General features: G+C 52.2%; 182 protein-coding genes and 5 pseudogenes. 72 read left to right on the forward strand and 115 right to left on the reverse strand.

All coding sequences use genetic code 11. The features are described 5' to 3' along the window. Positions 1–123 precede the first annotated feature (123 nt). Both EIP93_RS21675 and EIP93_RS21680 read left to right on the forward strand, forming a co-directional pair. Entirely contained in the window at positions 124–1,794 is a 1,671-nt protein-coding gene (locus EIP93_RS21675; RefSeq protein WP_107333610.1) for a methyl-accepting chemotaxis protein, read from the forward strand. A gap of 595 nt (positions 1,795–2,389) precedes the next feature. After that, a complete protein-coding gene (locus EIP93_RS21680; protein WP_125233258.1) occupies positions 2,390–4,036 on the forward strand; it encodes a methyl-accepting chemotaxis protein in 1,647 nt (548 codons plus the stop codon). A gap of 90 nt (positions 4,037–4,126) precedes the next feature. Here the strand turns inward: EIP93_RS21680 and EIP93_RS21685 are convergent, their stop codons facing one another. The 6 genes from EIP93_RS21685 to EIP93_RS21710 form a co-directional block, all read right to left on the reverse strand. Further along, positions 4,127–5,317, reverse strand: a complete 1,191-nt coding sequence (locus EIP93_RS21685; protein WP_103862331.1) for an aminotransferase-like domain-containing protein — start codon at positions 5,315–5,317, stop codon at positions 4,127–4,129. A 128-nt stretch (positions 5,318–5,445) separates the two neighbouring features. Beyond that, the gene (gene livF / locus EIP93_RS21690; RefSeq protein WP_039363470.1) at positions 5,446–6,147 is read right to left on the reverse strand and encodes a high-affinity branched-chain amino acid ABC transporter ATP-binding protein LivF; all 702 of its coding nucleotides are present in this window, start codon (positions 6,145–6,147) and stop codon (positions 5,446–5,448) included. Positions 6,148–6,152: 5 nt separating this feature from the next. Next, on the reverse strand, positions 6,153–6,923 hold the full coding sequence (livG, locus tag EIP93_RS21695; RefSeq protein WP_095700963.1) for a high-affinity branched-chain amino acid ABC transporter ATP-binding protein LivG: 771 nt from the start codon (positions 6,921–6,923) through the stop codon (positions 6,153–6,155). Continuing rightward, positions 6,920–8,194, reverse strand: coding sequence for a high-affinity branched-chain amino acid ABC transporter permease LivM (locus EIP93_RS21700; protein WP_103862333.1), 1,275 nt, complete (start codon positions 8,192–8,194; stop codon positions 6,920–6,922). Before EIP93_RS21700 ends, livG begins: the two co-directional genes overlap by 4 nt. Then, a complete protein-coding gene (livH, locus tag EIP93_RS21705) occupies positions 8,191–9,117 on the reverse strand; it encodes a high-affinity branched-chain amino acid ABC transporter permease LivH (protein ID WP_039275912.1) in 927 nt (308 codons plus the stop codon). Before livH ends, EIP93_RS21700 begins: the two co-directional genes overlap by 4 nt. A gap of 156 nt (positions 9,118–9,273) precedes the next feature. Next, entirely contained in the window at positions 9,274–10,386 is a 1,113-nt protein-coding gene (locus EIP93_RS21710; protein WP_125233259.1) for a branched-chain amino acid ABC transporter substrate-binding protein, read from the reverse strand. A 404-nt stretch (positions 10,387–10,790) separates the two neighbouring features. Between EIP93_RS21710 and panM the strand changes: the two genes are divergently transcribed. Further along, positions 10,791–11,237 (forward strand): aspartate 1-decarboxylase autocleavage activator PanM, encoded by a 447-nt coding sequence (gene panM, locus EIP93_RS21715; RefSeq protein WP_103862335.1) that lies wholly within the window; start codon positions 10,791–10,793, stop codon positions 11,235–11,237. An 83-nt stretch (positions 11,238–11,320) separates the two neighbouring features. Here panM and rpoH read toward each other — a convergent pair whose 3' ends face one another. From rpoH to ftsY, 4 genes are all read right to left on the reverse strand, one after another. After that, positions 11,321–12,178, reverse strand: a complete 858-nt coding sequence (rpoH, locus tag EIP93_RS21720; protein ID WP_039275909.1) for an RNA polymerase sigma factor RpoH — start codon at positions 12,176–12,178, stop codon at positions 11,321–11,323. 354 nt (positions 12,179–12,532) lie between these two features. Continuing rightward, on the reverse strand, positions 12,533–13,501 hold the full coding sequence (gene ftsX, locus EIP93_RS21725) for a permease-like cell division protein FtsX (protein WP_125233260.1): 969 nt from the start codon (positions 13,499–13,501) through the stop codon (positions 12,533–12,535). Continuing rightward, entirely contained in the window at positions 13,491–14,162 is a 672-nt protein-coding gene (gene ftsE, locus EIP93_RS21730; RefSeq protein ID WP_010306560.1) for a cell division ATP-binding protein FtsE, read from the reverse strand. Before ftsE ends, ftsX begins: the two co-directional genes overlap by 11 nt. Positions 14,163–14,167: 5 nt before the next feature. After that, positions 14,168–15,655 (reverse strand): signal recognition particle-docking protein FtsY, encoded by a 1,488-nt coding sequence (ftsY, locus tag EIP93_RS21735; RefSeq protein ID WP_125233261.1) that lies wholly within the window; start codon positions 15,653–15,655, stop codon positions 14,168–14,170. A gap of 349 nt (positions 15,656–16,004) precedes the next feature. Here ftsY and rsmD point away from each other — a divergent pair, with 349 nt between their 5' ends. Both rsmD and EIP93_RS21745 read left to right on the forward strand, forming a co-directional pair. Beyond that, positions 16,005–16,580 carry a 16S rRNA (guanine(966)-N(2))-methyltransferase gene (gene rsmD, locus EIP93_RS21740; protein ID WP_010306568.1) on the forward strand — a complete coding sequence of 192 codons (576 nt, stop codon included), beginning with the start codon at positions 16,005–16,007 and terminating at the stop codon, positions 16,578–16,580. 35 nt (positions 16,581–16,615) lie between these two features. Next, positions 16,616–16,891, forward strand: a complete 276-nt coding sequence (locus tag EIP93_RS21745) for a DUF1145 family protein (RefSeq protein ID WP_161973274.1) — start codon at positions 16,616–16,618, stop codon at positions 16,889–16,891. A gap of 3 nt (positions 16,892–16,894) precedes the next feature. Here EIP93_RS21745 and EIP93_RS21750 read toward each other — a convergent pair whose 3' ends face one another. Together EIP93_RS21750 and EIP93_RS21755 are read right to left on the reverse strand one after the other, a co-directional pair. Then, the gene (locus tag EIP93_RS21750; RefSeq protein WP_103943652.1) at positions 16,895–17,254 is read right to left on the reverse strand and encodes a DUF2500 domain-containing protein; all 360 of its coding nucleotides are present in this window, start codon (positions 17,252–17,254) and stop codon (positions 16,895–16,897) included. Then, entirely contained in the window at positions 17,254–17,574 is a 321-nt protein-coding gene (locus tag EIP93_RS21755) for a DUF1820 family protein (protein ID WP_010306578.1), read from the reverse strand. The genes EIP93_RS21750 and EIP93_RS21755 overlap by 1 nt, the downstream gene beginning before the upstream one ends. Before the next feature lie 191 nt (positions 17,575–17,765). On the opposite strand from EIP93_RS21755, the gene EIP93_RS21760 reads away from it, so the two are divergent. Both EIP93_RS21760 and EIP93_RS21765 read left to right on the forward strand, forming a co-directional pair. Then, on the forward strand, positions 17,766–18,395 hold the full coding sequence (locus EIP93_RS21760; protein ID WP_103943650.1) for a lysoplasmalogenase: 630 nt from the start codon (positions 17,766–17,768) through the stop codon (positions 18,393–18,395). A gap of 91 nt (positions 18,396–18,486) precedes the next feature. Next, positions 18,487–20,841 carry a zinc/cadmium/mercury/lead-transporting ATPase gene (locus tag EIP93_RS21765; RefSeq protein WP_125233262.1) on the forward strand — a complete coding sequence of 785 codons (2,355 nt, stop codon included), beginning with the start codon at positions 18,487–18,489 and terminating at the stop codon, positions 20,839–20,841. Between the two features lie 59 nt (positions 20,842–20,900). On the opposite strand, the gene tusA is transcribed toward EIP93_RS21765, so the two are convergent. Continuing rightward, positions 20,901–21,143, reverse strand: coding sequence for a sulfurtransferase TusA (tusA, locus tag EIP93_RS21770; RefSeq protein WP_010309387.1), 243 nt, complete (start codon positions 21,141–21,143; stop codon positions 20,901–20,903). Positions 21,144–21,359: 216 nt separating this feature from the next. Between tusA and EIP93_RS21775 the strand changes: the two genes are divergently transcribed. The 7 genes from EIP93_RS21775 to EIP93_RS21805 all read left to right on the forward strand — a co-directional run bounded on the left by EIP93_RS21775 (position 21,360) and on the right by EIP93_RS21805 (position 29,795). After that, positions 21,360–22,037 (forward strand): 7-cyano-7-deazaguanine/7-aminomethyl-7-deazaguanine transporter, encoded by a 678-nt coding sequence (locus EIP93_RS21775; protein WP_040032744.1) that lies wholly within the window; start codon positions 21,360–21,362, stop codon positions 22,035–22,037. A 312-nt stretch (positions 22,038–22,349) separates the two neighbouring features. Then, positions 22,350–22,916, forward strand: a complete 567-nt coding sequence (locus EIP93_RS21780) for a DcrB family lipoprotein (RefSeq protein ID WP_107333619.1) — start codon at positions 22,350–22,352, stop codon at positions 22,914–22,916. A gap of 494 nt (positions 22,917–23,410) precedes the next feature. Beyond that, a complete protein-coding gene (locus EIP93_RS21785; RefSeq protein WP_125233263.1) occupies positions 23,411–25,438 on the forward strand; it encodes a type VI secretion system Vgr family protein in 2,028 nt (675 codons plus the stop codon). Beyond that, the gene (locus EIP93_RS21790; RefSeq protein WP_125233264.1) at positions 25,435–26,232 is read left to right on the forward strand and encodes a DUF4123 domain-containing protein; all 798 of its coding nucleotides are present in this window, start codon (positions 25,435–25,437) and stop codon (positions 26,230–26,232) included. The genes EIP93_RS21785 and EIP93_RS21790 overlap by 4 nt, the downstream gene beginning before the upstream one ends. Further along, complete coding sequence (locus tag EIP93_RS21795; RefSeq protein WP_125233265.1) at positions 26,232–28,226, forward strand: T6SS phospholipase effector Tle1-like catalytic domain-containing protein; 1,995 nt, start codon at positions 26,232–26,234, stop codon at positions 28,224–28,226. The genes EIP93_RS21790 and EIP93_RS21795 overlap by 1 nt, the downstream gene beginning before the upstream one ends. Then, positions 28,223–28,927 (forward strand): DUF2931 family protein, encoded by a 705-nt coding sequence (locus EIP93_RS21800; RefSeq protein WP_228925270.1) that lies wholly within the window; start codon positions 28,223–28,225, stop codon positions 28,925–28,927. Before EIP93_RS21795 ends, EIP93_RS21800 begins: the two co-directional genes overlap by 4 nt. 157 nt (positions 28,928–29,084) lie before the next feature. After that, on the forward strand, positions 29,085–29,795 hold the full coding sequence (locus EIP93_RS21805; RefSeq protein ID WP_228925267.1) for a DUF2931 family protein: 711 nt from the start codon (positions 29,085–29,087) through the stop codon (positions 29,793–29,795). Positions 29,796–29,958: 163 nt separating this feature from the next. Here the strand turns inward: EIP93_RS21805 and EIP93_RS21810 are convergent, their stop codons facing one another. After that, positions 29,959–31,167, reverse strand: a complete 1,209-nt coding sequence (locus EIP93_RS21810; protein ID WP_125233266.1) for an MFS transporter — start codon at positions 31,165–31,167, stop codon at positions 29,959–29,961. Positions 31,168–31,285: 118 nt separating this feature from the next. Here EIP93_RS21810 and yhjD point away from each other — a divergent pair, with 118 nt between their 5' ends. Next, the gene (gene yhjD, locus EIP93_RS21815) at positions 31,286–32,302 is read left to right on the forward strand and encodes an inner membrane protein YhjD (protein WP_103943631.1); all 1,017 of its coding nucleotides are present in this window, start codon (positions 31,286–31,288) and stop codon (positions 32,300–32,302) included. 167 nt (positions 32,303–32,469) lie between these two features. Then, positions 32,470–33,402 carry a 2-dehydro-3-deoxygluconokinase gene (kdgK, locus tag EIP93_RS21820; protein ID WP_039474767.1) on the forward strand — a complete coding sequence of 311 codons (933 nt, stop codon included), beginning with the start codon at positions 32,470–32,472 and terminating at the stop codon, positions 33,400–33,402. Positions 33,403–33,483: 81 nt separating this feature from the next. Here the strand turns inward: kdgK and EIP93_RS21825 are convergent, their stop codons facing one another. From EIP93_RS21825 to bcsE, 6 genes are all read right to left on the reverse strand, one after another. Continuing rightward, positions 33,484–34,986 carry a M16 family metallopeptidase gene (locus EIP93_RS21825; RefSeq protein WP_107333625.1) on the reverse strand — a complete coding sequence of 501 codons (1,503 nt, stop codon included), beginning with the start codon at positions 34,984–34,986 and terminating at the stop codon, positions 33,484–33,486. Between the two features lie 360 nt (positions 34,987–35,346). Then, a complete protein-coding gene (locus EIP93_RS21830) occupies positions 35,347–36,639 on the reverse strand; it encodes a dicarboxylate/amino acid:cation symporter (protein WP_125233267.1) in 1,293 nt (430 codons plus the stop codon). A 319-nt stretch (positions 36,640–36,958) separates the two neighbouring features. Then, positions 36,959–38,110, reverse strand: coding sequence for a diguanylate cyclase domain-containing protein (locus tag EIP93_RS21835; protein WP_109225597.1), 1,152 nt, complete (start codon positions 38,108–38,110; stop codon positions 36,959–36,961). Between the two features lie 368 nt (positions 38,111–38,478). Further along, positions 38,479–40,137, reverse strand: a complete 1,659-nt coding sequence (gene bcsG / locus EIP93_RS21840; protein ID WP_107333626.1) for a cellulose biosynthesis protein BcsG — start codon at positions 40,135–40,137, stop codon at positions 38,479–38,481. A gap of 1 nt (position 40,138) precedes the next feature. Beyond that, a complete protein-coding gene (gene bcsF, locus EIP93_RS21845; RefSeq protein WP_107333627.1) occupies positions 40,139–40,357 on the reverse strand; it encodes a cellulose biosynthesis protein BcsF in 219 nt (72 codons plus the stop codon). Further along, positions 40,354–41,958: a cellulose biosynthesis protein BcsE gene (gene bcsE, locus EIP93_RS21850; protein ID WP_116362878.1), complete on the reverse strand. Its 1,605-nt coding sequence runs from the start codon at positions 41,956–41,958 to the stop codon at positions 40,354–40,356. Before bcsE ends, bcsF begins: the two co-directional genes overlap by 4 nt. A 332-nt stretch (positions 41,959–42,290) precedes the next feature. Here bcsE and bcsR point away from each other — a divergent pair, with 332 nt between their 5' ends. The 10 genes from bcsR to EIP93_RS21900 all read left to right on the forward strand — a co-directional run bounded on the left by bcsR (position 42,291) and on the right by EIP93_RS21900 (position 62,008). Further along, positions 42,291–42,500 carry a cellulose biosynthesis protein BcsR gene (gene bcsR / locus EIP93_RS21855; RefSeq protein ID WP_107333629.1) on the forward strand — a complete coding sequence of 70 codons (210 nt, stop codon included), beginning with the start codon at positions 42,291–42,293 and terminating at the stop codon, positions 42,498–42,500. Between the two features lie 2 nt (positions 42,501–42,502). Continuing rightward, positions 42,503–43,240: a cellulose biosynthesis protein BcsQ gene (gene bcsQ, locus EIP93_RS21860; protein ID WP_107333630.1), complete on the forward strand. Its 738-nt coding sequence runs from the start codon at positions 42,503–42,505 to the stop codon at positions 43,238–43,240. Then, positions 43,237–45,936 carry a UDP-forming cellulose synthase catalytic subunit gene (gene bcsA, locus EIP93_RS21865; protein ID WP_125233268.1) on the forward strand — a complete coding sequence of 900 codons (2,700 nt, stop codon included), beginning with the start codon at positions 43,237–43,239 and terminating at the stop codon, positions 45,934–45,936. The genes bcsQ and bcsA overlap by 4 nt, the downstream gene beginning before the upstream one ends. A gap of 74 nt (positions 45,937–46,010) precedes the next feature. Continuing rightward, positions 46,011–48,338 (forward strand): cellulose biosynthesis cyclic di-GMP-binding regulatory protein BcsB, encoded by a 2,328-nt coding sequence (gene bcsB, locus EIP93_RS21870; RefSeq protein ID WP_125233269.1) that lies wholly within the window; start codon positions 46,011–46,013, stop codon positions 48,336–48,338. Positions 48,339–48,344: 6 nt separating this feature from the next. Then, positions 48,345–49,460 carry a cellulose synthase complex periplasmic endoglucanase BcsZ gene (gene bcsZ / locus EIP93_RS21875; protein WP_125233270.1) on the forward strand — a complete coding sequence of 372 codons (1,116 nt, stop codon included), beginning with the start codon at positions 48,345–48,347 and terminating at the stop codon, positions 49,458–49,460. Then, positions 49,442–54,022 (forward strand): cellulose synthase complex outer membrane protein BcsC, encoded by a 4,581-nt coding sequence (bcsC, locus tag EIP93_RS21880; protein ID WP_420899359.1) that lies wholly within the window; start codon positions 49,442–49,444, stop codon positions 54,020–54,022. The genes bcsZ and bcsC overlap by 19 nt, the downstream gene beginning before the upstream one ends. 249 nt (positions 54,023–54,271) lie before the next feature. Continuing rightward, positions 54,272–55,954 carry a ShlB/FhaC/HecB family hemolysin secretion/activation protein gene (locus EIP93_RS21885; RefSeq protein ID WP_039542058.1) on the forward strand — a complete coding sequence of 561 codons (1,683 nt, stop codon included), beginning with the start codon at positions 54,272–54,274 and terminating at the stop codon, positions 55,952–55,954. 38 nt (positions 55,955–55,992) lie between these two features. Further along, on the forward strand, positions 55,993–61,146 hold the full coding sequence (locus EIP93_RS21890) for a DUF637 domain-containing protein (protein ID WP_125233271.1): 5,154 nt from the start codon (positions 55,993–55,995) through the stop codon (positions 61,144–61,146). A gap of 68 nt (positions 61,147–61,214) precedes the next feature. Continuing rightward, positions 61,215–61,610 (forward strand): DUF4279 domain-containing protein, encoded by a 396-nt coding sequence (locus EIP93_RS21895; protein ID WP_240044158.1) that lies wholly within the window; start codon positions 61,215–61,217, stop codon positions 61,608–61,610. Between the two features lie 71 nt (positions 61,611–61,681). Continuing rightward, complete coding sequence (locus tag EIP93_RS21900; protein WP_039491997.1) at positions 61,682–62,008, forward strand: hypothetical protein; 327 nt, start codon at positions 61,682–61,684, stop codon at positions 62,006–62,008. Positions 62,009–62,207: 199 nt separating this feature from the next. Here EIP93_RS21900 and ggt read toward each other — a convergent pair. From ggt to EIP93_RS21915, 3 genes and pseudogenes are all read right to left on the reverse strand, one after another. Then, positions 62,208–63,950: pseudogene (gene ggt, locus EIP93_RS21905) on the reverse strand (gamma-glutamyltransferase). Positions 63,951–64,267: 317 nt separating this feature from the next. Further along, positions 64,268–65,617, reverse strand: a complete 1,350-nt coding sequence (locus EIP93_RS21910; RefSeq protein WP_116163919.1) for an MFS transporter — start codon at positions 65,615–65,617, stop codon at positions 64,268–64,270. A gap of 213 nt (positions 65,618–65,830) precedes the next feature. Next, positions 65,831–66,745, reverse strand: a complete 915-nt coding sequence (locus tag EIP93_RS21915) for a GntR family transcriptional regulator (RefSeq protein WP_103943617.1) — start codon at positions 66,743–66,745, stop codon at positions 65,831–65,833. A gap of 140 nt (positions 66,746–66,885) precedes the next feature. Between EIP93_RS21915 and EIP93_RS21920 the strand changes: the two genes are divergently transcribed. Then, the gene (locus EIP93_RS21920; RefSeq protein WP_125233272.1) at positions 66,886–67,908 is read left to right on the forward strand and encodes a zinc-binding alcohol dehydrogenase family protein; all 1,023 of its coding nucleotides are present in this window, start codon (positions 66,886–66,888) and stop codon (positions 67,906–67,908) included. Positions 67,909–67,921: 13 nt separating this feature from the next. After that, entirely contained in the window at positions 67,922–69,367 is a 1,446-nt protein-coding gene (locus EIP93_RS21925) for a tagaturonate reductase (protein WP_125233273.1), read from the forward strand. Positions 69,368–69,423: 56 nt separating this feature from the next. Here the strand turns inward: EIP93_RS21925 and EIP93_RS21930 are convergent, their stop codons facing one another. Both EIP93_RS21930 and EIP93_RS21935 read right to left on the reverse strand, forming a co-directional pair. Then, on the reverse strand, positions 69,424–70,335 hold the full coding sequence (locus EIP93_RS21930) for an EamA family transporter (protein WP_125233274.1): 912 nt from the start codon (positions 70,333–70,335) through the stop codon (positions 69,424–69,426). Positions 70,336–70,497: 162 nt separating this feature from the next. After that, entirely contained in the window at positions 70,498–71,706 is a 1,209-nt protein-coding gene (locus EIP93_RS21935) for an aldose 1-epimerase family protein (protein WP_103862362.1), read from the reverse strand. Positions 71,707–72,098: 392 nt separating this feature from the next. On the opposite strand from EIP93_RS21935, the gene EIP93_RS21940 reads away from it, so the two are divergent. The 10 genes and pseudogenes from EIP93_RS21940 (at position 72,099) to EIP93_RS21985 (ending at position 85,466) form a co-directional block, all read left to right on the forward strand. Next, complete coding sequence (locus tag EIP93_RS21940; protein WP_103862363.1) at positions 72,099–73,349, forward strand: valine--pyruvate transaminase; 1,251 nt, start codon at positions 72,099–72,101, stop codon at positions 73,347–73,349. 537 nt (positions 73,350–73,886) lie between these two features. Beyond that, positions 73,887–74,405, forward strand: coding sequence for an Hcp family type VI secretion system effector (locus EIP93_RS21945; protein ID WP_012822145.1), 519 nt, complete (start codon positions 73,887–73,889; stop codon positions 74,403–74,405). A gap of 90 nt (positions 74,406–74,495) precedes the next feature. Next, positions 74,496–76,355 carry a type VI secretion system Vgr family protein gene (locus EIP93_RS21950; protein WP_125233275.1) on the forward strand — a complete coding sequence of 620 codons (1,860 nt, stop codon included), beginning with the start codon at positions 74,496–74,498 and terminating at the stop codon, positions 76,353–76,355. A gap of 77 nt (positions 76,356–76,432) precedes the next feature. Then, positions 76,433–76,873, forward strand: coding sequence for a DcrB-related protein (locus tag EIP93_RS21955; protein WP_103862365.1), 441 nt, complete (start codon positions 76,433–76,435; stop codon positions 76,871–76,873). A 17-nt stretch (positions 76,874–76,890) separates the two neighbouring features. Next, positions 76,891–81,123 (forward strand): RHS repeat-associated core domain-containing protein, encoded by a 4,233-nt coding sequence (locus EIP93_RS21960; protein ID WP_241229560.1) that lies wholly within the window; start codon positions 76,891–76,893, stop codon positions 81,121–81,123. Continuing rightward, a complete protein-coding gene (locus tag EIP93_RS21965; RefSeq protein WP_125233276.1) occupies positions 81,120–82,124 on the forward strand; it encodes a hypothetical protein in 1,005 nt (334 codons plus the stop codon). The genes EIP93_RS21960 and EIP93_RS21965 overlap by 4 nt, the downstream gene beginning before the upstream one ends. 51 nt (positions 82,125–82,175) lie before the next feature. Then, positions 82,176–82,751: pseudogene (locus EIP93_RS21970) on the forward strand (RHS repeat-associated core domain-containing protein); the annotation flags it as partial. Between the two features lie 40 nt (positions 82,752–82,791). Continuing rightward, positions 82,792–83,055 (forward strand): immunity protein TriTu family protein, encoded by a 264-nt coding sequence (locus EIP93_RS21975; protein WP_119158009.1) that lies wholly within the window; start codon positions 82,792–82,794, stop codon positions 83,053–83,055. Positions 83,056–83,111: 56 nt separating this feature from the next. Then, positions 83,112–84,881, forward strand: a pseudogene (locus EIP93_RS21980) (RHS repeat-associated core domain-containing protein); the annotation flags it as partial. Positions 84,882–85,196: 315 nt separating this feature from the next. Beyond that, positions 85,197–85,466, forward strand: coding sequence for a DUF7710 domain-containing protein (locus EIP93_RS21985; protein WP_233980846.1), 270 nt, complete (start codon positions 85,197–85,199; stop codon positions 85,464–85,466). An 88-nt stretch (positions 85,467–85,554) separates the two neighbouring features. Here EIP93_RS21985 and EIP93_RS22975 read toward each other — a convergent pair whose 3' ends face one another. Continuing rightward, entirely contained in the window at positions 85,555–85,644 is a 90-nt protein-coding gene (locus EIP93_RS22975; RefSeq protein WP_326489508.1) for a SymE family type I addiction module toxin, read from the reverse strand. Between the two features lie 40 nt (positions 85,645–85,684). Here EIP93_RS22975 and EIP93_RS23125 point away from each other — a divergent pair. The 7 genes and pseudogenes from EIP93_RS23125 to EIP93_RS22020 all read left to right on the forward strand — a co-directional run. Then, a pseudogene (locus EIP93_RS23125) lies at positions 85,685–86,515 on the forward strand (RHS repeat-associated core domain-containing protein); the annotation flags it as partial. Continuing rightward, entirely contained in the window at positions 86,512–87,087 is a 576-nt protein-coding gene (locus EIP93_RS22000) for a hypothetical protein (protein WP_125233278.1), read from the forward strand. The pseudogene EIP93_RS23125 and the gene EIP93_RS22000, both read left to right, overlap by 4 nt. Positions 87,088–87,126: 39 nt before the next feature. Continuing rightward, positions 87,127–87,275, forward strand: a pseudogene (locus EIP93_RS23130) (RHS repeat-associated core domain-containing protein); the annotation flags it as partial. After that, positions 87,255–87,659 carry a hypothetical protein gene (locus EIP93_RS22835; protein WP_193554780.1) on the forward strand — a complete coding sequence of 135 codons (405 nt, stop codon included), beginning with the start codon at positions 87,255–87,257 and terminating at the stop codon, positions 87,657–87,659. The pseudogene EIP93_RS23130 and the gene EIP93_RS22835, both read left to right, overlap by 21 nt. Next, positions 87,643–88,074, forward strand: a complete 432-nt coding sequence (locus EIP93_RS22010) for a hypothetical protein (protein ID WP_125233279.1) — start codon at positions 87,643–87,645, stop codon at positions 88,072–88,074. Before EIP93_RS22835 ends, EIP93_RS22010 begins: the two co-directional genes overlap by 17 nt. Positions 88,075–88,189: 115 nt before the next feature. Next, complete coding sequence (locus EIP93_RS22015; protein WP_233964174.1) at positions 88,190–89,098, forward strand: RHS repeat domain-containing protein; 909 nt, start codon at positions 88,190–88,192, stop codon at positions 89,096–89,098. Between the two features lie 225 nt (positions 89,099–89,323). Beyond that, positions 89,324–89,797 (forward strand): hypothetical protein, encoded by a 474-nt coding sequence (locus EIP93_RS22020; RefSeq protein ID WP_125233280.1) that lies wholly within the window; start codon positions 89,324–89,326, stop codon positions 89,795–89,797. Between the two features lie 329 nt (positions 89,798–90,126). Here the strand turns inward: EIP93_RS22020 and dppF are convergent, their stop codons facing one another. The 5 genes from dppF to dppA all read right to left on the reverse strand — a co-directional run bounded on the left by dppF (position 90,127) and on the right by dppA (position 95,881). Then, on the reverse strand, positions 90,127–91,137 hold the full coding sequence (gene dppF, locus EIP93_RS22025) for a dipeptide ABC transporter ATP-binding subunit DppF (RefSeq protein ID WP_040032801.1): 1,011 nt from the start codon (positions 91,135–91,137) through the stop codon (positions 90,127–90,129). Then, complete coding sequence (gene dppD / locus EIP93_RS22030; RefSeq protein WP_095700998.1) at positions 91,134–92,114, reverse strand: dipeptide ABC transporter ATP-binding protein; 981 nt, start codon at positions 92,112–92,114, stop codon at positions 91,134–91,136. Before dppD ends, dppF begins: the two co-directional genes overlap by 4 nt. 13 nt (positions 92,115–92,127) lie before the next feature. After that, entirely contained in the window at positions 92,128–93,030 is a 903-nt protein-coding gene (dppC, locus tag EIP93_RS22035) for a dipeptide ABC transporter permease DppC (RefSeq protein ID WP_107333648.1), read from the reverse strand. A 13-nt stretch (positions 93,031–93,043) separates the two neighbouring features. After that, positions 93,044–94,063 (reverse strand): dipeptide ABC transporter permease DppB, encoded by a 1,020-nt coding sequence (dppB, locus tag EIP93_RS22040; RefSeq protein WP_010296852.1) that lies wholly within the window; start codon positions 94,061–94,063, stop codon positions 93,044–93,046. A 210-nt stretch (positions 94,064–94,273) separates the two neighbouring features. Continuing rightward, on the reverse strand, positions 94,274–95,881 hold the full coding sequence (gene dppA / locus EIP93_RS22045) for a dipeptide ABC transporter periplasmic-binding protein DppA (RefSeq protein ID WP_039542080.1): 1,608 nt from the start codon (positions 95,879–95,881) through the stop codon (positions 94,274–94,276). Positions 95,882–97,345: 1,464 nt separating this feature from the next. On the opposite strand from dppA, the gene EIP93_RS22050 reads away from it, so the two are divergent. Beyond that, the gene (locus EIP93_RS22050; protein WP_103183550.1) at positions 97,346–98,689 is read left to right on the forward strand and encodes a 2-hydroxycarboxylate transporter family protein; all 1,344 of its coding nucleotides are present in this window, start codon (positions 97,346–97,348) and stop codon (positions 98,687–98,689) included. An 859-nt stretch (positions 98,690–99,548) separates the two neighbouring features. Here the strand turns inward: EIP93_RS22050 and EIP93_RS22065 are convergent. From EIP93_RS22065 to ibpA, 7 genes are all read right to left on the reverse strand, one after another. Then, positions 99,549–100,454, reverse strand: a complete 906-nt coding sequence (locus tag EIP93_RS22065; RefSeq protein WP_107333651.1) for a hypothetical protein — start codon at positions 100,452–100,454, stop codon at positions 99,549–99,551. Between the two features lie 115 nt (positions 100,455–100,569). After that, positions 100,570–101,292, reverse strand: coding sequence for a two-component system response regulator DcuR (gene dcuR / locus EIP93_RS22070; protein ID WP_010281107.1), 723 nt, complete (start codon positions 101,290–101,292; stop codon positions 100,570–100,572). Continuing rightward, positions 101,285–102,913 carry a sensor histidine kinase gene (locus tag EIP93_RS22075; RefSeq protein WP_107333652.1) on the reverse strand — a complete coding sequence of 543 codons (1,629 nt, stop codon included), beginning with the start codon at positions 102,911–102,913 and terminating at the stop codon, positions 101,285–101,287. Before EIP93_RS22075 ends, dcuR begins: the two co-directional genes overlap by 8 nt. A gap of 188 nt (positions 102,914–103,101) precedes the next feature. Next, on the reverse strand, positions 103,102–104,514 hold the full coding sequence (locus EIP93_RS22080) for an anion permease (protein WP_039533541.1): 1,413 nt from the start codon (positions 104,512–104,514) through the stop codon (positions 103,102–103,104). Positions 104,515–105,220: 706 nt separating this feature from the next. After that, positions 105,221–106,879: a putative transporter gene (locus EIP93_RS22085; RefSeq protein ID WP_125233281.1), complete on the reverse strand. Its 1,659-nt coding sequence runs from the start codon at positions 106,877–106,879 to the stop codon at positions 105,221–105,223. A gap of 158 nt (positions 106,880–107,037) precedes the next feature. Beyond that, entirely contained in the window at positions 107,038–107,490 is a 453-nt protein-coding gene (ibpB, locus tag EIP93_RS22090; RefSeq protein ID WP_039276014.1) for a small heat shock chaperone IbpB, read from the reverse strand. 166 nt (positions 107,491–107,656) lie between these two features. Next, positions 107,657–108,070: a small heat shock chaperone IbpA gene (gene ibpA, locus EIP93_RS22095; RefSeq protein WP_005976748.1), complete on the reverse strand. Its 414-nt coding sequence runs from the start codon at positions 108,068–108,070 to the stop codon at positions 107,657–107,659. Positions 108,071–108,458: 388 nt separating this feature from the next. Here ibpA and EIP93_RS22100 point away from each other — a divergent pair, with 388 nt between their 5' ends. After that, on the forward strand, positions 108,459–108,845 hold the full coding sequence (locus EIP93_RS22100; RefSeq protein WP_103862377.1) for a YceK/YidQ family lipoprotein: 387 nt from the start codon (positions 108,459–108,461) through the stop codon (positions 108,843–108,845). 35 nt (positions 108,846–108,880) lie between these two features. Here EIP93_RS22100 and EIP93_RS22105 read toward each other — a convergent pair whose 3' ends face one another. Continuing rightward, positions 108,881–110,161 (reverse strand): YidR family protein, encoded by a 1,281-nt coding sequence (locus tag EIP93_RS22105; RefSeq protein WP_206428383.1) that lies wholly within the window; start codon positions 110,159–110,161, stop codon positions 108,881–108,883. A 235-nt stretch (positions 110,162–110,396) separates the two neighbouring features. Here EIP93_RS22105 and bhsA (EIP93_RS22110) point away from each other — a divergent pair, with 235 nt between their 5' ends. Then, positions 110,397–110,654, forward strand: coding sequence for a multiple stress resistance protein BhsA (bhsA, locus tag EIP93_RS22110; protein ID WP_010296876.1), 258 nt, complete (start codon positions 110,397–110,399; stop codon positions 110,652–110,654). A 205-nt stretch (positions 110,655–110,859) separates the two neighbouring features. Here the strand turns inward: bhsA (EIP93_RS22110) and EIP93_RS22115 are convergent, their stop codons facing one another. Genes EIP93_RS22115 through EIP93_RS22125 form a run of 3 tightly spaced genes read right to left on the reverse strand, consistent with a single transcriptional unit; the run spans position 110,860 to position 113,940 of the window. Then, the gene (locus tag EIP93_RS22115) at positions 110,860–112,272 is read right to left on the reverse strand and encodes a glycoside hydrolase family 1 protein (RefSeq protein ID WP_125233282.1); all 1,413 of its coding nucleotides are present in this window, start codon (positions 112,270–112,272) and stop codon (positions 110,860–110,862) included. A 25-nt stretch (positions 112,273–112,297) separates the two neighbouring features. Beyond that, positions 112,298–113,620: a PTS sugar transporter subunit IIC gene (locus EIP93_RS22120; RefSeq protein WP_010296883.1), complete on the reverse strand. Its 1,323-nt coding sequence runs from the start codon at positions 113,618–113,620 to the stop codon at positions 112,298–112,300. Further along, a complete protein-coding gene (locus tag EIP93_RS22125) occupies positions 113,617–113,940 on the reverse strand; it encodes a PTS sugar transporter subunit IIB (protein ID WP_072012396.1) in 324 nt (107 codons plus the stop codon). Before EIP93_RS22125 ends, EIP93_RS22120 begins: the two co-directional genes overlap by 4 nt. 417 nt (positions 113,941–114,357) lie before the next feature. Here EIP93_RS22125 and EIP93_RS22135 point away from each other — a divergent pair, with 417 nt between their 5' ends. From EIP93_RS22135 to bhsA (EIP93_RS22155), 5 genes are all read left to right on the forward strand, one after another. Beyond that, positions 114,358–115,380 carry a sulfonate ABC transporter substrate-binding protein gene (locus EIP93_RS22135; protein WP_125233283.1) on the forward strand — a complete coding sequence of 341 codons (1,023 nt, stop codon included), beginning with the start codon at positions 114,358–114,360 and terminating at the stop codon, positions 115,378–115,380. A 58-nt stretch (positions 115,381–115,438) separates the two neighbouring features. Next, on the forward strand, positions 115,439–116,581 hold the full coding sequence (gene ssuD / locus EIP93_RS22140) for an FMNH2-dependent alkanesulfonate monooxygenase (protein WP_105879865.1): 1,143 nt from the start codon (positions 115,439–115,441) through the stop codon (positions 116,579–116,581). 10 nt (positions 116,582–116,591) lie between these two features. Then, positions 116,592–117,386, forward strand: a complete 795-nt coding sequence (ssuC, locus tag EIP93_RS22145) for an aliphatic sulfonate ABC transporter permease SsuC (RefSeq protein ID WP_125233284.1) — start codon at positions 116,592–116,594, stop codon at positions 117,384–117,386. Beyond that, positions 117,383–118,183, forward strand: coding sequence for an aliphatic sulfonates ABC transporter ATP-binding protein (gene ssuB, locus EIP93_RS22150; protein WP_103862381.1), 801 nt, complete (start codon positions 117,383–117,385; stop codon positions 118,181–118,183). The genes ssuC and ssuB overlap by 4 nt, the downstream gene beginning before the upstream one ends. 172 nt (positions 118,184–118,355) lie before the next feature. Next, complete coding sequence (gene bhsA / locus EIP93_RS22155) at positions 118,356–118,613, forward strand: multiple stress resistance protein BhsA (protein WP_010296892.1); 258 nt, start codon at positions 118,356–118,358, stop codon at positions 118,611–118,613. A 98-nt stretch (positions 118,614–118,711) separates the two neighbouring features. Here the strand turns inward: bhsA (EIP93_RS22155) and EIP93_RS22160 are convergent, their stop codons facing one another. The 12 genes from EIP93_RS22160 to EIP93_RS22215 all read right to left on the reverse strand — a co-directional run bounded on the left by EIP93_RS22160 (position 118,712) and on the right by EIP93_RS22215 (position 132,402). Next, the gene (locus EIP93_RS22160) at positions 118,712–120,001 is read right to left on the reverse strand and encodes an MFS transporter (RefSeq protein WP_125233285.1); all 1,290 of its coding nucleotides are present in this window, start codon (positions 119,999–120,001) and stop codon (positions 118,712–118,714) included. 393 nt (positions 120,002–120,394) lie between these two features. Then, positions 120,395–121,543: a galactonate dehydratase gene (dgoD, locus tag EIP93_RS22165; protein WP_125233286.1), complete on the reverse strand. Its 1,149-nt coding sequence runs from the start codon at positions 121,541–121,543 to the stop codon at positions 120,395–120,397. Then, positions 121,540–122,157, reverse strand: a complete 618-nt coding sequence (locus tag EIP93_RS22170; protein WP_103862383.1) for a 2-dehydro-3-deoxy-6-phosphogalactonate aldolase — start codon at positions 122,155–122,157, stop codon at positions 121,540–121,542. The genes dgoD and EIP93_RS22170 overlap by 4 nt, the downstream gene beginning before the upstream one ends. Continuing rightward, the gene (locus tag EIP93_RS22175) at positions 122,141–123,037 is read right to left on the reverse strand and encodes a 2-dehydro-3-deoxygalactonokinase (RefSeq protein ID WP_116586351.1); all 897 of its coding nucleotides are present in this window, start codon (positions 123,035–123,037) and stop codon (positions 122,141–122,143) included. The genes EIP93_RS22170 and EIP93_RS22175 overlap by 17 nt, the downstream gene beginning before the upstream one ends. Then, positions 123,034–123,732 (reverse strand): D-galactonate utilization transcriptional regulator DgoR, encoded by a 699-nt coding sequence (gene dgoR, locus EIP93_RS22180; RefSeq protein ID WP_103862385.1) that lies wholly within the window; start codon positions 123,730–123,732, stop codon positions 123,034–123,036. The genes EIP93_RS22175 and dgoR overlap by 4 nt, the downstream gene beginning before the upstream one ends. Before the next feature lie 372 nt (positions 123,733–124,104). Next, on the reverse strand, positions 124,105–125,910 hold the full coding sequence (locus EIP93_RS22185) for an ABC transporter ATP-binding protein (RefSeq protein WP_105879867.1): 1,806 nt from the start codon (positions 125,908–125,910) through the stop codon (positions 124,105–124,107). A gap of 39 nt (positions 125,911–125,949) precedes the next feature. After that, entirely contained in the window at positions 125,950–126,858 is a 909-nt protein-coding gene (locus tag EIP93_RS22190; RefSeq protein ID WP_103862388.1) for an ABC transporter permease, read from the reverse strand. Further along, positions 126,855–127,832 (reverse strand): ABC transporter permease, encoded by a 978-nt coding sequence (locus EIP93_RS22195; RefSeq protein ID WP_102117951.1) that lies wholly within the window; start codon positions 127,830–127,832, stop codon positions 126,855–126,857. Before EIP93_RS22195 ends, EIP93_RS22190 begins: the two co-directional genes overlap by 4 nt. Continuing rightward, entirely contained in the window at positions 127,832–128,839 is a 1,008-nt protein-coding gene (locus EIP93_RS22200; RefSeq protein ID WP_103943234.1) for a nucleoside hydrolase, read from the reverse strand. The genes EIP93_RS22195 and EIP93_RS22200 overlap by 1 nt, the downstream gene beginning before the upstream one ends. Before the next feature lies 1 nt (position 128,840). Then, the gene (locus tag EIP93_RS22205) at positions 128,841–129,794 is read right to left on the reverse strand and encodes a nucleoside hydrolase (RefSeq protein ID WP_103943236.1); all 954 of its coding nucleotides are present in this window, start codon (positions 129,792–129,794) and stop codon (positions 128,841–128,843) included. A 101-nt stretch (positions 129,795–129,895) separates the two neighbouring features. Beyond that, positions 129,896–130,780, reverse strand: coding sequence for a dihydrodipicolinate synthase family protein (locus tag EIP93_RS22210; protein ID WP_125233287.1), 885 nt, complete (start codon positions 130,778–130,780; stop codon positions 129,896–129,898). 71 nt (positions 130,781–130,851) lie between these two features. Beyond that, positions 130,852–132,402 carry an ABC transporter substrate-binding protein gene (locus EIP93_RS22215; RefSeq protein WP_103943238.1) on the reverse strand — a complete coding sequence of 517 codons (1,551 nt, stop codon included), beginning with the start codon at positions 132,400–132,402 and terminating at the stop codon, positions 130,852–130,854. A 142-nt stretch (positions 132,403–132,544) separates the two neighbouring features. Between EIP93_RS22215 and EIP93_RS22220 the strand changes: the two genes are divergently transcribed. Next, positions 132,545–133,441 carry a LysR substrate-binding domain-containing protein gene (locus tag EIP93_RS22220; RefSeq protein WP_107333659.1) on the forward strand — a complete coding sequence of 299 codons (897 nt, stop codon included), beginning with the start codon at positions 132,545–132,547 and terminating at the stop codon, positions 133,439–133,441. Positions 133,442–133,586: 145 nt separating this feature from the next. On the opposite strand, the gene yidA is transcribed toward EIP93_RS22220, so the two are convergent. The 5 genes from yidA to EIP93_RS22245 form a co-directional block, all read right to left on the reverse strand. Next, positions 133,587–134,402, reverse strand: coding sequence for a sugar-phosphatase (yidA, locus tag EIP93_RS22225; RefSeq protein WP_103862395.1), 816 nt, complete (start codon positions 134,400–134,402; stop codon positions 133,587–133,589). Positions 134,403–134,555: 153 nt separating this feature from the next. After that, positions 134,556–135,998, reverse strand: a complete 1,443-nt coding sequence (locus EIP93_RS22230; protein WP_105879870.1) for a 6-phospho-beta-glucosidase — start codon at positions 135,996–135,998, stop codon at positions 134,556–134,558. 36 nt (positions 135,999–136,034) lie between these two features. Next, positions 136,035–136,376: a PTS lactose/cellobiose transporter subunit IIA gene (locus EIP93_RS22235; protein ID WP_103943241.1), complete on the reverse strand. Its 342-nt coding sequence runs from the start codon at positions 136,374–136,376 to the stop codon at positions 136,035–136,037. Next, positions 136,366–137,679 (reverse strand): PTS sugar transporter subunit IIC, encoded by a 1,314-nt coding sequence (locus tag EIP93_RS22240; protein WP_103943243.1) that lies wholly within the window; start codon positions 137,677–137,679, stop codon positions 136,366–136,368. Before EIP93_RS22240 ends, EIP93_RS22235 begins: the two co-directional genes overlap by 11 nt. Positions 137,680–137,695: 16 nt before the next feature. Next, positions 137,696–138,001, reverse strand: coding sequence for a PTS sugar transporter subunit IIB (locus EIP93_RS22245; RefSeq protein ID WP_039275979.1), 306 nt, complete (start codon positions 137,999–138,001; stop codon positions 137,696–137,698). 211 nt (positions 138,002–138,212) lie between these two features. On the opposite strand from EIP93_RS22245, the gene EIP93_RS22250 reads away from it, so the two are divergent. Both EIP93_RS22250 and EIP93_RS22255 read left to right on the forward strand, forming a co-directional pair. Continuing rightward, positions 138,213–139,226 (forward strand): LacI family DNA-binding transcriptional regulator, encoded by a 1,014-nt coding sequence (locus EIP93_RS22250; protein WP_125233288.1) that lies wholly within the window; start codon positions 138,213–138,215, stop codon positions 139,224–139,226. Between the two features lie 250 nt (positions 139,227–139,476). Beyond that, a complete protein-coding gene (locus tag EIP93_RS22255; RefSeq protein WP_456301568.1) occupies positions 139,477–141,480 on the forward strand; it encodes a methyl-accepting chemotaxis protein in 2,004 nt (667 codons plus the stop codon). 52 nt (positions 141,481–141,532) lie between these two features. Here the strand turns inward: EIP93_RS22255 and EIP93_RS22260 are convergent, their stop codons facing one another. Further along, a complete protein-coding gene (locus EIP93_RS22260) occupies positions 141,533–141,901 on the reverse strand; it encodes a GFA family protein (RefSeq protein WP_105879873.1) in 369 nt (122 codons plus the stop codon). 163 nt (positions 141,902–142,064) lie between these two features. On the opposite strand from EIP93_RS22260, the gene EIP93_RS22265 reads away from it, so the two are divergent. Continuing rightward, positions 142,065–143,255, forward strand: coding sequence for an MFS transporter (locus EIP93_RS22265; RefSeq protein ID WP_125233289.1), 1,191 nt, complete (start codon positions 142,065–142,067; stop codon positions 143,253–143,255). 138 nt (positions 143,256–143,393) lie between these two features. Here the strand turns inward: EIP93_RS22265 and gyrB are convergent, their stop codons facing one another. Genes gyrB through dnaA form a run of 4 tightly spaced genes read right to left on the reverse strand, consistent with a single transcriptional unit; the run spans position 143,394 to position 149,467 of the window. Continuing rightward, entirely contained in the window at positions 143,394–145,811 is a 2,418-nt protein-coding gene (gene gyrB, locus EIP93_RS22270; protein ID WP_103943252.1) for a DNA topoisomerase (ATP-hydrolyzing) subunit B, read from the reverse strand. 18 nt (positions 145,812–145,829) lie between these two features. Then, positions 145,830–146,915 (reverse strand): DNA replication/repair protein RecF, encoded by a 1,086-nt coding sequence (recF, locus tag EIP93_RS22275; RefSeq protein ID WP_040032816.1) that lies wholly within the window; start codon positions 146,913–146,915, stop codon positions 145,830–145,832. Positions 146,916–146,964: 49 nt separating this feature from the next. Next, positions 146,965–148,065: a DNA polymerase III subunit beta gene (gene dnaN, locus EIP93_RS22280; RefSeq protein ID WP_039485132.1), complete on the reverse strand. Its 1,101-nt coding sequence runs from the start codon at positions 148,063–148,065 to the stop codon at positions 146,965–146,967. Positions 148,066–148,069: 4 nt separating this feature from the next. Continuing rightward, a complete protein-coding gene (gene dnaA, locus EIP93_RS22285) occupies positions 148,070–149,467 on the reverse strand; it encodes a chromosomal replication initiator protein DnaA (RefSeq protein ID WP_010302378.1) in 1,398 nt (465 codons plus the stop codon). A gap of 675 nt (positions 149,468–150,142) precedes the next feature. On the opposite strand from dnaA, the gene rpmH reads away from it, so the two are divergent. From rpmH to mnmE, 5 genes are all read left to right on the forward strand, one after another. Further along, the gene (rpmH, locus tag EIP93_RS22290; protein ID WP_005976668.1) at positions 150,143–150,283 is read left to right on the forward strand and encodes a 50S ribosomal protein L34; all 141 of its coding nucleotides are present in this window, start codon (positions 150,143–150,145) and stop codon (positions 150,281–150,283) included. An 18-nt stretch (positions 150,284–150,301) separates the two neighbouring features. Further along, positions 150,302–150,661, forward strand: a complete 360-nt coding sequence (rnpA, locus tag EIP93_RS22295) for a ribonuclease P protein component (RefSeq protein ID WP_010302382.1) — start codon at positions 150,302–150,304, stop codon at positions 150,659–150,661. After that, entirely contained in the window at positions 150,625–150,882 is a 258-nt protein-coding gene (yidD, locus tag EIP93_RS22300; protein WP_010302384.1) for a membrane protein insertion efficiency factor YidD, read from the forward strand. Before rnpA ends, yidD begins: the two co-directional genes overlap by 37 nt. Before the next feature lie 2 nt (positions 150,883–150,884). Next, the gene (yidC, locus tag EIP93_RS22305; RefSeq protein ID WP_039485128.1) at positions 150,885–152,519 is read left to right on the forward strand and encodes a membrane protein insertase YidC; all 1,635 of its coding nucleotides are present in this window, start codon (positions 150,885–150,887) and stop codon (positions 152,517–152,519) included. Positions 152,520–152,648: 129 nt separating this feature from the next. Next, positions 152,649–154,013, forward strand: coding sequence for a tRNA uridine-5-carboxymethylaminomethyl(34) synthesis GTPase MnmE (gene mnmE / locus EIP93_RS22310; protein WP_103862404.1), 1,365 nt, complete (start codon positions 152,649–152,651; stop codon positions 154,011–154,013). A gap of 156 nt (positions 154,014–154,169) precedes the next feature. Here the strand turns inward: mnmE and EIP93_RS22315 are convergent, their stop codons facing one another. After that, the gene (locus tag EIP93_RS22315; RefSeq protein WP_125233290.1) at positions 154,170–155,489 is read right to left on the reverse strand and encodes a type II toxin-antitoxin system HipA family toxin; all 1,320 of its coding nucleotides are present in this window, start codon (positions 155,487–155,489) and stop codon (positions 154,170–154,172) included. Then, complete coding sequence (locus tag EIP93_RS22320; protein WP_014917131.1) at positions 155,489–155,755, reverse strand: helix-turn-helix domain-containing protein; 267 nt, start codon at positions 155,753–155,755, stop codon at positions 155,489–155,491. The genes EIP93_RS22315 and EIP93_RS22320 overlap by 1 nt, the downstream gene beginning before the upstream one ends. Before the next feature lie 160 nt (positions 155,756–155,915). Between EIP93_RS22320 and EIP93_RS22325 the strand changes: the two genes are divergently transcribed. After that, complete coding sequence (locus EIP93_RS22325) at positions 155,916–156,482, forward strand: DUF6933 domain-containing protein (RefSeq protein WP_103862406.1); 567 nt, start codon at positions 155,916–155,918, stop codon at positions 156,480–156,482. Between the two features lie 150 nt (positions 156,483–156,632). Further along, the gene (locus tag EIP93_RS22330) at positions 156,633–157,538 is read left to right on the forward strand and encodes an HNH endonuclease (protein ID WP_125233291.1); all 906 of its coding nucleotides are present in this window, start codon (positions 156,633–156,635) and stop codon (positions 157,536–157,538) included. Positions 157,539–157,601: 63 nt separating this feature from the next. On the opposite strand, the gene EIP93_RS22335 is transcribed toward EIP93_RS22330, so the two are convergent. Beyond that, positions 157,602–158,453, reverse strand: coding sequence for an SDR family oxidoreductase (locus tag EIP93_RS22335; protein WP_040032822.1), 852 nt, complete (start codon positions 158,451–158,453; stop codon positions 157,602–157,604). A gap of 114 nt (positions 158,454–158,567) precedes the next feature. On the opposite strand from EIP93_RS22335, the gene EIP93_RS22340 reads away from it, so the two are divergent. Continuing rightward, positions 158,568–158,978 carry a winged helix-turn-helix transcriptional regulator gene (locus EIP93_RS22340; RefSeq protein WP_103862408.1) on the forward strand — a complete coding sequence of 137 codons (411 nt, stop codon included), beginning with the start codon at positions 158,568–158,570 and terminating at the stop codon, positions 158,976–158,978. 49 nt (positions 158,979–159,027) lie between these two features. Here the strand turns inward: EIP93_RS22340 and EIP93_RS22345 are convergent, their stop codons facing one another. After that, positions 159,028–159,582, reverse strand: coding sequence for a TetR/AcrR family transcriptional regulator (locus EIP93_RS22345; RefSeq protein WP_103943265.1), 555 nt, complete (start codon positions 159,580–159,582; stop codon positions 159,028–159,030). A gap of 103 nt (positions 159,583–159,685) precedes the next feature. On the opposite strand from EIP93_RS22345, the gene EIP93_RS22350 reads away from it, so the two are divergent. Further along, positions 159,686–161,188 carry an MFS transporter gene (locus tag EIP93_RS22350; RefSeq protein WP_125233292.1) on the forward strand — a complete coding sequence of 501 codons (1,503 nt, stop codon included), beginning with the start codon at positions 159,686–159,688 and terminating at the stop codon, positions 161,186–161,188. 292 nt (positions 161,189–161,480) lie between these two features. Here the strand turns inward: EIP93_RS22350 and EIP93_RS22355 are convergent, their stop codons facing one another. Genes EIP93_RS22355 through EIP93_RS22365 form a run of 3 tightly spaced genes read right to left on the reverse strand, consistent with a single transcriptional unit; the run spans position 161,481 to position 163,186 of the window. Beyond that, the gene (locus tag EIP93_RS22355; RefSeq protein WP_039514235.1) at positions 161,481–162,140 is read right to left on the reverse strand and encodes a DUF799 domain-containing protein; all 660 of its coding nucleotides are present in this window, start codon (positions 162,138–162,140) and stop codon (positions 161,481–161,483) included. Continuing rightward, positions 162,137–162,496 carry a DUF4810 domain-containing protein gene (locus tag EIP93_RS22360; RefSeq protein WP_040032829.1) on the reverse strand — a complete coding sequence of 120 codons (360 nt, stop codon included), beginning with the start codon at positions 162,494–162,496 and terminating at the stop codon, positions 162,137–162,139. Before EIP93_RS22360 ends, EIP93_RS22355 begins: the two co-directional genes overlap by 4 nt. An 18-nt stretch (positions 162,497–162,514) precedes the next feature. Then, the gene (locus EIP93_RS22365) at positions 162,515–163,186 is read right to left on the reverse strand and encodes a CsgG/HfaB family protein (protein WP_039488062.1); all 672 of its coding nucleotides are present in this window, start codon (positions 163,184–163,186) and stop codon (positions 162,515–162,517) included. Positions 163,187–163,617: 431 nt separating this feature from the next. Between EIP93_RS22365 and aegA the strand changes: the two genes are divergently transcribed. From aegA to EIP93_RS22380, 3 genes are all read left to right on the forward strand, one after another. Next, positions 163,618–165,642 carry a formate-dependent uric acid utilization protein AegA gene (gene aegA, locus EIP93_RS22370; protein ID WP_125233293.1) on the forward strand — a complete coding sequence of 675 codons (2,025 nt, stop codon included), beginning with the start codon at positions 163,618–163,620 and terminating at the stop codon, positions 165,640–165,642. Next, positions 165,639–166,160, forward strand: coding sequence for a 4Fe-4S dicluster domain-containing protein (locus EIP93_RS22375; RefSeq protein ID WP_103862412.1), 522 nt, complete (start codon positions 165,639–165,641; stop codon positions 166,158–166,160). Before aegA ends, EIP93_RS22375 begins: the two co-directional genes overlap by 4 nt. 189 nt (positions 166,161–166,349) lie before the next feature. Next, complete coding sequence (locus EIP93_RS22380) at positions 166,350–167,093, forward strand: 4'-phosphopantetheinyl transferase family protein (RefSeq protein ID WP_095701054.1); 744 nt, start codon at positions 166,350–166,352, stop codon at positions 167,091–167,093. Between the two features lie 55 nt (positions 167,094–167,148). On the opposite strand, the gene EIP93_RS22385 is transcribed toward EIP93_RS22380, so the two are convergent. Continuing rightward, complete coding sequence (locus EIP93_RS22385) at positions 167,149–168,486, reverse strand: NCS2 family permease (protein ID WP_039487851.1); 1,338 nt, start codon at positions 168,484–168,486, stop codon at positions 167,149–167,151. Positions 168,487–168,742: 256 nt separating this feature from the next. Here EIP93_RS22385 and yieH point away from each other — a divergent pair, with 256 nt between their 5' ends. Beyond that, positions 168,743–169,408 carry a 6-phosphogluconate phosphatase gene (gene yieH, locus EIP93_RS22390; RefSeq protein WP_125233294.1) on the forward strand — a complete coding sequence of 222 codons (666 nt, stop codon included), beginning with the start codon at positions 168,743–168,745 and terminating at the stop codon, positions 169,406–169,408. 184 nt (positions 169,409–169,592) lie between these two features. On the opposite strand, the gene EIP93_RS22395 is transcribed toward yieH, so the two are convergent. The 6 genes from EIP93_RS22395 to EIP93_RS22420 all read right to left on the reverse strand — a co-directional run bounded on the left by EIP93_RS22395 (position 169,593) and on the right by EIP93_RS22420 (position 174,803). Next, entirely contained in the window at positions 169,593–170,321 is a 729-nt protein-coding gene (locus EIP93_RS22395; RefSeq protein WP_039475211.1) for an amino acid ABC transporter permease, read from the reverse strand. A gap of 1 nt (position 170,322) precedes the next feature. Beyond that, entirely contained in the window at positions 170,323–171,066 is a 744-nt protein-coding gene (locus EIP93_RS22400) for an amino acid ABC transporter permease (protein ID WP_119159058.1), read from the reverse strand. A 95-nt stretch (positions 171,067–171,161) separates the two neighbouring features. Further along, positions 171,162–171,998, reverse strand: coding sequence for an ABC transporter substrate-binding protein (locus tag EIP93_RS22405; protein WP_010681432.1), 837 nt, complete (start codon positions 171,996–171,998; stop codon positions 171,162–171,164). A gap of 216 nt (positions 171,999–172,214) precedes the next feature. Then, positions 172,215–172,874 carry a hypothetical protein gene (locus EIP93_RS22410; RefSeq protein ID WP_103972051.1) on the reverse strand — a complete coding sequence of 220 codons (660 nt, stop codon included), beginning with the start codon at positions 172,872–172,874 and terminating at the stop codon, positions 172,215–172,217. Positions 172,875–173,063: 189 nt separating this feature from the next. Continuing rightward, positions 173,064–173,453, reverse strand: coding sequence for a VOC family protein (locus tag EIP93_RS22415; RefSeq protein ID WP_103972050.1), 390 nt, complete (start codon positions 173,451–173,453; stop codon positions 173,064–173,066). A gap of 165 nt (positions 173,454–173,618) precedes the next feature. Next, positions 173,619–174,803, reverse strand: a complete 1,185-nt coding sequence (locus EIP93_RS22420; RefSeq protein ID WP_125233295.1) for a benzoate/H(+) symporter BenE family transporter — start codon at positions 174,801–174,803, stop codon at positions 173,619–173,621. Positions 174,804–174,894: 91 nt separating this feature from the next. Here EIP93_RS22420 and EIP93_RS22425 point away from each other — a divergent pair, with 91 nt between their 5' ends. Beyond that, complete coding sequence (locus EIP93_RS22425; RefSeq protein WP_125233296.1) at positions 174,895–175,461, forward strand: helix-turn-helix domain-containing protein; 567 nt, start codon at positions 174,895–174,897, stop codon at positions 175,459–175,461. Between the two features lie 44 nt (positions 175,462–175,505). On the opposite strand, the gene phoU is transcribed toward EIP93_RS22425, so the two are convergent. The 26 genes from phoU to glmU all read right to left on the reverse strand — a co-directional run bounded on the left by phoU (position 175,506) and on the right by glmU (position 200,943). Next, positions 175,506–176,234 (reverse strand): phosphate signaling complex protein PhoU, encoded by a 729-nt coding sequence (phoU, locus tag EIP93_RS22430; protein WP_010308605.1) that lies wholly within the window; start codon positions 176,232–176,234, stop codon positions 175,506–175,508. A gap of 13 nt (positions 176,235–176,247) precedes the next feature. Next, positions 176,248–177,021 carry a phosphate ABC transporter ATP-binding protein PstB gene (pstB, locus tag EIP93_RS22435; RefSeq protein ID WP_010681437.1) on the reverse strand — a complete coding sequence of 258 codons (774 nt, stop codon included), beginning with the start codon at positions 177,019–177,021 and terminating at the stop codon, positions 176,248–176,250. Positions 177,022–177,107: 86 nt separating this feature from the next. Continuing rightward, positions 177,108–177,995, reverse strand: coding sequence for a phosphate ABC transporter permease PstA (gene pstA / locus EIP93_RS22440; protein WP_039275952.1), 888 nt, complete (start codon positions 177,993–177,995; stop codon positions 177,108–177,110). Then, positions 177,995–178,954: a phosphate ABC transporter permease PstC gene (pstC, locus tag EIP93_RS22445; protein ID WP_039487834.1), complete on the reverse strand. Its 960-nt coding sequence runs from the start codon at positions 178,952–178,954 to the stop codon at positions 177,995–177,997. Before pstC ends, pstA begins: the two co-directional genes overlap by 1 nt. A 162-nt stretch (positions 178,955–179,116) precedes the next feature. Next, entirely contained in the window at positions 179,117–180,157 is a 1,041-nt protein-coding gene (gene pstS, locus EIP93_RS22450; protein ID WP_103862418.1) for a phosphate ABC transporter substrate-binding protein PstS, read from the reverse strand. A 212-nt stretch (positions 180,158–180,369) separates the two neighbouring features. Then, entirely contained in the window at positions 180,370–181,797 is a 1,428-nt protein-coding gene (locus tag EIP93_RS22455; protein ID WP_125233376.1) for a DUF4026 domain-containing protein, read from the reverse strand. Between the two features lie 27 nt (positions 181,798–181,824). Further along, complete coding sequence (locus tag EIP93_RS22460) at positions 181,825–183,051, reverse strand: beta-ketoacyl-ACP synthase (protein WP_039493924.1); 1,227 nt, start codon at positions 183,049–183,051, stop codon at positions 181,825–181,827. After that, positions 183,051–183,782 (reverse strand): 3-ketoacyl-ACP reductase FabG2, encoded by a 732-nt coding sequence (locus EIP93_RS22465; RefSeq protein WP_039493990.1) that lies wholly within the window; start codon positions 183,780–183,782, stop codon positions 183,051–183,053. Before EIP93_RS22465 ends, EIP93_RS22460 begins: the two co-directional genes overlap by 1 nt. 59 nt (positions 183,783–183,841) lie before the next feature. Beyond that, entirely contained in the window at positions 183,842–184,324 is a 483-nt protein-coding gene (locus EIP93_RS22470) for a hotdog family protein (RefSeq protein ID WP_039493926.1), read from the reverse strand. After that, positions 184,317–185,474 (reverse strand): beta-ketoacyl-[acyl-carrier-protein] synthase family protein, encoded by a 1,158-nt coding sequence (locus tag EIP93_RS22475; RefSeq protein WP_039493928.1) that lies wholly within the window; start codon positions 185,472–185,474, stop codon positions 184,317–184,319. Before EIP93_RS22475 ends, EIP93_RS22470 begins: the two co-directional genes overlap by 8 nt. Position 185,475: 1 nt before the next feature. Further along, positions 185,476–186,051 (reverse strand): DUF3261 domain-containing protein, encoded by a 576-nt coding sequence (locus EIP93_RS22480; protein ID WP_039493934.1) that lies wholly within the window; start codon positions 186,049–186,051, stop codon positions 185,476–185,478. Then, positions 186,048–188,369: an MMPL family transporter gene (locus EIP93_RS22485; protein WP_103972045.1), complete on the reverse strand. Its 2,322-nt coding sequence runs from the start codon at positions 188,367–188,369 to the stop codon at positions 186,048–186,050. Before EIP93_RS22485 ends, EIP93_RS22480 begins: the two co-directional genes overlap by 4 nt. Next, positions 188,341–188,946 (reverse strand): LolA family protein, encoded by a 606-nt coding sequence (locus EIP93_RS22490; protein ID WP_039546171.1) that lies wholly within the window; start codon positions 188,944–188,946, stop codon positions 188,341–188,343. The genes EIP93_RS22485 and EIP93_RS22490 overlap by 29 nt, the downstream gene beginning before the upstream one ends. Continuing rightward, positions 188,943–189,365: an acyl-CoA thioesterase gene (locus EIP93_RS22495; protein ID WP_010681449.1), complete on the reverse strand. Its 423-nt coding sequence runs from the start codon at positions 189,363–189,365 to the stop codon at positions 188,943–188,945. The genes EIP93_RS22490 and EIP93_RS22495 overlap by 4 nt, the downstream gene beginning before the upstream one ends. A 2-nt stretch (positions 189,366–189,367) precedes the next feature. Then, positions 189,368–191,080, reverse strand: a complete 1,713-nt coding sequence (locus tag EIP93_RS22500) for a glycosyltransferase family 2 protein (protein ID WP_103972043.1) — start codon at positions 191,078–191,080, stop codon at positions 189,368–189,370. Beyond that, a complete protein-coding gene (locus EIP93_RS22505) occupies positions 191,071–191,460 on the reverse strand; it encodes an ApeI family dehydratase (protein WP_039493942.1) in 390 nt (129 codons plus the stop codon). Before EIP93_RS22505 ends, EIP93_RS22500 begins: the two co-directional genes overlap by 10 nt. After that, positions 191,447–192,802, reverse strand: a complete 1,356-nt coding sequence (locus EIP93_RS22510) for an AMP-binding protein (RefSeq protein ID WP_103972042.1) — start codon at positions 192,800–192,802, stop codon at positions 191,447–191,449. Before EIP93_RS22510 ends, EIP93_RS22505 begins: the two co-directional genes overlap by 14 nt. Continuing rightward, positions 192,799–193,374: a COG4648 family protein gene (locus EIP93_RS22515; RefSeq protein WP_039493946.1), complete on the reverse strand. Its 576-nt coding sequence runs from the start codon at positions 193,372–193,374 to the stop codon at positions 192,799–192,801. Before EIP93_RS22515 ends, EIP93_RS22510 begins: the two co-directional genes overlap by 4 nt. A gap of 15 nt (positions 193,375–193,389) precedes the next feature. After that, positions 193,390–193,638, reverse strand: a complete 249-nt coding sequence (locus EIP93_RS22520) for an acyl carrier protein (RefSeq protein ID WP_039493948.1) — start codon at positions 193,636–193,638, stop codon at positions 193,390–193,392. A 23-nt stretch (positions 193,639–193,661) separates the two neighbouring features. Next, positions 193,662–193,928, reverse strand: coding sequence for a phosphopantetheine-binding protein (locus EIP93_RS22525; protein ID WP_039493950.1), 267 nt, complete (start codon positions 193,926–193,928; stop codon positions 193,662–193,664). 19 nt (positions 193,929–193,947) lie between these two features. Then, positions 193,948–194,736, reverse strand: coding sequence for a lysophospholipid acyltransferase family protein (locus tag EIP93_RS22530; RefSeq protein WP_039493952.1), 789 nt, complete (start codon positions 194,734–194,736; stop codon positions 193,948–193,950). After that, the gene (locus EIP93_RS22535) at positions 194,729–195,457 is read right to left on the reverse strand and encodes a beta-ketoacyl synthase chain length factor (RefSeq protein ID WP_103943303.1); all 729 of its coding nucleotides are present in this window, start codon (positions 195,455–195,457) and stop codon (positions 194,729–194,731) included. The genes EIP93_RS22530 and EIP93_RS22535 overlap by 8 nt, the downstream gene beginning before the upstream one ends. 269 nt (positions 195,458–195,726) lie before the next feature. Further along, the gene (locus EIP93_RS22540; RefSeq protein WP_039493956.1) at positions 195,727–196,794 is read right to left on the reverse strand and encodes a methyltransferase; all 1,068 of its coding nucleotides are present in this window, start codon (positions 196,792–196,794) and stop codon (positions 195,727–195,729) included. A gap of 89 nt (positions 196,795–196,883) precedes the next feature. Further along, positions 196,884–197,273 carry a hypothetical protein gene (locus EIP93_RS22545; RefSeq protein ID WP_039493992.1) on the reverse strand — a complete coding sequence of 130 codons (390 nt, stop codon included), beginning with the start codon at positions 197,271–197,273 and terminating at the stop codon, positions 196,884–196,886. A gap of 265 nt (positions 197,274–197,538) precedes the next feature. Further along, entirely contained in the window at positions 197,539–199,371 is a 1,833-nt protein-coding gene (gene glmS / locus EIP93_RS22550; RefSeq protein ID WP_103972041.1) for a glutamine--fructose-6-phosphate transaminase (isomerizing), read from the reverse strand. 201 nt (positions 199,372–199,572) lie between these two features. Beyond that, on the reverse strand, positions 199,573–200,943 hold the full coding sequence (gene glmU / locus EIP93_RS22555; protein ID WP_103862421.1) for a bifunctional UDP-N-acetylglucosamine diphosphorylase/glucosamine-1-phosphate N-acetyltransferase GlmU: 1,371 nt from the start codon (positions 200,941–200,943) through the stop codon (positions 199,573–199,575). Between the two features lie 324 nt (positions 200,944–201,267). Here glmU and pelX point away from each other — a divergent pair, with 324 nt between their 5' ends. Next, positions 201,268–203,502, forward strand: coding sequence for a pectate disaccharide-lyase PelX (gene pelX, locus EIP93_RS22560; RefSeq protein WP_125233297.1), 2,235 nt, complete (start codon positions 201,268–201,270; stop codon positions 203,500–203,502). A 407-nt stretch (positions 203,503–203,909) separates the two neighbouring features. On the opposite strand, the gene EIP93_RS22565 is transcribed toward pelX, so the two are convergent. The 11 genes from EIP93_RS22565 to mnmG all read right to left on the reverse strand — a co-directional run bounded on the left by EIP93_RS22565 (position 203,910) and on the right by mnmG (position 214,042). Continuing rightward, entirely contained in the window at positions 203,910–204,329 is a 420-nt protein-coding gene (locus EIP93_RS22565; protein ID WP_005976558.1) for a F0F1 ATP synthase subunit epsilon, read from the reverse strand. A 19-nt stretch (positions 204,330–204,348) separates the two neighbouring features. After that, positions 204,349–205,731 (reverse strand): F0F1 ATP synthase subunit beta, encoded by a 1,383-nt coding sequence (gene atpD, locus EIP93_RS22570; RefSeq protein ID WP_039317443.1) that lies wholly within the window; start codon positions 205,729–205,731, stop codon positions 204,349–204,351. A gap of 47 nt (positions 205,732–205,778) precedes the next feature. Further along, entirely contained in the window at positions 205,779–206,642 is an 864-nt protein-coding gene (atpG, locus tag EIP93_RS22575; RefSeq protein ID WP_005976554.1) for a F0F1 ATP synthase subunit gamma, read from the reverse strand. Between the two features lie 52 nt (positions 206,643–206,694). Further along, positions 206,695–208,236 carry a F0F1 ATP synthase subunit alpha gene (gene atpA, locus EIP93_RS22580; protein ID WP_005976551.1) on the reverse strand — a complete coding sequence of 514 codons (1,542 nt, stop codon included), beginning with the start codon at positions 208,234–208,236 and terminating at the stop codon, positions 206,695–206,697. A gap of 12 nt (positions 208,237–208,248) precedes the next feature. Continuing rightward, entirely contained in the window at positions 208,249–208,782 is a 534-nt protein-coding gene (atpH, locus tag EIP93_RS22585) for a F0F1 ATP synthase subunit delta (RefSeq protein ID WP_010300085.1), read from the reverse strand. Between the two features lie 14 nt (positions 208,783–208,796). Next, complete coding sequence (gene atpF / locus EIP93_RS22590; protein ID WP_010681466.1) at positions 208,797–209,267, reverse strand: F0F1 ATP synthase subunit B; 471 nt, start codon at positions 209,265–209,267, stop codon at positions 208,797–208,799. A gap of 63 nt (positions 209,268–209,330) precedes the next feature. Further along, entirely contained in the window at positions 209,331–209,570 is a 240-nt protein-coding gene (gene atpE, locus EIP93_RS22595; RefSeq protein WP_005976545.1) for a F0F1 ATP synthase subunit C, read from the reverse strand. 49 nt (positions 209,571–209,619) lie between these two features. Further along, positions 209,620–210,420 (reverse strand): F0F1 ATP synthase subunit A, encoded by an 801-nt coding sequence (atpB, locus tag EIP93_RS22600; protein ID WP_103862423.1) that lies wholly within the window; start codon positions 210,418–210,420, stop codon positions 209,620–209,622. A gap of 22 nt (positions 210,421–210,442) precedes the next feature. Then, positions 210,443–210,826 carry a F0F1 ATP synthase subunit I gene (gene atpI, locus EIP93_RS22605; RefSeq protein ID WP_039487785.1) on the reverse strand — a complete coding sequence of 128 codons (384 nt, stop codon included), beginning with the start codon at positions 210,824–210,826 and terminating at the stop codon, positions 210,443–210,445. A gap of 623 nt (positions 210,827–211,449) precedes the next feature. Further along, on the reverse strand, positions 211,450–212,070 hold the full coding sequence (gene rsmG, locus EIP93_RS22610) for a 16S rRNA (guanine(527)-N(7))-methyltransferase RsmG (protein ID WP_103862424.1): 621 nt from the start codon (positions 212,068–212,070) through the stop codon (positions 211,450–211,452). 82 nt (positions 212,071–212,152) lie between these two features. Further along, positions 212,153–214,042: a tRNA uridine-5-carboxymethylaminomethyl(34) synthesis enzyme MnmG gene (gene mnmG / locus EIP93_RS22615; protein ID WP_039275941.1), complete on the reverse strand. Its 1,890-nt coding sequence runs from the start codon at positions 214,040–214,042 to the stop codon at positions 212,153–212,155. Positions 214,043–214,401 lie beyond the last annotated feature (359 nt).

Genomic DNA, 214,401 nt, shown 5'->3' on the forward strand with positions numbered 1-214,401 from the left:
TCGAATCTTTAGGTATCAACGTGATGGCACTTGCAAGATAAATACATTTTCGCAACGCCTATTTCACATTAAAAGCACGCCGGCACCAACCATATTCGTTCTCAACATATAATAAGGGACACAATGAATCTCATAAAAAATAGTAGCCTGGGTAAAATGCTAGGGACTGGCTTTACCTTGGTCATCGCTATCGGATTTCTGGTGGCGGTATTTGGCCGTATCCAGTTAGACAAGCTCGGAGAAAACATCCAGCTGTTGTCGCAGGTTCGCATCACCAACCTCCTGATGATGCAGGAATTTAAAGACAACATAAACACCAACGCGATTGCCATCAGAAACCTGACGATGCTGGAAGACAGCCAGCAAATACAGGGAGAGAAAGCACGTATTGAGGAGATGACCTCCCGTAATAACGCATTACTCTCAAAAATACACGATGCTGCCGTCGAGCAACGTGCTCAGGAACTGGTTGCGGTACTGGAGCGCGTCCGGCCGGCCTATAGCAGTAGCTATAAAGACGCCATCGCATTGGTAACGGCGAACAAGAACAGCGAGGCTCAACATCTGTTATTAACAGACCTGCGTGTCAAGCAGGATGCCGTCTTCCAGGCCCTGAATAACATGGTGAACTGGCAAGAGAAGCTCACGGTTGAAATCGCCGAGCAGTCTTTAAAGAACGCCACTAGCGCAGGTACGCTGATGGTCATTATCGCCCTGCTTTCTGTCGTGCTGGGAGCAATGATCTCATGGTGGATTACCCGAGCCATTAAACGTCAGCTCGGGGGAGAACCAGCCTACACGCTGGAAGTCACGCGTCAGGTTGCACAGGGGAATCTGGCCGTTGCGATTGAACTGCGCGATGGCGATACCACCAGCGTATTGGCCGCGATGGAAGATATGCGTCAAAACCTGAGCGACCTCGTCGGCCAGGTGCACCAGAGCAGCGAATCTATCGCTACGGGCGCGACGCAGATTGCGATGGGCAATACCGATCTGAGCCAACGCACAGAAGAGCAGGCCGCGAATCTTCAGGAAACCGCCGCCTCAATGGAACAAATGAATACCACGGTGAAGCAGAACGCTGCGACCGTACGCACCGCCACAGAACTGGCCCACTCCGCCAGCACCACGGCGCAAAAAGGCGGCGATGCAGTCAATAACGTTGTGCGTACGATGGAAGATATCACCGCCAGCTCACGTAAGATCGGCGATATTATCGGCGTCATCGACAGCATTGCTTTCCAGACCAACATCCTGGCGCTCAATGCTGCCGTTGAAGCGGCCAGAGCCGGTGAACAGGGCCGTGGCTTCGCCGTGGTCGCGGGTGAAGTGCGCTCTCTGGCACAACGTTCTGCTTCCGCCGCGCGTGAAATCAAAGATCTGATTAGCGTAAGCGTGTCTAACGTGGAAATGGGTGAGAAGCTGGTTAACGACGCGGGCATCACCATCAAAGACATTGTCGAAAAATCCCAGCAGGTTGCCAACCTGCTCAATGAGATCGGCCTGACCACGCACGAACAGGAACAGGGCGTTTCTCAGGTCAATGATGCGGTGAATCAGCTCGATCAGGTGACCCAACAGAACGCCGCGCTGGTTGAAGAATCAGCCTCCGCCGCCGACAGCCTGAGTGAGCAAGCCAGAACGCTGCTGGAATTAATGGGTGTGTTCAAAATCAGCGGTGTTCAAACGTCAGCACCACGCCTGACGTCACAGGCGAAGCAGCCGACGGCACCGAGACTGGCTCTGGCTGGCAAATCAGGCAGCACAAGCCGCGATAACTGGGAAACGTTTTAACAAACGTAGCCGAGCGATAGATTCCTCGGCCACTTAGCGCACAAAATAAAGCCGCTGACGCTTCAGCGGCTTTATTATTGCTCAGGGATAACAGGAATAAATAATACGGTTAAAAAATCTGCGCCAATTAATAAATATCACAATTAAAAATGAATATTTACAAAATAAATATCAATAAGAAAAAGATCTTACCCTTATTAGGTAGGCCATCATTGATTAATATTTATTATCTATCCTGATTGCGATAAGAAAAGAATATTAACCTCCTGACCGACGAATAAATCAGGGGGTTTTGTTACGTTTATTCTGCCATCAATTTGTCACATTCTTGTCTACACTTTATTTGTCATTCCTTTAGCCTGTAAATATTCCCAACAGGCATTCCCTACGTGCATGAAAGTGACGACCTATTCCTCCGCCAACGCAGCAGCTGGAGTATCAACGTCGCCAACACACCCGCATGAGAAAGTGCACTATGGGATAAATGGAATGATGAAAGCCATAAAACTCGCGGGGTGAAAATCGCATCTGTACCATCACCCCGAAAATAACGACACCTGCTGTGTCAAATTTCAATAATTAAAAAAGGTACATCATGAAGAATATAAGCTTGGGAAAAATGTTAGGAACGGGTTTTACGCTAATTATCGTCATTGGGTTTTTAGTCGCCATACTGGGTCGAACTCAGTTAGAAAAGCTCGGGGGAAACATTCAGATCCTGTCACAAGTCCGTATTACCAATCTTCTGCTCACGCAGGAATTTAGAGACAACGTTAACGACACCGCTCGCGCCATCAGAAATATTGCACTTCTAAACGATCAACAGCAGATGAAGACGGAAAAGGAGCGCATTGAGAAATCTATCGCACGTAATAACGAGTTGCTGGCACAAATACGTAACAACGCGGTGAGCAGCGAGACTAAAGCGCTGGTTGCCACACTGGAACAGGCTCTCCCCACCTATATCAGCAACATGAGAAAAGCCATTGATCTGGCGATGACCAGCCAGCACGACGCGTTTCGCAACTTTCTGCTGACGGAGGTACGCGCCGCACAGGCAAACGTATTCACCGCACTGGATAAAATGGCTGAGAGACAGAAATACCTCACGATAGAGATCGCCAACCAATCCGAGAAAGAAGCGTTCAATGCCGGTACCTTAATGCTGGTTCTCACGCTGTGTGCCTCCGTGCTGGGAGGAACGGTTGCCTGGTGGATCACCCGGAAAATTAAGCGTCAGCTTGGCGGAGAACCTGCCTATACACTGGAGATCACGCGTCAGGTCGCACAGGGGAATCTTGCCATCGCGATTGAACGGCGTGCCGGAGACACCACCAGCATTCTGGCCGCGATGGAAGAGATGCGCCAAAGCCTGAGCAATATCGTCGGGCAAGTTCATCAAAGCAGCGAGTCTATCGCCACGGGTGCCAGCCAGATTGCCATCGGCAATACCGATCTAAGTCAACGCACGGAAGAACAGGCCGCGAATCTACAAGAAACCGCCGCTTCCATGGAAGAGATGAATACCACGGTTAAACAGAACGCTGACACCGTGCGTAGCGCGGCACAGCTTGCCAACTCGGCCAGCGCGGCGGCCCGCAAAGGGGGTGATGTTGTTAACAACGTCGTACGGACAATGGAAGAGATCACCGCCAGCTCGCGTAAAATCGGCGATATTATCGGTGTGATTGACGGAATCGCTTTCCAGACCAACATTTTGGCACTCAACGCTGCCGTCGAAGCCGCCCGTGCCGGAGAACAGGGACGCGGGTTCGCAGTGGTGGCCGGAGAAGTACGCTCTCTGGCTCAACGTTCCGCCTCCGCGGCACGCGAGATCAAAGATCTGATTGGCATCAGCGTAGGAAAAGTGGAAGCAGGCGAGCGGTTAGTTAACGAAGCAGGCGTAACTATCGAAGAAGTCGTGGAGCAGTCACAGCGTGTCGCCAACCTTATCAATGAGATCGGCTTGACCACCCACGAGCAGGAACAGGGTGTTTCTCAGGTCAACGATGCGGTCAATCAGCTCGATCAGGTCACCCAGCAGAACGCCGCGCTGGTTGAAGAGTCCGCTTCCGCCGCGGATAGCCTGAGTCAACAAGCCAGACATCTGGTTGAGTTGATGAGCGTATTCAAAATCGAAGGCATCCAGCCACTGCGTGCCGCACCACCGGTGGCGACACTGTCCAGACCCAAACTGGCGCTGGCCGGTAATTCAAGTCACACAAACTGGGAAACCTTTTAAACACACGATCGATTAACGCGATGCTAAAAAAGAAAAACCGCTGAAATCTCAGCGGTTTTTTTGCATTCACAGGTTACCCGTTGTCGGCAATTACAGCGCCCGACGCAGGCGTGCCACCGCTTCATGCATTTGCTCATCCGTTGCGGTCGCAAAGGACAGACGCAGCGTTGAGTAATCGATATTGTCTGGGAAGAAGAACTCGCCCGGCACGAACACAACGCCCTGCTCCAGCGTCTTCTTCAGCCATTCCGTCGTGTTGAAATCGTCCTGACGGAACTTCGCCCACAGGAACATCCCGCCCTTCGGCTGGTTGAAGGTGATCACATCACCCAGTTCCTTCTCGACCAGCTGTGCCAGTAGTTCGCCTTTGTGCTTATAGGCGTGGCGAATTTTTTCGATCTGCGTATCCAGACGTCCCAGCCCCAGATAGCATTCCGCGACGGTCTGCGACAGCGCGCTGGCATGCAGGTCAGCGGCCTGTTTGATTATCGCAACTTTGTGCAACAGCCAATCCGGCAGAATCGCCCAGCCGAGACGCAGCCCCGGTGCCAGCACCTTCGAGAATGTAGAGGTATACAGCACGTATTCCGTGCTACCCAGTTGCTCCTGCGCCAGTTGGAACAGCGTCGGGTTGCGCTCTTCGGTGAAGCGTAACTCGCCATAGGGATCGTCTTCGATAATGACAAAACCGTAGCGCTCCGCCAGTTGAATCAATTTCAGGCGACGTTCATAGCTCAGCGTCACACCGCTCGGGTTACCGAAGTTCGGAACGATATAAACGCCTTTGATACGCTGTTTCTTCAACAGCTCTTCCAGCTCATCAACGACCATGCCGTCAGCATCGGACGACACCGACATCACCTGCGCCTGCGCCAGCTCCAGCGTTTGCAGCGCCGCCAGATAAGTCGGGCGTTCAACGACAAACACGTCGCTCGGATCGACCATCGCACGCATGATCAGGTCCAGCGCCTGCTGTGAACCGGCCGTCACGACAATATCGTCACCGCGCGTTTTTACGCCGCGTAGGGCACACAGTTCGGCAATGCGATCGCGCAACACGCCGCTGCCTTCGGTTAAACCATACTGGAATGCCGTTTTCGGCTGTTCGGTAATCGCTAACTGCGTGGCCTGACTTAGCCCTTCGAAATCAAATAATGCATCTGACGGAATCCCGCCAGCCAGCGAGATAATATTTTCCATCTTGCTGTGTTTCAGCAGTTCACGGATGGCAGAACTTTTTAACTGAGCGATGCGGTGCGCTAACAACCCTTCAATGGCCATCTCTTCTTAACCCTTCTACGAAACAGGCCGGTAAACCGGCCCGATAACGATTCCCCCTGTCATCCTTCAAGCTGCATGCGCGTTGGCGTTCCGCAGCTCAAACGATTTAGGGTAGATCTGCTCTAAAATTATCCGCCCAGATAGGCCGAACGTACCGCTTCATTAGCTAACAATGCCGCACCGGTATCTTCCAACACGACATGACCGTTTTCAAGTACATAACCCCGGTCTGCCAGTTTCAGCGCCTGATTGGCGTTTTGCTCTACCAGGAAGATGGTCATGCCCTCTTCGCGCAGTTGCTGGATCGTGTCGAAAATTTGCAGGATGATGATCGGTGCCAGACCCAGCGATGGCTCGTCCAGCAGCAGTAAACGCGGCTGGCTCATCAGCGCACGGCCAATCGCCAGCATCTGCTGTTCACCGCCTGACATCGTGCCAGAACGCTGGGCGCGTCGTTCATACAGACGCGGGAACAGATCGTAGACGCGCGCAATGCGCTCCTGATACTGATCGCGCTCGGCAAAGAACCCACCCATCGCCAGATTCTCTTCTACCGTCATGCGAGAAAAGACGCGACGCCCTTCCGGCACAATCGCGATAGCTTCACGCATAATCTGCGCGGTCTGCCAGTTCGTGATGTCCTTGCCGTCAAACGTGATGGTGCCTTCCGTCGCGCGCGGATCGCCGCACAGCGTACCCAGCAGTGTGGTTTTACCGGCACCGTTCGCGCCGATCAGCGTAACAATCTCGCCCTGATTAATATGCAGGCTTACCTGATGCAGCGCCTGAATTTTTCCGTAGTGGGTCGAAACCTGATGTAATGACAGCATAAACGTTATCCTTCACCCAGATATGCACGGATGACATCCGGGTTGTTACGAATTTCAGCTGGAGTGCCTTGTGCCAGCGGCGTTCCCTGATTGACGACATAAATCCGGTCGGAAATTCCCATCACCAGTTTCATATCATGTTCAATCAACAAGACGGATACCTGATGGCTATCGCGCAGTTCCGCAATCAGCTGATTTAACTCGTCAGTTTCTTTCGGGTTCAGACCGGCCGCAGGCTCATCCAGCATCAGCAGCTCAGGCCGCGTCACCATGCAGCGGGCGATTTCCAGACGGCGTTGCTGGCCGTAAGACAGATTCCCCGCCTGACGGTTCGCTAACTCCAGCAGGCCGATACGCTCCAGCCACACCGCGGCGCGCTCCTGCGCATCTGCTTCCGCACGACGAAAGCCCGGCGTTTTCAACAGCCCGGCAAATACGCCGCTTTTCAGGTGCTGATGCTGTGCCACCAGCAGGTTCTCGATCACCGTCATTTCACGGAACAGGCGAACGTGCTGGAATGTGCGCACCACGCCCATTCGGGCAATCGCCTGTCCGGGTAACCCTTCCAGATGACGATCGCGCAGCATGATAGTGCCACCGCTTGGGCGATAAAAACCGGTCAGGCAGTTAAAGACCGTGGTTTTCCCCGCCCCGTTCGGGCCGATCAGCGAGACGATTTCGCCAGCATGAATGTCCATTTCAACATTATTGACCGCCAGCAGGCCGCCAAAACGCATCATCAGACCTCTGACTGATAATAGTGGCTGCGTGCTCATGCTTGCTCTTCCTTCTTCGCGACTTTCAACTTCATCTCAGGACGCTTCATCGGCAGCAGGCCTTGCGGACGCCAAATCATCATCAGAACCATCAACGCACCCAGCAACAGCATGCTGTATTCATTCAGATCGCGCATCAGTTCGCGGGAGACGACCAGCAAGATTGCAGCAAGAATGACCGCAAACTGCGAGCCCATTCCACCCAGTACAACGATGGCCAGCACAAAAGCAGATTCAGCGAACGTGAACGATTCCGGGCTGACGAAACCCTGACGCGCGGCAAACAGCGTCCCAGCAAAACCGGCGAACGCGGCGCTGATGGTAAAGGCCGTCAGCTTGATGCGCGTTGGGCTCAGCCCCAGAGAACGACAGGCGATTTCATCATCGCGCAGCGCTTCCCAGGCACGTCCCAGCGGCATACGCAGCAGGCGGTTAATCACAAACAGGGTTAACACCACCAACAGCAGCGCGACCAGATACAGGAAGATGACGCGATCGCTGGGGTCATATTGCAGACCGAAGAAGTTGTGGAACGTATCCCAACCGCCATCGCGCGCGCTGCGGCCAAATTCCAGACCAAAGAAGGTCGGTTTAGGGATCTGGCTGATGCCGTTCGGACCACCGGTAATTTCAGTGTTGTTCAGCAACAGGATACGAACAATTTCACCGAACCCGAGCGTCACAATCGCCAGATAGTCACCGCGCAAACGCAGCACTGGGAACCCTAGCAGGAAGCCGGACAGCGCCGCTACCATTCCTGCCAGCGGCAGACTTTCCCAGAAGCCCAAGCCGTAATAGTGATTCAGCAGCGCATAGGTGTACGCGCCAATGGCGTAAAACCCGCCGTAGCCCAATACCAGCAGACCGGACAGGCCAACCACAACGTTCAAGCCCAGACCCAGCATCACGTAAATCAGCGTGAGCGTGGCGATATCCACCGAACCGCGCGATACCAGAAACGGCCAGGCGATAGCCGCGATAATCAACGCCGCAGCTAATATCTTCTGCCGTGGCGTACTGCCATCAAAGCTCGGCAGCACCAGTGACGGAGCGGAAAATTTCTTGATGCTTTGCTGGAAGAACGGGCGGATCAACTGGAAGAAGAACACCACGATGCAGCCCGCACCAATCCAATACCAGCGCACTTCATCGGCACCGCGCACCACCAATTTGGTGCCATCCAGCGCCAGTTGCATGCCCATTAAGAACGAGGCCAGCACCAGCAGCATGAACGCGGAAACCAACGCATTAAACAGGTTGAGCTGCTTCATACTTTCTCAACCTCCGGGCGACCCAGAATACCGGTTGGCATCACCAACAGCACCACAATCAGCAGCGCAAACGACACCGCATCTTTGTATTCCGTGCTCAGGTAAGCAGACGTCAGCGCTTCGGCTACGCCCAGAATCAGCCCACCGATCATTGCACCAGGGATGCTGCCGATTCCACCCAGTACCGCCGCCGTAAAGGCTTTCATCCCGGCCATAAAGCCGATATAGGGGTTGATGACGCCGTAGAATTGCCCCAGCAGCACGCCAGCAACGGCGGCCATGAGCGCACCAATGACGAAGGTCAGGGAGATCACGCGATCGGTGCTAATCCCTAACAGGCTAGCCATTTTCAGGTCTTCCGCACAGGCGCGGCAGGCGCGACCCATACGGGAATAGCGAATAAATAGCGTCAGGGCCAGCATAGCGAGGAACGTAACAATCCAGATGGTCAACTGCATGGTGCTAATCGTCGCGGCAAAGCCATTGCTTTCGCCTAGCACCCACTGGCCGGTCACCAGACTCGGCAGCGCAACATCACGCGAGCCCTGATTCAGGCTGACGTAGTTTTGCAGGAAAATTGACATCCCGATGGCAGAAATCAGCGCAATCAGACGCTTTGACGTTCGAACAGGTCGGTAAGCCACCCGTTCGATACTCCAGCCGTAGGCGCTGGAAATGACCACAGCGGCAATGAAAGCGGCACCAATCAGGAGCCAGCCAGCATCGATACCCATCATCATCAGGGCCGCAATCACAATAAAGGAGACGTAGCTACCGATCATATACACTTCGCCGTGTGCGAAGTTAATCATGCCGATAATGCCGTAAACCATGGTGTAGCCAATGGCGATCAGCGCATAGGTGCTGCCCAACGTCAGGCCGTTGAACATCTGCTGAAAAAAGTAAAGGAACTGCTCGGACATACCTTAAACCTTAAATGCTGCCCCCGCGCCTTGCGGCAACGGGGCTTCGGTATTGAGGGATTATTATTGGTATACACTCAGCGAGCGAAGAATACTCTTCACGCCGGTAGGCAGACAACGGCATCTTCATCCGTTACCCACCTACCGGCATGATGATTATTTCACTGCGCTGGACGTACCGTCTTTGTGCCACTCAAATACGCCAAATTCAAACCCTTTCAGGTCGCCTTTTGCATCCCAGCTTAATGGTCCCATTACTGTATCCACAGGGGTCGCTTTCAGATCCGCGGCTAGTTTTTCCGGCGCATCGCTACCCGTACGCGTCATCGCCGTGGTCAGCGATTGCAGCGCGGCGTAGGTCGTCCAGACAAACGGACCGGTTGGATCCAGCTTCTTGGCTTTCAGCGCATCGACAATCGGTTGGTTAGCAGGAACCTGATCGTAACGCTTCGGCAGCGTCACCAGCATGCCTTCAGAGGCATCGCCTGCGATGTTGGACAGCGACGAGTTACCCACGCCTTCCGGGCCCATGAATTTGGTGGTCATGCCAGCCTGACGCGCCTGACGCAGAATCTGCCCCATTTCTGGGTAGTAGCCGCCGAAATAGACGAAATCGACGTTCTCTTTCTTCAGACGCGCAACCAGCGTGGAGAAATCTTTATCACCCGCCGTCACACCTTCAAACAGTACAACATTCGCACCGGCTTTTTTCAGGCTATCCTGAACAGAACGGGCCAGGCCTTCACCATATTGCTGTTTGTCATGAACCACGGCGATACGCTGCGGTTTGATGGTTTCGACAATGTATTTTGCTGAGGTTGGTCCCTGATCGGAATCCAGCCCCGTCGTGCGCAGCACCATTTTATAACCGCGCGTGGTTAAGTCGGCGTTGGTTGCCGCAGGCGTAATCATGATCACGCCTTCTTCTTCATAGATATCAGACGCAGGCTGCGTGGAGGAGGAACACAGATGGCCAATCACATAACGGATACCGTCATTGATGACTTTGTTCGCGACGGCAACCGCCTGCTTAGGGTCGCACGCGTCATCATATTCAACGCCAACCAGCTTGTTACCGTTTACGCCGCCTTTTGCGTTAATGTCTTCAATGGCCTGACGTGCGCCAATGAACTCCATATCGCCATACTGTGCAACGGGGCCAGACATGGCACCCACAACGGCAACCTTAATATCGGCAGCGCTGACCGCGTGACTCAACGCCGCAGCCATACAACCCATCAGCAATACTTTACCTTTACTGAATTTCATTCTTTTTACCCCATCTGTCATTATGGATATTGCCGAAAACCTGACCGCCTTCTGCCATAACCAGCTATTTTCTTATAAGTAAGAAAGGCTTAGGTTATTATTAGTAATGATTTCTAATAAGGCTTTATTTTTCATATTATTAAACAGGAATATTATGCTGCAAATCAACTCACATTGTCAGAAACAAGCGGAGCAAACAGCACAAAATGCCAGATGCAAAAACCAGCATTCAATTTATATATAGTCAGATATTCTGCTTTGTGCATTAATTGTTGATGGATTACTCGAAAAACAAAGAATGAGAAAAACATTTGCCCTATTAACCATAACACTCAAATTACACAACTGATCCACTACAAAACAACTACATTATTCTTCACTCATATGATGGAGTGCCGATAAAAATGAAACTAACCGTTGAATGTCTCACCCGATTCAGCCCTCAGGATAAAATTGATCTGGCAAAAATCTGGCCACATCAGAATATTGATTTGCTCGAGGAAGAACTCACACCCGATCGGCGATTATTTGCCGCCCGTTTTAACGATCGGCTATTAGGCGGCATGCTGGTCGAGCTTGAAGGAGAATATGCGGAACTGAGCGATCTGATGGTACGGGAAGTCACGCGGCGGCGGGGGGTCGGGAAACTCTTGATTGATGAAGCGCGTCATCAGCTTCCTGAGGTTAAAGAGTGGTGGCTGGCCACGGCCGATCATGCGGCGATCAAAGAGGAAGTGCTGGCGCGGTTTATGGTGTCCTGCGGTTTCTCACCGGTGTCCGGCGGCTGGCGCTATATTCGCAGAAAAGAAACGCCGTTGATTCTTGACCAACTCAACCCAGAGAAACCCTAAACTACGCTCTACGGCCTGACGCCAGAAAAAAACAAAACGACCGGGCATTACCCGGTCGCTACAGAAAGAGACGATGAGAGCGATTAGGCTTCTATCGCCGCTCGCAGTTTTTTCATCGCATTCTTTTCTAACTGACGCACACGCTCTGCGGAAACGCCGTATTGATCGGCCAGCTCCTGCAAGGTGGATTTGTTGTCATCATCCAACCAGCGGGCGCGAATAATGTGCTGGCTGCGTTCGTCCAGCCCTTCCAGCGCGTAGGTGAGCTTATCGGCCGCATGCGTTTCCCAGTTATCTTCTTCAATGCCATCAGCAAAGTCAGACGATTTATCCTGTAGGTAAAGCATCGGCGACATCGCCTTGCCGTCGTGCGAATCTTCTTCCGGCGTCGGATCGAACGTCATGTCCTGCGCCGCCATGCGGGATTCCATCTCGCGCACATCTTTGCTGGTCACGCCAAGTTCACGTGCCACCAGTTCGACTTCATCCTGATTAAACCAGCCGAGGCGCGTTTTCGACTTACGCAGGTTAAAGAACAGTTTACGCTGTGCTTTGGTGGTCGCGACTTTCACGATACGCCAGTTACGCAGCACGTATTCATGAATTTCGGCTTTGATCCAATGCACGGCGAAAGAAACCAGACGCACGCCAACTTCAGGGTTAAAGCGACGTACCGCCTTCATCAGGCCGATGTTCCCTTCCTGAATCAGGTCCGCCTGCGGCAGGCCGTAGCCGGAATAGTTACGGGCAACGTGAATAACAAAACGCAGGTGTGACAGAATCAGGTGCTTAGCCGCATCCAGATCGCCCTGATAATGCAGCCGTTCAGCCAGCGCCCGCTCTTCCTCCGCCGTCAGCATCGGATAGGCATTGGCGGCACGAATATACCCTTCCAGACTGCCCTGGGGAACTAAGGTGAAAGTTTGCATATCTTTGGTCATTCAACCCTCTCAGTTGCTCTACTCGTCATATTGCAGTCGGCTATCTTAGCACTGCTTCACCGCATCGTTTTGCGCGAAGATGGCAAAACGCAGCACCTTAACGCTTATTTTATGAAAAACCCTAAAACCAGATTAATCAAATCCTAAAATCTGTCTATTCAGACTGTGATTTCACTCGCAAGTTCCTATCATTTTATTCACCTCATGCCAGAGATCAAGCAGGAGAAAAACGAGACATTAACGCACGAGAAACCAAGGGAAAATACAGCGGGAAGAACAAATAAGAGATGTCGCTGAGGAGATTTCCCCTGCAATACGGTCTGAATTACAGGGGATAATTATACCAGAAAACGCTTACTGTGGTGTAAAACGGCGTAAATGTTGCACGGTTGCAAGCCAGGCGGCCAACCAGCCAATCATGCCGGCGATTAACAGCAGCAACAGGGATTCATCCCAGCTCAATCCTTTGACGGCAAACGTTGTACCGAACACAGCGGCAACCTGTGCCACCACCGCATCCAGCTTCCAGACCAGCGCCTGCGATAAAATCAGCGACAGCACCGCGCCGCCCACGCCCATCGCCGCCCCACCATTCAGGAACGGACGCAGAATAAAACCGTCCGTCGCACCGATCAGCTTCATCACGTTGATGGTTTCACGGCGGCTGAAAATACTCAGACGCACGCTGTTGCCGATCACCAAAAAGACGGCAACCACCATCAGGACGCCAATCGTCGCGGAAATTTGCCCAACCAAATTAGTCAACGCCACTAGCCGCGCAAACCAGCTATCGTCCATCCGTACTTCATCCACGCCCTGCGTCGCCGCCACACGATCGCGCAACGTCGTCAACATGTTGGAATCCTGAAAACTCATTTTCGGTGTAATAATCGCTACTGCCGGCAGCGGATTCTCTTCCAACATATCCAGCGCGCCGCCAAAACCGGACCAGTTGCGGAACTCGCCCATTGCTTCATTGCGCGACAGATAATTGACTTTATCAACACCGTCTTCAGATTGAAGCTGCGTGATAACCGCCTGCGCCGCGTTGTCATCCAGTGATTTATCCAGATACACCGTCAGCTGCGGCGAGGGATACCACTGCGTGGCCGCCTGACTGACGTTTTTCCAGACCAGATAGCAGATGCTGGGCAACGCCAACGAAATAGCGATGACCATCACGGTCAGAAAGGTAGCCAGCGGCTGGCGCAGCATATCAGCCAGCGTATTGGTCCAGGCATAGCGCCACTGTTCCTGCCAGCCGCCGCGCAGCGCTTTCGCTTTTGCGACAGGCTTTTTCGCATTACGGACGTTATTCGCCATTGTGGTTTCCCCCCACCATGCGGCCATCCGACAGCGTCAGCACACGGTAATTACGGCGGGCGATAAGCCCAGTATCATGCGTCGCCATCAGGACCGTGACGCCAACACGATTGAATTCTTCAAACAGGCGCAAAATGCCTTCTGACAGCGCTTCATCCAGGTTGCCGGTCGGTTCATCCGCCAGCAACACTGCAGGTTTGTTCACCACCGCGCGCGCAATGCCAACACGCTGCTGTTCACCGCCGGACAGCTGGATAGGATAGTTCTTCGCTTTATCCAGCAGGCCAACCTTGTCCAGCGCGGCGGATACCCGACGACGGATATCCTCACTGCTGGCTCCCGCGATGATGAGCGGCATCGCGACGTTGTCATAGACCGTGCGTTCCATCAGCAGATGGTGATCCTGAAAGATCATGCCGATCTGGCGTCGCAGGAATGGGACTTCGCGTTTTTTCAGGCGGCTGATATTGTGACCGCCAAACAAAATCTGACCCGCGCTGGGACGTTCAATGCCACAAATCAGTTTCAGCAGGGTACTTTTCCCTGCGCCGGAATGGCCGGTCAGGAACGCCATTTCCGCTGGGCGCAGATGGAAATCCACCCCTTGTAATGCCTGACGCCCACCGAGGTAAGCTTTACTGACCTGTTCAAAACGAATCATCCGTTTTAATCCTCTCGGGCAAAAAGTGCCTCAATAAAATCGTCGGCCTTGAATGGCCGTAAATCTTCAATACCTTCACCTACCCCAATATAGCGGATAGGAATAGCGAACTGGTCGGCAATAGCGAAAATCACCCCGCCTTTCGCGGTACCGTCCAGCTTAGTTAAGGTAATTCCCGTCAGCCCAACCGCTTCATTAAACAGCTTGGCCTGACTCACCGCGTTCTGTCCGGTGCTCGCATCCAGCGTCAGCATCACTTCATGCGGCGCGTCTTCATCTAGTTTTTTCATCACGCGCACAATCTTTTTCAGCTCTTCCATCAGGTGCGCTTTGTTCTGCAAGCGACCCGCGGTATCGGCGATCAGAACATCAACGCCGCGCGCTTTCGCTGCCTGAATCGCATCGAAAATCACCGATGCCGAATCCGCACCCGTATGCTGCGCCACGACCGCCACGTTATTGCGCTGTCCCCAGACCTGAAGTTGCTCGACCGCCGCCGCACGGAAAGTATCACCCGCCGCCAGCATCACGGATTTGCCCTGTGCCTGGAACTGGCGTGCCATTTTCCCGATGGTGGTGGTTTTACCCACGCCATTAACGCCAACCATCAGAATGACATACGGCGTTTTGCCTTCGATATTCAGCGGGGCGTCCACCTTAGCAAGAATCTCCGCCATTTCTTCTTTCAGCTTCACAAAAAGCGTATCAGCATCTTTCAGTTGGCGGCGGCTAGCGTGCTCCGTCAGGCTACCGATGATCTTACGGGTCGTCTCAACCCCGACATCGGCAATCAGCAGTTGTTCTTCCAGTTCGTCAAACAGATCGTCGTCGATTTTCTTACCGCGAAACAATCCGATAAATCCGGAACCGAGGTTCTGGCGCGTTTTTACCAGACTGCGTTTCAGGCGAGCGAAGAAACCTTCTTTCGTCGGACGTTCCTGCTCTTGCGCCACAGCCGGAACATCATCTGGCTGTGCCTGCTCTGGTTCTTCGTATTCTTGCTCTTCTTGCTGCGCAACATCCGGTTCTGCATCAGCCACCGTCGCACTTTCGGCGATCTCAGTGTGCACGATCGGATCGGCGATATCCCGATCGAAACTGTCATGTTCGATCGCGTCACGATCGTCTGGTTCAGAAATAGTCGGGGCAGATGCAGCTGGTTCAGAAATAATGGATTCAGAAGCGTTAACTTCTGGGGCGGCGGTGGTTGATGCGTCTGCCGCGGCGGTAACCTCACGCTCGGCGACCGGTTGGGTCAATGCTTCCGCTTCAACCTTTAGCTTTTCTTCAACGAGAGGCGCTTCTGCCAGTGGCTTCTCTACCAGTTCCGGCGCATGTTCAACGGTCTGGTGAGCCGACGCAGCAGCACCCGACTCTGCCGCTGACGGCTGTTCTTCGACAACCGGCTGCTCTTGCGGTTGCTCTTGTTGTTTTTCTTCCTGTTTCCCTAATCCCAGCCAGGAAAAAAAACCGCGCTTCTTTTCTTTTGACATGTGCGATCGCGCTCCACGCTGCTCACCGCAGCGAATCAATCAATGAAAATCATATTTAAACAACAAGTTTAACACTTTCCTGCCGACAGCAACACGCGGCCAACGGGGGCAATGGCAGACAATTCTCCGCGCTGCCGACAATCTTCGTAACGAAAGGCAATGTCCGTAACGAAGTGTGTCAAACACCGTACGTGATCGAAAGGCCGCAGACAGCACAAAATTTTGGCTTAAGCGCCTTAACGTCCATCTTAACATTCCCTCTACACGTAACCGCCGCTAGAATAGCGCCAGAAATTTCCTGCCCGCATCCACACCATGATGATGCGGCACAACAATAACCCTGTGAGCTATGGCTAAAAAAAATGCATCGTCAGCCGCCGGACAAATCCGAATCATCGGTGGTCAATGGCGCGGCAGAAAACTTCCGGTTCCTGATAGCCCCGGTTTACGTCCCACTACCGATCGCGTACGGGAAACGCTGTTTAACTGGCTGGCTCCCGTCATTCAACAGGCGCGCTGTCTGGACTGTTTTGCTGGCAGCGGCGCGCTCGGGCTAGAAGCCCTTTCTCGTTATGCTGCGCACGCCACATTATTGGAGATGGAGCGTGCAGTCGCGCAGCAGTTAACGCAAAATCTGGCGCTGCTTCGGGCGGAAAACGCCGAGGTGGTCAATACTGATGCCCTGAGCTGGCTGGCGAAGCCGGGCACGCCGTTTGACGTTGTGTTTCTCGATCCACCGTTTCGCAAAGAACTGCTGAACAACACGCTTGCTCTGCTGGAACAACAGGGCTGGCTGGCACCCGACGCGTGGATTTACGTAGAAACCGAGGCGGAAAATGCGCAGCTGACTATCCCGGAAAATTGGCAACTGCACCGTGAAAAAATTGCGGGCCAGGTCGCCTACCGTTTATACATCCGTCAGTGATCTTCGCAGCGACGTAAGGGTAAGGGTAAGAGATGATTTTGATTAACCTTGGCAGATTATTGATGCTGGGCGTGTGGGGATTTTTGTTGCTTAACCTGATTCAGCCGTTTCCCAAGCCGTTGAATATTTTCATGACCGTGGCGATGGTGTTTATGATCCTGATGCATGGTTTTCAACTGCTGCTGTTAAAATCCAGCCAGCCGAAAGACAGTCCCGCGCTGAGCCGCGCGCTTCAGGCACGCATTTTCCTTTTTGGCGTGTTTGAACTGCTGGTGTGGCAGAAAAAGCAGCCTAAGCCACCGAAGCCGTAATCGCTACTTCTGCTGGGGCACAAAGCGAATAAAGCGCGTGCCCTTTAGCTGCAACGAGCCCTGCATGCCGGTATCAAGCGGGTGATAATCCTCGTGCTCAAGGCGCAGCGTGATAGTCGCACCGCCGGTAATCGGCCTGAACGTGACCTCATAAAGCATATCTTCTACAACCATCACCTGATGTTCGCGCGCCCGTCGACGACTGCGGGGAAATTCGCGTTTGTGTTTCACCTCGGCGGCAACAATACGCAGCGGAGCCGCGTCATTCTGCGCTTCCCGCTGACGTTGGCGTCGATATTGCCGCGCCGCCAGCACCAAAATCGCACCAACGGCCAAGGCCAACAGCCAGGGAAAATCATTCATCAGGGTTTCTTGCCGGGAAGATAAGGGAACGCGGCAACGTTATCGCCTAAATCAGAAATGCGAGCGCTGCCCTTTTCCGTCACGGCATCAATGCGAATGATCGCCTGTAGAGGGATGAAACTGCGGCTAACGCCGGAGAATTCCGTTTTCAGTTTCTCGGTTGACGGGTCAACCAACACCGTAGATTGGCTATCAAACACGAAGTCGGCGATTTCAATAAAACCGAACAGGCTGCTCTGCACCAACTCACGCACGTAAAGCTGGTAATTCTTACCGTTATTTATAAATTGAATACGATAAAGCGCGGATTCATTACTCATTCAACACAATACTCCCTTCAAGACTTCACGGCGCCCATCTACAATAAAAACAGGCGATAACATAACATGAAGCTCACAGAAGTCGCATCCGTCTCACCCCGTGTTGTTTAACTTCCCCACAATCCCCTACACTGAACAAAGAACGGTTTATTTTTATTCTGACACAAACAAAAACACAAAAAGGACACGCTATGCTTTGGTCATTTATTGCTGTGCTTTTTTCTGGTTGGTTGTATGTGGACGCCAGCTACCGTGGGCCAACGTGGCAGCGTTGGTTATTCAAACCCGTCACGATGCTACTGCTGCTGGCGCTAGCCTGGCAGATGCCGCTGCTTGGTGTGCCGGGCTATCTGATTGTGCTGGGGCTGCTGGCCACGCTGGTCGCAGACACTCTGCTGTTGCTGCCGACTCAGCGTCTGCTTTACGCATTTGGCGCCTATTTCCTCTCGCATTTGCTGTACACCATTAGCTTTTTTACCGGACAGATTTCACTCACGTTCTTTTGGCCGCTGGCACTAACGCTCGTTATTCTGGCTGCGATCCTGATCGCCGTTATCTGGGGGCGATTGGACGCACAGCGCTGGCCCGCTTGCGCCTTTATCATCATGACGACGCTGATGGTCTGGATTGCAGGCGAGCGCTATTTTGCGCTGGGGACAAACGCGAATTTCTCCCTGCTGACAGGTACCGTACTGCTGTTTATCGCCCATGCAGTCTGGCTGATTCACCATTACCGTTTTCCGTTCCGCGCCCATCAGGCGATTGTGGCAGCGGGCTATTTTGGCGGCCATTTCCTGATCGTTCGCTCCCTCTATTTCTGACGTTCGCGGCGCTCACGAAAATCTGGCTAAGCATTAAGCGGCGGTGTAAAGTTCCTGATGAGAATGTAAGTCACTAACAACGGAGGAAGAGATGCACTCTCATCAGCATAACCACAGCGCTGAGAAATCAGCCTGCTGCAATAACAGCGTTCACCACGCGCCACGCCGCGCCAAAAGTTGCTGCAACGAACACACGCAGCATTCAAACCACGCTGACCACAGCTGCTGTTCAACCAAACACACGTCTGATGCCGTAGTACAGAGCGCGTGTGGCACAGAGCAACACTCGTCAGACAGCGGCGGTAGCGCGGATTCAGACGACCCCGACGGCGGAGACAGCGACAGGCCCCGATCCCACCAGCGTTTCAGTTGGAAAATCAGCGGGATGGATTGTCCCAGCTGCGCACGTAAAATCGAAAATGCAGTAAAAAATCTCACCGGAATTGAACAGGCCAAAGTGCTGTTCGCCACCGAAAAATTGGTTGTTGATGCCAACACCGATATCCGACTTCAGGTTCAACATGCCGTTCAGCAAGCGGGCTTCGCCTTGCAGGACACCGCACTCCCCCTCGCCCCACCCGACACCTCGACCGCACGTCGTTTTGTACATGAATATGGTTTCTTAATACTTTTCACTCTGCTGGCTGCTGCGAGCTGGGGACTTTCCCTGCTAAGCGAGCGCGGCGGGCAGATCGCGTTTATCGCGACCACGATTATCGGGCTGATCCCGATCCTGAAAAAAACGGTGCAGCTCATTCGCACGGGTACGCCCTTCGCGATTGAAACGCTGATGAGCGTGGCTTCCATTGGAGCGCTCTTGATTGGCGCCACCACCGAAGCCACCGTCATCCTGCTGCTGTTTATGCTAGGCGAACATCTGGAATCTTACGCGGCAAACCGCGCACGACGGGGCGTAACGGCGCTGATGGCGCTGCTTCCCGAAGATGCCACGGTCGTCGGCAACGGGCAGCGACGCCTCGTTCCCGTCGCCAGTCTGGTTCCCGGTGACGTGATTGAAGTCGCCCCCGGTGGGCGGCTCCCCGCCGATGCGGAGCTCTTGAACAGCGACGCTAGCTTTGATGAAAGCGCGCTGACCGGTGAATCGGTTCCCGTTGAACGTACGCCCGGTGAAAAAATTGCCGCAGGCAGTCTGTGCGTCGATCGGGTTGTGCAGTTGCGGGTGGTGTCACAGCCGGGCAACAGCGCTATTGACCGCATTCTGCAACTAATAGAAGAAGCGGAAGAGCGCCGTGCGCCGATAGAGCGCTTCCTCGATAAGTTTAGCCGTTACTACACGCCAGCCATCATGCTGCTGTCGCTGCTGGTGATTCTGGTACCGCCGTTGCTGCTGGCGCAGCCGTGGCAAGAGTGGATTTATCGCGGCCTGACGCTGCTGTTAATTGGCTGTCCGTGTGCGCTGGTGATCTCAACGCCTGCGGCGATTACGTCGGGGCTAGCCGCCGCAACGCGCCGTGGGGCGCTGATTAAAGGTGGTGCGGCGCTGGAATCGCTGGGCAGCATCAAGACTATCGCGTTCGATAAAACGGGCACGCTGACGGAAGGCAAGCCGCAGGTGACGGACGTATTGCCCGCCGCGGGCGTTAGCGCAACGGCGCTGTTAACCCGCACCGCTGCGGTGGAATCCGGTTCGCACCATCCGCTTGCCAAAGCGATCGTCCAGCATGCGCGATCCAGCAGCACGTTCCTGCCAATGGCAGAAAACCGCAAAGCGCTGGCGGGAGTCGGCGTGGAAGGCACGATAGGCGGCAGGCGGATTCAGGTAAGCGCACCGACTCGTGTCGCGCCCGATCTGCTTGATGCCGACTGGTTGCAACGGGTTGATGCGCTGGAAAACGAAGGGAAAACCGTCGTGGTGGTGCAAGAGGACGATAACCTGCTCGGCGTGCTGGCGTTGAGCGATACGCTACGCCACGATGCGCGTGAAGCGCTGGATGCCTTGCAGCAGTTAGGGATTCGTGGCGTCATGCTCACCGGCGATAATCCCCGCGCGGCGGCAGCCATTGCGGCGACATTAGGGATCGATTACCGAGCCAGCCTGCTCCCTGCTGACAAGGTCACGGCAGTCAGCGAATTGAGCAAGCAGCATCCCGTCGCGATGGTTGGTGATGGCATCAACGACGCACCGGCAATGAAAGCGGCAACGATCGGGATTGCGATGGGAAGCGGTACTGATGTGGCGCTGGAGACGGCCGATGCCGCCTTAACGCACAGTCGCCTGACTGGGCTGGCCGCCATGATTAGCCTGTCGCGGGCGACGCAACGTAATATTCGTCAGAACATTACTATCGCGCTGGGGCTGAAAGCGGTATTTCTGGTTACCAGTATTCTGGGTATTACCGGACTGTGGCTCGCCGTGCTGGCAGATTCCGGCGCAACCGCGCTGGTCACAGCCAACGCGCTGCGGCTGTTGAGAAAACAGGACTGATATCGATCCACGGTGCGCGGTGCAACACCGCGCACCTGCGGCTTGAAGTATGACGAGTATTAACCTTTGCGCAGCAGATAACGATAGGGAACCTGCTCGGTCTCTTGCGCCAGAAGCTCATGCTCCATGTACACGCAAAAACCGGGAATATCGCGGGTGGTGGCTGGATCGTCGGCAATAATCAACAGCGTTTGCCCGGTTTCCATCTGGCGTACCGTCTTACGCACCATCATCACAGGCTCAGGGCAGCGCAGCCCCTGTGCATCAAGGGTTTTATCCGGGTTGGTAAAGGGATCGGTCATCAACGTTCTCAGTGCTGGAATCAAAAAACCGCCTTAGTTTACGCTGAGGATTTCCCGACGCAAGCGACGACAACGTTTGCGCATAAAACAACCATCTTTTTCTGGCAAAACACATTGCATTAGCAAAGCAATTGCGTATTATGCCGCCGCGTTGCAGCATAAATCTGCACGTTATCCCTTGGGTTCCCTAACCCCAATAACCAAAAAGGTCACATTATGTATCGTTTTACTCCCCAGCAGCGGCTTACGGCGCTGATCTGGCTATCGTTGTTCCATGTCCTGATCATTACGTCGAGTAATTATCTGGTCCAGCTCCCGGTATTGATTTTCGGTTTTCATACCACCTGGGGCGCGTTTACCTTTCCGTTTATTTTTCTGGCAACTGACCTGACGGTACGGGTTTTCGGTGCGCCGCTGGCGCGTCGTATCATTCTGACCGTGATGGTGCCTGCTCTGGTCATTTCCTATCTGGTGTCGAGCCTGTTTTATCAGGGATCGTGGCAGTCGTTCGAGGCATTAAGTCAGATAAATATCGTCGTGGCACGTATCGCCTGCGCCAGCTTCATGGCTTATGTTCTTGGTCAGATTCTGGATGTTCACGTCTTCAACCGCCTGCGCCAGAAACGCGCGTGGTGGGTCGCGCCAACCGTTTCAACCGTGTTTGGTAATTTCAGCGATACACTGGCCTTTTTCTTCATTGCGTTTTACCGCAGCACCGATGCCTTCATGGCGGCAAACTGGGTTGAAATCGCGATGGTGGATTATGCCTTCAAGCTGCTGATCAGCCTGGCGTTCTTCCTGCCGATGTACGGCGTCATGCTGAACATGGTGCTTAAACGTCTAAGCGAACAGAAAGACTCGGCCGACTACCGTTCCGTCAGCAGCCACCATTAATGGCAATCGGGCGGCTATTTACGCCGCCTTTTCTCATCAAGTCACTCATCGTTTTGTAAAAATAACGCAGGTACTAACAACGGTTTGCAACAACAAAATGCTTGTTTTTGCTATCTGAATAGGGTGCCATACTGTTATTACCTGTTTATACCCGTCATATTTCAAGTTGCATGTGCGTTGGCTGCGTTCACTCACCCGAATCACTTACCTGAGTAAGCTCATCGGGACTCCTTCCCTTGCCGCCTGCCTGAAACTCGAATTATTTAGGGTATAGAAAGATTATCTGTTTCAAAAACGAGAGAAAGGGATCCCATGTCGAATATCATCAAATACCTCGGTGTCGGCTTGCTTGTCGGCCTGCTTGCTGCCTGTGATGGCAAAACGGATGACGCTGCAAAAGCTGGCGCACAAGATAAACCTGCCGCAGAAGCTGCTGCGAGCCAGAACATTGAATTAATGGGTGGCAAGGTGGCGTTTACCCTGCCGGCCGATATGCGCGATCAAAGCGGTAAAGTCGGTACGCAGGCGAACAATATGCACGTTTACGCCAATGATAATGGGCAGAAAGCGGTCATCGTGATTCTGGGCGACAACACTACGGAAGAGTTAACCGTGCTGACACAGCGTCTGGAAGATCAACAGCGCACGCGTGACGCCAACCTCCAGGTCGTCACTAACAAGACCATCGACGTTGACGGCAAGAAGCTGCAACAGCTCGACAGCATTATCACTAGCAGCGGACAGCAGGCTTATTCCTCTGTCGTGCTGGGTAAAGTGGAAAACCAACTACTGACCTTGCAGATCACGCTGCCAGCCAGCAATCAGCAACAGGCACAGAGCGAAGCGGAAGGCATCATCCACACGCTGAAGCTGAAATAATCCAGCCCCTTCACCCGTCTTTTTATAAACAAATCCCCAGCTCATTGGGGATTTTTGCTCCTGTCAGCTTAGCTTTTAACCTGAGAAACACAGCATCACTCTACCTATGCCGACGTGGGAGAAAGATCAGCCTTCTTCCCGCCCGTTATTAATTAAAATTAAATTATTTAAATATTAATCAATTGATTGGCTGGTTTATAGCCCGTTCTTCGTACTATTGGTTTTCACTTCGCTTGCTATCCTTCTCTCGCCATTGTTTATCAACAGGACTCGCGTCAAGGATGCCACAGGGAACGTTTTCATTATTCCGTTTATCGCCCCAATCTCACTATACGTTTGCCCGCTGCGGCATGAATCCGCCCTTGAAGCGCCATTCTCATCCAACCTAGATGTCTTGGGTATTTCATTTTTCATCAGGGTAGTAGTTGCGTACTGGATAAATCGGTGCATGCGGTTGCCGTGGCAGCAGCACAAGAATAATGAGGAGAAGGCAGGTGGCAAATAGCACAGGATTACAGTTCACCGTAAAGGTTGGTGCCCTGGAAGCAGGCACTTTCGCGGTGGTGGATTTCAGGCTGGATGAAGGGCTGAACCGGCCTTTCAGCCTGTCGCTGAGTCTGGCGAGCGCGTTGCCGGATGTCGATTTTGGCGCGGTGCTGGACCAGCCGTGCGAGCTGATGATTTGGTATGAAGGCGAACTGAAACGTCGGGTCAGCGGGATTATCAGCGGCTTCACGCAGGGCGACACCGGATTCCGCCGCACGCGCTATCAGGCGGAAGTCCGGCCAGCCCTGTGGCGGCTGGGATTGCGCACTAACGCCCGCATCTTTCAGGCACAAAAACCGGAAGCGATTATCAGCACGCTGCTGGAAGAAGCCAGTATCACGGACTACGCCTTTGCGCTGCGTAACGAGCACGCGGTGCGCGAATACTGCGTGCAGTATCGGGAAAGCGATTTAGCCTTTATCACCCGGCTGGCCGCCGAGGAGGGAATGTATTTCTTCCACGAATACGAAGAGGGAAAACACCGCGTGGTGTTTGCCGACGATGCGGGTGCACTGACCAAAGGCCCCGCGCTGTTCTTCAATCTGGCGACGCAGGGGCTGAGCGAGGGGGAATATGTCAGGCGTTTCCACTACGCAGAGCGGGTAAGCACCTCGGACGTGGAGCTGAAGGACTACAGCTTCAAGACGCCGGCTTACGGGCTGTCGCACAAGAAGATGAGTGGTGAGCTGGCGCACCAGCGCGAAAGCTATCAGCACTACGACTATCCGGGGCGCTATAAGCAAGACCCGAGCGGCAAGGCGTTCAGCGGTTACCTACTGGATGCGTTGCGCTCAGGGGCGGTGACGAGCGAAGGGGAATCCAACTGCGCGGGGCTGATGCCGGGCAATACCTTCACGCTGACGGAGCACCCGAATGTGACGCTGAACGCGGTGTGGCAGACGGTGAGCGTGACGCACGTCGGGCAACAGCCGCAGGCGCTGGAAGAGGAAAGCGGCGGCGAACCGACGACCATGAGCAACAGTTTTGCCGTGGTGAAAGGCACGACGACGTGGCGTGCTGCTATGCCGTACAAACCGATGGTGGATGGCCCGCAAATCGCGACTGTCGTCGGCCCGACGGGGGAAGAAATCTACTGCGACCAGTATGGTCGGGTAAAACTGCAATTCCCGTGGGATCGCTACGGCGCGAGCAATGACCAGAGCTCCTGCTGGGTGCGCGTCAGTCAGGGCTGGGCAGGCGGCCAGTACGGCATGATCGCGATCCCACGTATCGGCCATGAAGTGATCGTCAGCTTCCTTGAAGGCGATCCGGATCAGCCGATTGTGACCGGGCGAACCTTCCACGCCACCAACCCGACGCCGTACCCGCTGCCTGCTAACAAAACGCGTACCGTACTGCGCACGAAAACACATCAGGGTGAAGGGTTTAACGAGCTGCGCTTTGAAGATCAAGCCGGGCAGGAGGAGATTTATATTCACGGGCAGAAAGATCTCAACGCGCTTGTTGAAAATGACGTCGTCTGGCACATCAAACACGACGCGCATACGGATATTGATAATGAGCGAGTGACCCGCATCAAAGCCAACGATCACCTGACGGTCGAGAACGAGAAACGTGACTATGTAAAAGGGGATCTCTCGCTGACCGTCGATGCGTCGATGCATCAGAAATTGGGGCAGGCTTTGCTGGTCGAAGCGGGTCAGGAAGTGCATGTGAAAGCCGGAGCCAAGATAGTGCTGGAAGCGGGCGCGGAGTTGACACTGAAAGCGGGGGGAAGCTTCGTGAAGATTGACCCCAGCGGTGTGAGCATCGTTGGACCCGCTATCAATATTAACTCAGGGGGCAGCCCGGGTTTTGGCGCTGGCTGGGCGGGGCAGGTTCCCGTTCTGCCAGGCGGTGTTGCCGTGCCTCCGGCACCACCCGCCACCCTGCCTGCTCCTGCCATTCATAAAAGCATGGAATCCATGTCTCCGCTTGTTAAGCCTTGCCCACTCGCCAAGGGAGGAAAAGCATGAATCTGGATACGTGGCGAGCACAGCATAATGGCACTCTCTTTGCGATCGTCGATGGCGCGGCAGATCGTGCGGCGGTGGCGCGTTTCTATAAATTCAGTGAGGGTGAGGCTTCTCCCTTCTTTGCCGGTACTGAGTTTGACGAACAAGCCGCACTCGGCCCTTGTCTACTGTCTAATCCCTCTCCCGCATTTGTGGCAGGCTCCCCCGTGCTGGGTGGGTTCTATCTGGTCAGCGAACAGCCGATTGAGGTGGTTCGTCGTCACTGGCAAAGCCTGATTCAGGTTATCCGTGAAGGGGAAGTTGTCTGGTTTCGTTTCTCTGAACCGCGTATCTTCCTGCCGATGTTCTGTGCCATGAGCCAGGAAGAGCAGACTGCCATTCTGGGCCCCTGTAGTGGACTCTGGATCAACGACAGTGGGTTTACACGTCATCCAGATATCCCGTTTCATCCTGCGTTAAAAATCCCCTGGTTTCATATTTGTTCGCATCATCTGGCAGCGCTGTATGACGACGATCGCCATGCCTACATTCTTCGTCGGCGTCTGTGGCAGGTCATGACGAGCATGATGGAGCGTCATCTGGATCCGGCAGGCTCTATTTTGCTAGTTCTCAGGCAAGCTAATGCGGAGGGAATTCAGGGTGACGTGTTTGATGGCGTGGTGGCGGGAGCCTTGACCTTGCAGGTTGGGCTTCCTCTGGAGAGTATTCGAGCGCCGCTGATGCTGACTGAAGCAGAATTCGCTCAGGTTAACCACTGGATGGTGCAGCATAATGCGTTAATAGGAGTTAACTAATGGCAGCCGATCCTTACTGCATCCCCTGCGAACATTACGATTGCTGGATAGAGATTGATGTTCGTGATGAACACAACCGTTCGTTTAAAGGGCTAAAAGCGACACTCACCGACGATACCGGCAAATCCGAAACGGTAACGCTCAACGACGGGCCGACGTTGGTGCGCGGTTTTGCCGTTGGCCCGATAACGGTCAAACTGGAGACACAGCCTTGGCTCAAGGCAGCGCAATCGCGTGAGGTCTTGAAAGAAGGGCAAAGCATCGTACCGGCCTATGTGGCAGAGAAGAACGGGCATGAAGAAACCCAACGTGAACATGTTAAGGCCACCACGGGTGACCTGTGCCTGACGGCGCCAGAGCAACCGTTGCCAGAAGCGCATCAGGAGGGCAAAGCTGGAAACGTCCGTTTCTTTACCAACCACTCCTACGTCATCGAGGTGAAAGGCTACCAGATCAACGTGTTACGCATTGGTGTGTTCTTCGATGGCACAGGGAATAACACCTATAACGCCGAGTCCGGCCTTAAAAAGGTCGAACAATGGCTGGCTGAAACCTGCTCCGATCCGGCACAGCGAGAGAAAGAACTGCGTGGCTGCCAGATGGGACAACTCCCAGTGAGTGACAGTGCGGCGAATGATATTACTAATGTGGGTAAGTTATTCAACCAATACGATCTTGTTGCTGGCCCATTGATCGCCCATAGCTATATTAGCGGCATTGGTACCCGCGATCCGGTTGCAGGGAAGGACGGCACGGAATACCAAACGGACGATATGCTGACAAAAGCGGTGGATATCGACTTTGGTGGTGAAAATACCTCTATTGTTGGCAAGGTGAATCTGGCCTGTGAGCAGGAGATTGTTGCCGCAGTCATGCGGGATTTGGAGGATATTTTACCTAATATTGAATGTATTCACCGGATCGTGTTCGATGTCTTTGGTTTCAGCCGCGGAGCAGCGGCGGCACGCCATTTTGTTAACGTCATCGATCAGAAGGCCGATCACCCGTTGGTACAGGCAGTAGCAAACTCGGGGTCTATCCGTCTTAAAGCCGGATTTGACTGGGCGAATCGGGACGATGTGCGTATCGCCTTTGTCGGCATTTTTGATACGGTAGCCTCATCCTATCATCCCAGTGTGAACATCCGGTTACGTGACGATTGCGCCGAACGGGTCGTGCATTTAACCGCGCTGGATGAAGTACGAAAGCACTTCCCGTTAACGCGCATCACCCCCACTGCGATTGGCACCAGCATCCCCCCGCACTTTACCGAACTGGCGCTGCCGGGCGCGCACTCCGATCTGGGCGGCGGCTATTACAGTCGCTGGAGCCTGCGTAACCCGAACGGCGACCCGGCGCTGACCGAGTGCCTTGAACTGGAGCGCTTTATGAGCGAAGAAGCGGCGTCTACGCCGGATACAGAAAGCCGCGCCTATCGTCAGGCACGCGCCTACGCCGAGGAGAAAATTGCGCAGGGCTGGGTTGGTCGGCTCCATCCGCGTTTGTTGCGTGCAGCCATTCCCCCCCTGGGGGCGATCAGTTTGATCCCCTACTCGTTTATTCGCCAGCACGGTAAGGATGATTCATGGCCGAAAAAAGCCGTCTATGTTGAGGTGGTGATGAGCCGTGTGGTGGAAGGGGAATATTCGCGCATTCCGTTACATATGATGCTGGAGGCCGGGCGCGCCGTTGGTGTGCCGTTTAAGGCGTGGCGTTCAGAAGATAAGATGCTTCAACTTGAACCGCTCTCGGTCAGGCGACCCTCGGTCAATCTGGCTAAATTGGATGAACGTTGGTCGCTGGCAGCAATCGAGCAGGGCGTGGTGAAGAACCTGAGTCAGCAGATCTCCCCCGAGGTTTATCGGGCGCTGCGTCGCGATTATGTGCACCGTAGTGCCAGCAACCAAGGCATCGCCAGTCCGGCGAATACCAGCAAACAGGAAGCCACCGTGGGCAAGGAAAGGCGGCACATCATCGGCAATCAGGAGGCATGATGTTCAGGTATTTTATTATGGTCATGGGGCTGTGCATCTCGCTGACAGCCTGCTCAACCCCGAATCCCAAAACTCCTGTTAGCTGGAGTTATGGTACTGGTAGTAATGTTGATATCACTCGAAATACACGGACGGAATTTTATCAAAATGGCAAACTCGTTTACGCCGATCGTGAGGCTGGCGGCGGGGCTGGTGGACTGTTGAGCGACCGGATCACAGGAAAACGTCACTACTGGGCAGGAGGCGGGGGGTTACCTACCGAAGGCGTTCCCGTTCCTGACAGCGCGTCGATAGAGATGGTGTCTTTCTACGATCGCAAGCGCTACCGCATTAAGGTTGATTTACCCGCCGATTTAGCGCAGCAAATGCAGCAACGTTATCAGATTGGCGAGCGCATTGACCAGCGTAACCGGCTCTATTTTGGCCTTGCCCCCGGCGGTTATTATGAAGTGCTATTGAAAGCCGATAGGCTACTTGTCAAACCAGATCTTTTGCTTGCCCGCGGCATTGCCGAAGAGGTTACCGATGATTGGTATGATAAAAAGGTCCCCGTAGCCAGACAATACGGTATTGATGATTTCGACAAGGAGTACGGCGAGCTATTCAAACAGCACCCCACCCCATTAGGCATGGACTGGGCACCAATCATGGATGCCTACCGCGCCAAACAGCCCAAAACGGATCAGCAGCCTGTTAAATAATTAGAGAAAGGTTGTGTTATGCCGCTAGCGCAGCAGGGTAAACAATGCCTGTTGCGTTGCTTTTTGGCAATCAGGGCATCGCCAGTCCAGCGAATACCAGCAAACAGGAAGCCACCGTGAGCAAGGAAAGGCGGCACATCATCGGCAATCAGGAGGCATGATGTTCAAACAAATTATTATAGTGCTGGGGCTTTGTTTTTCGTTGACGGCCTGTGCAACGACACCCACAAAATCGGCTTTTTCATGGAGATATGGTACGGGGAGCAATATCGATGAAATCTGGACGACCAACGTTGAATTTTATCGTGGAGGGGCGTTTATTGGTGGTTATCCAGGCGGGGGGGTAGGACCTAGCATTAGTGTAAAACGGATTACGCAAAAGCGTTATTACTGGGCGGGAGGTGGCGGCTTACCGGTAGACGGAATGCCTATTCCCGACAGGGCGATTATAGAGATGGTGTCGTTATATGACCGCAAGCGCTACCGCATTAAGGTTGATTTACCCGCCGATTTAGCGCAGCAAATGCAGCAGCGCTACCAGATTGGCGGGCGCATTGACCAGCGTAACCGGCTCTATTTTGGCCTTGCCCCCGGCGGTTATTATGAGGTGGTCTTGATGGGCCGTGGACTTGGCGTTAGTCCAGACCTCTTGCTTGCCCGCGGCATTGCCGAAGAGGTCACAGACAATTGGTATGATAAAAAATTTCCAATCGGCGTGAGCCAATACACGGTGACGCTTCAGAACTTTGACAAAGAATACGGCGAATTGTTTAAGCAATACCCCATCCCATTAGGCATGGACTGGGCACCGATTATGGATGCCTACCGCGCTAAGCAGCCTAAAACCGATCAACAGCCGATTAAATAACACGATGTCACTAACGCAACAGGTTGGACAAGGGTCTGTTGCGTTGCCTTCTGGCAACCAGGGCATATCCAGTCCAGCGGGAACCCACCAACAGGAAACCACCGTCAGCAAGGAACGGCGGCATATCATCGGCAATTTGGAGGCACAATGTTCAGGTATTTTGTTATGACTGCCCCCAGCCTTCCGCCGTACGCTGAGCCAGTCGCCACGTCAGTGCTAAGCCGCCTAGCCCCAACAGCGCCGCCGCTAAATAAATAGAGGCGATACCGGTATAAGCCATCAGCACACCCGCCACCGGCCCGACGATACCCAGCGATAAATCGAGAAATATCGTATAGGTTGCCAGCGCGCTACCCTGATTCTGCGGCGATACAGCTTTAACGGCGACAACACCTAATGCTGGGAACACCAGAGAGAAACCCGCCCCCGCGAGGAACGCACCGACTTCGGCCATCAGCGGCTGCGTCGCCCCCCAGACCAACAGCAACCCCACGATCTCAACCACAAAGCACGTCATCGCCACGCGCAATCCACCAAATCGCTGAATACTGTTAGGAAACACCAATCGTGCACCGACAAAGGCAACGCTGAAAATGGTCAGCGTCAGCGCCGCACCTTCCCAATTCCGGTCAGCATAAAACAGCGTGATGAAAGTGGCGATCACACCAAAACCCGCAGAGGCGATCGCCAGAATAATGCCGTAAACCCAGACTTTCCCCAGCACTTCGCGGAAGGGAATCTTTTTCCCCGGAGCGACCTGCACCGCCGGGCGCGGTAGCGCGAGGACAATCGCCACAGCAGCGATCAGGATAATGCATACGGAAAGCAGTTTTAGCCCACCGATATGGTTGAGCCAGACGCCGAGCGGTGCGCCAATTGCCATCGCGCCGTAAGTCGCAATGCCGTTCCATGAAATCACGCGCCCGATGTGTCGAGAGCCGACCACACCGACGCCCCAGAGCGTTGCACCTGTACCGGCAAAGCTCTGTCCGGCGCCTAGCACAACGCGCCCGAGACACAACAGCAGCAGCGTGATTGCGGGCGAGGCGTCGCTAAAGGCGGCCATCAGATAAAACACCCCGCTCAGCATGACGCCAGCCAGCCCCCAGACGACGATTTTCTTCGGCCCTTTCTCATCAGCACTGCGACCCGCATGCGGGCGGCTCACTAGCGTGGAGAAGTATTGCAGGCTGATCACCAGCCCAGCCCAAAATGCGCTATAGCCAAGATGATCGTGCACATATCCCGGCAGCACCGCCAACGGCAGGCCGATATTCAGATAGCTGGCGAAGTTGAACGCCACAATCGAAACGATGCGCAGATTAAGGCGCAGACCGCTCAGCGCCGGTTCGGATGGGGAAGGTGTTGGCATGGAAAATTCACTCGCTTAACGTCCGTGTATGACGTACGTTCAGAAAAACATCGAAAAGTAATATTCTTATATTGTTGGTTATAATCAAACTTATAATCCCGAACACAGGAGAAACGCAATGCCTGTACCGGCAGATCCGGATCGTCAGTCAACATCCTCAACGCCAGAGAAAAACGCGTCACCACAGAAACCCCTCTCGTTGCTTGGCAAAAGCAAACGCCTGGTCGCACGTATTCAGGCGATCCCCAGCGTGGCGCACCTGATTCGCGCGGGCGAACGCTTCAACGATCGGATGGGCAACCAGTTTGGCGCGGCCATTACCTATTTTTCCTTTCTGTCGCTGATCCCGATTCTCATGGTGTCTTTTGCTGCCGTGGGTTTCGTGCTGGCCTCCAACCCCGATCTGCTGACAGGGCTGATTAACCGCATCGTCAACAGCATCAGCGATCCTAATCTGGCCAATACGCTGAAAAGTACCGTTAACACCGCCGTGCAGCAGCGTACTACCGTCGGGCTGACCGGGTTGCTGATCGCACTCTATTCCGGCATCAGTTGGATGGGAAACCTGCGTGAGGCGATTCGCGCCCAGTCGCGCGACGTGTGGGAACGGAACCCGAAAGATGAAGAGAAGATTTACTTTCAGTACACGCGGGATTTCCTGTCGCTGACCGGTCTGGTCATTGCGCTTATCATCACGCTTTTCCTGACCTCCGTTGCCGGCACCGCGCAGAACATGATTGTGACCGCGCTGGGGTTAGATGGTATCGAGTGGCTGCGTCCCGCGTTAACGCTGATTGCCCTGTCAATCTCCATCTTCGCCAACTACCTGTTATTTCTGTGGATATTTTTCGTTTTACCGCGCCATAAACCCAAACGCAAAGCGCTCTTTCGCGGCACGCTGATCGCCGCCGTGGGCTTTGAAATCATCAAATTCGCGATGACCGTCGCGCTGCCTAAACTGGCCAGCTCGCCTTCCGGTGCCGCGTTCGGTTCGGTCATTGGCCTGATGGCATTCTTCTATTTCTTCGCTCGTCTGACGCTCTTCTGCGCCGCCTGGATCGCAACGGCGAATTACAAAGGCGACACCTCGTCAGATCAGAATGAGCAGGAGAAGGAACCGTCCTCCGATCGCTAAAAGCAGCGTGAAAGCACTGGTTTTCCGATCTGCGTCATGAAAAAATAAAACATCGTTTCAAGGCTATTGACTCAGTCTCGCGTAATGTTGAGACTGACGTTAATTTCCGCATTTTTTATCCCCAATAACATCAGGTGCAGGGTACCTTTTCAAACAGGCCAAAAGTGATGACAACTACTAACATTGCCGTAATCGGCGAATGCATGATCGAACTGTCGCAGAAGGGCACGGATCTTAACCGTGGATTTGGCGGCGATACGCTGAACACTGCCGTTTACATTGCCCGTCAGGTAAACGCCGATAAGCTGGGCGTGCATTACGTGACCGCACTCGGCACCGATAGCTTCAGTACTGAGATGGTGGCTGCCTGGCAGAAAGAAGGGGTGAAAACCGACCTGATTCAGCGACTGGACAACAAGCTGCCCGGTTTATACTTCATTGAAACCGACGATAGCGGCGAGCGTACGTTCTACTATTGGCGTAATGATGCCGCTGCCCGCTACTGGCTGGACAGCCCGGAAGCAGAAAAAATCGGTCAATCACTGGCACAATTTGACTATCTCTACCTGAGCGGCATCAGCCTGGCGATTCTGAACGCCGAAAGCCGTCAGCGTCTCCTCGCCCTGCTGCGCGCTTGCCGCGCCAACGGCGGTAAAGTGATTTTTGATAACAACTATCGCCCACGTCTGTGGCAGAGCAAGGAAGAAACGCAGCAAGCCTACACCGACATCCTGTCCTGTACCGATATCGCTTTCCTGACACTGGATGACGAAGACATGCTGTGGGGCACGAAGCCGCTGGAAGCGGTGCTGGATCGGACGCACGGTTTGGGCGTTAACGAAGTGGTCATCAAACGCGGTGCCGATTCCTGCATCGTGTCAGAACGCGGACAAGAACTGGTTGATGTTCCCGCGATCAAATTGCCAAAAGAGAAAGTGGTCGATACCACCGCCGCAGGCGACTCTTTCAGCGCAGGTTATCTGGCAGTACGTCTGAACGGCGGCAGCACGCAGGAAGCCGCACAGCGCGGTCACCTGACGGCCAGCACGGTCATTCAATACCGTGGTGCAATTATCCCGCTTGAGGCAATGCCTGCGTAAATCGTACGCAGCGTGATAATAAGTAAAGGCCGCAATCGCGGCCTTTACTATTTGCTGATTAAAGAATTACTTATTAATGACTTACTGCGCGGCGGGAGCCGTTTCCTGCGGTTTTGTTTCTTCAGGTGCTGCCGCAGCGGGGCTGGCGACAGGCTCGGCAGTTGGCGTCATAATCTGGTCGTAGGTTTCCTGCAACGCCTTCATATTCGCCTCCGGTTCACCGGGCTGTTGGATCAGCATTAGCGTCGTATCCTGTGCCAGCTGCTGGTGCAGTTCCTGATTCAGCATATCGAGCGTCAACGCAGACAGATAAGTCTGACGCAGCTTCTGATACTGCTCGGGAGCGATATCCACAACACCATTCTGCTGGGAGCGCAGCCGCTGATCCATCAGGATGTCCGTGCTGGTCCGGGCATAGGTCGCAAACAGCTTGTTCAGCTCGTCCGTCTTGCGCGCAATCAGCGCATCAAACTCTTGCTGTGTCAGCCCTTTTTCACGCAGCGTCGCCAGCTCACGCGCCATAAACGTCACGCCCGGCTCAACAGCCTCGCTATTCGGTACATCCATATGAATCGCGCACTGAGAACGGGTATAAAACACATTGCAGTCGAAGCGAAGGTTGTTGCTCTTCAGTGAGCTCTTCTCCAGCGCCTGCTGTAGGTGCCAGAACATTGCCTCCCGCGTCATATCACCCAGCCAGTAGCGAACCAACGCCTGCGATTCACGAATCGGGTGCCACGGGGCATCCCACATCAGCGACAGCGTATCCTGCTGGACGTTGTTATTCATCAGGCTGATCGCCTGCGGCGGTAGCGGGCTTAATGTCGGCAACGGCGCTGGCGCTTCACGTTTCCCTTCCAGCGGGGAGAAGACTTTCCCGATCTGCTCGATCACGCTGCGGTTATCCACATGACCGACGATGTAGAGCGTCATCGCATCTGGCGTATACCAGGTTTTATAAAACTGCTGGAGCTGCTCGCCATTCAACGGCGGTTTGACGTCCTGAGCAGGATCGTGTGCCAGCAGGGGTGAGCCTTTCAGGCGGTAGCGCCAACTCGGATCCTGTGGGTTAATCGGAAAGGTTGCCACCTGATCGGGCACCTTCAACGCAGCCTGTAGGCTTTTTTCGTCGAACGTTATCTGCCCTGCGCTTTCCGCCAGCCACGTCAGCGCTTCTTTCAGCAGTTCGGGGCGATTATTCGGTAAACTCAGGTTATACGACGTGAAGTCGTACGAGACAACGACCGGAGGTAGAACGCGTGAGCTGTTAGCATCCCGCGTCCACATGGAAGGTCGCTGGGCGGCGGACAGCTTATCGCCGGGCGCTAAGGCCAGACGGGGAAGAAAATGGGCAAAACCTACCTGCTGGGCATTTTCCAGCAGCGACCCAGCATTAACAACCAGACGCAGCTCAACCCGATCGCCGGGGCGCTGTGGTGTGGTTAATAACTGCCAGGTAAAACCATTATCAAGCTTACCCTGCTGCCAGGCAGGATCGGGCTGTAGTGCTTCAGCCTGCACGCCGCTGCTGACCACGGCCAGCAACAAACCACCAACGAAAAGCGCCTTTTTGGTGCCCTGCATGTGAACCCCTACTAATAGCTATCCAACATAATAAATGTGGTTATTGTTGATCATTATGGTGGCCTTGCGTCTGCCACCGCACACTCTCGTGGATATATCACGGAAAAAATTAAGACGCGAAGTGTACCATTCCCTTAGACCGCGCGCTTTTGTCTATGTCACTCCAGAAGACGAAATAATCTGCAAAAAAGGTAAAAATAGTCATATTTAACAATATTTTTACGTTTCATGGCGGGTAAGAAAAGGAAGGGAAACAGTTTGGTTCGACGTATCGGCAGGCAAAAAAATTCCCCACGGGGCGCTAGCGCCGTGGGGAATTAGTATAGAACACTATGCTGGTACTATAACGGCATGCTGGTATTATGACTGCGCAGTTGGTGTAGCTGCGTTATCGTTCTTGTTGGTGCCAGACAGCTCAGCATCCAGTTTCTTCTCATCCAGCTCGCGGCAGTATTTCGCTACCACGATGGTCGCCACACCGTTACCAATCAGGTTGGTCAGCGCACGGGCTTCTGACATAAAGCGGTCAATACCCAGAATCAATGCCAGACCGGCAACGGGCAGGTGGCCCACGGCAGACAGCGTTGCCGCCAGCACGATGAATCCACTTCCCGTCACGCCCGCTGCACCTTTAGAGGACAGCTGCAGTACCACCAGCAGGGTAATCTGATGCCAGATATCCATGTGGCTGTTGGTCGCCTGAGCGATAAATACCGCGGCCATTGTCAGATAGATAGAGGTGCCATCCAGGTTGAATGAGTAGCCGGTAGGAATCACCAGGCCCACGACCGATTTTTTACAACCGACCTTCTCCATCTTCTCCAGCATACGTGGCAGCACGGATTCAGAAGAGGATGTACCCAGTACGATCAGCAGTTCTTCACGGATGTAGCGAATGAATTTGAAGATACTGAAGCCCGTCGCTCTGGCAATACTGCCCAACACCAGAAACACGAACAGCACACAGGTGATGTAGAAGCAAGCGATCAGCTGTCCCAGCTGTATCAGCGTACCGACACCGTATTTACCGATGGTGAAGGCCATTGCACCGAACGCACCCAGCGGAGCCAGTTTCATGATCATGTTAATGACGCCGAAAATGACCTTGGAGAAGCTGTCGATCACGTCAAAAATCACTTTGCCTTTTGACCCTAAGCGGTGCAGCGCAAAGCCGAACATCACAGCAAACAGCAGAACCTGCAAGATATTACCGCTGGCAAACGCACCGACCACGCTCCCCGGAATCACGTCCATCAGGAACGGAATCAGACCCTGTTGCGAAGCCTGTTGGGTATAAACCGCCACCGCAGACGCATCAAGCGTACTTGGATCGATGTTCATGCCCACGCCAGGTTGCACCACGTTGACCACGATCAGGCCGATAATCAGCGCAATCGTACTCACAACTTCAAAATACAGCAGGGCGACCGCACCAGTACGACCGACCGACTTCATACTTTCCATGCCTGCGATACCGGTTACTACCGTACAGAAGATAACCGGCGCAATAATCATTTTAATTAATTTAACAAACCCATCGCCCAGCGGCTTCATTTGCTCACCAAGCTGGGGGTAGAAATGCCCCAACAGTATCCCTATTGTAATGGCGGCAAGAACTTGAAAATAAAGACTTTTAAAAATTGATGTTTTCATACATACGTCCTATGGTGGGGAAAACACAGGAGGGGAATAGGGTACGAAAATGCCGCCTGTGATTGCGCCGAAAAGTAACATTGCAATAACAAGCTGAGAATGTTTTATAAGTTTAGTTTGTGAACGATAGGTTAAAAACAAGAGCTGAATCACGTCAGCAGGAATTATAAAGAAACATCAGTGCAATTTACTTGTAACAGATGCACATTTTTTCGGCAGGGAGATTGCTTTAAAAAGCCCTCAAACCCCCGCCATACGGGGAATGCGCCTTTCAGGAAACCTATATATAAAAAGTAACATTTGCGTTACCTATGAATACTCAGGAAGGCACCGTGAAAGGATGAATACCAGATTTTTTATCACGCCGCGCCAGCTGCATAGCAAAACGTGCCTGTGATAAAAGCAGCGCCGCCTCCTCGGGTCGAGGATCGGTAATAGTGAGGATACCCACGCTGACAGCCCGCGCAGGCTGGGAGCCCGCAGGCAAAAAGGGTGAATTAATCGCCAGCATCACATTCTGTGCCCAATCTTGTGCCTGTCCGGCAGATTGCAGTTGCTTCCCGATGATAGCGAACTCATCACAGTCGAGGCGCGCCAGATAGATAGGCCCAGCCTCGCTTTGTTCTTCAATCACTGCGCTGAGCTGCTTCGCTAGCGTGTCTACCTTGCCCTGTTTGCTGGCGGAGGAATCAAGCCCGAAAACCAGCAGACTGAACGGTGTCGCATCGGCCAGACGCTGCTCAAAGCGTCGCATAAAGTGTGCGTTGTCCGGCACCCCCGCCCCTTCCGTTCCGGCAGAAAGCGACTGCGCCAGCAGCTGTTGATTACGGTTATAGCTGCGCACCAGCGCGCCAAGCTCATCGTCTTGATGCCAAGGCGGCAGCGTAAGCTGACGGTGGAGCATGTCGTCCGGCGGTAGATTCTGTAACTCGACAATAATCCCACGCAGCGGGTGTATCAGCAGGCGGTTGATGCACCAGGTAATGGCGATCGACATAATCAACGCCAGCAGCAGATACGTCGCCAGCATGGTTGAAAAGGTGCTGACGATAAATTGATACATCCGGTAGGAATCCGCCTGCAAAACCAGATGCGCTAACGGAGCCGAATACTGCGTCTGTGGCGGTGAATAAAGCGGAATAGAGATACGGATCGGCAGCTTAAAGACCCGCGCGATCCAGTCTGGCACCGGACGCTCTTTCGGGAAATTCGCATGCAGCGTCTGGAAATCATCTGGCAGCAGCACATCTGCCCGGCTCAGAAAAGCAACCGGTAATAGGCTATCCAGAATATTGCCCGCACGCTGCACTTCGCCTTGTAACACCGCATCCGTCAACGGTTGACGCACGGAATAGGCGATGCTCTCCAGCTGTTTGGCATAATCTTCACGGCGCTGATGAACGAAGTGAAAGAGCTGTATGACGATAAACAGGCTGATCGTCACCAGTGCCACGGCAGACACGGCTGTCATCTGTTTAATCGTTAATGAACGTCTGAGCCGCAAGCGCTTTCTCCGTCAACCTGTTATGCAGACCTGAATACCGGGCCCACCAAACCACAAACAGGTGAGCAATATACAACGCGAAAAATGCGCACGCGTTACACACAGCAACACGATTTACACGCGGCAAGTAGTATAAGGCAGCTTATCGCCGCCTTAACGCTGTTTTCTGCTGATGTTCGGGGGATTTCATCTTAATCCTAGGCTACCTTCGGCAACAGCGGTAACGCGGCCTCAGGATAGGGGATATCCCCTGCATAAGCTAGCGCGGTCATTCGGGGAGCAGACAGGGGAATCGGGCAGGATTCTCGCCTGCCCGATAACGTGATGGGATGAGATTATTGCGGGTAAGGTACCCAGTCTCCGCCATTCAGACGAATGTACGGTTTTCCCTGATATTGCATCACGATAGCGTTCTCATTTTCCGAGATCGCTTCCGTTTGCGGCAGTGCGCTCGTCAGCGTTTGCCAGTCGACAGAGGGCGCGGTGAACACTTTGCCGTCCACCATACGCGCCACCAGCTCTGAAATCGCCAGATAGCTGCTCGGAGACGTAATCTCCAGCGCGTCGCCCTGATGCGGTGCCTGTAGGCCAAACAGTTTCACACCGACTGGAATATGCGTGATGCTCGGGCTCGGAATATCGCGCAGGCCGGACATTTGCATTTTATCCCCAGCCAGCGCCGCACCGTGCTCCGGCACCACAATTACCATGACTTTGCGGCCGGATTTTTGCAACTCGTCAAAAAATGTATCCAGTTGGTCAAACAGAATCTTCGCGCGTGGCGCATAGTCCGCCGACTGGTTGCTGCCGACAAAGCGGTTGCCGTCATGGAGCGGAATCAGGTTAAAGAAGGTCGCGTTACGGGTTGTTGTCGCTTTATCCCGCTCGCCCAACCAGCGATTTAACAGCGCCAGATCGTTATAAATTGGCTCACCGTCAAACGACGTAATCTGGTGACTGATGCCCTCCTGCGACAGCATCGGGATCTGAATATCGCCCTCTTCACGCACCTCACGCAGGTAATTCCCAAAGACGCCGGAATGGTCGAGCATCAGTTGTTCTTCAAAGCCCAGCTTCACCAGATTACTGAACAGGTAACACTGCTGGTTCACCGGCTGGTACAAATCGGTGTGGGATTGTTGACCACAGCTTGCCCGCAGCAGGCGAATGGACGCCGGCCCGCTATACGCAGTGGCAGAGTTAAACTCACGGAACAGGATATCGAACTTCTTCCACAGCGGATGGTTTTCCAACTGCACCACGTCCAGATCCGACCACGACAGCGAACAGATATTGATAATCAGCAGGTCAAAAGGCTGTGCATCCTGCGGCAGCGCGGCAGGGAACGCCGTGGTTCGTGCTTTTTCTCGCGTATAAAACTGGTTCAGATAAGCCGTGAGATTGGCATTCGTTGGCGGCAAGGTGGCCTCGGGTAGCGCAGCGTCTCCGCCAGCCGGGGAAGCCGCCGTCGAAGAGGCTGCCGTCGATACCGCAGGCATCAGCGACACTGCCGGGCCCGCCAGATTGACGATGTTTAACCACGCCAGCGCCGCCACGGTAAACACCGTAATACGAATCCACTGCGCGAAGAACAGATAGGCCACGATAATGACCGCCGCCGCCCCGACCATTTGCCAGTTAATAAAGCGATTGAACAGCTCCAGCAAATAGGCTGCGCTAAAGCCCGCAACCTGCGACCCCTGACTGAGAATACTGTTGATGCCCGGCAGCCAGGTATCGTGGTAAAACAGCCCGATACCGAGCGGAATGGCAATAATATGACGCCAGCGGTGCAGCGTAACGTTGGGAATCGGGAACAGCAAAAACGCCAGAAAGACCAGATTAAGCAGCGGATGAAAATTCAGGTAGCCAAACCATAACAGGGCAAATTTCAGCAAGAAATACACATTCCAGGCACCGAGCCCACGCCAGTAGCGCCAGACATTCTGCTGTTGTTGCGTATGCGGTTGCTGCTTACGTGATTTGTCGTCCATTTTATTTCTTAGTCTCTGCTGAAGTCGGCTGGGTTGAGACCGTCTTTGTTGAAGAAGCACTGCGCATCCAGACACTCGCAGGCTTCAGGTAGCGCGGTGACAACAGCCTGTTTTTCCAGTACTGAAGCCAGTGGGGAATCACACGGTGCGCCAGATAACCAAGCGTAAAGAAAACGACCGCGCTCAATAACACCAGTTGAACGATATCCATCAGGTTCATGACGATTCTCCCGGTACTCGGGTCCGTAAATCGGAACCCAATAGATCGGGCCCCAACAGATCGATAGCAATCGGTTCACGCCGCGGCATCTGGCTGCGCGGTGCAGATTCGGCCTGCTGCAATTGGGCATAATCGTTAATCTGCTGCTCTTGCTCCAGCGTATCGTCCTGCACCAGCGATTTAACTTCTGCCAGAATCTGTAGGTCTTGTGACCAGACAATCCGATTGCTGAACGCTTCATCCACCGGCAGACGAAAAATGGATTTCAGCGCGATATCCAGCTCATTCAGACGGCAATTGGACAGGAACAAAAATAGGCGACCCTGCGCGATCGTGACAACATCACCAAAGCGTCGCAGCGTGCACAGCGTCAACGCCTGCGCCGCCCGCACGCCCGGCACGGGGCGCAATGCGACCAGCACGCCCTTACTGCCTTCCGGCATCAGCGTGCTATCAATCAACATCTGCACAGACTGCCGAAATGTCTCAGGAGGCTGGTAGCCCTTAATCTGTAGCGGCCGCATGGTGGTCAGCAAGACTTCAACATCGACAGGAACATGCTTGGTAAAGCGCTGCCCCTGCACGCTTTCAATCCGCGTCAGGAAACGGGATAGCGGCTCTGAATGCGAGACAATAATATTCGCGCCACATGCCAATAACAGGCGCTCGTCGCTGGCGCGCAGACAAGGCTTCATTTCTCGCACCACAATCTTCAGTAATTCACCGCGCTGCCGCCGCAGGCTATGAACCTGTTTAACGAGCGTATCGACCTGACTGGTTTGATTGAGCGCCAAAACGAGGGTAGCCGAGTTCGTCAGCATGCCGGTTTGTACCAAAATGGCGTTGTCGTCCAGTAGCTGCCAGTTTTCTGACAGCGCAGGAGCACCTTCCATCACGCTCTTTTCCATCAGGAACAGCCCATCATCATCCAGAGACGGCGTAAGGGTTAGCTCCTCTTCCTTCAGCATGTGCCACCCGCCACTGTCGGATTGCAGCATCTGCACCTTATTCGCTCGCACGCCTCTTTCCGTTGCCCACCATGACACCAGATACTGTGCGCGATCCTGTTGCCATTGCAGGCTAGCCAAACCGTAGAGCCCGCGGTGTTGAGAAATCAGCATATTCCTCAAGCGGGTTACACCGCTGCTGTGGCTGATAACGACCAGCGTACACTGGCGTTGATACAGCCATGCCGCCGTATCATCCACCCAACGCTGGAGCCTTTCCGGCGAGATATCCCGCCACAGGCTGGCCGGCGCATAAAGCACCAATAGACGGTTTTTGGGGCGCAATGCACGCATTAAATCATCGGTTAAATTCAGCAACGCGGCTTTATTTTCCGGCAGTGCATAGCAAGATAATTGTTTTGTTTCGGTCGTATTACTTTCTGTCGTAAACAATACCGTCAGAAAAGGATCAGATCTTTCCCCACAGCCTATTAACGCCACTCTCGCGTTGTTATTTTGGCTGTGTATGACTTGTTGGCAAAATAATGCGGCATCAACCTGTCGGTCAATATTCACCCAATAAAAGCCGGCCTGCTGGAGCGTAACCAGCTCATCCCAAAGGTCACGAATACCTAATGAAAAGTTCTGCTTCATAGACTGATTTCTTTTCCGTTAATGACGGCATTTCACCTTAAATATACAGTCAAAATAAACTCTAGCAGCCCCTTGCGGGATCACAACTGTCCGCTATGAATTATTCCTATCCTTTGATAAATCAGCTCATTACTATTTTTGGCTATTCACATTGCAATCATAAATTCATTGCTATAGTTAATTGGCACACCTGACTCCTGATTAAAGGCAGCAGAGGCGTAACCTTTCATCTGCCAGACTGCCTGTTATGGGTGCAAAAAGAAGCACCTCATCTGCCATTCAGATGTTCTTCTTTCTCAATGATAATGGATAGCCTATTTCAGAGGCATGGGATGAATAACGCACCGACTCGTATCGATACTAGCGCGCACGCCGATTTAACCGAAAATGCAAGAGCCGACGACGATCTACGGGTTCTCAGTCAGGCTTTTTCTTTACCTGAAATAAACTATATCGATATCGCCCGTCAGGCGCGTCTCAGCCAAATGATGGCTCGTTGGCCGCTGCTCGATGAATTAAAAGAACCGGCCGGGAGCGACTGACGATGCCCGTTATTGCATTGCAGGGAATTCGCGGAGGCGTAGGCACCACCTCGATCGCCGCTGCACTGGGATGGGCCTTCCAACAGCTGGGCGAATCCGCGCTGGTGATTGATTTTTCGCCGGACAATTTGCTGCGTATTAACTTTAATATGCCGTTTGAACAACGCCGCGGCTGGGCGCGGGCGGAAGCCGACGGCGCACCGTGGCAAACCGGTGCCATGCAGTATCTCCCTGGACTGGATTTTCTGCCGTTTGGTCGCCTGAACACGCAGGAAGTCGCGACGCTTCAACAGCATTACCACCAGCACCCCGCACTCTGGCAAAACAATCTGGCGCAGCTCAACGCGGCGGGTCGTCATCGTTGGATACTGATCGATGTACCGGCGGACAACAGCCCGCTCACGCGACAGGCGTTAGCCACCGCGAATACCGTTTTTCAGGTGGTTGTGGCGGATGCCAACTGCCATTCACGCTTACATCAGCAGGCGTTGCCACGTCAGTGCCATTTTCTGGTTAATCAATTTTCTACTCTCAGCACGCTCCAGCAGGATTTACACCAGCTCTGGCTGCACACGCTGTCACACCTGTTGCCGCTGGTGGTACACCGTGACGAGGCGTTGGCAGAGTCGCTGATGCTGAAACAGCCGCTGGGCGAATGCCGCCCGGACAGCGTGGCAGCAGAAGAGATCATGACGCTGGCAAACTGGTGCCTGATTCACGTTAAGGAAAGTGGCGTATGAGCGGGATTCTGCGCCTCTTTCTCGTTCCGCCCGCCAGACAGGCGATACAGCAGCGCTACCGCGGCTATCGTCAGCAGGGAGCCTCCGCCTTTGCGGCATTTGTCGCCACGCTATTTGCGATACTCGGCTGGATCTTCCTGCGTCTGGAGTCTGAGGGCTGGCAACAAATTCGCGCGCAGCGAACCTACTGGTTCCCACACATTTCGCCTCAACGCCCGCGTCCGGCCGATATTCTTCGCTATCTGACGCAGGGTATTTGGCTGCTGACCATCAAAAACGGCCAGTTGCCGACATCACGCCGCAATTATTTCTCCGCGCTACCGCGCTGGCGGCAACGCTACATGAACGCGCTACAAGGGCTGTTTACCCGCTTTAGCCACGCAAATACTGACGATCGCGAAGACAGTGAGTCCCGTCTTGCCAAGACGAGCCACGTACAAAGGCTGGTGACAGTGATACTGAGTCTGCTGTGCGCCGCGCTCGCGCTGCTGTGCATAACACAGCCGTTTGATTTGCTGTCTCAGTTTATTTTTATGGCGCTGCTGTGGGGTATCGCCATGCTCGTTCGCAACATGCCGGGACGCATGCCGACGCTCATGATGATCGCCCTTTCTTTCACCGTCTCCTGCCGTTATCTGTGGTGGCGCTACACCGAAACGCTCAACTGGGACGATCCGCTGAGCCTGATCTGTGGACTGCTGCTGCTGGCGGCGGAAACCTATGCCTGGGTCGTGTTGGTTCTGGGTTATTTCCAGACAATCTGGCCGTTGAACCGCCACCCGGTTTCGCTGCCGGAAGACAGTAAAACGTGGCCGACCGTCGATCTCATGATCCCGACCTACAATGAACCGCTGAGTGTCGTGAAACCGACGGTGTATGCCGCGCTGGGCATCGACTGGCCTAAAGATAAGCTCAATATTTATATTCTGGATGACGGCGGGCGCGCCGAATTTAAAGCCTTCGCTGAAGAAGTCGGCGTCCATTACATCGCCCGCGTCACGCACGAACATGCCAAAGCTGGGAACATCAACAACGCCCTGAAACAGGCGGAAGGCGAGTTTGTCGCCATTTTTGACTGCGACCACGTGCCTACCCGCTCCTTCCTGCAATTGACCATGGGCTGGTTCTTCAAAGACAAAAAGCTGGCGATGCTGCAAACGCCGCACCATTTCTTCTCGCCCGACCCGTTCGAACGCAATCTGGGACGTTTCCGCCGCACGCCCAATGAAGGCACGCTGTTCTACGGTCTGGTTCAGGACGGCAACGACATGTGGGATGCCACGTTCTTCTGCGGTTCCTGCGCCATCCTGCGGCGTAAACCGCTGGATGAAATTGGCGGCATCGCGGTCGAAACGGTAACGGAGGATGCTCACACGTCGCTGCGCCTGCATCGCCGTGGCTACAGCTCGGCATATATCCGCATTCCACAGGCCGCCGGATTGGCGACCGAGAGCCTGTCGGCCCACATCGGGCAGCGTATTCGCTGGGCGCGCGGCATGGTGCAAATCTTCCGGTTGGATAACCCCCTATTCGGCAAAGGGCTGAAGCTCGGGCAGCGGCTGTGTTATGCCAATGCCATGATGCACTTTCTGTCTGGTATTCCCCGGCTGATCTTCCTGACCGCGCCGCTGGCCTTTCTGCTGCTGCACGCCTACATCATTTTCGCCCCAGCGCTGGCGATTGCGCTCTACGTGTTGCCGCATATGGTGCATGCCAGCCTGACCAACTCACGTATTCAGGGTCGCTACCGTCACTCTTTCTGGAGTGAGATTTATGAAACTGTGCTGGCGTGGTACATCGCCCGCCCCACCACCGTAGCCTTGTTTAACCCGCATAAAGGGAAGTTCAACGTGACGGCGAAAGGTGGGCTGGTTGAAGAACAGCATGTCGACTGGGTGATTACGCGGCCTTATCTAGTGCTGGTGCTGCTGAATATCGCCGGGGTGGTGTATGCCGGCTGGCGACTGATTTACGGGCCGCCGGAAGAGATCATGACGGTGCTCATCAGCCTGCTCTGGGTCATGTACAACATGACCATTTTAGGCGGAGCCGTCGCGGTTGCTGTAGAAGCCAAGCAGGTGCGTCAGGCACATCGGGTAGAGATGTCGATGTCAGCCGCTATTCTCCGTGCCGATGGGCATCTTTTCCCCTGCGTGCTGCGCGACTATTCCGATGGCGGCGTGGGCGTTGAAGCCCGCGAATCAGGCATTCTTCAGGTCGGGGACAACGTCTCGCTGTTGCTAAAACGCGGTCAGCAGGAGTACGCCTTCCCGTTCAGCGTCACCCGCGCGTTCGACAACAAAATTGGCCTGCGCATGACCAACCTGACCATCCGCCAGCATATTGATTTCATTCAATGTACGTTTGCCCGCGCCGACACCTGGGCGCTCTGGCAAGACAGCTTCCCGCAGGATAAACCGGTCGAAAGTCTGGTTGATATGCTGGCTCTCGGCTTTCGCGGCTACCTGCGTCTGGCAGATTACGCGCCGCCCGTCATACGCAACATTATCTTGGTCTTCCTCAACACCGTGGTGTGGGTTGTGTCATTCATCCCGCGCTATGTGGGGAAACGCCCCGTAACAGACCTGCCGGGCGCTGCGCTGCCGGAAAAAACCGTACATCAGGGCCAGACGCCGTCTGCCCATGAAACGCGATTTGCACAAGAGAACCTGTTTACAGCAAAGACAGTGGCTTGATTGCCATTCACAGGCCGTGATCAACGGTCTTTCTCCCGACAACGAGAAAGACCCTTAACATTGATGATGACACGATGACGAAAAAAATAATCTGGTTCACCGCATTGGCTTTAGGCGTCAGCTCATTATCTCAGGCTGTCACCACGCCGCACGCACAAACACCGGCCGAAGGGGGTGCGACCCAGCCGCCCGCCAATGCTGCCACCGCAACACCAGCGACGACGATGCCTGTGATTCCGCTGGTGCAGCCGCCGGCCAACGCCGCCGTGCGTAACGTGGTGATGCCGTTTGCACAGATCGCGCCGGCTCCGGGCTCCTTTGCGCTACGCGGTATCAATCCCGACGGGCAGATTGAGTTTGGCGTTCGCAGCGACGAAGTGGTCACGCAGGCTTCGCTCGACCTCGAATTTACCCCGTCACCGGCGCTGATCCCCACCGAGTCGCATATCAAGGTTTACCTGAACAATGAGCTCATGGGCGTCACCACGATTAGCAAAGAGCAGATGGGGAAATCCAACCGCGTGCGTATTCCTATCGATCCGCGCTACATCACGGATTTTAACCGCATGCAGTTGGTGTTCGTCGGCCATTATCAGAACATCTGCGAAAACCCAGCCAGCACCAGCCTGTGGCTGGATGTCAGCAAAGCCAGCGCGCTCAATCTGCAATTCCAGAAGCTGACGCTGAAAGACGATCTGTCGCCGTTCCCTGCGCCGTTTTTTGACAGCCGCGATACCCGCCCGCTAACGCTGCCCATCGTCTTTGCCGGCCAGCCGGATCTGGTGCAGCAGCGTGCCGCCGCGGTGCTCGCCTCCTGGTTTGGCAGCAAAGCACAATGGCGCGGGCAGTCTTTCCCTGCCCTCTTCAACCAGTTGCCGAATAGTCACGGTATTGTGTTCGCCACCAACGAGAAGCGGCCGGATTTCCTGCGCGATTCCCCCGCCGTGAACGGGCCAACGGTGTCTATCATCAGCCACCCCAACGATCCTCATGTGAAGCTACTGCTGGTGCAGGGGCGTGATGATAATGAACTGCTTACCGCCGTGCGGGGTATCGCACAGGGGAACGCGCTGTTCCGTGGGCAAAGCGTCACTATTGATAAGGTCGAACAGCTCGCCCCACGTCAGCCGTATGATGCACCAAACTGGGTGCGCACCGATCGCCCGATGACCTTCGCCGAACTGCAGCAATATAACGAACAGCTGCAAACCGACGGCATTGTTCCTCGGCCAATTTCACTGACCATGAACCTGCCGCCTGACCTGTTCCTGATCCGCAGTCAGGGCATCGATATGCGTCTGAAATATCGCTACACCGCGCCGCAGATTCAGGACGGATCGCGCCTGAGCATCAACCTGAACAACCAGTTCGTACAGGACTTCTCGCTGGCGCCGGAGCAAGACAAGAACTCCCTGTTGATGCGCCTGCCACTCACGCAGGGGCTATGGGATTCCGACAAGAGCCTGTCCATTCCGGCGCTGAAACTGGGCACCACCAACCAGTTGCGCTTTGATTTCAACTACACCACGCTGCTTTCCAGCGGCACCGCCGACCGCTGTGAAACCTATACGCCGGTCGTCAATCACGCCGTCATCGACAGCAATTCGACAATTAACTTCTCTGGCTATCGCCACTTTATGGCAATGCCGGATCTGCGCGCCTTTGCCAATGCGGGCTACCCGTTCAGCCGACTGGCTGACCTGTCACAAACGCTGGTGCTGGTGAACAAGCAGCCACAACCGGCTCAAGTCAGCGCGCTGCTGAATGCCATCGGCAACATTGGGGCACAAACCGGCTACCCAGCGCTGGCGGTGCAGCTCAGCGATGACTGGACGCAGATAGACAAGCAGGACAGCGATATTTTGATGATCGGCGCTATCCCGCCTGAACTTCACGACAGCAGCAAAATCAACCTGCTGGTCGAGCAAACGCAAAGCTGGATCAAAGAGCCAACACGCCAGAGCGTCGTCCCAGATATGGGCTCACCTGAATCTGACGCGAAGCCAGACAGCAAAACTACCGTCAGCAGTGACGGCGCGATGTCGGCGATTATCGGCTTCCAGTCCCCGTATCACGATCAGCGTAGTGTCGTCGCACTACTGGCCGATAGCCCGCAGGGCTATACGCTGCTCAACAACGCGCTGATCGACAGCGAAAAAAGAGCCTCGTTGTTCGGCTCCGTTTCCGCCATCCGTGAATCGGGCATCAATAATCTGCGCGTCGGCGACGTTTACTACGTCGGTCACCTGCCGTGGTGGGAACGTATCTGGCACGCCTTGGCGCAGCATCCTGTCTGGCTGGCGATCATATCGACCCTTACCGTCGTTATTGTTGCCTGGCTGCTGTGGCGTGGCCTGAAATTCTTCAGCCGCCGCCGCCTGTCGCCGGATGAAAGGGACTAACGCACCATGCCGCGCGTGCTGCGCTACCTGATCCCCACGCTGCTGTGGCTATGGGCTTCCCTGGCCACCGCCGCCGTCTGCGACTGGCCAGCCTGGGAGCAGTACAAGCAGCATTACATCAGCGCGGAAGGACGGGTGATTGATACCTCAACACCCAACAAAATCACCACGTCCGAAGGGCAAAGCTACGCCATGTTCTTTGCACTGGTCGCCAACGATCGCGTGATGTTTGATCGTCTTCTGAAATGGACGGAAGACAACCTGTCCGCAGGCGATTTGAGTGCTCATCTGCCCGCCTGGCTGTGGGGAGAGAACACGGATAAGCAGTGGACGGTGCTGGATCCGAACTCGGCTTCCGATGCCGACCTGTGGATTGCCTATAACCTGCTTGAAGCCGGTCGGCTGTGGAAAGAAGTACGCTATCAGACGCTGGGCACCACGCTGCTCGCGCGCATCGCCAAGGAAGAGGTGGTGACGATTCCGGGGCTGGGCGTGATGCTATTACCCGGAAAAGTGGGTTTCGCAGAGAAAGAGAGCTGGCGCTTGAACCCCAGCTATCTTCCGCCACAGTTGCTGGCTCGATTTGCTCCGCTGGGTGAGAAATGGAAAGCGATGCAGCGCACCACGCAGCGCCTGCTGTTAGAAACCGCGCCGAAAGGGTTCTCGCTTGATTGGGTCATCTGGCAAAAAGGCAAAGGCTGGCAGCCTGATACCACCAAACCCAATGTCGGCAGCTATGACGCCATCCGCGTCTATCTGTGGGCGGGGATGATGGCCGACAGCAGCAGAGGGAAAACCGACTTACTCAAACAGTTTCAGCCGATGATTCAGCAGACGATCCAGCAAGGACTACCGCCTGAAAAAGCGGATACCGCGACGGGCACCGTCACCGGACAGGGATCGGTAGGCTTTTCTGCCTCACTGCTTCCGATGCTATCCCGTCAACCGGATGCGCTGGCCGTCCAGCGCCAGCGGCTCGCCGCCAATCCACCGGGTGACGATGCGTATTTCTCTGCCTCTCTGACACTCTTTGGTCAGGGGTGGGATCAGAAGCGCTATCGCTTCACTTCACAAGGCCAACTCTTACCGTCCCGGGGCAGCCAATGCACAACAACACCTTAAACTGGCTGCGCCTCCTCCCGTTATTGCTGGTTACTGCGCCGCAGGCATACAGCGCGGAAACCGCGTCGCCAGAGCAATTTCTGATGGAACAGGTGCGTCTGGGAGAAGCAAGTAACAAAGACGATCTTGTGCGCCAGTCGCTCTATCGACTGGAGCTTATCAATCCAGATAACCCCGAGGTTATCGCTGCAAAATTACGGCTGGTACTGCGTCAAGGCGATCAGGCGCAGGCACGCCAGCAGTTGGAAAGGCTGAAGACTGTGGCGCCCGACTCCGCGCTCTATCGTCAGGCAGAAACAACGCTGGCGCTGACGCAGGAAACCGCGCGTCAACAGTTACAACAGGCGCGTTTGCTGTCTACCGCCGGGCGTTACTCAGAAGCCAAAGCGCAGTACGACGCGCTCTTTCACGGTGAGCCGCCAACGCTCGATCTCGCTGTTGAGTATTGGCGTCTGGTCTCTCGCTTACCGAATCAGGAAACGATCGCGATTAAGCAACTGGAAGCGCTGGATCAGATTTACCCGGATAACGTTCCGCTGCGCATGGTCTTGTCACGTCTGCTCTTCAGTCAGGACCGCAACGAGCAGGCCTATCCCTTGCTGATGCAGCTTTCTAATGACCCTGTCGGACGCAGTCAGGCCGCATCGCTATGGCTGGAAATCATTGGCCGAATGCCCGTCACGTCGCAGAGCGTGGCGGAACTCAACCGTTTCCTGACCGTATTCAAAGACGGTGAACAGGCAGAAACTGCACGCAAAGAGCTCAACCGCCAGCAAAAAATGTTAGCTGACCCTACCTATCAGGTACGCCTTCGTAGTCTGGCACAGGTTGAAAGCGGCGGTGGCGACAGCACCATGCTCAATGAACTGAATAAAGCGCTGTCTGCCACACCCAACACTCCGGCACTGATCGGCGCAGTGGGTCTGGTTTATCTGCGCGAAGGCGATCGGAAAAAGGCGCTGGAACAGTTTCAGAAGGCATTACAGGTGGATATGAGCCGTCTACACAGCGGTAGATGGGAAGGGCTCATCCAAAATACGCAAGACTGGACCACGATTGCGAAAGGTGACAATGCATTGAAAGCCAACAATCTGGCGCTGAACTGGCTGCGCCTCCTCCCGTTATTGCTGGTTACTGCGCCGCAGGCATACAGCGCGGAAACCGCGTCGCCAGAGCAATTTCTGATGGAACAGGTGCGTCTGGGAGAAGCAAGTAACAAAGACGATCTTGTGCGCCAGTCGCTCTATCGACTGGAGCTTATCGATCCAGATAATCCCGAGGTTATCGCTGCAAAATTACGGCTGGTACTGCGTCAAGGCGATCAGGCGCAGGCACGCCAGCAGTTGGAAAGGCTGAAGACTGTGGCGCCCGACTCCGCGCTCTATCGTCAGGCAGAAACAACGCTGGCGCTGACGCAGGAAACCGCGCGTCAACAGTTACAACAGGCGCGTTTGCTGTCTACCGCCGGGCGTTACTCAGAAGCCAAAGCGCAGTACGACGCGCTCTTTCACGGTGAGCCGCCAACGCTCGATCTCGCTGTTGAGTATTGGCGTCTGGTCTCTCGCTTACCGAATCAGGAAACGATCGCGATTAAGCAACTGGAAGCGCTGGATCAGATTTACCCGGATAACGTTCCGCTGCGCATGGTCTTGTCACGTCTGCTCTTCAGTCAGGACCGCAACGAGCAGGCCTATCCCTTGCTGATGCAGCTTTCTAATGACCCTGTCGGACGCAGTCAGGCCGCATCGCTATGGCTGGAAATCATTGGCCGAATGCCCGTCACGTCGCAGAGCGTGGCGGAACTCAACCGTTTCCTGACCGTATTCAAAGACGGTGAACAGGCAGAAACTGCACGCAAAGAGCTCAACCGCCAGCAGGGAATGATGGCCGATCCCACCTATCAGGCACGCCTTCGCGGTCTGGCACAGGTTGAAAGCGGTGGCGGCAACAGCGCCACGCTCGGTGAGTTAAATCAAGCGCTGGCCGCCACGCCAAACGATCCTGAACTGATCGGCGCAGTGGGTCTGGTTTATCTGCGCGCAGGCGATCGGGCAAAAGCACTGACACAGTTCCAGAAAGCATTGCAGGCGGATACTGATCGCCTCAACAGCGGTAAATGGGAAGGTCTCATCCAAAGCACGCAATATTGGAACACGATTGCGGAAGGCGACAACGCGCTGAAAGCTAACAACCTACCGCTGGCGCGGCAGAAATATCAGCAAGCACGCCAGATGGATAACACCAACGCCTATGCGCTAATTGGTCTGGGTGATGTCGCCGTTGCCAGTAAGAATGATGCCGCCGCACAGCCGCTCTATCAGCAGGCCTTGCACCTTGAACCCGGCAACGACAACGCCTTGCGCGGCTTGGTCGGTATTTATCAGCGGCAGTCGCCGGAAAAAGCACTCGCTTACCTCAACGGCCTGTCACCTAGCCAGCAGAATGCGATGCAGGAGCCGCTTGCCGCACTGCGGCTCGATATCCTGAAGCAGCAGGCGGATCGGCTTTTAGAACAGCAGCAGTGGGCGCAAGCGGAGGAGAAGTATCGTCAGGCGAACCAGCAGGATCCGAACGATGTGTGGCTGGCCTATCGCTATGCACAGACGCTACGCCAACTGGGAAAAACGCAGCAGGCGGACAGCGTAGTTCAACGCGCGACGTCCATACCCCCGACCAGCGCGGAAAAGAATTACGTTTACTCACTTTACCTGTCGTCGACCAATCGCGATGAGCAAGCACTCGCTCACCTGAACACGCTTCCCGCAGCGCAGTGGAACGACGATATGCGTGACTTATCTCAACGTTTAACGATGCAAACCACGCTGGCTAAAGCGGAAGCGATACGCGACGCGGGTGATGAATCCGCCGCTATCGCTTTCCTCCGCCAGCAACCGGCTGACACCCGCATCGATCTCCTGCTGGCAGACTGGGCGCTGGCTCGGGGTGAATACGCTACGGCGCTGGCAGATTATCAGCGCATCCGCACGCGAGAGCCGCAGAACCCCGATGCGCAACTGGGTGAGATCGACGCGTTTATCGCGCAGGGCCAGCAAGATGACGCACGCCAGCGCCTGAACCAGCTTCCAACGCAGGCGGCTGATACGCTCAATGCGCAGCGGCGCGTCGCTAACGCCTGGCAAGCGGTCGGGGATCCGCAAAAATCGACGGCGCTTTTCCGCCAGCTAAAAATCGACGCGCAGAAAGAGCCTGTCGGTCAGACTAAGGCTCTGGTCTATCGCAATGCAGCACGCGTTGAACAACAGCAATCTCAACCTGAACAGGCACAGCAGGACTATAAACAGGCAATGGTCGCTAGCGGCATCACACCCGCTCTGCCGCAAAGCGACGATGACTACACCCGGCTAACACGCAATCAGGCGGGAGACGACTGGCTGCAACGCGGCATCCGTGCCGATGCCGCAGACCTGTACCGCAAGCAGGATATTACCGTCACCCTTGACCACGATTACGGGAGTTCGAGCGGTACCGGCGGCGTTTCCGACCTGAGCGCCCACGACACCATGTTGCAGGTGGATATGCCGCTGTACGACGGCCGCGCCTTCTTCCGTACCGATACCGTGCAGATGAACGCCGGCTCCTTCTCTCCAGACAGCAACGGTGCCTATCGGGAAACCTTCGGCACCTGCGCCACACAGGACTGCTTCGACGGCAAATCGCAGAAAGCCACCGGCACCAGCGTCGCCGCAGGTTGGAAGAACGATCGCTGGTCAGCAGACATCGGCACCACGCCGCTCGGCTTTGATGTCGTCGACGTCGTCGGCGGCGCAAGCTACAGCGGTGACTGGCGGCAAATCGGCTGGACCGCGACGGCATCGCGCCGCCCGATCTCCAGCTCATTACTCGCCTTCGGCGGTACCAAAGACCCTGGCACCGGCATTACCTGGGGCGGCGTGCGCGCCACGGGTGTCAGCCTCGGGCTGAGCTACGATCGGGGCGAAGCGCACGGCGTCTGGAGTGATTTCAGCGTCCACCAGATTACGGGTAAAAACGTGGCCGATAATGACCGAGCCCGCGCGATGGCAGGTTATTACTACAAGTTGATTAACGAGGATAACCGACGCGTCACGGTTGGCCTGAACAGCATGTGGTGGCGTTACCAGAAGGATTTAAGCGGTTACTCGCTCGGTCAGGGCGGCTACTACAGCCCACAGCAATACTTCTCGCTGGGCGTGCCGGTGAACTATCGGCAGCGGACGGAAAACTGGTCGTGGGAACTCGGCGGATCGCTGTCGTGGTCACGTTCCTCCACCAAAGATCAGCGGCGCTATCCACTGGTCGGCCTGCTTGGCAACGCTGCGATCACCGACAGAGACGCCATCGAAGAAGGCAGCAGCAGTTCCGGCTTCGGCTATACGGCGCGCGCCATCGTCGAACGCCGCCTCAGCTCACACTGGACGCTGGGTGTCGGTATCGACATTCAGCAGGCGAAGGACTACACCCCAAGCCACGGCCTCATCTACCTGCGCTACTCCGCCTCCGGCTGGCAAGGCGATCTCGACAGCCCACCGCAGCCGCTAACGCCTTACGCGGACTTTAAGTAACCTTCCCCCTCATTGGGTTTCCGGAACAGCGGAAACCCAATGATAAATATAAAAATTATTATCTCTTACGATATAGTTATCTACCTATTCATACAAAAATGATAATGACTATTATTTTTATTCTCATTTATTGAGTTTCTCAACGTATTCTGTCGAATTTCTATTGGAAATCGATTCTACCTAGCCACGGAATAAGGCATTTGTGTATATAAGCGCAAAATGTAAATCAACGTAAGGATCGCGTTCATTTTGTGTAAAACCCTTTCTTTTATAAGCATTATTCTTTTGAGCGTCAGCAGCTCAGCCTTTGCCGCTACCGCCATCAGCCCAACGGATCGAGATGCGCTGGAACTCCAGCAAAAAGCATTATTGGAGCAGGCCAAGCAGCAGCGTTTATCGTTGGAAAACAACACCAACTTAACGATACCCACGGTCACTGAACCAACAGTAAAAGATGCCGTCTGCTTCCCCATCCAAAACATTGTCTTTCACGATGCAAACACTCTCTCGACGAAAGATCGGACCGCTCTCCAGCAACGCTACCAAAATCGCTGCCTTGATTTAGTCACCATCCATAACGCCGTGAGGGAAACCACCAACACCTACCTCAATCACGGCTTTGTCACCAGTCAGGCCTATTTACAGGAGCAAGACCTCTCCGGCGGCACGCTCATCATCAGCGTCAGCGAGGGAAAAATAGAAGCCATCCGCATGGAAGGGGAAACACCACTGGCAATCAAGATGGCATTCCCCGGGCTGGAAGGACGTATTCTTAATCTGCGCGATATCGAACAAGGGATGGAACAGCTTAATCGCTTGCCTTCACGGCAGGTGGCGATTGATATTCAGCCGGGAAAACAAGCCGGAAGTTCGATTGTTTATCTAAAACGCACCACGCAATCTCGCCCTGTGGCCTTGTCTCTCAGCACGGACAACAGCGGACAAAAAAGCACGGGCCGCGAACAGCTTTCCACTCATCTCACGCTCGATAACCCGCTGCGGCTCGCTGACCGCTGGTGGCTCACCGCCAGCCGTGATAGCGCATTCAACCATCGCTACGGCAGCAAAGCCTTATCGGGCGGGATGTCCTTGCCTTATGGCTACTGGACACTCGGCTATCAATACGCCTGGAACGATTTTTTCCAGCCGATCCCGATTGGCAGCAGCGCATATCGCTATGAAGGCCAAAGCAATACCCACCGCCTAAGCCTCAACAGAACGCTCTATCGGGATGGGAAGCAAAAGCTGGCGCTGGATAGCGCGCTTTCTCGTCGACGCACCGAGAACCGCATGGCAGGCGAACGCCTTGAAGTCAGCAGCCCTACGGTCAGCAGCGCCAGTATTGGACTCAGCTACAGCACCACGCTGGCAGGTGGATATTTTACGCTCAACCCGATGCTGAGCCACGGCTTGAGGAGCTGGGGCGCGACGGATGACACAAAGGAAAACAGTGGCCTGCCACGCAGCGAGTTCCGTAAATTTAGCGTCAGCAGCAGCTATTTCTACCCGCTTGCACCCTCGCTGTACTTGCTGACCTCCTTCTACGGCCAAACCACGCCGGACAACCTGTATACCAGCGAACGTGTCTCGCTCGGCGGCGAGTATTCCGTGCGGGGCTTTAAGGAACAAACGCTGACCGGCAATCGGGGTTTCTACTGGCGTAACGAAGTGAACTGGCAATTCGCCACGCTGCCGCTCTTGGGTGATATCACGCTCACAACAGCAGTGGATAGCGGATGGATCGCCGGGAAAACCGGCAAAGTTGATGGCGGCAATATGACCGGCGCTTCCGTTGGTCTGTCCGCGTCTTCACGTTGGGTAAGCCAATCCGTGTCGCTCGGCGTACCGCTGCATTTCCCAGACGATCTCCATCCCGATAACGCCGTCGTTTACTGGAACGTCTCCCTCCCCGTTACAGCACTTTTTGATTAAGCATTTATTCACAGCAAAAGGAAAACAAGGAAAGTCACATGGAAAAATTCAATAACCGCGCCACACGCGGACTTAGCTACCTGCTGATCTATCTGACCGCAATTCAGCCCTTACACCCTGCATTCGCGGCGCTCACGCCAGACAGCCCGAAAACGCAGGTCAACAACGCGGGTGCCGTCCCGGTCATCAATATCGCGACGCCAAATGCGGCAGGTGTTTCTCACAATACCTATAAAGATTTCAGCGTCGGGACACCTGGTGCCGTGCTAAACAACAGCACCGTTGCAGGCAAATCACAACTGGCCGGGCAGTTAAATGCGAATGCCAACCTCAAGGGCAAAGCGGCCGATTTGATTATCAACGAGGTGACGGGCTCCACCCGCTCAGACCTGCAAGGGAAAATAGAAGTCTTCGGGAATAAAGCCAACGTATTGATTGCTAACCCTAACGGCATCACCTGTGACGGATGTGGGTTCATCAACACGCCTTCAGCCACGCTGACGACGGGTAAACCGGTTTTAGATCAGCAAGGCGCACTTGAAGCGCTGGAAGTGAAAAAAGGCAGCATCACCATTGGTGGCAAAGGCCTGGACGGTTCAGCAACAGATTATGTCGATATCCTCAGCCGGGCAACCGAACTGAACGGCAAAATCAACGCGAAAAACCTGACGCTAACTCAGGGCAGCAATCGGGTCGATTTCAAAGCCGGCACGATCGCTCCTATCGCCGGAGAAGGTGCAAAACCACTACTGGCAGTCGACACCAAAGCGCTTGGCGGCATGTACGCTGAACGCATCCGGCTCGTGGCAACCGAGGATGGCGTTGGTGCGAACGTCGCTAACCTGACCAGCTCTCAGCAAGGCATTACGCTAGACAGCAAAGGTAAAATCCAGCTCGGTAATGTGCACGCGAAAACCGATATTAATCTGACTGCACAACAGGTCGACATCGCCGCAGGCAATACGGTGAAAAGCGATCGTGATATCACGCTTGCCAGTACCGTATTGAATAACCAAGGGAATATTATAGCAGGCGAAGATATGCGCCTGTTCAACGATAACCTGACCAACACGCAGGCCACCATTCAGGCCAACAACAACCTGTGGATCCAAAAAGACGCGACGGGGAATAAAGGCGTTAAGGTCGAAAACCGCTCAGGGACGATTAAAACCAATACCGGGGATTTGGTGATTCGGACGGAGCAGTTGGATAACTTACGCCACCAGTTCAAAATAGAACCTAATGACATCGTTCCAACCTCAACATCCATCAAGCCTTCGGAAGAAGGTGCAGAGATAACACATCAACCTTATTTTAAAGATAATAAAAATAAGAAATGGTTTGGGGATGCTATTGATAATGGTGTCGCACTGACAATTAATGAGGAGAAAACGCAGTATCTCCTGTCTCAGGAAACGCCTGAAGCAACGATCCTTTCTGGTAAAAACATTTATATTAATGCAACTCAACTGAATAACAATGCCAGTTTTATATCAGCATCAAACAACATAGTACTTACCGGGAAGAACTTCAGCTCGTTAAGCCATCGACTGGGGACAATGGATATACAGTCTGATTATATTTATGATATTGAGGAGAATTTACGAACCCCACCACCAGTCCTCAATTTTTTTGATCCAAATAGAAAAGATTCCTCATGGGTTAAAATATTAGATTCTTTTTACAACTGGCGTGAGAGCCTACCATTATCTTCTCGCATTACGGCTGGAAGTGATCTGGTTGTTGATTTCATAGACACATTAAGCTTTGATAAAAGGTCGCCTTACGATATCAAAACCCCAGATACAGTTTTCACTATTACATCTCAGCCAGCTATTACCGCAAAAAATATCGTACTAAATGGAAAGAACATTCTCATCAACGATACGTTACAAGCAACAGAAAACATAACGGCGATAGCAGAAGAAAATATTTCAATCTCCGATGCAAAACTTCAGGCTGAAAAAAATTCATCAGTCATAGCGGGTAATAATATTTCTGCTTTCCAGGGGAGCTTCATCAGTCAAAATGCTATACTCACAAGCCGTACGGGTGACATTACGATACACAGTCAACCAAAAGGTGAAAATTATTTAACAGGGCTGTATTATACACCAGAAAAACGTCAAAAATTCTCTACATTCTCTGTCTCTGATAATCTAGATATTAACTCAGGTGGGAATATATATCTATCTGACATAGAAATATCACAAAGCAAAAATATAGCCATTACAGCGAATAAAGATATTTTATTCATCCATTCTGAAAATTTCTTACAACAATCACCAGATCTTTCTCCATCTTCGGAGCAACGTCAGCCTCTTTACAACGATGCCTTACTAAGAACCAGCGAAGTTAACGCCACAAACGATATTTTAATGAATGCTGGCGGCAGTCTTCTGTTGCAAGGAAAACGCCTTAATGCTGGAAAAAATATCATCCTCAGCGGTGCATTGGATGTAATAATCAATCCGAAGAGTAAAATAAAAGGATATGATCTCGATTTTCTACCAAGTCGTGCCCCAGAGAACTCCAGTCAACTATATAGCGGCGATAACCTACAAATTAGCGCTGGACGAGATATTGAAGCTCAAGGAATAAATGTAAACAGCAAAGGAAGAGCTACATTAGTCGCTGGTCGTGACTTCACTCTTCCCGCATTAACGTACTCATTCATTGATGATTTAAATGATAACAACAAAGATGATCGCCAGTCTGTAGCCTCACTCCATGCTGATAAAGAATTAACGCTCTCAGCTAATGGCACACTTATCGCAACCGGAACCAATTTCTCTTCCGGTGGTGATATGACATTAAGTTCCGGCGGAAAAATGGAATTCAATGCCGCCGTTAATCATGTCTATCGGGAAGGGAACAATGAATACAGCGAATCCGTCACGCAAAAAAATGCTGTCTTAAACAGCGGTGGAATACTCACTCTGTTATCCAACGGCAGCATTCTCTTCCAGGCGACCCAGCTTATCGCCAAAGGTGCATTAGATGCTGCAGCCAAAGGTGGTTTCCTTTATGCACAAGCGGTAGAAGAAAGTAGCCACTACGAAAAAACTACTACTACACGCAAATGGTACGGCAAGAAAACCACCATTCGGCAAACCAGCCACAATGTGACAAATAAAGTGACAGAATTCACGGCTGGCGGTGATATTAATCTACTCAGCCGTGATGACAGCACCTATGAAGCCAGCAAAATAAACGCGGGCAAGAACGCCAAACTGACCAGCACTCAAGGCAGTATCAACTTTAAGGCGGTCAAAGACACTGCATTCGAGCAGACGATCACCACCTCAAAAGGGTTCTTCATTAAGAGTGCTGATAAAGGCTATACCAAAGACACCTGGTTGCTTCCAAGTATTCACTCTGGCGGCCAACTCACTCTTGATGCCGCCAGCGGGATTACTGCTGATGCAAAAACCCAGAATGCGCAGTCCCTGCAAAATGCTCTTTTGGTGTTGAGCAACAACCCCGGCACTGCCTGGCTTAAGGATTTAAACAGCCGCACAGATGTGCAATGGAACACGGTACAAGATGCCTACAGTACCTGGAACCACACCACACAAAGCCTGAACCCCGTTGTTGGAGCCGTGATTGCGATTGCCGTTGCGGCGGTAACCGCAGGAGCGGGGCTGGCTGCCGCCGCAGGTAACATGGCAACTGGTGCTGTGGGAACGGGAGCCAGCGCGACAACAATCGCTGTCGTAAACGGTGCAGCTTATTCAGGCATGACGGCACTGACCTCGCAGGCAGCAGTCGCACTGGTGGATAACAAAGGCAACCTGTCTAAAACGTTCCAGGCCATGAGCAGCAGCGATTCTGTCAAATCACTGGTTACCTCAATGGTGATCGGCGGCGCATTAGCAGGCTTCGATGAAGTCATGCAATTTAGTCAGGCCACTAACGGCACAACAGTAATCGACCCCGCTAAGGCTAAGCTACCCATGCTCAGCAACGGTGACTGGAGCAAAGTCGCGCAACGCGTCGCCGGACAATCAGTGATCAGCTCCAGCCTCGGCACCGCGATTAATGGCGGTAGCTTTAAGGATAATTTCACCACGGCGCTTCTGAGTAACATCGGCAGCCAAATTAACGCTGAAGGGGCGAAGTTTATCGGGGATAAGGGTGAAGTCCTAGGCTTGCCAATGGATGACCCGAGACGAGTAATCAGCCATGCGGTTATTGCGGGTGTTGCAGCAGAAATCGGAGGGGGCAATGCTAAAGGCGCTGCGGCTGGTGCGTTAGCAGCAGAGCTAGCGGCAATCAGTTTAGGTAACACTTTCGTTGACCCAGCCTTAAGAGAAATACAGATAACCTCTACTGGCAGAATTATTGGTGCTTTGGCGGGAGCAGCTATTACCGGCAAAGCCAGTGGTGTTACTAGCGGTGCTAGTGCTGCCGAAAGTGTCCTGCTATATAACTTCCTTATGCATGATGAGCCAAAAACACTCGCCGAAAAATACGCTGCATGTAAAGGCAGTAGCGATTGTGAGCGTAATGCACGCAAGGAGATGAATCAAACATCAGTAAAGAACCAAGAGATATTTGAAGGATGCCGAGCAGCAGGTAATGCCACTTGTGTTAATGACATGCTTTATGGAATTTCCGAAGCATCAGGTTACGATGAGCTCGGCAGGTTGATTGGCTTCGATCTCTCTAATTATTATAAAGAATTGGGGCAAAATGCTTATGAACGCGCCAATATCTGTGGCGGGGATATGAGTTACGGGTGTGGCCTAAAATTGTGGGCCGACCAACTACCTGAAGAGCTGCTAGGTGGGATACTCTCTTGGGGTATTGGGAAAGCTGTAAGCCCCTTAATTGGTAAATATTTTACTGAAACAGGCATACTATCTGCTAAAGAAACCGCTAATCGACTGGTGAATGGCAAATGGGTGGATGCTAATGGGCTTCCACTTCCTGTTCCACCAAGTGTTGGCGCGGCAGGAAGAGTGCCCGTTGTATTACAAACTGGCGGACACACGATGGCTGCGAGAACAGCTAATGGTTTAAATAAAGAATTTAACAAAAACCTGACCAATAGAGAATGGGGAAGAGCTCTAGAGGCATTGAAAAAATATGAAAATTTAGATAATAACTTTCACGGAAGAATATTAGACAATGGCGACTATATTGATCACACTGGTAAAATACTCGGAAACATCGGAGATTTTTTATAATGAACCCTATCCACTCAAGGATAAACACCGTAGATCCTGATTTTCAGACATGCCTAGAATGCCATGCAATGCTATCAATCTACCCTGGTGAAATGCACCCGGATAACATTAGTAGATTACTAAACATCGAGCCAACAGAAAAATTTATAGTTGGTGATGAAATAACAAATAGCCTTGGACGTACACGAAAGGTAAAAATATCATCATGGTTTCTTTCGTCTGAAAACGATGTTAAATCGAAAGATTTAAGAGAGCATATTGACTGGGTCATCGATAAACTCAGCGCCTCTCATTCTGGATTACGAGAACTGCAAAGCACCTCTGGCGTACAAATGACATTGAGGTGTGTGTGGTGGTCTGCACATGGTGAAGGTGGCCCCGTTCTCTGGCCAGAGCAAATGAAAGCATTAGCTGATTTAGATCTAGAGTGCTCACTTAATATTTATTTCCTCCCTGACGAGTAAGTAAATCGTATTACTGACAAAACGCCTGGTTTTACAACCAGGCATTTTTATAATAAAATAACGAATAAAAAATGAAAATTAATAAAAACGAAATCTACGTTAAAATGCTTCTCCTCGCGATCCCTTATATTCGGAACGTACAGTCACATAAGGGAAGAACCGATCGTTCATGCTACTATGAAGCGGAACTTGTCCATAATCTAGCTTACACGATCTTGACGCCAGATTTTGAAGATCACGATATTTACTTTCTAAACAATCAGGCAAGATATTATATTGAAAACTGTAGCGATGATATTTCAATAGCTTATAGCGGTCAAAAAGAACTTATATCATCTCTTTTTGAAATGGTTCCACAGGAAATGAAGTCGAAGCTCCTGTGGGAAGGTCCAAAATAATAATTTAAGAGTAATTCAGACAACATCCATGAAGTTTAATTCATGGATGTTGTGTAATACCCATAGGCATGGGGAGGATAAATATGAATATCAAAAAACGTCAACCTATAACTAAATGATATCATTTAAATTTCAAGCCTATTCACCATTCGGTGAACAGGCCATTTCTCAGAAGTAGCTGTCCAGACGATCGGTAAAATCAATACCCTATCGCTGCCCCGGCTGGGCGGCGGATATCATTTGCGCCGTACAGGTAACCTTCACGCACTTTCCCGGATACCGCCGAGTCATTGCCCGAATCCGCAGGCGTCACGCCCGCCGCACCCGGTAAGCCAACCAGAATCAGCTCTGCTGCGCCCCAAGGCGTCTGTTCCACCATCTTGTAGCCGCGCTGTTTCAGCAGGTTCAGCGTATCCGCAGACAGCCCACGCTGTTCGTAATACACCTCGTCCGGTAGCCACTGATGATGGATGCGCGGTGCGTCCACCGCTTCCTGCGGCGCCATGCCGTGATCGATGATATTCAGCGCCGTTTGCAGCGTGATGGTGATAATGCGCGAACCGCCGGGCGAACCGAGCACCATGAAGACTTTTCCGTCTTTCGTCACCAGCGACGGGCTCATGGACGAAAGTGGGCGCTTACCGGGGGCGATCGAATTACGTTCCCCTTGCACCAATCCGTACAGGTTTTTCTCGCCAACTTTCACGGTAAAGTCATCCATTTCGTTATTGAGGAAGAAGCCCGTACCCGGCGCAATCACCACCGAACCAAAACGCCCGTTAACAGTATAGGTCGTGGACACGGCATTACCCTGATTATCCACGATGGAGTAGTGCGTCGTTTCCGGCCGTTCGTGCGGGCCAATCCCCGGCTGCACGTTTTCGGACGGCGTCGCGTTCTCCGGTTCGATTTTTTTGCGAATTTCAGCAGCGTAATCCTTACTCAACAGGCGCTCGACGGGATTACTCACAAACGCCGGATCGCCGAGGTAGGTGTTGCGGTCCATGTAGGCGTGGCGCATCGCTTCCGTCAGCACATGCACGGTGGCAGCCGAGTTAAAGCCCGTCGATTTAATATCGTAGCCTTCGACAATATTGAGAATTTCACACATCGTGACGCCACCGGAGCTGGGCGGTGGCGAAGAGACAAATTGATAACCGCGATAGTTACAGGTTATCGGTGCCGTTTCGGTAATGCGGTAATTGGCAAAATCAGCCGCTGTCAGCATTCCGCCGCCCTGCTTCGCCGCTTTCTCCACCGTCTATGGGATCGTACCCTTATAGAAGGCATCCGGTCCTTTAGCGGCGATCGCCGCCAGCGTATTCGCCAGATCGGTTTGCACCAGCTTATCGCCGGGCTGCAACGCACTACCGTCAGGACGCAGGAAAATGCGCGCCGCCTCAGGATCGGCTTTGAAACGCTTGACGGTGGTGTCCAGAATATCGGTGTCTGCTCGCGTCAGTTCAAAACCTTCACGCGCCAGTTTAATCGCCGGTGCCATCACCTGTTCGCGCGTCAATTTACCGTATTTTTGCAGCGCAGTATCCAGCCCCAGCACCGTTCCCGGTACGCCAGCGGCCAGATAACCGTACAGGCTCGCGTCTTTTTTCACGCTCCCATCAGCGTTCAGATACATGTCGGCGCTGGCCGCCGCTGGTGCGGTTTCACGGAAATTGATAAAGGTGTCTTTCCCATCAGCTAGGTGCAGCGTCATAAACCCGCCACCGCCGATATTGCCACAGCAGGGGTTCACCACCGCCTGCGCGTAGCCCACAGCGACGGCAGCATCAATCGCATTCCCGCCCATCTTCATAATATCGACGCCAATCTGTGAAGCCAGATACTGCGAGCTGACCACCATGCCGTTTTTCGCTTCCACCGCAGGGGCCGATGCAGCCTGCACGGCTCCACTCACCAGCAGCGCCGTCACGCTCAGTGACAACAGCCATTTTCCCGATACCGCTCTTCCCAATGCTGCGTTTCTTATTCTCACGAAGACTCCTTTATTCCATTGATTTCACTGGCTGCTTTATCTCTACTTTCTTGTGAAGCCAGCTTGCAAAGTCCACGCCAACAAACAGCAGTGGCTTAACAGACTCACTAACGGCAGTAAAAAGCGTAGGAAAGGCATGAGAAATTGCGAGTATGTCGTGCCACCTTTGCGACCCGGCACGATCTATACGCACCGTCATAAAGCAACGTGACAAAAAACCGCCCCGCAAAAGAAAGGAACAAATAAGGATGCGGGACGGCGGAGAATCAATCCTTACGGGGATCGCTAATCGGCTGGCGAACGAGGAAAACGTAGGCCAGCGCACCCAATACCGTCACACAACCACAGATGATCAGCGCCAGACGGAAGGAATTCGTGGTATCCACAATAAAGCCGGTCACAATCGGGGCGAATGATGCGCAGATGAAGCTAGCAAAGTTTTGGATACTGCCGACCGATGCCGTCATACGCGACGCAACGGCAACATGGATCAGCCCCCAGCACGATGTTCCCGCGAAGTGGATGCAGAACAACGCCATACTAATCAGTGACACAGCCTCGATTGAGGTTGTCGCCTGTGGCACCACAAAAGTAAAAGCGGCTGAGCACAACATACCAGCAATGATGCAGATTTTACGGCTCTTGATCGGCTCCATTCCTTTTTTCACTAACCAATCCGTGACATAGCCGTTCACCAGCATTCCGGCGGCACCAAACAGGAAAGGGATCGCCGCCATCAGACCCGTGCTTTTTAAATCCAGATTATAAGCCGTTTGCAGATAGCCGGGCAGCCAGGCCAAATATAACCACGCGGTATAGTTGATGCCGCTAAAACCCAGCATCATGCCCCACATCGTGCGGTTACGAAACAGACTGCGCCATTCAATAAAACTCAACGGATCGCGGCGAGCGTTCACACTGCCCGCGTTCAGGTAATTCTGCTCATCCGCGGTGAGTTCAATCTGCTCACGGTTGCGATACAACATATACCAGCCGATAGCGAGAAAAATGCCGAATAGGCCGATGGTAATGAACATGCCGCGCCAGCCCATAACTAACATCATCGCCGCCAGAATGGGTGGACTTATCGCAACACCAATGGTTGAAGCCGCATTAAAGAATCCCATCGGACGGCCACGTTCTTTGATGTTAAACCAGTCGTTGATCACCTTCACGCCGCATGGATTCATCGGTGCTTCACCAATTCCCATACCAATACGAACCAGTACGAACTGAGTGAAGCTGTGTACCATGCCAGACAGCGCCTGAAACAGTGACCAGAAAAACATCCCAAGGCCCAGCATAATGCGCGGGCCTTTACGATCCAGCAACGGCCCACAAGGGAGCTGTGCAATCCCATAGGCAAGAGAGAAAACGGAGAGTAATGCCCCGATTTCTGTCGCACTTAGCCCCAATTCCTGACGAATCGTTAAGTTAGCCACCGACAGAGAACTTCGGTCGAGATAATTAATCACCGCAGCAAAAAATAGCAGAATCATTGCGGTAGTTTGAATACGTTTAATTCGACTACTGCGTTTAATTATTCCCTCTGGCGGTGCTGAAGAACGGGTATCAAACGAAGAACGCGGGTCTAGCGTTATATTATTCTTTTCCACGTCTGGCTCCTGGATATTATAATTTTATCTTTACTCAACGCAGGGTTGAGTAAAGTGGTTTTAAACGGAAAGCAATGAAATATGTCATCACCACTCACGAATTTTTATTAATAAATTCGACTTCTCGTGAGCATAGATAAGAGATATTTCTCAGGCGTTTTTATTTTGATAAAACCGTGCTCTTGATAATGATTTACGGTTTTTAATCGGTTTTTAATAGTCAGCCCGCGCTGTTTGATTAATTGAGCGAATCATCGATTGTTTAGCTGAATCCAAATGGTTACGTAGCGCCAGCGTGGCATCCAGATCGCTTCGGCAGATCAACGCGCTGAGGATGGTCATGTGCTCGTCAATCGCAATGATGTTGCGCTGTTTGAGATCGCTTTCATCCCACTGGTAGTGGAAATGGAATATTACAGAGATGATTTCAAGAGACTGATCAAAAAAGACATTTTCAGCAGCAGAGAGTAAAAGCGCATGAAAGCTACGGTCGAGCTGTGAGAACATGCGAAAGCTGTTACCAATGCTGTCACGTAACATACGGTGGCGTTCCAGCAAGGTTCTGGCCTGTAGCCAACGGGGGTCGTCGTCCGGCAAATTGAGGAAATGTTGCAGAGCATGCGTCTCCAGCATTTCCCGCAATTCAAAGAGCTGTTCCGCATATGCCTGATCGAACTCTTTCATGCTCCACTGCCCACGTTTTTCGTTCTGAATCAGGTTGTAGCGCCCAAATTTTAACAGATACTCGCGTACTACCACCGGGCTGACACCCGCGTCACGCGCCAGTTGTAGCTCGGAGAAGACCTCACCGACACGGAGCTGACGCTGGTTGATCATGGTGAAAAATGCCTGCTCGAAAATGCGGTTTTGCTCATCCATCGGCGCGGTAATGCAGGTGAACCCATCGTCGTGGTCGGGTTTTCGGGCAATCACATAATCGCTGCCAACCTGTGTAAGCACACCGCAGTCACGCAGGTGAACCAGAATATGACGCACCGTCGTGCGGCTGATGTTATACATCTCCGCCAGCGCATTTTGCGACGGCAGAGGCGACGGAATATGACCACGGGCCATATCGTCGATAATCTGATTAATAACATTGTGACGTAAATTTTGTGAACGACTCATGAGAGATCTCCTTTTTTGCACACATTAAAAACCGATTTAAAACATTTTTATGAGTCCGCACTCACAATTTACAGCTCCTGTCTCTCATCAATATTTTTTTTCATCAATATCTGGAAAACAAAAAACAGGAGAGAAAAATCATGTCAACAATGAATACATTGATTTGCCAGGAACCGAAAAAACTTGTCTGGAAAAAACGTGAAATACCTATTCCGGGTGAGAGTGAAACATTAATTAAAATTAAGTCTGTGGGTATTTGTGGAACAGATATTCATGCCTGGGGAGGGAATCAACCCTTTTTTAGCTACCCACGCGTATTAGGTCACGAAATATGTGGTGAGGTTGTCGATACAGGCAAAAATGTACATCAATTTAAAAAAGGCCAGCAGGTTGCCGTTATTCCCTACGTAGCCTGTCAGCAATGCCCTGCCTGCAAAAGCGGCCGTACCAACTGCTGCGAGAAAATTTCAGTCATTGGCGTACATCAGGATGGCGGATTCAGCGAATATCTGGCGGTGCCCGCCACAAACGTACTGCTTGCAGAAGGGATCGATCCACAAGCGGCGGCATTGATCGAGCCATATGCCATTAGCGCGCATGCTGTTCGCCGGGCGAAAGTGCAACGTGCCGAACAGGTGCTGGTCGTCGGTGCCGGCCCCATTGGCCTCGGCGCAGCGGCCATCGCCAAAGCAGACGGCGCTCAGGTGGTGGTTGCGGATACCAGCGCTGCCCGCCGCGAACACGTCATTGCTAACCTGAATCTGCCGGTCGTCGATCCCTCTGCCGAGGACTTTGAGGCACAGCTACGCGCCGAATTTGGTGGTTCATTGGCTGAAAAAGTGATTGATGCCACGGGAAACCAGCATGCGATGAACAACACCATTAACCTGATCCGCCACGGTGGCAGCATCGTGTTTGTCGGTCTGTTTAAAGGTGATTTGCAGTTTTCCGACCCTGAATTCCATAAGAAAGAAACCACGATGATGGGCAGCCGTAACGCCACACCGGAAGATTTCGCCAAAGTGGGACGTCTAATGTCTGAAGGCAAACTCACCGCAGAAATGATGCTGACGCACCGTTACCCGTTTGCCACATTGGCTGACATCTATGAAAAGGATGTCATTAACAACCGTGAGCTAATCAAAGGCGTCATCACATTTTGATGAGGGAATAATCATGAAGACATTGAATCGGAAAGACTTTCCCGGCGCATGCTATCCAACAAAAGTGATTCAGTTTGGTGAAGGCAACTTCTTGCGCGCCTTTGTGGACTGGCAGTTGGATGTGCTGAATGAGAAGACCGATCTTCAGGCGGGCGTAACGATTGTGCGCCCCATTAATACCGATTTTCCACCGTCACTCAATACGCAAGATGGGCTTTACACCACGGTCATTAGGGGGCTTAACGAACAGGGCGAGGCCGTCAGCGATGCGCGTCTGATCCGATCGGTAAATAGCGAGATTAACCCGTATCAGAATTTTGCCGATTACCTGGCACTGGCCCATAATGCCGCCACTCGCTTTGTTTTTTCAAACACCACGGAAGCGGGCATCAGCTATCACGCTGGAGACAGCCTCAACGATACGCCGCCAGTCAGTTTTCCCGCCAAGCTGACACGCCTGTTGCTGGAACGCTTTACGTATTTTAACGGTGGGAGCGATAAAGGCTGGGTCATCATCCCCTGCGAACTGATCGACTATAACGGTGAAGCGCTTAAAACTCTGGTTCTGCGCTATGCCCAGGAATGGCAGCTCTCACCCGCGTTTATCGACTGGATTGAGACGGCAAATACCTTCTGCTCCACGCTCGTGGACAGAATCGTAACGGGATACCCGCGTGAAGAATCGTCAGCGCTGGAAGAGAAACTGGGCTACCACGATGCCTTTCTGGATACCGCCGAACATTTTTACCTCTTTGTCATTCAAGGCCCCAACTGGCTAGCGGATGAACTGAAACTTGCAGAATGCCCGCTTAATATCCGCATTGTTGACGACATCAGACCCTATAAAGAACGTAAAGTAGCGATTCTGAATGGTGCACACACCGCTCTGGTTCCAGTTGCCTGGCTCTGCGGTCTAGATACGGTAGGTGAAGCCATGCAGGATGCCGATGTGCGTCGCTTTGTAGAAAATACGCTACATCAAGAAATCATCCCGGTGCTGGATTTACCGGCGAATGAGTTGCGTGAATTTGCCGATGCCGTCACCGGACGTTTTCAGAATCCCTATATTCGCCATCAGTTGCTCTCCATCGCACTCAATGGCATGACTAAATTCCGCACACGTATTCTGCCGCAGTTGCTGGCAGGCCACCGCGACGGGCGCTTTCCGGCACGATTGACGTTTGCACTGGCCGCGCTGATTGCCTTCTACCGCGGAGAACGAGCGGGCGAGACTTATCCTTTACAGGATGATGAGCAGTGGCTCACCCGTTACCGCCAGCGGTGGCCACGTGTGGGGACCGATCTAACCGTGCATGAATTGGTCAACGAGGTGCTCGCCAATACCGCGCACTGGGGGGAAGATCTCACCCAACGGTCAGGTTTAGTGGAGCAGGTGACAGCCGATCTGAACGATATTTTGGCGCAAGGGATGCGCCAGGCGGTGAAAGCGCGGGAATAGCGATGATCGACAGCGCCCACCGGGCGCTGTTTTCTCTGGCAAGAGAATACGTTCTGCTACGATTGCCGCGCAGGCCGCCATAAACGCAGCCGCGCACCAAACACATTCACCAACAGGCCGACCATAATCAGCACCGCGCCCACGATCTGTAGTAACGAGAGCGATTCACCCAGAAAAACGGCGGCGCTGACCAGTCCAACCACCGGCACCAGCAGCGACAGAGGAGCCACACGCCAGGTTTCATAGCGCGCCAGCAGGCTTCCCCAAATCCCATAGCCAATAATGGTTGCCGCAAACGCCAGATAAACCAGAGATAATATCGTCGGCAGTTGGATGGCAGTTAAACTATGGACAATCGCGTCCCGACCTTCAAACAGCCAGGAACTGATGAAAAATGGCGCGACAGGCACCAGCGCCCCCCACACTACCAGCGACATGATGCGCACATCGCTGTTTTTGCTCATGATCACTTTATTGATAATGTTGCCCACCGCCCATGACAGCGCCGCCGCCAGCGTCAGCAGCAGCGTGGTGGTAGTCATTCCAGAGGACATTTGCAGCGCCGTGCGACCTTCTGCCAGCACGACCATCCCTAGCGCCGCCACCAGAATGCCGACAACGTGATTCCAGCGCAGCTTTTCCGATAGCAAGAGCGCGCCAACCAGCAGCGTAAAAAAAGCCTGAGCCTGTAGTACCAGCGAGGCAATCCCGGCAGGCATGCCCAGCTTGATAGCGAGGAACAAAAAGCCAAACTGACCAAAGCTGATTGTCATGCCATAGGCGAGCAACCATTTCAGGGGAATACGTGGGAAAGGAACAAAGAAAATGGCCGGGAGCGCCACCAGCGAAAAACGTAGCCCTGCCAGTAAGAAAGGCGGCATGTCGTTCAGACCAACCTTGATCACCACGAAGTTCACGCCCCATAGCACGACAACACACAGCGCGAGCAGCGCATCTTTCAACGACATTCTCATCCCCTGATCAAATACGTAACAAATACCTTCTCCAAGGTACGCGTAAAATGAAAATACGGATAAGAAAAGATAATTATGACGTTACGTGACAATGACTAAGCGTAACCATGATATGGGATAGCCGACCACTCGAATTCGTGGTCGGCAAGATAGCGTTTATTCGATGGCGATCGGTTTTTCCGTCAGCGTGGTTTTATTGTCACCCTGAATGGCTTTCACTTTCTGCTCCGTTTTCTGTACCGCATCTGCACTACTCAACAGGCTGTACGTCAGCTCAAACGTCGTACTCTGACCGGGCTGTAGCTTTTTGACCCGCCCTTGTTCACGTTCAATCGTGACTGGATAGGCGTAGTTGGTGCCGGGCTCGATCCCCGTGACGTAGCCCTGTTTTTCCGTATCCGTGTTTTTCCACAGCGTCAGCAGCGGCAGTTGGTGGGTATCAAAGGCAATCGACACGCCCTTATCCCCCGCCTTGTTCACCAGCGCCGCCAGCGTTTTGCCCTGTGCATCCGTATACGGCGTAATGTTGAACACCATTTCATCAAAGTCTTTTGTCGGCCCTTTGTAGGTTTGCCAGGTTGCGAGACCCGCTTTGGCATGGTCATTAAACGGAGAAATGTCTTTTACTGGTGCGATGAAACGTGCGCCTTCTTCCAGAATAGGCGTACCGAAATTGCTGTGGTAGATAATCTGATAGTCGCGCGGGTAATCGGCTTTGTTAGTCAGCACATCGTGCACAGTAAACGACTCGCTGCCGGGGACGTAACGCAGCTCGGTCCAGGTTTCCAGATTCGACTTCTTAAAGCTGTTTTCCTTCAGCAGGCCGCGCACCGTAATGGTATGCGGTGCTTTATCGCTGACTTCTACCACCACTTTTGACGCTGGCGTGTTGCCCGCACGGCCATGCAGGGTATAGATCATGCCGTCGCTGACAACCGGGTGCCCCGTCCATTCGAAGCCGCAGCGCACCATCATCTCATTGAAACCTTCCAGCCAGCCCAATCCATTACGGCTTTCCAGATTGATGGTATTCGGGTTGACGACCTCATCAACTGGCGAATCCCACCCTAAACGGATGTTTTTGCCTGTTACATGCAGCAAGTTCATCCCTCGCGTCGGGCTGAGGGCAATTTTCAGGCCGTCCTGACTGGTAATCGTGATCACTTTACTGCCTTCCTGACGTCCGCCGTGCAGGACTTTTTGCTCAATGCTGAAATGCTGATTGTTGATCTTCAAGGCATCACTGCCAATTTGCCAGTTTCCCTTTTCCACACTGCCTTCAGCATCTGTCAGCACAAACGTCTGCGCCGATAGTTGCCATGATGTCAGCGCCAGTGTAATGCCTATAGCCAGTAATTTTTTCATGTTAACCATCCCTTTTTGCTGAATTGTTTTAGCTAATGCGAGCTAAAGACTACAAATCAGCGGATGGTCAGAATGTGATAGCTATCACCAGATGGAAAAATTCGGCATTGTCGCGTTATTTATCCAATTGCCATCACTGATTCACTATGAATGGCGTTTATAATTGCAGAATTATTGAGATATCGATCGGTAAAAGCTGACATCGTTTCAGCAAAATAAAGCATGCCGTCTAAAATCATTTCCTCGCATCTGTTCACCTCAGCGATTTGTTCTGAAAATAAAAAGCCAAACAGGATAAAAAATTATCGGACTGTTTTTTGACCACATTGCACCCTATTGGCGCAAGCGCTATGGTTGCCGATAACCTGTGTACGACCACTGATAACTAAACTATGAACTTTTCTCTTTTCGGCAAGAAATTCACGCGCCACGCTGGCATCACCCAATTAATGGACGATCTGAACGAAGGGCTGCGTACGCCAGGCGCCATCATGCTGGGCGGCGGCAATCCGGCACATATTCCAGAGATGGACAGCTACTTCAAACAGCTGTGTCAGGATATGCTGGAACAAGGGAAATTAACGGAAGCGCTCTGCAACTACGACGGCCCGCAAGGTAAGGATACGCTGCTTAAGGCGCTGGCCGAGCTACTGAGTAATGAATTAGGCTGGCAGATTGGACCACAGAATATTGCACTAACAAATGGCAGCCAGAGTGCGTTTTTCTACTTATTTAACTTATTTGCCGGTCGCCACAGCGATGGCAGCCTGAAAAAGGTGCTGTTCCCGCTGGCACCGGAATATATCGGCTATTCGGATTCCGGGCTGGACGACAACATGTTCGTCTCCGTTCGTCCACAGATCGAACTGTTGCCCGAAGGGCAATTTAAATATCACGTCGATTTCGATCATCTGTCGATTACCGATGAGATCGGGCTGATCTGCGTCTCCCGCCCGACAAATCCGACCGGTAACGTGCTGACCGACGACGAGCTGATGCGTCTGGATATTCTGGCGCAGCAGCACAACATTCCCCTGCTGATTGATAACGCCTATGGCGTACCCTTCCCCGGCATCATCTTCAGCGATGCGACGCCGCTGTGGAACCCGAACATCATCCTGTGCATGAGCCTGTCTAAGCTGGGTCTGCCCGGCTCACGCTGCGGTATCGTCATTGCGGATGAAAAGGTGATCTCCGCCATCGGCAACATGAACGGCATCATTAGCCTGTCTCCGGGCGCGGTCGGCCCGGCGCTGGCACACGAGATGATTCAGCGTGGCGATCTGCTGCGCTTATCTAGTGACGTCATACGCCCGTTCTACCAGCAACGCGTAACGGAAACCATCGCGATCATTCGCCGCTATCTATCGCCCGAGCAGTGCCTGATTCATAAGCCGGAAGGTGCGATCTTCCTGTGGCTGTGGTTCAAGGATCTCCCTATCACGACGGAAATTCTGTACCAACGCCTGAAAAAACGCGGCGTCCTCATGGTGCCGGGTCACCATTTCTTCCCCGGCTTAGATCAGGACTGGCCGCACGCTCACCAGTGCATGCGCATGAACTATGTGCCAGAGCCAGAAAAAATCGAACGCGGTATTGCGATTCTGGCGGAAGAAGTTGAAAAGGCGATGCAGGAAGGCTAATTCGCCGCAAAAAATAGACTCGTCATTAAACGAAATACGGTTGGGGCAAAGCATCGCCCCACTATTTTTACCGCCCACTTGCAGCATGCCAAGGTCAGGCATTCCCTCTTGATTATTCACCCTCCCAGTTTTGCCATCCCGTTCTTACCGCCACAAAATCAGGCGACTAACGATTAGCTTCTTGAATTATTTTCTGCATTTTTAATCGGTAATAACATCGATTTATCCCCAATCAATAGTTAATCCATTCCCAAAAGACGGTCATCTAACATCCCTAACAAAAACTTTCAGCATAACTGCGCATTCTGCGCAATTTCTTGCTCACTTTCTGGTGTAAATCACTTTTTGCGCAATGTCTGCAAACGATTCGCAAAGTCTGCGCAACTTCTTGCTCAAATTTTGCTTAGTAAAAATTTGCATTAGGTAAATTCATTTATAAAACAAATAGATAAATTTTGGCACATGAATTGCTATGTGAACGGCGAAGTACTAACCCTGTTCAACAACTCATTCCGTTTAACAACAAGGAGCAAGACTATGCCAACTCCATGCTATATCAGCATCGAAGGTAAAACTCAGGGCAACATCACCGCGGGTGCTTTCACTTCAGATTCTGTCGGCAACATCTATGTGGAAGGCCACGAAGACGAAATGCTGGTACAGGAATTCAAACACATTGTCACCGTACCGACCGACCCACAATCAGGTCAGCCATCCGGTCAGCGTGTACACAAACCGTTCAAATTCACCGTCGCGCTGAACAAAGCGGTTCCGCTGATGTACAACGCCCTGGCGTCTGGCGAAATGCTGCCGACCGTGACCCTGAAATGGTACCGCACGTCGGTTGAAGGTAAGCAAGAGCACTTCTTCTCTACCGTACTGACCGATGCCACCATCGTTGACGTTAACTGCCAGATGCCACACTGCCAGGATCCAGCGAAGCTGGACTACACCCAGTTGATCGAAGTATCGCTGGCCTACCGCAAAATCGATTGGGAACACACCGTTGCAGGGACTTCCGGTTCCGATGACTGGCGTGCGCCGGTCGAAGCGTAAGTTTCTATTTAACCCGGGCTTGCCCGGGTTTTCTGCATTGAGCCATGGCCACGCCATGCCTGAGTGTGGATGACAGCATCAGGAGGACGGATGGCAAACAGTACAGGATTACAGTTCACCGTTAAGGTCGGCGCATTGCCTGCATCAACCTTTTCCGTAGTGGATTTTCAGCTCAGCGAGGCACTTAACCAGCCGTTTGCCCTGTCGCTGAATCTGGCCAGCCCCTTACCGGGGATCGATTTTGGTGCTGTTCTCGACCAGCCCTGCGAACTTCTGGTGTGGTACGAAGGCGAGCTCCAAAGGCGAGTAAGCGGCATTATCAGCGCGTTCGCACAGGGTGACACCGGCTTTCGCCGCACACGCTATCAGGCAGAAGTCCGTCCGGCGCTGTGGCGTTTGGGGCTGCGTACCAATGCCCGTATCTTTCAGGCACAGAAACCGGAAGCCATTATTGGCGCACTGCTGGAAGAAGCGGGCATCACCGACTACGCCTTTGCGTTGCGTAACGAGCACGCGGTGCGGGAATACTGCGTGCAGTATCGGGAAAGCGATTTAGCTTTTATCACCCGACTGGCCGCAGAGGAAGGTCTGTACTTTTTCCATGAGTTTGAGGAAGGCAAACATCGGCTGGTTTTTGCCGACGATGCCGGCGCGCTGGCCAAAGGCCCTGAGCTGTTTTTCAACCTTGCTACACAGGGACTAAGCGAAGGAGCGTACGTGCGCCGTTTCCGCTACGCTGAGGCGGTACGCACTGCCGAGGTAGCGCTGAAGGATTACAGTTTCAAAACCCCGGCCTACGGATTGCTGCACAACAAGATGAGTGGTGAGTTGGAGCACCAGCACGAAAGCTACCAGCACTTCGACTACCCCGGTCGTTTTAAACAAGATCCGAGCGGCAAGGCCTTTACCGGCTATCGGCTGGACGCACTGCGAGCGGGTGCGATGACCGGTTCAGGCGAGTCCAATGCCGCTGAACTGATGCCAGGTAGCAGTTTTACCTTAACCGAACACCCCAATCTGGCACTCAATATCGCCTGGCAACTGGTTGCCATCACCCACAGCGGGCAGCAGCCGCAGGCGCTGGAAGAAGAAAGCGGCGGCGAACCGACCACCTACAGCAACAGCTTCGAGGTCGTGAAAGCCAGCACAACGTGGCGTGCTGACCTGCCGTACAAGCCAATGGTAGACGGCCCGCAAATCGCCACCGTCGTCGGCCCGGCGGGTGAAGAGATCTACTGCGACCAGTACGGTCGGGTAAAATTACAATTCCCGTGGGACCGCTACGGCGCGAGCGATGACCAGAGCTCCTGCTGGGTTCGCGTCAGCCAAGGTTGGGCCGGTGGTCAGTACGGCCTGATCGCCATCCCGCGCATCGGCCATGAAGTCATTGTGAGTTTTCTCGAAGGCGACCCAGACCAACCGATCGTGACGGGCAGAACCTTCCACGCCACCAACCCATCACCCTACCCGCTGCCCGCCAACAAGACGCGCACCTCAATCCGCACATCAACCCACAAAGGCGCAGGGTTCAACGAGCTGCGCTTTGAGGATCAGGCCGGTCAGGAAGAAGTGTTTATCCATGCTCAGAAAGACATGAACACCGTAGTGCTGAATAACCGCAGTACGGGTGTAGGCGTCGACCATGCAGAGAACGTCGGACGGGATCAGGTCAGTGTCATAGGCCGCCATCAAATTCTTAACGTCGTCGAGAATCAGGGAACGGAAATTCAGGGTGCCCAGAAAGTCATCATCGGAGCCGGTCGAGAAACCGAGGTCACGATGAATGACAAGCTGACGGTAACGGGAAATATCACCATCACCTCAACCGGCGGCAATATCGAACTGACGACGGGAGCAGGATCGCTGACCATTTATAAGAATGGCGATATCGACATCAAGGGCGTGAAGGTCAACGTGATCGGCAGTGAACGTATTGATTTAAATAAATAATTAGAGAATGAGTCACCATACTACATGGTGTGGTGGCTTAGGGCTTACAACCACACCATTATTCGAGACATTTTATCGTGACGACGACATCTTCTTCCCACTGCATCTTCACCGAAGGCCGTATCACACTGCCTGACGGCTACCGCGATCGCACTGTGAATGCGTTTACGCCCAGTCAGGAAGGCGAACCTGCGTTTACGGTATCACGCGATGTCCTGAACGACGGAGAGGTATTGAGCGGCTATATCGACAGACAGCTGAATCTGATGACTCAGCATTTTAAAGGCTGGAAAACACAGGCCCGTGAAGCGATTTGGTTAGGCAATAACGTACTGGAAGGTGAAAGCCTTCAGGCAAGTTATCTGCGTGATGGTCAACGCATTTGGCAGCAGCAGGCGGTATTCGCAGTAGATAGCGTACAGATTCTGGTTTTCACCCTATCGAAAACTGCCGCGCCTTCTGCTGCCGATGAATCCCGGTTCAACGCCCTGCTCGGGAGCTTTACGTTTAACCAATAACGATAAGGAATATTGTTATGTTTGAAGCCGCGCGCGTTGGCGATGGGATCGGGCATTCCGGTGCTTTAGCAGGCATGATTGCGGGCACCATTGTCGGCGGGCTGATTGCCGCCGTCGGTGGTATTGCTGCCGGTGCCTTATTTATGGCGGGTCTCGCCTCCTCTTGCCTGGGCGTTGGCGTGTTATTGATTGGCCTCAGTTTTGCTGTTGGTTGGGCGACTGGGGTGCTGGCAGAAAAAGCCCGTGATGGCATTGCCGAGGCGGGTGCCAGCAGCATGTCAAAAGCTGGCACCATTGATACAGGTTCACGCAATGTGTTCATCAACGGTGTGAAGGCCGCCCTCGCCACCCTGAGTGTGGCCAGTTGTAGCAAAGATGGACCTTCCATGCAGGTGGCACAGGGATCGGAAACGGTCTATATCAACAGCCAACCAGCCTCCCGCTTTGGTGATAAAGTGAACTGTGGTGCCACTATCACGGAAGGCTCTTCCAATGTTTTCATTGGTGGTAAGGCCAAATCCACATTACCCATCAAGCCAGAAGTTCCTGAATGGCTCTATAAAGTCTCTGATTTAACGCTGCTTTTCGCTGGGCTGATTGGCGGAGTTGGCGGGGCGGCAAGCAAGCTCGGGAAACTGGGTCAGCTTTTACAAAAACTCCCCGGTATCAATAAGATCCAGCGCATTGTCTGCCGCTTTGGTGTGCTCATGACCGGCGTCGCAGCTGGGGGCATTATCGCCCGTCCGATAGACATCGTGAGCGGCCAAAAATTTCTGTCAGATGAAGATGAACTGGATTTTGTCCTTCCCTCTCGCTTACCCGTGTATTGGCAGCGTTACTGGCGTAGCGGTAACCCCAGCGATAGCGTACTGGGAAAAGGATGGAGTCTGTTCTGGGAAACGACGCTGACGCGCTATCAGGACGGTCTGGTTTGGCGTGCGCCGTCAGGCGATCTGATTTCCTTTCCTTTCGTTCCTATCGGTCAACGAACCTACTGCCCGGCAGAAAAACGCTGGTTGGAGCACCATCAGGATGAGAGCTGGTCGGTTTATGGGCCGGACGGTGAAGTATGGTCTTACACTGCGCTGTCTTCGCAGGGAAAAGCGGTGCTGGCACGCATTGCAGAGCCATGTGGCAATGACATGCTCCTTTTCTGGAACGACGACGACACGCTTAACGCCCTGACGGACAGCGCCGGGCGACACATCACCTGCCGGTATCTTGATGGGCGGCTGGAAAGCGTCTGGCTGGATGAATCGACCTGTCTCGTGCACTATACCTACAATACGCAAAGGCAATTGATTACCGTCACCGAGCGGGGCGGTAGCGTGCGCCGTCGTTTTACCTGGCAAGATGACGGGTTGATGGCCAGCCATGAAGATGCCAACGGCCTGCTCAGCGAATATCAGTGGCAGGAGATTGCAGATTTACCTCGCGTAGTGGCCTACCGGAATAGCGCGGGTGAGCAACTCACGCTGGAGTACGACTTTGCCGGACAGCGGAGAACCGCCCGCCGGGAAGACGGCCTCGTTGCACAGTGGGAGCTTGACAGTGATGACCACGTCGTTCGCTTTATCGATTACGACGGTCGCGAAACCGAACTGCGCTATGCCGATGACGAACTGTGTGAAGTCATCCTGCCCGGTGGGGCAAGTCGTAGGACCACATGGGACGGCTATGGCCGTTTACTCAGTGAAGTTGACCCGCTAGGTCGGGAAACACACTACCAGTGGTATCGGCTGACGGGTAACGTTGCTCTGATAACGTATGCCGACGGCAGCCAGGAGCAAATGCAGTATGACGACCTCAACCGGCTGGTTGAGGAGGTTGATGCTCTGGGGAACCCAACACGTTATCACTATCCCAATACGCAGGAGAGTTTGCCAGACAGCGTGACCGATGCACTGGGCGGCACCGTGACGTTGGTCTGGAATAACCAGGGGCTGCTGACGGCACGTACCGACTGTTCAGGGCAATGCAGCACCTTTGAGTATGACCATTACGGACAACTGCTGGCTTCTGTCGATGCGGAAGGTCACACCACCCGCCGGGAGTGGGATGCCTGCGGGCAACTGACTGGCGTTATCTACCCAGATGGTCGCCGGGAAACGCTGCGCTGGAATACCCGCGGCCAGTTGCAGGCATGGCGTGACGCACAGAACAGCGAAATACGCTGGCAATATAACGCGCTGGGCCAGCCTGTCAGTGTGACAGACCGCCTCCGCCGGACAAAGCGCTGGCACTATGACACACGCGGGCTATTGCTGCGGCTGGAGAACGGTAACGGTGCAGAATACCGGTTTGGCTATGATGCCGTCGGTCGGCTGGTTAACGAACGGCGTGTGGACGGCGTCGAACTGACATTCCGCTATGACGATGCTGGCCATCTGTGTCAGCGGTCACAACGTGGAAATGCAGCGAATGACGAAGCCATCTCGCACGTTTATCAGCATGATGCGGCCGGACAACTGGTGCGTCGGGCACATGCCCACGCAGTGTTTCACTATCAGCACAGTGACAGAGGCCAACTGGTTTCGCTAAAACGCGAGCCTACCGGAGAAGGTCTTGCGCTGGGACTCACCGCCGATGAGGTCAGGCTGACCTATGATGCCGCAGGCTATCTGTCGGGAGAGTGTGGCAGCGAAGGAGACATTTGCTATACGCGGGACGCGCTGGGGAATGTCAGTACCCTGTCTCTGCCGGATGGCGACGCGCTGCACTGGCTGCGGTATGGTTCCGGGCATGTCAGCGCAGTAAAATTCAATCATCAGGTCATCAGCGAGTTTACACGTGACCGGTTGCACCGGGAAATCACCCGCACTCAGGGACAACGCGAGCAGCGGCGGGAATATGACCGTTTAGGCCGCCTGACCTCACAACGCAGCGGGCTCTGGGATGTCGCAGAGCCGGAGCAGCAGATATTATCGCGGGTGCTCAGTTACACCGCATCCGGCGAGCTGGCCTCGGTCAGCGACCGCTTACGGGGTGATGTTCAGTACGATTACGATGCGGAAGGCCGCCTGCTAAAACGCATTGACGTGCACTGGCAGGTACACCACCGAGCATATGACTATGATGCCGCGGACAATATACAGGATGCCAGCCGTTCATCTTCCGCCTTCCCATTGTCAGACAACCGCCTGCTGAACTGGCGCAATATCTGGAACCAGTATGACGGTCAGGGCAACCTGACACGGCGGCGTGATGGCGCAACAGAGCAGTTTTACAAGTACGACGCCGATAACCGGCTGCTGGAAGCTAGAGGTAAAGGGCCGCAAGGCGAGTTTGTCGCACGCTATGGCTATGACGCGCTGGGCAGGCGCACCCGTAAAACCGTCAACTGGGGCGAAAACGGGCAGCAGGAAGAGACGCGTTTCCTGTGGGAAGGCTTCCGGCTGTTGCAGGCCAGATACGCTGACCGAACAGAAAATTATGTTTATGACCCGAACGTCTGGTGGTCACCGTTAGCGCGTATCACCCAGCCATCGGGAGAGCGCAACGGCGATATCCGCTGGTTCAACACCGACCTGAACGGCGCACCGCTGGAGATGACGGATGCGGACGGCTCGGTCCGCTGGAGCGGAGACTACGGTAGCTTCGGTGCCATCAACGGACAGACGCAGGACAGCGAAGGACTGCGCCACGGCAAACCAGTGGAATCCCAGCCGCTACGCTACGCCGGGCAATACGCAGATGACGAAACCGGTTTGCACTACAACCTGTTCCGCTACTATGATCCCACCGTCGGACGGTTCACCACGCAGGATCCGATAGGGCTGGCGGGGGGAATAAACCTTTATCAGTATGCGCCGAATCCTATTGGGTGGGTGGATCCGCTGGGGTTAAAACAAGACGAAGTTATTCGCTATATGGGGAAAGATGAGGCAATTTCCTCCGTAGCCGAACGCAATGGTCAGGGTGGTATCGTCCCTAATAATCGAGGTGATAAAGCTGTTTGGGTCAACCATGATAGTAGACCTGGATTTAATCCAGGCAATGAGAAATATAGAGCTGTAATGACAGTAGATAACAATGGGATCGATATGCTTAATAAGCATCAAGATATTGCTACTGTGAATTACAAAGAAACAGGATTAAAAGACGGTGTTCTTTCTAAGCAAAATGAACCTAGAGCAAGAGGTATTGGCCGTAATGTGATTGATAAATTTAACCGTTCAATTAAATCATTTAGTATTGAGAAAAAGGGGAGAGACGGAAAATGGAAATCGTGCGGAAAGAAAGTCACATGAATATTATTGATATTTTTTTTTATAAGCTTGAAAACTTCATCAATCCAAGATGTTGTAAAAGAGATTTTTCTCCTTATTCTTATAAAGAAGATGAGAGTGACCTTTATTTAATATCTGTTGAAAAGGAAAATGGGGGTTTTCATCCTCTAACAAGATGGCATGAACTTTTTCCAAAAGGTAAAGTAGATAAGGTAATTCATAGCCTTGGTTTTAGTAATAATGACTGTTACGCTATAAAATTAATGCTTTCACGACTTGGATATTTATTACAAATAGATAACAGGCAGCGTATAAACAAAGATATTCATATTTTTTTCTATGTCTTCCAATTGACATTTTTGAAGTCTGATAACATCAAAAATAGCGAAGTAGACATTAATTATTTTTTTAGATTCTTATGCTTTGAACTCGGTATTGATAATGATATATATGAGATTTTTTATATTTCTAAAAATAAATTATTTTTTAGATCTGAAAAATTAGGCGAAGTTGATTTTTATAACCTAATTGTTGAACTTTATGAAAAAATAGAAATTTCTAAAAATAAAAATGCCATAGCAAACACTAAATTATTTCAGCTTTCAGTTATTGATTTTCTATTTTCAAATAATTACAAAATGAAAGAAATCCCAATTAATGACGTTAATAAAAAATTAATTAATCCTGATTGTTTTTTATTAAATTATAAAAATTCCGCGAAAGTTATTTTCAATTCATTAGTCGATTGCTTTAATAAGCATCAGTCAGGTGGGAATCTATTGATTTCAAACATGATATTAATGAATTACTCTTATTATATATTAAAAAATAATAAGCGGAGTGTCTTTTCACTTAAAAAACACGTTAACAATGATGCCATTTTCTCATCGATATTATCCTCTTTAGCATTCAGAAGAATAATAGTTGATAAGGATTATTTTATTGGAATGGGATTGTCCGAGTATTTAAGTCTACCGAATGGAGAAGAAAATATACTTTATAATCTTATATATTCCATATAGTTATTTTATTATTAACAACATATGATTATATTTTTCTTGGTAAAATTCTAAGGCGCAGTCCGTTGGAGCGGAGACTACGGTAGCTTCGGTGCCGTCAACGGACAGACGCAAGACAGCGAAGGGCTGCGCCACGGCAAACCAGTGGAATCTCAGCCGCTACGCTACGCCGGGCAATACGCGGATGACGAAACCGGTTTGCACTACAACCTATTCCGCTACTATGATCCCGCCGTAGGTAGGTTCACCACGCAGGATCCGATAGGGCTAGCGGGGGGAATAAAACTTTACCAGTATGCGCCTAATCCGATTAGTTGGATCGATCCTTTAGGTTTGAGTAATGCTACTGTTGGTCGCTGGATGGGGCCTACTGAGTATAAACAAATGATAGATAGTGGAAAAGTTGTACAAAGTTCCACTGGCACCACTCATGTGGCTCACCCCGCGAATATCGACGCTTTTGGTAAACAAGCTAAGCCGGGTACAATGTATATCGAATTTGATGTGCCGAAAAACTCATTGATTAAAACTAATGACGGCTGGGCAAAAATAGTTGGTCCTGATTCTCTTGAAGGCCGTTTAGCAAAACGTAAAGGTTTGCCTGTTCCTAAAATGCCATCAGCGAATTAAATAGAAGTTAAAGCTCATAAAACTGAAACCGGAATAAAAAATGCTCCAAGATGTAAAGGATTGGATTTTATCTCATGGTGATTATGATGTTAAAATCAACAAAAATGAACTTACTGATAGTTTATTTGTTGATTTTGAAAATGAAAGTAAGATCGCCCGTTTTACTGTATGGGATGATAAATCATGCATGTTAGAAATAATGGATGTTAATACCGAGAAATACATTATTAATGACAGAAGGGAATTATCTGAAACTGGCGAAATAATAGAAGCCTTTAAAGAGTTCAGTTCTCTTTTAGATTAAATAAAAACCGGAAGTGATCCCAAAGATCCTTCCAGCTTTATTATTTAACTGCTTGTCTTATCTACCCGGATGGTCGCCGGGAAACGCTGCGCTGGAATACCCGCGGCCAGTTGCAGGCATGGCGTGACGCACAGAACAGCGAAGTACGCTGGCAATATAACGCGCTGGGCCAGCCCGTCAGTGTGACAGACCGCCTCCGCCGGACAAAGTGCTGGCACTATGACACACGCGGGCTGTTGCTGCGGCTGGAGAACGGTAACGGTGCAGAATACCGATTTGGCTATGATGCCGTCGGTCGGCTGGTTAACGAACGGCGTGTGGACGGCGTCGAACTGACATTCCGCTATGACGACGCTGGCCACCTGTGTCAGCGGTCACAGCGTGGAAATGCAGCGAATAACGAAGCCATCTCGCACGTTTATCAGCATGATGCGGCCGGACAACTGGTGCGTCGGGCACATGCCCACGCCGTGTTTCACTATCAACACAGTGACAGAGGCCAACTGGTTTCGCTAAAACGCGAGCCTACCGGAGAAGGGCTTGCGCTGGGACTCACCGCCGATGAGGTCAGACTGACCTATGATGCCGCAGGCTATCTGTCGGGAGAGTGTGGCAGCGAAGGAGACATTTGCTATACGCGGGACGCGCTGGGGAATGTCAGTACCCTGTCTCTGCCGGATGGCGACGCGCTGCACTGGCTGCGGTATGGCTCCGGACATGTCAGCGCAGTAAAATTCAATCATCAGGTCATCAGCGAGTTTACCCGTGACCAGTTGCACCGGGAAATCACCCGCACTCAGGGACAACGCGAGCAGCGGCGGGAATATGACCGTTTAGGCCGCCTGACCTCACAACGCAGCGGGCTCTGGGATGTCGCAGAGCCGGAGCAGCAGATATTATCGCGGGTGCTCAGTTACACCGCATCCGGCGAGCTGGCCTCGGTCAGCGACAGCCTACGGGGTGACGTTCAGTACGATTACGATGCGGAAGGCCGTCTGCTGAAGCGCATTGACGTGCACTGGCAGGTACACCACCGGGCATATGACTATGATGCCGCGGACAATATACAGGATGCCAGCCGTTCATCTTCCGCCTTCTCATTGTCAGACAACCGCCTGCTGAACTGGCGCAATCTCTGGAACCAGTATGACGGTCAGGGCAACCTGACACGGCGGCGTGACGGCGCAACAGAGCAGTTTTACAAGTACGACGCCGATAACCGGCTGCTGGAAGCGCGGGGTAAAGGGCCGCAAGGCGAGTTTGTCGCACGCTATGGCTATGACGCGCTGGGCAGGCGCACCCGTAAAACCGTCAACTGGGGCGAAAACGGGCAGCAGGAAGAGACGCGTTTCCTGTGGGAAGGCTTCCGGCTGTTGCAGGCCAGATACGCTGACCGAACAGAAAGTTATGTTTATGACCCAAACGTCTGGTGGTCACCGTTAGCGCGTATCACCCAACCATCGGGAGAGCGCAACGGCGATATCCGCTGGTTCAACACCGACCTGAACGGCGCCCCGCTGGAGATGACGGATGCGGACGGCGCGGTCCGCTGGAGCGGAGACTACGGCAGCTTCGGTGCCGTCAACGGACAGACGCAGGACAGCGAAGGACTGCGCCACGGCAAACCAGTGGAATCCCAGCCGCTACGCTACGCCGGGCAATACGCGGATGACGAAACCGGTTTGCACTACAACCTGTTCCGCTACTATGATCCCACCGTCGGACGGTTCACCACGCAGGACCCGATAGGGCTAGCGGGGGGAATAAACCTTTACCAGTATGCGCCTAATCCTATTGGGTGGGTGGATCCGCTGGGGTTGACTAAGGAATGTGGTTCAACTAAAAGGAATGGCAAATATACTGAGCCTGACTTACCTCCCAAAGTGGTTGCTAAGCAAGGGGATGTTGAAATTGTTCATTATACCAGAAGTGGGGATCATGGCCCCGCACACCTTCATGTTAAAGGTGGCGGTCCCGAAACAAAAATAGGGCAAGCAGGGAAGCCAATCAAAGGCTCACCACCATTAACGTCTAAGCAGCAAGTAGCCGTTGATGCCAACCGCTCCGTAATACGTAAAACTGTCGATAAAATACAACGATGGTTTAAATACCAAAATTTAGAGTGAATGATTAAAGTGAATATGAAAGAAATATGGGTATTTAATGGTGCGATGGCTCGCTTCCCTTCGGGAATATTCTTTTCTTTGGATAATGCTAAAGACTGGATAAAAGAAAATCGATTAACAGGAGTATTGACAAAATATCCTGTTAATAAAGGGGTTTATGATTGGGCCATTGAAAATAATTTGTTTTGTGCAACGGAAGATAAACATAAAACACCATCATTTATAGGTGGTTTCACCTGTGCATCAATGGAGCACCTTCATTTTGAAGATGGTATAGAAGACTGACATTATTTATGTCAGTTGATAACCGGAAGCGATCTTAACGATCCTTCCGGCTTTATTTTATGTTTTCTTTATTACGAAATATGCGATGTCAGAGATTAATCTCCATCTCAATCACCAGCCTCCCGCGCTCGACGGTAACGGTAATTTGCATCCCGGTCATAAAACCCGGCTCCTCCAGCTAGCGGCCTTTGAGGTTAATCGCTGACGATAGGAAGCAGGAAGAAACGCGTTTCCTGTGGGAAGGCTTCCGGCTGTTGCAGGCCAGATACGCTGGCCGAACAGAAAGTTATGTTTATGACCCGAACGTCTGGTGGTCACCGTTAGCGCGTATCACCCAACCATCGGGAGAGCGCAACGGCGATATCCGCTGGTTCAACACCGACCTGAACGGCGCACCGCTGGAGATGACGGATGCGGACGGCGCGGTCCGCTGGAGCGGCGACTACGGCAGGTTCGGTGCCGTCAACGGACAGACGCAGGACTGCGAAGGACTGCGCCACGGCAAACCAGTGGAATCTCAGCCGCTACGCTACGCCGGGCAATACGCGGATGACGAAACCGGTTTGCACTACAACCTGTTCCGCTACTATGATCCCACCCTAGGTAGGTTCACGACACAGGATCCGATAGGGCTGGCGGGGGGAATAAACCTTTATCAGTATGCGCCTAATCCGCTGGGGTGGGTGGATCCGCTGGGGTTACAACGGCTTTGTGCATTTGGAAATAAGAGTGGGCCAAAAGGTATTCGTGAGCGAGATTTAGCGCCCAATGAGCATGGCTTACTTCCTTCACAAGCAAGTAAAGCCAGACCTCAAGGTAAATCAGTGACCAGAACACCTGAAGAATCTGGTTTACAGGGGCATTATCATACTTTACCTGAAGATGTAAAAATGCCTGATGGATTAGGTATTAAGCACGATGGGCGTGATATGCCGGGAGGGTATATGTCTCCTGGACACTCAACAGTGTATCCCACTCGAGAGATGACGCCAGATGAGTTCAATAATTTGTTTGATTCATTGCCATGGGGATATGGTGGTAAAATATGAATGATTTCGTAAAAAAATTTATTGCAATTGAAGATTTTCTTAATGAAGAAACCCGTAGTTTCATTGCCTGTGTCCAACGTAATGGGATTACATGGTCAAAATATGAATTACAAGAAGCCAATCTAAATCAATATTATTATCGAGTTCGCTCACTATTTGTTGAATATGAACCCAATTTGATTTCTTTGCTGTGTTCTAATGATGGTGAAAGTAGAAGGGTATCTTTAAAATTAATAAAAGATGGATTTTTTGATTTTTCTTCATCCGATGTACTTATTGAGAAACTCATAAATATATCGATAATCGGTAATGATGAAGAAAAAAAATTGGCGGAAAATATTATAATTTCTCGCGGGTGGATATCAGATCGAGATGAGTTGATTGAAGATATCATATCTAATTTTTATAGAAACGAGTTGGATTATTATTTATATAAAGATATTGGTGATTTTTTAAATACCATAAATAATAATTTATTACTAGATAAACATATAAAATTAGGAATAAATAGTCAAGATGAAGATATCATTGAGTTGGCTAATGAACTAAGAGTGAAGTTGGTCCGTAGGTAGTTCAGGGTTTGCATTTTCGGTGGGAGGCTTTTTGGCCGTGAGGCAGAACTGCACTACAACCTGTTCCGCTACTATGATCCCACCGTCGGACGCTTCACCACGCAGGATCCGATAGGGCTAACGGGGGAATAAACCTTTATCAGTATGCGCCGAATCCTATTGGGTGGGTGGATCCTTTTGGGTTATCAGGTTCATTTATTGACCCACGCTTGATAAATTTTAGTCAATCATGGGTTAGTCCTAATGACTATGCCGAAGTAATTAGTCATAAGGGTTGGATTGGAGATCCTTTAAATGTAATTATTCGTGACGGTAAAATGATAAGTTTTGATAATCGAAGGCTAGATGCTGCTCTGTCATTAGATATGAAAGAAGTCCCGATCACTATTGTAGAAGGTTCGGGTTCATACCCGAAATCAACAACAGGAAAAACTTGGGACAACGCTTTTAATGAGAGATTAAGTAAAAATGGCCTTGGACAGTATGGTACACCAGAAAGACCAGCAATAGGTAAAGTTGATGGTGAAGCAAGAATAAAGAAAAATAGGAGTAATCGTGTTGGATGTTCATGAATTAGTGAAAAAAGAAGAATTTTATTACTCTGATCTTATATACATAAAAGGCAGCGGTTTTTTAGAATACACTATAGCTAATAATGGTTTGGTTTTTAATAAAAAAAATCAAATAAAAGGGGTTGAATTAACAGATATATTTGCTAATTCCACATCTGAATCCAATGGTTCTATCTATGTTTGCGGTGAGTGTTCAGCACATAGTTCATGCGGTTTTTTTTATAAAAAAACAAATGAAAATATAGATTGGTTCCTGATGAGTTTAGAATTTGGACCATTCGTTAATATTATTAAAAATGATAGAGAAATTAGATTTCTCTCTGAGGAAAACTCAGGTTTTATCGTGTTAAATAATAATGAACTAGATGTAAAAAATAAATTCTTATTTGATATGAAATTAAGAAACCGCCCATAGATACCTTGATCAGCATGATAATAAAGGACTCTCTGTCAGGCTGCGGTATGGCTCCGGGCATGTCAGCGCAGTAAAATTCAATCATCAGGTCATCAGCGAGTTTACCCGTGACCGGTTGCACCGGGAAATCACCCGCACTCAGGGACAACGCGAGCAGCGGCGGGAATATGACCGTTTAGGCCGCCTGACCTCACAACGCAGCGGGCTCTGGGATGTCGCAGAGCCGGAGCAGCAGATATTATCGCGGGTGCTCAGTTACACCGCATCCGGCGAGCTGGCCTCGGTCAGCGACAGCCTACGAGGTGATGTTCAGTACGATTACGATGCGGAAGGCCGCCTGCTAAAACGCATTGACGTGCACTGGCAGGTACACCACCGAGCATATGACTATGATGCCGCGGACAATATACAAGATGCCAGCCGTTCATCTTCCGCCTTCCCATTGTCAGACAACCGCCTGCTGAACTGGCGCAATCTCTGGAACCAGTATGACGGTCAAGGCAACCTGACACGGCGGCGTGATGGCGCAACAGAGCAGTTTTACAAGTACGACGCCGATAACCGGCTGCTGGAAGCTAGAGGTAAAGGGCCGCAAGGCGAGTTTGTCGCACGCTATGGCTATGACGCGCTGGGCAGGCGCACCCGTAAAACCGTCAACTGGGGCGAAAACGGGCAGCAGGAAGAGACGCGTTTCCTGTGGGAAGGCTTCCGGCTGTTGCAGGCCAGATACGCTGACCGAACAGAAAATTATGTTTATGACCCGAACATCTGGTGGTCACCGTTAGCGCGTATCACCCAGCCATCGGGAGAACGCAACGGCGATATCCGCTGGTTCAACACCGACCTGAACGGCGCCCCGCTGGAGATGACGGATGCGGACGGCGCGGTCCGCTGGAGCGGAGACTACGGCAGCTTCGGTGCCATCAACGGACAGACGCAGGACAGCGAAGGACTGCGCCACGGCAAACCAGTGGAATCCAAGCCGCTACGCCAGGCGGCCAGTACGTTTCACCTGACCCGATAGGGGTATTGGGGGGTGATGATAACTATGATTACGTTCCAAATCCGAATACGTGGGTTGACCCGTTTGGGCTAAATATAGAATGGTTCCATCCGTCATCATTGAATTATTCTCAAGCATATATCTCTGATAACGTTAGTGAATATATAAGAGATATGACCAGTTAATTTATTTAGATAATCGAAGACGTTAGGTCGTAAGCAAAGTGCCAAAAGGAAAATGTAAGTCATGATAAATGAATTAAGAAAAAAATGGCTTGAAAATAAACTACCAGGACTAGATTTAGTTATTTTTGAATCTGGAAAAGTACAATACATAGATATCTATTTTATTGAAAACAACGCATTATCACACTCTTTTAATAAAGAATATGTTATCTCATATGGCGAGATTTCGACCTTCAAAGAAATTGCTAATATTCACGACGAAATATGGTCTGAAATTCAGATAAACAATAAATTATCAGTAGATAAAGAGAATATATTTCTGTGTGGGGAAGGAGACATGGGAAATGAAGGGTTCATTATTAAAACAGATATAAACAACAATATAAAAATGGTCATTTATTCAACAACATCTAACCCATTCATAGAAATAAGAAAGATACAAGATAACATTTATTTTAAGTCAACAGCGAATTTCCATGTTGTTGTTAATTTGTTCTCTGACGATATCACAATTTGTAATGAGGATATTTTATAGCGATAAATGATATAACATCATATTATTGTTTTTTAATTTACTCAGTAAATTATCTTACCCTCAAACGTTTTCTTTGAGGCCGAGGTCGATACTAATTAATATGTTTACATTAATGACTATTAAACTCATGGGATTTGGGACAATATCCTGCATTGCTGCAATGAAGTCGCAGGCTGGCTGATGCTCGAGATAAGCGCTCAGCAGCAGGAGAGACGAATCGCTGAAGTCAGGTTAAATTTAGCGGAATACATGCACAGCAGCAGTCAGGTAAAACCCACTTCCTACTCACCCACGCCCCGGAAAAGCAGCGTAGGTGAGTTGAAGGCAAACTAGGCGACAGCGGTGCCCTGTTCGTCCTGATCGACAGCGAAGCAGGCGACCTGCTGTTCACCGTAGGTCTTAAGCTGCGGCTGGAACTGGGTGCAGGTGCTGAAGCAGCGCTGACAGCGGGCATTGAACGCGCAGCCTGGTGGTGGATTCAGTGGGCTAGGTAGCTCACCCGTCAGCTTGATGCGCTCGCGGCGTAAATCTGGATTCAGGCGCGGCGTCGCGGAAAGTAACGCTTGCGTATACGGGTGACGCGGGTTGTTGAAAATGGCATCTTTACTGCCCTTCTCGACACAGCGGCCCAGATACATCACCATCACTTCATCAGCGATATGTTCAACGACGGACAAATCGTGCGAGATGAAGACGTAAGACAGCCCCAGATCCTGCTGCAAGTCCATCATCAGGTTCAGCACCTGTGCGCGAACCGACACGTCCAGCGCCGAAACCGGCTCATCAGCAATCACCACATCTGGATCCAGCATCAGCCCACGGGCGATAGCGATACGCTGACGCTGGCCGCCGGAGAACATATGTGGATAGCGATCGTAATGCTCCGTTTTCAGCCCCACTTTCGCCATCATCGCCAGCGCTTTTTCACGGCGTTCGGCTTTTGACAGCTCAGTGTTGATCTGGAGCGGTTCTTCCAGGATCTGACCGACTTTCTTACGTGGATTGAGCGATCCATAAGGATTCTGGAAAACGATCTGGATCTTCTGCCGACGCAGTTTCTGCGCTTGCGGATCGTGCTTCAGCAGATCCTGCCCCTGATAGTACAGTTCGCCATCCGATGGAGTTTCGATCATCGTCAGCAGGCGACCCAGCGTGGATTTTCCACAACCGGACTCTCCGACCACCGCCAGCGTTTTACCGCGCTCCAGCGTAAAAGAAACGCCGTCCAACGCTTTCACCATCCGCTCTGGCGCGAAAAAGCCCTTTTTCACCGGATAGTGTTTCTTCAAATCAATCGCATGCAGCAAATACGGCTGCGATGTTGCGTTCAGTTCACTCATAGGGTTGGCCTCCCCGCATCATCGAGCGGTGTATGACATTTCACCTGACGACCAGGAATATCGCGCAGTGCAGGTTCTTCCTGACGGCAGCGGTCCTGCGCATAGGGGCAGCGCGGGTTTAACAGACAGCCGTTCGGGCGGTCATATTTACCCGGCACCACGCCCGGCAGCGATGCCAGTCGGGATTTATCCGCCGCAAACTCCGGTAGCGCACGCAGCAGCGCCTGGGTATACGGATGACGAGGTGCGCGGAAAATATCCGCCGCTTTGCCTGATTCCACCACTTGCCCGGCATACATCACAATGATGTGGTGTGCCGCTTCAGCCACCAGCGCCAAATCGTGGGTAATCAGGATCAGCGCCATGTTTTCGCGCTGCTGCAATTCGAGCAGCAGTTCGATGATCTGCGCCTGAATGGTCACGTCCAGCGCCGTGGTTGGTTCATCGGCAATCAGCAGCTTCGGCCGACAGGCAATCGCCATCGCGATCATCACGCGCTGGCTCATCCCGCCGGAAAGCTGGTGCGGATACACGTCAAGACGCGAACCCGGATCGGGAATCCCGACCAACGTCAGCAGGTCAATCGCTCGCTGACGACGGGTTTTGCGATTACCGCCCTGATGCACCTTGATGGCTTCCATGATCTGGTAGCCCACGGTGTAACACGGGTTCAGGCTGGTCATCGGGTCCTGGAAAATCATCGCGACTTCAGAACCCACCAGATTACGCCGTTCTTTCTCAGAAATTTTCGTTAAATCACGCTGGTTAAATTCCAGCTTGTCGGCCATCACTTTGCCGGGGTAATCAATCAGCCCCATAATCGCCAGCGAGCTGACGGATTTACCAGAGCCGGATTCCCCGACGATACCGACCACCTGCCCTTCTTCCACCTGATAGCTGATGCGATCGACCGCACGAAACGGCAGATCCTCATCACCAAAGTGAACCGACAGTTTATCTACATTGAGCAACGCCATCTCTCTACCTCTACTACTGCTTGAGTTTGGGGTCGAGAGCATCACGCAAGCCGTCCCCCATCAGGTTAAACGCCAATACCGTCAGTAAGATTGCTACGCCGGGGAACGTCACCACCCACCAGGCGCTTTGCGCAAACTGCAAAACGTCCGACAGCATGGTGCCCCACTCTGGCGTTGGCGGCTGTGCGCCCATACCGAGGAAACCCAAAGCAGCCATATCAAGAATGGCGTTAGAAAAGCCGAGAGAAGCCTGCACAATCAACGGTGCCAGGCAGTTCGGAAGAATGTTGACGAACATCTGGCGTGCCGAACTCGCTCCCGCCACGCGTGAAGCGGTGACGTAATCGCGGTTGACTTCCACCAGCACCGCCGCACGAGTCAAACGGACATAGTGCGGCAACGCCACGAAGGTCAGCGCCAGCGAGGCGTTCACAATCGAAGGTCCGAAGATGGCCACCAGCACCAGCGCCAACAGCAGGCTTGGCAGTGCCAGCATGATATCGACAACACGCATGATGAGCGCATCGACCACACCGCCGAAATACCCAGCCAGCAGACCGAAGATCACCCCCAGCACCAGCGACAGCGCGACGACCAGACAGCCGACCAGCAGCGACAGGCGTGCACCGTACATCAGACGGGATAGAACATCACGCCCGACGTCGTCCGTTCCCAGAATAAACTGCCAGCTTCCGCCCTCTTGCCAGACCGGCGGACGAAGCAGCGCATCGCGGAACTGCTCAGCAGGCGCATGCGGCGCCAGTACGTTGGCACCAATGGCGATAATCAGCATCAGCACGACATACACCATGCCAACGACCGCCCCTTTGTTACGTTTAAAATAGTGCCAGAATTCCTGTAGCGGGGTCATCGGCTTCGGTGCGCTATTTACAACAGGTTCAGTGACGTGTGTCATCTTAGCCTTCCCCTTATTTCTTGTGACGGATGCGTGGGTTAACCACACCGTAGAGCACATCGACCAGCAGGTTCACCAGAATGATCATGGTTGCCACCAGCAGTACGCCGCCCTGAACCACCGGATAGTCACGACGCTGCAACGCATCGATTAACCACCGTCCCAGCCCCGGCCAAGAGAAAATGGTTTCCGTCAGGATCGCCCCGGCCAGCATGGTGCCGACCTGTAAACCAATCACCGTTACCACCGGCAGCATCGCATTACGCAACGCGTGCACGACAATCACACGCAGACGGCTCAGCCCTTTAGCGCGGGCGGTGCGGATGTAGTCCTCACCCAGCACTTCCAGCATGGCAGAACGCGTCATACGCACAATCACCGCCAGTGGAATGGTGCCCAGCACGATGGCAGGCAGGATCATGTGTTGAACGGCATCGATGAAATCGCCTTCCTCGCCCCAGAACAGAGTATCGATCAGCATAAAGCCAGTCAGCGGCATGCTGTCATCGAGGAAAATCGTGTCGCTGATACGCCCCGAAACGGGCGTCAGGTTGAGCTGAACGGAGACCAGCATAATCAACATCATGCCCCACCAGAAGATAGGCATGGAGTAGCCCGTCAGCGCCAGGCCAACAGAGGTATGATCGAAAATGGAACCACGTTTGACCGCAGCCAACACGCCAACAGGAATCCCCACTGCGATAGCAAACATCATCGCGCAGATACCCAGTTCCAGCGTCGCTTTGAAGCGAGGCACAAATTCTTCCCACACGGGGATACGACTCTTTAGGGAGATCCCCAGATCGCCCTGCATCACACCGCCAATATAGTGGAGGTATTGCTGCCAAAGCGGCTTATCCAGCCCCATTTCAGCCAGCAATTGCGCATGGCGCTCGGCGGAGATGCCTCGTTCCCCCGCCATGATCATCACCGGGTCGCCCGGAATCATGTGCACGAATGCGAAGGTCAATAGGGTGATACCAATAAACGTTGGGATAACGAGTCCCAAACGCCGGAGTATGAACTGCAACATATCCCGAACTCTCTATTCATGCCCGTTGGCTCATTGGCCATCAGGCTTATCATTGCTCACAGCATAAAAAATCGTCAGGAACGATTTTAAACGTCGTGTACGACGGCCCACCATAAAATTTAACGGGCAAGAAACCCCGCCTCCACGGCTCCTCTAACGAGAAACCGCAAGGTCGGGGTTTTTAATGTCCGTGAAAAACGAGTGGCTGACTTAATCCAACGTCACGTTGTTGAAGCTATGCACGCCACGCGACTGAATCACATAACCTTTCACGTTTTTACGCACTGGCTCGTACACGGTGGAGTGCGCAACAATCAGCGCCGGAGCCTGATCGTGCATCACAACCTGCGCCTGCTTGTACAGCTCAATACGTTTTTCGTGATCGGAAACAGCGCGCGCCGGTTGGATCAAATCTTCAAACGGCTTGTAGCACCACTTGGAGTAGTTGGAGCCATTTTTGGCCGCGTCACAGCTGAACAGGGTCGCGAAGAAGTTATCTGGATCCCCATTGTCGCCAGTCCAGCCCATCAGCACGGTCTGGTGCTCGCCGTCTTTCGCGCGCTTCAGATACTCGCCCCACTCGTAAGTGACGATCTTGGCTTTCACGCCCACTTTCGCCCAGTCGGACTGGATCATTTCCGCCATACGACGAGCATTCGGGTTGTACGGACGCTGTACTGGCATTGCCCACAGGTCGATAGAGAAACCGTCAGCCATACCTGCTTCTTTCAGCAGTGCTTTCGCTTTTTCAGGATCGTAGCTGTAGTCTTTAACGTCGTTGTTGTAGCCCCACATAGTCGGCGGGATCAGGTTAGTCGCGGCCTGACCAGCACCCTGATAGACCGCCTCAATGATGGCAGACTTGTTCACTGCATAGTTCAGCGCCTGGCGAATCTTGACGTTATCCAGCGGTTTTTTCTCAACGTTGTAAGACAGGTAGCCGACGTTCAAGCCCGGCTTTTCCAGCAACGTGATGTTTTTGTCTTCTTTCATGCGGGCAAGATCGGCCGGGTTTGGATACGGCATGATCTGGCATTCGTCTTTTTGCAGCTTGGCGTAACGTACAGACGCATCTGGCGTGATAGAGAAGACCAGACGGTCAATACCCGGCTTGGTGCCCCAGAAGCCTTCAAAGGCTTTGTACAGAATACGGGAATCTTTCTGGTACTGTTGCAGTTGGAACGGACCTGTACCAATTGGGTTCAGGTCAACCTTCTCTGGCGTACCAGCTTTCAACATCTGATCCGCATATTCCCCCGACAGGATGGAAGCGAAGTCCATCGCCAGGTTTGCCAGGAACGGCGCTTCAGGGCGGTTCAGCACAAAGCGGACGGTGTAGTCGTCGACTTTTTCGATTTTGCTGACCAGTTCCGGCATACCCATACCTTGATAGTATTCATAGCTGCCGCCAGATACTTTGTGGTACGGATGGTTGGCATCCTGCTGACGCATGAAGGAGAAAATCACGTCATCGGCATTGAATTCACGAGAAGGTTTGAAGTCCTTGCTGTCTTGCCATTTCACGCCTTTGCGCAAATGGAAAGTATAGGTTTTGCCGTCTTCGCTAATATCCCATTTTTCAGCCAGACCCGGACCGGTGTCCGTGGTGCCGTCTTTAAATTCCACCAGGCGGTTATAAATAGGAATAGAGCTGGCATCAAACGTTGTACCGGAGGTGAACAGCTGCGGGTTAAAACCTTCTGGGGAGCCTTCTGAGCAGTACACCAGCGTCTTTGCCTGAACGCCTGCAGCGACGGACATGGCGAGCAAGCCAAGGCCGAACTTCAACACCCTTGATTTAACCAGGGATTTTTCCATTACTTGTGCTCCATTGTGGATGATGTTGTGTGCTATACCCGCCATACTCCAAGCTGCATACGCGTTAATACTGTCGTTAAACGCACAGTGGTTAACAGCGCTGATATTCCGTCCTGCATCTCGAAATCAATTGGGTATGGTTGGCCAGACCTGTATTTTTTACGAGCTGTGGTCTGTACCCTGTCGCCCGAAGGCAAAATTCAAATAATGAGGGAGAGGAAAGGTGGTTACCAAAACCGATGGCCGTCACGCTGTTGGATATAGTCATAATAACTACAACGTATACCTTGACGCGCCACAACCCGCTCACGGATGCTGGATGAAGACGTAGAATCATTCAGACAAGCCGCTGCTTTCCTCCTTATATCCCTATGACGCCCTCAATTTCTCAACAGATGGCGGTGACGTCAATATAAGCTGTAAGGATTTACAAAATTTCCTTACATTTTCTTAAAAGAGAAAATACAAGTTCATCACCTCAAGTAAGGCATATTCTCTGTCTTTTGATGAAAAAACAGCGATAGAAACTGATACATTGCGGACATAAAGAAATTATCACCATTAAAAAAACTATAGTCATCTGGTCTTACATGTCCAAGATTTGAGCACTATTTTTTGTTAAAAACGTTAACAACAGGTGAAAACTCTGACAGATAATAAGAAATTCTGATATTTACCACGGCACCATAAGTAGACAAATGACTATCTACGCTACATAAAAAAACTCTATGCGACATAAAAAGCGTTGTTTCCCCCTCCTTTAACGGGCAGCAAACGCGCTCTACATCGTTTTTTATCTGTGGGATAGCCGTTACCAGAGATCCGTTGCTGGATACACCCGTTAGATAAAGCATAGATAAAAAGGCAACTGACATAGGGTCGAGAACGCATTTTGTCCTGCGGCAGCGTCGTCAGGGCGACGGCCAGCGAAACAATGATATCGCTCAATAATTACCTGGCTATTTTAGTTAAATAAATATTTTCACTAAAATGAAAACACGCTATTTACTTATTCTCATAAAGTGGTATTTTCACTCTGTGATTTACCTCTCCTTCTGTTTTAATTCCCCACACCCTCTCAATAAATTATTTTAATTACAAAAAAATAATATAAGTTATTTAAAATAGAGTTGCTGATAAGTTCACAAATACGTAATTAACGTATTATTTTTAACATTCCCTCATGCTAGATTACTCTCCAACATGATTCATTGTTAAATAACATCAACCATTCCTTATCTTTTTGTTACTAACTGATAAAAAACAAAAAAACGAATTTTTCTACTTTCTGATAATAAACATCCCGCCGTCATTGGCATAGCGACGTTCGATAGTCACACAGATATCGGCGAGAAAAAAGCCAATAAAATGCGTCGATAACGATGCATTACCAATATCGCAACGATATAAAACGGCAGGTATGTAATTTCTTTCTGTACCAACTGTCCTAGCAGGGTGAATATAATGAAAAAAATTGAAACTGATATTTTATGTGAGAACGATCTCGCTCTGGAAACACAAGAATCGTTTATCGGAGGCTTTTTTAAAAAGAAAATCGGCTCCGTTCCCGTTGCGCTTTTTATGGCGATTGCCGCCATTGTCGCTATCGCGGCCTACGAAGGATATTTGCCTAAAAATATGATTGGCGGTTTCGCCGTCATCATGACGATGGGTTTTTTGCTGGCACACATTGGCAGCAACATTCCCGTGTTCAAAGATATCGGCGGCCCGGCCATTCTGTGCCTGATGGTGCCTTCCGTTATGGTGTATTTTGAGCTGTTCAACGACAACACCATGAAAACCGTCCACCTGCTGATGAAAGAGGCGAACTTCCTGTATTTCGTCATCGCCTGTCTGGTGGTCGGCAGTATTCTGGGTATGAACCGCAAAATCCTGATTCAGGGGATGGTGCGCATGTTCGTCCCGCTGGTTATCGGCACCGCAACCGCGCTGGCAACCGGTTTGCTGGTTGGTAAACTGTGCGGCTACAGCGTTTATCACACTTTCTTCTTCATCATCGTGCCAATTATCGGTGGCGGCATTGGTGAAGGCATCCTGCCGTTATCCTTAGCCTATTCTGCGATTCTGGGACAAAGCCCAGATGTCTATGTCGCTCAGCTAGCGCCCGCAGCCGTCGTCGGTAACATCTTCGCGATTCTGTGTGCTGGCGTGCTATCCCGTCTGGGTATGCGCCGCAAAGATCTGAACGGCGAAGGCCGTCTGGTTCGCAGCGATGAAGACAATGCAATGTTTGCCGTAAACGAAGCGCCAAAACCGGTCGATTTTCACCTGATGGGTGGCGGACTGTTGATGATTTGCGCCTTCTTCATCGTCGGTGGCCTGTTTGAGAAACTGGTACACATCCCAGGACCCGTTCTGATGATTCTGATCGCCGTCTTCTGCAAATACGGACGCGTAATTCCTGCGATTATGGAAACTGGCGCGCACAGCGTTTACAAGTTCGTCTCCAGTTCTCTGGTATGGCCGCTGATGATCGGGCTGGGCATGTTGTATATCCCGTTGGAAAGCGTTGTCGCAGTATTCTCTGTGGGTTATGTCATCGTCTGTGGTTCTGTGGTGCTGTCCATGGCGCTGGTGAGCTTCCTGATTGCGCCTTACCTGAATATGTACCCCATTGAAGCCTCCATCGTGACCACGTGCCACAGCGGGCTGGGTGGTACGGGTGATGTGGCGATTCTGTCCGCTTCTAACCGTATGTCTCTGATGCCGTTCGCACAGATCGCTACCCGTATCGGCGGCGCATCTACCGTCATCGCCGCAACGCTGCTGTTGGGCTGGGTTGTCTAACCCAACCACGGTTCCCCACTAACGAAAACGCCACGGTGATTACCGTGGCGTTTTTATTTACTCAGCGCTATTTATTCACAGCCTTTTATTCACAGTACTGGCGCAGCGAGTCCTGCTTTTCCGGCAGCAGATATTGGTAACGATTTGACTTACCGCAACTATCTAACTTTTTTGAAAATGATCAGGATCAGGAGCATACACACAGGAAAACCAATTAATACAGCTGAATACATGGAATCCATAGACTCTCGCATATCAGCTAATATCGCAAAATGGTATTCAACTGGCACTGTTTTATCAGATACAAAAACCATTCTTTCCTTATCTTGAACATGTCCAAAAGAAAAAAGAGCAATGCTTATCAAATAAAAAAAAGAGACAAGGCAAATACTAAACCATCGAATAAACGTCTTGCATTTACTTGTTAACATCGTGCGCCCCATCTAATAACCCACCGATAGTATCACCAGAATAAGGTGAAACCTTATTGCATGCACGACTCTGTTCGGTCCGACAGCAGCACCTGTTCCGATCACTGCCGGCTCGAATCCAACCCGCAAAAATGCCACTGGCAGCAGCCATTAGTAATTGATTGGCTTAACGCAACTACCTAACCTTTTTGAAGATGATCAGAATCAGAGCCACGCAGATGGGAAAAGCGATGAACGCAGCTAAATACACCGAATTAGTATGTTCCTGCATAATTTCCAGGCTAGCTCTGTGATATTCAACAGATATAGTTTTTTCTGAAAAATACATAATATCCTTATCAAAGGAAATCGCACCAACACCACCGACCAGTAGATAATAAAATAGAGAGACAAGGGCAATACTAACCCATCGAATAAATGACTTGCACTTACTTGTTAACATCATGCATCCCTTCTAATAACCCACCGACAGTACCACCAGAATAAGGCGACATCCTGCCAACACCAGAGGCAATTTCAGAAACGCCTCTATTTACAATCATCTCAAGGTTTTTTTCACTTATCGGTGTGTAGTTATCAGTATTCGGGTACTGCTTTCTAAACTCATTCGTCATATCAACAACAAGCATCGATGACTCAGCGCTTTTTCGTTCTAAATACCGCTGTAGCGATACCGGTACGGCAAAATCCTCTTCGTAATTAATCCGTATCTGAGAGTGAGTGGTATATCCTCCCTCAAATACTTGTGATCCCGCAATCTTCACACCTTTTGTAGCATGGGTTGTACAGTTCACGCCGGTAACATCATATTGATCAATTGTGTGGCCATTTCTTTTGGTACGATCCCTCATAGATGGAGTTTCTTTTGTCTTTCCGCCTGAACGCCACAACTTTTCAAAATACATTCTTGCAATCGTAGGATCTGCATCTGTAATGATGAATACCTTCGCCTCCATCTTGTACAGTTCTTCTCGGTAATATGTTCTGGCATCTTCAAACTGCAAAAAATTTAAGATGCCATCGCCGACAGCCCCGACAATACCAGACCGTCTACCGAATCGACCATAAGTGAAAACAGAAGCACTATTACCCTCATGCACAGAGACAAAGGCGTGACCAGTCCCCTTAGTTTCTGTCCAGATAAATACGCCATTCTCTAACGGGTTATTTTCTTTTTTGCACTCTTGAATCTGATTAACCCATTCCCCTTTTGAGGATGTAAGGTAAATCGGGTCATCCCTGAAATAATTTTCTGGTTCAGGCTTAATATTTTCCCGTGGGTTCCGCCATAGCCCCAATCCGCGGCCGTACTGCATAAATTTATCGTGTTCCACTCAACCAACTCCATTTGGTTTCATCATCACTGAATTGTGATAGCACAAGGCGGGATCGTTCCCGCCTCGTTTCTGTTTCTGCTTGCCTTATTCAGCGCTATTTATTCACAGCCTTTTATTCACAGTATTGGCGCAGAGAGTCCTGCTTTTCCGGCAGCAGACGATACAGATAAACCGGTCGACCGGTTGAGCCGTACAGGATGTTGGTGGTTAGGATGCCGGTGTCAGAAAGGTAGATCAGATACTTACGGCAGGAGACGCGGGAGATACCAATCGCGTTCGCCAGCATTTCGGTAGAGAACTCGATGCCCTGATTGCCCTCAATCCACTCGCAGACGGTACGCAGCGTCAGGCTGGTCAGCCCTTTCGGCAATTTCTTACGTTCGCTAACCGTGCTACTGCTGGTACGACGAATCAGGTTATCAATATCCGACTGCCCAACAAAATCGCGGTGCTTGAACAAGTTCGCCTCTTCGCGATAGGCGGTCAGCGCCTGTTCGAAACGCGAGAACTGGAAAGGCTTAATCAGATAGTCCACCACGCCGTAGTGCAGCGCTTTTTTGATGGTATATACATCGCTGGCAGACGAGATGATGATGACGTCCGTCTTTTCACTGAATTCACGGATAGTCGGCAGCAGGTCCAGTCCATTATCCTGCTGCATATAAATATCCAGCAGTACCAAATCGATTTCCGAGTCAGGTTGCATCAGCAGGTTTCGCGCCTGCTGCAACGTGGGGACGGTCGCATAGCAGCTAAATCCAGAAACCTGGTTCAGATAAGATTTGTTAAGCTCTGCAACCATGGCATCGTCATCAACAATCAGTACATTAATCATGGTCAAACAGCCTTGCTTGATAAGGAATAGTAACGAAAAACTGGGTGTACACCTCAGGTTCTGATTCAAACTCGATAGTGCCGCCAATCTTCTCCAGACTCTGCTTGGTCAGGTACAGGCCGATACCGCGCCCGCTGCCTTTGGTAGAGAATCCCTGTTCATAAATGCGCGCCTGACTCTCCGGCGAAATGCCGGGACCGTCATCCCCCACGGTACAGTGAAGGCGGCCATTCTGATGATGGAAGCTCACGCTGATTTCGCAGTTTTCCTGCCGATCAATCGCGTCCATCGCATTCTCAATCAGATTACCCAACACGGTAATCAATTCATTCGTTGCATCGACATCATCGGTATCCGGCAGCAGACTCTCTTCGCTGATGGAGAGTGTAATGCCGAGATCGCGTGCGCGGTTGATTTTACCCAACAGGAAGCCGGCAATCACTGGCGATTTCACTTTACGAATAATCGAACCAATTTCCGCCTGATAATTATTGGCGGTCTTCAGGATATAATCTTCCAGCTGCGAGTAATATTTTAAGTGCAGCATCCCCAGGATAACGTGCAGCTTGTTCATAAACTCATGCGACTGCGCCCGCAGCGCATCCGCATAGTAGGACATCCCGCTCAATCGTTGCAGCAACTGGCTGATCTCCGTTTTATCACGGAATGTCGCAATCGCGCCGATAATGTCGCCCTTCACAAAAACCGGAACGGTGTTGGTCAGCAGCAGGTGACCGTTAAAGTTAATTTCCTCATCGCGTCGCGGCGTACCACTCTCCAGTACCTGCTTCAGGTGCAGATGTTCAAGCCACTGGTCGCTGACGCGTTCAGCTGGCTTCGAAGCCGGCGTTTCACTGCCCTGTGGCTTATTCTGCCGGAAAAGCCGTCGCGCCTCATCATTGATGACCGTAATCCGACCATGCTGATCGACCGCGATAACGCCTTCTTTGATGTGTTTGAGCATCGCGTTACGCTGTTCAAACAGGTTCGAGATCTCAAACGGCTCGAATCCCAGCATAATGCGCTTGAGCACCTTCACCAGAATCAACGTGCCCAGCCAGCCGACCAGCGCCCCCGCCAATAGCGTCCAGGGAATCATCCAACGGTTATCGCTGATCACCTTCTGCACGCTGGTTAAAGCGATCCCCAGCGCGACGACACCAACCTGCTTATGGTTGCTGTCGAAAACCGGCGTAAAGACCCGCAGCGCGGGATCGAGCGTACCCCGGTTGATGGCAGTATTTTCCATGCCCAGCAGCGCCGGATAAATATCCCGACCGGCAAAATGCTCACCAATTCTTTCTGGTTCAGGGTGGCTATGGCGCACCGTATCCATGTCCGTGACGGTGACGAAGAGCAGCTGATTACGCTGACGAATCGTCTCCGCAGCCGCCTGCACTTCCTCAGGCCGACCAATCCCTTTAAGTTCATCAATAACCACGGGAGAGGCTGCAAATGTGCGAGCAATGGCAAAGGCTTTTTCTCGCAGATGATCTTCTGAAAGCTGATTAATACGAAAAAACAGCAAGGAATAGACCACCAGCAACACCGCGCCAAGCACAACTGACACCATCAGAAACACCGATGTTCCCAGCTTTAGTGGTGCCTTTTTCTTGCCCATGTCACTCTCCGAAACCACCATCATCACACCGTTATCTTATACTGTTTCGTCGCGTTTCGCGTGCCGTGATGCATACGCCCCGTCACAAGGACAGGGCGTAGGCTTGAAGAAAGGAAATCAGGCTTAACGTTGCGGTACATTTTTTGTGTCAGGAATGTTTCGCATCAGGAAAGCCAGCAGTACTGCGTTTACCAGAAACCGAGCAGTTTCCACCACATTCCGCCAACACCCAGCCAGATAGGGATGATGACCAGACTGACCAGGAAGCCGATCTTCCACCAGGTTCCCAGCGGCACGTAGCCAGTACCGAACAAAATTGGTGCCGGGCCACTGGAGTAGTGAGTCGTGGACATAAACAGGTTACTGAAGATACCGAATACCAGTACGGTCAGCATCGGCGGCGCACCAGCTGCCAGCGCGATAGAGACAAAAATTGCATACATGGCGCTGATGTGGGCAATCGCACTCGCCATCAGGTAGTGGCTGTAGTAGTAAACCAGCAGCAGCAGACCCAGCATTGGCAGCCAGTGCATCCCGCTCACCGCATTACCGGCCAATCCGCCCAGCCAGGCAATCAGGCCCATCTTGTTGAGCTGGCCAGCCAGCGTCATCAGTACGGCAAACCACACCACGGTGTGCCAGGCTTCTTTCTCGCTGACTACGTCGTCCCAAGTCAGCGCACGGCTGAGCAACAGCACGCTCAGGCCCGCCAGCGCGGTCAGGGTTGCATCGATATTCAGCGTGGAACCCAGCACCCAGAAGGTCACCAGACCCAGGAACACGCCCAGCACCACCCACTCGTCGCGGGTCATTTTGCCCATTTCACGCAGTCTTTCGACGGCGATCGCACGCATTTCTGAGGTTTTCTTCAGTTCAGGCGGATAGAAACGGTAGATCAGGTAAGGAATCAGCGCCAAAGACAGGAAGCCCGGCAGCAGTGTCGCCAACGCCCAGTCCGTCCAACTGATGTGAATACCAAACTGGGAAGCCAGCTTCGCCACCATCGGGTTACCCGCCATGGAGGTCATGAACATCGCGGAAGTCACGGCGTTACACTGGAAAATGGACTGCACCAGAAACGCACCAATGCGACGCTGCGTGCCTTTTTCCGGCGTGGAGTCATAGGCTTCGGCAATGGACCGGAACAGCGGAGTGATGATTCCACCGCAGCGTGCAGACGTAGAAGGCATCGCAGGAGCGAACATCAGGTCGGTAAACACCAGACCATACGCCAGACCGAGAGAGCTATTCCCCAGCTTGCTGATGAACAGCAGACCAATGCGTCGGCCAAAGCCGGTTTTGATAAAGCCGCGAGAGATAAAGAAGGCGCAGGCGATCATCCAAATGGTGGGATCGCTAAAGCCCGCCAGCACATCTTTAATGGGTAGTAACCCTAATATGGCGACCGAGGTCAGGCTGAACATCGCCATCGCGCCAAGCGGGTAAGGAGAGAGAATCAGACCGACAACTGTGGCAATGAAAATCGCCATCAGATGCCAGGCATCGGGTTTAACCCCATCAGGAACCGGCAATAACCATAAGCCACCGGCGATACAAAGGATAACTAGAAGCTTTATCAACCTGCTGTTATTCGCAGACATAAGAACACCACTCTTCATTAAAACGGATTCTGTATTTCCCGTCATACTTCGAGCCGCATATGCGTTGGCTTCCCTTACTCACCCCAGTCACTTACTGATGTAAGCCCCTGGGGATTCGTGCGGTTGCCGCCTTCCTGCGACTCGAATTATTTAGGGCATATCCCCGTCATTTTTGAGCCGCGAGCGTACTGCACTCAAATTATTCAGGAGATATTCACGGCGGATGTCCCGTGCGGAGGAGTGGGTATTTCGTTATTCTTCCTTCGTCACCCTGCTGAAAACAACGCAACAGGAATCATCTGCGGAAAAAAAGACGAGAAAACAAGGGTTCAGGGTGCTTCTCTCGTCTTATCAAATCAAGTGATTAATGAAGAGATAGTATTATAATGCGCCTACAAAATAGCGTAACTTTAGTTACTAAAGGGGTTCATTAATTTATTTAAGAAACCATCATGGTTTTAATTTCCTGATAAAAAACCCTTAAAATTCAATAATAATTGACATTTAAAGAACATAAAATTAACGAAGTTAACGACAAATCAATGATAAAAAAACCTTATATCTAATAGTGGTAATATAATTCTTTTCCAGACAGTCAGTTATCCATTCCTTATTTTTTCACTCAGGTATTCCGCTATTCAAAAATAAAGAAATAAATCACCATTATTCGGCGAGAAAATAGTAGTTTTTATCCAGCTGATAACATTTAGAGGGTCAAGAAAAGTACGGCTAGTAACTGCGGCGACATAATTCGCAGGAACATCGCCAACGGATAAACCGTCGCATAGGACAGCGCCGCCGCACCGCTGGTCGGGTGTAGCCCATTGGCAAACGCCAGCGCAGGCGGATCGGTCATAGAGCCCGCCAGCATGCCGCACAGCGTCAGGTAGTTCATCTTACCCAGCGTTCGCGCCAGTATGCCGACGAGCAGCAGCGGCACAATGGTAATCAGCGCGCCATAGCCAATCCACCACACCCCGTCGCCGTTCAATAACGTCTCGACGAAGTCACCGCCGGATTTCAGCCCCACCACCGATAAGAACAGTACAATGCCGAGCTCACGCAGTGCCAAGTTCGCGCTGGGCGGCATAAACCAGTGAAGTTTACCGATCCCGCCAATGCGCCCCAGCACCAGCGCGACCACCAGCGGCCCCCCCGCCAGCCCGAGCCGCAGCGCGACGGGAAAACCGGGAATCATCAGCGGTACCGACCCCAGCAGGACACCTAACCCAATGCCGATAAAGACGGGCAACATTTGTACCTGCTGGAGTTTTTGCTGCGCGTTTCCCACGATATCAGCGACGGCATCAATCGCCGCTTTTCGTCCGACCAGATTCAGAATGTCGCCAAATTGCAGGCTGGCCTGATTGCTGGCGACCAGCTCGACGCCCGCACGATTCAGGCGCGAGATCACCACATCATAGTTTTGCTTCAGATTCAGTTCGCGAATCTTGCGTCCCAGCACCTTCTCATTCGTCACCACTACGCGTTCAACGTGCAAATCCGTTCCGCGCGTCGAGAGCGATGTCTCAACTTCATTGCCGATGACCAAACGCGCTTGTTCCAGATCGTTTTTCGCACCAACCAGATGCAGGTAATCGCCCAGTTGGATCAGCGTCTGCGGCGACGGCACCATCAGTTCATCACCGCGTTTCAGGCGGGAGCAGACGATGGTGTCGCGGTTCAGAATCGGCACATCCTGAATCGCCAGCCCTTGCAGATTGGTATTCGTCACCGACACATTCATCGTGTGCAGTTGCTCATGATTCAAACCGTTGCTGACTTCAAACTGCTTTGCCTCGTTCTCCACCGCCACGCGGAACAGGACACGCATCAGCCACATCACCAGTAAAATGCCGCAGATCCCCAGCGGGTACGCCATTGCGTAGCCTGTTCCCATCTGGTTCACCAATGCCGAACTCGACCCAAGATCGGTCAGAATCTGTTGACCCGCGCCGAGCGAAGGCGTGTTGGTCACCGCGCCAGAGAAAATACCGAGGATAATGGGCAAAGGAATATTGAGCAGCTTGTGCAGCAGCACGGTCACCACGCAGCCGAGGAACACCGTCAGCAGAGCAAACGCATTCAGGCTCAGGCCAGATACCCGCAGAGAGGAAAAGAAACCCGGCCCGACCTGAATGCCAATGGTATAGACAAACAGGATCAGCCCGAACTCCTGGATGACGTGCAACATGTCATCATTCAGTTGAATCTGGTACTGATGGGCAACATGCCCGACGATGATCCCACCGAACAGGACCCCGCCAATCCCTAAACCAACGCCGTAAATCCGCCAGTTGCCGATCCATAACCCCAGAACCGCCACCAGCGCCAGCATACTCACAGTAAGTGCGATATCACTCATGCCCATATCCTTTGCGGACGTTTTTATTGGGAAATGCCACTGCTGCTATTTTTGATTCTGGCAGAATGCCGGAGAGGGAAACGTGGCGGGCAACACAAAACCGCGCCCGTAATGATACGAGCGCGGGAAATCATCAAACAAATGACATGGATGTCGCGTTATGACGCGTCGTCAGCAGACTGCTGGTTCAAGGCCGGACGCCCACCGCCGATGGCGATACGCTGAGGCTGCAAGGCTTCCGGCACGTCACGCACCAGATCGATATGCAGCAGACCATTTTCAAAATGTGCATCGGACACATGCAGGTGTTCGGCCAGCGTAAAGCTCAGCGTGAAAGGTTTAAACACCAGCCCCTGATGCAGATATTCCACGGCTTTTTCGGACGGTGCCGGACTGCCTTTCACCGTCAGGCGCGGGCCTTCCACTTCAATATCCAGATCGGCCTGCCGGAACCCCGCCAGCGCGAGCGTGATGCGGTAGTGGTTGTCGTCTTTCTTCTCGATATTATACGGAGGAAAATCAATCGGTTCCTGGCTGCCCTGCATTGAGCTGGCTAATTTGTCAAAACCGATCCACTGACGCAGTAAAGGTGATAAGTCGTAGTTACGCATAATATGACTCCTTCTAAGAAGCGAGATAAGTGATGCCCCTGTGGGCGTACCTTATGCCAGCCACGATGCCATAGCTGGCGTCGTCCCCATTCGGCAGACGAAGCGTTCATTCACAGCGCTACCATTTCAGGCAATGCGCGATTCGTGCAAATAACGTGATGTTGGTTTACTTAATTTCAATCCGACGCGGCTTCATCGCTTCCGGCACGATACGTTCGAGATCGATATACAGCAGCCCGTTTTCCAGATTGGCACCCTTTACCTGAATATGTTCGGCCAGTTGGAATTTACGCTCGAAGTTGCGCTCGGCAATCCCCTGATACAGGTAGTTGCGGGCAACCTGCTCACCGGCGTGGGCACCTTTTACAATCAATAAATTGTCGTGCGCGGTGATGTCCAGTTCCTGCTCGGCGAAGCCGGCTACGGCAATCGCAATGCGGTATTGGTTCTCGTCAACCAGTTCGACGTTGTAGGGAGGATAGCCGCCGTTACTCTGGGTCTGGCCGGTTTCTAATAGATTGAACAGGCGATCGAAACCAATAGCAGAACGGTACAGTGGGGAAAAATCGGGGTTACGCATAAAACAGCCTCCTAAACATGCAGCGAGGATTTATTTTTACCTTCCTTATAAGGACAGGTTCACAGCCGGGACAGATACCCTGACGGCGTATCGTTTTTCTTCCGGCTTATCATCAATATGGTGACCCCCCTCAGACTTTCAAGAGGCAAAAAGGAAAAATCGCTGGGTTTCATGCAATATTCACTCACACAGTGGGCGTTATCACATACACTCAAGATAGACAGGCTTTGACCTCATGCCGATCGTTTAAGCATTGAGATACACGGGGCGACCACAGGGGTGAGGCGTCCCTGCGGGAACCTCCCCCTGTGTTTCCCCTAAAAACGGACTTAAGTGACCAGTATTAGGCTTTGACCCGCTCTGGCAGCGGTTCTTAATGGACAGGAATATGACCTTACTGAAAAGTGCGTTGTTCTCTTTCATCATTACCGGTAGCGGTGCGGTGGCAACCAGCGGTTGCTCCAGCGTGATGACGCATACCGGAAGCGATCAGGGATACTATTCCGGCACGCGCGCCAGTGTGGATATGCTGCGTGACGACGATACCAGTTGGGCGATGATGCCGCTGGTCGCTATCGACCTGCCGTTCTCGGCGGTAGCCGACACGCTGCTGCTGCCCTACGATTACTACCGCACAGGCAGCGATAAGAACAAACTGTCGACGCGTGAGCGCATTTCGCACAGTGAAGAGCAAAACCAGACCGCCAGTTCACAGCTCGCCACTATGCCGCATAACACTATGCCTCATAACACCATGCCTCATAATCAGCTTTGATAGCACCGCACTCGCCATGAACGCGCGCGTACCGGTTACGCCGTTGCCACGACGAAAAGCTGATTAAAACCGTCAATCTCCCGCATATACGCAATCTGTTTCCCATCAGGGGAAAAGACCACAGCATCTGCACTCGGTGCGCTGTCCGTCCGCGCCGTCAGTCGAGTAAGCTCCCCGCTTTTTGCATCACACAGCATGATGCTGTTGTCACACACAAACGCCAGAGAACGCCCGCTCGGGTGCCAGTTAAAGGCCGACTGTACGCCGTGTTCCGTACGCGTTACCTGTCTTGGTTCACCGCCGTTCGGAGAAATCATCCACAGCTGCACCACACCTGCCTCATCCCGCATCAGGAAAGCAATCTCACTGCCGTCGGGCGAGGTACGTAGCCAGTGGCGCGGCTGATTCACCAGACCAGGATAACGACGCGAGTGCGTAAACGTTAAACGCCGCTGCTGCACGCCTGCTGGCGGCGTAGGCATTGACGTTGCCGTGCCAGCCAGTGGCGCATCACCCGCTTTGGCGTACTCTTCCTGCGCCTCCGGCAAGTCGACGATAAAAATCTCAGGAACCGTTGTCCCGTCCGCCGCCCGCGTATCGCCAATAAACGCCAGCGCCCAGCGCTGCCGAGAACCATCCTGTCGGATATAGCCCGCCGTTCCTACCCAGCCTTCTTCATAGGCGCGATTGATCTCATCGCTGTCGGGCTGCGGTTGCGGCGTTGTTCTACTGACCAGCACACAATAGTGGCTGCCGTCATATTCACGCGGATGATTTTTCTCAACCATAACGCCCTGTAACGGCACGGCCACGCCAACATTGCGCAAGTTCAAGGCAGGATCATGCTCATGCAGTACATGGTCGTTATAGGTAAAACTCAGGCGGCTGGCATCCGGGCTGAAGACATGGACATGCGTGCCGCCGCGCAGCGCCCCAGCCTGATAAGGCGGCGTAATGGAGAAGGCATCAAGCGTGACGGCTTCATCACGCAGGCGATCTGCCACTATCGTTCCACGGCGATGATGAAAATCATACTGCCACTCGCTATCCGGATTTTCCGGCCCGTGGATAAAAACATAGCGCAGCGGTTCCTGCGGGCTACAGGTCACCACGCCCACATGCGCACCCGCCGTTGCCCGATAAATTACCTCGGTTTTGCGGCTTTTCAGGTGTACTCGCTCAATGGTCAGCCCTGTGAATGAAGATCCATAAGGTCGGACGTCATAAACTAGCCACTCTCCATCACATGACCAGCAATTAATGTTGGTAAGTTGATGACAAACAGCATTAAACGTTAGTTGAACTTCAGCAAACAAGACATCACCCCACTTATTCAATACCAGTCAATAGTTTGTAAATCAATTTCAGTTTTATGTATAACTTATTGTTTTTTATTTAAAAAAAACAAACAACAACCGATATTTTCATTCAAAAAAATAGAAAGACTCTCTCAATAACATCCGTTTTTTAATTCATTAGCATCGGCGTAACATTCTTCATATCGAAAGGGCAGCCCCCTTTCACCTATCAAACAGAAAAGGATAAGACATCATGAAAAACGTAAAAACCATCGCCGCTGCTGTTGTTCTCGCTACCATGACTTTCGGTGCTTCTGCTGCTGAATACGTATCTGCTTCACAGGCTCAGAACCTGGAAAAAGCGGGCGTCGTTACCGCAACTGCTCAGGACCTGAGCTCACTGCAAGCTCAGCTCGCAGCGAAAGCAGAAAAAGCGGGCGCTAAAGCTTATACCATCACGTCTGCGACCGGTAACGATCAGCTGCGTGGCTCTGCGGTAATCTACAACTAATCGTTGTTTACCCTGAATTTTTACCCCGCTATGCCATTATAGAAACACCTGCAAGACATCGCGTATTACCCTCTTTCCGGCTTGCCTCCTCATCAGGGCAAGCCGTTTTTTTATGTGTGATTTTTATGTGGAAGGGAGACTGTGGGGAAGCTGGAAGGACGGTTAATACGGTGTGGCAGAGTGCCACACCGAAGTGAACAAAGACTTACGACGTTGTACCTTGAAAACCATTTTCGGCCGCTGTCGCCGCGAACCATTTTCCACTTTTCTTCACCGTGCGCTTTTGCGTTGCCAAATCCAGCTGCACAAAACCATAGCGATTCTTGTAAGCATTCGACCACGACCAGTTATCGATAAACGTCCACATATGGTAGCCGAGACAGTTGCTGCCTTCCGCGATCCCTTTGTGTACATACTTCAGGTGTTCGCGGACAAAATCGATGCGGTAATCATCCTGAATCTGACCGTTGGCGTCGAAACGCTGTTCGTTCTCGACGCCCATGCCGTTTTCCGAAATAAAGCAGCGTGGATTGCCGTAGTTCACCCGCAGGTTGGTCAGAATGTCATAGATGCCCGGTTCGTAAATTTCCCAACCGCGATAGGGATTCATTTTTCGTCCCGGCATGTCATAGCTGGAAAAGAACCACTCGGGCATAAACGGACTATCAGGATTGACCAGACTGTCGCGGCATTGAATTCGGCGCGGCTGGTAGTAGTTAATCCCCAGCAGATCGACAATCCCATCGGCCAGCAGCGCGCGATCGTCAGGTTGGCAGCTCGGCAGTTGGCCATATCGGTGCAATAGATCGACCAATTCCTGCGGGTATTCGCCCCTCAGCGCGGGATCGAGGAAGCTGCGATTAAACATCAGATCGGCGATGTTAGCCGCTTTGACATCGGCCGGATGTTGGGAGCGCGGGTAGGAAGGCGTCAGGTTGAGGATAATGCCGATTTCCCCACCCTGAGACTGCTCGCGATACGCTCTCACCGCCAGCGCATGCGCCAGCATAGTGTGGTACGCGACCGTCGCAGCACGCTTGAAGTCCACCACGTTCGGGTAGTGGAAATCATACAGATATCCGCCTTCCACCGGCACCACCGGCTCATTGAACGTAAACCAGTGTTTTACCCTGTCGCCAAACAGGCGGAAGCAGGTCGCCGCATAGCCCGCATAAGCCACGACCACCGCCCGATTTTCCCAGCCGCCCAGCCGCTGCATCACCATCGGCATATCAAAATGGAACAGATTGATAAACGGCGTGATGCCCTGCGCCAGCATTTCATCAATGATCTGATTATAAAACGCCACCGCCTGCGGATTCGGTTCACCAACGCCATCAGGAATCAGCCGCGCCCAGGAGATCGACGTTCGGAACGTGTTGTGATTCAGCGTCTTCAGCAGCGCGATATCTTCACGCCAGTGCTGATAAAACGTGGAAGTATCCGCCGGCCCAACCTGCTGGTGAAAACGGCCGGGCTGTGTGGAAAACCATTCGTCCCACACGGTGGCGCTTTTACCATAGTTGAGGCTTTCGCCTTCCGTTTGCGGTGCCGAACTGGCGCTACCCCACCAAAAATTCGCGGGAAAGCGAAAATCGTTCTGAAGATGATCGTGCATACGTTCCTCTCTGCTTCACTCGTGTTTATGCGCTGGCGCTGGCTTCGCCTGCGGCCTGCTGTTGTTTCTCCTGCTCCTGTTTGAGCAACGTGCGCTCATAGACTTTCAGGAACGGGTAATACATCGCGGCCGACATCACCATGCAGAGCAGACACATGATCACTGGGCTGAATGCCCAGTTCGCGGCCCATGATGCACCAATTGGTGCAGGCGTCGTCCACGGCGTCAGGGAAACCACCTGCGCGATCCAGCCAAGCTTCGTCGCCGTATAGGCAATGACAGCATTGACCATCGGCACGAAAATAAACGGCAGGAACAGCAGCGGGTTCATGATGATCGGTGCACCAAACAGAATCGGCTCGTTGATGTTGAAAAAGCTCGGTACCACGCCCATGCGGCCAATCGTACGCAGATGAACCGCGCGGCTACGCAGCAGCAAAAAGGCCAGCGGTAGCGTGGAACCGACCCCGCCGATCAGCAGGTAGTGATCCCAGAATCCCTGCAAATAAATATGCGGCAGCGGCGCACCGGCCGAAAGCGCAGCCTGATTCAGCGCCAGGTTGGTCATCCAGAACGGGTTCATAATCCCGGTGACGATCAGCGCGCCGTGAATCCCGGCAAACCACAAAATCTGGCAAATAAACACCGAAATCAGAATCGCGGGCAGCGAATCCGACGCTGAAATCAGCGGTGCCAGCAGGTGCATGATGGCTTCCGGGATAATCATGCCGGTCGCAGATTGGATGAACAGGTTAAACGGATGCAGCGTCGCGACGATGACCAGCACCGGAATGAGGATTTCAAACGAACGCGCCACGCCAGTCGGCACCTCTTTCGGCAGGCGAATCGTAATGTTGCGTTTCTTCAACCAGGCATAGACTTCACCCGCATAAATCGCGGTCAGAATCGCGGTAAAAATCCCTTCCCCAGAGAAGTATTGGGTGGAAATTTGCTTCTCGTGATAAGGCGCGGCCACCAGCAAGAATGCCATCAGCGCCAGCAGGCCGGTCATGATCGGATCCAGCTTGTAATGCTTGCCAAGGCTGGCCCCAATCCCCACCGAGATAAAGAAGGTCATGACCCCCATACTGAGGTAGTACGGCAGCATCAGTTGTTCACGGTAGGCAACGGAGAAATCGAGCCACGCGCGGGCAAATCCCAGCGTGGTATCCGGTGCAAACGGCGGGAAGATAAACACCAGCATAAACGAGCCGATGATCATGAAAGGCAGCGCGGCGATAAAACCATCACGAATCGCGATGATGTGGCGCTGTTGCCCTACCACACCTGCCAACGGGGTAATTTTTTGCTCGATGATATTCACCATCGACTGATAGAGGCCACTCATAGCGGTTGTCCTGATTTTTCGATCAGTGAAAAGGCAAAATCCAGCACGTTGTCACCGCGCTGCATACCGTAATCCATCATGTCTATCGCTGCCACGGGCACGCCTTTTCCCTCGGCTTTCTCCTTGAATGACGCCAGCATATATTTCACCTGTGGCCCCAGCAGCACAACGTCATACTTCCCGACCTGCTCGTCAAACTCATGGGCGGCGTAAGCGGCAATATCAACGTCCAGACCACGTGCGCTGGCCGCCTCCTTCATCTTTCTCATTAAAAGGCTGGTAGACATCCCAGCGGAACAACAAAGCATGATCCTTTTCATTTTCAACACCCCGTCGTACGTACGTTATGAATAAAAAACGTCATCAATAAAAGCATCGTGAATAAACACGGTCATTGGACATACATCCATTGGAAACACGCCTATGGAAACACAACGGAAACCGTTTTCCATGAAAAAAAACAATATATGAGAATGGGTTCACGAAATGATAGACATTGCGGGAAACAATGTGAGGCAGGTCATGTAAAACGTATTTCAGATGTGAATGACGGGTAAAACCCACTATTGCAGCGCTTATTACGCTAAGTGTACTGATTTCAGGCATTTTCTACTTTTGGCTATAAAAACGACAAATTGAGATTTAAAAAGCCCACCGTCCCCCTGCTATGTTTATCACCTGATGTTGCATTTTCTCGCTGTATTTTAATTTTTCGTTATAAGGGAGAGGCCATAAGCATGTCATTGATGATGAAACAATCGGTAACGGAAGGACGTGGAGAAAGCGCGTCATTATGGAACCACGTGACGGCGCGGCTGCGCCAGCTCCCCGCCATTCTGGCCGCTGGTGCCGTGCTGCTCATGTCCACTGCTTATGCGCAGGACAGCGTACCGACGCAGCTACGCGTCGGTTATCAGAAAGGTTCGGTCAGTCTGGTGCTGGCAAAATCGCACCAGCTGTTGGAAAAGCAGTTCCCCAACACCAAAATCAGCTGGGTTGAATTCCCCGCCGGGCCGCAAATGCTGGAAGCACTCAATGTTGGCAGCATCGATCTAGGCGGCACCGGTGACATTCCCCCTATTTTTGCGCAGGCCGCCGGTGCTGACCTGCTGTATGTCGGCGTGGAACCGCCTAAACCTCAGGCCGAAGTGATTCTGGTGCGGGAAGACAGCCCGGTGAAAACCGTTGCCGACCTGAAAGGTCGCAAAGTCGCCTTCCAGAAAGGCTCCAGCGCGCACAACACGCTGCTGCGGGCGCTTCAACGCGAGGGGCTGAAATTCACCGATATCAAACCGACCTACCTGACCCCAGCTGACGCCCGCGCGGCCTTCCAGCAAGGCAACGTCGATGCATGGGCAATCTGGGATCCCTACTATTCTGCCGCGCTGCTGGAAGGCGGCGTCCGCGTGCTGATCGACAGCAGCGGGCTGGAGAAAACCGGCTCCTTCTATCTGGCTGGCCGTCCTTACGCCGAGGCGCACGGCACCTTTATTCGTCAGGTGCTGGACGTGCTGACCAAGGCGGATGCCTTAACGATCAGTGACCGGGCACAAAGCGTCACGCTGCTGGCAAACGCGGTAGGACTGCCGGAAAAAGTGATTGAAACGGCGCTCGATCATCGCCCACCGACCACCGTCGAACCGCTGGATGCCGCCACGATCAAGGCACAGCAATCCACCGCCGACCTGTTTTATGAAAATCGGCTGGTGCCGGTGAAGGTCAATATCGCAGAGCGCGTCTGGCGTCCTCAGGCGAACTAATCCGCCTATCGCACACATTTTGCTTACCCCAAACAAGACTGTTCAAGGAGTTCACACCATGAGTCTTAACGTATTCTGGTTTCTGCCCACCCACGGAGACGGTCGCTATCTTGGTAGCACCGAGGGCGCACGTCATGTTGACTACAGCTATTTGCAACAGGTGGCACAGGCCGCCGAGCGACAAGGATTTGGCGGCGTGCTGCTGCCGACGGGGCGCTCCTGCGAAGATTCCTGGCTCGTTGCAGCATCGCTCATTCCGGTGACGCAGCGGCTGAAGTTTCTCGTCGCCCTGCGCCCCGGCGTGATTTCCCCCACCATCGCCGCGCGTCAGGCCGCCACGCTGGACAGGCTGTCTAACGGCCGAGCGCTGTTCAATCTGGTGACTGGCGGTGACCCGGAAGAGCTGGCTGCCGAAGGGTTGTTCCTCAGCCATGAAGAACGCTACGAAGCCTCGGCGGAATTCACCCACATCTGGCGCAAGCTGCTGGAAGGCGAAACCGTCGATTTCGCAGGCAAACACATTCAGGTCAAAGACGCCAAACTGCTTTACCCGCCCGTGCAACAGCCACGTCCGCCGCTCTATTTTGGCGGCTCTTCCGAGGCCGCGCAGAATCTGGCGGCAGAACAGGTCGATCTCTACCTAACCTGGGGTGAACCGCCTGAGCAGGTTAAAGAAAAGCTGGCGGAAGTCCGCGCCAAAGCGGCGGCACAGGGGCGTGAGGTTCGCTTCGGCATTCGCCTGCACGTCATCGTGCGGGAAACCACCGAGGAAGCCTGGCAAGCTGCCGAGCGGCTGATTTCCCATCTGGACGAAAAAACCATTGCCGATGCGCAGGCGGCGCTGGCGCGTTTCGATTCTGTCGGGCAACAGCGCATGGCGGCCCTGCACGGCGGCAAAAAGGACAAACTGGAGATCAGCCCGAATCTGTGGGCAGGCATCGGTCTGGTACGCGGCGGCGCAGGCACAGCGCTAGTTGGCGATGGCCCAACGGTGGCCGAACGCATTCAGGAATACGCCGATCTCGGGATTGATACCTTTATTCTGTCCGGCTATCCACATCTGGAAGAGGCGTATCGCGTGGGCGAACTGCTGTTCCCACACCTCGATCTGGCTCAGCAACCCACACCGCTGCATACGGTGAACACTGCGGGAGAGCTGATTGCTAACCGTTATGTGCCGCGCAAAGTCTCGCAAAGCTGAGGAATCGATCATGGCAAGAACGCTCTCTTCACTGGCACAGCGGTTTGCGCCTTTCCTGCTCCCCGTGATGCTGCTGGTCGCGTGGCAGGTCTCCGTCGAATTTGGCTGGCTATCCAACCGGATTCTACCTGCGCCCAGTTCGGTGATTACCGCAGGCTGGTCGCTCATCGCTAGCGGCGAGCTGTGGCAGCATCTGGCTATCAGCGGCTGGCGCGCCCTGATCGGGTTTGCTATCGGTGGCAGCATCGGATTGGTGCTCGGTTTTATCACCGGGCTGTCACGCTGGGGCGAGCGTCTGCTGGACAGTTCGGTGCAGATGATCCGCAACGTTCCCCATCTGGCACTGATTCCGCTGGTGATCTTGTGGTTTGGCATTGATGAGGCGGCCAAAATTTTTCTGGTCGCGTTGGGTACGCTGTTCCCGGTTTATCTCAACACCTATCACGGCATTAAAAACATCGATCGCGGCCTGCTGGAAATGGCGCGTAGTTATGGCCTTTCCGGTATTAGCCTGTTCTCTCAGGTGGTGCTGCCCGGTGCGCTACCGTCCATTATGGTCGGAATCCGCTTTGCGCTAGGCTTTATGTGGCTGACGCTGATCGTCGCGGAAACCATTTCTGCCAACTCCGGCATCGGCTATCTCGCCATGAACGCCCGCGAGTTCCTGCAAACGGACGTGGTGGTGGTCGCCATCATCCTTTACGCCCTGCTCGGCAAACTGGCCGATATCAGCGCTCAGGGGCTGGAGCGCATTTGGCTGCGCTGGAATCCGGCTTATCAAACCTCATCGGGGGACGCATCATGACTGTTGTTACCGATTCTGCAACGCAATCTCATTCACCGTCACCGCTCACCAAGGGGACGCCGCTGGCGCTCGATGCCATCACCAAGCACTACGGCCACCGCACCGTGCTGAACGATGTGCAACTGCGCATTCCGTCTGGGCAGTTTGTTGCCATCGTCGGGCGCAGCGGCTGCGGCAAAAGCACCCTGCTGCGCCTGCTCGCCGGGCTGGAAGCGGCCAGCAGCGGCGAACTACTAACCGGCACCGCGCCGCTCAGCAGCGCAAAAGACGACACGCGACTGATGTTTCAGGAAGCGCGGCTGCTGCCTTGGAAAAAGGTGATCGATAATGTCGGGCTGGGGCTGCGCGGCAACTGGCGTGAGAAAGCGCAGGAGGCACTGGCCTCCGTCGGGCTGGCGGATCGCGCTAACGACTGGCCGGCGGCGCTGTCCGGTGGTCAAAAGCAGCGCGTCGCGCTGGCACGCGCGCTCATTCATCATCCGCGTTTGCTGCTGTTGGATGAACCGCTGGGTGCGCTGGATGCCTTAACCCGCATCGAAATGCAAAGCCTGATCGAAAATCTGTGGCTCCAACATGGGTTCACCGTGCTACTGGTGACGCACGATGTGTCCGAAGCTATTGCGCTGGCCGACCGGGTTATTCTGATTGAAGAAGGCCGCGTGGGGCTGGACATCACGGTCGATTTACCCCGACCACGGCGTCGCGGCTCGGCAAAGCTGGCGGAACTGGAAGCCCGCGTGCTGGAGCGCGTACTGGCACCCACCTCACCGCCGTTACCTCAGCAGGCAGCGATATAACCGTCACTCTGGCGATCGAGATGGTGTATCTTATCGCCAAATTTAACATCAAAAATATTGACATATATTCTCAAAACACTCCGTTTTCCCTTCTCTCCGCATCGGCGTAATATCCTCTTCATCGAAAGGAAATGACCTTTCACTCCAAACAACATTGAACAGGATACATCACATGAAAAACGTAAAATTCTTCGCCGCTGCTGTCGTACTTTCTACTCTGTCTTTCGGTGCTTTCGCTGCCGATCAGGTGTCTTCACAACAGGCTCATAGTCTGGAAAAAGTGGGTGTAGTCACCGCAACGGCACACAGCCTGGATTCACTGCAAGCGCAACTGGCTCAGAAAGCAGAAAAAGCGGGTGCCAACGCCTTCACCATCACCTCTGCTACCGGTGATAACCAACTGCGCGGCACTGCCATTATTTACAAATAATGCGCACAAAAAGACAATCAAAAAATTAAACGGACTTTCCTCAATCAAGAGGAAAGTCCGTTTTGTTATGGTTTCGTCTTAACTCTGAAGGGCGCGAGTTACCCTACACGCCTCACTTCACCCACCAGTAAGATGTAAGACAGTGCGCCAACCAGCGCCACGCCAGCAATGTAGGTCAGTGCCGGAGCAAACCCGTAATCCTGCGCCAGATAGCCAATGATCAATGGCACCGTGATACCGCCCAGACCGCCGACAAAGTTGAATACCCCGCCCGTCAGGCCAATCAGACGAATCGGTGCCAGCGACGACACCAGCGACCAGGTGATGGAGGCAAAGCCATTGCCAAAGAACGCCACTGCCATCAGCGTCATAATCCATACTGGATCGTTCGTGTAGTTCGCCCCCATGATGCAGGTCGAAATCAACAGGCCGCAGATAATCGGCGTTTTACGCGCCAGACCGATCGATTTTCCGCTACGTACCAGACGGTCCGCCACAAACCCGGATAACAGCACGCCAACAAACGCCGCCAGGAAAGGCACCGTCGTCATAAAGCCTGCCGTCAGTGCGCTAATCTGTTTTTCCTGCGTCAGGTAGTTCGGGAACCACGTCAGGAAGAACCACAGCGTAGAGGTCACGGCAAACTGCCCGATATACACGCCCACCAGCTTGCGGTTAAACACCAGCTTCCAGTCGGCTGCCGTTAACGGCGTACGGGCTTTCTTCTCTGTCGGGGCATCACCATCAACAATACCGCCGCCTTCGGCAATGTAATCCAGCTCAGCCTGATTAATCCCTTTGCTTTTCTTTGGTGGCTGATAAACAAAGTGCCAGATAATTGCCCAAACAATACCGATACCGCCGGTGACGATGAATACCCAGTGCCAGCTCAGGATTTCCTGCAACCAAATGAGCAATGGCGTAAGGAATGCCAGACCAACAAACTGCCCTGACGTATAAAATCCAACGGCAGAAGCGCGTTCTTGCTCAGGGAACCAGCTGGTCACCATACGGTTATTGGTCGGAAACGCAGGGGCTTCAAACAGCCCGGTCACCGCACGCAAACCAATCAACGACGCCAGACCCGTGGCAAAACCTTGCAGCAACGTGGCAATCGACCATCCCATGATGGCGATAAAATAGGTGACCTTTGAACCGACGCGGTCAAGGAACCAGCCGCCGGGTATTTGGCATAACGTATAGGTCCAGGCAAACGCGGAAAAGATATAGCCCATCTGTGTTTTTGTAATGCCGAACTCTTCCTGAATATGCGCCGACGCCACAGCCAGGTTGGCACGATCCACATAGCAGATGACGACCGTAATAAAAATCATCAGCAAGGTGAAATAACGCCGTTTTGTAGGACGGGTAGTTAATGTCATATCCATCTTATGTTCCTGTTATTTATTAAACGGACGGTAATACTTATTGCCCGCTATTTTTGAACGATCAACAACACCAGCAGTTGATATGCTTTATTTTTCTAATGAAATAAATAACCGCACACAGTCAATACATTCCCTTATTGATCATGGCGTTTTATTTTTAAAATCCCGGTGATGGCTTACTCATGATAAATGGAAGATTACTTTCCCCGACGCTAATAAAATAAAAAAGTAATCCCTCACGAAATAATGTATTTCGTGATAATCCATGATTATTCTATTCCGTCGCGCCGGGGAAATGCGTTATGTATTACTTATTATTCAACACCTAACCTATTGTTTTCGTTATATCCTAAATCATTTGAGTTGCAGGCAAGCCAACGCGAATGACGGATATTACCACTCGGCAACGGCACCATCAGGATAACGCCACACCGGGTTACGCCAGTCTGGCGCATTTTTACTGCGTTCGATAACCAACTCTTCATTAATTTCCACACCAAGGCCTGGCTTATTCAGTGGATAGAAATGACCGTCGGTCATAGCAAAGTCTTTTTTATTGAGAACATAATCCAACAGCTCGGCACCTTTATTATAATGGATGCCCATACTTTGCTCCTGCAATACGGCATTACGTGCCACAAAGTCGAGGTGCAAACAGGAAGCCAGTGCAATTGGGCCTAATGGGCAGTGTGGTGCCAGCGCGACATCATAGGCTTCCGCCATCGCCGCAATTTTAAAGCACTCGGTAATACCACCGGCGTGAGACAGGTCAGGCTGAATAATGGCCAGCCCGCCGTCTGCCAGTACGCGTTTGAAATCAAAGCGTGAGAACATACGCTCGCCCGCTGCAATCGGCAGGTGAGTTTGTGCCGCCAGACGAGGGTAGTATTCCGCCTGTTCAGCCAGCACTGGCTCTTCAATAAATAGCGGACGGTACGGTTCCAGCTCTTTGATCAGGATTTTCGCCATCGGCGCATCCACACGACCGTGGAAATCCAGACCGAATTCGATGCTGTTACCAAAGGCTTCGCGGATTTCAGCGACCACGGCCACTGCCGCATCCACTTTGCGCGAGTTATCAATGATGCCCATCTCTTCACAGCCGTTCAGCTTGAAGGTATCGAAGCCAATGTCGGTCAGCTTCTTGATGCCTGCGATCACTTCGGAAGGACGATCGCCGCCCACCCAGCTGTACGCTTTGATCTTATCGCGCACCAGTCCACCCAGTAACTGATAAACCGGTACACCCAGCGCCTTGCCTTTGATGTCCCACAATGCCTGATCGATACCGGCGATCGCACTCATCAGGATCGGGCCGCCGCGGTAGAAGCCCGCGCGGTAAAGCACCTGCCAGATATCGTTGATGCGTGCCGGATCTTGCCCGATCAAATAATCAGACAGCTCGTGAACGGCAGCTTCAACCGTACGTGCGCGGCCTTCGATAACCGGTTCGCCCCAGCCGACAATGCCTTCATCGGTTTCAATCTTCAGAAACATCCAGCGTGGCGGCAGCCGGTACGTGGTGATTTTGGTAATTTTCATTGAACAGCGTCCTTATAAGCGTTAACAAATGCATGTGCTTTTTGCGCGGTGACGTCAACCGACTGACCAGCTCGATACAGATCGCCGCCTAACCCGGCACCGACGCAGCCCGCACTAAGGTAATCCTTCAGGTTCTCTGGCGTGACACCACCGACGGCGAAGACGGGAACGTCTTTTGGCAGCACCGCTTTCAGCGCCTTGATGTAGTCCGGCCCAAATGCCGATGACGGGAAAATTTTCAGAGATTGCGCACCCGCTTCCAGCGCCACGAAGGCTTCCGTCGCAGTGGCGCAGCCTGGGCACACCGTCATGCCGTAGCCCACCGCCCGACGAATCACCTCGGGAGAAATATTGGGGGTAACCACCAGCTTGCTGCCAATTTCCTGCAATTTGTCGACATATTCGGGTTTGAGTACCGTACCCGCACCGATCAGGGCGCGATCGCCGAAATGCTCTACCGCCAGTTGAATACTTTCATACGGATTCGGCGAATTCAGCGGGATCTCCACCGCGTCGAATCCGGCATCCAGCAGTGCCGCAACATGCTCCAGCACCTCATCCGGCGTGATACCGCGCAGAATCGCAATCAAGGGAAGATTAGTATTCCAACTCATTAACAATGCTCCTTATTCCTGCCTGAAAAGCCCGATCGCCATCTAGCTGCTGCCAGCGCAATCCAGCTCGTTGTAATGCTTTTTCGTAGCGTGCGGTCAGCGCAGGAGAGCCGATTAACGTGATGGAGTCTCCCTCCGCCACCTGATAGTGGCGCTGCATTTGTGAGACTTCGTTGCCAATCAACAGCCCGGACAGCCAGTCGCTAACGGCACTTTTCTCCAGACGCCCCAGTACGTGCGCCGCACGGGTTTCAAACAAGCAGCGAATAATATTGTCATCGGCAAAGCCTAACTCCAGCCCTTGCTGGAAAGCCTCGGGGGACGGCTGCTGTTCGGTCAGCCCCACGCCAATTAACGACTGCGTCATCAACAGGTGATGCAGTTCACCGGTCATCACCGTGCGGAAATCCAGCACGTTGCTGTCATCGGCCCGCACCCATTTCGAGTGGGTTCCCGGCATCAAATAAAGAGAGGAAGGACATTCGCTATACGCGCCAATCAACTGGGTTTCTTCACCGCGAATCACATTGCAGTTATCGTCCTTGGCAATACTCAACCCCGGCACGATCCAGGCGGCCAGCGGCTGGGCTTCTTCCACGCGCGTCAGGCGGTGGGCAACGTCCGTCAGGCGAGTTGGGCATGACAGATACGGCACGGAAAGCCAGCCCGCATTGCTGCCGATCATGCCCGCCATCACGACAGGCACGTTGTGCTGCTGCCACGGCGCAACGATCTGCTGAAAAACCTGCTGCGGCGTCTGACCGTTCAAACGCGTGACGCCCGCTTCAGATTTCACGCTGTCGATACAGACGCCGTCCAGATACAGCCACGCCCGCAGATTGGTCGAACCCCAGTCAATGGCGATATAGCTTTCACTCATGTAATGTCCTTTAACCGTTTGGTTGAGCTGGCGATCATGGTCAACGCCGCCCGCTCCGCTGCTTCAATATCCTGATGCCGAATGGCATCGTAGAGATCCTGATGCTCACGCAATGTCCGTGGCATGTTGTCTTCGTCCGGCATATAGGTGCGTTCAAACACTGCACGCTGCAACGAACTGATCGCGACGCTCAACTGCTGTAACACCGGGTTATGCACCGCCGCCAATACCGACTCATGGAAGCGAATATCCGCTTCATTAAATGCGTCGCGATTCTGGTGATTGGAAATCATGTCGTTCAGCGCCGCTTCAATCACCGCCAGCTCGCTTGAGGTCGCCCGTTCGGCTGCCCAGCGGGCAATCGTCGGCTCCACCAGATTACGCACCTCGCTCATCGCACTGATCAGACGTGGGTCGTAATCGCTTGCCAGAACCCATTGCAGAACGTCGGTATCTAGGTAATTCCACTGATTACGCGCGGCGACAAATGCGCCGCGATACCGTTTCACTTCCACCAGCCTTTTCGCCATCAGCGCTCTGAACACTTCACGAATGATGTTGCGCGAAGTCTGAAACTCTTCACACAGCTCAGCCTCTGCGGGTAACGGCATGCCTGGAGCGTATTTCCCGCCAACGATCTGTTGGCCAATATCCAGAATGATGCGGTCGGTTTTGCTTAATTCCTGCTTATTCATCATCACCTCAACGAGACAAAACGGATTGATATCACTGCACTTACTTTACCCGCCATGCCGCCTGACGTCGTCGAACTGTTGCACAATAACCGCATCATTCCCTCTTTTCTTGGCTTGATTGTAGTACCATTTATATGTGTTGTACTACAATATGGATCACAAAACGGACAATTGATGCAGTTTTGCAACATCGTGCATTACCGAATTTCAACATCCAGAGGAATTGAGCCGAGCGAAGTTGGAAGGCGGCGAAGCGCGCCAGCAGCAGCGATAGAAAGGAAGATAAGGGAAGAAAAAGAATGACGGTTCAGGCTGTACGCAACGCGCACGCAAAAGAACCGTCATTAATGGCAAATTCAGGTAAGGGTAAAGCTACGCCTGTTCCAGTACAAAATGCCCTTCCCCGACCTGCTTATAGCGGCGTGCGGGAGGGTGGAAATCGGGGGCGCGTACCGGGCTGCGCAATTCATCATTGGTGATATGACGCACCGGACGGGTGTCCGGGTCAGGCACGGGTACCGCAGAAATCAGACGTCGGGTGTAATCATGCTGCGGATTATCGAAGATCGCCGAACGTGGCCCGATCTCCACGATTTCACCGAGATACATCACCGCTACGCGGTGGCTGATACGCTCGACCACCGCCATATCGTGCGAGATAAACAGGAATGACAGCCCCAGCTTCTGCTGGAGATCCAGCATCAGGTTGATGACCTGCGCCTTGACGGACACATCCAGCGCCGACACCGATTCATCGGCAATAATCACTTTTGGCTCCAGCGCCAGTGCGCGGGCAATACACACGCGCTGCCGCTGCCCGCCGGAGAACTGATGCGGGAAACGCGAGGCCATATCGCCGGATAACCCGACCTGTTCCAGCAAAGCGCTTACTCTTGCATTAACATCCTGTCGGGTCGCCAGACCGTGCAGCAGCATCGGCTCGGCGATAGCTTCCCCTATCCGCATGCGCGGGTTCAGGCTTTCATACGGATCCTGAAACACCATCTGAATCTGCCGCCGCGAATCCGTCAGCTCACGCTTATCCGCCGTCAGGATATTTTTCCCCAGCAACTGAATGTCGCCGCTGACAGCGTCATTGAGGCGAATAATCGACCGACCAGTAGTGGATTTACCGCAGCCCGATTCCCCAACCAGCGCGAGCGTTTCTCCCGGCCAGAGATCGAACGAGACATTCTCCACCGCGTGAACCCGCCCGGACAATCGACGGAAAAAACCTGATCGGATATCAAATCGAGTAACCAGATTTTTTACCGTCAGCACAGGTTCCTCACCCGACACGGTATTCACCGCCTCCGGTACCGGCTGGCGCTCACCCGTTTTGAGGTCGACCAGCGGGAAGCGCTGCGGCCACGCGCTGCCGGACATCGAGCCTAATTTAGGCACCGCGGACAGCAGCATGCGGGTATAGGGCTGTTGCGGGTGATGAAAAATCTCCCGCGTGACGGCATTTTCCACCATTTCGCCCTGATACATCACCAGCGTACGGTCTGAGACTTCCGCCACCACGCCCATGTCGTGGGTGATAAACAGCACCGACATCCCTTCTTCTTCCTGAAGGGTTTTTATCAGCGTCAGAATTTGCGCCTGAATCGTGACGTCCAGCGCCGTCGTCGGCTCGTCGGCAATCAGCAGTTTCGGGTGGCAGGCCAGCGCAATCGCAATCACTACGCGCTGGCGCATCCCGCCGGAGAAGCTCTGCGGATATTCGTTCAGCCGTGATTTCGCCGCCGGAATGCGGACTTTTTCCAGCAGGCGCACCGCTTCGGCACGCGCTTCGGCTTTGCCCATGCCACGATGGCGACGCAGCACTTCTGTAATCTGGTAGCCAATCGGCAACACCGGATTCAAGCTGGTCATCGGCTCCTGGAAAATCATGCCGATGCGGTTGCCGCGCACATCCTGCATCGCTTTATTAGGGAGCGACAGCAGTTCGGTGTCGCCAAAATGAATCTGACCTTCAACCCGGCTTTGGCCAGGTGGCAGTAAGCGCATGATGGATTTCGCCATCACGCTTTTCCCTGAACCAGATTCTCCCACCACGGCGACCGTCTCTTTCTCGCCAATCGTGAAGGACAAATCCCGCACCACGTTCATCCACTCGCCGTTCACCTGAAAGGCGGTGGTCAGATGCGAAACGGACATAATCGGCGCTGTCATGTGTTCGTTACCCCTTATTCCTATGGGCGTTCCCACAGATTAATTCCGCGGGTTGAGGATATCGCGCAGCGCATCCCCGACCAGATTGATCGCCACAATCAGCAGCAGCAGCGTCAGCCCCGGAAAGAAGCTGATCCAGTAATCGCCCGACATCAGGTATTCAAAACCGTTTGAGATCAGCAGCCCCAGTGACGGTTCCGTCACTGGCAGCCCGATCCCCAAAAACGAGAGCGTGGCTTCCAGCATGATGGCGTAGGCGATGCGCATCGTTGCCACCACGATCAGGGGTGCCAGACAGTTCGGTAAAATATGGCGAAACAGGATACGGCGGTTGGAGAGCGCCATGCTGCGCGCCGCGTCCACGTAGCTGCGGCGACGTTCCACCAATGCCGAACCGCGAATCGTCCGCGCGTAGTAAGCCCACTGGGTCACCACCAGCGCCATAATAATCTTGTCTACCCCTTGCCCCAGCACGGCCAGCAGGATCAGCGCAATCAGGATGGGGGGGAAACTGAGCTGGATATCTACGATACGCATGATCGTGGCATCCGTTTTTCCGCCGACGTAGGCGCTAATCAGCCCCAGCGAGGCACCAATCAGCAGCGCAAGCACCGCACTGGAGAAGCCCACTATCAGGCTGATGCGGGTGCCGTACAGAATGGCGCTGAACAGGTCGCGCCCTTGATCGTCCGTCCCCAGCCAATACGTCATGCCTGCCATGCTCTGCGCACCCGGCGCGAGTCGGCCATCCATGATGTCGAGCTGCATCAGATCGTAGGGATTCTGCGGCGACAAAAGCGGGGCAAGCAGCGCCAGCAGCACGAAAATCGCCAGCATGATCAGCCCACACAGCGCTAGCCGATCGTTGATCAGCGCCATCATAACGCGCATCACCGGATGGGCCGTTTTTTGCACGGCAGCGGGCTGGTGTATCGTATTCCCTGTCATCCCTTGTCTCCTCCCAGCCGCACGCGCGGATCGACCAGCACATACAGCAAATCGACCAGCAGGTTAATCACGCTGAACATCACGACGGTAATCATCAGATAAGCCAGAATGACCGGACGGTCGAGCACGGCGATCGAGTCGATAATCAGCTTACCCATGCCCGGCCAGGCATAAATGGTTTCCGTGACCACGGCAAACGCGATCAGCGATCCCAGCTCCAGCCCCAGCACGGTAATCAGTGGAATCAGCGTGTTGCGCAGTACATGAACCAGCACAATGCGGGTTTCCGACAGCCCTTTAGCACGAGCAAACTGCACATAATCCTGTTGCAGACACTCCATCACGCCCGCACGCATCAGGCGGATAACCAGCGAGATTTTAAACAGTGCAAGGTTAAACGCGGGTAAAAGCAGGTGTTCGAGGCCATCGCGGGTCAGAAAACTGAATGGAATACCGAAGAGATCGTGAGTATCGCCCCGGCCAGAGGACGGCAGCCAGCCGAGCTTCACGCTAAACAGCATGATCATCACCAGCCCGATCCAGAACGTGGGCAGGCTAAAGCCGAGAATGGAAAAGGTCATGATGGACTTGGACACCGCGCTGTCCGGCTTCAGGCCAGCGTAGATCCCCAGCGGAATACCGACAACCAGCGCCATCACGAACGCCACCATCGCTAGCTCTAGCGTGGCGGGCATGCGCTGAAAAATCAGTGTCAGCGCGGGTTGATTAAAGATAAAAGAGTTGCCCATGTCGCCCTGAAAGGCGTTCCAGACAAACAGCCCGTACTGTTCCCAGACGGGCTTATCCAGACCAAAGGACTGAATCACCGCCAGCCGTTCCGCTGGCGTGGCCGTCGCACTTAACAGCATATCGACCGGATTACCGACCAGATAAACCCCCACAAACACCAGCACCGACATAACAGCCAGCGTCAGCAGCGTTTGTCCGATTCGGCTCAGCAGGTAGGCGACCATCAGTGCTCCTCAGACCCATTGATTGCTTCGGAACCATTTATTGCTTCAACATCATTTATTGCTTCAGGGCCATAGCGACGCAGGCGATCGGCAATCAGCCCGAGGAATCCTTGTTCGTCGATTTCACGCATGATCAGCGCATTCTCCGGCTCACCCAGTTTGTGATAAAAGTCGGCAAACACGTAACCCGCCATCTTACCGGCGACTTCCACTCCTATACGAGCGCGTTTTGACTTGAACAGCTCCGGCTTCAACAGCCATGCAATGACGGTCGCATCATGAATCGGCCCACCTTCACGGCCAAAGCGCTCAACCTCGCTACGATCAAACATACGCAGCAGCGCGGCCATCGCCTTACCCGGCGCACCGCCGCTACGTTCGATGGCATCAACTTGTTCCGTCTGAATCAGTGCCTGAAAGGTCACATCCAGCGGCATGATGACAATCGGAACACCGGAAGAAAAAACGATTTCCGCCGCATGCGGATCGGCATAGACGTTAAAATCCGCCCACGGTACGCGATTCCCCATCGCGGTAAAGGCGCAGCTCATGGACACAATCTGTTTGATGCCGCGTGCGACATCAGGATGGAAACACAGTGCCAATGCCAGATTCGTCATCGGACCTATAGAACAAATGGTGATCGGGTTATTATCGGCCGCTGCCTGACGCGTCATCCGCACCAGAAAATCGACGGCATGTTCCTCTTCCGGCGACAGCGTGCTTTCTGGCACCCAGTCAGAGGAAAACTTACCGATATGAGCGTATTTACCGAAAACCTGATCGCGGATGAGCGGACGCGAAGCACCGGCAAAAATAGGCACATCGGTTCTGCCTGTCACGCCCACCACGTTGCAGGCATTCGGCAACGTCGCAGCAAGCGGCACATTACCAGCCACAATGGTAATCCCGAGTACGTCCAGTTCGGGCGAGGCCAATGCCAGCCAGATGGCTATTGCATCATCAACACCGGGGTCAGTATCAATAATTATGCGTTCTCGAACCATGTCAGACACCCTCTCCATAGCGGCTCAGTAAGTCAGCAAACAGCTCAACAACCTGTTTGGCATCAACGCCCGTCACCACATCCACATTCGGCTGCCGATCGGTTTTTCCGTACCAGTCAGCAACGGTCTGCCCCATGCACAGCTCGCTTTCCTGCTCAATGTAAACGCTGGCTTTTTCCGTCGTGAAGCAATGTGGCGCCAGAACCCAGGCGATGACCAGCGGATCGTGTAGCGGGCCGCCGCGTGAGCCATAGCGGCGGATGTCATTGCGATCCCAAAACGCCATCATTTCACCCAATGGGGCGGAAATACGTCCGGATAGCGCAATGAAACGTGCCACCAATTCCGGCGTTAAAATCACCTGATGCGTGACATCCAGCGGTAGCGCGACGATGGCAATCGACGAGTCGAACACGACCTTGGCCGCCTGCGGATCGGCGATCATATTGAATTCAGAGGTCAGGCTGCGGTTGCCCGCTTCCCGGTATGCGCCACCCATCATCACAATGCGTGCAATACCGTCGACAATGTCAGGAGACATACGCAGCGCCATCGCGACATTGGTTAACGGCCCTAACGTACAGAGCGTGATCGGCGTGCCGTCAGCGATCGCCTGTTTGCACTGCGCAATAATAAAATTCACCGCATGCTGCGCGTCGGCCTGTTTTTGCGGCGTAGGCAACACCGTCTGGCCCAGTCCGTTTTCGCCATGGAACTGGCCATGAATAGGATCACGCAACAGCGGCCGATGGCAGCCGGCGAAAACGGGAATATCGGTGCGCTGACCCAGCTCAACAATTTGCAGCGCATTACGCACCGTTTTTTCCACAGGCTGGTTACCACACACCGCGCAAATACCGCGAATATCCAACTCTGGTGACACAAATGCACTTAATAACGCAATCGCGTCATCTATCCCCGGATCACAATCAATAATAATAGGTAAAGCGCTCATCCTTCGATGATTCCTTTTCTCTTTTTAATAGGTACTGCCGAACATCAAGGTGTAGAAAGACCCACACCTCTACAGCGTGAAAAATAATAAGTAAATTGACGTTATAGAGAATCGACAGACGCCAAAACGTCAGCGATCTCCTTACGTGCCTTTTCATTCAACGGTTGCTGAGGCGGCAGCGGATCGCCTACCGCAAACCCCTGCAATTGCAGCGCCGCTTTAATACAGCCGGCAATAGAATAACGGGCAAAAATTTCATTGATGCGCCACAGCGGACGCTGAAGCTCCATTGCTCTGTTCCAGTCACCCGCGCGGGCGGCTTCATACAAAGCAATACTCTGTTTGGGAACGATACACGCCGGGCCAGCCATCCAACCCACGCCGCCAATCAGCATGACGCAGGCGGGAATATGGGCGGACGCGGAGAAGACGTCCATTCGGCCACGGGTACGTTCGATGATGGAAAGTAAGCGCCCGGTATTGGTCGAGGCGTCTTTGATATAGCGGATGTTACTAACATGGCTAAGGCGTTCGATGACGGGCAAACTCAAATCGGAACGCTGGAACTGAGGATTGGTGTAGAGCACCACCGGTTTACCCTGTGCGGCTTCGGCAATGGCGCGGAAATACTGTTCGACGCCCTCGTCTTTCAGGGGGAAATAGGCTTCCAGTACCGCAAGAATGCCATCCGCACCCAGTTCGACGTAGCGTTTCGTTTGCTCAACGGCATCCTGAATCGTTGTCGACGCAACACCAGCGATGACCGGCACACGGCCCGCCGTCGTTTCGATCACTGTTTTGACGACATCCAGACGCTGAGCCGCAGAAAGATAGGCAAATTCACCGGTGCTGCCTAACGGCACGACGCCATGTACACCGCATTGAATCAGATGTTCAGTGAGCTGCGCCAGAACAGGCTTATCGACCTGACCATCGGGCCTGACGGGTGACACAAGATAGGGAAAAACACCGCTAAATGTATTCACTCCGTTCTCCTTGTTACGGATAGATAAGGGGTGAATATTCACCCCTTATTTGAATCATAAATGACAGGTGACTATTTCGCGGAACGGACGAAGTACGGCAGCGTGTAGGCATCGGAACGGCCCACGTAGGTATACTGCTTTTTCATCGCCCAGGTGTTGGACAGGAACATCACCGGAATCACACCCAGATCGTTCATGCCAATGTTCATCGCCTCAGCCAGCAGCGCACCACGTTTGGTTTCATCCAGCGTGACACGTGCTTCGTTCAGCGTTTTATCAAAGACAGGATTGGAATAGCGACCACGATTACCCTGTCCTGCATTGGGGCCAAAGGTTTCTAGCAATGGCCCCAATACTCCAGAAGCTTCCCCGGTTTCAATCGCGGCCCCGCCCATAATCAAACTGAATTCGAGACGGGACGCACGTGAGAAGTACACACTGCCGGGCATCGTAACAACCTCGGTTTTGATACCAGCACGTGTGAACATTTGGCCAATGGCCTGAGCAATTTTAGAATCATTAGGATAACGATCGTTCGACGCGTGGAAGGTCAGCGTGAAGCCGTCGGGGTAACCCGCCGCCGCCAGTTCCTGTTTGGCTTTCTCCGGATTATAAACCGGCGCAGGAATGGAAGCGGAATAGCCTGGGTACCCCTTCGGTACAAGCTGAGAGGCAACAACAGCCTGCCCCTCCATCACACGGTCGACGATTGCCTGACGATTAATAGCTAAAGACATCGCCTGGCGTACTTCTTTTTTTAGTAATGGGTTTTTACCATCAGGACCTTTGGCGAACGGTGATTCATCTCGCTGCTGGTCCATGTGAAGGTAAATAACACGATTCCCTGGTGTTGAAATCGTTTTTAACTGCTGATTTTTTTCAATATTACTGCTGTCGGCTGTTGGAACGTTTTCAATCATGTCCACATCACCGGATAATACTGCTGCTACACGTGCACTACTGTTTTTAAATACACGGACAGTAACGTTGTCCCACTCTGCTTTTCCTCCCCAGTAATCGTCATTACGACTAAGGACTACCCGGTCGTCCGGCACCCAGGAAACAAATTTGAATGGCCCTGTACCAATCACATCTTTTCCTGAATTCAACGTTTCCGTCGGGACGTTTTCAAGTCGGGCCGGTAAAATCGAAATCCGACTTAAATTATTCAGCAGCAGTGGCGAAGCCTCTTTTGTCTTAATCCGCACCGTTAATGGATTCACTTCTATTACTTCAGCAATGTCGCTGACGTAAGGTGCGTAAGAGCTAGGGCTGTTTTTCGATGCCAGCGCAACACGCTTAATGCTGGCAATCACATCTTTAGCCGTAAAATCACTGCCGTCGTGAAACTTAACGCCAGGACGCAATACAAACTCCCACGTCTTGTCGTCAATCACTTTCCAACTGGTTGCCAGGGCAGGTGCAATCTGCTGTTTTTCATCCTGTACAACCAAACCGTCAAAAATATTGCGCGCCATTGCGCTATTCGCCCCACTCACATAAAACTGCGGATCCATTGATGTGGTGGAGGAAGCCAAACCGATATTCAGGTCCGCGCTATAAACCAAAGGTGAAGACGAAAATAAAACGGTAAAAAATAACGCCAGAGTCGATTTCTTCATTCACTAATCCTCTATTCCATGATTGAGTACTGATGAAGTGTATTAAATCTTATGATTGTGAGTCTATGCGCTAGATTGGATAATGAAAAATTGCATTTTGTGTTAAATTGATAACCAAATGTTATGTTTTAAGGTGACGAGCATGCGTATCAATCCCCGCCAGGTTGAAGCCTTTCATAAAGTCATCCTCACCGGAGGCATCACCGCTGCCGCCAACATGATGTTCATCACCCAGCCCGCGGTCAGCCGGCTCATTAAAGACTTTGAAGACGCCCTGAATCTTAAGCTGTTCGATAGGGACGGGCGCGGCCTGATTCCACGCGCGGAGGCGATGAAGCTGTATCGGGAAGTCGAGCGTATTTATCTGGGGTTGGATCATATAGGAATGATTGCGGATGAAATTCGCCACGCCAAGGGCAGCGTGCTGCGCATCGCTGCTGTTCAGGCACTCTCGTTTCTTTGTTCAGATCAGGTTCTCCCTACTTTACTCAAGAAATATCCCGATCTTTCCCTGTTTTTAGACATCGAAAGCAGCAGCCATATTACGAGCGCCATTTCTGAAAATCAGTATGATGTCGGCTTTATTTTTGGCCAGCCGGGCATCAAAGGGCTGGAAGCTGAACCACTGGCTGACGCCAGTGCTGTCGCGGTGTTAGCGGTGGATCACCCTCTTGCCACGGCGGATGAAATTACGCTTGCCGATCTGGCCGGTACACGCGCTATTTTGCCGGGAAGAACCACACCGCTGCGGGCGCAGCTCGATATCGCCACCAGAAAAGAGCAGATCTATCTGCATAACCCCATCGAAACCTCGATGGCTAACTGCTGCGTTCTGGCATCAAAAAATGTCGGCATCGGCGTAGTCGATTTTATTACCGCCCTGAACAGCCCATCACCAGTTATCGTTAAGCCTTTCAATCCTGATATAAAAATGGCGTATTGCGCGGTTTATCCCCCGCAAATTCCCCGCAGTCAGGTGGTTAATCACATCACTCAGGTTATGAAAGAAAAAATAGCGGAGAGTTTGGCGTTGAAATAATTTTCAGCCAAAGTCGTTATTTTTATTAATGTATTTATTAAATAATGGCTACTCGGGAATGGATTTATAAAAAATAAGTAGCAATGTTATTATTTGAAATAAAAATAGCCATCATTGATGGCTATTCGGCGTTATATCTCTCGAATCAGGCATTAAGAACAAATTTCTCGATCGCGTAGGCGACGCCGTCTTCCATGTTGGTTTTGGTGACAAACTGGCTGGCTTCTTTCACTTCATCGATGGCATTGCCCATCGCGACACCGATACCCGCATAGCGAATCATCGCCAGATCGTTCTGCTGGTCGCCCAGCGTCATGACACTTTCGCGTGGAATGCCGAGGTGCTCCGCCAGCATCTTCACGCCTTCACCTTTGTTGACGCGCTTATCCAGAATTTCCAGATAGTATTCGGCGCTCTTCATGATGGTGTAGCGTTCAAAGGCTTCCGGTGGCAGTTGGCTGATGGCGCGATCCAATATCTCGGGCTCATCAATCATCATCACTTTCGGGAACGTCAGGCTGCGATCCATTTCCTCAACCGCACGATACTTCAACGGCATCCCGGTCAGGTGAGATTCATGAATGGTGTAAGGGCTGATGTCTTTATTGGCGGTGTAGACAAAATTGAAGTCCAACGCGTGGAAATGGACACCAAGTTTACAGGCCAGCGCTTCGAAATAGAGATAGTCGTCGAAGCTCAGCGCCGTTTGCGCCACACAGTCACCGTTGACCGTACGCTGCACCAGCGCACCGTTGTTGGTTATGCAGTAACAGCCTTCCTGCTGCAAATCCAGCTCCATCAGGTAGCGCTCGACGCCGATGTAGGGGCGACCGGTAGCCAGTACAACTTGCACGCCTTTCTCTCTGGCAGCGACAATCGCGGCTTTTACCGCAGGTGAAATTTGATTTTGGGGCGTCAGTAACGTCCCGTCCATATCAATAGCGATCAGTTTTACAGACATAATTTTTCCAGCATCAAGTTATCTGTTTTCATGCTAACGCGATTCAGCGATGAAGTCGTTAGTGAAATACGGCAGGGTGACAAGCGTATTACATGCAACGTAAAAAGCCGTGCGATTAAGCACGGCTCTGTGACCAACGTTCCCTGCAATCGGTTATAGCTCGGCGCCGTTGCTGGCAATCACCTTCTTATACCAGTCAAAGCTCTTTTTCTTCGAGCGCTTGAACGTGCCAGTACCATCATCGTGTTTATCCACGTGGATGAAACCGTAGCGTTTGTTGTACTGGCCCGTGGTGAATGACACACAGTCGATGCAGCCCCACGGGGTATAGCCCATCAGCTCCACGCCGTCTTCGACGACAGCTTTCTTCATCTGATCGATATGCGCTTTGAGGTATTCGATGCGGTAATCATCGTTAATGCTGCCGTCAGCTTCCACCTTGTCTACCGCGCCGAAGCCGTTTTCGACGATGAACATCGGTTTCTGATAACGCTCGTAGAAGCTGTTCAGCGTATAGCGCAGGCCAACCGGGTCGATCTGCCAGCCCCATTCCGATGCCTTCACATGCGGGTTTTTCACGCCGCCGTCAAAGCCCGTAATCGCATCTTCTTTTTTCTGGCCTTTTGCTGCCAGTTGCACCGCACTGCTCATGTAGTAGCTGAAGCCCAGATAGTCCGTGCAGCCTTCGCGCAGCGTCTGTTCATCTTCCGGCTGCATATCAATCTGATAGCCTTTGCGCGCCCACTCTTTCAGGATGTAGGACGGGTAGTAGCCACGCAGTTGCACGTCACCGAACAGGTGACGCTCACGCATCGCTTCCTGTGCAAACATCACGTCATCTGGATGGCATGACCACGGATAGATCGGCACCAGTGCCAGCATGCAGCCAATTTTGAAATTCGGGTTAATGTCATGACCCAACTTCACCACTTTCGCACTAGCGACAAACTGGTGGTGCAGCGTTTGGTACATCGCCTGCTCTGGCTTGTCGTGATCGGTAAAAATCACGCCGGAACAGCAGTAGCCAAACAGAGGATACTGCCAGTTACGCTGGTTGTTGATTTCATTGAAGGTCATCCAGTATTTCACTTTGGACTGGTAACGCTTCATGACCACTTCGCTGTAGCGAACAAAGAAATCCACCACTTTACGGTTCAGCCAGCCGCCGTATTGCTTAACCAGATGATGCGGCATCTCAAAGTGAGACAGCGTAATCACGGGCTCAATGTTGTATTTCAACAACTCATCAAACAGGTCGTCATAGAATTGCAGACCGGCTTCATTTGGCTCCAGCTCATCGCCATTGGGGAAAATACGCGTCCAGGCAATCGAGGTGCGGAAGCATTTGAAGCCCATTTCGGCGAACAGGGCAATATCCTGCTTATAGTGGGAATAGAACTCCACCGCCTGATGGTTTGGATAACTAACACCAGGCTGTACGCCATCGGTAATCACACGGTCAACGCCGTGGGCACCGCCGGACAGGACATCGCAAATGCTAACGCCTTTGCCGCCTTGATCCCAACCACCTTCAACTTGATGCGCCGCTACCGCGCCGCCCCACAGAAAGTCTTTCGGTAATTGTTCAGCAGACATCTTATTTCCTTCTCGTTAGTTCAAATTTACATGTTGTTAATTTATAAGCTGTTTAAGGGTGGAGATTTCCCGATGCAGTTGAATAAGCTCCTCCACCAGTTCACGGCATAGCATCGCGTTCATCAGGTGATCTTGCGCGTGAACCAGAATCAGGTTGACCGGGATTTTTCCGCTGCCTTCATCAGCACCAATCAAGGCCGTCTGGATTTGATGGGCTTTGCGCGCGGCAACGGAAGCGGTGTTCAGCCGTTCTTCAGCCTTGTCCCAGTCGTATTTTCTGGCGGCACTCAGCGCTTCCATCGAGCTGGAGCGCGCCTCTCCCGCATAGATAATCAGTTCCATTACTGTCGTTTCATCAAGAATGGTTTCATTGAGCATCACTCACTGCCTCCTCCGCTGTACCCACTTCTTGTGCGATCAGCTGACGTTCATACATTTTGAAGAAGGGGTAATAGATTAAGGACGAGACGACAATCAGTACCCCCACCAGCACCACCGCTCGCCAGTCCCATCCCGTAGACCAGGCTGCGCCAATCGGGCCCGGCGTTGTCCAGGGCGCAAGAGAAATCACGCGATGCACTAAGTCGGTTTTTAACGCGATATAGGCGAGGGTGGCGTTCACCAACGGCGCGGTAATAAACGGAATAAACAGCAGCGGATTCATCACAACGGGTGAACCAAAAATCACCGGTTCGTTGATGTTGAACATGCTCGGCACCACGGCCAGCTTGCCAATGGAGCGCAAGTGAGCAGAACGGCTACGCAGATAGAGAAAGACCAACCCCATGGTCGCTCCCGAGCCGCCCACCGTAATGAAGAACTGCCAGAAGGGTTCAATAAAGATTTTGGTGATCGGTGCACCCGCGTTAAACGCTTCCTGATTGATCCCTAAATTGGTCAGCCAGAATGCCTGCAAGATGCCACCGACGATAACCGCCCCGTGAATCCCGGCAAACCACAGCAGGTGGCAAAGCAGCACCGCAATCAGGATGGCGGGGAGCGAGTCGGATGCCGAGATAATCGGCGCGAAGACGGCCATGATCGCCTGCGGTAACAGCATGCCAAACTGGCTCTGCATAAACAGGCTAAGCGGGAAAAGCGTGAGAAAGATGGCAAGAATCGGGATAAGCAGATCGAAAGACTGGCGGATTTTCGGCGGTACCTGTTCCGGCAGACGGATACCGATATTGCGCTTCTGCAAAAAATGCATCAGCTCCGTCGAATAGATCGCCACGATAATCGCGGTGAAAATCCCCTCACCACCCAGCGACCCAACCGGCAGACTTTTGTCGATTTGCGGAGCCGCCACCACCATAAACGACATCAGTGCCAGACTGGCAGCCATAAAACCGTTCATTTTATAGCTCTGCGCCAGGTTATAAGCGATGGCGCTGGTGATATACACCGCCATAATGCCCATCGTCATGTTGTAGGGCATCATGATTTGTTCGCCGTGGCGTTCCACCATCCCCAGCCACCACTGCGCAAAAGCCCATTCACTATTCGGGCTAAAAGGTGGATGAGCGAATAACATCATAAAAGAACCGACAATTAAAAACGGCATAGAGGCAATGAAGCCATCTTTAATTGCTACAACATGGCGCTGACTAGAGAGCTTTGCCGCAATGGGGCTAATACGGTTTTCGATAACGCTGAATAATGACTCGCTTAATTTACTCATTATTCCTCCCGTTATACTAATTGATCATCGCCAGAGCATCGTTGAGGACTTTTTCCCCATTCATCATGCCGTAATCAACCATATTAATGACCGCAATCGGCTTCTCTTTCTCGTCAGCTATCACTTTGAATTCAGGCAATTTATACTTGATCTGCGGCCCCAGAAGGCAGCAATCATATTCATCAATCAGCTCATTAAACTCTTCAAAACCCACGGCTTTTATCTCAACAGCGATCGCATTTTTCTCGGCGACCTTTTCCATTCGCTGTACCAGCATGCTGGTAGACATTCCTGCTGCGCAACAGAGTAAAATCTTATTCATACTGCACCTCACCGTCCGTTTTTTTATTATTCAAGCAAGACATAAAATAATATGCAACCGGTTTCATATTGTTTTTACTATTTTTTGAAGGCGATCATAAATAGCGCAATCGGGGAATATTTTTATCCCTACACTTGTTATTGCTGATAAAAAAGGAGGATTTTTCCCTATAATGACGACATAAGGCAGTACAGGAGAACGGGAAAGTACGATGGTAACCATGCTCGATGTAGCGAAAAAAGCCGGTGTATCCAAAGCCACCGTATCACGCGTGCTGACAGGGAATAACTATGTCAGTAAAACCACGCGGGATCGGGTATTTCAGGCGATTGAAGAGATTGGCTACCGGCCCAACCTGCTGGCGCGCCAGCTCGCCACGAGCAAATCGCAAATTATTGGTTTGGTTGTGACCAACACGCTGTACAGCGGCCCTTATTTCAGCGAATTGCTGTTCCAAACGGCAACCATGACGGAAAAATACGGGCGGCAGCTCATCATGGCAGATGGCAAGCACAGCGCGGAAGAAGAGCGCGAAGCGATCCAGTTCCTGCTCGATTTACGCTGTGATGCCGTCATTATCTATCCGCGTTTTCTCTCCACGGATGAGTTGGAAGAGATTATTGAACAGCACGATCAGCCGATCATGGTCGTGAACCGCACACTGCATCAGCACGGTGATAACGGCATCTGCGCCGATCACCAGCAGCACTGCCATGATGCCGTCAATTACCTGATTGCACAGGGCCACCGTGATATCGCCTTTGTCTGCGGATCGGCGAACTCACCCACCGGTACAAGCCGACTGGCGGGCTACCGGCTGGCGCTGGAGGAAAACGGGGTTCCCTATAATGACAGGTTGGTTGCGTCAGGCGACTGGACCCATGACAGCGGTTATACGGCAGCAAAAACCCTGCTTCAGCGGTCAGCCACCTTCAGTGCACTGGTCGCCAGCAATGACGATATGGCGATTGGCGCAGCCAAAGCGCTGCGCGAACACGGCCTCGCCATTCCGCAGGATGTTTCGCTGCTGGGGTTCGATGATTTACCGATGGCATCGTGGTTCTACCCGCCCCTCACTACCGTACATGTGCCCGTCGCTGAGATGATCAACTATACCCTTGAGAAACTGCTGTGCAGGCTAGAGGGGGAAACCGTCGCGCCTGCACCCGCTTTCAAAGGCGAATTGATTATCCGCGATTCCGTCAGCAAAGGCCCTGCCGCCTAATCCTCACTCACACGGTGAGGCGTCATGCCTCACTGCTATCTCGATTTAAGCACCACGCCTGATTTGTGACATTTTCGTGAATAACCTAAAGAGATATTGTTTCCCGCCGATAATTTATTTGTGACTTACATCACAAAAAATGACGAGTCGCGCAAGGGAATGACCCAAAAACAGAAAGGAAGATAATCGATTGATTCTTTTATGAAAAAAGGTGCCTATGGGCGCTTATATCCCAGGGGATATTACGCATATGTCTACAACACTGTTACCGGTTAACCACAGCAACCCATCCATCCACGCCTCACCAACCACGTCAAAAAGAAAGCTCAGCACACGGATGCTGATGCTCTTGGCGGGCGTCACCACTATCGCACTCGGTTTTATTCTCACTATCGGTCTGCTGATCTGGCAATCTGGCCAGCAGCAAAAAACCATCGCACAGCAGTATCTTGAGCAAACGGCATATACCAACAGCTACCTGATTCAGCAAAAACTGGATGTCGCGCTACATGCGGCGCGCAATCTGGTGCAGAGCGTTGTCAGCCTGCAAGAAGCAGGTAACGCCGACCGAAAAACCGCTGAGACGCTGCTGAAGAATGCACTGAAGAGTCATCCCGATTTCCTTTCGATGTCGCTGGCGTGGGAACCCGATGCGTTTGACGGCAAAGATAGAGAGTACGTCGGTCAACCCGATCAGGACCCGCAAGGCCGCTTCGTCCGTTATGTCGACCGCGATACCGCAGGCAACGTTGCTCTGCATAACCTGGTGGATTATGAAACGCCCGGCAGCGGCGACTACTATCTGCTACCGAAAAAGCTCCAGAAAGAAGTGATTCTGGAACCGTATAGCTACCCCTACAACGGCGTCGATGTCCTGCTGACCTCCATTGCCGTGCCCATCATCATCAACAATAAATTTTACGGTTCCGTCACGGCGGATTTTTCGCTGGATACGCTGCAACAGCTCACCAACAATATAAAACCCTATCAAGGCACAGGCTACGCACAGCTGTTGTCTCACACCGGTGCCTACATTTCTCATCCCGACAACGCTCGGGTGACCAAAAAAATTGAAAACGACCCAACACTGCTTGAGCATGTCACCACAGGTCAGTCTTATCAGATCGAACGTGACAATGCCGTGCTGAACACGCCAGCGTTTAACGTGTATGTGCCGGTAAAAATCGGCAATACCGGCACGCCCTGGATGCTCGGCCTGTCCGCCCCCGTCAATGTGGTGATGGCGGAAACCGCACAGCAGCGTAACGTGGGGCTGCTGCTTATGGTGTTGAGTATCGTGGTGGTTTCCGGCGTACTGGGCATCATCTTTAATCGCAAAGTTGCTCGTCCGATCGGTGGCGAACCCGCTCAGGCCGCGCAGATCGCCCTGTCCGTCGCACAAGGGGATTTAACGCAGACCATTCCTGTGCAACCGAAGGACGAAAGCAGTATTTTTTACGCCATGAACGCCATGCAGACGCAGCTGAGAGATATCGCCGAGCAGTTGATTAGCACCAGCGAATCCGTCAGCCACGGTGCGACGGAAATTGCCGCAGGCAATACCGATCTGGCTTCCCGCACCGAGCAACAGGCAGCAGCGCTGGAAGAAACCGCCGCCAGCATGGAACAGATTACGGCGACGGTGAAACAGAATGCGGATAACGCTCATAACGCCACAACGCTGGCACAGAATGCTGCGCAGATCGCTCAGAAAGGCGACAAGATAGTCGGTCAGGTTGTCCACATCATGAGTGAGATCGACGACAGTTCGAAGAAGATTGCCGACATTACCAGCATCATCAACGGTATTGCGTTCCAGACCAACATTCTGGCACTTAACGCCGCGGTGGAAGCCGCCAGAGCGGGCGAACAAGGGCGCGGCTTTGCGGTCGTTGCCAACGAGGTACGTAATCTCGCGCAGCGCAGTGCCAGTGCCGTAAAAGACATCACCGCGTTGATTACGGAGTCCGCCAGCCGCGTCGATAGCGGGGTCACGCTGGTTCAGAACGCCGGTGAAACCATGCAGGAAATGTTGAGTGCCGTCACGTCGGTAAAAGACATCATGGACGAAATCGTCTCAGCGTCGGATGAACAATCACGCGGGATCAGTCAGGTGACGCAGGCGGTTCACGAGATGGACGGCGTCACCCAGCAGAACGCCGCGCTGGTGCAGGAAGCCACGGCGGCGGCCGCCTCGCTGGAAGAACAGGCCAGACAGCTCGCGCAAACGGTGCTGGTATTTAAGCTCTCGTAATCACAGACCTTCACCATCAACAATCCCGCACAGGCCGGAAACGGCCTGTGATTTATTCCCAGCGTGGACAGCAATCCTCAAACGAATGTGACGTTGGCTTCAGATCCGGACTATTTTTCTCATCAAAATTTCCAACCGTCAGCGCAATGGTTGGCTCATCATCAATCGCTCCCAGCGTGCTGCCGCAGTGCGGACAAAAAGCGCGGCTGGAATAATCAGACGAACGATAGCGCGCGGGCTCGCCACCTTCGCCAATCCACTCAACGGCTGCTCGGGGAAACTCAACCCACAGCAGCGTTGGTGCACCGGAATGCTGCTGGCAATGGGTGCAAGAGCAGGCATGCGGATTGCCCGGTTCACCTGTTGCCCTGAACCGAATCTGACCACATAAACACCCACCCAAATACGATTTGGTCGTCATGTCGTTCTCTCCTATCCTGCCGAAAAGGCGGGTATCAATATTCGCCATAGATGATATAAGTAATATGCTAACCTTATGATCCATTTGCCAGGGAGTGACGCCCTGTTCCTGCGCCAGCTCTCACGATAATAAAATCTACAGACCTGTAAGCTGCAAAAACAACATGAAATTCATAAAACTACCGCTACTGGCGCAAATCTCATCAGCGCATCTGGTGAGTCATTTCCATATGATGGTGCTGCCCGCGCTCATTCCGCTGCTGTCAGCCCAGCGTGATATCAGCTTTGTCGAACTCGGGTTTGCGCTCAGCGTATTCAACATTGTCTCCGCCTGCGTGCAGACGCCGATTGGTTTTATGGTGGACCGCATCGGCGCACGCCGTACGTTAACCGCAGGAATCACGCTCGGGAGCCTCTGTTTTCTCTCGCTCGGTTTCTCAGGCAGCTACGTCTGGCTGGTCGCTGCGATGGGGCTCGCGGGGGTGGCGAACGCGGTTTACCATCCGGCGGATTACGCCTTGCTGTCGCGCGGGATTGATGAAAAACGCATGGGTCGCGCGTTCTCGGTGCACACGTTCTCCGGCTTTCTGGGCACCGCGATTGCGCCCGGTATTTTGCTGTCCGTTGCCGCCTTTTCCGGCATCAGTAGCGCATTCATCGTCTCTGGCGTCCTCGGCTTACTGACGATACCGCTGCTTCTGACGGATCGCGATGAACCCAGCCGGGTGAAACCCGCGGCGGCAACAGGCCCCCAGCCGAGCAAATCGCGCGCCACCGTTTTCACGCTACCGATTCTGTCGCTGCTGATTCTGTTCCTGCTGCTGAATTTAAGTACAGGCTCGATCCAGAACTTCTCGGTTACCGCGTTAGTCACGGGCTACGATTTATCACTTTCACAGGCTAACGTGGCGCTTACCGCATTCCTATTCGCCAGCGCCTTTGGCGTATTGGCTGGCGGCTCACTGGCGGATAAAACCAAACGCCACGGGCTGGTGGCGACGGCAGCGCTGGCCGCCACCGCCGTGCTAGTCAGTATCGTTGCCATGTATTCTTTGCCGACTATTGTGCTTGTGCCGTTGCTAGCCGCAGCTGGATTCCTCTCAGGCATGATCGCCCCTTCACGGGATATGCTGGTGCGTGCCGCCTCACCACCGGGGGCGGAAGGACGCGTGTTTGGAATTGTCTCTACTGGCTTTAATCTGGGTGGCGCGGCAGGGCCGGTGCTGTTCGGCTGGCTGTTGGATAACGGTCACCCTCACGCTATTTTCTGGTCTGCCGTCATCTTTATGCTGATCACGTCTTTCATCACCCTGCTACAGGAAATGCGCAGCGCCAAACGGCGTGTATTGGCCTGATAAAAAGCATAAAAAACCTAGGGAACGTTTTTCAACGTCGCTTGCGACGGCCCAAAGGGTGGCGGGCAGGACGCTCGCCATAAAAAAAGCCAGCTCCGCAGGGAGCTGGCTCAGATAACGATAACAATGTAGACCGAATCAGATATCGATATTCATCGCTTTCAGGGCGTTCTCTTCGATAAACGCACGACGCGGCTCAACAGCATCACCCATCAGGGTCGTGAACAACTCATCGGCAGCAATCGCGTCTTTCACCGTCACGCGCAGCATGCGGCGGCTGGCCGGATCCATCGTGGTTTCCCACAGCTGATCCGGGTTCATTTCACCCAGACCTTTATAACGCTGTACAGTCAGACCACGGCGGGACTCTTTCACCAACCACTCCAGCGCCTGTTCAAAGCTGGCAACCGGCTGACGGCGTTCACCACGTTCGATATACGCATCTTCTTCAATCAAGCCACGCAGTTTTTCACCCAGCTGATTCAACTTGCGATATTCGCTACCGGCAACAAAGCCTGCGCCCAGCGGATAATCGGTATCCACACCGTGCGTACGCACACGCAGCGCGGGTTCAAATACGCTACGCTCTTCATCGTGATTAATGACAAAACTGTATGTGCTGCCGTGCACTTCGTTTGCGTTCAAGCTGCTAACCAGCGATTCCGCCCACGCCTGCACCTTTTCACGCTCGCCCAAATCAGCTTCAGACAGCGTCGGTTGATAAATCAGACGGTTCAAAAACGCTCGCGGGAAACGACGTTCCATACGGCCAATCATCTTCTGTACAGCGTAATGTTCAGAAACCAGCTTCTCCAGCGGTTCACCCGCCAGCGCAGGAGCCTGTGCATTGGTGTGCAGCGTCGCGCCGTCCAGCGCCAGTGCGATCTGGTACTGATCCATCGCTTCATCATCTTTGATGTACTGTTCCTGCTTGCCTTTTTTCACTTTGTACAGCGGCGGCTGCGCAATATACACGTGGCCACGCTCAACAATTTCAGGCAGTTGACGATAGAAGAAGGTCAACAGCAGAGTACGGATGTGCGAACCATCCACGTCAGCATCGGTCATGATGATGATGCTGTGGTAACGCAGTTTGTCCGGGTTGTATTCATCACGACCAATGCCGCAGCCCAACGCGGTGATCAGCGTCGCGACTTCCTGTGAGGAAAGCATCTTGTCAAAACGGGCTTTCTCAACGTTCAGGATTTTACCCTTCAGCGGTAGAATCGCCTGGTTCTTACGGTTACGCCCCTGCTTGGCAGAGCCGCCCGCTGAGTCCCCTTCCACCAGGTACAGTTCAGACAGCGCGGGGTCGCGTTCCTGACAGTCCGCCAGTTTGCCCGGCAGGCCAGCCAGATCGAGCGCACCCTTACGACGCGTCATATCACGTGCTTTACGTGCCGCTTCACGGGCACGTGCGGCATCAATAATCTTACCGACTACGATTTTGGCATCCGATGGATTTTCCATCAGATAATCCACCAGCTTTTCGTTTACCAGCGATTCAACAGCGGTTTTCACTTCGGAAGAAACCAGCTTGTCTTTGGTCTGCGAGGAGAATTTTGGATCCGGTACTTTCACGGACACCACGGCAATCAGCCCTTCACGCGCATCGTCACCGGTGGCGCTAATTTTGGATTTCTTGCTGTAGCCTTCTTTATCCATGTAGGTATTCAGCGTACGGGTCATCGCGGCACGGAAACCGGCCAAGTGTGTACCACCGTCACGCTGCGGAATGTTGTTGGTAAAGCAGTAAATGTTTTCCTGGAAACCATCGTTCCACTGCAACGCCACTTCAACGCCGATGTCGTCTTTCGTCATCGAGAAATAAAACACGTTCGGGTGGATTGGCGTCTTGTTACGGTTCAGGTAATCAACAAACGCTTTGATACCGCCTTCATAATGATAATGATCGGCTTTATCTTTTTCGCGCTCATCGATCAGGCGAATAGAAACGCCAGAGTTCAGGAACGACAGCTCACGCAGACGCTTGGCCAGAATCTCATATTCGAATTCCACCACATTGGTGAACGTCTCGTGGCTCGGCCAGAAGCGCACCGTCGTACCGGTTCTGTTGGTTTCACCCGTCACAGCCAGCGGTGCCTGCGCCACGCCGTGTTTATAGGTCTGCTCGTGAAGTTTTCCGTCGCGGTGAATAACCAGTTTAAGTTTTTCCGACAGGGCGTTAACCACGGAAACCCCTACGCCATGCAGGCCGCCGGAGACTTTATACGAGTTATCATCGAACTTACCGCCCGCGTGTAGCACGGTCATGATGACTTCAGCGGCGGAGATCCCTTCTTCTTCATGAATGCCGGTTGGAATACCACGGCCATCATCCTGCACCGATACCGAGTTATCAGCATGGATGGTGATGATAATGTCTTTACAATAGCCAGCGAGTGCCTCGTCGATAGCGTTGTCCACAACCTCGAATACCATATGATGCAGGCCGGTACCGTCGTCCGTATCGCCGATATACATACCTGGGCGTTTACGTACCGCATCCAGCCCTTTCAATACCTTGATACTTGAGGAGTCATAAGAATTCGACATCAACGTTTCTCGCTCATTTTAGTCCTGTGATTGAACCGTTATTTTACCCTGTTCTACGCGGAACATCTTGCCCTTTTCACCAATCATGTCCTCTATCTGCTCAGCGCTAACCGCACTGACAAAAACCTGTGCATGAGTGGCTTTTAACCGTTCAGCCAGCAAACGGCGGCGGGTACTATCCAGTTCGGAAGCAAAGTCATCGATCAGATACAGACAGCGCAGTCCGTTCTGACGGGTGAGAAATTCACCCTGAGCCAGCCTCAGCGCACACATCAGCAGCTTGAGCTGACCACGGGACAGCATATCCTCGACAGCCACGCCGCTGGCGCGGATGCGGAAGTCGGCTTTATGCGGCCCCAGCGCCGTATAACCTAACATACGGTCGCGTTCGAACTGCCGTTCCAGCAGTTCGGCGTACTCACTTTCTTTATCCCAGCCGCGCTGGAAAGAGAAACTGAGAGAAAATTCAGGCAAAAATTGCGTACAGGTCGTGGCGATATCATTGGCAATCGCCGCGCTGTATTGCGCACGCCATTCGCTGATACGTTCCGCCAGCGGCACCAGTTCCTGATCCCAGGCTCTGAGTTGCCCATAGTGACTCACCTGACGCAGCGCCGCATTACGCTGGCGCAACAAACGCTTCATGTTGCTCCAGGCCGCGAAAAAGCCAGGTTCATTATGGAAACAGCCCCAGTCGAGAAAGGCGCGACGAAATTTCGGGCCGCCGTTGAGCAGGGTAAATCCTTCTGGGGTGATCAGCTGTATCGGCAGCAGTTGCGCCAGCTCAGCGACTTTATGGCCGTCGCTGCCGTCAATCCGCACCTTGCTGTCGCCCTGACGGTTTTTGCTTAACCCGACGGATCGCTCCGTTTCTGTACCGTCAATACGACCATGTAGTACAAATTCCGGCTGATCGTGACGAATCACGCGCCCTGCCTGAATACTACGAAACGCCCGCCCGTGCCCTAGCGTATAAATCGCTTCCAGCACGCTGGTTTTACCACTGCCGTTGGCACCGACTAAAAAATTAAAGCCTGGAACCAGCGCCAGATCGGCCGCCTCGATATTGCGGAAATCTTTGATGAGAAGACGAGTAAGGGCCATGTTGCAGTTATCTTAATGATGAAAGGGCAAGTAAACTTGCCCGATAATTCTACAACCGCATTGGCATGACGACATAGGCCGCCGCACGGCTGGCGCTATCTTCGATTTGCACGCTGGAAACGGAATCGGTCAGCAGTAAACGCACACCTTCGCATTTCAGCGCGTTTAGCACATCCAGTACGTAGCTAACGTTAAAGCCGATTTCCATCTCAGTGCTGTCGTACTGTACATCCAGAATCTCTTCCGCTTCTTCCTGCTCTGGGTTGTTAGCAGTAATTTTGAGCTGATTCTTAATTAGATGCAGACGCACACCGCGGAATTTTTCATTCGATAAAATCGCCGCGCGGGAGAAGGCCTGCTTGAGCAGATCGCAGCTGGCTTCCAGCGTTTTATCCGGGTTCTTCGGTAATACGCGGCGATAATCAGGGAAACGACCATCGACCAGCTTCGACGTGAAAATGAAGTCACCGACATGCGCGCGAATGTTGTTGCTGCCGATTTGCAGCTGCAGCGGGGTATCACCACCATCCAGCAGACGCACCAACTCCATCACGCCTTTACGCGGCACGATCACCGAATGTGACGGTAAGGATTGGCCAACCGGCATGGAGCAAACCGCCAAACGGTGACCATCGGTCGCGACCGTACGCAACTCTTCGCCTTCAGTTTCAAACAGCATACCGTTGAGGTAGTAACGGACATCCTGATGCGCCATCGAAAACTGCGTCGCTTCGATCAAACGCTTCATCGTCGCCTGCGGTAGAGAGAATTCAACCTCGCTCTGCCAGTCGTCCAGATTAGGGAAATCCACTGCGGGCAGCGTGGACAGCGAGAAACGGCTGCGGCCAGAGCGCACCAGCATGCGATCGCCATCCAGCATAATCGTGATTTCCGCGCCCTCCGGCAGACCCCGGCAAATATCAAACAGTTTGCGGGCAGGGACGGTCGTGGCGCCCGGTTCATGCGGCTGCGTCAGCGCAACCTTCGCCACCATCTCCATTTCCAGATCGGTACCGGTCAGCGACAGCACGCCTTCCGTCACCTGAATCAGCAGGTTGCCCAGAATCGGTAAAGTTGGTCGGCCGCCCAGCGGGCTGCTGACCTGTTGTAATGGCTTTAACAGACGTTCGCGTTCAACAATAAATTTCATAGTGTTATGACGATAGAGTTCTGATTAAATTGGAAAAATCTTCTTTGATGTCGTGGCTTTCTTCACGCAACTGCTCAATCTTGCGGCAGGCATGCAACACCGTCGTATGGTCACGCCCGCCAAAGGCATCACCGATTTCCGGCAGGCTGTGATTCGTCAGTTCTTTCGCCAACGCCATCGCCATCTGGCGCGGACGCGCCACCGAGCGGGAACGACGTTTAGACAGCAGGTCGGCTACCTTGATTTTATAGTATTCCGCCACGGTCTTTTGAATATTGTCGATAGTAACCAGTTTTTCCTGCAACGCCAGCAGATCGCGCAGCGCTTCACGCACAAAATCAATGGTGATCGAGCGGCCGGTAAAATTGGCATTCGCGATAACGCGGTTCAGCGCGCCTTCCAGCTCACGCACGTTAGAACGCAGGCGTTTGGCAATAAAGAACGCCACTTCGCCAGGCAGACGAATGTCGTTTTCATCCGCTTTTTTCATCAGAATCGCCACGCGGGTTTCCAGCTCTGGCGGTTCAATCGCGACCGTTAATCCCCAACCAAAGCGGGATTTCAGGCGATCTTCCACGCCGTTGATCTCTTTCGGGTAGCGGTCAGACGTCAGGATGATTTGCTGGTTGCCTTCCAGCAACGCATTAAAGGTATGAAAGAACTCTTCCTGCGAACGCTCTTTATTGGCAAAGAATTGGATATCATCGATCAGCAGCGCATCAACAGAACGGTAGTAGCGTTTGAATTCTTCAATCGCATTGTTCTGCAACGCTTTAACCATATCCTGCACGAAACGCTCGGAGTGCATATAAACCACTTTTGCGTTGGGCTTGCGGGCAATGATGCCATTCCCCACCGCGTGCAATAAGTGCGTTTTACCCAAGCCAGTGCCGCCATAAAGAAACAGCGGGTTATATGCACCACCAGGGTTATCGGCCACCTGACGTGCCGCTGCGCGGGCTAACTGGTTTGATTTACCCTCAACGAAGTTATCAAACGTATGCTTGGGGTTCACATTCGAACGGTAGGTATGCTCTGCCTGTACAGGCGAGTTATCCCAGCTTGGCCGTACCGGTGCCGTACGCACTGGCTGTTGCCGCGCCACGCTGACAGGATTGTGGTGCGACTGCGCAGGCTGGCTTACCGCCTGAACCAACGGTTTGCTCCCCACTTCGAAACGCAGTAAAGGAGCATCCATCCCGCAGAAATCATTCAGCAGGACGTTGATATTATTTAAGTATTTATCACGGACCCAATCCAGCACAAAGCGATTGGGGGCGTAGAGCGCCAGAGTGTTATCACTCAGCTCCGCCTGCAACGGGCGTATCCACATACTGAATTCTGTGGCAGGTAACTCATCCTGCAAACGGGCAAGACACTGCTGCCAAAGCGAAAGTGACACGGCGGACTCCACTCGAACAAGAACGATCAAAAAGAAAAGAATAAGACGTAATTTATGTGACTCATGATTTTTTGGCGCCTGCGTCATCCACGATTGTTTCATTCACAATTCAGACAGCAGACACACCACATAGCGCGGCGGTTTACTCCGACGATCCCGTCAAAAGGATCGCTAACGGAACCGCGGATCATAACCTAATCCGCCGAAGAGATCTTCCCCTTCTGCACAGTTTCGATCCTTTTTATCCACAGGCTATTTTTATCACAACACCCCGCAACACGGCAGAGGGGCGGCTAGCACACATTTTATCCTCCTGCGACGAAGCGCCCCCAAGCATACCCTCGGTGGTGCGATCGTTACGGTGACATCGATCATGATCTTGTGGGACAGATCGTTGGAGGATCCTTGCGCTTTGCAACAGAGTCCGTATAATTCCCTGCCCGCGCGTCTACGCCTTTTCTGTGCTCTGGCAGGCAGAAATTCCAAAAATAATCGGAATGGCTGGCGTGTTAAGTGTGATGTTAATTGACTCAGGACTGTACAATTATTACAATCCTGCCTCTTTCCGTTATATAGCTGTGATATGCGATTGAGGCGTCGGTCATTTTTTCACGCCGAACAGCCAAACGCGTTTACTGTGAAGTTATAATTTTCCAAGTTTAGGTAGAAATCGCCATGAAACGCACTTTCCAACCGTCCGTATTGAAGCGTAACCGTAGCCATGGTTTCCGTGCTCGTATGGCCACCAAAAATGGTCGTCAAGTTCTGGCCCGCCGTCGTGCGAAAGGCCGTACTCGTCTGTCTGTTTCTAAGTAATAAAAGCTAACCCACCGAGTGGTTAAGCTAGCATTTCCCAGGGAGTTACGTTTGTTAACTCCCAGTCATTTCACTTTCGTCTTCCAGCAACCGCAACGGGCTGGCACGCCGCAAATCACCATTCTCGGCCGCCTGAACTCGCTGGGGCATCCCCGCATCGGTCTTACCGTCGCCAAAAAGCATGTGAAACGTGCTCATGAACGCAATCGGATTAAACGCCTGACGCGCGAAAGCTTTCGCCTGCACCAACATTCATTGCCTTCAATGGACTTTGTCGTGCTTGTGAAAAAAGGGGTGTCTGAACTGGATAACCGTACTCTGACGGAAGCATTGGAAAAACTATGGCGTCGGCATTGTCGTTTGGCTCCCGACTCCTGATCGGGTTGATACGCGGTTATCAACTCGTTATCAGCCCGTTGCTGGGACCGCATTGTCGGTTCCAGCCAACGTGCTCGCAATACGGTATTGAAGCAATACGCAGGTTCGGCATGATAAAAGGCTGTTGGTTGACGCTTAAACGCGTATTAAAATGCCATCCTTTGAACCCTGGTGGTGATGATCCCGTACCGCCAAAAACCGACAATAACAGAGAACATTAACGATGGATTCGCAACGCAATCTTCTTCTCATCGCTCTGCTATTCGTAACCTTTATGCTTTGGCAGGCTTGGGAGACGGATAAAAATCCGCCAGCAACCACGCAGGCCATACAGCAGGCGACGAACGCAGTGACCGGTGATGCTACCAACCAGGGCGTACCAGCCAGCGGTCAAGGCAAACTGATCACAGTGAAAACCGATGTACTGTCGCTGACAATCAACACGCGTGGCGGCGACATCGAGCAAGCGCATCTGCTGGCTTACCCAGATACATTGGGTTCAGATAAACCTTTCCACCTGCTGGAAACCACCTCCGAGTTTGTCTATCAGGCTCAGAGCGGTTTGACCGGCAAAAACGGCCCAGACAACCCGGCTAACGGCCCGCGTCCGCTGTTTACCACAACGCAAGATAGCTTCGAGCTGGCGGATGGTCAGAGCGAACTGCGCATCCCGATGACATACACCGCGGCTGACGGCGTGACCTACACCAAAACGTTTGTTCTGAAACGTGGCGACTATGCACTGAACGTTGACTATAGCGTCAACAACACCAGCGCTCAGCCTCTGGAACTCACGCTGTTCGGTCAGTTAAAGCAGTCTATGGAATTGCCTAAGCACCGCGATACCGGCAGCAGCAACTTTGCACTGCACACTTATCGTGGCGCGGCGTTCTCTTCCAGTGAAGACAAGTACAAAAAGTACAGCTTCAGCGACATGGACGAAAACCTGAACATCACCACCAACGGTGGCTGGGTGGCGATGCTGCAACAGTACTTCGCAACCGCATGGATTCCGACTACGGCAGGCGCTAACACCTTCTATACCAGCAAGCTGGGTAACGGTCAGGCCGCTATTGGCTTCAAATCCGCTCCGGTTGTGGTTGCCGCAGGTAGCCAGCAAGACCTGAAGACCACTCTGTGGGTCGGCCCGGAAATTCAGGACAAGATGGCTGCTGTCGCACCGCATCTGGATCTGACCGTAGATTACGGCTGGCTGTGGTTTATTTCTCAGCCGCTGTTTAAGCTGCTGAAATTCCTGCATAGCTTTATCGGCAACTGGGGCTTCTCCATCATTGCCATTACCTTTATCGTGCGCGGTATCATGTATCCGCTGACGAAAGCGCAATACACCTCTATGGCGAAAATGCGCTTACTGCAACCTAAATTGCAGGCTATGCGTGAGCGTATTGGTGATGACAAACAGCGCATGAGTCAGGAAATGATGGCGCTGTACAAGTCAGAGAAAGTGAACCCGCTAGGCGGCTGCTTCCCACTGCTGATTCAGATGCCAATCTTCCTGGCGCTGTATTACATGCTGATGGGCTCCGTTGAACTGCGTCACGCGCCGTTCGCTCTGTGGATTCATGACCTGTCTGCACAAGACCCGTACTACATTCTGCCGATCCTGATGGGCGTGACGATGTTCTTCATTCAGAAGATGTCACCAACCACCGTGACCGATCCAATGCAGCAGAAGATCATGACCTACATGCCGGTCATCTTTACGGTCTTCTTCCTGTGGTTCCCGTCAGGTCTGGTTATGTACTACATCGTCAGCAACCTGGTTACCATTCTCCAGCAGCAGTTGATCTACCGCGGTCTGGAAAAACGTGGCTTGCATAGCCGCGAGAAAAAATAATCCGGTTGATAGCTAACCGATAGAAAGCGTAAGGCGGTCATTGACCGCCTTATTTTTTTAATGGCTGCTTTATCAGCCAACGATACGTAAAATAGCCTGCCAGACAGGCATCAATGCAGAGAGAACATCATGAGTAATACCGACACCATCGTCGCCCAAGCCACGCCACCGGGACGCGGAGGCGTGGGTATTTTACGCATTTCAGGACAGGCGGCCGCCGACGTCGCGCATGCCGTTCTGGGCAAGCTTCCCAAGCCTCGCCACGCCGATTATCTGCCGTTCCGTGATGCCAACGGCACCACGCTCGATCAAGGTATCGCTCTCTGGTTTCCCGGCCCGAACTCCTTTACCGGTGAAGACGTGCTGGAGCTTCAGGGTCACGGCGGTCCGGTTATTCTTGATTTGCTCCTGCAACGTATCCTGACGCTATCTACTGTGCGGATTGCGCGCCCTGGCGAATTTTCTGAACGTGCCTTCCTGAACGACAAACTCGATCTTGCGCAGGCGGAAGCCATTGCCGATCTGATTGATGCCAGCTCGGAACAGGCCGCACGCTCAGCGCTGAACTCTCTGCAAGGCGTATTTTCCACCCGTATAAATCAGTTAGTGGAAGCACTTACTCACCTGCGAATCTACGTCGAAGCTGCCATCGACTTCCCGGATGAGGAGATCGACTTTCTCTCCGATGGCAAAATTGAAGCACAGCTCAATGGCGTGATGGTCGATCTGGATGCCGTCAGAGCCGAAGCGCATCAAGGTAGCCTGCTGCGGGAAGGGATGAAAGTCGTGATTGCGGGTCGTCCTAATGCCGGAAAATCCAGCTTACTCAATGCATTAGCCGGCCGTGAAGCCGCAATTGTGACGGATATCGCGGGAACAACACGCGACGTATTACGCGAGCATATCCATATCGACGGCATGCCGCTGCATATCATCGACACCGCTGGGCTGCGCGATGCCAGCGACGAAGTCGAGCGCATTGGTATTGAGCGAGCCTGGCAGGAAATCGAACAGGCCGACCGCGTGCTATTCATGGTAGACGGCACCACCACGCAGGCGACTGAGCCTGATCAGATCTGGCCCGAATTTATGGCGCGCCTGCCAAAAACACTGCCGATTACCGTGGTGCGCAACAAAGCTGACGTGACTGGCGAAACGCTCGGCATCGAAGAGGTGAATACTCACTCACTTATCCGCCTGTCCGCCCGTACGGGTGAAGGTATCGATACGCTACGCGACCACCTCAAGCAAAGCATGGGGTTCACCAGCAATACAGAAGGCGGTTTTCTGGCTCGACGTCGCCACCTGCAAGCACTCGAACTGGCTGCACAGCATCTAATTCAGGGGAAAGAACAGCTGGTGAGCGCCTATGCAGGCGAATTGCTGGCAGAAGAACTGCGGCTGGCACAGCTGGCCCTGAGTGAAATCACCGGCGAGTTCACCTCTGACGACCTGTTGGGGCGTATTTTTTCGAGTTTTTGTATAGGGAAGTGATTTGCTCTCCCCGATTTATGCCCTAAATAATTCGAGTTGCGTGAAGGCGGCAATCGCACGAATCCCCAGGAGCTTACTCAGGTAAGTGACTGGGGTGAGTAAGGGCAGCCAACACACAAGCAGCTTGAAGTATGACGGGTATATTCGTCGGGGAAATTACTCCCATCCGCTCATGAGCCGTCTCGATCTGGCCTGCAATCCGGCCAGAATTGCCTCACTGATATGAGTAGGAAAATCCACAGGCAGTTGGCTTCCAACAGTCGTCATAACGGTCTCAACGGTTTGTGCAAACTCCGCCAGAATGTTTTCCATTGATTCTCTGGCAAACCCAACGGCCTTCGCCGTCTGGAAAAAATGCCGGGGAAAGATCTGCTCAATCGCATATTTCTTGCCTCTTGAGCCAGTTAATCCCATCGCCAGTTTGGCCTCTCTGCGGTCAATTCCCCGTCCGCCCATCGCCGGATACATAGAGAGAATGTCATAGAAAGGTGTGAGTCGATATCGCCCCTCAGATTCAATAAACAGGGAAAAGTTTTTCGCATGACCATCCGTTGCAGCCAATAGCCAAAACAGTACCTGAGCCTGCATAAAGCGATAACGATCTCTTTCTGGATCAACCGACCCCAATAGAAACGACATAATGGCGGAAATACCCGGTCCACCATGATTTTCATATTTCAGTGCGGAAGGAACGTTTAATACCTGACAAAAATCCTCTTGTGGTAGCCGCATAATCCAACTGACATCCGAGGCGTATTTACGATCAAAACGCTCCACCGCCAACGCCTTTATCTTGCCAGCGTTGATCATAAAACAGTGCGGCACTGGCAGCCCAAATGCCTTGGCAATGAGCAGGCACAGATACTCATTTTCAACGCTGTCAGACATATCAATTGAGTAAGAGTGACTCTCGATTTTACCAATCGGTAGCTTGATGATGTGGGTAGTTGGTGTGGTACTGAAGGGCAGGCACCAGTGATCATCCAGATAAAGCAGCGCCGTCTTTTCCTGTGCGCCTGCGATAGAAATACGAAAATCGTCTTCAGTATCAATCATACCCAGCGGGGCATCGGACAGATATCCGGTCAGTATGTTTTCAAGCTGCTGCTCGGATAAGGTTTTGTATTCGATCTTTTTTATATCGTGCACAGGTGTACCCTGCGGCACTATTTGCAACGCCCCGATACTGTCTTTCCCCACTTTATCCAGCAGATCAAACGGTTGGGTGGAATCCGCGTGATGCCTGGCGACAATCCGTCTTCTGATATCCGGGTTATCCGGCAACAAATTGTCGAAGAAGTTATAAACTTCATCGCCTTGATAGGGCTGATGACGTAGCGGCATAGAAAGCGAAATGGGGCGACTCCCCGGCAATCCGAGCCAGTTCGCATCATAGGAAAAATGATGTGCCCCACTGCCCGTTTTGGTCAGAATCCCTACCCGATAGCCGTTCATGTAAACATCGAGCGCAGCCATTACCATTCTTCCTTCCAGGATGATGCAACAGAGGCTTCGTTATTGGTGGTGTCCACATTCCTGGGCGTAACAGTAAGTTCTAAATTCAATGCCGACAGGATTTTAAAGAAGGTTTCCAGCTTAGTGGAATCAGGATGTTGCTCGAAACTGGATACCGTATCCTGGCGAATACCCACTTTACTGGCCACTTTCCCTTGTGAAAGCTTCTGCGTGATACGAACATCTTTCAGATAGCTGCTAAGCTGCTTGCTGTTGGTGATCTTCATCATCTTATCCTACCGGTTATAGACGGTAGAATAAATATTACACGCTTTAGCAGGCAAAACAAGAATTACACGCTATAACCGTTAAGCGTGCATTTACCTGTTATGGCGTGTAAATAGAATATAAGCAATAAGGCGGGTACAGAAGAACAAGGGGGATAAGATGATTCAACTTCATGCCACACACAAACTATTCAGTCATTTACCACTGAATGACAGCAGTCAACTTGCTGTTACACCACGCAGACAGTGGTTATTTACGCAACCCACCGTAGATATCAACCCACTGAGCAGTTGGCACGGAAATCTAATCACCTTACAGCGCCGGAATTGCGTACTGCTAGTTCATGACGCCACCCGATTTCCTTTGGTACTTCCGGCGTTGATAAAGAAGGATTTCGCAGAGCTAAACGACCACTTCACGGATAGCTTCATCAATACCCTACTCAAGTGTGGTGCAGATGAAGATCAACTCAACGCAGCACAACATTATTTACGCCCACTTCAGGTAGATACGCAGTGCAGCCGTTCTGTGCAGGGCACATTGAATCAGATGAAAGGGGATATTGAGCACGCTGTCTGGTTTGATAATCTCAAGGTTGCAGAACTGTCCGGTTACTCCCTCGGTCAATCACTAGCTGATAGACCCTGTTCAGTTAAAGATCGCGGATATCTTTGGCCACAGAAAGAAATGCTGTCATTACTATCGCAATTAGCTACTTACCTGTAGCAGTTCTGAAATGAATAATAGAAAAACGTATTCAATTAAAGGGACAGTTATATTAAAAAAACCATCAAATTTAGCCAAAAATTCATAGACACTGAAATAGGAAAAAATTAATATATACTATAAAAAACTCACCATGGAGTAATTTATAGAATGGGAAAAATACAGTATAGCGATCTTGTAAAAAAAAGAATGAGTATCTATTTCAATAAAAACAAATCAGATGAGATTTTTTTCACTAAAGCGATGGAGTTCTTAAATGAAAATTTTATTTGGGATAAAACCAGCTTAGTTAGCCAGGGAAATAAACCAAGATTCATAATGAAGCAAGAAAATAGAATAATAACACGATTAGTTCCATGTAGAAAGAAACTGGAAATACGTGTGCAAAAACTAAAAGGAAAAGAAATAAAAGGCATAAATAGTTTGAGTGATTTTGGTTTTAAAGAAAAAATCTATAAAAGTAGAGATGGCGAGCCTTGTGATTACATGGTAATCAATATGGACTCATTGGAGAAAATCTACAGCCTCAAAAAAATAAAAACCAATGAAGTGTTCTTACCAATTGAACAAAAAGAATTAAATGAAGAAAATACTTTCGCCACAGAAATTGAAGAAATAGAACATTTAATTAATTCAAAAAAATTAACCAACACAGAAAAAGAAACAATAATTAAAATTAGAATTGGGCAAGGGGAATTTAGGGATAAGTTAATTAAGAAATGGAAAGGATGCCAATTAACTGGATGCGAGCATATCACATTACTAAAAGCATCTCATATAAAACCATGGAAAGACTCAGATAATAGAGAGAGACTTGATGTAAACAATGGATTACTGTTGACCCCAACTTATGATACACTATTTGACAAAGGATTTATCTCTTTTGATAAAGAAGGTATAATGCTAGTCTCTGATGAGATTAAACCCTTTATGCAAACACTCACAGGAAGTAAAAAACAAAATAATATAATCTTATCAAAAAAACAAGAAAAATATATGGCCTATCACCGAGATGAAATATACAAAGAAAATAATAAAAAAAACATTGAAGGTTAGTTTTTATATATTATCTGAAATTAAATAATTCAGCTCAGGCCATACCTGAGCTGAACATTAAACTTACTTCAGCGTCGCTTTCACTACCGCAGACAGCGGCGTTGTTGGGCGACCAATCAGGCGGCTCAGCTGTTTTCCGTCATCAAACAAACCACCTTTGGATGCGCCAGTGTCTGAATCCGCAATAATCTGCGCAAAGACATCGGGTAGCCCAGCGGAAACCAGCGCGGCGGTGAACTCCGCTTCAGACAGGTTTTGATAACCGATATTTTTACCAGACTGCTTGCTAATCTCCGCCGCCAGTTCTGCCAGCGTGTAAGGCTCATCACCAGCCAGTTCGTAAACCTTGCCAGCCTGTCCTTCCTGCGTCAGCACCGCGACCGCAGCGGCAGCGAAATCTTCGCGCGTTGCTGAGGTAATTTTCCCCTCACCTGCGCTACCGATAAATACACCGTGTTCCAGCGCAGCAGGGATGCTGGCCGCGTAGTTTTCGGTATACCAGCCGTTGCGCAGCAAGACATGCGGTAAGCCAGACGATTTCAGAAGCGCTTCGGTCTGCTGATGCTCTGCTGCCAGCGCCAGAGGCGATTTATCCGCGTGTAACAGGCTGGTGTATGCGACCAGCTTAACTCCAGCTTTCACCGCCGCCTCTATGACGTTGCGGTGTTGCGCTGCACGCTGACCGACTTCGCTAGAAGAGATCAGCAGCACTTTATCCACACCTTGCAGCGCAGAAGCCAGCGCCTCAGGCTGATTGTAATCCGCCGCTTTCACCTGCACGCCAAGCGCCGACAGATCGGTAACTTTATTCACATCACGCACCAGCGCCACGATATCGTTCGCCGGAACCTTCTCTAACAGTTGTTTGATAACCAAACGGCCCAGTTGGCCGGATGCACCAGTAATAGCAATCATCTCAAGCTCCTTTTATTGACTGTCTTTTATTAACCGTCTTTTACTAACAAGAACTGGCTGGCATAATATCGGTAAAGCTAATTTTAAGTAAGTACATACATAAAGGTAAGTATAGTGAATCAATCCAAAACACCAGCAGATTTATTGCTACCCATTCTGCCAGCTGGTGATGTCTTTGCTGAGAAATGCCCTTCTCGCCAGATACTTAACCACGTTACCAGTCGCTGGGGCGTGCTGATTTTGATCGCATTACTTGATGATACGCATCGCTTCAGCCAGTTACGTCGACGGATTGGTGGCGTGAGCGAGCGCATGCTGGCGCAAACCCTGCAATGGTTGGAAGGTGATGGTTTTGTCCTGCGAACAGCCTATCCGGTTGTTCCGCCACATGTTGAATACAGCCTGACGCCATTAGGCAAAGAGGTTGGCGAGCGGGTAAAAGAGCTGGCGATATGGGTCGAAGGAAATCTGGACGACATTCTGGCAGCGCAGCAGTCCAGCGAGCAACAATCCATCAAACCATAATCAAACGATCATCTATAAAACAGTACGCTTCATGGACAGAGGGGCTTACTCAGGAAGAAGCCGTGCGCTCAGGTAGCAGGCGGGAAATATCAGAGAAAATGGCTTTCCAAGTCTCGTCATCGACCGCCATAAAGCCAAAATAGCGCAGCAGGAATGCCCCTTCGGATGCCAGAAACGCTAGCCGAGCATCTCGCCCTTCCTGAGAATTCAGATCAAGACCAGCCAACTGGCTGTCATACCACGCCTGCGATCTAGCAAGGTGCTCAGGCGTATTCAACAACGAGGCCATCATGCCCGCCGCCCGATCGCCTTCTGCGGCATCCGTCCGATAAGTGATGTCAACGTGCGCACGCACTCTGGCTTCCCGACTATCATCCGTACCGATGCACACGGCGGCCATCTCATCAAACTCATCTTCCCAGCGCTGATACATCGCGTGAATCAACTCATCTTTCGTCCCGAAGCACGACTGAATACCGCCTTTTGTCACGCCCGCAGCTTTAGCGACCGCATCGATCGTCAGCGCAGCGGTTCCCTGCGTGCGGACAATCTGCTCCGCCGCATCCAACACGCATGCACGATTAATGCTCTTATGACGCCCCATATCTTCCCCAATTTAAAATACGTTTGTATTTAAAAAGCAATTCTATATCATCAGAACGCTATCCAACAGATGAAAAATAGAAGTTCAAGGTAGAGATCCTGCTATGCAATCACCAAAGAAGTGGCTGATCCTGGCCATTGTTTCCAGCGCACTGTTCCTGATTGTTATCGACATGACGGTGCTGTACACCGCACTCCCAACACTGACTCACGACCTGCACGCCTCTGCATCGGACAAGCTGTGGATCGTTAATATCTATGCGCTGGTTGCCTCCGGTTTACTGCTGGGGATGGGCACGTTGGGCGATAAGCTGGGCCATAAACCTCTATTTATTTCCGGGCTGCTGGTCTTTGGTGCGGCGTCATTGTTTGCTGCTTATTCGCCCACACCCAGCATGCTTATCGCAGCTCGCGCTCTGCTGGCGGTTGGTGCGGCGATGATGATGCCCGCCACACTGTCGATTATTCGTCTGACATTTACTGATGAACGGGAGCGCGCACTGGCAATCGGTATCTGGGCTGCGGTGGCCTCCGGTGGCGCGGCGTTTGGCCCCGTGATGGGCGGGATACTGCTTGAGTACTTCTGGTGGGGATCGGTTTTCCTCATTAACGTACCGGTCGTTTTACTTGCGCTCATCATGGGAATCACCGTGATTCCACACCGGCCGGGCAATGCCTCCCACCGCTGGGATTTCATCGGTTCTCTATTAATCATGGTGGGTTTGATTGGTATCACCTATGCCATCAAAGAGCTGGGCAAGCGCGTTCCGTCTTATGAAGATGCGCTAATCGCTCTGCTCATCGGCGTGGCGTTCATTACCCTGTTCGTTCGGCGTCAGCGTAACAGCAAGCATCCCCTAGTCGATTTCTCTCTCTTCCGCCTGCGGCCTTTCAGCGCGGCCGTGGCCGCAGCTATCGTGGCAGCTGCCGCCTTGATCGGAATGGAGCTGGCTTTCACCCAGCGATTGCAGCTAGTCGTTGGGCTGTCTCCGCTAGAGGCGGGGTTGTTCATTTTACCGCTGTCGCTGGCGTTCTTTATCTCTGGCCCGTTAACCGGAAAGATACTGCCGCGCGTGAATAGCGGGACAATGCTAGCCGCTGGCCTGTTGATTTCGGGACTCGGGATGGGAAGCTATCTGCTGCTGCACAATGCATCCACCGTTATACAAATCATCAGCCTGACCGTTATTGGCGCAGGCGTGGGCTCCACCATGACGGCGGCATCCAGCACCATAATGCAGGTTGCGCCAGCGTCAAAAGCGGGTATGGCGGCGTCAATCGAAGAAGTGTCGTATGAATTAGGGGGCGCAACGGGCGTGACGTTGATGGGCAGTTTGCTGTCTTTCGCTTATTCCGCAACATTTATGCTGCCCGCTGGGTTTGCCGCACCGGATACCGCGTATGACAGTCTGGACGAGGCGTTAATTTTTGCCGAATCCTTACCGGAAAATATGCAGCAGATACTCACCACACAAGCCCATTCTGCCTTTGACTCCGGGTTTTCCATTGTGCTGGCCGCGGCCACGCTGATCCTGCTGCTGACCTCCGCGTTCGTTTGGGCAACGCGCCATAATAAACCGCATCGTCATCAAGCCGCTGATGTATAGCACCACCAACTCATCGGTTAAGACAGTAAAAATCCACCTGCGTAGCAGGTGGCATTGAATGCGCCCCATAGGGGCGTACTAAAATCCCTAAAAAGAAGTCTCTGTCAGTCCTGTTAAACTTAAATCAAAAGACAATAAGGCAGAGCCCAAACCAAGCCGATAACCACGTCCACAGGACGTGGTTTTTAGTTAGCAATAAAAAACGCCGTTCAATCACGAACGGCGTTGATGATTTAGCGACGTATTGCACTATAACGACGTACTGCAAGGTAACGATGTACTACCTGGAAACTTAGTAGGTTTCTTTACCGTATTGCAGTGAACGAGGTCCGTACAGCATGCCGCGTGAATTTCCCGCTGCCAGCAGGCGCGCGCTGGTCACGCCAGCAATATCGTGGCCTTTGTCAGAGATGGTGTGCGCAATCTGGTTTACCGCAGCCTGCACCAGAATACCGATGATACCGCCGTTAGCGTTTGATTGCTGCTCGTTGCTGGACGCTGTTGCGCTCCCGCTCCACAGCAATTTTCCGGTACGCAGATCAACCAGACGAGCATCCGCAGAAACGCGGGTTTCGCTATTAATCACGATGTATGACGTGCCGTACTCTTTTACGTCCAAATACAGCGCAGCATCAGCACCAAAGATTTGCTGCAACTTCGCCGTACTCAGCGCATGAATATCCGACGCCGTCACCAGACCATTCTGCTTGAATGTCTCTTCTACAACCGCGACAGGGAATACGTAGTATCCCGACTCCGCCAGTGGATACGTGACCTGAGAAAGCAGGCTATAGCTCGCTTTCACATCTGGGGAATGGTTAACCGGCGGCAATACCAGAATGGACTTAGGCTTGCTCTGCTTAAATGCGGTGTAATCATAAGGCACGGGTTTAGCACAGCCGGTCAGCACCAGCGCAAAAACCAGACCACATAATCCTAAGAAACGATTCATTTAATGCTCCCTTTATTTTTACTCAACAGGAAGTCCATAAAAGGTGCTGATTCAGGGAATTTCGCTTTTTCAGTTTCAAACTGTTGGCGAGCTTCACTATCACGGCCAGTATTGGCATACAGCAACCCAAGTTGAGCATAGAGTCCCGGCGGGACAGGTTTATTGGCGGCTTTGGCTTTTTCGATCGATTCATTCAAAGCAAGAATCTGCTGCTCTGGGCCGACTTTATCCTGTTGATAATAATCGTAAAGCGCAGGCTGATATTTATCCCAGCTGTAAATCGTTTTTGGCGCAGACGCACAGCCTGCTAATACTGTCGCTGCCAGTAGCAGGACAATTTTCTTATGAGATAACATGGTTATATTCCTATTCCATTAGTTCGCTGGGCGCCAGGCACCGCTTTCAATTCCCGTAACCAAATTATTAACAGCCTCACGAATCGCCAAATCCAGCACTTTGCCGTTCAGCGTAGAGTCATAGCTGGCCGTACCGCCGAAACCGATAATTTCACGGTTGGATAAGGTGTACTCGCCCGCACCCTGTACGGAATACACCACTTCAGACGTTTGTACGTTCACCACATTTAACGTGGTTTTTGCGTAAGCAACCTGTGTTTTACCGCGACCCAAGATGCCCCACAGTTGATGGTCACCCACCTCTTTGCGGCCAAACTCGGTCACATCGCCGGTAATAACATAGCTAGCGCCTTTCAGCGTCTGCGTTTGTCCTTTAATACCCGCTTCCGCTTTCAGCTCTTCCATGTTGGTACGATCCAACACATTAAAGCGGCCGCTCTGCTGAAGATGGCTAACAAGAATGGTTTTGGATTGATTACCTAAACGGTCAACACCATCAGAAAAAATACCGTTCATGTAGTTAGAGCGGTTTTCAAATTTTCCGATGGAAATCGGGCTGCGAACACCCTGATAAGGCGTACTGTAAGAAGTGACTTTTTGTGCTTCTACGGTACGGGAAGACTCTGTGGCACATCCGCTCAATAATGCAGCTGACATGAATACAGAACAAAGAACGACTTTTTTATTCATAACACTATCCCTTAGTGACAATCCACTAACCTGAGCAAAGCCCTGTTATTGATTCATAATGAAAATGCCGTAAACACGTTATTTAGCTGCAACATTGTTTTGATGCAACAGTGTTTTTCTGCATATAAATAGCGCCAAGCATTATGAGGGGCGTAAGTAAAAGTAACGAGTTATTTCATCAAAAATAATGAAAACCAGAATTTTTACCCGGGATAAATCACTGTAAACCAGACAAAAAACAAGGTTATATTCAACCAGACCATTACTTTCGCATAACATTACAACCTACTGAAACGATTCAATAATTTTATTAGTAACACGCGTGAGATTTAACATTAACCGACTTTTTACCTGCTCTATATCAAGGTCAGGGTGTTATCCAGCTATTAGGATAAAGGCCACGATCGAGGGATCCAGAGTGGGAAAAGGTAATGAACCGATTTGTTATTGCCAGTACTCAAGACTGTATGGGGTGCCATGCATGCGAAATCGCCTGTGTCATTTCACACAATGACGAGCGCTATCCAGATAGTGCCGCGGTGTTTCAGCCCAGAATAAAGGCATTCAATACGCCAACGCTGCGGGCTGCCGTAACCTGCCGTCACTGTGAAGATGCCCCCTGCGCCAGCGTATGCCCAACGCAGGCCTTGATCAGAAAAGACAATAGCATTCAGCTCGTTCAGGAAAAGTGCATCGGCTGCAAAAGCTGTGTACTGGCTTGCCCGTTCGGCGCGATGTCCATGGTGACAAGCTCGGTAGACAACAGCGCCATCGCCCACAAATGCGATCTCTGTGCCGATCGTCCAGAAGGGCAAGCGTGCGTAGAAGCTTGCCCGACTCAGGCCTTGCAGCTCGTCAGCGAGCAAACGTTAGCAGCCCGTCGTCAGGAAAAACAGCAGGCGATGGCGCTGCGTTCCTCCGCTCACTGGCAGCGTGAAACGCCCGTGCTGAACGCGCAGACAACCCATCCGCTCAGCAAAAGAAAAAACTGGCCGCGCCGGGACGCCGAGAAAAAGCCGCTGACCCAGAGAACCTCCACGTTTGATGAAATCTATCATGGCTTCTCCGTGCAGCAGACGGAAGATCAGGCTGACCGCTGCATTTCTTGCGGCAAACGCGCGATCTGCGAGTGGACCTGCCCGCTACATAACAATATTCCCGAGCTGCTGAGTCTGGCCAAACAGGGGCGCATTCTTGAAGCCGTAGAACTGTCGCACCAAACCAGCAGCCTGCCGGAAATCTGTGGCCGAGTGTGCCCGCAGGATCGGCTATGTGAAGGCGCCTGTACGCTGGGCAAGGAGTATGGTGCGATTACCATCGGTAACGTTGAGCGTTACATTACCGATACCGCGATAAAAATGGGCTGGTCGCCCGATATGACGCATGTTGTTCCCAGTGGCAAACGCGCGGCGATCGTCGGTGCTGGTCCTGCTGGGCTAGCCTGTGCCGATGTGCTAGCCCGCAACGGTGTGCAGGCCGTGGTGTTCGATCGTCACCCGGAAATTGGTGGCTTGCTCACGTTCGGGATTCCGTCATTCAAGCTGGATAAAGACGTCCTGGTTCATCGGCGTGAAGTATTCAGCGCCATGGGCATCGAATTCCAACTGAATACCGAAGTGGGGAAAGATATTTCTCTGGCTCAGTTGCTGGACGACTATGACACCGTTTTCCTCGGCGTAGGCACCTACCGCTCCATGAAGGCCAACATTGATAATGAAGAGGCTCCCGGCGTCTTCGATGCGCTTCCGTTCCTGATCGCCAATACCAAACACGTCATGGGGCTACCTGAATTAGACGATGAACCTTATATCTCGATGGCGGGCAAACGCGTCGTGGTGCTCGGCGGTGGGGATACCGCGATGGACTGCCTGCGCACGTCCGTTCGGCAGGGTGCAGTATCCGTCACCTGCGCGTATCGTCGTGATGAAGCCAATATGCCCGGCTCGAAAAAAGAGGTGAAAAACTCCCGCGAAGAGGGCGTGGAATTCCTGTTTAACGTTCAGCCACAAAAAATCTGCCTCAATGAACAGGGCGAAGTATGCGGCATTAGTCTGGTTCGCACCGAACTGGGCGAGCCTGACGCCAGCGGCCGTCGTCGCCCGCGCCCTATTCCTGATTCAGAATTCGTGCAGCCCGCGGACGCAGTAATAACCGCATTTGGCTTTCAGTCACACAACATGCCGTGGCTGGAAGACGCCGACGTCGGTCTGGATAACTGGGGATACATCACAGCCCCGCTTGATAGTCAGATACCTTGCCAGACCAACCATCCGCGTATTTTTGCCGGTGGTGATGCCGTTCGCGGTGCCGATCTGGTCGTGACCGCCATTGCCGACGGGCGCAAAGCCGCATTGGGAATGATTGCGACAATGGGGCTGACCGCCGCCACGGGAGCCATTCCCGCACACCCGCAGCGCCCCGAAATGAACGCAACCCGCGAGGAGCTCCGCTCATGAATCAATTTGTTATCGCCGAAGCAGAAAAATGTATCGGCTGCCGGACCTGTGAGATCGCCTGCGCGGTAGCCCATAGCGGTGGCCAAAGCGCACAGTTGCGGCCTTCGCACTTCTTTCCCCGCCTGAAGGTCGTTAAAAGCGCCAGCGTCAGCGTCCCCGTACTATGCCGCCAGTGCGAGAATGCGCCCTGTGCCAGCGTATGTCCGAATGACGCGCTGGTGCGCGATCGGGATAGCATTCAGGTTATTCAGTCCCGCTGTATCGGCTGCAAAAGCTGCGTCGTCGCCTGTCCTTTCGGGGCCATCAATGTGGTGACAAAAGCATCGAATGACGAAGGGGAAACACACCTCACGCAAAGCGAGGTTCACAAATGTGATTTATGCGTGGATGTCGCCCAGAGCCCTTCCTGCGTCAGTGTGTGTCCAACATCGGCGCTGCGATTAGTAACAGCAGATGAGTTGCGCAAACAGACGCTGGAAAAACAGCGGCGTTCCGCACTGGGGTGGCCGAGCCATTAGAACAGACTGGAAGGTGGCGGACAGGGAAGGATCGCCACAAAACACACGATGCAGAAAATTCGGTGTGCCTAATTAATAATTATCGCCGATTTATCCATCGATTTTTCTTTAGATCATATATTAGTCTGATAATATGCATCGGTAATGCCTGATAGGTTCCCATCTTTTATCACGATCACGGAGTGAACAATGACCTGCCATTTTGTCAGGTGGACAAGCACGGAAGCGCTTCCTGACTTACAAAGACTGCCCGATAGGCTTATCTCATCAACACAGGGTTTTTCAGCCAAACGCCGCGAGCGTTATCTGAAAAGTCGAGTGCTGCTGGCTGAGATGATGTTCTATTTTTTCGGCTATCCGCTGTTGCCTACGCTACTCGTGTCCCCTGAAGGACGCCCTTATTTTGCCGATCCCAATATGCCCAATTTCAGCATCGGCTATGCAGGCAATACTATCGCCATCCTCCTGAGCGAAGAAGGCAGCGTCGGTATGGATATCGAAATCGTTCATGTCAGGCCAACGAATCAGGTCGTCCCACAGATGCAGGCGCAGACACAGGCCGAACAGGCGTGGATCGACGCACAGCGCGATCCGCTGGAAGCAGCAACGCAGCTATGCACCATCCGCCAGTCATTGATGAAGATCCCTGGCGTGAACAGCCACCCTCCCAATAACCTGAAACTTCACCCCGCCTCTGGCAGGCTGCGTTCAACCTGCACCCCCGCCGTAGAAGTGATGAGCGATGTTGATGATTACCTTGCCTGGGCCTGTGCCCATATCCCCACACTTAACCGCTTGATCATGTGGAAATACACGTCGGCAACGGGCATGAGAAAGTCGGGGGAAATACTACAGCAGCAGCGCCAGTCTTTACGCTATATGAAATTAACCAGCCATACGATAGAAAAAGCCACCTCTACCGCCTCGCAGTAGCCAGCCGCCTTGTCGCAGGCTGAGGCTCCGGGAAAGCCCCGGAGCCACGAACACATTAATGCCCGTCGATAAACACAATTTTCAGCAGGAACAGCAGCGCAACCACGACCACGCAAGGGCTGATTTCACGCCAGCGACCCGTCGCCAACTTCATCACACAGTAAGAAATGAAGCCCAGCGCGATCCCTTCAGTAATAGAGAAGCTGAACGGCATCATCACCGCGGTAATAAAGGCCGGAACGGCTTCCGTCAAGTCATCCCACTTCACGCGCGCCAGGCTGGACGTCATCAATACGCCCACGTAAATCAGTGCGCCAGCGGCCGCATAGGCAGGCACCATCCCCGCCAACGGCGACAGGAAGATCACCAGCAGGAACAGCAAACCCACAACTACGGCGGTCAGGCCGGTACGTCCGCCCACGGACACGCCAGAAGAGCTTTCGATATATGCAGTAACGGATGACGTTCCGATAAACGAACCGGCTACAGAGCTGATGCTATCGACATACAGCGCCTGCTTCATGCGCGGGAACTTACCGCGAGCATCAACCAGACCGGCTTTATCCGTCACGCCAATCAGCGTACCGGAGGAGTCAAACAGGTTAACCAGCATAAAGGAGAAAATAATGCCGGACATCCCGAGGTTCAGCGCCCCAGCCAGATCAACCTGACCCACCACCGACATGACGCTCGGCGGCATGGAGAACACGCCAGAATACGTCACATCGCCCAGCAGCAGGCCAATTGAGGTGGTCACCACGATGGAGATCAGTACCGCGGCGTGAATATTACGTGAAGCCAGCGCCACAATAATGAAAAAGCCCAGAGCGCCCAGCAGCACGCTGTGTGACGTCAAGTTACCAATCGTCACCAGTGTTTCAGGATTAGGAACGATAATGCCAGCGTTTTTCAGGCCCATCATGGCAATGAACAGACCGATACCGCTGGCGATCCCCAAACGTAGGCTGAGCGGGATATTGGCGATCATCCAATAGCGAATCTGGAAGATGGTCAGCAACAGGAAACCGATTGCGCCCCAGAAAATAGCACCCATCGCAACCTGCCATGGCAGGCCCATCGCGCCGACGACGACAAAAGCGAAAAACGCATTCAGCCCCATTGCTGGTGCCAGCGCCACAGGCAAGTTAGCCAGCAGCCCCATCAAAATGCTGCCGAATGCCGCAATCAGACAGGTGGTCACAAAGACCGCTTTGGTATCCATCCCCGCCACACCCAGAATCTGCGGGTTAACAAAAACGATGTAGACCATCGTCAAAAACGTCGTGAAACCGGCAATCGTTTCCGTACGTGCTGTCGTACCGTGTTGTTTAAGTTTAAACACGCGCTCCAGCAGGCCCTGCTCGGTAGCAAGACCGGGTTGTGATTTATTCATTAGTAACAATCCAAAGAAGGGAATAACTGTCGTCGGGTATCCTATAACAAAACGCTGCGTTTTTACGTTGATCCCACGTTTTTTTTCATCGAATAAGAAGAACCTATTAACGTCATGGCTATTACGCCGCACGCCCTCGGTTGAAACCCCTTAATTTTATGCAAGATCGCTCTGAAAATGGCTTTGTAGGTCGCAATATCGGGTCAATTGGTTAAAGTAGGAGCTTCATCTTTTATTTCATCGATAAGGATTGGTCATGCCCCGTATTGAATGCGTCTTCTTCGACTGTGATGGCACGCTGGTTGATAGCGAAGTGCTGTGTTGCCAGGCTTATGTGAATATCTTCATCCCGTATGGGGTGAACTTATCGCTGGAGGAGGTGATAAAAACCTACAAGGGCGTGAAGCTATACGAGATTATTGCCCGCATCAGCCAGCAGCATGGCTTAACCGTGTCGGTAGAAGATGCAGAGCGTCATTTCCGGCAAGAGGTGAAACGTCTGTTCGATGAGTTCCTGCAACCTATCGAGGGCGCACGTGAGTTAGTGCAATCGATTACCGTCCCGATGGCCGTGGTGTCCAACGGTCCGGTCAGCAAGATGCACCATTCGCTCGGCCTGACGCACATGCTCGATCTGTTTGGCGACCATCTCTACAGCGGCTACGATCTGAAAAAATGGAAGCCCGATCCGGCCGTGCTGTATCACGCTGCCGAGCAGTTACAGCTTCCCATCGAACACTGCATTCTGGTTGAAGATTCCGCCGCTGGTGTACAGGCAGGCATCGCCGCGGGCATTCCTGTGTTCTATTACTGCGCCGATCCCCATAACCAGCCGATCCATCACCCACTGGTCACGATGTTCGATGACATGCGCGAACTGCCGCAAATCTGGCGCGAAAAAGGCTGGAACATCACTGCGTAGTAGCAGCCATTAAGACTTATGTCAGACCGTCGGCAAATCTATTTATGGAACGAAAACGGTGGTAATGGAATAGAAGAGTAAAGCGTTTGCGCCATGAATGGCGCAAGCCGAGCGTACACGGACGTATTCACAGCGTCTTTACGATCTATCCATCACCACCGCACGACGCACGTAATCTTCATCCTCAGGCTGGCTTATTCCGCCACCATAGCAAACGGCGTTTCGGCTGTTTTTCCTGCTGGTTAAAACGGGCATTAACCCCGTTAGCCAGCAGTTCCAGCGACAGACAAAACACAAAGTAGACCAGCGCGACAAACAGGAACACCTCCATCGGGTAGACCATGCTGCGGTTATTGACCTGCGTAGCAAGAAACGTCAGCTCGCCGACCCCGACAATGTAGGCCAGTGAGGTATCTTTAATCAGAGAAATCCATTGGTTGATGAAGGAAGGCACCATCATCCGCAGCGCCTGCGGCAGCACTATCTGCCATAACACCTGCCAGCGGCTTAGCCCCAGAGAAAGTCCAGCCTGCCACTGGCCGCGCCCGATGGCGACAATGCCGGCCTTCACGCCATGCGCCAGATACGCCGAGGCGATCAGTGCCAGCGCACAAACCACGGTAGTAATTTCAGGGATATCGACGCCAAAAACGATCGGCAACAGAAAATACGTCCAGAAAATTAGCATGATGACGGGAATCGCACGGAAGAACCCCAGCACCATCGCCAACAGTGCACTCCACCAGCCTCGGGACATCGCCAGCGCCACGCCTAAAATCGTACCCAATATGGCAGACGCTATGCCCGCCAGCAGGCTCATCACCAGCGTCAGCGCCGCGCCACCCAGCGGGCCATCCGGGAACGTTCCCCACATCAAATAGTCGATGTTATCGGTGATAACGGTAAAATCCATCTTAGTGTCTCTCCGCCAGACTGCGCTGCTGACGCCACATGCCCCAGCCTTCCATCACCGCAATAATCACGATGTACAACACCGTCGCCACACCAAATGCCTGAAACGTACGCAGGGTTTCCGTCTCTACCTGACGCGACGCGTAGGACAATTCAGCGACGCCAATCGCCATCGTCAACGACGAGTTCTTAACGATATTCATGTACTGCCCAAGCAGCGGCGGCAGAGCGATTTTTAGCGCCTGTGGCAATACCACATAACGCATGGATTGGAAGCCAGTTAACCCCAAAGCATGCGCGGCGTACTTCTGCCCGCGCGCGACGCCGCGAATACCGGAGCGGATCTCCTCCGCAATAAACGCGCTGGAGTAGAGCGTCAATCCTGCCAAGCCCGCCAGAAACTCAAAAGAAGGCCACGCTAACGTCGTGCCCAACAGCGAAATAACATGCGGGGTGTTCAGCCATTGCATCATCTCTGAGGGAAAAAGCTGTCCGGCACCGAAATACCAGAAAAACAGCTGCACCAGCAGCGGTGTATTACGAAATAACGAGCTATACGCCACCACAATACCGCGCAGCACATGAATCTGGCTGTCTCTAGCCGCCGCCAACAGAAAACCCAACACCGTAGACAGAACGATCGTACTCAGGGAAAGACCCAGCGTGATCAGGAAACCGTGCCACAGCCAGATGAGGTATTGAGGAGCCAACAGCCACGACTCAAGCGATTGCAGCGCCGTATCCATGCGTTTTATCTCTCTTTGTCATGATTACAAGGTACAAATAGAAATGCCCTCTGCAATGCAGAGGGCTGAGATCATAGCACTGAAGGCGTCAGCTATCAGGATTTAGGTTGTTGATCCAGCGGAGCAAAGGTGAAGTCGCCGCGCGGCTGGGATGATTTCGTGCTCGGCCCGAACCAGCGATCGTAGATTGTCTTCGCTTCACCCTGTTTTTCCAGGTTAATCAGCGTGTCGTTAATTTTCGCCGTCAGACGCTCTTCGCCCTTCGGAATCCCGACGCCCTGATACTCTTTGGTAATGCTGAACGGAGAAATTTCGAACTCAGCCTTCTGTGCATCAGGCACGTTAGCCAGCAGGCCGACCAGTTTGGCATCATCCTGCGTGATGGCCTGAACGTTGCCGTTACGCAGTGCAGCGAAGGCCAGCGGCGTATCATCGTAGGAAATCACTTTGGCTGTCGGGTAATGCTCACGCAGGGTAATCTCCTGCACGGTGCCTTTATCCGCGCCGATGCGCAGCGTTTTGATGTCTTCCGGCGTTTTCAGCACGCCTTTACGGGCGATGAATTTTTGTCCAGTAGCGAAATAAGGAATACTAAAGTTAACCTGCTTGGCACGCTCATCGGTAATGGTGAAGTTCGCGGCGATCAGATCGACTTTCTGCGAACTTAACAAAGGAATACGGTTAGCGGGATTAGTCGCACGCAGCTCAACCTTTACGCCCAACGCCTTACCAATCGCCTCAGCGATATCCACGTCATAACCCACCAGCTTTTTGCTTTGCGGATCGACATAGCCAAACGGCGGATTACTGTCGAAGACGGCAATTTTCACCACACCCGCCTTCTGAATGTCATCTAATTTATCTGCCTGTGCAGCACCAGAAACGGAAGCCAACCCGGCCAATAAAGTCACTGTCAAAATCTGCTTTTTCATTCCCTGCCCCTTAATTATTGGTGTATTAACAGCAGGCTATCAGCAGGGTGAAAACGCGGGAAATAACATAAATAGCTATAATATAACCTTATGTTACTTCGAAATTCTGGCAGATTATCCTGATTCAGGTACAGCTAGGTAGATTGATGAAAAGCGACAGAAAATCTCCTATTCAGACTTGTTCGGAAGAGATAACGGCAGCCAGGCACATTATTACTACGGCTTAAGTGTAAGGAGCGGGAGCAGCATCTGATTGTTTTGCATCCACTCAACCGAATGTTCGCACCGATACGCAATAATTCTTTTTATCGTTGCGAAATCATCCAGCAGGTTCCGGTTGATTATAGGTTCGTGATGAGCAATGCGGTTGCGCAATTTTCTCACTGTTTCTAAATCATTATAGAGATTCTGACGCAGTTGCGCGGCACTCAGGCCCTGTGCGACGGCATGAGGGAAAGCGGTTAGTATGTGATTGTTCCATAAGCGAGTATCAAATCTTCCGGTCAGCATTTTTTGCCAGAAAACAAACTTTAGTTCAGGGATAACTTTTCCCGTCGTTGGCTGATTTCGCCGCCCACTAATCAGATCATCTTTTGGCTTATAGCCATGGATAGGGATCGGTAGGCTTCGCTCAAAACCAATGGACCAAGGCCATCTGTCCCCGTATACCGTTTCAATGACTTCAGAAATAGCATTGCGCGTGAGGACTTCGCACACATGAAGAGGAACAAAAAAAGCGGCTGAGATTTGCGCATTCCACATATAAAGCTTTAAGGCTTTTTCTGTCTGAAGCAAGCCAGTCGGTCCACCGACGACATTTTCATACGTTCCTATTCTGGCCGCAGAGAGGCTATCCTTTATGCTGTTTGACGGCATCGTCAACGATCCTTATACTGACATCACTAGCCACGGGACTTGTTAGCAGTAATGCTTCCCCCCGAGGACAACAGAAGTAGCTATGCAAAAAAGGCTCACTATATGGTGAGCCTTTTTTACTTTCATGCTAGTCCGAGTGAGCTAGCCTATACACTCTATTTACCATAGGCCTATAAAGCGCTGTCAAGGTTATTCCCACTGCCGGTTCTGGATAACAATCCTGTACCCATCATGATCATGAAAAGTCACACCATCTTTACCCCAGTAAGGATTGAACGAGCTGACTCTAGCAAATCCGGCCTCGTCCATTCTTGAACATGCCTCGTCCCATAACACCTTATCCGCGATGTACAAAACCAGTAAATCCTCATCTGATGGAGAAGGTGATACCGGATGGTGGTGGCACTGCGTAAATTCAAGGTGCCAGCCTAAATCACTACGCCCCAACATAGCTCCGCTAAAACCTTCATGGTCTGAAAATGAGCCTAATTTTTTTAGATCAAGCCCACTGCAGTACATTTCACAACTGAGTTTCAGGTTACTAGCTGGTCGCGCTATACGCAGATGGTGAAAATTCATAAAACCTCCGTTGTAATATAACCAGAAATATTTCCCAGCCCTCAGCGTTCATACGCTATGTCAGATGCTTGGTTTATCACAACGCTTCGGCAGTTAAGATAAGCAATTGAATAACGTCCCCTATTTAAGACACGTTGATCCCCTCCACCTATTTTCTTCGCGTATTCAACGCACCTTGTCAGCGTATGCTGACAGCACCAGCCAGGTCATCATCCCCCCAATCAGTCCCCAAAACGCCGCACCGATTCCCCACAACGTCAGCCCTGAGGCGGTAATTAGGAAGGTGACCACCGCAGCATCCCGCTGTTTTTCATCCAGTAAAGCGCGGTACAGGCTGCCTGAAATGGTGCTGAGCAGCGCCAAACCGGCGATAGCGTGAATCAGCGGCTGCGGTAGCGCCGTGAAAAGCTGCCCGATCGATCCGCCAAAAGCACCCGCCAGCAGATAAAATCCACCAGCAGCAACGGCAGCAAGATAGCGTTTCTTCGGATCGGGATGTACATCCGGCCCCATACAGATCGCGGCGGTAATCGCGGCGATACAGACGGAAAAACCACCGAACGGCGTCAAAACCAGCGCGATTAATGCGGTAATACTAATCAGCGGTGATATAGGAACCTGATAGCCAGCGGCTTTCAGCGTGGCAACGCCCGGCGCGTTCTGCGACGCCATCGTGACAACGAAAAATGGAATACCGACACCCAGCAGAGACGCCCATGAAAAATGCGGCGTAATAAACTCCGGTACGGCGAACACCAGCGGCGAATCAGAAACCACAATTTGTCCGCGAAATAAGGCTAGCAGCAGGCCAGCAAGCAGCGTCAGTACAATGGCAAAGCGCGGCAACAGCCGACGGCTGAGCAAATAGGTTATGCACATCGCAAAAGCCAGCCAGAAATCGTGTTGCAGGGAAAGAAAGGCATCCGCACCAAAGCGCAGCAAAATCCCCGCCAGCATCGCAGCAGAAATAGCCTGCGGAATAACATTCATCAGGCGGGCAAAGAGGCCAGTGATTCCACAGATGAAAATAAGCGCGGAGGCAAACAGGAACACGCCGATCGCCTCATTGAGCGAGGTGCCCGGCAGGCTGGTGACCAGCAGCGCCGCCCCTGGTGTTGACCAGGCCGCCAGTATCGGCGCGCGGTAATACAGCGACAGGCTAATAGACGCCAGCCCTTGGGCAATCCCCAGCATGCTTAACCAGCCGCCGATTTGCACCGCACTGGCACCCGCCGCTTCCGCTGCCTGAAAAATGATGGCGGCCGAGCTGGTGTAGCCCACCAGCACCGCAACGAAGCCAGCGATGAGGGTCGAAAAGGTGACATCTTTTAGCGCAAATGACGCAGGCATGGTATACCTTCACTCTTATCGTACGTTATAACGCACAGAAAGCGTTAACATAGCAGTGTGCGCTATAACGCACAAGCAGGAGCCAGTACTGATGTCTGATGAGCTAACCCGCCGTATTGGCAATACGTTGAAAACGTTAAGACAAGAGAAAGGCTGGAGCCTCACGCGTGCGGCAGAAGAAACGGGGGTAAGCAAAGCGATGCTGGGCCAGATCGAGCGGGGTGAATCCAGCCCGACGGTTGCCACGCTGTGGAAAATTGCGACCGGTATGAATGTCGCGTTTTCTAGCTTTATTGAACCGACGCTCGCGGATGAAGACGTGACCTATCGCTCAGGAGCGGGGTCGTCATTCAGGGAAAACGAAGCGGGAATGCACGTTGTGCCGATCTTCCCCTTCGACGAAAAGCTACGTTTTGATATGTTGGTTATTGAGCTGGCGGCGGGAGCCAGCAGCACCTCATCGGCGCATGAAAGCGGGGTGATCGAGCATATTATTGTGCTGGAGGGACAACTGGAGATTACCGTCGATGGACAGACGCATGTGTTGTCCGCTGGTGACGCCTTGCGCTTTGCCGCCGACAGGGAACACCGCTACCACAACCCTGCCGATACCACAGCGCGCTTCCACGACCTGATTCACTATCCTGATAAAAAATAACGCCCTGCAAGCAGGGCGTTATCACGATAAGCGCAAGGACTGGATCACTCTTCCGCTTTATCTTTCTGCGCCAGCAGCTTTTCCAGCGCATCGCCACCTAGGTGACGGAAATCCTGACCTTTGACGAAATAGAAGATAAATTCGCAGATGTTCTGGCAACGGTCACCGATACGCTCGATAGAACGGGCGCAGAACAACGCCGTCAGTACGCTTGGGATGGTGCGAGGATCTTCCATCATGTGGGTCATCAGTTGACGCACAATCCCTTCGTACTCTTTATCCACTTTTTTGTCTTCGCGATAAATACGAATCGCTTCATCCAGATCCATACGGGCAAACGCATCCAGCACGTCATGCAGCATCTGCACGGTGTGGCGCCCTAATGACTCCAGACTCACCAGCAGCGGCTGATGCTGATGGGAGAACTTCTCCAGCGCGGTGCGACAGATTTTATCCGCTACGTCACCGATGCGTTCCAGTTCGGAGATGGTTTTGATGATCGCCATCACCAGACGCAGATCGCTGGCGGTAGGCTGCCTTTTCGCAATAATACGCACGCAGGCTTCATCAATCGCCACTTCCATCATGTTAACTTTGGCGTCACCTTCAATCACCTGCTGAGCCAGCTCTGCATCCTGATTATGCATCGCGGTAATCGCGTCACTCAGCTGTTGCTCCACCAGCCCGCCCATGGTCAGGACCTGCGTGCGGATGTGTTCCAGTTCGGCGTTAAACTGACCGGAAATGTGTTTGTTCAGATTCAGATTATCCATGATGCTTTCCTAATCAACCGTAACGGCCGGTGATGTAATCTTCAGTCTGTTTCTGCCGTGGAGCAGTAAACAGGGTATCAGTATCGCTGAACTCAATCAGCTCACCCAAATACATAAACGCCGTATGATCTGAACAACGCGCTGCCTGCTGCATATTGTGCGTCACGATGACCACGGTGTAGTCTTTTTTCAGCTCGGAGATCAGTTCTTCAATGCGGCCAGTAGAAATCGGGTCAAGCGCAGAACAGGGTTCATCCAGCAGCAAGACATCTGGGCGAATCGCGATACCACGCGCAATACATAAACGCTGCTGTTGACCACCAGACAGGCTATAGCCACTCTGGTGCAGCTTATCTTTCGTCTCTTGCCACAGCGCGGCTTTGGTCAGCGCCCACTGAACGCGTTCATCCATATCGGCACGAGACAGCTTTTCAAACAGACGCACACCAAACGCGATGTTGTCGTAAATCGACATCGGGAACGGCGTCGGCTTCTGGAACACCATGCCGACTTTGGCGCGCAGCAGCGCGATATCTTGCTTATCCGTCAGGATGTTATTGCCATCCAGCAGAATGTCGCCTTCAGCGCGCTGCTCAGGGTAGAGCTGATACATTTTATTCAGCGTACGCAGCAGCGTGGATTTACCACAGCCGGACGGGCCGATAAACGCGGTAACCTGATTCGCGGCAATATCCAGCGTAATGTTTTTCAACGCATGGAATTTTCCGTAATAGAAATTCAGATCGCGTACCTGGATTTTGTTGGATGTCTCAGTAGCCATACTCATCAAGACTTCTCTCTTTTTCCTGGCGCTGCTTGGCAGCACCTTGAATTTATTTAATGTTTCTCAGAAAACGACTATTTCTTAGCGAATTAGTGCTTCTTGGCAGAGAAAATAACGCGCGCCAGAATATTCAGCAGCAGCACACACATCGTAATCAGCAGTACGCCCGCCCAAGCCAGCTGTTGCCACTCCACAAACGGACTCATGGCAAACTTAAATATGGTGACCGGCAGGTTAGCAATCGGATGCATCATATCCGTGCTCCAGAACTGATTCGACAGCGACGTAAACAGCAGCGGCGCGGTTTCCCCAGCAATACGCGCGATGGCCAACAATACCCCGGTGATGATGCCCGATACCGATGCCTTCAGCGTAATCGCAGAAATCATTTTCCATTTCGGCGTACCCAGCGCATAAGCCGCTTCACGCAGGCTATCTGGCACCAGTTTAAGCATGTTCTCGGTGGTACGAATCACAATCGGCACCTGCAACAGCGCCAGCGCAATCACCCCCGCCCAGCCGGAGAAGTGCTGCATTTTTGCCACCACCAGCGTGTAGACAAACAGACCCACCACAATCGACGGTGCTGACAGCAGAATGTCGTTGATGAAACGAATCACTTCGGCGATCCAGGATTTACGACCGTATTCCGCCAGATAGATACCCGCCATAATACCCAGCGGCGTCCCCAGTAGCGTCGCCCACAGGATCAGCAATCCGCTCCCGACGATGGCATTCGCCAATCCACCACCCGCCGTATTAGGCGGCGGCGTCATTTCGGTAAACAACGCCAGAGACATGCCATCCACGCCTCGGGTCACGGTCGAAAACAGGATCCAGACCAGCCAGAACAGGCCGAACACCATCGTGGACATGGATAAGAACAGCGCAATGCGGTTCTTCTGGCGACGCCAGGCCTGCATTTTACGCCGCGAACGCTCCAGAGCAGCGTCTTGCTCTATGCCTAATGTAGCCATTAGCGCGCCCCCTCATTTTTAGCCAGACGCATCACCATCAGCTTTGAACATGCCAGAACAATAAAGGTAATCACAAACAGAATCAGCCCCAGTTCCATCAGTGCCGCCGTGTGCAAGCCGGATTCAGCTTCGGCGAACTCGTTCGCCAACGCAGAGGTAATACTGTTGCCTGGCATATACAGCGACGCGCTGTCGAGCTGGTAGGTGTTACCGATGATAAAGGTCACCGCCATGGTTTCCCCCAACGCGCGCCCTAGTCCCAACATCACACCGCCGATCACGCCATTTTTGGTGTAAGGCAGCACAATGCGCCAGATGACTTCCCACGTCGTACAGCCAATGCCGTAAGCGGACTCTTTCATCATCACCGGCGTTTGCTCAAACACGTCACGCATCACCGCCGCAATGTACGGGATAATCATGATGGCCAGAATGACGCCAGCCGCCAGAATACCGATCCCGAATGCCGGGCCGGAGAACAGCGAGCCAACAATAGGAATACCGGACAGGACGTTGCCTACCGGTTGTTGGAAGTATTTGGCAAACAGCGGAGCGAAAATGAACAGCCCCCACATGCCGTAGACAATACTCGGTATGGCCGCCAGCAATTCAATTGCCACGCCAAGCGGACGCTTCAACCAGGCTGGTGCCAGTTCTGTCAGAAATAGCGCAATCCCGAAGCTAATCGGAATCGCAATAATCAGTGCAATCAGTGAGGTAACGATGGTGCCGTAAATCGGAACCAGTGCACCAAACTGCTCTGCGGGCGCATCCCACTCTTTCGTCCACAAGAAGGCAAAACCGAACTTCTCGATGCTAGGCCAGGACGCCACAATCAGGGAAACAATGATGCCACCCAATAGCAGTAGCGTGACCAGCGCCGCCAGTTTTACCAGCGCGCTGAAGAGGATATCGCCATATTTTCCCGGGGCTTTGATAGTTGGCTTGTACTCCGCCATACGTCTCTCTTCTCGTTTTAACTACATTTGATAAGCTATTGAAGGCAGAGAGGTTACTATCACCTCTCCGCCCCGATACGACGTGTTATTCCACTACGTATTTCCCAGAACCTGACAACCTCATCACGCTCTGATTATCAACACGACGTGTCGATACAATAATTAGTACAGTGCTTTACCGCTGCTGTCTTTTACCTGGGTTTTCCAGGCAGCACGGATTTGCTCAACCACTTCTTTTGGCAGTGTGGCGTAATCCAGCGCTTCAGCTTGCTCGCCGCCTTTCTTGAACGCCCAGTCGAAGAATTTCAACACTTCAGCGCCCTGCTCAGGTTTTTCCTGTTTGGTGTGAACCAGGATGAACGTGGTTGAGGTGATCGGCCATGCATCAGCGCCTTTCTGGTTAGTCAGATCCTGAGCGAAAGACTTGCTCCAGTCGATCTCTTTAGCCGCGTTGCTGAAGCTAGCGCCAGTCGGGCTAACCGCTTTGCCATCGGCAGAAATCAGTTTGGTGTAAGCCAGGTTGTTCTGCTTGGCATACGCGTATTCTACGTAACCGATAGAACCAGGCAGACGTTGTACGAACGCCGCGATACCATCGTTACCTTTACCGCCCAGACCGGTTGGCCAGTTCACGGTAGAACCTGCGCCAATCTTCTCTTTCCACTCTGGGTTCACTTTTGCCAGATAGCTGGTGAACACGAAAGACGTACCAGAGCCGTCAGCACGACGAACCACAGCAATGTCCTGATCCGGCAGCTTGGCATTCGGGTTCAGTTTAGTGATTGCTGGGTCGTTCCATTTTTTGATGTTACCCAGGTAGATATCACCCAGCGTTTTACCATCCAGCGTTAAATCGCCAGATTTGATACCAGGAACGTTCACTGCCAGCACCACGCCACCGATAACGGTTGGGAACTGGAATAAACCATCCTGTGCTAATTTGTCGTCAGCCAGAGGGGCGTCAGAAGCACCGAAATCGACCGTTTTAGCGATAATCTGTTTTACACCGCCAGAAGAACCGATGCCTTGATAGTTAACTTTATTACCGGTTTCTTTTTGATAGGAGTCAGCCCATTTGGCATAAACAGGCGCAGGGAATGTCGCACCGGCACCGGTGAGGTTAGCAGCAGCTAAAGCAGAAAATGCCGTCAGAGAAAGGGTTGCCGCAACAACACTGGCAAGAGTGGTACGCATCGGTTTCATAATCCCTCCTGTGGGATACTCAAACGTGTCGACGTAACGTCGTTATCTATCAGAGTTATCAAATCAGAGTGTAGTTCGCAGGAGGAAAAATAGGACAGTTTGGTGACAGTAAAATGTACGCAATATGACAGTTTTATGACAATGACGCAGGATGCAGGAAAATTCAGGCATCACCAGCCAGAACAGGCGTTCTGACTGGTAGAGGAGATCGGTCAGTGAGTCTGGCTATGGCTAAGCAATTTGTAAATCGTATCAGGCTTATAGCTATCGCCCTGATAATAAATCGCCCAGTCGGTTACCCACGATATATCAATAGAATACACACCGCCTTCCTGCATATCCTCAACGTAGAACGGATGATTGATTAATGTCCCCGTGACGACCGCGTCGTCGATTTTTTCGGGCACAAACCACATGTGTTCACGCTCTTCTCCCGCTTCGCCATGAGGAATGCCAAACTTCACCATAAAGCGCCATTCACTTTCGACGGGTTTAGGTGATTTTTTGAGTAGTTTAGCTAAAAAACCGGGCTTAGCCGGTTCGTCATTCACATGATAATTTTTAAACATGTTGACGAAATAACGCCAGCGCAGCTGCGCTTTACGTGACATTTCTGCCGTTTCCGCGTTCGTGCGCCAGAACATGATGGCATTCTGCTCATCAAACCCTTTAAAGAACGTTTGCAGTACCGGATTTTCCTCGTTGGTACGAAACAGCATGCAGGAAGGCTCCTGATGCACGTCATCCCGATCGGCGCGATCGCCCAGAAACACGCCTTCCGGCGTTCCTTCCAGATCGTAGTGCATCTCTTCCAGAGGCCGCAGTTGATCAATCGGTGTGGATTGATTCACATGCCGTAGCCCTTCTTCAAACGGCAACGCCACCAGATATTCATAGCCGCTGTCCGTTTGCCCGCACAGAATCGGCTCATTAAAGGTAATCTGCTGATTTTGAATAGCATTATTAACAAAGCTTCGGAATAAATCCGGGATGCCATAATACGAACTCAGCGTTTCAGGAATAACTAATTCAGCCTCCGTCAGGCCGCATCGCGCCAGACCATGCGAGTGGAACCAGAATGTCGTTGGCGGATCGTTCTCGGTGTCGTACACGGCATGAATGGTATACAGCGATTCAATTTCCGGCAGGACATCATCTTCCAACTGAAAATTCAGCCATTCACGGGTAAACACGTTACCGGCAGCGGAAATATCGATACCCAGGAGAAAATCCGGCACCACGGCGCTTAATAAGCGGAGTTGATGAACGTAATCTTCCAGCGGATTGGGGCCAAAAATACACTCAACCATCACTTCCTGCGTTGCCGCATTAGCCTGCGCCAGCAGCTCCGGCGAAATCTCATCGGTTGAATGTATCGGCGTGATGCTATTCTCGGGATCGCGTTCCGATACCTCAAGATAAAAGGTCAGCTCGCGATCGTGATGACGACAGGTATAAAAGAATCCGCCCTGTTCCTGCTCGGTATAGCTTATTTCGCCTTCGGTGAAAAATGACTGCGCCTCTAACAAGCTCTCCAACAGTGGATAGTTCATCTCTCGTGAGGAGAAAGCCACCATCGTTGAAGGCGCTTTTTCACCCTTCCCTTCAGCGATATCCAGATATTGTTGTTTGTTATTCATCATGAACCCGTTAACGTTCTCAATCCATTATTGCCAACGACGGAAAATCAGCGACGTATTGATGCCGCCAAAGGCGAAGTTATTAGACTGGATATAATCCGTCTCAATATGGCGTGGCTCACCCATGATATAATCCAGCTCGCCACAGTCTTCCGCAGGTTGCCGTAAATTAAGCGTCGGTGCAAACCACCCTTCACGCATCATTTCAATACTCATCCACGCTTCAAGCGCACCACAGGCGCCCAGCGTATGGCCGAAATAGCTTTTCAGCGACGAAATCGGTGTGGCGTTACCAAACACGGCGGCGGTAGCCTGACTCTCCGCGACATCGCCCCGATCGGTTGCGGTACCGTGTGCGCTGATATAACCCACATCGCCGGGTTGCAAACCCGCGCAGCGCAGCGATCCTTCAATGCAAATCTGCATGGTTTCACGCTGGGGTTGCGTAATATGTGCCGCATCACAGTTGGTGTAAAACCCAACCAGTTCGGCATAAATCGTCGCACCGCGTGCCAGAGCATGCTCAAGTTCTTCCAGCACTAACGTCCCCGCACCTTCCCCAATAACCAGACCGTCACGGCTGGTGTCAAAAGGAGACGGCGTCGTTTCTGGCGCATCGTTGCGTTGGCTGGTGGCGAACAGCGTATCAAACACCGCCGCTTCTGACGGACACAACTCTTCCGCACCGCCCGCCACCATAACCGTCTGATAACCATGACGAATCGCTTCCCAAGCGTAGCCAATCGCCTGACTTCCTGACGTACAGGCGCTGGATGTCGGAATCACACGGCCGCGCAGCCCGAAAAACAGGCCAGCATTCACCGCGGTGGTATGCGGCATCATCTGCACATAGGTCGTACCGGTAATATTATTGGTGTGCTTTTCTGTCAGCATGGTGGCGAATTCGCTCACCGGCCCCGTGCTGCCCGTTGAGGAGCCGTAAGCAATGCCGGTTTCTCCGTTAGTCAGCACCGGATGACCAATCAACCCAGCCTGTTCCAGCGCCAGCTCGGTTGCTCGGGTTGCCATCAGAGACACGCGCCCCATCGAACGGATGCGTTTACGCGTGTAGTGTTCTGGCAAACTGAAGTGATCAATCGGCGAGCCCAACTGCGTATTCAGGCCATCATAAACCTGCCATTCGGGCATCTTACGTATCGCATTGCGACCCGCACGCAACCCGTCCGAGACGCTTTCCCAGGATTCACCGAACGCGGTGACACCACCCATTCCCGTTACCACGACACGACGCATCACAGCATCCCTCCATTAATAGAAATGACCTGACGCGTGACATAACTCGCGATATCGGACATAAGATAACTCGCCAGCCCTGCGACTTCTTCCGCCTGCCCCATGCGTTTCATGGGAATCATCTTCATGGCTTCTTCAACGGCGACGGGCTCCATTTGAATCATGCCAGTATCAATCAAACCGGGAGCGATGCAGTTAACGGTGATTTTTCGCTTCGCCAGTTCGATAGCCAGCGCTTTCGTTGCGCCGATAATGCCCGCTTTTGCTGCACTGTAGTTGACCTGCCCCCGATTCCCCATGATCCCGGAAACAGAAGACAGCGTGATAATTCGTCCGCCTTTACGCAGGCCGATCATCGGCATCACACAGGGATGAATCACGTTATAGAAGCTATCGAGATTGGTGTGAATGACGCTATCCCACGCCTGCTCGTCGAGGGCGGGAAAAGCACCGTCACAGGTGATCCCCGCATTACTGACCACGCCATAGTAAGCACCATGCGCCTCAATATCCTGTTCGATCACGGTGCGACACGTTTCCCGATCGGCAATATCGAAGCTGACGATACGACCGGAACCGTGTTGTGCCGTAATCTGGCGTAAGGTTTCCTGCGCCCCGTTTTCATCACGGTGATAATGCACCACCACGGTAAAACCATCCGCCGCCAGACGCAGCGCAATGGCTCGACCAATCCCCTTACTAGCACCGGTCACTAACACAGAGCGCGTCATGCCTGTTTTCCCGGTTTTCATAATAGTTTTCCCGGTTGTCATCGTCGTTCTTCCGGTTGTCATAATAGCTTTCCCTGTTCTAAAAGTGCTTTTAACTCATGTTCGTCAGGCTGATAGGTGTTCAACCGGCCAGAGGCATACGTCTCCCTAGCTATCGCGATCTCACCCTCAAAGCTACCAATTTTATCGTCACGCATCAGCAGGGTAACGGTCACATCAAGCAGGGAGCCAGCAGGAAAACTATCCTGTTTACAGCGATAACCCCGCCCGCCCAGCAACATGCCGGGACGCGGCTTCTCTTCCAGACCACTGCTCTGATGCCCGTGCCAGCCAGACCAGACCCCGATCGTTTGAGCAATAATTTCGATACCAAACCAGGCTGGCAGATGTCCCTGCGCATTCAGAAATGGTGCCAAAATGCTCTCGCGGCTGACTGCCACACGGCAGTGCGCGTGTTCATCATCAACATGGATCACCTCGTCCACCAGCACCATAGGGGCTGAATGGGGCAGATAAGCTGCCGCAGCCAGATACTCACTCATGATTCGTCCCCAGGATCAGACACGTATTGTTGCCACCAAACGCAAAAGAATTAGACAGAATGACCGGGCGGGTCAGCGGAGCTGGCTCACGGAGCAAGCCGCATGATGGCAGTGAGGCATCGGGATGACTGCGTGAGAAATCTTGCGCGGGCAAAGGAAGATCCCGCGTCAGCAGCAGCCAGCAGATCGCGGCTTCACTAATCCCCGCCGCTCCCAGCGTATGGCCGGTAAGGTGTTTGGTTGAGCTACAAGGCACACTATCGCCAAAAACGGCGTGAACCACATTGGCTTCAATCTGGTCATTCAGACGCGTGGCGGTACCGTGTAAATTGATATAGCCCACATCCTCGGGCTGCAATCCCGCTTGCGACAACGCCATAGTTATCGCGCGAATTGCCCCTTCGCCTTCTGGGTGTGGTGCTGACATATGGTAAGCATCTGATGATTCTCCGACACCCAATACCGCCACGCGATCGGGCTGCGGCCCGATCAGCATAAGCGCAACGCCTTCACCGATGGTGATCCCATTACGTTCTTCGCTGAACGGCTGGCAGCGCGTTGAAGATAGCGATTCAAGGCTATCAAAGCCATTTAGCGGCATACGGCTCAGCGTATCCGCGCCGCCAACGATAGCGACATCCACCAGCCCGGCATCAATCAATCGTTTACCGCTGATCAGCGCTCTGGCGCTGGAAGAGCAAGCGGTTGATATGGTGTAAGCGGGTCCATTTAACTTCAGATAGGCAGCCAGAAATCGGGAAGGATCGCCAAGTTCCTGCTGCGCATAGTGATAAGTGGAAATATTTTCGCTGACGTAACGATCGGCCTCATCCAACCCTGAGGTGCTGGTGCCCAAAATCACCGCTACCCGGTCGGAGCCAAACTGCGCGATAGCCGCGTCAACCTGAGGCCGAATTTGCTCCAGGGCGGCGAGCAATAGCTGGTTATTACGGCTGTTATGCGCCGCCAATTCTACAGGGATAACCGGTAATTCCGCATCCACCTTCCCTGTCCAACAGGGTTTATCGTGCAGCAGCCATCCGGTATCAGGGCGCATGCCCGGCGCATGACCGCTAGCAAGGTTGTCGGCAATCTCATCCAGATTATTGCCCAGCGCATTCAGCGCCCCGACGGCGTTAATGTAAATCATGCTAACTATCCAGATGTTGAATCACGATGTGATAACCAAAGACGAATTGCTGAACGCTCATCGGCACGCGCTGGTTATTCCGCGTCATATAGCGAATTTCAGTAATTAGCGTGCCGCGATCGTCACGCAGTTGTCTCTTATCCTCGCTATCTTTCAGCGTCCACCCCGCTGGTAGCTGCGTCTGCCACACGGCGATCGGCCAGTGGCTCAGCATGATATCCGCCAGAACCTGACTGGCTGGTGGCAACTGCGGCAGGACGATGGACTGTTCAGTATGAACGCCCTGCGCATCGTAGGTGACCTTAAACAGACGAATACCGATAGAGGAAAGCCCGACCAGAGAAAGCTGCTTATCATCGGCATTCAGCATTACCAGCAGCGATTGCTGCTTACCGTCAAAGGTGCCCGTCAATAGCTGCTGTTCGTTGACCGACGGGGTAATGGCTGGTGCGGGTAGCGTGACTTTCACACCCGGTTTGAGCCACGCCTGTGGGCGGTTATCATCATGCTGTTTGCTGGCACAGCTGCTTAGCAGCAGCACACCAATAAGCAGAAGCCCACGTCGCAATAATGTCATTTTCGTTTCCCTTTTGAATCAGGCAACGCCAGAGGCGCCAGCAAGAAGGCGATAAAAATACCGCTACAAAGCACAATCCCGAAGCTGCTGATGGCCTGAGTGCTGCTGAAAACCAACATACCCAGCGTCAGCAGGGCAACGCACATCGCCAGCGTCACCGCCAGCAGCGAGGTCATCGGTGTACCGCGTGGGTTACTGAAAAACAGCGTGTAATTGATGCCGATGCCCAGCACCAGAACCAGCGCCAACAATGAGAACAGGTTCAGCGAATGACCGCTCAACGCCAGCACCGCCAGTCCGCCGCCCAGCGACAGCACCGACGGCACCACATTGACTAATCCACGGCGCAGCCCAAGACGAATCACGTAGCTCAGCGCAATCACCGCCAGCGCTGCCATCAACAACCATCCCAGCATGACGCGATAGAAACCGAACAGGGCATCGAATGTCCCTTTTCTGTCGATCCATTCCACGCCCGGCAACGTTTTGGCCATCTGTCCCAGCGCGGCGCTATCGCTCACGCCACTTACCGGAACCAGAACACCGCTTTTCCCATTAGGTAACGTCAACCACAGCAGTCGCCACCCTTCACTGATCGGGCTATCGAGCCAGCGCTCCGGTGTGACCGGCATCGGTTGCACATCCGGCATCGCCACATCAACGCCCGTGTCTTTAAGACGCTCGATAACCGCTGGTGCGGCAGACGCAATAAGCTGACTATCGCGCTGTTGCTGAGCCTGAGAAGAAAGCGGCAGTAACCGGAACTGCTTTAGCCATGCCTGTTGCTGCGCGTCACGCAGTTTAGGCGCGAGCTGTTCCAGACGCAGCAATGTCTCCTCAGCACTATCACCGTAGACGACAAACCAGGTTTGATCGGCACTCTGTCCCGTTAATGCCGTCAACTGCCGCTCTTGCTGCATCAAATCCTGCGGCAACGCCTGTAGCTGAGAGATATCATCATTGACCTCCAGCCGCAGCAGCCCCACGACAGAAAGCACCAGCAGCGCCAGCGGGATCCCCAAACGCACGCCACGTTGGCGCCGCCATGCAGCCAGCCAGCGCCCCATCAGCACCATAGCGGGAACGGGCCTGACCGGCAGTCCCTTAACCAGAAAAGGATACCAGCACACCACGGTCAGGCAGGAGGCGGTCAGCCCGGTTGCGGCGAACACCGCCAGCTGCTGTAAGCCGGGGAACGGTGCCAGCGCCATAATCAAGTAAGCCACCACCGCCGTTCCCAGCGCGAGCAGAAGCGCGGGCAGCACTTTTTTCAGGCTTTCCATCGCGGAAACATGGCCGCCGTGGACCATCCGTTCGGTCAAATAATAGAGCGTATAATCCGCTGAAATCCCGACGATGCTGATACTCATGACCAGCGTCATCAAATGCAGTTCACCGAACAGCAGCAGCGTAAATACCGTGCCTGCCAGCGCACCGATGCCGACCGATAATCCACATAGCAAGAGCGGGCGCGGTGAACGAAACACAAAGAAGATCAGCAACAGAACGCCCGCTACGGTGGCGACGCCAAGGGTAGAGACATCCTGTCTGGCTTGTTGGCTGGCATAGTTACTGAACAGTACTGTCCCGCGAGTGAGCACGTCGGCATCAGGGAATGCGGCCTTGAGATCGCGTTCAAGGGCATCTAATTTATCAACCAGTTGCTGGTTACGCGCCATGTCAAACGAGCCAGCGCTAAGCTCACCGTGCAGAAAGTACCAGATGCGGCCTTCTGCATCTTTTGTCGTTAACCAACCTTGCGACAACCCCAACTGACTGGCATTTTGCTGCAACGCCAGTTGGGAACCGCGCACCAGCATCAAAGGGTCGTGATTTAACTCTTTACCGCTCACGCCAGCAAACGCGGAATAAAGCTGTGCCAGCACCCAATCGGCCTGCGCCGCACCACCATTCTCCAGCCGCGCGCGCGTGACGGGATCGACCAGACCATTGCGATGTTCAAAAACGAATTTCCCCCATCGCTGCTGCTGTTCGGCATCAATAGGGCCATTAACCTGCTGTAGATCGGGAAGCGCACGCAGGTGCTTCAGCCACCAATCCGCTACCGCGGGGTCCGCCTGCTTGCCCGGCGTCACTAGCCACACCATCTGCCGATCGAGACGCTGCATAAAGCCTTGCTGTAGCTCCGGGGGAAGTGCGCCCATCGATTGCTTAGGCAACAGAGCCAATACACTACTGTTGATCTGCGCCTTCGGTAGCAGCAGCGCCAGCGCCGCGATCAGCACAACACAGCAGCCAATCCAAACCCGCGCTGCGCGACGAATGCCGTCAGAAAACGAAACGCTGTTGCTCATCATCACTCAACATCCGGGGTTCGATCCGCTGATTGCTCAGCGTAATTCGGGTCATGTCGCCTTGGCGGTCATCCAGCGCAATGCCGTCAAGAAATTCACCGCCGTTCAGCGTAATGGTGTTGAACAGTTTATCTAACGGCGACGTTTTGGGCGTCAGCACCAGTCTCCACTGCTGCTGACCGAGATCGGTAAAATCGATGGAAAAATTCTGTTCTAATACGTGACGATCGGCCTGAAACAAGGCACGTAACAGGTGGTTAAACTGAAACATCTGTGGATTGCTTTCCGCCGTAACGATCTGCGGCGCTTGCCCATTCATTACCTGAACCATCCGTGTTTCGTCCAACACCATCGTCAGCGGAAACGGCGTGGCCTGATGCCACCACAGCCCTTTATCCTGCGCGATTAACAGCTGCCCACCGGACTTCAGCGGCTTTGCCATCCCCTTTATTTCACGCAGTTGGGTGAAATCAGCCCGCACAACAGGCTGGCTACTGAACCGTTGTTGTAAATCATCCAGCGTAACGGCCTGCGCCATACCGCTCAACAGCACAAAAACCGCGACAATCAGTCGTATCATGGCGTCACTCCAAGGCGCTCAAACAAAATGGGGGGAGAAACAAAACTCAGCTCGCGGCATCCTTCCTGTACCGCGACCTGAATCGTATAGCCGGTCGTGGCACGTTGGCCGCTTTCAGCATCGAAAATCTGGTAGGCGATACGCAAACGATTCTCGACTTCCTCAATAGTGGCGCGAATGCGTATACGCTGCTCGTAAGTCAGCGCCGCACGGTATTTCACCCGCGTATCGACCACCGGCCATACATAGCCAGAGGCCTGCATTTCGCGATAGCCGTAGTTAAATTTGCTAAGCAGCGCCTCGCGCGCCACTTCAAAAAAACGAAAATAGTTGCCATGCCATACCACGCCCATCGGATCGCAGTCATGGAAAGATACCGTCAGTTCAACTTCATGGCTTAAGCGGGAATCGTTTAGCACCCTTACTCCTTTTTCCCAGCGGCTCGGCCGTCATCATCAGGCAAGCTCCAGAAATCAAAAAAATTAAACCAGTCGAGCGGGGATTTCAGCGCATAGTGCGCCAGCCGTTCGGCATAGCGATCGACGACCTGCTGTAAGGCCTGCTGTCGGGTTGGACGCGGTAACACAATGCTATCGGCAAAGGGCTCGCAGTAGACGCGCAGCTTTTTCTGCTCGCGAATGACAAACATCAGCAATACGGGGCAACGCAGTGCCGCAGCCAGAACAAAAGGCCCTTGAGGAAAAGGCGCATTTTTTCCCAAAAATGGGCTCCACACCACGCGTCGCACACCGCCGCGCTGACGATTGACCGCCGTGCGATCGCCGACAATCGCCACCCATTCACCGGCATCCAGCTTTTCTTGCAGCATGATTGCGGTATCCGGCCCGATGTCGCTGACAGGGATAAGGTTCACACCGGCCTGCGGGGCAATCTCTTCCAGCACCTGCTTGAAACGCTGAGAGTTTTCAGTAAACACCAGCGCGTTAATCACCAGCCCGCTCACCTGCTGCGCCAGCGCCCGGCACACCTCGATATCGCCAAGGTGTGAGGCCAGAATCAGTTGTCCTTTTTGTCTGTTGTGCTCAATGGTTTCCCGCGCGCCGGGGGCAAAATCAATATCGCGGCCCCAGTGTAGATCGCCGCGCCAGCTGGCGATTTTATCCAGCATTGACTGACCAAAACGGAGGAAATGGTGATAGCTGTTGAGCGGTTTAGGCAGCGGGATCTCGTGCTGACGCGCATACCCTCCGATTCGCCGCAACCATGACTGAGACGCCTGACGCGCGGTACGGCCCGTCAGCCAGTAAAACGCAATAACAGGCCAGAGAAACAGCGTAAACACCCCGCGTCCTAACCGTTGATATACCGCCAGCATGAACCGCATACCGAGCAGGCCTTTGCGCTCCGACACGCCAGCCCAGTGTTGCTGACGCTGCCACATTAGCAGCACGGGAATGCGCGGAAGCATGCCGAAAAACAGGCGGGTATGCATCCAGGAAATCCGCAGGTTATCGTGCAGCGCATCGAAATGAGACAGGCCGTTTTCTGGATACGTCACCGCCGTTTCAATAAAGCGGCTAGGCGTTCCCGCCCAATACAGACGCACCATAATTTCCGTATCGAAATCCATACGGTGACCGAGAGACTTTCGGGAGAGAAGAGATACCGTGGCCGCAACTGGGTAGACACGGAAACCGCACATACTGTCCTTGATGGAGAAGGATAGCGTTTCAATCCAAACCCAGACGTGGGTGACATAGCGCCCGTAAAGGCGTGATTTCGGCACAGAGGCATCGTAACGCGGTCGCCCGGAAATCAGGCAATGCGGGTGCGTTTTCGCCTCATCCAGCAGAAGCGGCGCATCTTCAATCTGATGCTGCCCGTCGGCATCAACCTGTAAGGCATGACTAAACCCGGCCTGCGCCGCGTCGTCGATGCCACGAATCACCGCCGCACCTTTCCCGCTGTTATGTGCCAAACGAATCAACGTCACGCCGTCATTTTCTGCGGCCAGTTGGGTGAGAATCTGTTGCGTTGCCGCATCGCTTCCGTCATCAACAATGAAAACGGGCAGCGCTAGCGGTGCCAAGCGCGCCAGCACCGACGCCATCATGGCGCCGTGGTTATAACAAGGGATCACCACGCAGGGCGAGAATGCGCCATTTACTGACATGGGCGATCTTCCATCATCGGTGTGAGCTTTATTTTCCCGCTGCTGGCCGTGCGCTCAGTCTCACCCTCCAGAATGGTGTAGCTAAAGGTCAGTTGCTGTTTTCCGGCGTGCCATGTCAGCACCAGACGCAACGTTCTACCGGGCAAAATCGGCTGCTGGAATTTAATGTTCTCAATGGACAAGAACGTCCATCCTTGCGCCAGCACCGTCGTTGCGTAATGCATGACCCAATCCAGCTGTGCCACACCGGGCAGTAGCGGCTGACCCGTAAAGTGCCCCTTGAACCAGAACAGTTCAGGGTCAGCCTGTAGCATCAATTCAACATGAGACGTTTCATCCGTCTTTTTTACATCGTGCCGGACAAGCTCAACGGGCAACATGAAACAATTCCTGTATCTGCGGCCAGGCACGTTTACTCTGGCTATTGTGGGGGATAACGTCGACAACGCGCCAGAAACGCGGCATCGCTAACGGCTCCAGCCATTTTTGCAATTCATGCCGCCATTGGCGTTTCAAATTCGGTAAGTCATCGGCCTTATCGGGGGTATTCAACACCAGCACCACGCCAATGCCGCTACGCTCCGGGCGCGTCACCTGAAGCGCAACCGCATCAGCAATATCGGGCAAATCGAGTAAACGCCGTTCTATCTCGCTTAGCGAGATGCGCTTATCTTCGATCTTCACTACGCGGTCGTGTCGGCCGCACAGCTGAAAATGGCCCGCGTCATCGAACGCCAATCGATCGTCCAGCTTGTGCCCCAGAGCGTGTGGGATCAGCGCCGACTGCGCACACCAGTTATCTTGTTCATCACGCCTCAGCGACACGCCGGGGAAGAGCTGCCACGGCACGGTATCCGTCTCACGCGAGCGCCATGCTAAAACGCCCGTTTCGGTACTGCCGTATATCTCATTGATGGGCTGCATAAACCACTCGGCTGCCGCTTCGGCATGTAGCCAGGGCAAGGTTCCCCCAGCAGAGACAATCAACGAACACTCGGGGGCAGAAAGCGCGCGATCAAGGCGGCGTAAGAATGCCGGGCTGCTGATAAACACGTAACGCCGCTGGCGATGCTGGGAAGTAAGCTGTTCGGTATAGAGCAGTTGGCGGCTATCAAAGCGCAGCCCCAGCGCCATAGGCAGCCAGATGCGAAACGTCAGCCCATATAAATGCTGGTGGGTGACGGAAGCGATCACATCACAGCCTTGCAAATGCGCGCCCCAGCGATCCGCCAACCAACGCGACTCTTCATCCAGACAGCGTACCGGTTTAACAATCTGACGCGGCTTCCCGGTGGAGCCTGACGTGAACAACACCACACAGGCATCATCCGGTATGGGGGGCAACACGGCATCAGCGACGCTCTCCGTCTCCGCTGTCAGGGCAAACACAGGGCAATCCAAATGCAGGGATACATCCGTCAACACCCCGTCAAACTCATCCGCCTGTTCTTCTAATACAGATTGGCGGCAGTGGCCGGGAATGACTGGCGTTTTTCCCGCATGCAGAGCAGCCAGAAGCCCGATAGTGAAGCGGTAGCTGTCTTCAAAACACAGCGCCCAACGCGTTTCATGCCGCAGGCTTAGCTGCTGGCAGAGCGCAACCACCTGCGCTTTCAACGACCCCAGCGTGAACGTACTGGCACCATTACTGGCAACAATGCGCTGAGGGGAATCATTCCCCGTCAGCCAGTCATTGATGGTGCGGACAGTGAACCCGTTCATACGCGCTTCCTCAGACGCTGGCGTATCAACCACTCTCCCCCCATCAACAACCCCATAAGCACATAGCTGATCACGCCATTCCATAACGTCCACCAATAAAGATTGCCGACAAGGCAGGTCAGCACGGCGATACTGCCGTTAAAAATAAAAAACCAACACCAGACTTTCGTCACGCGACGCGTATAGGAAATAGCCTGAGCAGGAAGCTCTGGTTCCTGAAGGCGGGCAAGGCGCTCTACAAGCGGCATACCGCTATAAAGTGAGCCACCAAAAAGCATCAACATGACGCTGTTTACCGCCACGGGATACCACAACAACCAACCGCCATCACGCAGTAATAAACTGGCAACGGAAAGCACAACCCCGGCCGCAGCCAGCCACAGAGCCGTTCCTTTGAATACATTGTTTTCAAATAAATTTTTTTCATCACGCAACGTAGCGAAACGCAGAACACACATCAGCGCCAGTACCGCGAGTAACCAGCGATGTTCAGGGTGCGTGATGCTAAACCAGGCCAGGAAAGGCCAGGCGAGCGTCATTAAAATGTTCAGACTACGTATCAGCACACGCATCACTTGGCGGGCTCATTAACCTTCACGGAGCAGGTTTTCTACCGCATCGACCACATCCTGTACCGTGCGCACAGATTTAAAAATTTCCGGCGATATTTTGCGCCCGATGCGTTTTTGCAGGTGAACCACCATATCCACCGCATCGATGCTATCTAACTCAAGATCTTCATAGAGGCGGGATTCAGGTTTGATATCATCAGCATCCAGTTCAAACAGCTTGACCAGTAAGCCTGTAATTTCCTGATAAATTTCGTTTTTATCCATCATCAACTCATTTTATTTTACTATCAGGCACTCACAGCGCGCTGAGTGTTGATAAAAGCTGCAAGGGTTGCAACGGAAAAGAAGTGCTGGCGTACCTCTTCACTTTCCGCAGAAAGCACAACGCCATAACGGTTTTTTACCGCTAATCCCAGCTCAAGTGCATCGATAGAATCCAGACCAAGGCCTTCGCCAAAAAGCGGGGCGTCCGTTTCTATTTCATCAACGCTGATATCTTCAAGATTAAGAGAATCGATAATCATCTCTTTGATTTCAACAAACATACTTTCCATATGTATTTCCAAATGGTGATCAGCTTTCTGGTGTTAAAGATTGCTGCAAAAGGCGATTCAAACGGCGAGCCGCCAAGGATCGCGCCTCTTCAGGCGCCATAAAAGTGTCGTTGTTGATGCGTTCGCGCACGCTCACCGTGAAACAGGGTTTTTCAGGCGGAATGTGATACCAACGACTTTGTTTTCCCAATGTTTTTTGACTACAGCGAATATGCACAACCCGTAAATCACAGCCGCAACGCACCGCAATATTTGCGGCACCGCGTTGCAGAACAAGGGGTTCGCCATAACGCGTACGTGTGCCTTCAGGAAAAATAATGATCGCATCACCGTTATCAAGCCGTCGCTGACAATCCGGCAATAGCGCATCAGACTGGCTGTTAAGCAGGTAATCCGCCGCACGAATGACGCCGCGGAAAAACAGGTTTTTCTGTAAATCAGCTTTAACCAGACAGTCGGCATCTGGCATGACGGATGCCAGCAAAACATAGTCAATTAACGTCGGGTGATTGGCGACAACCAGACACCCGCGATCGCGCTGTAAGGTTTCAATGCCGTCAATGCGGTAATCCAGCACCCCTAATTTGCGGGCACTACATAAAAAAAATCGGAAGCTGGCGGAAATGCTGCGGCGAGCCAACTGGCGGCGGCGAGCGGTATTACGCTGAATCAGCAATACATTGAACCACACCAGAGAAAGCAGTAACCCGCCAACGCCAAACATGGCAAAACACACGCCGGTCATCATTAATCGCCACAAACGATTCAGACGAGTCGAGGGGCGAAGCACCAGTGATGACTCAGACATCCCCTCTCTCCCACGCCCAGTCAACGCGTTCGCCCGGTAAGGAAAAACGCGGTCTTCTGGCAAGAAAAGCCTGCAAGAACAACAGACTTTGTGGTGAACCTTCGCCGTGAGATTCCACCTGAGGTTGCGATTCACACACCATGTCATCGCCATCCCCTAGCAATAGAGCGACGGCGTAAGGATAACGAGGCATGTCTGCCGAAACATGTGGGTGGTAGAAATCAGGGATCGCGCCATCAAAATCAACCAGTAGAATATTGCGGTATCCCGCAACCTGTAAGGCCTTCGCTTCGATAAGGCCTTGCTGGAAAGCGTCCATTCCTGCGGCAATCGACGTAGAAACCAGCGGAGCTTTCGCCGTAATCGTCAGGCTTCCCACTGCCGCGTTGTGTACTGACATCGCAAAATCAGTAGGAGAAATATTCTCATTTTCTGACAGCGCCTTCAGGATACTCAGGTTGCGTTCCAGCTCGCCGTGGCGCGAGGTGAAGACAATGGCATCCACCGACTGGCGACGCAGTAACGCTAACCCACTATCGACCGCCAAACGGCTCCCTTGATTGAGGCGACGAGCCATCATCATGGGTAAATGTCGACATTTATCCAAAGGTTGCTCAGCATTGATAGCAGCAGACACCCGCGACCAATTCAGCCAATCGTCCGCGCTGCTGAGGCCCGGCGCGCTGGCCTGCCAATCAATGATTGAAAATGCTAATCTCATACTGCCTTCTTCCAGTCCGACCTATTCCGGCTATATCGCTATCGCTGCAATTTCCCGTTTATACCCGTCATACTTAAAGCTGCTTGTGCGTTGGCTGCCCTTACTCACCCCAGTCACTTACCTGAGTAAGCTCCTGGGGACTCGCTCGGTTGCCGCGTTACAAGGCCATAAATGAGCCTTGTCCTAAAGGACCAACGCAGAGCGTTGTTCAAAACGCTCACGTTTTGTCACGCAACTCGAATTATTTAGGGTATGCATCCACTATTTTATTATCGCTTTTTACAGATCAGCAGCGTGTGACCAATGCCAATATTATCGATTTGATTTTCAACGATAAATCCGGCCTGCTCTAATAAAGGTAAAAATCGTCTGGCCGCATAGAAACGGCTGGTTCCATTAGCAAGACAGGTAAAGTAGAGCGAAGAAGCATTCAGGCTAAAAGCGCCAGCTTCCCACCGCTGACGATCCCAGAAAATTTCTAAAATACAGACTCTGGCATCCGGTTTCATCACGCTGGCGATTTTACGCAGGATAGCCACGATTTGTTCTTCGCTGAAACAGTCGAGGAATTGGCTCATCCACCATATATCCGCTTCACCCGGTAACGGGCAATCGGAGAGCATATCAACAGCACAACCCTGAATACGATCAGATTTCCCTGCTTCTGTAATATTTTCTGTCGCCAGCGCAATTTGCTCCGGCAAATCCAAAATCGTAATTTTCACATCACGATTGTAGTCATAGCAGCGCATGGCCCATTTACCGGTATTCCCGCCAACATCGTAGAGATGTTTTGGCTTTAGCGGGAAGACATGCGGCAAGGCAGCATCAAATGCGGCATCGGAATAGAAATGATCGAATGCAAACCAACTCTCTTTTGCCTGCGGTGGCAGTTGGCTTAACGCTGGATAGATTGTTGGCCATTCACCAAAGACTTTTAATCCAGAAGGTTCATTTTTTGCCAACGCCTCATCAAGGTAAAACATCCCCTGATAACAAACATCCTGAGTAAAATCCATGTTGACGCGCGTCATGCGGTCATGAAGCAGATAATGACCAATTTTAGCCAGCGCGTAGTTTTCCTCTTTCTGGATAATAATGCGGCCACTCAGCCCGACATCCAACAGTAGTTCAACGGCATAACGATTTAATGAGGTAATGGCAACAATCTCATCGAGATTTGCTCCCTGATGACCGCGCTTATCCAGAAAATCTAAAATACCGTGGTTACGCAGATTGATAGCGGCCTGAAACAACATTGGAGCAAACGCAATTCGTTGCGCTTCTGTAATAGCATCCAACGCGCTGACATTATCTTTGTCATATCCGTAATACACTGACTTTTCCCTTGAGGTCGGACAAAAACGATCAGAAAAGAACAACAAAAAATAGAGTCGGATAGCAAAAAGATATCCGACTATTAAAATTATTTAATCTGTTGACTGGCAAGTGTTAATTGAATTTCATGATCCAGCGTTTTTATCCAATTATTATAATTTCGGTGAATCTTCCCACCGCCAGCCAACAAATTCTCACTTCCAACATAGCTGATGGAATAACTGGTTTGTGAATAGGTAATGCGAACATTTGCTACATGGCTGCGCTGAACTAGACGACCATCAATCGCCCCCACATAAGCCTGAGTCATCGCCCACTTACGTTTTTGTCCTGCTTCAATAATGGCATTCTTTACTTGTTCAGTTGTGTGATGCCCAGTGATGGACTGTGTCACATTCGCTACCGGAACCGTACGCTCAGCACAACCAGTCAATATAAGAACAGAGACTAAAGCGGCGAAAATAATCTGTTTTTTCATAAAATCCCTATCAAACAAAAACATCACTGCCAAAAAAGAATTCGTTTCTGATGCAAGATGTAAAACTAATGCATCATTAAAACTATTTTACACAAAATAGAGATAACCTGACAAAAGAAACATGGTTCCCTGCCTCAGGTTTTATCAAACAGATATCGGTAGTGTGAAGCAGAGCAATAAGCACAACTAAAGAATGGATATAAAAAATCCGCCTTATGTTTATCGACATAAGACGGACGATCGTGGCTAACAAAATACCGGAAAGTTATTCTACCGTAACGGATTTCGCCAGGTTGCGTGGCTGATCGACATCGGTGCCTTTAATCAGCGCGACGTGATAAGACAGCAGCTGCAACGGCACCGTATAGAAGATTGGCGCAATCACTTCTTCGATATGCGGCAATGGAATAATCTTCATATTTTCGCTGCTGGTGAAACCGGCATCTTCGTCAGCGAAGACATACAGCTCACCGCCGCGCGCCCGAACTTCTTCGATGTTGGATTTCAATTTCTCCAACAGTTCGTTGTTCGGTGCCACGACGACAACCGGCATATCTGCATCAATCAGCGCCAGTGGGCCGTGTTTCAGCTCACCTGCCGCATAGGCTTCCGCGTGGATGTAAGAAATCTCTTTCAGCTTCAGCGCCCCTTCCATCGCGATCGGGTACTGATCGCCACGGCCGAGGAACAACGCATGGTGCTTGTCAGAGAAACCTTCCGCCAGAGATTCGATGAGCTTGTCCTGAGACAGCATTTGCTCAATACGCGCTGGCAGCGCCTGCAAACCGTGAACGATCTCATGCTCAATTTTCGCATCCATACCGCGCAGGCGGCCAACACGCGCCACCAGCATCAGCAGAACGGTAAGCTGGGTAGTAAAGGCTTTGGTCGAGGCCACGCCAATCTCTACGCCCGCTTTGGTCATCAGCGCCAGATCGGATTCACGCACCAGCGAGGAACCCGCAACGTTACAAATGGCCAGCGAACCCAGGTAGCCCAGCTCTTTGGACAAACGCAGTGCCGCCAGCGTATCTGCGGTTTCACCGGACTGGGACAGGGTAATCATCAGGCTGTTCTTACGCACGGCAGGTTTGCGATAGCGGAATTCGGAAGCAATTTCCACGTCGCACGGAACCCCCGCCAGCGCTTCAAACCAGTAACGGGAAACCATACCGGAGTTGTAGGACGTACCGCAGGCAATGATCTGAACGTGCTCAACCTTCGCCAGCAGCTCATCCGCTTTCGGGCCTAACTCAGAAAGATTGATCTCGCCGTGGCTGAAACGCCCTTCAAGGGTGTTCTTGATCGCCATTGGCTGTTCGTAGATCTCTTTCTGCATGTAGTGACGATACGCGCCTTTGTCACCGGCATCGTAATTCACTTTTGATTCAATTTCTTCGCGTACAGCAAGCTGGCCGGATTTATCAAACACGCGTACGTCACGACGGGTGATTTCCGCAATGTCGCCTTCTTCCAGGAACATAAAGCGGCGAGTCACAGGCAGTAATGCCAGCTGATCGGAAGCAATGAAGTTTTCACCCACACCACGACCAATCACCAGCGGGCTACCAGAACGTGCAGCAACCAGTACGCTTGGGTCGCGGTTATCCAACACCACCATGCCATACGCACCGCGCAGTTGTGGGATCACACGCTTAACGATTTCAACCAGCGTTCCGCCGTTCTGCTGCTGTTCGAAATGAACCAGATGAGCAACCACTTCGGTATCGGTTTCAGAAACAAAACGATAGCCGCGACCGATCAGCAGTTCGCGCAGCGGTTCATGGTTTTCGATAATGCCGTTATGGACGATAGTGATATGTTCAGAAACATGCGGGTGTGCGTTCTCTTCAGAAGGTTCACCGTGCGTTGCCCAGCGAGTATGGGCAATACCCGTACCGCCGTGCAGTTCATGCTCTTCGGCTGCCTGAGACAGCACCTGCACTTTCCCCAGACGACGCAAACGAGCGACATGTCCTTCGCTGTCAACAACCGCCAGGCCCGCAGAGTCATAGCCGCGGTACTCAAGACGGCGTAAACCTTCCAACAAAATTTCAGCAACATCACGTTGCGCAACAGCGCCTACAATTCCACACATCGATGGTATTCCTATAAAAGTGACATATTGTGTCACCAGGGATGTCTTAGACCTGATTGTTCCGGTTTTTCCGGGTTCCCCGAGCCTTGTAGAGAGTTGGGGATTATTATGTTTTGTTCTGTGCTCGGGGACCGACCCACACAGGGGATAGGCCAAAGCACAGGGCAAAACCGCCTCCGCCGCGTGCGGAGGCATTAAATATTATTTCTTTTTCACCGGACGTTGCCAGCCGGAAATATGCCGTTGCTTCACGCGACCGACCACCAGCTCATTCTCTGCCACATCATGCGTAACCGTCGTTCCTGCACCGATCGTCGCACCGCTGGCTATGCTAACGGGCGCTACCAGCTGACTATCCGAACCAACAAATACATCGTCACCAATAACCGTTTTATGTTTATTCGCGCCGTCATAATTACAGGTGATCGTTCCTGCGCCAATATTAACACCGGAACCGATATCCGCATCACCCAAATAGCTAAGGTGACCCGCTTTTGATCCTTTACCCAGCCGCGCTTTTTTCAGTTCGACAAAGTTGCCAACATGCGCCCCCTCAGCTAATTCCGAGCCAGGACGCAAGCGGGCAAACGGGCCAACGGTACACTGTGCTTCCAGAACGGCATCTTCCAATACAGAATAAGGGCTGATCTCTGTGTCATCGCCAAGGATGCAATTTTTGATTACGCAGCCAGCACCGATTTTCACCCGGTTGCCCAGCTTAACATTGCCTTCCACGATCACATTGATATCAATCACCACATCGCGACCATGAGTCAGTTCGCCACGCAGATCAAATCGTGCTGGATCGAGCAGCATGACCCCGGCCAGCAGCAGTTTATCCGCCTGTTCACGCTGATAAACCCGCTCCAGCGCCGACAGTTGCAGACGATTATTAACACCTTCAACTTCGCTCAGCCGCTCTGGATGGACCGCTTCAACACGCTGACCTTCTTCCGCTGCCATCGCAATAATATCGGTGATGTAAAACTCACCCTGTGCGTTGTTGTTATTCAACTGACTTAACCAACGCTTCAGATCCTTGCCGTTCGCAATCAGAATGCCGGTATTGATCTCGTTAATTTGGCGCTGTTCTTCGCTGGCATCTTTGTGCTCGACGATCCCAACCACGGCGCCCTTTTCACGCACAATTCGCCCATAGCCCGTCGGATCGTCCAGCTTCACCGTCAACAGGCCGATACCGCCCTGCGGCTTAGCCTCACGTAAACGTCCCAGCGTTTGCGATGAAATCAGCGGCACATCGCCATACAACATCAAGATATCTTCATCATCAGCAAAATGAGGCGCGGCTTGCTGCATCGCATGCCCGGTTCCCAGCTGTTCCGCCTGCAATATCCAGTTCAACGCCGGATCGGCCAATTCACGTTTTAGCAAATCACCGCCGTGGCCGTATACCAGATGAACGTGCTGTGCGCCTGTCGTCATTGCAGCATCAATAACGTGCTGAACCATTGGCTTACCCGCCAATTGATGCAACACCTTGGGAAGGTCGGAATACATACGGGTTCCTTTACCCGCGGCAAGGATCACCACACTCATCGCACTATTTGACATAAGTATCCTGACAGTACGGAACCACAGCTCCGCAAAAATAAAATGGCTAGCCTGTTACGGCATGAATAACCAGAGTTTACCGAAACTCATGCATAACGCGGATACTTTTTGGTGAGTTTTTTCTGAAAATCTCGCTCAAAACGACGAATGTTCGTGAGGAGAAGAAACGGACACTATGCTATCTACATCAACAGAAATGACACAGGGTTTCATAAAAAACAGACTTTGTTTTTAAGTATTTCCATTTGTGACACACACAAAAGAAACAGCGTTTCATTTATAGCAATATACGCGGGCAAATAATTCAATAACGAAGGAGATACAATGAAACGTTGTTCTTCACAAAAATGTGATTCATTACGGAAACACCGTTCTTCACGCCTCGCAGCCGTCGCGTTGACGAATGCATTACTCTTTAGCTTTAGTACACACGCCGCGACAGAATCAACCCCTGTCTGGCACGGCATCGCCTTTGGCCAATCAACAGATGTAAACTTTTCATCGAATGTCCTGCCGGAAAAAATTGGTGTTAACGACGTCACCATTAACGGCAAGAAATTATCACCGGGGGATAATGCTGATTTATCCGCACCTATCACAATCGAAAGTCGTGGCGGAAAGATTGCCAACACCCATGACGGACTGACGTTCTTCTATACGCAGCTGCCTGCAAATGTGAACTTCACGCTTCAGTCTGATATTACCGTGGAACAGTTTGGGCCAGAAAACGGCGCCAAGCCTGCGGCTCAGGAAGGCGCGGGAATTCTGGTGCGCGATATTATCGGCGTGCCGCGTCAGGAACCGCTGAAAGAAGGGTATGAGGAATTCCCTGCGGCATCCAACATGGTGATGAACGCCATCATGACGCAGGATAAAAAGTCTCATACCGAAATCAAACTACAGGCGATTTTGCGTAATGGCGTCACGCAACCGTGGGGCAACGCGGGCGCGAAAATTACCAAAACCAGCTATCAGGAAAATGTAAATCTGGAGCAAACGCCGACGTTCCGTCTGAAACTGGAACGCACCAACGACGGCTTTATTACCTCTTATGCGCCGAAAGGCACGGACAACTGGGTATCAAAAGAAGTCAAAGGCGCGGACGTCGTCACCAAGCTAGATAAAGACCACTACTACGTCGGTTTCTTTGCCTCCCGTAACGCCAAAATCACCGTCAGCAATGCACAGTTGACCACGACGCCAGCGCAAACCAAAGCCTCACCGGAGTTTAAAGCCAAGGATTATGATCCTTTGCTTCAGGTGATGTCATCACCTAAAACCACCAGCGAACACTATGTGGTTCAGGCCAGAGCCAATTACGATGGCACGATCGCGGTGTCACAAGATGGTAAATCTCTGGGTGATACGAAGAAGGTAAAAGCGGGAGAAACCTTATCTCTGCCAGCGAAAATTGCAGGTAGCGGCGCTGAGTTCAAGATTGCCTACCAGCCCGCAGAAGGGGATGATAAAGCGGTAAAAGAGAGCACGTTCAAGGTTGAAAGAGTGGCTTATGCAGACGCCAAAAATCTGTATGTTTCACCACAAGGTTCAGCCAGCAACGACGGCAGTAAAAATGCACCGATCGATTTAGCCAGCGCCGTCGCCGCTCTTCCTGCTGGTGGCACTATCTGGCTCAACGATGGCGATTACAGCGCGGCTGAAATCCCTGTCAGCGCCAGCGGCCAGCAAAAAACCGTCAAGAACCTGTTTGCTGTCGGCAATAAAGCCGTCATTCATGGCCTGCAGCTGAAAGCGAGCCATTGGCATGTTAAAGGGATTGAAATTACAGAGAAACCATTCCGTATCGAAGGGAGCTATAACACCATCGAACGCGTTCTGGCGCACCACGCTGACGATACGGGTATTCAGGTGACCTCGACGGCAGATGTAGGCAGACCACTGTGGGCCAGCCATAACCTGATTCTGAATTCAGAATCTCACAGCAACCAGGATCCAGGAAAAATTAACGCCGACGGTTTCGCGGTGAAAATGCGTGTGGGTGAAGGCAACGTGATCCGCGGTGCGTTCTCGCACAACAACATCGATGACGGCTTCGACCTGTTTAACAAAATTGAAGACGGCGCCAACGGCGTTGTGGTGATCGAGAATTCAATTGCCATGAACAACAGCAGCAACGGCTTCAAAATGGGTGGTGAAGGCCAACCAGTGGCGCATCAGGTTAAACACAGCATTGCTGTGGGCAACAAACTCGATGGTTTCACTGACAACTTCAACCCTGGTGCACTGATCGTTGAAGACAACATCGCGTTAGATAACGAACGCTTTAACTTTATCTTCCGCCCAAGCCCTTACTCTGGCCCGGAAAAACAAGGCGTCTTCAAGAACAACATTTCGCTGAAAACCAAAGCGGGTAAATATGATGATGCGGTTGTCGGCAATATCAATAACACCAACTATTTCATCAAAGAAGACCGTTCGGTTAACGCGCAAGGCAAGGAAATCACAGTAAATAACTTCGTATCCGTTACCGTTCCGGAGACGTTTACGCGTGATGCCAAAGGCAATCTGGTACTTGGCGATTTTCTGAAGAAAAAATAAGCCAGCGCAGAGAGCATCACAGATTTTGCCGTTATCCGGCGTAAAAAATTATGCTGAGGAGATAGCAGGCTTAGGATGAGCCGCATGGACGCGGCGAAAGCTTGCGCCACGTCAAGAACGTGTCGCAAGCGGTCCGTTAAGCCTGATACCGACGAAGGTACCGCGTAGCGGCATAATTTAGCCGGAAGCCTGGGTTCGCAGGGCGGCGGCGATTGAGCGTCCCTGCGTCGGGCGCGTGCTACAGAGCCGCATGAAAATGACGGCATTATCGCGCACGAAACCGTCTCTTAGTCTGCATAAAAATGTCACTAAGAGGCAAATCTGTGAAGGCAGGGAAGGGGCATAACCTTAAATACAAAAAGGCCAGTCAGTGTGAACTGACTGGCCTTCAATTATTGCAAGCTTAGTTACATCGCTTTTCTGGTCAGCTCGATAACACGCAGCTTCGCAATCGCTTTAGTCAGCTCTGCGGAAGCCTGGGCATAATCCACATCGCCATGCGAATTGCGGATATGATCTTCGGCTTTGCGCTTCGCTTCCAGCGCACGTGCTTCATCCAGATCCTGCCCACGGATAGCGGTATCAGACAGTACGGTGACCATATTCGGCTGCACCTCAAGGACGCCGCCAGAAAGATAGATATACTCTTCCTCACCGTGCTGCTTAACGATACGAATCATACCCGGCTTAATGGCAGTAAGCAGAGGGGCATGTCCCGGATAAATACCCAGTTCGCCTTCGCTCCCCGTTACCTGGATCTTCTGCACCAGACCGGAGAACATTTGCTGTTCTGCACTCACGACATCCAGATGGTAAGTCATAGCCATGTCACCCTCCTACAAGGCGTTACAGTTTCTTGGCTTTTTCCACGACTTCTTCAATGGAACCAACCATGTAGAACGCCTGCTCTGGCAGGTGGTCGTATTCGCCTTCCATAATCCCTTTAAAGCCACGGATAGTGTCTTTCAGGGAAACGTATTTGCCCGGAGAACCGGTAAATACTTCAGCTACGAAGAACGGCTGAGACAGGAAGCGCTGAATCTTACGCGCACGGGATACCACCAGCTTGTCTTCTTCAGACAGCTCGTCCATACCCAGAATCGCGATGATGTCTTTCAGTTCCTGATAACGTTGCAGAATAGACTGCACGCCACGGGCAACATCATAGTGTTCCTGACCAACAACCAGCGGATCCAACTGACGGCTGGTGGAATCCAGCGGGTCAACTGCCGGGTAGATACCCAGAGAAGCGATCTGACGGCTCAGTACCACGGTTGCATCCAAGTGAGCAAAGGTGGTGGCTGGTGACGGGTCAGTCAAGTCATCCGCAGGAACGTAAACGGCCTGAACGGAGGTGATAGAACCGGTTTTGGTTGAGGTGATACGTTCTTGCAGAACGCCCATCTCTTCCGCCAGCGTCGGCTGATAACCTACCGCAGAAGGCATACGACCCAGCAGTGCAGATACTTCCGTACCGGCCAGGGTATAACGGTAGATGTTATCGACGAACAGCAGGACGTCACGGCCTTCATCACGGAATTTTTCCGCCATGGTCAGACCGGTCAATGCTACGCGCAGACGGTTACCCGGCGGCTCGTTCATCTGGCCATACACCAGTGATACTTTATCGATTACGTTGGAGTCGGTCATTTCGTGGTAGAAGTCGTTACCTTCACGAGTACGCTCACCAACACCTGCAAACACGGAGTAACCGGAGTGCTCGATCGCGATGTTACGGATCAGCTCCATCATGTTTACGGTTTTACCTACGCCCGCACCACCGAACAGACCCACTTTACCGCCCTTGGCAAACGGACACATCAGGTCGATAACCTTGATGCCGGTTTCCAGCAGTTCCTGTGAGTTTGACAGCTCTTCATAGCTCGGAGCTGAACGGTGGATAGCCCAACGCTCTTCTTCGCCGATGTCGCCTTTCATGTCGATTGGATCGCCCAATACGTTCATGATACGACCCAGCGTTGCTTTACCTACCGGCACTTCGATCGGGTGGTCCAGGTTATTCACGTTCAACCCGCGACGCAGGCCGTCAGAAGAACCCATTGCGATACAACGAACAATGCCGCCGCCCAACTGCTGCTGCACTTCCAGCACCAGTTTTTCAGCGCCGTTCTCTACCTCAAGCGCATCGTACACTTTTGGTACGGCATCTTGCGGGAACTCGACGTCCACCACGGCGCCGATTACCTGGATAATCTTTCCAGTAGCCATCTTGAATCCTCTACGTAATTCGACAATACGTAATTCGTAAACCTGCTTTAAACCGCGGAGGCTCCCCCGACGATTTCGGTGAGTTCCTGGGTAATACTGGCCTGACGAGCTTTGTTGTATACCAACTGCAGCTCTTTGATCAGGCTACCGCCGTTATCGGTCGCGGCTTTCATCGCAACCATTCGCGCGGCCTGCTCACTAGCCAGATTTTCTACGACGCCCTGATAAACCTGAGATTCTACATAACGGCGCAGCAGGGTATCCAGCAGCGACTTAGGATCGGGTTCATACAGGTAATCCCAGGCTTTCTTCTTCAACTCACCGTCATCCGAAGGCGGTAACGGTAACACTTGAACAACAAGCGGTTCCTGAGACATGGTATTAATAAACTTGTTGCTGACGATATACAGCTTGTCCAGACGACCTTCGTCATAGGCTTGCAGCATAACTTTAACCGGGCCGATCAATTCTGATACGGAAGGGTTGTCCCCCATACCGGTAACCTGAGCAACAATGTTTCCGCCTACCGAACCGAAGAAAGAAACCGCTTTGGAACCAATTAGCGCTAAGTCAGTTTCAACGCCTTTGTCGCTCCAGGATTTCATATCAGCCAGCAGTTTCTTGAACAGGTTAATGTTCAAACCACCGCACAGGCCACGGTCAGTAGACACCACCAAATACCCAACGCGCTTAACATCGCGTTCTTCCAGGTACGGGTGTTTATATTCCAGATTTCCTAACGCAAGGTGACCAATCACATTGCGTATGGTTTCCGCATAAGGACGGCTGGCCGCCATACGATCCTGCGATTTACGCATTTTGGAAGCGGCGACCATTTCCATTGCTTTGGTGATCTTCTGCGTATTTTGGACGCTTGCGATCTTACTACGTATCTCTTTTGCGCCGGCCATCTTTGCTTCTCCTCAAAGCCTTGCGGCCTGCTTTACAGCAGGCCACCGGGCGTTACCAGGACTGGGTTGCCTTAAAAGTATCGAGGATGCCTTTAAACTTGCCCTCGATCTCATCGTTATAAGCGCCAGTCTGGTCGATTTGTTGCAGAAGTTCGCCATGCTCACGGTCAGCATAAGCCAACAGTGCCGCTTCAAAGCTACCGACTTTCGACAGCTCAACATCTTCCAGATAACCACGTTCCGCCGCAAACAGAACCAGAGACTGCTGTGCGACAGACATCGGCGCATACTGTTTCTGCTTCAACAGCTCGGTCACTTTCTGACCGTGGCTCAACTGTTTACGGGTTGCATCATCAAGATCGGAAGCGAACTGAGAGAATGCTGCCAGTTCACGGTACTGTGCCAGCGCGGTACGAATACCACCGGACAGTTTTTTCATGATCTTGGTCTGTGCTGCACCACCCACACGGGATACGGAGATCCCTGGGTTAACCGCAGGACGAATACCGGCGTTAAACAGGTTAGATTCCAGGAAGATCTGACCATCGGTAATAGAAATTACGTTGGTCGGAACGAACGCAGAAACGTCACCCGCTTGCGTTTCGATGATCGGCAGAGCGGTCAACGAACCGGTTTTCCCTTTCACTTCACCCTTGGTGAATGCTTCAACGTAATCGGCGTTAACACGCGATGCACGCTCCAGCAAACGGGAGTGGAGATAGAAAACGTCACCAGGATAAGCTTCACGACCTGGCGGACGACGGAGCAGCAGAGAAATCTGACGATAAGCAACGGCCTGTTTAGACAGGTCATCATAAATAATCAGTGCATCTTCACCACGGTCGCGGAAGTACTCGCCCATCGCACAACCGGCATACGGTGCCAGATATTGCAGAGCAGCAGATTCAGACGCGGTAGCAACAACAACAATGGTGTTTTCCAGTGCGCCATGCTCTTCCAGTTTACGTACCACGTTAGAAATCGTGGAGGCTTTCTGGCCGATAGCGACGTACACACATTTGATGCCGGAATCACGCTGGTTGATGATGGCGTCGATGGCCAGCGCGGTTTTACCCGTCTGACGGTCACCGATAATCAGCTCACGCTGACCACGACCGATTGGAATCATGGCGTCAACGGACTTATAGCCCGTTTGTACCGGCTCATCAACGGACTGACGTTCGATAACGCCAGGCGCAATCGCTTCAACCGCAGAGAAACCGTCGTGATCCAGTGCGCCTTTACCGTCAATCGGTGCGCCCAGCGTGTTGACCACACGACCCAACAGGCCGCGACCAACTGGAACTTCAAGAATACGGCCGGTGCATTTTACTTTCATGCCTTCAGCCAGATCCGCATACGGACCCATAACTACCGCACCAACGGAGTCGCGCTCCAGGTTCAGTGCGATCGCATAACGGTTACCCGGCAGAGAGATCATCTCTCCCTGCATCACGTCTGCCAGACCGTGGACACGGATGATTCCGTCGCTGACGGAAACAATAGTACCTTCATTGTGAGCTTCGCTCACCACATTGAACTGAGCAATGCGCTGCTTGATCAGTTCGCTGATTTCGGTGGAATTCAGTTGCATGCTCCAGTCCCCTTAAGACTGCAAGACGTCTGCCAGACGTTCCAGACGACCGCGAATGCTGCCATCTATCACCATATCGCCCGCGCGAATAACCACGCCGGCCATGACAGACTTATCAATTTTGCAATTCAGCTTCACTTTGCGTGACAGACGTTTTTCCATAGCGGCAGCGATCTTCGATAGCTGCTGCTCATTCAACGTATTGGCAGAAATGACATCGACGTCAACCGTCGATTCTAGCGCTGCCCGCAGTTGAATAAATTGTTCCAGTACTTCAGTAAGCACCGGTAAACGTCCGTTCTCGGCCATCACCCTAATCAGGTTCTGACCGGCTTCATCAAGTTGATCACCACAAACGGCAATGAACGTTTTCGCCAGTTCAATCGGTGCGACTGCACCAGAAAGCAATTCGGCAATTTGCTCATTGCGCGCTACTTCGGCCGAAAACGCCAGCATGTTCTGCCAGCGATCCAAGGCCTGATTCTCAACCGCAAAGTCAAAAGCTGCTTTGGCGTAGGGGCGAGCTACCGTGACAAATTCAGACATCAGCCCCTCCCTCCTTACAGTTCAGCGACCAGTTTATCAACGATGTCGCTGTTAGCAGCTTCATCCACGGAACGTTCAATAATTTTCTCGGCACCGGCAATCGCCAATACGGCAACTTGCTTACGCAGCTCTTCACGAGCACGTTTACGTTCGGCTTCGATTTCAGCCTGCGCCTGCGCCACAATCTTGTTACGTTCAGCTTCCGCTTCAGCTTTCGCCTCATCCAGGATCTGAGCACGGCGTTTGTTCGCCTGCTCGATGATAACCTGAGCATCCGCTTTGGCTTTCTTCAGTTGATCTGTCGCATTGGCCTGAGCCAAGTTCAAATCTTTTTTGGCACGTTCAGCAGAAGCCAGACCGTCAGCAATTTCTTTCTGACGTTTCTCGATGGCTGCCATCATCGGCGGCCATACATACTTCATGCAGAACCAGACAAACAGGACGAACGCAATGGCCTGGCCGAGGATTGTTGCATTAATATTCACAGCACAATGCCTCTTTCAAAGTTAAATAAGTTGATGTTTTAACCTCAGCAGAAAACATTCTGCTTAGGCCACCGCAAACATCACATACAGCCCCAGACCAACAGCGATCATCGGGATGGCGTCAACCAGACCCATGACGATAAAGAACTGTGTACGCAGTAAAGGAATCAGGTCAGGCTGACGAGCAGCACCTTCCAAGAATTTACCACCCAGAATGCCGATACCGATCGCAGCACCGATTGCCGCCAAACCCATCATTAACGCGGCAGCCATGTACAGCAGATCCACACTCAGGTTTTCCATGACAGTCTCCAGTTTGTTTCAGTTAAAAACGTTATTTGTTGAAAGAAAATCAATGCTCTTCAGATGCCATCGAGAGATAAACAACCGTCAGAACCATGAAAATAAAAGCCTGAAGCGTAATAATCAAAATGTGGAAAATAGCCCAAGGCACATTTAACAGCCATTGTGACCACCACGGCAACAGACCGGCAATCAGGATGAAGATCAACTCACCCGCATACATATTGCCAAACAGTCGCAAGCCTAAGGAAATAGGTTTGGACAGCAGGCTGACACCTTCAAGAATCAGGTTGATAGGAATAAATACTGGATGGTTGAACGGCTGCATGGTCAGTTCTTTAACAAAACCACCGAGACCCTTCATTTTGATGCTGTAGAACAGAACCAGAACAAACACCCCAAGCGCCATCGACAGCGTGATGTTCACGTCAGCCGTCGGCACAGCACGCAGATAAGCATGCGCCGGATCGTATCCCAGCAGGCTATAGATACCCGCCCAGGCTTGTGGCAACAGATCGATAGGCAGCAGGTCCATCATATTCATCAGGAAAACCCAGACGAAAATGGTCAGTGCCAGAGGAGCAATCAGTTTGCTTTTGCCATGGAACATATCGCGTACGGTGCCATCAACGAAACCGATAACCAGTTCGACGGCCGTTTGCAGCTTACCTGGCACACCGCTGGTCGCACGTTTCGCTACGCGGTGAAAAATAACCAGAAAGAGGACCCCAAGAGCGATGGAGAAAAACATCGAATCGACGTTGATCGACCAAAAACCCGTCCCGACCTGCAAATGCTGCAAGTGGTGACCGATATACTCTTGCGGAGTAGAGATTTCTCCAGCAGCCATGATGTCTCTTACCCTTTTGTTGTTAATTACGGTAACGATTAATTACGGCCGGTGCCACGATCTGCATAACCAGCACCGATAAATAAGTCAGGCCAAGCGGAAAGAATGCCGCTTTAAACACGCCTAACGCCACCACTAACAGTGCAATGGTGATAAATACCTTAAGCGCCTCGCCAATCGCGAATGACCAAGCCACACGCCCATCAGCAGGCTTGTGTGACTGGTGACGCAAGGCAAACAGCACAAACAACACATTCGGTAACCAGGCTGCTAATCCTCCGCCTAATGCAGAAGCAGCAGCGTTGACGCTATTGAGGCTGAAAGCAGCACTCAACAAAGCAAAAGTCACTAACTGTAACAACAGCAGCCTTAAGGCTACTTTTCCGCTGTAAAGGGATACAGGCATGACGTTTGCTCTCTCCGTACCTTTTCAGAGGTATACCGAATGACGTATAAAACTGCCTTTACACCACTGAGTCAAGCAGCAAAAAACGAGCAAATTATACGGGTCATACCTGCGAATTCAATCGATAAGTAGCGAAAAGGTGAACAATTATTTAAATTTCTTTCTGAAGCCCCGTTTTTACTAACAATCCTCACGACTCATGTCTGGTGTCATTAATTTCTAAAGGCCTCTAATCTGTGATATGACTCACATAAAAGGGCTTACGAATATTTACAACAGGATGTGTATTTTTTTGCCCTTAGCAATAAAACGTATTTATTCCATTTAATTTCAATGAGTTAATAAAAACAGCGTTCAAAAAGAGCAATAAACAACGTTCCAACCACCTCTTGACATTATTGATATCGTTTTTTTACTTAATTAACACAAAAATAACTAAATTTTGATGCCGATGATTTATTTTCACTCGTTATTATTCAGTGCGAAAGCAAAAGGACAACGCTGAAAAAAAGAAGATGTAAAATTTCAGTGATCGCGATGCGTTCTGGAACCATGCCACCGATAGACGAGGTGGCATCCTGACACGCAATATTTAGTTATAATTTTTTTGATAAAAAACAAAATTAGTTTGGTTTAAGCACGATCAAATGGCGCTCACCTTCCAGATCGGGAACGGATAAGCGAACAACCTGATCCAATAGGACACCTTGTGGCAAGGATGACAATTCATCCTCTGGAAGTACGCCTTTTAGAGCATAAAACCGCCCTGCTGGTCTGGCTGGAAGATGACTACACCAGCTAATCATGTCCTGCAAAGAGGCAAATGCCCGGCTGATCACCCCATCAAAAGGCGGTTCTGCTGGAAACGCCTCAACGCGACTCTGCACTGGCGTGATATTTTCAAGCTGTAGTTCATGCTGTACCTGACGCAGGAAGCGCACACGCTTACCCAGACTATCCAACAAGGTAAAATGCGACTCAGGGCGAACAATCGCCAATGGAATTCCCGGTAACCCAGGCCCGGTACCCACATCGATAAAACGCTGCCCGTGTAAGTGTGGCTCAACCACGATACTGTCCATGATATGGCGGACAAGCATTTGCTGCGGATCGCGTACCGACGTCAGGTTATAAGCTTTGTTCCACTTATTCAGCATGTCAACATACTGTATCAGAAGATTTTTTTGCTTATCTGAAATCACCATACCAGCCGCGTTTAGCAGATTATCGAGTGTGTTGCGCACAATAAGATCCCGATGAAAAATATGAGGTTAATAATAAAAATAGCCGGAGAACCGGCTATTTAGGGGATAAGTTTACCGTAAATCAGGCGCTGCGGCGCAGCAGACCCTGTTTTTTAAGCCAGATCAGCAGAATGGAGATCGCCGCTGGCGTAATGCCAGAAATTCGTGAAGCCTGACCGATCGACGAAGGTTTATGATCGTTCAGCTTGGCAATCACCTCATTGGACAATCCACTCACCTGTTTGTAATCCAGATCGGCAGGCAGCAGTGCATTTTCATTACGCTGCTGTTTCTCGATTTCATCCTGCTGACGAGCAATATACCCTTCGTATTTGACCTGAATTTCAACCTGTTCTGCAGCCTGCTCGTCGGTTAATCCTGGGGCAAACAACGGTAGCGCAGTAAGCTGAACGTAATCCACTTCTGGGCGACGAAGCAGCTCTTCACCATTCGCTTCACGGGACAGCGGCGTCTTCAGCAGTGAGTTGATCTGGTCTAGCTGCTCAGATTGCGGATGAACGTGAATGTCGCGCAAGCGCTGACGCTCTTTTTCAATACTCTCGAGCTTCTCGTTGAAACGTGCCCAGCGGTGATCGTCGACCATTCCCAGCTCACGACCCATTTCAGTCAAACGCAGATCGGCATTATCTTCACGCAGCATCAGACGATATTCAGCGCGTGAGGTAAACATACGGTAGGGCTCTTTCGTCCCCAGCGTACAGAGATCGTCAACCAACACGCCGAGATAAGCTTGATCGCGACGCGGTGACCAGCCTTCCTTATCAGCAGCCAGTCGAGCGGCATTCAGCCCTGCCAGCATGCCTTGTGCTGCGGCTTCTTCATAACCTGTTGTTCCGTTGATCTGTCCGGCGAAGAACAGGCCATGAACAAATTTGTTTTCCAGCGTAGGTTTCAGATCGCGAGGATCGAAGAAATCGTATTCAATCGCATAGCCAGGACGAACGATGCGTGCATTTTCCATCCCTGCCATTGAGCGAACAATCTGCCACTGGACGTCAAACGGTAAACTGGTTGAGATCCCGTTAGGGTAAATTTCGTTGCTAGTCAGTCCTTCAGGTTCAAGAAAGATCTGATGCGTATTTCGATCGGCAAAGCGCATGACTTTGTCTTCGATCGATGGGCAATAGCGTGGCCCGATCCCTTCGATGATCCCGGCATACATCGGGCTGCGATCCAGATTATTACGGATCACATCATGAGTCTTCTCATTGGTATGCGTGATGTAGCACGGCATTTGTGCCGGATGCTGGCTCGCATTCCCCAGGAATGAGAAAACCGGCATCGGGTTGTCACCGTGCTGTTGTGCCAACACGCTAAAATCAATTGTTCTGGCGTCAATACGCGGCGGAGTGCCGGTTTTCAGGCGGTTGACGCGCAGAGGCAGTTCACGCAGGCGGCGCGCGAGCGGAATGGAAGGCGGATCGCCTGCACGCCCACCGCTGTAGTTATCCAACCCGATATGAATTTTGCCATCAAGGAAGGTGCCTACCGTCAACACCACGGCTTTTGCACGGAATTTGAGTCCCATCTGGGTAACCGCACCGACAACGCGATCGTTTTCCACGATCAGATCGTCAACAGCTTGCTGGAAGATCGTCAGATTTGGCTGATTCTCCAGTGCGGTGCGAACAGCCTGACGATAGAGCACGCGATCCGCTTGTGCGCGCGTTGCTCTGACGGCCGGGCCTTTACTGCTGTTTAGTATCCTAAACTGTATACCTGCCTGATCGACGGCTCGCGCCATCAAGCCTCCCATGGCATCGATCTCTTTAACCAGATGACCTTTCCCAATACCGCCGATCGCTGGGTTGCAAGACATTTGTCCCAGCGTGTCGATATTGTGTGTGAGCAAAAGCGTCTGTTGGCCCATTCGGGCAGAAGCCATTGCTGCTTCTGTTCCGGCATGACCGCCACCGATCACGATGACGTCAAATGGATCTGGATAAAACATGGTACTGCTCCTCGCATTATCGCGAATGATGAGTGGCGAACGATCGTTATTTGCCCTGGGGAGGGGATTCTACTCAACTTTGAGCCAACGACCAAGTCCGTTGGATCCTCGTTAATTAAAGAAAGATCTTTTTATTTAAAGATCTCTTTATTAGATCTATTATTAGGATCGTCATGTTGTGTGGATAAGTGATTATTCATATTAAAGATCAAGAGAATGGAGATGATCCTTACCTGTGAATGATCGGTGATCCTAGCCAGTATAAGCTGGGATCTTAATGCGGAGTTATGCACAGGACAAAAAACATACTCGGGTTGTTATTGGGATAACTACTGCTTTTACACCTGAAATAAGCATAG

It is taken from the genome of Pectobacterium versatile, assembly GCF_003932035.1.
GTDB lineage: Bacteria > Pseudomonadota > Gammaproteobacteria > Enterobacterales > Enterobacteriaceae > Pectobacterium > Pectobacterium versatile.

Excerpts from the sequence above, each read along its gene's own strand:
- EIP93_RS21675 (WP_107333610.1), top strand. The coding sequence starts at position 124 with ATGAATCTCATAAAAAATAGTAGCCTGGGTAAAATGCTAGGGACTGGC.
- EIP93_RS21680 (WP_125233258.1), top strand. The coding sequence starts at position 2,390 with ATGAAGAATATAAGCTTGGGAAAAATGTTAGGAACGGGTTTTACGCTA.
- EIP93_RS21685 (WP_103862331.1), bottom strand. The coding sequence starts at position 5,317 with ATGGCCATTGAAGGGTTGTTAGCGCACCGCATCGCTCAGTTAAAAAGT.
- livF (WP_039363470.1), bottom strand. The coding sequence starts at position 6,147 with ATGCTGTCATTACATCAGGTTTCGACCCACTACGGAAAAATTCAGGCG.
- livG (WP_095700963.1), bottom strand. The coding sequence starts at position 6,923 with ATGAGCACGCAGCCACTATTATCAGTCAGAGGTCTGATGATGCGTTTT.
- EIP93_RS21700 (WP_103862333.1), bottom strand. The coding sequence starts at position 8,194 with ATGAAGCAGCTCAACCTGTTTAATGCGTTGGTTTCCGCGTTCATGCTG.
- livH (WP_039275912.1), bottom strand. The coding sequence starts at position 9,117 with ATGTCCGAGCAGTTCCTTTACTTTTTTCAGCAGATGTTCAACGGCCTG.
- EIP93_RS21710 (WP_125233259.1), bottom strand. The coding sequence starts at position 10,386 with ATGAAATTCAGTAAAGGTAAAGTATTGCTGATGGGTTGTATGGCTGCG.
- panM (WP_103862335.1), top strand. The coding sequence starts at position 10,791 with ATGAAACTAACCGTTGAATGTCTCACCCGATTCAGCCCTCAGGATAAA.
- rpoH (WP_039275909.1), bottom strand. The coding sequence starts at position 12,178 with ATGACCAAAGATATGCAAACTTTCACCTTAGTTCCCCAGGGCAGTCTG.
- ftsX (WP_125233260.1), bottom strand. The coding sequence starts at position 13,501 with ATGGCGAATAACGTCCGTAATGCGAAAAAGCCTGTCGCAAAAGCGAAA.
- ftsE (WP_010306560.1), bottom strand. The coding sequence starts at position 14,162 with ATGATTCGTTTTGAACAGGTCAGTAAAGCTTACCTCGGTGGGCGTCAG.
- ftsY (WP_125233261.1), bottom strand. The coding sequence starts at position 15,655 with ATGTCAAAAGAAAAGAAGCGCGGTTTTTTTTCCTGGCTGGGATTAGGG.
- rsmD (WP_010306568.1), top strand. The coding sequence starts at position 16,005 with ATGGCTAAAAAAAATGCATCGTCAGCCGCCGGACAAATCCGAATCATC.
- EIP93_RS21750 (WP_103943652.1), bottom strand. The coding sequence starts at position 17,254 with ATGAATGATTTTCCCTGGCTGTTGGCCTTGGCCGTTGGTGCGATTTTG.
- EIP93_RS21755 (WP_010306578.1), bottom strand. The coding sequence starts at position 17,574 with ATGAGTAATGAATCCGCGCTTTATCGTATTCAATTTATAAATAACGGT.
- EIP93_RS21760 (WP_103943650.1), top strand. The coding sequence starts at position 17,766 with ATGCTTTGGTCATTTATTGCTGTGCTTTTTTCTGGTTGGTTGTATGTG.
- EIP93_RS21765 (WP_125233262.1), top strand. The coding sequence starts at position 18,487 with ATGCACTCTCATCAGCATAACCACAGCGCTGAGAAATCAGCCTGCTGC.
- tusA (WP_010309387.1), bottom strand. The coding sequence starts at position 21,143 with ATGACCGATCCCTTTACCAACCCGGATAAAACCCTTGATGCACAGGGG.
- EIP93_RS21775 (WP_040032744.1), top strand. The coding sequence starts at position 21,360 with ATGTATCGTTTTACTCCCCAGCAGCGGCTTACGGCGCTGATCTGGCTA.
- EIP93_RS21780 (WP_107333619.1), top strand. The coding sequence starts at position 22,350 with ATGTCGAATATCATCAAATACCTCGGTGTCGGCTTGCTTGTCGGCCTG.
- EIP93_RS21790 (WP_125233264.1), top strand. The coding sequence starts at position 25,435 with ATGAATCTGGATACGTGGCGAGCACAGCATAATGGCACTCTCTTTGCG.
- EIP93_RS21795 (WP_125233265.1), top strand. The coding sequence starts at position 26,232 with ATGGCAGCCGATCCTTACTGCATCCCCTGCGAACATTACGATTGCTGG.
- EIP93_RS21800 (WP_228925270.1), top strand. The coding sequence starts at position 28,223 with ATGATGTTCAGGTATTTTATTATGGTCATGGGGCTGTGCATCTCGCTG.
- EIP93_RS21805 (WP_228925267.1), top strand. The coding sequence starts at position 29,085 with ATGATGTTCAAACAAATTATTATAGTGCTGGGGCTTTGTTTTTCGTTG.
- EIP93_RS21810 (WP_125233266.1), bottom strand. The coding sequence starts at position 31,167 with ATGCCAACACCTTCCCCATCCGAACCGGCGCTGAGCGGTCTGCGCCTT.
- yhjD (WP_103943631.1), top strand. The coding sequence starts at position 31,286 with ATGCCTGTACCGGCAGATCCGGATCGTCAGTCAACATCCTCAACGCCA.
- kdgK (WP_039474767.1), top strand. The coding sequence starts at position 32,470 with ATGACAACTACTAACATTGCCGTAATCGGCGAATGCATGATCGAACTG.
- EIP93_RS21825 (WP_107333625.1), bottom strand. The coding sequence starts at position 34,986 with ATGCAGGGCACCAAAAAGGCGCTTTTCGTTGGTGGTTTGTTGCTGGCC.
- EIP93_RS21830 (WP_125233267.1), bottom strand. The coding sequence starts at position 36,639 with ATGAAAACATCAATTTTTAAAAGTCTTTATTTTCAAGTTCTTGCCGCC.
- EIP93_RS21835 (WP_109225597.1), bottom strand. The coding sequence starts at position 38,110 with ATGACAGCCGTGTCTGCCGTGGCACTGGTGACGATCAGCCTGTTTATC.
- bcsG (WP_107333626.1), bottom strand. The coding sequence starts at position 40,137 with ATGGACGACAAATCACGTAAGCAGCAACCGCATACGCAACAACAGCAG.
- bcsF (WP_107333627.1), bottom strand. The coding sequence starts at position 40,357 with ATGAACCTGATGGATATCGTTCAACTGGTGTTATTGAGCGCGGTCGTT.
- bcsE (WP_116362878.1), bottom strand. The coding sequence starts at position 41,958 with ATGAAGCAGAACTTTTCATTAGGTATTCGTGACCTTTGGGATGAGCTG.
- bcsR (WP_107333629.1), top strand. The coding sequence starts at position 42,291 with ATGAATAACGCACCGACTCGTATCGATACTAGCGCGCACGCCGATTTA.
- bcsQ (WP_107333630.1), top strand. The coding sequence starts at position 42,503 with ATGCCCGTTATTGCATTGCAGGGAATTCGCGGAGGCGTAGGCACCACC.
- bcsA (WP_125233268.1), top strand. The coding sequence starts at position 43,237 with ATGAGCGGGATTCTGCGCCTCTTTCTCGTTCCGCCCGCCAGACAGGCG.
- bcsB (WP_125233269.1), top strand. The coding sequence starts at position 46,011 with ATGACGAAAAAAATAATCTGGTTCACCGCATTGGCTTTAGGCGTCAGC.
- bcsZ (WP_125233270.1), top strand. The coding sequence starts at position 48,345 with ATGCCGCGCGTGCTGCGCTACCTGATCCCCACGCTGCTGTGGCTATGG.
- bcsC (WP_420899359.1), top strand. The coding sequence starts at position 49,442 with ATGCACAACAACACCTTAAACTGGCTGCGCCTCCTCCCGTTATTGCTG.
- EIP93_RS21890 (WP_125233271.1), top strand. The coding sequence starts at position 55,993 with ATGGAAAAATTCAATAACCGCGCCACACGCGGACTTAGCTACCTGCTG.
- EIP93_RS21895 (WP_240044158.1), top strand. The coding sequence starts at position 61,215 with ATGCTATCAATCTACCCTGGTGAAATGCACCCGGATAACATTAGTAGA.
- EIP93_RS21900 (WP_039491997.1), top strand. The coding sequence starts at position 61,682 with ATGAAAATTAATAAAAACGAAATCTACGTTAAAATGCTTCTCCTCGCG.
- EIP93_RS21915 (WP_103943617.1), bottom strand. The coding sequence starts at position 66,745 with ATGAGTCGTTCACAAAATTTACGTCACAATGTTATTAATCAGATTATC.
- EIP93_RS21920 (WP_125233272.1), top strand. The coding sequence starts at position 66,886 with ATGTCAACAATGAATACATTGATTTGCCAGGAACCGAAAAAACTTGTC.
- EIP93_RS21925 (WP_125233273.1), top strand. The coding sequence starts at position 67,922 with ATGAAGACATTGAATCGGAAAGACTTTCCCGGCGCATGCTATCCAACA.
- EIP93_RS21930 (WP_125233274.1), bottom strand. The coding sequence starts at position 70,335 with ATGTCGTTGAAAGATGCGCTGCTCGCGCTGTGTGTTGTCGTGCTATGG.
- EIP93_RS21935 (WP_103862362.1), bottom strand. The coding sequence starts at position 71,706 with ATGAAAAAATTACTGGCTATAGGCATTACACTGGCGCTGACATCATGG.
- EIP93_RS21940 (WP_103862363.1), top strand. The coding sequence starts at position 72,099 with ATGAACTTTTCTCTTTTCGGCAAGAAATTCACGCGCCACGCTGGCATC.
- EIP93_RS21945 (WP_012822145.1), top strand. The coding sequence starts at position 73,887 with ATGCCAACTCCATGCTATATCAGCATCGAAGGTAAAACTCAGGGCAAC.
- EIP93_RS21950 (WP_125233275.1), top strand. The coding sequence starts at position 74,496 with ATGGCAAACAGTACAGGATTACAGTTCACCGTTAAGGTCGGCGCATTG.
- EIP93_RS21960 (WP_241229560.1), top strand. The coding sequence starts at position 76,891 with ATGTTTGAAGCCGCGCGCGTTGGCGATGGGATCGGGCATTCCGGTGCT.
- EIP93_RS21965 (WP_125233276.1), top strand. The coding sequence starts at position 81,120 with ATGAATATTATTGATATTTTTTTTTATAAGCTTGAAAACTTCATCAAT.
- EIP93_RS21975 (WP_119158009.1), top strand. The coding sequence starts at position 82,792 with ATGCTCCAAGATGTAAAGGATTGGATTTTATCTCATGGTGATTATGAT.
- EIP93_RS21985 (WP_233980846.1), top strand. The coding sequence starts at position 85,197 with ATGAAAGAAATATGGGTATTTAATGGTGCGATGGCTCGCTTCCCTTCG.
- EIP93_RS22000 (WP_125233278.1), top strand. The coding sequence starts at position 86,512 with ATGAATGATTTCGTAAAAAAATTTATTGCAATTGAAGATTTTCTTAAT.
- EIP93_RS22020 (WP_125233280.1), top strand. The coding sequence starts at position 89,324 with ATGATAAATGAATTAAGAAAAAAATGGCTTGAAAATAAACTACCAGGA.
- dppF (WP_040032801.1), bottom strand. The coding sequence starts at position 91,137 with ATGAGTGAACTGAACGCAACATCGCAGCCGTATTTGCTGCATGCGATT.
- dppD (WP_095700998.1), bottom strand. The coding sequence starts at position 92,114 with ATGGCGTTGCTCAATGTAGATAAACTGTCGGTTCACTTTGGTGATGAG.
- dppC (WP_107333648.1), bottom strand. The coding sequence starts at position 93,030 with ATGACACACGTCACTGAACCTGTTGTAAATAGCGCACCGAAGCCGATG.
- dppB (WP_010296852.1), bottom strand. The coding sequence starts at position 94,063 with ATGTTGCAGTTCATACTCCGGCGTTTGGGACTCGTTATCCCAACGTTT.
- dppA (WP_039542080.1), bottom strand. The coding sequence starts at position 95,881 with ATGGAAAAATCCCTGGTTAAATCAAGGGTGTTGAAGTTCGGCCTTGGC.
- EIP93_RS22050 (WP_103183550.1), top strand. The coding sequence starts at position 97,346 with ATGAAAAAAATTGAAACTGATATTTTATGTGAGAACGATCTCGCTCTG.
- dcuR (WP_010281107.1), bottom strand. The coding sequence starts at position 101,292 with ATGATTAATGTACTGATTGTTGATGACGATGCCATGGTTGCAGAGCTT.
- EIP93_RS22075 (WP_107333652.1), bottom strand. The coding sequence starts at position 102,913 with ATGGGCAAGAAAAAGGCACCACTAAAGCTGGGAACATCGGTGTTTCTG.
- EIP93_RS22080 (WP_039533541.1), bottom strand. The coding sequence starts at position 104,514 with ATGTCTGCGAATAACAGCAGGTTGATAAAGCTTCTAGTTATCCTTTGT.
- EIP93_RS22085 (WP_125233281.1), bottom strand. The coding sequence starts at position 106,879 with ATGAGTGATATCGCACTTACTGTGAGTATGCTGGCGCTGGTGGCGGTT.
- ibpB (WP_039276014.1), bottom strand. The coding sequence starts at position 107,490 with ATGCGTAACTACGACTTATCACCTTTACTGCGTCAGTGGATCGGTTTT.
- ibpA (WP_005976748.1), bottom strand. The coding sequence starts at position 108,070 with ATGCGTAACCCCGATTTTTCCCCACTGTACCGTTCTGCTATTGGTTTC.
- EIP93_RS22100 (WP_103862377.1), top strand. The coding sequence starts at position 108,459 with ATGACCTTACTGAAAAGTGCGTTGTTCTCTTTCATCATTACCGGTAGC.
- bhsA (WP_010296876.1), top strand. The coding sequence starts at position 110,397 with ATGAAAAACGTAAAAACCATCGCCGCTGCTGTTGTTCTCGCTACCATG.
- EIP93_RS22115 (WP_125233282.1), bottom strand. The coding sequence starts at position 112,272 with ATGCACGATCATCTTCAGAACGATTTTCGCTTTCCCGCGAATTTTTGG.
- EIP93_RS22120 (WP_010296883.1), bottom strand. The coding sequence starts at position 113,620 with ATGAGTGGCCTCTATCAGTCGATGGTGAATATCATCGAGCAAAAAATT.
- EIP93_RS22125 (WP_072012396.1), bottom strand. The coding sequence starts at position 113,940 with ATGAAAAGGATCATGCTTTGTTGTTCCGCTGGGATGTCTACCAGCCTT.
- EIP93_RS22135 (WP_125233283.1), top strand. The coding sequence starts at position 114,358 with ATGTCATTGATGATGAAACAATCGGTAACGGAAGGACGTGGAGAAAGC.
- ssuD (WP_105879865.1), top strand. The coding sequence starts at position 115,439 with ATGAGTCTTAACGTATTCTGGTTTCTGCCCACCCACGGAGACGGTCGC.
- ssuC (WP_125233284.1), top strand. The coding sequence starts at position 116,592 with ATGGCAAGAACGCTCTCTTCACTGGCACAGCGGTTTGCGCCTTTCCTG.
- ssuB (WP_103862381.1), top strand. The coding sequence starts at position 117,383 with ATGACTGTTGTTACCGATTCTGCAACGCAATCTCATTCACCGTCACCG.
- bhsA (WP_010296892.1), top strand. The coding sequence starts at position 118,356 with ATGAAAAACGTAAAATTCTTCGCCGCTGCTGTCGTACTTTCTACTCTG.
- EIP93_RS22160 (WP_125233285.1), bottom strand. The coding sequence starts at position 120,001 with ATGGATATGACATTAACTACCCGTCCTACAAAACGGCGTTATTTCACC.
- dgoD (WP_125233286.1), bottom strand. The coding sequence starts at position 121,543 with ATGAAAATTACCAAAATCACCACGTACCGGCTGCCGCCACGCTGGATG.
- EIP93_RS22170 (WP_103862383.1), bottom strand. The coding sequence starts at position 122,157 with ATGAGTTGGAATACTAATCTTCCCTTGATTGCGATTCTGCGCGGTATC.
- EIP93_RS22175 (WP_116586351.1), bottom strand. The coding sequence starts at position 123,037 with ATGAGTGAAAGCTATATCGCCATTGACTGGGGTTCGACCAATCTGCGG.
- dgoR (WP_103862385.1), bottom strand. The coding sequence starts at position 123,732 with ATGAATAAGCAGGAATTAAGCAAAACCGACCGCATCATTCTGGATATT.
- EIP93_RS22185 (WP_105879867.1), bottom strand. The coding sequence starts at position 125,910 with ATGACAGCGCCGATTATGTCCGTTTCGCATCTGACCACCGCCTTTCAG.
- EIP93_RS22190 (WP_103862388.1), bottom strand. The coding sequence starts at position 126,858 with ATGACAGGGAATACGATACACCAGCCCGCTGCCGTGCAAAAAACGGCC.
- EIP93_RS22195 (WP_102117951.1), bottom strand. The coding sequence starts at position 127,832 with ATGGTCGCCTACCTGCTGAGCCGAATCGGACAAACGCTGCTGACGCTG.
- EIP93_RS22200 (WP_103943234.1), bottom strand. The coding sequence starts at position 128,839 with ATGGTTCGAGAACGCATAATTATTGATACTGACCCCGGTGTTGATGAT.
- EIP93_RS22205 (WP_103943236.1), bottom strand. The coding sequence starts at position 129,794 with ATGAGCGCTTTACCTATTATTATTGATTGTGATCCGGGGATAGATGAC.
- EIP93_RS22215 (WP_103943238.1), bottom strand. The coding sequence starts at position 132,402 with ATGAAGAAATCGACTCTGGCGTTATTTTTTACCGTTTTATTTTCGTCT.
- EIP93_RS22220 (WP_107333659.1), top strand. The coding sequence starts at position 132,545 with ATGCGTATCAATCCCCGCCAGGTTGAAGCCTTTCATAAAGTCATCCTC.
- yidA (WP_103862395.1), bottom strand. The coding sequence starts at position 134,402 with ATGTCTGTAAAACTGATCGCTATTGATATGGACGGGACGTTACTGACG.
- EIP93_RS22230 (WP_105879870.1), bottom strand. The coding sequence starts at position 135,998 with ATGTCTGCTGAACAATTACCGAAAGACTTTCTGTGGGGCGGCGCGGTA.
- EIP93_RS22235 (WP_103943241.1), bottom strand. The coding sequence starts at position 136,376 with ATGCTCAATGAAACCATTCTTGATGAAACGACAGTAATGGAACTGATT.
- EIP93_RS22240 (WP_103943243.1), bottom strand. The coding sequence starts at position 137,679 with ATGAGTAAATTAAGCGAGTCATTATTCAGCGTTATCGAAAACCGTATT.
- EIP93_RS22245 (WP_039275979.1), bottom strand. The coding sequence starts at position 138,001 with ATGAATAAGATTTTACTCTGTTGCGCAGCAGGAATGTCTACCAGCATG.
- EIP93_RS22250 (WP_125233288.1), top strand. The coding sequence starts at position 138,213 with ATGGTAACCATGCTCGATGTAGCGAAAAAAGCCGGTGTATCCAAAGCC.
- EIP93_RS22255 (WP_456301568.1), top strand. The coding sequence starts at position 139,477 with ATGTCTACAACACTGTTACCGGTTAACCACAGCAACCCATCCATCCAC.
- EIP93_RS22260 (WP_105879873.1), bottom strand. The coding sequence starts at position 141,901 with ATGACGACCAAATCGTATTTGGGTGGGTGTTTATGTGGTCAGATTCGG.
- EIP93_RS22265 (WP_125233289.1), top strand. The coding sequence starts at position 142,065 with ATGAAATTCATAAAACTACCGCTACTGGCGCAAATCTCATCAGCGCAT.
- gyrB (WP_103943252.1), bottom strand. The coding sequence starts at position 145,811 with ATGTCGAATTCTTATGACTCCTCAAGTATCAAGGTATTGAAAGGGCTG.
- recF (WP_040032816.1), bottom strand. The coding sequence starts at position 146,915 with ATGGCCCTTACTCGTCTTCTCATCAAAGATTTCCGCAATATCGAGGCG.
- dnaN (WP_039485132.1), bottom strand. The coding sequence starts at position 148,065 with ATGAAATTTATTGTTGAACGCGAACGTCTGTTAAAGCCATTACAACAG.
- rpmH (WP_005976668.1), top strand. The coding sequence starts at position 150,143 with ATGAAACGCACTTTCCAACCGTCCGTATTGAAGCGTAACCGTAGCCAT.
- yidD (WP_010302384.1), top strand. The coding sequence starts at position 150,625 with ATGGCGTCGGCATTGTCGTTTGGCTCCCGACTCCTGATCGGGTTGATA.
- yidC (WP_039485128.1), top strand. The coding sequence starts at position 150,885 with ATGGATTCGCAACGCAATCTTCTTCTCATCGCTCTGCTATTCGTAACC.
- mnmE (WP_103862404.1), top strand. The coding sequence starts at position 152,649 with ATGAGTAATACCGACACCATCGTCGCCCAAGCCACGCCACCGGGACGC.
- EIP93_RS22315 (WP_125233290.1), bottom strand. The coding sequence starts at position 155,489 with ATGGCTGCGCTCGATGTTTACATGAACGGCTATCGGGTAGGGATTCTG.
- EIP93_RS22320 (WP_014917131.1), bottom strand. The coding sequence starts at position 155,755 with ATGAAGATCACCAACAGCAAGCAGCTTAGCAGCTATCTGAAAGATGTT.
- EIP93_RS22325 (WP_103862406.1), top strand. The coding sequence starts at position 155,916 with ATGATTCAACTTCATGCCACACACAAACTATTCAGTCATTTACCACTG.
- EIP93_RS22330 (WP_125233291.1), top strand. The coding sequence starts at position 156,633 with ATGGGAAAAATACAGTATAGCGATCTTGTAAAAAAAAGAATGAGTATC.
- EIP93_RS22335 (WP_040032822.1), bottom strand. The coding sequence starts at position 158,453 with ATGATTGCTATTACTGGTGCATCCGGCCAACTGGGCCGTTTGGTTATC.
- EIP93_RS22345 (WP_103943265.1), bottom strand. The coding sequence starts at position 159,582 with ATGGGGCGTCATAAGAGCATTAATCGTGCATGCGTGTTGGATGCGGCG.
- EIP93_RS22350 (WP_125233292.1), top strand. The coding sequence starts at position 159,686 with ATGCAATCACCAAAGAAGTGGCTGATCCTGGCCATTGTTTCCAGCGCA.
- EIP93_RS22355 (WP_039514235.1), bottom strand. The coding sequence starts at position 162,140 with ATGAATCGTTTCTTAGGATTATGTGGTCTGGTTTTTGCGCTGGTGCTG.
- EIP93_RS22360 (WP_040032829.1), bottom strand. The coding sequence starts at position 162,496 with ATGTTATCTCATAAGAAAATTGTCCTGCTACTGGCAGCGACAGTATTA.
- EIP93_RS22365 (WP_039488062.1), bottom strand. The coding sequence starts at position 163,186 with ATGAATAAAAAAGTCGTTCTTTGTTCTGTATTCATGTCAGCTGCATTA.
- aegA (WP_125233293.1), top strand. The coding sequence starts at position 163,618 with ATGAACCGATTTGTTATTGCCAGTACTCAAGACTGTATGGGGTGCCAT.
- EIP93_RS22375 (WP_103862412.1), top strand. The coding sequence starts at position 165,639 with ATGAATCAATTTGTTATCGCCGAAGCAGAAAAATGTATCGGCTGCCGG.
- EIP93_RS22380 (WP_095701054.1), top strand. The coding sequence starts at position 166,350 with ATGACCTGCCATTTTGTCAGGTGGACAAGCACGGAAGCGCTTCCTGAC.
- EIP93_RS22385 (WP_039487851.1), bottom strand. The coding sequence starts at position 168,486 with ATGAATAAATCACAACCCGGTCTTGCTACCGAGCAGGGCCTGCTGGAG.
- yieH (WP_125233294.1), top strand. The coding sequence starts at position 168,743 with ATGCCCCGTATTGAATGCGTCTTCTTCGACTGTGATGGCACGCTGGTT.
- EIP93_RS22395 (WP_039475211.1), bottom strand. The coding sequence starts at position 170,321 with ATGGATTTTACCGTTATCACCGATAACATCGACTATTTGATGTGGGGA.
- EIP93_RS22400 (WP_119159058.1), bottom strand. The coding sequence starts at position 171,066 with ATGGATACGGCGCTGCAATCGCTTGAGTCGTGGCTGTTGGCTCCTCAA.
- EIP93_RS22405 (WP_010681432.1), bottom strand. The coding sequence starts at position 171,998 with ATGAAAAAGCAGATTTTGACAGTGACTTTATTGGCCGGGTTGGCTTCC.
- EIP93_RS22410 (WP_103972051.1), bottom strand. The coding sequence starts at position 172,874 with ATGCCGTCAAACAGCATAAAGGATAGCCTCTCTGCGGCCAGAATAGGA.
- EIP93_RS22415 (WP_103972050.1), bottom strand. The coding sequence starts at position 173,453 with ATGAATTTTCACCATCTGCGTATAGCGCGACCAGCTAGTAACCTGAAA.
- EIP93_RS22420 (WP_125233295.1), bottom strand. The coding sequence starts at position 174,803 with ATGCCTGCGTCATTTGCGCTAAAAGATGTCACCTTTTCGACCCTCATC.
- EIP93_RS22425 (WP_125233296.1), top strand. The coding sequence starts at position 174,895 with ATGTCTGATGAGCTAACCCGCCGTATTGGCAATACGTTGAAAACGTTA.
- phoU (WP_010308605.1), bottom strand. The coding sequence starts at position 176,234 with ATGGATAATCTGAATCTGAACAAACACATTTCCGGTCAGTTTAACGCC.
- pstB (WP_010681437.1), bottom strand. The coding sequence starts at position 177,021 with ATGAGTATGGCTACTGAGACATCCAACAAAATCCAGGTACGCGATCTG.
- pstA (WP_039275952.1), bottom strand. The coding sequence starts at position 177,995 with ATGGCTACATTAGGCATAGAGCAAGACGCTGCTCTGGAGCGTTCGCGG.
- pstC (WP_039487834.1), bottom strand. The coding sequence starts at position 178,954 with ATGGCGGAGTACAAGCCAACTATCAAAGCCCCGGGAAAATATGGCGAT.
- pstS (WP_103862418.1), bottom strand. The coding sequence starts at position 180,157 with ATGAAACCGATGCGTACCACTCTTGCCAGTGTTGTTGCGGCAACCCTT.
- EIP93_RS22455 (WP_125233376.1), bottom strand. The coding sequence starts at position 181,797 with ATGAATAACAAACAACAATATCTGGATATCGCTGAAGGGAAGGGTGAA.
- EIP93_RS22460 (WP_039493924.1), bottom strand. The coding sequence starts at position 183,051 with ATGCGTCGTGTCGTGGTAACGGGAATGGGTGGTGTCACCGCGTTCGGT.
- EIP93_RS22465 (WP_039493990.1), bottom strand. The coding sequence starts at position 183,782 with ATGACGCGCTCTGTGTTAGTGACCGGTGCTAGTAAGGGGATTGGTCGA.
- EIP93_RS22470 (WP_039493926.1), bottom strand. The coding sequence starts at position 184,324 with ATGAGTGAGTATCTGGCTGCGGCAGCTTATCTGCCCCATTCAGCCCCT.
- EIP93_RS22475 (WP_039493928.1), bottom strand. The coding sequence starts at position 185,474 with ATGATTTACATTAACGCCGTCGGGGCGCTGAATGCGCTGGGCAATAAT.
- EIP93_RS22480 (WP_039493934.1), bottom strand. The coding sequence starts at position 186,051 with ATGACATTATTGCGACGTGGGCTTCTGCTTATTGGTGTGCTGCTGCTA.
- EIP93_RS22485 (WP_103972045.1), bottom strand. The coding sequence starts at position 188,369 with ATGATGAGCAACAGCGTTTCGTTTTCTGACGGCATTCGTCGCGCAGCG.
- EIP93_RS22490 (WP_039546171.1), bottom strand. The coding sequence starts at position 188,946 with ATGATACGACTGATTGTCGCGGTTTTTGTGCTGTTGAGCGGTATGGCG.
- EIP93_RS22500 (WP_103972043.1), bottom strand. The coding sequence starts at position 191,080 with ATGTCAGTAAATGGCGCATTCTCGCCCTGCGTGGTGATCCCTTGTTAT.
- EIP93_RS22505 (WP_039493942.1), bottom strand. The coding sequence starts at position 191,460 with ATGTTGCCCGTTGAGCTTGTCCGGCACGATGTAAAAAAGACGGATGAA.
- EIP93_RS22510 (WP_103972042.1), bottom strand. The coding sequence starts at position 192,802 with ATGAACGGGTTCACTGTCCGCACCATCAATGACTGGCTGACGGGGAAT.
- EIP93_RS22515 (WP_039493946.1), bottom strand. The coding sequence starts at position 193,374 with ATGCGTGTGCTGATACGTAGTCTGAACATTTTAATGACGCTCGCCTGG.
- EIP93_RS22520 (WP_039493948.1), bottom strand. The coding sequence starts at position 193,638 with ATGGATAAAAACGAAATTTATCAGGAAATTACAGGCTTACTGGTCAAG.
- EIP93_RS22525 (WP_039493950.1), bottom strand. The coding sequence starts at position 193,928 with ATGGAAAGTATGTTTGTTGAAATCAAAGAGATGATTATCGATTCTCTT.
- EIP93_RS22530 (WP_039493952.1), bottom strand. The coding sequence starts at position 194,736 with ATGTCTGAGTCATCACTGGTGCTTCGCCCCTCGACTCGTCTGAATCGT.
- EIP93_RS22535 (WP_103943303.1), bottom strand. The coding sequence starts at position 195,457 with ATGAGATTAGCATTTTCAATCATTGATTGGCAGGCCAGCGCGCCGGGC.
- EIP93_RS22545 (WP_039493992.1), bottom strand. The coding sequence starts at position 197,273 with ATGAAAAAACAGATTATTTTCGCCGCTTTAGTCTCTGTTCTTATATTG.
- glmS (WP_103972041.1), bottom strand. The coding sequence starts at position 199,371 with ATGTGTGGAATTGTAGGCGCTGTTGCGCAACGTGATGTTGCTGAAATT.
- glmU (WP_103862421.1), bottom strand. The coding sequence starts at position 200,943 with ATGTCAAATAGTGCGATGAGTGTGGTGATCCTTGCCGCGGGTAAAGGA.
- pelX (WP_125233297.1), top strand. The coding sequence starts at position 201,268 with ATGAAACGTTGTTCTTCACAAAAATGTGATTCATTACGGAAACACCGT.
- EIP93_RS22565 (WP_005976558.1), bottom strand. The coding sequence starts at position 204,329 with ATGGCTATGACTTACCATCTGGATGTCGTGAGTGCAGAACAGCAAATG.
- atpD (WP_039317443.1), bottom strand. The coding sequence starts at position 205,731 with ATGGCTACTGGAAAGATTATCCAGGTAATCGGCGCCGTGGTGGACGTC.
- atpG (WP_005976554.1), bottom strand. The coding sequence starts at position 206,642 with ATGGCCGGCGCAAAAGAGATACGTAGTAAGATCGCAAGCGTCCAAAAT.
- atpA (WP_005976551.1), bottom strand. The coding sequence starts at position 208,236 with ATGCAACTGAATTCCACCGAAATCAGCGAACTGATCAAGCAGCGCATT.
- atpH (WP_010300085.1), bottom strand. The coding sequence starts at position 208,782 with ATGTCTGAATTTGTCACGGTAGCTCGCCCCTACGCCAAAGCAGCTTTT.
- atpE (WP_005976545.1), bottom strand. The coding sequence starts at position 209,570 with ATGGAAAACCTGAGTGTGGATCTGCTGTACATGGCTGCCGCGTTAATG.
- atpB (WP_103862423.1), bottom strand. The coding sequence starts at position 210,420 with ATGGCTGCTGGAGAAATCTCTACTCCGCAAGAGTATATCGGTCACCAC.
- atpI (WP_039487785.1), bottom strand. The coding sequence starts at position 210,826 with ATGCCTGTATCCCTTTACAGCGGAAAAGTAGCCTTAAGGCTGCTGTTG.
- mnmG (WP_039275941.1), bottom strand. The coding sequence starts at position 214,042 with ATGTTTTATCCAGATCCATTTGACGTCATCGTGATCGGTGGCGGTCAT.